Source organism: Micromonospora sp. NBC_00860, from assembly GCF_045207375.1.
In the GTDB taxonomy this organism is placed as follows: Bacteria; Actinomycetota; Actinomycetes; order Mycobacteriales; family Micromonosporaceae; genus Micromonospora; species Micromonospora vinacea.
In genome coordinates, this window is record NZ_CP108825.1 from 5323920 (window position 1) to 5550217 (window position 226298).

223 protein-coding genes, 2 tRNA genes, 1 pseudogene and 1 riboswitch (2 of these 227 cut by a window edge) are annotated in these 226298 nt (G+C 71.4%); of the genes and pseudogenes, 96 read left to right on the plus strand and 130 right to left on the minus strand.

Features of this window, described 5'->3' with window-relative positions:
- Together OH804_RS24365 and OH804_RS24370 are read left to right on the plus strand one after the other, a co-directional pair.
- Positions 1 to 73, plus strand: the end of a protein-coding gene (locus OH804_RS24365) for a VWA domain-containing protein (protein ID WP_406059721.1). 1205 nt of this gene lie to the left of the window's left edge; 73 of the gene's 1278 nt are visible here — the last part of the coding sequence; its start codon lies off the left edge, out of view; it ends in the stop codon at positions 71 to 73.
- Positions 73 to 855, plus strand: coding sequence for a peptidase (locus OH804_RS24370; RefSeq protein WP_406059723.1), 783 nt, complete (start codon positions 73 to 75; stop codon positions 853 to 855). The genes OH804_RS24365 and OH804_RS24370 overlap by 1 nt, the downstream gene beginning before the upstream one ends.
- Positions 856 to 901: 46 nt before the next feature.
- Here OH804_RS24370 and OH804_RS24375 read toward each other — a convergent pair whose 3' ends face one another.
- Positions 902 to 1171 (minus strand): hypothetical protein, encoded by a 270-nt coding sequence (locus tag OH804_RS24375; protein ID WP_406059725.1) that lies wholly within the window; start codon positions 1169 to 1171, stop codon positions 902 to 904.
- Positions 1172 to 1368: 197 nt separating this feature from the next.
- Between OH804_RS24375 and OH804_RS24380 the strand changes: the two genes are divergently transcribed.
- Together OH804_RS24380 and OH804_RS24385 are read left to right on the plus strand one after the other, a co-directional pair.
- Positions 1369 to 2025 carry a 4'-phosphopantetheinyl transferase gene (locus OH804_RS24380; protein ID WP_406059727.1) on the plus strand — a complete coding sequence of 219 codons (657 nt, stop codon included), beginning with the start codon at positions 1369 to 1371 and terminating at the stop codon, positions 2023 to 2025.
- Between the two features lie 203 nt (positions 2026 to 2228).
- The gene (locus OH804_RS24385; protein ID WP_196920967.1) at positions 2229 to 3005 is read left to right on the plus strand and encodes a DUF4352 domain-containing protein; all 777 of its coding nucleotides are present in this window, start codon (positions 2229 to 2231) and stop codon (positions 3003 to 3005) included.
- 51 nt (positions 3006 to 3056) lie between these two features.
- Here the strand turns inward: OH804_RS24385 and OH804_RS24390 are convergent, their stop codons facing one another.
- The gene (locus tag OH804_RS24390) at positions 3057 to 3575 is read right to left on the minus strand and encodes a hypothetical protein (protein ID WP_196920966.1); all 519 of its coding nucleotides are present in this window, start codon (positions 3573 to 3575) and stop codon (positions 3057 to 3059) included.
- A 29-nt stretch (positions 3576 to 3604) separates the two neighbouring features.
- Positions 3605 to 4690 carry a Gfo/Idh/MocA family protein gene (locus OH804_RS24395; protein WP_196920965.1) on the minus strand — a complete coding sequence of 362 codons (1086 nt, stop codon included), beginning with the start codon at positions 4688 to 4690 and terminating at the stop codon, positions 3605 to 3607.
- A gap of 58 nt (positions 4691 to 4748) precedes the next feature.
- On the opposite strand from OH804_RS24395, the gene OH804_RS24400 reads away from it, so the two are divergent.
- Entirely contained in the window at positions 4749 to 5465 is a 717-nt protein-coding gene (locus OH804_RS24400) for a hypothetical protein (RefSeq protein ID WP_406059730.1), read from the plus strand.
- A 79-nt stretch (positions 5466 to 5544) separates the two neighbouring features.
- Here OH804_RS24400 and OH804_RS24405 read toward each other — a convergent pair.
- The 6 genes from OH804_RS24405 to OH804_RS24430 form a co-directional block, all read right to left on the minus strand.
- Positions 5545 to 5618: transfer RNA gene (locus OH804_RS24405), tRNA-Ala, on the minus strand.
- A gap of 250 nt (positions 5619 to 5868) precedes the next feature.
- The gene (locus tag OH804_RS24410) at positions 5869 to 6645 is read right to left on the minus strand and encodes a hypothetical protein (protein WP_406059732.1); all 777 of its coding nucleotides are present in this window, start codon (positions 6643 to 6645) and stop codon (positions 5869 to 5871) included.
- A 207-nt stretch (positions 6646 to 6852) separates the two neighbouring features.
- Positions 6853 to 7503, minus strand: a complete 651-nt coding sequence (locus OH804_RS24415) for a GNAT family N-acetyltransferase (RefSeq protein WP_196920962.1) — start codon at positions 7501 to 7503, stop codon at positions 6853 to 6855.
- A 111-nt stretch (positions 7504 to 7614) separates the two neighbouring features.
- Positions 7615 to 8928 carry a gephyrin-like molybdotransferase Glp gene (gene glp / locus OH804_RS24420; RefSeq protein WP_030329151.1) on the minus strand — a complete coding sequence of 438 codons (1314 nt, stop codon included), beginning with the start codon at positions 8926 to 8928 and terminating at the stop codon, positions 7615 to 7617.
- On the minus strand, positions 8925 to 9887 hold the full coding sequence (locus OH804_RS24425; protein ID WP_196920960.1) for a UTP--glucose-1-phosphate uridylyltransferase: 963 nt from the start codon (positions 9885 to 9887) through the stop codon (positions 8925 to 8927). The genes glp and OH804_RS24425 overlap by 4 nt, the downstream gene beginning before the upstream one ends.
- A gap of 9 nt (positions 9888 to 9896) precedes the next feature.
- A complete protein-coding gene (locus OH804_RS24430) occupies positions 9897 to 12269 on the minus strand; it encodes a diguanylate cyclase (protein ID WP_406059735.1) in 2373 nt (790 codons plus the stop codon).
- 85 nt (positions 12270 to 12354) lie between these two features.
- On the opposite strand from OH804_RS24430, the gene OH804_RS24435 reads away from it, so the two are divergent.
- Both OH804_RS24435 and OH804_RS24440 read left to right on the plus strand, forming a co-directional pair.
- Positions 12355 to 13032: a 5-formyltetrahydrofolate cyclo-ligase gene (locus OH804_RS24435; protein WP_406059737.1), complete on the plus strand. Its 678-nt coding sequence runs from the start codon at positions 12355 to 12357 to the stop codon at positions 13030 to 13032.
- Positions 13029 to 13235: pseudogene (locus OH804_RS24440) on the plus strand (FmdB family zinc ribbon protein); the annotation flags it as partial. The gene OH804_RS24435 and the pseudogene OH804_RS24440, both read left to right, overlap by 4 nt.
- 14 nt (positions 13236 to 13249) lie before the next feature.
- Here OH804_RS24440 and OH804_RS24445 read toward each other — a convergent pair.
- Complete coding sequence (locus OH804_RS24445; protein WP_231394647.1) at positions 13250 to 13456, minus strand: hypothetical protein; 207 nt, start codon at positions 13454 to 13456, stop codon at positions 13250 to 13252.
- A 333-nt stretch (positions 13457 to 13789) separates the two neighbouring features.
- Between OH804_RS24445 and OH804_RS24450 the strand changes: the two genes are divergently transcribed.
- Positions 13790 to 14110: a hypothetical protein gene (locus OH804_RS24450; protein WP_406059739.1), complete on the plus strand. Its 321-nt coding sequence runs from the start codon at positions 13790 to 13792 to the stop codon at positions 14108 to 14110.
- Between the two features lie 57 nt (positions 14111 to 14167).
- On the opposite strand, the gene OH804_RS24455 is transcribed toward OH804_RS24450, so the two are convergent.
- A complete protein-coding gene (locus OH804_RS24455) occupies positions 14168 to 14350 on the minus strand; it encodes a hypothetical protein (RefSeq protein ID WP_112581848.1) in 183 nt (60 codons plus the stop codon).
- 105 nt (positions 14351 to 14455) lie between these two features.
- Here OH804_RS24455 and OH804_RS24460 point away from each other — a divergent pair, with 105 nt between their 5' ends.
- The gene (locus OH804_RS24460) at positions 14456 to 14890 is read left to right on the plus strand and encodes a hypothetical protein (RefSeq protein ID WP_406059741.1); all 435 of its coding nucleotides are present in this window, start codon (positions 14456 to 14458) and stop codon (positions 14888 to 14890) included.
- Between the two features lie 53 nt (positions 14891 to 14943).
- Here OH804_RS24460 and OH804_RS24465 read toward each other — a convergent pair whose 3' ends face one another.
- Complete coding sequence (locus OH804_RS24465; protein ID WP_196924767.1) at positions 14944 to 15426, minus strand: DUF2231 domain-containing protein; 483 nt, start codon at positions 15424 to 15426, stop codon at positions 14944 to 14946.
- Between the two features lie 201 nt (positions 15427 to 15627).
- On the opposite strand from OH804_RS24465, the gene OH804_RS24470 reads away from it, so the two are divergent.
- The gene (locus OH804_RS24470) at positions 15628 to 16056 is read left to right on the plus strand and encodes a Fur family transcriptional regulator (RefSeq protein WP_406059743.1); all 429 of its coding nucleotides are present in this window, start codon (positions 15628 to 15630) and stop codon (positions 16054 to 16056) included.
- Between the two features lie 78 nt (positions 16057 to 16134).
- Positions 16135 to 16992, plus strand: coding sequence for an oxygenase MpaB family protein (locus OH804_RS24475; RefSeq protein WP_406059745.1), 858 nt, complete (start codon positions 16135 to 16137; stop codon positions 16990 to 16992).
- Positions 16993 to 17013: 21 nt separating this feature from the next.
- On the opposite strand, the gene OH804_RS24480 is transcribed toward OH804_RS24475, so the two are convergent.
- The 11 genes from OH804_RS24480 to OH804_RS24530 form a co-directional block, all read right to left on the minus strand.
- On the minus strand, positions 17014 to 17964 hold the full coding sequence (locus tag OH804_RS24480) for a PD-(D/E)XK nuclease family protein (RefSeq protein ID WP_231392503.1): 951 nt from the start codon (positions 17962 to 17964) through the stop codon (positions 17014 to 17016).
- Between the two features lie 13 nt (positions 17965 to 17977).
- Positions 17978 to 18592 carry a MarC family protein gene (locus OH804_RS24485; protein ID WP_091394729.1) on the minus strand — a complete coding sequence of 205 codons (615 nt, stop codon included), beginning with the start codon at positions 18590 to 18592 and terminating at the stop codon, positions 17978 to 17980.
- A gap of 41 nt (positions 18593 to 18633) precedes the next feature.
- Positions 18634 to 19506 (minus strand): PHP domain-containing protein, encoded by an 873-nt coding sequence (locus OH804_RS24490; protein WP_406059748.1) that lies wholly within the window; start codon positions 19504 to 19506, stop codon positions 18634 to 18636.
- Positions 19507 to 19553: 47 nt separating this feature from the next.
- Complete coding sequence (locus tag OH804_RS24495; RefSeq protein WP_406059750.1) at positions 19554 to 20816, minus strand: hypothetical protein; 1263 nt, start codon at positions 20814 to 20816, stop codon at positions 19554 to 19556.
- A complete protein-coding gene (locus OH804_RS24500) occupies positions 20813 to 21589 on the minus strand; it encodes a SigE family RNA polymerase sigma factor (protein ID WP_406059752.1) in 777 nt (258 codons plus the stop codon). Before OH804_RS24500 ends, OH804_RS24495 begins: the two co-directional genes overlap by 4 nt.
- Before the next feature lie 103 nt (positions 21590 to 21692).
- On the minus strand, positions 21693 to 22568 hold the full coding sequence (locus OH804_RS24505; protein ID WP_088951386.1) for a PH domain-containing protein: 876 nt from the start codon (positions 22566 to 22568) through the stop codon (positions 21693 to 21695).
- Positions 22569 to 22574: 6 nt separating this feature from the next.
- On the minus strand, positions 22575 to 22733 hold the full coding sequence (locus tag OH804_RS24510; protein WP_007455302.1) for a hypothetical protein: 159 nt from the start codon (positions 22731 to 22733) through the stop codon (positions 22575 to 22577).
- Between the two features lie 116 nt (positions 22734 to 22849).
- Complete coding sequence (locus tag OH804_RS24515) at positions 22850 to 23596, minus strand: DUF6758 family protein (RefSeq protein WP_406059755.1); 747 nt, start codon at positions 23594 to 23596, stop codon at positions 22850 to 22852.
- 10 nt (positions 23597 to 23606) lie between these two features.
- Complete coding sequence (locus OH804_RS24520) at positions 23607 to 24230, minus strand: RNA methyltransferase (protein ID WP_196924766.1); 624 nt, start codon at positions 24228 to 24230, stop codon at positions 23607 to 23609.
- Between the two features lie 51 nt (positions 24231 to 24281).
- The gene (locus OH804_RS24525) at positions 24282 to 24818 is read right to left on the minus strand and encodes a hypothetical protein (protein ID WP_196920947.1); all 537 of its coding nucleotides are present in this window, start codon (positions 24816 to 24818) and stop codon (positions 24282 to 24284) included.
- Positions 24819 to 24909: 91 nt separating this feature from the next.
- A complete protein-coding gene (locus tag OH804_RS24530; protein ID WP_030486570.1) occupies positions 24910 to 25425 on the minus strand; it encodes a MaoC family dehydratase in 516 nt (171 codons plus the stop codon).
- A 548-nt stretch (positions 25426 to 25973) separates the two neighbouring features.
- On the opposite strand from OH804_RS24530, the gene trxA reads away from it, so the two are divergent.
- The 3 genes from trxA (at position 25974) to OH804_RS24545 (ending at position 27884) form a co-directional block, all read left to right on the plus strand.
- Positions 25974 to 26336, plus strand: coding sequence for a thioredoxin (gene trxA / locus OH804_RS24535; RefSeq protein ID WP_007455291.1), 363 nt, complete (start codon positions 25974 to 25976; stop codon positions 26334 to 26336).
- Positions 26337 to 26490: 154 nt separating this feature from the next.
- Entirely contained in the window at positions 26491 to 26931 is a 441-nt protein-coding gene (locus tag OH804_RS24540; RefSeq protein ID WP_406059758.1) for a hypothetical protein, read from the plus strand.
- The gene (locus tag OH804_RS24545) at positions 26928 to 27884 is read left to right on the plus strand and encodes an HTTM domain-containing protein (protein ID WP_406059760.1); all 957 of its coding nucleotides are present in this window, start codon (positions 26928 to 26930) and stop codon (positions 27882 to 27884) included. The genes OH804_RS24540 and OH804_RS24545 overlap by 4 nt, the downstream gene beginning before the upstream one ends.
- Here OH804_RS24545 and OH804_RS24550 read toward each other — a convergent pair.
- A complete protein-coding gene (locus OH804_RS24550) occupies positions 27848 to 28267 on the minus strand; it encodes a thiol-disulfide oxidoreductase DCC family protein (protein WP_196920944.1) in 420 nt (139 codons plus the stop codon). The genes OH804_RS24545 and OH804_RS24550 overlap by 37 nt on opposite strands.
- 93 nt (positions 28268 to 28360) lie before the next feature.
- Between OH804_RS24550 and OH804_RS24555 the strand changes: the two genes are divergently transcribed.
- The 4 genes from OH804_RS24555 (at position 28361) to OH804_RS24570 (ending at position 32785) form a co-directional block, all read left to right on the plus strand.
- A complete protein-coding gene (locus OH804_RS24555) occupies positions 28361 to 30427 on the plus strand; it encodes an intein-containing Rv2578c family radical SAM protein (RefSeq protein WP_406059762.1) in 2067 nt (688 codons plus the stop codon).
- A 212-nt stretch (positions 30428 to 30639) separates the two neighbouring features.
- Positions 30640 to 31230 (plus strand): RNA polymerase sigma factor, encoded by a 591-nt coding sequence (locus OH804_RS24560; protein ID WP_196920942.1) that lies wholly within the window; start codon positions 30640 to 30642, stop codon positions 31228 to 31230.
- A complete protein-coding gene (locus OH804_RS24565) occupies positions 31227 to 32189 on the plus strand; it encodes a hypothetical protein (protein WP_406059764.1) in 963 nt (320 codons plus the stop codon). Before OH804_RS24560 ends, OH804_RS24565 begins: the two co-directional genes overlap by 4 nt.
- A gap of 188 nt (positions 32190 to 32377) precedes the next feature.
- A complete protein-coding gene (locus OH804_RS24570) occupies positions 32378 to 32785 on the plus strand; it encodes a CoA-binding protein (RefSeq protein WP_406059765.1) in 408 nt (135 codons plus the stop codon).
- Between the two features lie 146 nt (positions 32786 to 32931).
- On the opposite strand, the gene OH804_RS24575 is transcribed toward OH804_RS24570, so the two are convergent.
- Positions 32932 to 34128, minus strand: a complete 1197-nt coding sequence (locus tag OH804_RS24575) for an acyl-CoA dehydrogenase family protein (RefSeq protein WP_196920939.1) — start codon at positions 34126 to 34128, stop codon at positions 32932 to 32934.
- A 177-nt stretch (positions 34129 to 34305) separates the two neighbouring features.
- Between OH804_RS24575 and OH804_RS24580 the strand changes: the two genes are divergently transcribed.
- Positions 34306 to 34845 carry a DUF4190 domain-containing protein gene (locus OH804_RS24580; protein WP_196920938.1) on the plus strand — a complete coding sequence of 180 codons (540 nt, stop codon included), beginning with the start codon at positions 34306 to 34308 and terminating at the stop codon, positions 34843 to 34845.
- Between the two features lie 27 nt (positions 34846 to 34872).
- On the opposite strand, the gene OH804_RS24585 is transcribed toward OH804_RS24580, so the two are convergent.
- Entirely contained in the window at positions 34873 to 35778 is a 906-nt protein-coding gene (locus tag OH804_RS24585) for an SDR family NAD(P)-dependent oxidoreductase (protein WP_196920937.1), read from the minus strand.
- Between the two features lie 118 nt (positions 35779 to 35896).
- Between OH804_RS24585 and OH804_RS24590 the strand changes: the two genes are divergently transcribed.
- The gene (locus tag OH804_RS24590) at positions 35897 to 36451 is read left to right on the plus strand and encodes a DUF4190 domain-containing protein (RefSeq protein WP_196920936.1); all 555 of its coding nucleotides are present in this window, start codon (positions 35897 to 35899) and stop codon (positions 36449 to 36451) included.
- 75 nt (positions 36452 to 36526) lie between these two features.
- Here OH804_RS24590 and OH804_RS24595 read toward each other — a convergent pair whose 3' ends face one another.
- The gene (locus OH804_RS24595; protein WP_406059769.1) at positions 36527 to 37483 is read right to left on the minus strand and encodes an HpcH/HpaI aldolase/citrate lyase family protein; all 957 of its coding nucleotides are present in this window, start codon (positions 37481 to 37483) and stop codon (positions 36527 to 36529) included.
- A 128-nt stretch (positions 37484 to 37611) separates the two neighbouring features.
- Here OH804_RS24595 and OH804_RS24600 point away from each other — a divergent pair, with 128 nt between their 5' ends.
- Together OH804_RS24600 and OH804_RS24605 are read left to right on the plus strand one after the other, a co-directional pair.
- Positions 37612 to 38436, plus strand: a complete 825-nt coding sequence (locus tag OH804_RS24600; RefSeq protein WP_196924765.1) for an SDR family NAD(P)-dependent oxidoreductase — start codon at positions 37612 to 37614, stop codon at positions 38434 to 38436.
- Positions 38429 to 38722 (plus strand): hypothetical protein, encoded by a 294-nt coding sequence (locus OH804_RS24605; RefSeq protein ID WP_406059771.1) that lies wholly within the window; start codon positions 38429 to 38431, stop codon positions 38720 to 38722. The genes OH804_RS24600 and OH804_RS24605 overlap by 8 nt, the downstream gene beginning before the upstream one ends.
- A gap of 31 nt (positions 38723 to 38753) precedes the next feature.
- Here the strand turns inward: OH804_RS24605 and OH804_RS24610 are convergent, their stop codons facing one another.
- Positions 38754 to 39698, minus strand: a complete 945-nt coding sequence (locus tag OH804_RS24610) for a DMT family transporter (protein ID WP_196920933.1) — start codon at positions 39696 to 39698, stop codon at positions 38754 to 38756.
- 105 nt (positions 39699 to 39803) lie between these two features.
- Here OH804_RS24610 and OH804_RS24615 point away from each other — a divergent pair, with 105 nt between their 5' ends.
- Positions 39804 to 40523: an HAD family hydrolase gene (locus tag OH804_RS24615; RefSeq protein ID WP_196920932.1), complete on the plus strand. Its 720-nt coding sequence runs from the start codon at positions 39804 to 39806 to the stop codon at positions 40521 to 40523.
- A gap of 8 nt (positions 40524 to 40531) precedes the next feature.
- Here the strand turns inward: OH804_RS24615 and OH804_RS24620 are convergent, their stop codons facing one another.
- A complete protein-coding gene (locus OH804_RS24620; protein ID WP_406059773.1) occupies positions 40532 to 41062 on the minus strand; it encodes a hypothetical protein in 531 nt (176 codons plus the stop codon).
- A 12-nt stretch (positions 41063 to 41074) separates the two neighbouring features.
- The gene (locus OH804_RS24625; RefSeq protein ID WP_196920930.1) at positions 41075 to 41944 is read right to left on the minus strand and encodes a PhzF family phenazine biosynthesis protein; all 870 of its coding nucleotides are present in this window, start codon (positions 41942 to 41944) and stop codon (positions 41075 to 41077) included.
- A gap of 33 nt (positions 41945 to 41977) precedes the next feature.
- On the opposite strand from OH804_RS24625, the gene OH804_RS24630 reads away from it, so the two are divergent.
- The 3 genes from OH804_RS24630 (at position 41978) to OH804_RS24640 (ending at position 45136) form a co-directional block, all read left to right on the plus strand.
- Positions 41978 to 43264, plus strand: a complete 1287-nt coding sequence (locus OH804_RS24630) for a magnesium transporter MgtE N-terminal domain-containing protein (protein WP_196920929.1) — start codon at positions 41978 to 41980, stop codon at positions 43262 to 43264.
- Positions 43257 to 43907, plus strand: coding sequence for a DUF1003 domain-containing protein (locus OH804_RS24635; RefSeq protein ID WP_196920928.1), 651 nt, complete (start codon positions 43257 to 43259; stop codon positions 43905 to 43907). The genes OH804_RS24630 and OH804_RS24635 overlap by 8 nt, the downstream gene beginning before the upstream one ends.
- Before the next feature lie 77 nt (positions 43908 to 43984).
- Entirely contained in the window at positions 43985 to 45136 is a 1152-nt protein-coding gene (locus OH804_RS24640) for an Mrp/NBP35 family ATP-binding protein (protein WP_196920927.1), read from the plus strand.
- A 225-nt stretch (positions 45137 to 45361) separates the two neighbouring features.
- Here the strand turns inward: OH804_RS24640 and OH804_RS24645 are convergent, their stop codons facing one another.
- Both OH804_RS24645 and OH804_RS24650 read right to left on the minus strand, forming a co-directional pair.
- Positions 45362 to 45784 carry a preprotein translocase subunit TatB gene (locus OH804_RS24645; protein WP_196920926.1) on the minus strand — a complete coding sequence of 141 codons (423 nt, stop codon included), beginning with the start codon at positions 45782 to 45784 and terminating at the stop codon, positions 45362 to 45364.
- A 76-nt stretch (positions 45785 to 45860) separates the two neighbouring features.
- On the minus strand, positions 45861 to 46982 hold the full coding sequence (locus OH804_RS24650; RefSeq protein WP_406059777.1) for a S1C family serine protease: 1122 nt from the start codon (positions 46980 to 46982) through the stop codon (positions 45861 to 45863).
- 699 nt (positions 46983 to 47681) lie between these two features.
- Between OH804_RS24650 and OH804_RS24655 the strand changes: the two genes are divergently transcribed.
- Both OH804_RS24655 and OH804_RS24660 read left to right on the plus strand, forming a co-directional pair.
- Positions 47682 to 48233, plus strand: coding sequence for an O-methyltransferase (locus OH804_RS24655; protein ID WP_231393425.1), 552 nt, complete (start codon positions 47682 to 47684; stop codon positions 48231 to 48233).
- Positions 48234 to 48382: 149 nt separating this feature from the next.
- On the plus strand, positions 48383 to 49381 hold the full coding sequence (locus OH804_RS24660) for an IS481 family transposase (protein WP_406058104.1): 999 nt from the start codon (positions 48383 to 48385) through the stop codon (positions 49379 to 49381).
- A 161-nt stretch (positions 49382 to 49542) separates the two neighbouring features.
- Here OH804_RS24660 and OH804_RS24665 read toward each other — a convergent pair whose 3' ends face one another.
- Positions 49543 to 51018 carry a leucyl aminopeptidase family protein gene (locus OH804_RS24665; protein ID WP_406066659.1) on the minus strand — a complete coding sequence of 492 codons (1476 nt, stop codon included), beginning with the start codon at positions 51016 to 51018 and terminating at the stop codon, positions 49543 to 49545.
- A gap of 147 nt (positions 51019 to 51165) precedes the next feature.
- On the minus strand, positions 51166 to 51333 hold the full coding sequence (locus OH804_RS24670; protein WP_007455245.1) for a DUF3117 domain-containing protein: 168 nt from the start codon (positions 51331 to 51333) through the stop codon (positions 51166 to 51168).
- Between the two features lie 190 nt (positions 51334 to 51523).
- Between OH804_RS24670 and OH804_RS24675 the strand changes: the two genes are divergently transcribed.
- Genes OH804_RS24675 through OH804_RS24690 form a run of 4 tightly spaced genes read left to right on the plus strand, consistent with a single transcriptional unit; the run spans position 51524 to position 55752 of the window.
- Positions 51524 to 52342: a PaaX family transcriptional regulator C-terminal domain-containing protein gene (locus tag OH804_RS24675; protein WP_196920924.1), complete on the plus strand. Its 819-nt coding sequence runs from the start codon at positions 51524 to 51526 to the stop codon at positions 52340 to 52342.
- Between the two features lie 4 nt (positions 52343 to 52346).
- On the plus strand, positions 52347 to 53138 hold the full coding sequence (locus tag OH804_RS24680; RefSeq protein ID WP_196920923.1) for an enoyl-CoA hydratase-related protein: 792 nt from the start codon (positions 52347 to 52349) through the stop codon (positions 53136 to 53138).
- A gap of 59 nt (positions 53139 to 53197) precedes the next feature.
- Complete coding sequence (locus tag OH804_RS24685) at positions 53198 to 54496, plus strand: DUF1800 family protein (RefSeq protein WP_406059780.1); 1299 nt, start codon at positions 53198 to 53200, stop codon at positions 54494 to 54496.
- Positions 54497 to 54510: 14 nt separating this feature from the next.
- On the plus strand, positions 54511 to 55752 hold the full coding sequence (locus OH804_RS24690; RefSeq protein WP_406059782.1) for a DUF1501 domain-containing protein: 1242 nt from the start codon (positions 54511 to 54513) through the stop codon (positions 55750 to 55752).
- On the opposite strand, the gene OH804_RS24695 is transcribed toward OH804_RS24690, so the two are convergent.
- Positions 55749 to 56372 carry a hypothetical protein gene (locus OH804_RS24695; RefSeq protein ID WP_406059784.1) on the minus strand — a complete coding sequence of 208 codons (624 nt, stop codon included), beginning with the start codon at positions 56370 to 56372 and terminating at the stop codon, positions 55749 to 55751. The two genes, OH804_RS24690 and OH804_RS24695, sit on opposite strands and share 4 nt — an antisense overlap.
- A gap of 13 nt (positions 56373 to 56385) precedes the next feature.
- Positions 56386 to 56967 (minus strand): DNA-3-methyladenine glycosylase I, encoded by a 582-nt coding sequence (locus OH804_RS24700; protein ID WP_196920919.1) that lies wholly within the window; start codon positions 56965 to 56967, stop codon positions 56386 to 56388.
- A 113-nt stretch (positions 56968 to 57080) separates the two neighbouring features.
- On the opposite strand from OH804_RS24700, the gene OH804_RS24705 reads away from it, so the two are divergent.
- Positions 57081 to 58001, plus strand: a complete 921-nt coding sequence (locus OH804_RS24705; protein ID WP_307788580.1) for a sterol desaturase family protein — start codon at positions 57081 to 57083, stop codon at positions 57999 to 58001.
- Here OH804_RS24705 and OH804_RS24710 read toward each other — a convergent pair.
- Together OH804_RS24710 and OH804_RS24715 are read right to left on the minus strand one after the other, a co-directional pair.
- A complete protein-coding gene (locus OH804_RS24710; protein ID WP_196920918.1) occupies positions 57946 to 58443 on the minus strand; it encodes an SRPBCC family protein in 498 nt (165 codons plus the stop codon). The genes OH804_RS24705 and OH804_RS24710 overlap by 56 nt on opposite strands.
- A complete protein-coding gene (locus OH804_RS24715) occupies positions 58440 to 59075 on the minus strand; it encodes a DivIVA domain-containing protein (RefSeq protein ID WP_406059787.1) in 636 nt (211 codons plus the stop codon). Before OH804_RS24715 ends, OH804_RS24710 begins: the two co-directional genes overlap by 4 nt.
- 155 nt (positions 59076 to 59230) lie before the next feature.
- Between OH804_RS24715 and folP the strand changes: the two genes are divergently transcribed.
- Complete coding sequence (folP, locus tag OH804_RS24720) at positions 59231 to 60100, plus strand: dihydropteroate synthase (RefSeq protein ID WP_406059789.1); 870 nt, start codon at positions 59231 to 59233, stop codon at positions 60098 to 60100.
- 67 nt (positions 60101 to 60167) lie between these two features.
- Here the strand turns inward: folP and OH804_RS24725 are convergent, their stop codons facing one another.
- Complete coding sequence (locus tag OH804_RS24725) at positions 60168 to 60545, minus strand: NADH-quinone oxidoreductase subunit A (RefSeq protein WP_366339637.1); 378 nt, start codon at positions 60543 to 60545, stop codon at positions 60168 to 60170.
- Between the two features lie 129 nt (positions 60546 to 60674).
- On the opposite strand from OH804_RS24725, the gene OH804_RS24730 reads away from it, so the two are divergent.
- From OH804_RS24730 to OH804_RS24740, 3 genes are all read left to right on the plus strand, one after another.
- The gene (locus OH804_RS24730; RefSeq protein ID WP_406059792.1) at positions 60675 to 62153 is read left to right on the plus strand and encodes a hypothetical protein; all 1479 of its coding nucleotides are present in this window, start codon (positions 60675 to 60677) and stop codon (positions 62151 to 62153) included.
- Between the two features lie 280 nt (positions 62154 to 62433).
- Positions 62434 to 64281: a 2-oxoacid:acceptor oxidoreductase subunit alpha gene (locus OH804_RS24735; RefSeq protein ID WP_406059794.1), complete on the plus strand. Its 1848-nt coding sequence runs from the start codon at positions 62434 to 62436 to the stop codon at positions 64279 to 64281.
- Positions 64274 to 65308, plus strand: a complete 1035-nt coding sequence (locus OH804_RS24740; RefSeq protein WP_196920912.1) for a 2-oxoacid:ferredoxin oxidoreductase subunit beta — start codon at positions 64274 to 64276, stop codon at positions 65306 to 65308. The genes OH804_RS24735 and OH804_RS24740 overlap by 8 nt, the downstream gene beginning before the upstream one ends.
- Before the next feature lie 67 nt (positions 65309 to 65375).
- On the opposite strand, the gene OH804_RS24745 is transcribed toward OH804_RS24740, so the two are convergent.
- Complete coding sequence (locus OH804_RS24745) at positions 65376 to 66020, minus strand: FMN-dependent NADH-azoreductase (RefSeq protein WP_406059796.1); 645 nt, start codon at positions 66018 to 66020, stop codon at positions 65376 to 65378.
- Between the two features lie 82 nt (positions 66021 to 66102).
- Between OH804_RS24745 and OH804_RS24750 the strand changes: the two genes are divergently transcribed.
- On the plus strand, positions 66103 to 66582 hold the full coding sequence (locus OH804_RS24750; protein ID WP_196920910.1) for a MarR family winged helix-turn-helix transcriptional regulator: 480 nt from the start codon (positions 66103 to 66105) through the stop codon (positions 66580 to 66582).
- 18 nt (positions 66583 to 66600) lie between these two features.
- Here the strand turns inward: OH804_RS24750 and OH804_RS24755 are convergent, their stop codons facing one another.
- Positions 66601 to 67614, minus strand: coding sequence for a TrkA family potassium uptake protein (locus tag OH804_RS24755; RefSeq protein ID WP_196920909.1), 1014 nt, complete (start codon positions 67612 to 67614; stop codon positions 66601 to 66603).
- A gap of 166 nt (positions 67615 to 67780) precedes the next feature.
- Between OH804_RS24755 and OH804_RS24760 the strand changes: the two genes are divergently transcribed.
- The 7 genes from OH804_RS24760 to OH804_RS24790 all read left to right on the plus strand — a co-directional run bounded on the left by OH804_RS24760 (position 67781) and on the right by OH804_RS24790 (position 73961).
- Positions 67781 to 68293 (plus strand): SigE family RNA polymerase sigma factor, encoded by a 513-nt coding sequence (locus tag OH804_RS24760; RefSeq protein ID WP_307788579.1) that lies wholly within the window; start codon positions 67781 to 67783, stop codon positions 68291 to 68293.
- A gap of 10 nt (positions 68294 to 68303) precedes the next feature.
- A complete protein-coding gene (locus tag OH804_RS24765; protein ID WP_406059799.1) occupies positions 68304 to 69422 on the plus strand; it encodes a hypothetical protein in 1119 nt (372 codons plus the stop codon).
- Between the two features lie 113 nt (positions 69423 to 69535).
- Positions 69536 to 70033 (plus strand): helix-turn-helix domain-containing protein, encoded by a 498-nt coding sequence (locus tag OH804_RS24770; protein WP_406059801.1) that lies wholly within the window; start codon positions 69536 to 69538, stop codon positions 70031 to 70033.
- Positions 70034 to 70170: 137 nt separating this feature from the next.
- Positions 70171 to 70770 carry a ClpP family protease gene (locus tag OH804_RS24775; RefSeq protein WP_196920906.1) on the plus strand — a complete coding sequence of 200 codons (600 nt, stop codon included), beginning with the start codon at positions 70171 to 70173 and terminating at the stop codon, positions 70768 to 70770.
- A gap of 84 nt (positions 70771 to 70854) precedes the next feature.
- Complete coding sequence (locus tag OH804_RS24780) at positions 70855 to 72171, plus strand: M23 family metallopeptidase (RefSeq protein WP_406059803.1); 1317 nt, start codon at positions 70855 to 70857, stop codon at positions 72169 to 72171.
- A gap of 102 nt (positions 72172 to 72273) precedes the next feature.
- The gene (locus OH804_RS24785) at positions 72274 to 73194 is read left to right on the plus strand and encodes an ABC transporter ATP-binding protein (RefSeq protein ID WP_406059805.1); all 921 of its coding nucleotides are present in this window, start codon (positions 72274 to 72276) and stop codon (positions 73192 to 73194) included.
- Positions 73191 to 73961, plus strand: a complete 771-nt coding sequence (locus OH804_RS24790) for an ABC transporter permease subunit (protein ID WP_196920903.1) — start codon at positions 73191 to 73193, stop codon at positions 73959 to 73961. Before OH804_RS24785 ends, OH804_RS24790 begins: the two co-directional genes overlap by 4 nt.
- A gap of 46 nt (positions 73962 to 74007) precedes the next feature.
- Here the strand turns inward: OH804_RS24790 and OH804_RS24795 are convergent, their stop codons facing one another.
- Together OH804_RS24795 and OH804_RS24800 are read right to left on the minus strand one after the other, a co-directional pair.
- The gene (locus tag OH804_RS24795) at positions 74008 to 74700 is read right to left on the minus strand and encodes a response regulator (protein ID WP_406059807.1); all 693 of its coding nucleotides are present in this window, start codon (positions 74698 to 74700) and stop codon (positions 74008 to 74010) included.
- Positions 74697 to 75710, minus strand: a complete 1014-nt coding sequence (locus OH804_RS24800; protein WP_406059810.1) for a sensor histidine kinase — start codon at positions 75708 to 75710, stop codon at positions 74697 to 74699. The genes OH804_RS24795 and OH804_RS24800 overlap by 4 nt, the downstream gene beginning before the upstream one ends.
- 3 nt (positions 75711 to 75713) lie before the next feature.
- Between OH804_RS24800 and OH804_RS24805 the strand changes: the two genes are divergently transcribed.
- Positions 75714 to 75884: a hypothetical protein gene (locus tag OH804_RS24805; RefSeq protein ID WP_406059812.1), complete on the plus strand. Its 171-nt coding sequence runs from the start codon at positions 75714 to 75716 to the stop codon at positions 75882 to 75884.
- Here OH804_RS24805 and OH804_RS24810 read toward each other — a convergent pair.
- Together OH804_RS24810 and OH804_RS24815 are read right to left on the minus strand one after the other, a co-directional pair.
- Positions 75881 to 76390, minus strand: a complete 510-nt coding sequence (locus OH804_RS24810; RefSeq protein WP_406059814.1) for a response regulator transcription factor — start codon at positions 76388 to 76390, stop codon at positions 75881 to 75883. The genes OH804_RS24805 and OH804_RS24810 overlap by 4 nt on opposite strands.
- 63 nt (positions 76391 to 76453) lie before the next feature.
- Positions 76454 to 76526, minus strand: a tRNA-Arg gene (locus OH804_RS24815).
- A 692-nt stretch (positions 76527 to 77218) separates the two neighbouring features.
- On the opposite strand from OH804_RS24815, the gene OH804_RS24820 reads away from it, so the two are divergent.
- Together OH804_RS24820 and OH804_RS24825 are read left to right on the plus strand one after the other, a co-directional pair.
- Complete coding sequence (locus OH804_RS24820; protein WP_406059816.1) at positions 77219 to 78541, plus strand: ATP-binding protein; 1323 nt, start codon at positions 77219 to 77221, stop codon at positions 78539 to 78541.
- A gap of 296 nt (positions 78542 to 78837) precedes the next feature.
- Positions 78838 to 80139, plus strand: coding sequence for a hypothetical protein (locus tag OH804_RS24825; RefSeq protein ID WP_406059818.1), 1302 nt, complete (start codon positions 78838 to 78840; stop codon positions 80137 to 80139).
- A gap of 51 nt (positions 80140 to 80190) precedes the next feature.
- Here OH804_RS24825 and OH804_RS24830 read toward each other — a convergent pair whose 3' ends face one another.
- Positions 80191 to 80844, minus strand: a complete 654-nt coding sequence (locus tag OH804_RS24830) for a CGNR zinc finger domain-containing protein (protein ID WP_406059820.1) — start codon at positions 80842 to 80844, stop codon at positions 80191 to 80193.
- 213 nt (positions 80845 to 81057) lie between these two features.
- Here OH804_RS24830 and OH804_RS24835 point away from each other — a divergent pair, with 213 nt between their 5' ends.
- Positions 81058 to 82299, plus strand: a complete 1242-nt coding sequence (locus OH804_RS24835) for an MFS transporter (RefSeq protein ID WP_406059822.1) — start codon at positions 81058 to 81060, stop codon at positions 82297 to 82299.
- An 88-nt stretch (positions 82300 to 82387) separates the two neighbouring features.
- Here OH804_RS24835 and OH804_RS24840 read toward each other — a convergent pair whose 3' ends face one another.
- Positions 82388 to 83755, minus strand: a complete 1368-nt coding sequence (locus OH804_RS24840; RefSeq protein ID WP_406059824.1) for a glycoside hydrolase family 6 protein — start codon at positions 83753 to 83755, stop codon at positions 82388 to 82390.
- A gap of 527 nt (positions 83756 to 84282) precedes the next feature.
- Between OH804_RS24840 and OH804_RS24845 the strand changes: the two genes are divergently transcribed.
- Positions 84283 to 85263, plus strand: coding sequence for a helix-turn-helix transcriptional regulator (locus OH804_RS24845; RefSeq protein WP_406059826.1), 981 nt, complete (start codon positions 84283 to 84285; stop codon positions 85261 to 85263).
- A gap of 32 nt (positions 85264 to 85295) precedes the next feature.
- Here OH804_RS24845 and OH804_RS24850 read toward each other — a convergent pair whose 3' ends face one another.
- The 17 genes from OH804_RS24850 to OH804_RS24930 form a co-directional block, all read right to left on the minus strand.
- Positions 85296 to 86273, minus strand: coding sequence for a carbohydrate kinase family protein (locus tag OH804_RS24850; protein WP_196920893.1), 978 nt, complete (start codon positions 86271 to 86273; stop codon positions 85296 to 85298).
- 15 nt (positions 86274 to 86288) lie between these two features.
- On the minus strand, positions 86289 to 87734 hold the full coding sequence (ahcY, locus tag OH804_RS24855) for an adenosylhomocysteinase (RefSeq protein WP_406059829.1): 1446 nt from the start codon (positions 87732 to 87734) through the stop codon (positions 86289 to 86291).
- 105 nt (positions 87735 to 87839) lie between these two features.
- Entirely contained in the window at positions 87840 to 89303 is a 1464-nt protein-coding gene (locus tag OH804_RS24860; protein ID WP_196920891.1) for a peroxidase family protein, read from the minus strand.
- Positions 89304 to 89457: 154 nt separating this feature from the next.
- Positions 89458 to 90843, minus strand: a complete 1386-nt coding sequence (locus OH804_RS24865; protein WP_406059831.1) for an acetyl/propionyl/methylcrotonyl-CoA carboxylase subunit alpha — start codon at positions 90841 to 90843, stop codon at positions 89458 to 89460.
- Positions 90844 to 90845: 2 nt separating this feature from the next.
- Positions 90846 to 91286, minus strand: coding sequence for an acetyl-CoA carboxylase biotin carboxyl carrier protein (locus tag OH804_RS24870; RefSeq protein ID WP_406059833.1), 441 nt, complete (start codon positions 91284 to 91286; stop codon positions 90846 to 90848).
- Positions 91273 to 92934 (minus strand): acetyl-CoA carboxylase carboxyltransferase subunit alpha, encoded by a 1662-nt coding sequence (locus OH804_RS24875; RefSeq protein WP_406059835.1) that lies wholly within the window; start codon positions 92932 to 92934, stop codon positions 91273 to 91275. The genes OH804_RS24870 and OH804_RS24875 overlap by 14 nt, the downstream gene beginning before the upstream one ends.
- Positions 92931 to 93401, minus strand: coding sequence for an SRPBCC family protein (locus OH804_RS24880; RefSeq protein WP_406059837.1), 471 nt, complete (start codon positions 93399 to 93401; stop codon positions 92931 to 92933). The genes OH804_RS24875 and OH804_RS24880 overlap by 4 nt, the downstream gene beginning before the upstream one ends.
- Positions 93402 to 93405: 4 nt before the next feature.
- Complete coding sequence (locus OH804_RS24885; protein ID WP_091394916.1) at positions 93406 to 93663, minus strand: acyl carrier protein; 258 nt, start codon at positions 93661 to 93663, stop codon at positions 93406 to 93408.
- On the minus strand, positions 93660 to 94121 hold the full coding sequence (locus tag OH804_RS24890) for a cupin domain-containing protein (protein ID WP_091394919.1): 462 nt from the start codon (positions 94119 to 94121) through the stop codon (positions 93660 to 93662). Before OH804_RS24890 ends, OH804_RS24885 begins: the two co-directional genes overlap by 4 nt.
- A 2-nt stretch (positions 94122 to 94123) precedes the next feature.
- Positions 94124 to 95131, minus strand: a complete 1008-nt coding sequence (locus OH804_RS24895; protein WP_406059839.1) for a methyltransferase — start codon at positions 95129 to 95131, stop codon at positions 94124 to 94126.
- Positions 95128 to 95469: a TcmI family type II polyketide cyclase gene (locus tag OH804_RS24900; RefSeq protein WP_196920886.1), complete on the minus strand. Its 342-nt coding sequence runs from the start codon at positions 95467 to 95469 to the stop codon at positions 95128 to 95130. Before OH804_RS24900 ends, OH804_RS24895 begins: the two co-directional genes overlap by 4 nt.
- A 4-nt stretch (positions 95470 to 95473) precedes the next feature.
- On the minus strand, positions 95474 to 97096 hold the full coding sequence (locus OH804_RS24905) for an FAD-dependent oxidoreductase (RefSeq protein WP_406059842.1): 1623 nt from the start codon (positions 97094 to 97096) through the stop codon (positions 95474 to 95476).
- Positions 97089 to 97415, minus strand: coding sequence for an antibiotic biosynthesis monooxygenase (locus OH804_RS24910; protein ID WP_130406888.1), 327 nt, complete (start codon positions 97413 to 97415; stop codon positions 97089 to 97091). The genes OH804_RS24905 and OH804_RS24910 overlap by 8 nt, the downstream gene beginning before the upstream one ends.
- Before the next feature lie 15 nt (positions 97416 to 97430).
- Positions 97431 to 98489, minus strand: a complete 1059-nt coding sequence (locus OH804_RS24915; protein ID WP_406059844.1) for a methyltransferase — start codon at positions 98487 to 98489, stop codon at positions 97431 to 97433.
- On the minus strand, positions 98486 to 99706 hold the full coding sequence (locus tag OH804_RS24920; RefSeq protein ID WP_406059846.1) for a ketosynthase chain-length factor: 1221 nt from the start codon (positions 99704 to 99706) through the stop codon (positions 98486 to 98488). The genes OH804_RS24915 and OH804_RS24920 overlap by 4 nt, the downstream gene beginning before the upstream one ends.
- On the minus strand, positions 99703 to 100965 hold the full coding sequence (locus OH804_RS24925) for a beta-ketoacyl-[acyl-carrier-protein] synthase family protein (protein ID WP_406059849.1): 1263 nt from the start codon (positions 100963 to 100965) through the stop codon (positions 99703 to 99705). The genes OH804_RS24920 and OH804_RS24925 overlap by 4 nt, the downstream gene beginning before the upstream one ends.
- Before the next feature lie 81 nt (positions 100966 to 101046).
- A complete protein-coding gene (locus OH804_RS24930; RefSeq protein WP_196920881.1) occupies positions 101047 to 101856 on the minus strand; it encodes an AfsR/SARP family transcriptional regulator in 810 nt (269 codons plus the stop codon).
- A 211-nt stretch (positions 101857 to 102067) separates the two neighbouring features.
- On the opposite strand from OH804_RS24930, the gene metK reads away from it, so the two are divergent.
- Entirely contained in the window at positions 102068 to 103255 is a 1188-nt protein-coding gene (gene metK / locus OH804_RS24935) for a methionine adenosyltransferase (RefSeq protein WP_196920880.1), read from the plus strand.
- Between the two features lie 16 nt (positions 103256 to 103271).
- Here the strand turns inward: metK and OH804_RS24940 are convergent, their stop codons facing one another.
- From OH804_RS24940 to OH804_RS24965, 6 genes are all read right to left on the minus strand, one after another.
- Positions 103272 to 103970 carry a response regulator transcription factor gene (locus tag OH804_RS24940; RefSeq protein ID WP_231392499.1) on the minus strand — a complete coding sequence of 233 codons (699 nt, stop codon included), beginning with the start codon at positions 103968 to 103970 and terminating at the stop codon, positions 103272 to 103274.
- A 128-nt stretch (positions 103971 to 104098) separates the two neighbouring features.
- Positions 104099 to 105220 carry a ScyD/ScyE family protein gene (locus OH804_RS24945; protein WP_406059851.1) on the minus strand — a complete coding sequence of 374 codons (1122 nt, stop codon included), beginning with the start codon at positions 105218 to 105220 and terminating at the stop codon, positions 104099 to 104101.
- Positions 105221 to 105308: 88 nt separating this feature from the next.
- Complete coding sequence (locus tag OH804_RS24950; protein ID WP_406059853.1) at positions 105309 to 107384, minus strand: multicopper oxidase family protein; 2076 nt, start codon at positions 107382 to 107384, stop codon at positions 105309 to 105311.
- Positions 107385 to 107493: 109 nt separating this feature from the next.
- Positions 107494 to 108153, minus strand: a complete 660-nt coding sequence (locus OH804_RS24955) for a response regulator transcription factor (protein ID WP_112581714.1) — start codon at positions 108151 to 108153, stop codon at positions 107494 to 107496.
- Positions 108150 to 109268: a sensor histidine kinase gene (locus OH804_RS24960; RefSeq protein WP_406059855.1), complete on the minus strand. Its 1119-nt coding sequence runs from the start codon at positions 109266 to 109268 to the stop codon at positions 108150 to 108152. The genes OH804_RS24955 and OH804_RS24960 overlap by 4 nt, the downstream gene beginning before the upstream one ends.
- A gap of 82 nt (positions 109269 to 109350) precedes the next feature.
- Entirely contained in the window at positions 109351 to 110376 is a 1026-nt protein-coding gene (locus OH804_RS24965) for a methyltransferase (protein ID WP_196920875.1), read from the minus strand.
- Positions 110377 to 110503: 127 nt separating this feature from the next.
- Here OH804_RS24965 and OH804_RS24970 point away from each other — a divergent pair, with 127 nt between their 5' ends.
- Complete coding sequence (locus OH804_RS24970; protein WP_196920874.1) at positions 110504 to 112042, plus strand: aminotransferase class III-fold pyridoxal phosphate-dependent enzyme; 1539 nt, start codon at positions 110504 to 110506, stop codon at positions 112040 to 112042.
- A gap of 162 nt (positions 112043 to 112204) precedes the next feature.
- Positions 112205 to 113902 (plus strand): MFS transporter, encoded by a 1698-nt coding sequence (locus OH804_RS24975; protein ID WP_196920873.1) that lies wholly within the window; start codon positions 112205 to 112207, stop codon positions 113900 to 113902.
- A gap of 52 nt (positions 113903 to 113954) precedes the next feature.
- On the opposite strand, the gene OH804_RS24980 is transcribed toward OH804_RS24975, so the two are convergent.
- From OH804_RS24980 to OH804_RS24990, 3 genes are all read right to left on the minus strand, one after another.
- Positions 113955 to 114521 (minus strand): PadR family transcriptional regulator, encoded by a 567-nt coding sequence (locus OH804_RS24980; protein WP_406059858.1) that lies wholly within the window; start codon positions 114519 to 114521, stop codon positions 113955 to 113957.
- A 65-nt stretch (positions 114522 to 114586) separates the two neighbouring features.
- Positions 114587 to 115261 carry a response regulator gene (locus tag OH804_RS24985; RefSeq protein WP_406059860.1) on the minus strand — a complete coding sequence of 225 codons (675 nt, stop codon included), beginning with the start codon at positions 115259 to 115261 and terminating at the stop codon, positions 114587 to 114589.
- The gene (locus OH804_RS24990) at positions 115258 to 116337 is read right to left on the minus strand and encodes a sensor histidine kinase (protein WP_406059862.1); all 1080 of its coding nucleotides are present in this window, start codon (positions 116335 to 116337) and stop codon (positions 115258 to 115260) included. The genes OH804_RS24985 and OH804_RS24990 overlap by 4 nt, the downstream gene beginning before the upstream one ends.
- A 333-nt stretch (positions 116338 to 116670) precedes the next feature.
- On the opposite strand from OH804_RS24990, the gene OH804_RS24995 reads away from it, so the two are divergent.
- Both OH804_RS24995 and OH804_RS25000 read left to right on the plus strand, forming a co-directional pair.
- On the plus strand, positions 116671 to 118134 hold the full coding sequence (locus tag OH804_RS24995; RefSeq protein ID WP_406059864.1) for a multicopper oxidase family protein: 1464 nt from the start codon (positions 116671 to 116673) through the stop codon (positions 118132 to 118134).
- A 20-nt stretch (positions 118135 to 118154) separates the two neighbouring features.
- A complete protein-coding gene (locus OH804_RS25000) occupies positions 118155 to 118589 on the plus strand; it encodes an SRPBCC family protein (RefSeq protein WP_307788577.1) in 435 nt (144 codons plus the stop codon).
- A gap of 129 nt (positions 118590 to 118718) precedes the next feature.
- Here the strand turns inward: OH804_RS25000 and OH804_RS25005 are convergent, their stop codons facing one another.
- The 10 genes from OH804_RS25005 to OH804_RS25050 form a co-directional block, all read right to left on the minus strand.
- Complete coding sequence (locus OH804_RS25005; RefSeq protein WP_406059866.1) at positions 118719 to 119321, minus strand: hypothetical protein; 603 nt, start codon at positions 119319 to 119321, stop codon at positions 118719 to 118721.
- A complete protein-coding gene (locus OH804_RS25010; protein ID WP_406059868.1) occupies positions 119318 to 120337 on the minus strand; it encodes an ABC transporter ATP-binding protein in 1020 nt (339 codons plus the stop codon). The genes OH804_RS25005 and OH804_RS25010 overlap by 4 nt, the downstream gene beginning before the upstream one ends.
- A 46-nt stretch (positions 120338 to 120383) precedes the next feature.
- Positions 120384 to 121673: a cellulose binding domain-containing protein gene (locus OH804_RS25015; protein ID WP_196920867.1), complete on the minus strand. Its 1290-nt coding sequence runs from the start codon at positions 121671 to 121673 to the stop codon at positions 120384 to 120386.
- 210 nt (positions 121674 to 121883) lie between these two features.
- Entirely contained in the window at positions 121884 to 123029 is a 1146-nt protein-coding gene (locus OH804_RS25020) for an alanine racemase (protein WP_196920866.1), read from the minus strand.
- Positions 123026 to 124624 carry an IucA/IucC family protein gene (locus OH804_RS25025; protein ID WP_406059871.1) on the minus strand — a complete coding sequence of 533 codons (1599 nt, stop codon included), beginning with the start codon at positions 124622 to 124624 and terminating at the stop codon, positions 123026 to 123028. Before OH804_RS25025 ends, OH804_RS25020 begins: the two co-directional genes overlap by 4 nt.
- A complete protein-coding gene (locus OH804_RS25030; protein ID WP_406059873.1) occupies positions 124621 to 126249 on the minus strand; it encodes an IucA/IucC family protein in 1629 nt (542 codons plus the stop codon). Before OH804_RS25030 ends, OH804_RS25025 begins: the two co-directional genes overlap by 4 nt.
- Complete coding sequence (locus tag OH804_RS25035; protein WP_406066660.1) at positions 126246 to 127415, minus strand: acetyl-CoA carboxylase biotin carboxylase subunit family protein; 1170 nt, start codon at positions 127413 to 127415, stop codon at positions 126246 to 126248. Before OH804_RS25035 ends, OH804_RS25030 begins: the two co-directional genes overlap by 4 nt.
- Before the next feature lie 50 nt (positions 127416 to 127465).
- A complete protein-coding gene (locus OH804_RS25040; RefSeq protein ID WP_406059875.1) occupies positions 127466 to 128965 on the minus strand; it encodes an MFS transporter in 1500 nt (499 codons plus the stop codon).
- Entirely contained in the window at positions 128962 to 130248 is a 1287-nt protein-coding gene (locus OH804_RS25045; protein WP_406059877.1) for an MFS transporter, read from the minus strand. Before OH804_RS25045 ends, OH804_RS25040 begins: the two co-directional genes overlap by 4 nt.
- A complete protein-coding gene (locus OH804_RS25050; protein WP_406059878.1) occupies positions 130245 to 130955 on the minus strand; it encodes a siderophore-interacting protein in 711 nt (236 codons plus the stop codon). Before OH804_RS25050 ends, OH804_RS25045 begins: the two co-directional genes overlap by 4 nt.
- Positions 130956 to 131036: 81 nt before the next feature.
- Here OH804_RS25050 and OH804_RS25055 point away from each other — a divergent pair, with 81 nt between their 5' ends.
- A complete protein-coding gene (locus OH804_RS25055) occupies positions 131037 to 131597 on the plus strand; it encodes a GNAT family N-acetyltransferase (RefSeq protein WP_406059880.1) in 561 nt (186 codons plus the stop codon).
- Between the two features lie 57 nt (positions 131598 to 131654).
- Here the strand turns inward: OH804_RS25055 and OH804_RS25060 are convergent, their stop codons facing one another.
- The 3 genes from OH804_RS25060 to OH804_RS25070 are packed head-to-tail and all read right to left on the minus strand — an operon-like array spanning position 131655 to position 134938.
- On the minus strand, positions 131655 to 132353 hold the full coding sequence (locus tag OH804_RS25060; protein WP_406059882.1) for a hypothetical protein: 699 nt from the start codon (positions 132351 to 132353) through the stop codon (positions 131655 to 131657).
- Positions 132354 to 132377: 24 nt separating this feature from the next.
- Positions 132378 to 133046, minus strand: coding sequence for a DUF305 domain-containing protein (locus tag OH804_RS25065; protein WP_406059884.1), 669 nt, complete (start codon positions 133044 to 133046; stop codon positions 132378 to 132380).
- A gap of 14 nt (positions 133047 to 133060) precedes the next feature.
- Entirely contained in the window at positions 133061 to 134938 is a 1878-nt protein-coding gene (locus OH804_RS25070; protein WP_406059886.1) for a sigma-70 family RNA polymerase sigma factor, read from the minus strand.
- A 322-nt stretch (positions 134939 to 135260) separates the two neighbouring features.
- On the opposite strand from OH804_RS25070, the gene OH804_RS25075 reads away from it, so the two are divergent.
- Together OH804_RS25075 and OH804_RS25080 are read left to right on the plus strand one after the other, a co-directional pair.
- Positions 135261 to 135446 (plus strand): hypothetical protein, encoded by a 186-nt coding sequence (locus OH804_RS25075; RefSeq protein ID WP_196920857.1) that lies wholly within the window; start codon positions 135261 to 135263, stop codon positions 135444 to 135446.
- Positions 135447 to 135675: 229 nt separating this feature from the next.
- The gene (locus OH804_RS25080; protein ID WP_406059888.1) at positions 135676 to 136476 is read left to right on the plus strand and encodes an RNA polymerase sigma factor SigF; all 801 of its coding nucleotides are present in this window, start codon (positions 135676 to 135678) and stop codon (positions 136474 to 136476) included.
- Between the two features lie 5 nt (positions 136477 to 136481).
- Here OH804_RS25080 and OH804_RS25085 read toward each other — a convergent pair whose 3' ends face one another.
- From OH804_RS25085 to OH804_RS25130, 10 genes are all read right to left on the minus strand, one after another.
- Entirely contained in the window at positions 136482 to 137549 is a 1068-nt protein-coding gene (locus tag OH804_RS25085; RefSeq protein ID WP_406059890.1) for a DUF2855 family protein, read from the minus strand.
- 67 nt (positions 137550 to 137616) lie between these two features.
- On the minus strand, positions 137617 to 138834 hold the full coding sequence (locus tag OH804_RS25090; RefSeq protein WP_307788575.1) for a PP2C family protein-serine/threonine phosphatase: 1218 nt from the start codon (positions 138832 to 138834) through the stop codon (positions 137617 to 137619).
- 29 nt (positions 138835 to 138863) lie between these two features.
- Positions 138864 to 140354 carry a glycoside hydrolase family 130 protein gene (locus tag OH804_RS25095; protein WP_406059892.1) on the minus strand — a complete coding sequence of 497 codons (1491 nt, stop codon included), beginning with the start codon at positions 140352 to 140354 and terminating at the stop codon, positions 138864 to 138866.
- Positions 140351 to 141403 (minus strand): glycosyltransferase, encoded by a 1053-nt coding sequence (locus OH804_RS25100; RefSeq protein ID WP_406059894.1) that lies wholly within the window; start codon positions 141401 to 141403, stop codon positions 140351 to 140353. Before OH804_RS25100 ends, OH804_RS25095 begins: the two co-directional genes overlap by 4 nt.
- On the minus strand, positions 141400 to 142536 hold the full coding sequence (locus OH804_RS25105; protein WP_406066662.1) for a glycosyltransferase: 1137 nt from the start codon (positions 142534 to 142536) through the stop codon (positions 141400 to 141402). Before OH804_RS25105 ends, OH804_RS25100 begins: the two co-directional genes overlap by 4 nt.
- A 116-nt stretch (positions 142537 to 142652) precedes the next feature.
- On the minus strand, positions 142653 to 143657 hold the full coding sequence (locus OH804_RS25110) for a glycosyltransferase family 4 protein (protein WP_406059896.1): 1005 nt from the start codon (positions 143655 to 143657) through the stop codon (positions 142653 to 142655).
- Positions 143654 to 143827 (minus strand): hypothetical protein, encoded by a 174-nt coding sequence (locus OH804_RS25115; RefSeq protein WP_196920849.1) that lies wholly within the window; start codon positions 143825 to 143827, stop codon positions 143654 to 143656. The genes OH804_RS25110 and OH804_RS25115 overlap by 4 nt, the downstream gene beginning before the upstream one ends.
- A 289-nt stretch (positions 143828 to 144116) precedes the next feature.
- Entirely contained in the window at positions 144117 to 145148 is a 1032-nt protein-coding gene (locus OH804_RS25120) for a medium chain dehydrogenase/reductase family protein (RefSeq protein ID WP_406059898.1), read from the minus strand.
- A gap of 88 nt (positions 145149 to 145236) precedes the next feature.
- Positions 145237 to 145779, minus strand: a complete 543-nt coding sequence (locus OH804_RS25125; RefSeq protein WP_406059900.1) for a TetR/AcrR family transcriptional regulator — start codon at positions 145777 to 145779, stop codon at positions 145237 to 145239.
- Between the two features lie 87 nt (positions 145780 to 145866).
- Positions 145867 to 146199 carry a nuclear transport factor 2 family protein gene (locus OH804_RS25130; protein ID WP_406059902.1) on the minus strand — a complete coding sequence of 111 codons (333 nt, stop codon included), beginning with the start codon at positions 146197 to 146199 and terminating at the stop codon, positions 145867 to 145869.
- 123 nt (positions 146200 to 146322) lie between these two features.
- Here OH804_RS25130 and OH804_RS25135 point away from each other — a divergent pair, with 123 nt between their 5' ends.
- Positions 146323 to 146814: a winged helix-turn-helix transcriptional regulator gene (locus OH804_RS25135; RefSeq protein WP_406059904.1), complete on the plus strand. Its 492-nt coding sequence runs from the start codon at positions 146323 to 146325 to the stop codon at positions 146812 to 146814.
- Between the two features lie 5 nt (positions 146815 to 146819).
- Here OH804_RS25135 and OH804_RS25140 read toward each other — a convergent pair whose 3' ends face one another.
- Positions 146820 to 147701, minus strand: coding sequence for a helix-turn-helix domain-containing protein (locus tag OH804_RS25140; RefSeq protein ID WP_406059906.1), 882 nt, complete (start codon positions 147699 to 147701; stop codon positions 146820 to 146822).
- A gap of 155 nt (positions 147702 to 147856) precedes the next feature.
- Here OH804_RS25140 and OH804_RS25145 point away from each other — a divergent pair, with 155 nt between their 5' ends.
- Entirely contained in the window at positions 147857 to 148723 is an 867-nt protein-coding gene (locus OH804_RS25145; RefSeq protein ID WP_406059908.1) for an oxidoreductase, read from the plus strand.
- A 35-nt stretch (positions 148724 to 148758) separates the two neighbouring features.
- Here OH804_RS25145 and OH804_RS25150 read toward each other — a convergent pair whose 3' ends face one another.
- The gene (locus tag OH804_RS25150; protein WP_406059910.1) at positions 148759 to 149664 is read right to left on the minus strand and encodes a LysR family transcriptional regulator; all 906 of its coding nucleotides are present in this window, start codon (positions 149662 to 149664) and stop codon (positions 148759 to 148761) included.
- Between the two features lie 28 nt (positions 149665 to 149692).
- On the opposite strand from OH804_RS25150, the gene OH804_RS25155 reads away from it, so the two are divergent.
- Entirely contained in the window at positions 149693 to 150571 is an 879-nt protein-coding gene (locus tag OH804_RS25155; protein ID WP_231393401.1) for an NAD(P)-dependent oxidoreductase, read from the plus strand.
- Positions 150571 to 150978, plus strand: a complete 408-nt coding sequence (locus OH804_RS25160; protein WP_196920840.1) for a RidA family protein — start codon at positions 150571 to 150573, stop codon at positions 150976 to 150978. Before OH804_RS25155 ends, OH804_RS25160 begins: the two co-directional genes overlap by 1 nt.
- 49 nt (positions 150979 to 151027) lie before the next feature.
- Here OH804_RS25160 and OH804_RS25165 read toward each other — a convergent pair whose 3' ends face one another.
- Entirely contained in the window at positions 151028 to 152497 is a 1470-nt protein-coding gene (locus OH804_RS25165; RefSeq protein ID WP_406059912.1) for an MFS transporter, read from the minus strand.
- Positions 152498 to 152708: 211 nt separating this feature from the next.
- Between OH804_RS25165 and OH804_RS25170 the strand changes: the two genes are divergently transcribed.
- The gene (locus tag OH804_RS25170; RefSeq protein ID WP_406059914.1) at positions 152709 to 153188 is read left to right on the plus strand and encodes a winged helix-turn-helix transcriptional regulator; all 480 of its coding nucleotides are present in this window, start codon (positions 152709 to 152711) and stop codon (positions 153186 to 153188) included.
- Positions 153189 to 153334: 146 nt separating this feature from the next.
- Positions 153335 to 154585 (plus strand): DUF222 domain-containing protein, encoded by a 1251-nt coding sequence (locus tag OH804_RS25175; RefSeq protein ID WP_406059916.1) that lies wholly within the window; start codon positions 153335 to 153337, stop codon positions 154583 to 154585.
- A 685-nt stretch (positions 154586 to 155270) separates the two neighbouring features.
- Here OH804_RS25175 and OH804_RS25180 read toward each other — a convergent pair.
- Positions 155271 to 155678 carry a hypothetical protein gene (locus OH804_RS25180; protein WP_406059918.1) on the minus strand — a complete coding sequence of 136 codons (408 nt, stop codon included), beginning with the start codon at positions 155676 to 155678 and terminating at the stop codon, positions 155271 to 155273.
- Positions 155679 to 155875: 197 nt separating this feature from the next.
- On the opposite strand from OH804_RS25180, the gene OH804_RS25185 reads away from it, so the two are divergent.
- Positions 155876 to 158902, plus strand: coding sequence for a S8 family serine peptidase (locus OH804_RS25185; protein ID WP_406059920.1), 3027 nt, complete (start codon positions 155876 to 155878; stop codon positions 158900 to 158902).
- 97 nt (positions 158903 to 158999) lie between these two features.
- Entirely contained in the window at positions 159000 to 161504 is a 2505-nt protein-coding gene (locus OH804_RS25190) for an ATP-binding protein (protein ID WP_406059922.1), read from the plus strand.
- Positions 161505 to 161565: 61 nt separating this feature from the next.
- Here OH804_RS25190 and OH804_RS25195 read toward each other — a convergent pair whose 3' ends face one another.
- Genes OH804_RS25195 through OH804_RS25215 form a run of 5 tightly spaced genes read right to left on the minus strand, consistent with a single transcriptional unit; the run spans position 161566 to position 168945 of the window.
- Positions 161566 to 163779, minus strand: coding sequence for a glycoside hydrolase family 27 protein (locus OH804_RS25195; RefSeq protein WP_406059924.1), 2214 nt, complete (start codon positions 163777 to 163779; stop codon positions 161566 to 161568).
- A 46-nt stretch (positions 163780 to 163825) separates the two neighbouring features.
- Positions 163826 to 165913 (minus strand): alpha-galactosidase, encoded by a 2088-nt coding sequence (locus tag OH804_RS25200; protein WP_406059926.1) that lies wholly within the window; start codon positions 165911 to 165913, stop codon positions 163826 to 163828.
- On the minus strand, positions 165910 to 166731 hold the full coding sequence (locus OH804_RS25205) for a carbohydrate ABC transporter permease (RefSeq protein ID WP_196920834.1): 822 nt from the start codon (positions 166729 to 166731) through the stop codon (positions 165910 to 165912). The genes OH804_RS25200 and OH804_RS25205 overlap by 4 nt, the downstream gene beginning before the upstream one ends.
- Positions 166728 to 167648 carry a carbohydrate ABC transporter permease gene (locus OH804_RS25210; RefSeq protein WP_406059928.1) on the minus strand — a complete coding sequence of 307 codons (921 nt, stop codon included), beginning with the start codon at positions 167646 to 167648 and terminating at the stop codon, positions 166728 to 166730. Before OH804_RS25210 ends, OH804_RS25205 begins: the two co-directional genes overlap by 4 nt.
- Position 167649: 1 nt before the next feature.
- Positions 167650 to 168945 carry an ABC transporter substrate-binding protein gene (locus tag OH804_RS25215; RefSeq protein WP_406059930.1) on the minus strand — a complete coding sequence of 432 codons (1296 nt, stop codon included), beginning with the start codon at positions 168943 to 168945 and terminating at the stop codon, positions 167650 to 167652.
- Positions 168946 to 169104: 159 nt separating this feature from the next.
- Between OH804_RS25215 and OH804_RS25220 the strand changes: the two genes are divergently transcribed.
- The 8 genes from OH804_RS25220 (at position 169105) to OH804_RS25255 (ending at position 176264) form a co-directional block, all read left to right on the plus strand.
- On the plus strand, positions 169105 to 169851 hold the full coding sequence (locus OH804_RS25220; protein ID WP_196920831.1) for an SDR family NAD(P)-dependent oxidoreductase: 747 nt from the start codon (positions 169105 to 169107) through the stop codon (positions 169849 to 169851).
- 35 nt (positions 169852 to 169886) lie between these two features.
- A complete protein-coding gene (locus OH804_RS25225) occupies positions 169887 to 170597 on the plus strand; it encodes a FadR/GntR family transcriptional regulator (RefSeq protein ID WP_406059932.1) in 711 nt (236 codons plus the stop codon).
- Positions 170594 to 171739: a galactonate dehydratase gene (dgoD, locus tag OH804_RS25230; protein ID WP_406059934.1), complete on the plus strand. Its 1146-nt coding sequence runs from the start codon at positions 170594 to 170596 to the stop codon at positions 171737 to 171739. Before OH804_RS25225 ends, dgoD begins: the two co-directional genes overlap by 4 nt.
- Positions 171733 to 172587 carry a hypothetical protein gene (locus OH804_RS25235; protein WP_406059936.1) on the plus strand — a complete coding sequence of 285 codons (855 nt, stop codon included), beginning with the start codon at positions 171733 to 171735 and terminating at the stop codon, positions 172585 to 172587. Before dgoD ends, OH804_RS25235 begins: the two co-directional genes overlap by 7 nt.
- Positions 172588 to 172597: 10 nt before the next feature.
- Positions 172598 to 173218 (plus strand): bifunctional 4-hydroxy-2-oxoglutarate aldolase/2-dehydro-3-deoxy-phosphogluconate aldolase, encoded by a 621-nt coding sequence (locus OH804_RS25240; protein WP_406059938.1) that lies wholly within the window; start codon positions 172598 to 172600, stop codon positions 173216 to 173218.
- Positions 173215 to 174156 carry a sugar kinase gene (locus OH804_RS25245; RefSeq protein WP_406059940.1) on the plus strand — a complete coding sequence of 314 codons (942 nt, stop codon included), beginning with the start codon at positions 173215 to 173217 and terminating at the stop codon, positions 174154 to 174156. The genes OH804_RS25240 and OH804_RS25245 overlap by 4 nt, the downstream gene beginning before the upstream one ends.
- 22 nt (positions 174157 to 174178) lie before the next feature.
- On the plus strand, positions 174179 to 175060 hold the full coding sequence (locus tag OH804_RS25250) for an SMP-30/gluconolactonase/LRE family protein (protein ID WP_406059942.1): 882 nt from the start codon (positions 174179 to 174181) through the stop codon (positions 175058 to 175060).
- Between the two features lie 100 nt (positions 175061 to 175160).
- Positions 175161 to 176264: an L-dopachrome tautomerase-related protein gene (locus OH804_RS25255; RefSeq protein ID WP_196920824.1), complete on the plus strand. Its 1104-nt coding sequence runs from the start codon at positions 175161 to 175163 to the stop codon at positions 176262 to 176264.
- A 23-nt stretch (positions 176265 to 176287) separates the two neighbouring features.
- Here the strand turns inward: OH804_RS25255 and OH804_RS25260 are convergent, their stop codons facing one another.
- Positions 176288 to 177040, minus strand: a complete 753-nt coding sequence (locus tag OH804_RS25260) for a dienelactone hydrolase family protein (protein WP_196920823.1) — start codon at positions 177038 to 177040, stop codon at positions 176288 to 176290.
- 163 nt (positions 177041 to 177203) lie between these two features.
- On the opposite strand from OH804_RS25260, the gene OH804_RS25265 reads away from it, so the two are divergent.
- From OH804_RS25265 to OH804_RS25275, 3 genes are read left to right on the plus strand one after another with little or no spacing between them, the layout of a single operon-like run.
- A complete protein-coding gene (locus OH804_RS25265) occupies positions 177204 to 177614 on the plus strand; it encodes a hypothetical protein (protein ID WP_196920822.1) in 411 nt (136 codons plus the stop codon).
- Positions 177611 to 178114 (plus strand): universal stress protein, encoded by a 504-nt coding sequence (locus OH804_RS25270; RefSeq protein ID WP_406059945.1) that lies wholly within the window; start codon positions 177611 to 177613, stop codon positions 178112 to 178114. The genes OH804_RS25265 and OH804_RS25270 overlap by 4 nt, the downstream gene beginning before the upstream one ends.
- The gene (locus tag OH804_RS25275) at positions 178111 to 178566 is read left to right on the plus strand and encodes an SAV_915 family protein (RefSeq protein WP_406059947.1); all 456 of its coding nucleotides are present in this window, start codon (positions 178111 to 178113) and stop codon (positions 178564 to 178566) included. Before OH804_RS25270 ends, OH804_RS25275 begins: the two co-directional genes overlap by 4 nt.
- Here OH804_RS25275 and OH804_RS25280 read toward each other — a convergent pair.
- The 8 genes from OH804_RS25280 to OH804_RS25315 all read right to left on the minus strand — a co-directional run bounded on the left by OH804_RS25280 (position 178467) and on the right by OH804_RS25315 (position 190195).
- Positions 178467 to 180476, minus strand: coding sequence for an FAD-dependent oxidoreductase (locus OH804_RS25280; protein ID WP_406059949.1), 2010 nt, complete (start codon positions 180474 to 180476; stop codon positions 178467 to 178469). The genes OH804_RS25275 and OH804_RS25280 overlap by 100 nt on opposite strands.
- 103 nt (positions 180477 to 180579) lie before the next feature.
- Positions 180580 to 181260 (minus strand): response regulator, encoded by a 681-nt coding sequence (locus OH804_RS25285; RefSeq protein ID WP_196920818.1) that lies wholly within the window; start codon positions 181258 to 181260, stop codon positions 180580 to 180582.
- Entirely contained in the window at positions 181257 to 183806 is a 2550-nt protein-coding gene (locus OH804_RS25290; protein ID WP_196920817.1) for a DUF4118 domain-containing protein, read from the minus strand. The genes OH804_RS25285 and OH804_RS25290 overlap by 4 nt, the downstream gene beginning before the upstream one ends.
- A gap of 73 nt (positions 183807 to 183879) precedes the next feature.
- Positions 183880 to 184761 carry a potassium-transporting ATPase subunit C gene (locus OH804_RS25295; protein ID WP_196920816.1) on the minus strand — a complete coding sequence of 294 codons (882 nt, stop codon included), beginning with the start codon at positions 184759 to 184761 and terminating at the stop codon, positions 183880 to 183882.
- Entirely contained in the window at positions 184761 to 186956 is a 2196-nt protein-coding gene (gene kdpB / locus OH804_RS25300) for a potassium-transporting ATPase subunit KdpB (RefSeq protein ID WP_196920815.1), read from the minus strand. The genes OH804_RS25295 and kdpB overlap by 1 nt, the downstream gene beginning before the upstream one ends.
- A 20-nt stretch (positions 186957 to 186976) precedes the next feature.
- Entirely contained in the window at positions 186977 to 188632 is a 1656-nt protein-coding gene (kdpA, locus tag OH804_RS25305; protein ID WP_196920814.1) for a potassium-transporting ATPase subunit KdpA, read from the minus strand.
- A complete protein-coding gene (gene kdpF / locus OH804_RS25310) occupies positions 188632 to 188721 on the minus strand; it encodes a K(+)-transporting ATPase subunit F (RefSeq protein ID WP_036410889.1) in 90 nt (29 codons plus the stop codon). The genes kdpA and kdpF overlap by 1 nt, the downstream gene beginning before the upstream one ends.
- A gap of 433 nt (positions 188722 to 189154) precedes the next feature.
- The gene (locus tag OH804_RS25315; RefSeq protein WP_366630630.1) at positions 189155 to 190195 is read right to left on the minus strand and encodes an SAM-dependent methyltransferase; all 1041 of its coding nucleotides are present in this window, start codon (positions 190193 to 190195) and stop codon (positions 189155 to 189157) included.
- 72 nt (positions 190196 to 190267) lie between these two features.
- Between OH804_RS25315 and OH804_RS25320 the strand changes: the two genes are divergently transcribed.
- A complete protein-coding gene (locus tag OH804_RS25320; RefSeq protein WP_406059954.1) occupies positions 190268 to 191074 on the plus strand; it encodes a zf-HC2 domain-containing protein in 807 nt (268 codons plus the stop codon).
- Positions 191075 to 191105: 31 nt separating this feature from the next.
- Here OH804_RS25320 and OH804_RS25325 read toward each other — a convergent pair whose 3' ends face one another.
- Positions 191106 to 191570 (minus strand): MarR family winged helix-turn-helix transcriptional regulator, encoded by a 465-nt coding sequence (locus OH804_RS25325; protein WP_196920811.1) that lies wholly within the window; start codon positions 191568 to 191570, stop codon positions 191106 to 191108.
- Between the two features lie 79 nt (positions 191571 to 191649).
- Between OH804_RS25325 and OH804_RS25330 the strand changes: the two genes are divergently transcribed.
- A complete protein-coding gene (locus tag OH804_RS25330; protein WP_406059956.1) occupies positions 191650 to 192039 on the plus strand; it encodes a hypothetical protein in 390 nt (129 codons plus the stop codon).
- A 40-nt stretch (positions 192040 to 192079) separates the two neighbouring features.
- Here OH804_RS25330 and OH804_RS25335 read toward each other — a convergent pair whose 3' ends face one another.
- The gene (locus OH804_RS25335) at positions 192080 to 192742 is read right to left on the minus strand and encodes a TetR/AcrR family transcriptional regulator (protein ID WP_196920809.1); all 663 of its coding nucleotides are present in this window, start codon (positions 192740 to 192742) and stop codon (positions 192080 to 192082) included.
- 497 nt (positions 192743 to 193239) lie between these two features.
- Here OH804_RS25335 and OH804_RS25340 point away from each other — a divergent pair, with 497 nt between their 5' ends.
- The 5 genes from OH804_RS25340 (at position 193240) to OH804_RS25360 (ending at position 199257) form a co-directional block, all read left to right on the plus strand.
- Positions 193240 to 194406 (plus strand): acyl-CoA dehydrogenase family protein, encoded by a 1167-nt coding sequence (locus OH804_RS25340; protein WP_406059959.1) that lies wholly within the window; start codon positions 193240 to 193242, stop codon positions 194404 to 194406.
- On the plus strand, positions 194396 to 195610 hold the full coding sequence (locus OH804_RS25345) for an acetyl-CoA C-acetyltransferase (RefSeq protein WP_406059961.1): 1215 nt from the start codon (positions 194396 to 194398) through the stop codon (positions 195608 to 195610). Before OH804_RS25340 ends, OH804_RS25345 begins: the two co-directional genes overlap by 11 nt.
- Before the next feature lie 14 nt (positions 195611 to 195624).
- Positions 195625 to 197790 carry a 3-hydroxyacyl-CoA dehydrogenase NAD-binding domain-containing protein gene (locus OH804_RS25350; RefSeq protein ID WP_196920806.1) on the plus strand — a complete coding sequence of 722 codons (2166 nt, stop codon included), beginning with the start codon at positions 195625 to 195627 and terminating at the stop codon, positions 197788 to 197790.
- Complete coding sequence (locus OH804_RS25355) at positions 197787 to 198908, plus strand: CaiB/BaiF CoA transferase family protein (protein WP_406059963.1); 1122 nt, start codon at positions 197787 to 197789, stop codon at positions 198906 to 198908. The genes OH804_RS25350 and OH804_RS25355 overlap by 4 nt, the downstream gene beginning before the upstream one ends.
- A 73-nt stretch (positions 198909 to 198981) precedes the next feature.
- Complete coding sequence (locus OH804_RS25360; RefSeq protein ID WP_196920804.1) at positions 198982 to 199257, plus strand: hypothetical protein; 276 nt, start codon at positions 198982 to 198984, stop codon at positions 199255 to 199257.
- Here OH804_RS25360 and OH804_RS25365 read toward each other — a convergent pair whose 3' ends face one another.
- On the minus strand, positions 199258 to 200127 hold the full coding sequence (locus OH804_RS25365) for a cytochrome c oxidase assembly protein (protein ID WP_406059965.1): 870 nt from the start codon (positions 200125 to 200127) through the stop codon (positions 199258 to 199260).
- Positions 200124 to 200606 (minus strand): DUF2243 domain-containing protein, encoded by a 483-nt coding sequence (locus OH804_RS25370; RefSeq protein WP_196920802.1) that lies wholly within the window; start codon positions 200604 to 200606, stop codon positions 200124 to 200126. Before OH804_RS25370 ends, OH804_RS25365 begins: the two co-directional genes overlap by 4 nt.
- Before the next feature lie 186 nt (positions 200607 to 200792).
- Between OH804_RS25370 and OH804_RS25375 the strand changes: the two genes are divergently transcribed.
- The 4 genes from OH804_RS25375 (at position 200793) to OH804_RS25390 (ending at position 204557) form a co-directional block, all read left to right on the plus strand.
- Entirely contained in the window at positions 200793 to 202055 is a 1263-nt protein-coding gene (locus OH804_RS25375; RefSeq protein WP_406059967.1) for a DUF2786 domain-containing protein, read from the plus strand.
- 147 nt (positions 202056 to 202202) lie between these two features.
- Positions 202203 to 202559, plus strand: a complete 357-nt coding sequence (locus OH804_RS25380) for a YciI family protein (protein WP_231393387.1) — start codon at positions 202203 to 202205, stop codon at positions 202557 to 202559.
- Positions 202556 to 203803 (plus strand): RNA polymerase sigma factor, encoded by a 1248-nt coding sequence (locus tag OH804_RS25385; protein ID WP_196920799.1) that lies wholly within the window; start codon positions 202556 to 202558, stop codon positions 203801 to 203803. Before OH804_RS25380 ends, OH804_RS25385 begins: the two co-directional genes overlap by 4 nt.
- A 97-nt stretch (positions 203804 to 203900) precedes the next feature.
- Complete coding sequence (locus OH804_RS25390; RefSeq protein WP_196920798.1) at positions 203901 to 204557, plus strand: bifunctional 2-polyprenyl-6-hydroxyphenol methylase/3-demethylubiquinol 3-O-methyltransferase UbiG; 657 nt, start codon at positions 203901 to 203903, stop codon at positions 204555 to 204557.
- 47 nt (positions 204558 to 204604) lie between these two features.
- Here OH804_RS25390 and OH804_RS25395 read toward each other — a convergent pair whose 3' ends face one another.
- The 7 genes from OH804_RS25395 to OH804_RS25425 form a co-directional block, all read right to left on the minus strand.
- Positions 204605 to 206065 carry an alpha/beta hydrolase gene (locus tag OH804_RS25395; protein WP_406059970.1) on the minus strand — a complete coding sequence of 487 codons (1461 nt, stop codon included), beginning with the start codon at positions 206063 to 206065 and terminating at the stop codon, positions 204605 to 204607.
- A 122-nt stretch (positions 206066 to 206187) separates the two neighbouring features.
- Positions 206188 to 206457, minus strand: coding sequence for a hypothetical protein (locus OH804_RS25400; RefSeq protein ID WP_196920796.1), 270 nt, complete (start codon positions 206455 to 206457; stop codon positions 206188 to 206190).
- Positions 206454 to 206801: an ArsR family transcriptional regulator gene (locus tag OH804_RS25405; protein ID WP_124818380.1), complete on the minus strand. Its 348-nt coding sequence runs from the start codon at positions 206799 to 206801 to the stop codon at positions 206454 to 206456. Before OH804_RS25405 ends, OH804_RS25400 begins: the two co-directional genes overlap by 4 nt.
- A gap of 163 nt (positions 206802 to 206964) precedes the next feature.
- The gene (locus tag OH804_RS25410) at positions 206965 to 207138 is read right to left on the minus strand and encodes a CsbD family protein (protein ID WP_036410891.1); all 174 of its coding nucleotides are present in this window, start codon (positions 207136 to 207138) and stop codon (positions 206965 to 206967) included.
- Positions 207139 to 207212: 74 nt separating this feature from the next.
- Complete coding sequence (locus OH804_RS25415; RefSeq protein WP_406059973.1) at positions 207213 to 209459, minus strand: heavy metal translocating P-type ATPase; 2247 nt, start codon at positions 209457 to 209459, stop codon at positions 207213 to 207215.
- A 12-nt stretch (positions 209460 to 209471) separates the two neighbouring features.
- Positions 209472 to 210419 (minus strand): hypothetical protein, encoded by a 948-nt coding sequence (locus OH804_RS25420; RefSeq protein ID WP_406059975.1) that lies wholly within the window; start codon positions 210417 to 210419, stop codon positions 209472 to 209474.
- Positions 210420 to 210432: 13 nt separating this feature from the next.
- Positions 210433 to 210642, minus strand: a complete 210-nt coding sequence (locus OH804_RS25425) for a heavy-metal-associated domain-containing protein (RefSeq protein WP_196920793.1) — start codon at positions 210640 to 210642, stop codon at positions 210433 to 210435.
- Between the two features lie 96 nt (positions 210643 to 210738).
- On the opposite strand from OH804_RS25425, the gene OH804_RS25430 reads away from it, so the two are divergent.
- From OH804_RS25430 to OH804_RS25440, 3 genes are all read left to right on the plus strand, one after another.
- Positions 210739 to 211035: a metal-sensitive transcriptional regulator gene (locus tag OH804_RS25430; protein ID WP_030329541.1), complete on the plus strand. Its 297-nt coding sequence runs from the start codon at positions 210739 to 210741 to the stop codon at positions 211033 to 211035.
- A gap of 296 nt (positions 211036 to 211331) precedes the next feature.
- On the plus strand, positions 211332 to 212702 hold the full coding sequence (locus OH804_RS25435) for a YibE/F family protein (protein WP_406059977.1): 1371 nt from the start codon (positions 211332 to 211334) through the stop codon (positions 212700 to 212702).
- Positions 212703 to 212868: 166 nt separating this feature from the next.
- Positions 212869 to 212999: riboswitch (cyclic di-AMP (ydaO/yuaA leader) on the plus strand.
- 4 nt (positions 213000 to 213003) lie between these two features.
- Positions 213004 to 214023, plus strand: coding sequence for a hypothetical protein (locus tag OH804_RS25440; protein WP_196920791.1), 1020 nt, complete (start codon positions 213004 to 213006; stop codon positions 214021 to 214023).
- A 56-nt stretch (positions 214024 to 214079) separates the two neighbouring features.
- On the opposite strand, the gene OH804_RS25445 is transcribed toward OH804_RS25440, so the two are convergent.
- On the minus strand, positions 214080 to 214808 hold the full coding sequence (locus OH804_RS25445) for a carbonic anhydrase (RefSeq protein ID WP_196920790.1): 729 nt from the start codon (positions 214806 to 214808) through the stop codon (positions 214080 to 214082).
- Between the two features lie 226 nt (positions 214809 to 215034).
- Between OH804_RS25445 and OH804_RS25450 the strand changes: the two genes are divergently transcribed.
- The gene (locus OH804_RS25450; RefSeq protein WP_196920789.1) at positions 215035 to 215370 is read left to right on the plus strand and encodes a MarR family winged helix-turn-helix transcriptional regulator; all 336 of its coding nucleotides are present in this window, start codon (positions 215035 to 215037) and stop codon (positions 215368 to 215370) included.
- 50 nt (positions 215371 to 215420) lie between these two features.
- On the plus strand, positions 215421 to 216650 hold the full coding sequence (mycP, locus tag OH804_RS25455; RefSeq protein WP_307788572.1) for a type VII secretion-associated serine protease mycosin: 1230 nt from the start codon (positions 215421 to 215423) through the stop codon (positions 216648 to 216650).
- Between the two features lie 105 nt (positions 216651 to 216755).
- Here mycP and OH804_RS25460 read toward each other — a convergent pair whose 3' ends face one another.
- From OH804_RS25460 to eccCa, 3 genes are all read right to left on the minus strand, one after another.
- A complete protein-coding gene (locus tag OH804_RS25460; RefSeq protein WP_030329555.1) occupies positions 216756 to 217034 on the minus strand; it encodes a WXG100 family type VII secretion target in 279 nt (92 codons plus the stop codon).
- Positions 217035 to 217059: 25 nt separating this feature from the next.
- Complete coding sequence (locus OH804_RS25465; protein ID WP_030329557.1) at positions 217060 to 217368, minus strand: WXG100 family type VII secretion target; 309 nt, start codon at positions 217366 to 217368, stop codon at positions 217060 to 217062.
- 205 nt (positions 217369 to 217573) lie between these two features.
- Entirely contained in the window at positions 217574 to 221539 is a 3966-nt protein-coding gene (gene eccCa, locus OH804_RS25470; protein WP_196920788.1) for a type VII secretion protein EccCa, read from the minus strand.
- 166 nt (positions 221540 to 221705) lie between these two features.
- Here eccCa and eccD point away from each other — a divergent pair, with 166 nt between their 5' ends.
- Entirely contained in the window at positions 221706 to 223103 is a 1398-nt protein-coding gene (gene eccD / locus OH804_RS25475) for a type VII secretion integral membrane protein EccD (protein ID WP_406059982.1), read from the plus strand.
- A gap of 24 nt (positions 223104 to 223127) precedes the next feature.
- On the opposite strand, the gene OH804_RS25480 is transcribed toward eccD, so the two are convergent.
- Positions 223128 to 224315, minus strand: a complete 1188-nt coding sequence (locus tag OH804_RS25480) for a type VII secretion protein EccE (protein ID WP_196920786.1) — start codon at positions 224313 to 224315, stop codon at positions 223128 to 223130.
- A 163-nt stretch (positions 224316 to 224478) separates the two neighbouring features.
- Here OH804_RS25480 and eccB point away from each other — a divergent pair, with 163 nt between their 5' ends.
- Together eccB and OH804_RS25490 are read left to right on the plus strand one after the other, a co-directional pair.
- Positions 224479 to 226101, plus strand: coding sequence for a type VII secretion protein EccB (gene eccB, locus OH804_RS25485; RefSeq protein ID WP_406059984.1), 1623 nt, complete (start codon positions 224479 to 224481; stop codon positions 226099 to 226101).
- A gap of 46 nt (positions 226102 to 226147) precedes the next feature.
- On the plus strand, positions 226148 to 226298 hold the 5' end (the start) of the coding sequence (locus tag OH804_RS25490; protein ID WP_231392493.1) for a hypothetical protein. It continues 260 nt past the right edge of the window; only the first 151 of its 411 coding nucleotides appear in the window; the start codon lies at positions 226148 to 226150; its stop codon lies beyond the right edge, outside the window.

Sequence of the window (226298 nt, forward strand, 5' to 3'; positions counted from 1 at the left end):
CGCCGGGCTGATCACCGGCCTGCTCGCCGGCCTGCTCACCCGCTGGTGGGTCGCCACCTGGAGGGAGAACTGATGCGTACCGCACCGTTCCGGTCGACGGCGGCGCTGCTCGCCGCCGGCGGGGTCGCCCTGCTCCCCGCCGCGGCCGTCGCCGCACCGACCCCCTCCCCCGGTGCCACGCCCGTGAACCGGGCCGGCACGTCGTTCCTCACCGCCACTCCGATCACCGCCGGTCAGCCGGTACGGGTGGACGCCTCGATCGGCGACCACCTCTACTGGTCGTTCCCGGCGACGGCCGGCCAGGTGCACGAGATCACCGCCACCGTCACCTTCCCGAAGGGACGCAGCGGCGCCTCCACCTGGACCGTGGACGTCTTCGACGGGCTGCGCCGACGCCAGGCGTGCACGGCTGGGGCGCAGACCCCGACCGTGGACGCGAAGGCGTCGAACGTGGTGCTGGGCTGCACACTGCGCGAGGTGCGGCCGTGGGCGGAGCCCTGGTCGGCCGATCCACTGCCCGGCACGTACGTCATCCGGCTCTCCGTGATCGACCTGCCGGAGCCGGATCTGGGTGCGCCGGTCGACGTCGACCTGTTGGTCGGCACCACCGCCGACCGGGGCGCCTCGGCCGACGACGGCGAGTTGGCCGCGCCGCTGGTGCCGAACACGAAGGCCGGCACCGTGCTCAACGCCGTACCCCCGGTGGACGCGGAGGCCGACGACGAGGGCGACCCGCTGACGGACTGGTTGCCGGATCTCGGCTCGCGCTGGGTCTGGACCGGCATCGGCGGCGCGCTCGCCGCGGTGGCCGGCGTGTTCGGTTTCGCTGTGACCCGGCGGCCTCGACGTCGCTGAAACGCCCCCTCTGGTGGCCCCGCCCAGCGGCGGGGCCACCAGAGGCTCAGCTACGCCGGGAGCCTCGCGGCAGCCAGCCGAAGAACCGGTCCTGGAGCGACATCACCGGGGCCGCGCGCAGGTCCTCGGTGGCGGCGGCGAGGCAGGAGCCCAGATAGACGCTAAGCATGGCCCGATCACTCCCGTACTCCGCCAGCAGCCGGGTGCGCTTCGTCGCGCACGGCCACTCGTCACCGCAGGAGCCGCAGCTCCAGCAGGGGGTCTTCGGGGCGTGTTCGTCAGCCCGCACCCCCGGCCGTTCCAGACCATCGGTCATCGCGCGTCCTTCCAGATGTCCACGGGACTGGCGGCTGCCGTGCCGGCCAGCATTGATGGTGGTCCCCCCGGAGCCATCAGAGAGGCGCTGCGCGTCCCTCCGGTGTTACATCCTTGCGGTACCTTCGGCGGTCGTGGGAGTCGGAAATTTGACGGTTAACTTGCTGCGTCATTCCTACCGACCAGTAGGTCACCGGAATGCGTGACCTGCTGCCATCGACTGTCGCCGTCGCCGTCGCCGGACCCGAGGACTGGACAGGCGAATTGCTCCCCGCTGAGCAGGCATGTCTCGGCGAGCGGGCGGTGCAGACCCGTCGGCGGGACTTTGCCGCAGGAAGGATTTGCGCCCGCCGGGCCTTGCACGACCTCGGCCTGCCGACGACCGCCGTGCCGGCCGCCGCCGACCGCGCGCCGGTCTGGCCGGCCGGGGTGGTCGGCAGCATCACCCACACCGCCGGCTACTGCGCCGCCGCGGCGGCGCACACCACCGACATCCGGTCCGTCGGGATGGATGCCGAGCAGCATCGCGAGGTCAATCCGGGAGTACGCCGACTCGTGCTGCTGCCGGAGGAGGAGGCCGCCTGCGCCCGGCTACCCGGCGGCACCTACTGGCCGGTCGTGCTGTTCAGTGCCAAGGAGACCGTCTACAAGGTGTGGTACCCGGTGGTCCGCAGCTGGTTGGACTTCCACGACGCCCGACTCGACATTGATCCGGATGCCGGCACGTTCACCGCCCGGATCGCACCGGCCCGGGTGGACGCGGCGCGGGACCACGACGCACCGGCATCGATCACCGGCCGCTTCGTGATCGCCGACGGGTTGGTCCGCACCGCCGCCGCGCTTCCGCTGCGCTGACCTCGTCTGGTTACTCACAGCAATGGATGGGATACCGATCCACATTGGCGTTCGGTAATCAGCCGACCACCGTCCATGCTGGCCAGTGCGCTGTGGCGGCACCCTCGGTGGGACGCCCTCCGGCGTGGCGATTGGGCGCTCCGCCACCCACGGTAACGTCGGAGCGTTCCCGCACCGCACGTACCGAAGCGTCAAGGAGAACGGTGACCCACCCCCAGCCCTCCGTCAGGCCGCACGACCCCCGACAGCCGAACCCGCAGCCGCCGAACCGTCCGTTCGCGGCGACACCGCAGCCGCCGTTCTCGGGGGCTGCGTATCCGGCAGCTGGCGGGTACGCGGATGCTGGCGGCGGATACCGGGCGCCCGGTGGCGCGGGCTACCCGATCATCGCACCACCACCGGCGCAGACGGATCGCGCCAAGAAGTCCGTAGTGGTCGTCGCTGTCACCGCGGCCGTACTCACCCTGCTCTCCTGCGCCGGTGGCATCGTGGCGGTCGTCATCGGCACCAAGGGCACCTCGAGCACTGTGAGCGAAGCGCGGGCCAGTGTTTCCCCGTCAACGCCACCGTCGGTGAACGGCGGCAGCCGCGTCATGTCGCCCGGCGACACCCTGGTCGTCGACGGCGACGCCGGCACCGTCGAGATCACCGTGACGAAGTTCAGCAGCGCCACCAAACCCTGTAAGTCCCACGGGCTGAAGCCCGGCGAGGGCATGTACGTGATCGCCGACGTGACGGTGGCCGTCACCAAGGGCACCGCGTCGACGAACCCGCTCTACTTCCAGTGGGTCGCCGCCGACGGCACCAAGACCACAGCTATCGGTGGGGCCTTCTCCGGCTGCGGCAAACCGATGCCGGCCAGCGACGACCTGACCGCTGGCACAAAACGCACCGGCAGCGTGGTGTTCGACGTGCACGACACCTCGGGCGCGTTGGAGTACCAGGACCAGTTCCGGACCGCCGGTTCCTGGAAGCCGTGAACGTCCGGGAGGCGGGGCTGGCCAACAGGTCCAGCCCCGCCTCCGGCGTCGTCAGTAGGCGTACCGGCCGAGCAGGTACACGCTGAGCCGCTTGCCGTCGGGCACCGCCACCACGTCTCCGGTCACGAGGTCCCCCTTGCGCTGGTAGACCTGGTACGACGGCGCGTCGAAGCGCCACCCGATCGTGTCCGGAATGGCCGCGGCGGGAAGCGGGAAACCGGGATCGGTCGGCGCCATCGTCGACGGCTCCGCCGGTACGGCGGCCCAGCCGTCGAGGATCCGGTCCAGGCACCCTCGGGACGTGGTGAAGTGCAGAAACAGCTGGCCCATCGGTCCGGTCATGTCCTCGGCGTTGCTGTACCGGAGGCCGTCCACGTCACACGGCAGGCTGACCTGGTAGTGCGGCAGTATGTCGTCCTCGAAGTCGCCGCGGGTCACCCCGAACACCCCGTCCGGGTGCCGGTAGGGCCGCGGACCCCAGAAGTGCGCGGGCGGGTAGAGCGCCACCGCCAACCCGGCGATCACCAGCCCGATCGCTCCCCAGCGCCAGAGCCGAGCTCTGCGTCTCATGTTCCTTCCCCCGTTTCCTGACGATGGCGCTACCGCCCCCACGCCTCGGTGGCGGTGACGACCGGCCGACCGGTGCGTACCGATTCTTCGATGGCGAGGCTGATCAGGTGGTCCTGGCAGGCTTCGGCGAGCGGATACGGCGCCGGGCCCTCCTCCCGCGCCCACGCCCCGGCGCGGGCGACGATGTCGGCCACCGCGATGTCGTCGTCGGACATCCCACTGCCGACGAACGGATTGCGGTAGACCACGTCGCCGTCGAAGCTGATGTGCTTCAGGTCGAGCCCCTCCAGGTTGAGGTCGAGACCCGTCTGCCGTCGCACGAGGGATGACTCCACCGGCGTGGTCGGGTCGACCAGACGGATCACCCGGTCGTCCACCAGCTCACCCCGCGAACCCCGCACCACCAACCGTCGGGTACGCAGCGGATTCCACCACTGGTTGTCGGTGAAGTCGTACAACCCCATCCGTCCTCCGAAGTCGATTGTCGCCAGGGTGGTGGTGAGCTGCTGCGGGGTGTCGTCGCCGCTCCAGCCGGACGGCGAGAGCGGGTTGGCCAGCGGCGCGACGAAGGCACGTGCGCTGACCTCGGCGCTCTCGTGACCGACGCCGAGCAGGCCGCGGATCAGCGACACGGCGTGGTACAGGTGGGTCGAGGAGATCTGGACCGAGGTCGGCTCGCCGAGCACCCCGGCGCGAACCAGCTCCAGCCGCGCCGCGTGCCCGGGCATCAGCAGGTACTGCTCGGCGACCTGCACCAGACCGCTGCCGCCGACGTCGGCCCAGAGCGAGCGCAGACCCGCCAGGTCGGGGGCGGGCGGCGTCTCGGCGAGCACCGGCACGCCGGCCGCGACCAGCTCCCTGGTCGCCTCGGGTGTCACCGGCCACGGCACCGACACGATGACGAAGTCCGGTCGCTCGTGGGCGAGCAACTCCGCAGTGGTACGGAAGGTCCGCACGCCCCAGTCGGCCGCCACGGCAGCTCCCCGCGATTCGGTACGCGTCACCACCCCGGTCACCCGGAACCGCTCGGGGAGCAGCCGGGCCAGACGAAGGAAGAACTCACCCCGCCAGCCGCTGCCGACGATGCCGAACCGGGTCTGGGCCACCGCAGTCATCTGGGCTCCTCACGTAGAGGTCCGGATGCTAACCGTTTCCTTCGCTACGGTGGTGCCGATGACCACCGACCCGATGCACGCCGCACCCGTGCTGGCGCCCGACGCGGGACCGCCCCTGGACTACTACCTGGTCCTACCTCGACTCGGCGACCCGGCGACCACTGTGGAGGGCGTCGTCGTCGAGGAGTTCACCCGCCACCACGACTTCACCACGACGGGGCTGAACAGCGCTGCCTGGGCGCCGGAGGCCGGTTGGTGGAGTTCCGCCGCGCTGAGCCGTGGCATGCGCACCGACCCTGAGGTGCTGGCGCGGGTGGTCCCCACCTCCCGTCGAAAGGCCGAGGAGGCCTACCGCGCGTCCGGAGGCGGGCAACTGCCCGACGAGTCAGTGCTTCGTACGCACTTTCTCGACCACCCGATCGCCGCCGCCCCACCGTTGCGGCTCGGCCCCGCACAGCCGCCGGCCGGCTTCCACGAGCGGCGGGTGTACCGCGTCCTGTTCGCCAAGGATCTCCGCGCCGAGCAGCTGGCGAGCCTCCGGACGGCCTGGCGGACACCGGCTGTCGCGTCCGCCCCGAGCGGTCGTCTCGACAGCGGTGCCGACCGGATCACCTGGGACCTGCGGCGGGTCGGCCACCACCTCGCCTGGGCTCTCGACGTGACAGTTCTGCTGAGCACCGAGGCGGCCCAGGCGGTGGGCCCGACAGTGACCGACCTGACCAACGTCCTGCGCGAGCACGGCCTGATACCGGTGACGACCGAACGCTTCGCCTAGCCCGTGGCACCGATCACCGGCCTGCCGGAAGATCGAAAAAGGCCGTCTCCGACTTGCGGAAACGGCCTTTGACCTGGGGTGGAGCTGAGGGGATTTGAACCCCTGACCCCCTCGATGCGAACGAGGTGCGCTACCAGTCTGCGCCACAGCCCCCCGCCGGCGAACCGGCTTCGGTCCCACCCGGCTTACACCGGGCGGGACGGCAGCAAGGCTAACAGGTCGCCGGCCCCCACCGCGAATCCGCCCCCGGCCCGGCGCTCCGACCCGCCCGAAGATCGACTCTGGTTCCTGGAAATCGGGGCATCCCGGACGCCACGACCACCCGACTTCCAGGAACCCGAGTCGATCAAGCTGGCCGGGCGCGACCGAGGCCACGACACGGCACGGGCACGGCGGGACCGCGTCAGGCGCCTCGGCCGGCCTCGTAGGGGCGGCCGCGGAGCCCACCCGACCGCCGGTACGAGACCGATCCGCCGTTGACCGCCGCCGGCAGGTCTCCCGGCCGGTCCAGGCCCATGGCGGCTCGGCGCACCCCCTCGCGCTGGGCGGCCAGGCGGCGCTGCGCCTCCCGGCGGGCGGCGGCCCGGCGGGCCTGCTCCCGGCGCACCTCGGCCTGGCGGGCGGCCAGCCAGGCGGCCTCGCGGGCTCGGGCGCGGCGGCGGCGACGCCCGGCGAGGGCCTGACCGCGCAGGTGGACGACGTACAGGGCCAGGAGCAGGAAGGTGACGCCGAAGCCGATCCAGAAGCCGGGGCTGACGAAGAGCACGCCGATCAGCTCGACGACGTTGAGGAGCAGGAGGGCGGCGAGCACCCGGCGACGCCGGTACACGGCGGGGGTGTGCTGTCGGCGCGGCGGCGGCCGGCGGCGGGAACGCTTCGGTGCGGCGGGCACGGCGCGCAGCCGGCCGGAGCGGCGGGCGGCCGGTGGCGCGGAGACCGGCGCGCTCAACGTTCTGGTAGTCGCGTTCTCACTGAGGGTGACGACAAGTGAGCGCGGAGGGTGGACGGGTCGCCGTCCCGGCACAGTGCGGCGCCGCCGGCGGCGCTGGAGCACCCGCGCCGTCGACTGCGCCCGCTCCGCCACCAGCCGCTCGGTGGCGTCGTACCGGCGAACCAGCGCCGGGGCCAGGGCGAGCAGGCCGGCGGCGGCGAGGACGGCGAGGAGCACCGAGGTCGGCACCCTCACCCCTCCCGTCACCGAATTCGAAGCAACCGCCATCCGACCGCAGGATCTTCCACCGATCACGCCTGGGCGCGTGGATCGTCCGGCCGGGGAGCGCTTGCCGCAGCTTGCAGTTACTTGAGGTTACGGCGCACCGACCGGGATGCCACCGCGCCGCGCCGATCCCGTCCGTGGGACGACTCGGGAGGATGTCGGGAAATCCTCCTACCGCGCGGTGGCGCGTACCCGGTGCCAGCGGGCCAGCAGGCCACCCTCGGCGGCGATCTCCTCACTCGTCATCGCGTACCCGATGTGGTCCCGCCATGCGCCGTCGATGTGCATGTAGCGCACGTGGTACGACTCTTCACGGAAGCCCAACTTCTCCACCACCCGCCGGGACGGCCGGTTCTCCGGGCGGATGTTGACCTCCACCCGGTGCAGCCCGCCCGGGCCGAACGCGTGGTCCACGGCGAGCGCCAGCGCCGTCGGGATCACACCCTGGCCGGCGACCCGGGCGTCCACCCAGTAGCCGACGTAGCCGGAGCAGAGCGCCCGCCGCACGATGCTGCCCACGTTGATGTGCCCGACCAGCCGATCCCGGTCGGCCTCCCGCAGGCAGACCGCGAACGGCATGCCCTCGCCCTCGCGGGCCGAGCGCCGCTGGTCACGGTGGACCCAACGGAACGCGGCCGGCGAGTTCATCTCGTCCCAACCGCCGGGCAGTGACGACTCCCAGGGCGCCAACCAGGCCCGGTTGGCCCGCCGTACCTCCGACCACGCCGCCGCGTCGGAACGCCGGTAGGGCCGCAGCAGCACCGGGCCGTCGGCCAGCTCCACCGGCCAGCCCGGTGCCCGCGCGGGTCCGAAGAGACTCACCCGCACAGTCTCCCGCGCGGGACCGTGTCGCGCACGAGTGGCCCCGCCGCGTTCACCGCACACCTCCGACGACCATCCGACACCGGCCGCGAGCGGGCCGGCCGGGACCTGTCACCGCCGGCGGTCCAGCAGCAGGACGTCCACCGTGGAGCCGGCGGCGGCCGTGGTGACCCGCTCGCCGAGCACCAGCAGCCCGTTGGCCTCGGCCAGCCCGGAGAGGGTGAACGGCCCGCCGCTGAGCGGCTGGACCGTGTACCCGCCGCCGCGTCGCTCGGCGACGTGCGCCGGACGGAACTCGCGCAGCCCCGCGGGCGACGACACGGTCTCCAGCAGGTGCGCCCGCACACTGGGTCGGAACACCGGCTCGGCGCCGGCGAGCAGTTGGATGGCGGGGCGGGCCAGCACCTCGAAGCCGATCAGCGCGGCGCCCGGGTCGCCGGGTAGGCAGACCACCGGCACCTCCTCGGCGCCGACAGTGCCGAACCCGAGCGCGGTGCCGGGATAGAGCGCCACGTCGGTAAAGGTGACCGGCCCGGCGCGACCGCCCTCGCGGCGGGACAGGATCCGGCGCACCATGTCCCCGGGGCCGGTGCCGGTGCCCCCGGTGGTGATGATCAGGTCGGCGCGCAGCGTCTGGTCCTCCAGGAGCCCGCGCAGCCCCTCCGGGTCGTCGTCGCAGATTCCCACCCGGTACGCCAGTGCGCCCACCTCGGCCGCCGCGGCGGTCAGCGCGTGCGAGTTCGCGTCGACCACCTGGCCGGGCTGGCTGCCCCGGCCCACGTCGACGAGTTCGTCTCCGGTGGCCACGATGACCACCCGTGGGCTGGGCCGGACCACCACGTGACCGATGCCGGTCGCCGCGAAGACGGCGACCAGGGCCGGGGACACGTAGGTGCCGGCCCGAGCCAGCAGGGTGCCGGCGGGCAGTTCCTCACCGGCCCGGCGTACCCCGTACCCCCGCTTGGGGGTGCGGAAGATCTCCACCGCGGCCATGCCCTGGTCGGTCCACTCCACCGGGACCACGACATCCGCGGCGACCGGCAGCGGCGCCCCGGCGGCCACCGAGAAGCACGAACCCGGGGTGAGCCGGACCGGCCGCCAGCTCGCGGCCCCGAGGTCGCCGACCACGTTCAGCCGGATGGTGCGGCCGCCGGGCGTGCCGGAGGGGGCCGGGACGTAGCTCGGCCCCCGACCCCCTCCGGAAATGTCCTCCCAGCGCGCGGCGTAGCCGTCCACGGCCGCCTGGTCGAAGGCCGGGAAGGCGTGCGGCGCGACGACGTCCTCGGCGAGGACGTTGCCGTGCGCCTGGGTGAGGTCGAGGTCGAGTGGCGGCAGCGCGCGCAACCTGCGCAGCACGCTGCCCAGGTAGTCGGCGAGCGGCGTCAACTCGTTCGCGGCCGCCTCGGCGTCGGCCGTCGCGGTCATGTACCAGATCCGCCTGCCGCGTCGGCCTTGACGAAGTCGGCCAGCCAGGACCGGAACTCGGCGCCCAGGTCGTCGCGCTCGGCGGCGATCTGCACCACCGTCTGGAGGTACCCCAGCGGCATGCCGGTGTCGTAGCGGGTGCCCCGGTAGACGATCGCGTGCACCGGGGTGCCCTCGGTACGCAGCAGCTCCATCGCGTCGGTCAGCTGGATCTCGCCGCCGCTGCCCGGCTTGGTCCGCCGGATCGCGTCGAAGATCTTGCCCGGCAACACGTAGCGGCCGAGCACCGCGAGGTTGCTCGGGGCATCCTCGGGCTGCGGCTTCTCCACCATCCCGGTCACCTTGACGACCTCGCCGATGTCGGTCAGCTCCGACTCGGCCGGCTCGACGGAGGCGATGCCGTACCGCTTGGTCTCGGCCGGGTCGACCTCGAAGAACGCGAGCACCACACCGCCGGTGCGGGCCTGCAACTCCAGCATCGCCGGCAGCAGCGGCTCCGACGGCTTGACGAACTCGTCGCCGAGCAGCACCGCGAAGGGCTGGTCACCGACGTGCGACTCGGCGTACCCGATGGCGTGGCCGAGCCCGAGCTGCTCGGGCTGCCGCACTGTGTAGATCTCGGCCAGTTCGCTGGGCCGACGCACGGCGGCCAACCGCTCGGAGTCGCCCTTCTCCTCCAACCTGGTCTCCAGGTCCGGGCGACGGTCGAAGTGGTCCACCATCGACGTCTTACCCCGACCGGTGATCAGCAACACGTCACCGATGCCGGCCTGCGTGGCCTCCTCGACGATGTACTGCAACACCGGCCGATCCACCACCGGCAGCAGTTCCTTGGGCACCGCCTTGGTAGCCGGCAGGAACCGGGTGGCCAGTCCGGCGGCCGGGATGACGGCCTTGACCGCCAGGGGACGGCCAGTTGCGGCGACCGTCGATGAGGGGTTCGCTGAGTGCTCCGACATGCCGCGAGACTATCGGCCACGGCTCTGCCGCGGCGGGTGTGGCCCAGAAGACGCGCCGCCACCCGGCCCCGGCCGCGTCGCGTCCGGGCCGGCGCGCGCCCCGCCCGTCGCGCTGTCCGGCGTGTCGTCGTCCGAATCCGGTCGGGCGTGCGCCGGGCCCGCCAGCGATGATTCCGGTACGCCCACCGCCGGGTCGGACCGGGCGGGCCCGCCCGGCTCCCGGATGGCCTGCACGGGCTGGCCGGCGCGCGGCAGCCCGTCGGGTGGGCTCACGGCACACGCGAGCACCGGAATTTCCCGGGTCGGCAGATCCGAGCGCACCTCGGCGACCCGGTACGTGTCGCGGCCCGCCGCCTTGGCCGCGTAGAGCGCGTCGTCGGCGGCCTCCAGCACCTCCCGCCCGGTGCTGCCGTGGTCCGGGAAGACGGCGATGCCCACCGACACGGTCACCAGGACCGGCCCGGCGTACGCCTCGACGGCGATGGGTGTGTCGCGGACCGCCGCGCCGAGCCGTTCCGCCACGATCGCCGCACCCCGCGCATCGGTCTCCGGCAGCAGCAGCACGAACTCCTCACCACCCTGGCGGAAGGCCAGGTCGACCTCACGGATCTCCCCGCGCACCCGGCGGGCGAACTCGGCCAGCACGGTGTCCCCCGCAGCGTGCCCGTAGGTGTCGTTGACGTCCTTGAACCGGTCCAGGTCCAGGGCGAGGACGCTGAGCATCCGCCCGAAGCGGCTGGCCCGTTCCACCTCCCGACGGATCGACTCGCGCAGGTAGCGGTAGTTCCACAGTCCGGTGAGGGGGTCGGTGAGGGAGAGCCGCTGCGCCTCCTCGTGCACCCGGACGTTGTCCACTGCCACGGCCGCGTGGCCGGCGAAGGTGCGCAGGGTGGCCAGGTCGTCGTCGTCGAACTCGTCGGCGCCCAGCCGGTCGTAGAGGGCCAGCACACCGAGCGCGGCCGCCGCGCCGGCGTCGTCGGTCGACCCCGAGGGTCCGCCGAGGGTGGTCGTGGCACCGCCGGCCGGGGCGGCGAACGGAACCGCGACGTACGTGCGGCAGCGCGGCTCACCCGTCGGCGCCTCGGTCGGCTCCGACCGGCCCCGCTGCGGTTCCCCGGTGGCGGCGACCTCACCGACCACGCCGACGCCGACCGGCACCCGGAGCGTCGGCGGCCCGTCCGCCTCCTCGGCGGGCCAGCGCCCGTCCAACCCCTCGGTGCACTGCGCGACGAGCACCCCGCCGGTCTCCACCAGCAGCACGGCGCCGGCACGTGCGCCGGTCGCCCCGATGGCACTGCGCAGGATCACTCGCAGGATGCGTTGCAGGTCGTGCGTGCTGGCCAGGGTGTCGCCGAGCACCGCGAGGTGCCCGCGCAGCTGATCCCGGTTGCTGGTCAGGGCCGCGACGTAGGAGCCGGTCTCCCGGGTCATCCGGTTGAACGCGGCGGCCAACCGCCCCAGCTCGTCGCGACTGCGTACCGGCACCCGGGCCGTCAGGTCGCCCTGGGCCACCCGGTCGACCGCGCCGGCCAACTCCGCCAGCGGCCGGGTGGTCACCCGCGCCAGCCGCCAGGCGGTCAGCACGGCGAGCAGCCCGGCCAGCACGACCACCCCGACGAGCGTGGCGTGCAGCCCGGGTGGCCGTTCACTGGGCACGGAGAGCACCAGTGGCAGCGGCTGCGCGTCGGAGGGCCTGAGCCGGCGCACGTACCGTCCCTCGTTGGTCTCGGTGACCTGCTCGCCCCGGACGTCGACGGCGGCGGCCAGCACCGCGTCGCGTACGTCCCGGGACTCGGTCGTGTGGGTGACCCGCGCGGCGCTCGTGGCACTGTCGAGCAGGGTGACCGCCACCCCGGTCACCGCCGCCAGTCGGGCCACGAAGGCCGGGTCGACGAGTTGCGCGGCGGTGACAGTGCCCAATCGGGTGCCGGCGCGATCGTGCAGGTCGACCTGGGCGGCCAGCGCACGGACCGGGCTGGTCGGGGCTCCGTTCGACCCCCCGTTCGCGCTCCCGTTCGCGTTCGGGCCCTCGGTGGAGCCGGCGCAGTGCTGCCACGGGGTCGACGGCGCACCGGGCGAGACGTAGGTGACCTGACCGGCCACGTCGGTGATCAGCACCGCGGCGGCCAGGCCCCGGCCGACCAGTTGCGCGGCGGCGACGGCCGGATCGGCGGTGAGCGCCACCGCGTCGGCGGTGGCGCGTAGCTGCTGGCAGAGCGCGTCGACCGAGGTACGCACCGTGGACGCCGCCACCGCCAGACGCTCGGTGGAGCGGCTGCGGTCGACCGCCGCGACGGTGGAGGCGACGAAGAGCGCGCCGAGCAGGACCGGCCCGAGCACCACCACGAGGAAGGCTGCCGTCAACCGCCCGCGTAGCGTCACTCGGTCCCCCCGGAAGTTCCGCCTCCGTTGCTTGCGATGCTGACACAGAGCAACCGTGGGAGAGGCGTTGCGTCAGGAGTGTTGCGTGCCGGAATTTTCTGATGAAGCGGAAGTGACCCGGATGGCGAAGCGGGACACCCGCGTCGACCTGCTCGCTCGCCGCCGGTCGCTGCCCGCCACGACGAGGGCGGTCGCCGCCGGGCGCGTGCAGGCCGAGCTGGTCGCGCTGGTACGCCGGCTGCGCCCGAACCGGATGACGGCGTACGTGCCGGTCGGCTCCGAACCGGGCGGCGCCGACCTGCCCGAGGTCCTGCGGGCGGCGCTGCCGGTGGACGCCGAACTGCTGCTGCCGGTGCTCCTCCCCGACCTGGATCTGGACTGGGCGGCGTATACCGGGCCGGATGCCTTGATCGCGGCGGGTCGGGGTATCCGAGAACCGGTCGGTCCCCGCCTCGGCGTGACCGCCGTGGCGCACGCGGAGCTGGTGGTCGTGCCGGCTCTCGCTGTCGACCACAACGGTCGGCGGCTCGGGCGCGGCGGCGGCTCGTACGACCGTGCCCTCGCCCGGGTACCCAAGGCAGCCCTGACGGTGGTGCCCCTGCACGACGGTGAGCTGGTCGAGGCGCTGCCGGCGGAGCCTCACGACCGCCGGGTGCGCGCGGTCGTCACTCCCGCCGACGGGGTGCGTACGCTTGACGGCGGCCCGGGTACGGCGCACGGTGTCGCGCCCCACACGTCCGCTGGACGAACCCGGGGCGAATGACGCACCATTGGCACTCGAATACGTCGAGTGCCAACTGGCTGAGCCCAGATCCGGAGGAGAACGTGCCCACGTACCAGTACGCCTGCACCACGTGCGGTCACCAGCTCGAGGCGGTGCAGTCCTTCTCTGACGAGCCGCTGACCGAGTGCCCGGCGTGTCAGGGGCGGCTGCGCAAGGTCTTCAACTCGGTCGGCATCGTCTTCAAGGGTTCGGGCTTCTACCGCACCGACTCCCGGGCGTCCGGCTCCGAGACGACGGCCGGCGGCACGGCCACCAAGCCGGCAAAGTCCGAGTCGTCCTCCGGTGACAGCTCGTCGTCCTCGTCGTCCTCTTCGGGGTCCTCGTCCTCGTCCGGGTCGTCCTCGGGCTCGTCTGGGTCGTCCTCCTCGGGGTCGTCCTCCTCGGGTGGATCGGGCGGCGGCAAGGCGGCGGCGGCAAGCTCCGCGTCCTGATCGACGAAGGCCCGGCCCCCACGGGTCGGGCCTCAATCAACTCGGTCGCCGCCTCAGCCGGCCGGATGATCCACTCGGGCTTCAGGAAGTCGGCCTGTCCCCGTCGCGCTGACCGCCCGGATTCCTTGATCGCGAGTCGATCAGGGCGGGTGCCTAACAGATTGAACCGGCGGATGGGCGTTATCCACAGGCCGCGCGGTTGTCCACAGGCGGCGGCCGGAGGGTGGGTCGAGGCGGCGGGAAATGCCTAGCCTGCCGTCCATGGGTGCCAGTGCGGCGCTCGGGGACGGGAGGCGGCAGAGGCGATGCTCGATCCGAATTCCGCGCGGGCGTTGCGCCCGCTGCGCCGGCTCAACCTGCCCGGCGGGCGCACAGTGCTTCGGGCCGGTCTGGTCGCCGCGCTCCTCGGCCTGGCCGCCGCAGTCCTGCACACCCCGGCCGAATGCCCACCGACCGCCGTGCCCTCCGACGCACCGTCGGTCGCGGACGACACGGGCCGGCAGGTCGACGGGAGCCGATCGGCCGAATCCAGCAGGACGGGCGTCCCCGACATCCCCAGGTCAACGAGCGCCCCGGACGAGTCGGCCGCAGAACCCGGCCGCATAGGCCCCGGCCCGCCGGCCTAGCCGGATCGGCGTCCCGCGCCGGATCAGGGTCGTGGGGAGCTGGCCGAGCTGCCGGGGTCAGTCCCAGTGCGGGGGGCGTTCGGCGAGCAGCCAGTCGTCGTTGCCGCCGGACCGCTCGCCCCAACCACGGTCGGTGTCGTCGGAGGTCTGCTCGGGCAGCACCACGAAGTCTTCGCTCAGGTCGACGGCGCGGTCATCGTCTCCACGTACGCCGTGCGTGCCGGGGTCTTCGGTGCTCACGAGCGGCAAGACTAGCGCAGCCGACGGCGGTGGACCGGGCCGTCTACCGTGGCACGCCGGCCAGAAGCGACCGGGCCGCCGGTGGCGTTGGTAGCGTCGGACGGCGTGACGACCCCCAGCGGTGGCAGCACCCCGGACGACTACTGGCGACGGCCCGACACCGGCGACGACGCCGTGGCGAACCGACCTCCCGCCGCGCCCGCGGCCACACCTCCGACCGGGCCCACCAACCCGCCCACTAGCGGACCCAGCACCCCGCCCACGACTGGGCGTCCTTCCAGCGGGCCAACTGGCGCGCCACCGGCCGGGGGTCCTGCCGACGGATACTCCGGCCCGCCGCCGAGCGTGCCGCCGCCGGCGGGTTGGCGTCCACCCGTACATCTGCAGCCGGCGCCGCCGCGACAGTTGCCGCCGCAGGACATGGCCGACCTGGACGCGGCCGAGCAGCGCTCGCAGCGGGTCACCTACGGCTTCGGCGCGGCGGCCGGGGTGGTGCTGCTGGTTCTACTCTGCCTGCTCTGCTCGCGAGTGATCTTCTGATCCTCACCCCGAGGGGCAGCAGCACAGAGGGCAGCAACAAAGGGAACAGCAGCTCAGAGGGTGGTGCCCCAGACGGTCTCGGCGCCGGAGTGGCCGGTCAGGTAGACGTAGATCAGGGCGGCGATGGCGAGCCCCACGGCCGCTACCGACAGCACCGGGGTGACCAGCGCGGGCAGCTGCGGCACCCGGGGGTGCCCACTCGTCGCCACGAGCAGCAGGATGGCCACGATCCCGAGCGGCACCACGATGCGGAACAGAATGTCACCGTAGCGGGAGTGCTCGAAGATCTGATCGAGGATCGGTCCCTGGAAGCCCCGGGCCACCAGCGCGTCGGTGAGTGCCTCACCCGACTTGACCGCGACGTAGGCGGTCACCGGCGCGGCCACGGCGAGGAGGCCCAGGGCCCAGTCCAGCCGGTGCCGCCAGCGCGGCAGGCCCACGTACGCGACGGCCAGCACCGCCAGCAGCGGTACGAACACGACGACCGCGTGGATTACCAGGACGTGCACCGGTAGACCCAGGATCTCCTCGAACATCGAACCCTCCAGGTGGATCATGGTCGGGGGTGGTCAGCCTATGGTCCGCCGATCGTCCCCCGGCTCTCGACCGGACACACGCGCGCCGCGTCGCTGGGGTTCACCCTCCGGGCCGTACTCCCGATCTCGCCTGGCTGTGTCGGTGGCCACCCGGAGCGTGCGACGGTTGTCGATGCCGACAGGGCGTGCTGTCATTGGCCCATGTCCGGTGCCGAGGAGCTGCTGCGGTCGAGGGGCCTGCGGGTCACGCGGCCACGCCTCGCGGTGCTCGACGTGCTTGCCGATGGCGGCCACCTGGAGGTCGACGAGATCACCCGGCGGGTTCGCGAACGCCTCGACTCGGTGTCCACCCAGGCGGTCTACGACGTGCTGGGTGCGCTGTCCCGGGCCGGGCTGTCGCGCCGGATCGAGCCCGCGGGCAGTCCCGCCCGCTACGAGGCGCGGGTGGGCGACAACCACCACCACGTGGTCTGCCGGGGCTGCGGCGAGATCGCCGACATCGACTGCGCTGTGGGCAGCGCCCCGTGCCTGGAGCCGAACACGGTCCACGGGTTCGAGGTGGACGAGGCCGAAGTGACCTTCTGGGGTCTCTGCCCGGGCTGCCGGGCCCGTCGCTCCGCCGACGTCTGACCGGCGGCCCCACGGCCCAGGTGCGGCACCGGCGGCACGTGGCCGGCGTGGTCGGCCCGACCGTGGCACTCTTGAGCGGTGGACTCCGATGACCTCGGCCTTTTCGGTCCGGGTTCGGTCACGTGGAAGGTGCACGAGGAGCCGATCCTGATCGTCGCCGGCCTGCGCTCGCTCTACCTTCAGGCGTTGCACCCTCGGGCCATGGCCGGGGTCGCGCAGAACAGCAACTACCGCACCGACGCCTGGGGCCGCCTGGTCCGCACCGCCACCTACGTGGCGACCACCGTGTACGGGACCACCGCCGAGGCGGAGGCCGCCGGGGCCCGCCTGCGCCGTCTGCACGACCGGATGCGGGCCACCGACACGCTCACCGGTGAGCAGTTCCGGATCGACGAACCGGACCTGCTGCGCTGGGTGCACGTGACCGAGGTCGAGTCGTTCCTGAGCACGGCCCGACGGGCCGGGCTGCCGCTGACCGACGACGAGGTGGACGGCTACTACACCGAGCAGCGCCGCGCCGCCGCCCTGGTCGGCCTGGACCCGGCCACCGTTCCGGGCACCGCCGCCGAGGTCGCCGACTACTACGAGGCCGTACGGCCACAGTTGCGGATGACCCGGGAGGCCGCCGAGACGGCGGTGTTCCTCACCGCCCCGCCGCTGCCCTGGAAGCTCAGCCTGCCGGTGCGGTTGGGGCTCACGCTGGGCCCTCCGCGCTGGGCGTACCTGGGGATCGCCGGCACCGCGTTCGCGCTGCTGCCGACGTGGGCGCACCGGATGTACGGCGGTCTCGGTCTACCGACCACCGCGCTGTCGGCGGACCTGAGCGTGCGCGCGCTGCGGCTCGCGTTCGCTGCCGTCCCCCGCCGTTACCTGGAGGGGCCGTTGATCCAGGCGGCCAAGGAGCGGGCCGCGCGGCACGCAGCGCTGGCTGGCTGACCCGGCCCTCGGCACGGGGAATCAACCGTCGGCGGGCCGGTCCATGGCCGCCCACGGCTCCTTGCCCGGGGCCTGCGCGCCCGCCGGGCAGTGCCGCCGGAAGTCGCACCAGCCACAGCGCGGGCTGGGTGCCACCGGGAAAGCCTCGTCCGCGTCGGCGCCGTCGGCGACTGCCCGTTCGGCGGCCATGATGTCGCGGGCCGTCTCTTCCGCGCGGGTCAGTTGTCGGGCCAGCGACTCGACGGTGTGGTCGTGGCCGGCGACCGTGCCGGTCGGCAGGTGGTGCAGCTCCACCCGGCGGCACGGCCGACGGAACACCCGCTCGGCGGCGTACGCGTAGAGCGCCAGCGCCTGCGAGCCCCGGGCGTCGTCCGTGTCCAGCCCGGTGCGACCGGTCTTGTAGTCGACGATGACCAGCTCCGGCCCCTCCGGGCCGGGCCGCGAGTCGATCCGGTCGGCGCGACCGTTGAACGCCAACACCGCGGTCTTGACCGCCACCACCCGCTCCACGCCGAGCGGGTCGGAATCCGGCTCCAGCGTCTCGACGTACGCTTCCAGCCAGCCCAACGCCCGCCGGTAGGCGGACCGCTCCTGCTCGTCGTCGCGGTAGCCCTCGCGGACCCAGGTGCCCTTGAGCAGCGTGGCCAGCGCCTCGGGGCGCCGCCGGTCGGCGGGCAACGCGTACCAGTTCTTCAGGGCGGTGTGCACGCTGGCGCCGAGCGAGTTGTGCGCCCACGGCGGGCCCTTGGGTGGGGCGGGCCGGTCGACGTAGGAGTAGCGGTAGCGACGCGGGCAGTCCGCGTACGCGCCGAGCTTGCTCGGGGTGCAGACGAACAGCCGCTCCGGCATGCCCTCGAAGCCGAGTTGCTCGGCGTCGCCGGCGCGCTGCCGTGGGGCCCGACCGCCGGCGGCCGGCCGCCCCGCTGATGAGGATCGTCGCACGCCTGCGATCCTGCCATCCACCCCCGACATCGCGCGCGTGCCGTCAGGCCATGTTGACGTACTGCGTGACGAAGGCGGCCACCGCGTCGGCGATGAGCTGTACGGCGATCGCGGCCAGCAGCAGGCCGGCGATCCGGGTGAGCACCTCGATCCCGCCCGGCCGGAGGATCTTCACGATGCCGCCGGAGAAGCGCAGGACGATCCAGACGGCGACCATCACGGCGAGGATCGCCACGGCGATGGCGCTGAACTCGCCCAGCCCGTCGGCCTGCTGGACGAAGAGCATGGTGGCCACGATGGCGCCCGGGCCGGCCAGCAGCGGCGTGCCCAGCGGCACCAGCGCGATGTTGGAGGTGACCTGCTGGCTCGGGTCGTCGGCCTTGCCGGTCAGCAACTCCAGGGCCACGAGCACGAGCAGCAGCCCACCGGCCGCCTGCAACGCCGGCAGGTCCACGTGCAGGTAGTCGAGCAGGGTCTGCCCCGCCACCGCGAAGATCACGATGACGCCGAGCGCCAACGCGACGGCCTGCCAGGCCGCCCGGTTGCGGTCACGGGCGGGCAGCGGGCCGGTCAACGCCAGGAAGATCGGCATCATGCCCGGCGGGTCGGTGATCACCAGCAGGGTCACGAAAACCTCGCCGAACAGCTTCAGATCCACGTGATCAACCTAGCCGCGCCGCGATGGGCGAAATACCCGGATCACCCCGAAGCGACCTCGGTCACCCCCTCGGCGACGATCCGCTCGTACGCCTCGACGCTGGTGCTGAACGCGCCGAGCTGGACGGTCTTGTGGGTGCCGTGAAAATCCGAGGAACCGGTGACGAGCAGGCCCAGCTCGTCGGCGAGTGCCCGTACGTGTTCCCGCTCGGCCGGGGTGTGGTCCTCGTGGTCGACCTCGAGCCCGGCGAGCCCGGCGGCGGCCAGCTCGACGATCAGCTCGTCGGGCACGACCCGGCCACGTCGGGTGGCCCGCGGGTGGGCGAAGACCGGCACCCCTCCGGCCGCCCGGACCAGTCGAACGGCCCGGAACACGTCGATGTCCTCCTTGGGCAGCCGGTACCGCTCGCCCAGCCAGTTCGGGCCGAACGCCTCCCGGACGCTGCCGACCAGGCCGGCACGGATGAGTGCCTGCGCGAGGTGCGGGCGTCCGACGGTGCCGCCACCCGCGCCGGCCAGGATGTCCGACCAGTTCACGTCGATGCCGTCGGCCCGCAGAAGGTCGACCATCCGTTCGCCCCGCACCTCCCGGGCGGCCCGGACCCGAGCCAGCTCGGCCACCAGCTCCGGGTGGTCCGGGTCGAACAGGTACGCGAGCAGGTGCAGCGGCACCGCCGGCTGCGTGCCGGACCAGCGACACGACAGCTCCGCACCCCGGATCAGACGCAGTCCTGGTGGCAGCGCGTTCACTGCGGACGCCCAGCCCGCAGTGGTGTCGTGGTCGGTGATCGCCAGCACGTCCAGCCCGGCGTCGAAGGCCGCGCCGACCAGCTCGGCCGGGGTCAGGGTGCCGTCGCTGGCCGTGGAGTGGGTGTGCAGGTCGATCCGGGGGGCGGAGCCGGTACGCGAGGTCACCGCCCGACGTTACCGAGGAAACAGCGAGCCCGGCTCACATGGGCGGGTCAGAAGCCCTGCACCAGGATCGGCCGGTCGTCGGCCGACACACCGGGCACCGCGGCGGGGCTGGCGGGCTTTCCCGCCCGCACCTCGCCGACGTCGACCCGGACCAGCTTCCCGGCGCCGTCGAGGTAGGCGGCCTGGGTCTCGTCGCCCCACACGACCGCACCGGTCATCGGAGGCCCGGCCGTAACGGCGCTCACACCCGGCCCGAGCCGTTGCAGGTCGACAAGCAGGGACCGGCCGGTCTTGCCGGTCCCACCGTTCACCAGCAGCCACCGCCCGTCCGGCGAGACCCCGCCGATGCCGTCCCGGCTCAGGTCCGGACCGCAGCCGGTGCGTACCGGGTCCAGCTGACGTGTCGGGGCGAGAACCGCGAGGCAGGTCCGGGCCGGATCGGTAGTGGCCACCTGCCCGACGAGCCGCCCGTCGGGCAACCGCCCGTAGACGTTGAGGCTCTTCTGCTCGAGAGCCTCGGGCAGTGGGCCCGCACCGGGCCGCCAGAGGGTGTGACCGGCGCTGGCCGGGTCGAGTCGGACCAGCACGCTGTCGGCGACGAACCGGACGGGCTCCGCCGCTGCGGGCACCGGGGTGCGCACCGCCCCGATGAGTTGGGTGCCGACCACGCCCGCCACCAGCAGGTCGTCTCCGTCGCGCCAGGCGACCTGGAGGCTGTCCGGAGCCAGGACGATCGCACCCGCCCCGGCCAGCAGCACCTGCACCAGCCCGTCGTCCTGCACCACCCACAGGGAGCGTCCTGCGGTGCTCGGCGCGCCCACCACCAGCCAACCGCCGCCGCTGGGGAGGGGCTGGACGCGTTCGGCGGGCCCGACCTCGGGCAGCACCAGCCGCCGTCCGTCGGCGTTGACCAGCGTCTCGCCGACGAGGAGAGCGTTCGACGTTTCGGGCGAGGGGGCGGGGCCGGGAATGCTGGCCGTCGGGAGCGGTCGGTTGGTCGGGTCCGGGTCGCCGATCACCACGATGGGTGACCCGTCCCGCCTGGTCTCGGCTCCGAGCTGGGCCATGCCGGCACTGAGCAGCACTGTGGTGGCCGCCGCGAGGGCGAGGCCGGCCGCGGTGCGTCGACGCCGGATCCGGTTCGCGCGGCGGATGGCCTGGCCCGCCGGATCGACGCTCAGCGGGCGGGCAAGGGCGACCCGGTGCGAGAGGGTCTCCCGCACCGCACCTTCCAGCTCGTCAGGCCGCACCTGGTATGAACGCCGTGGGCCGTCCGTCAGGTTGTCGGTCCGGCCTGGCAACTCGCTCACTGCTGGTCCCCGGAGCCCGTGCCGACGGGCACGGCCGCCGGGGCGGTGGGCAGCACGACCTGCGGGGTGATCGAACGCGGCACGGCGGGGCGCGGAGCGGCCGGGCGGGGTACGGGTCGGCCGGCCGACCGCCCCGGCCCGGGTGTGGCAGCGGCACCGGTGACCGGGGCCCGTCCGGTGCGGGAACCCGAGCCCGTCGTCCGGCCGGCGGTCGCGGCCGACCCACCGGCGGCAGGTGCCGACCGGCCGGCGATGCCGGCTGCGGCGGCGAGGTCCGGTGCGTCAGCACCCATTCGTCGACGCAGCGTGGCCAGCGCCCGGGAGGTCTGGCTCTTCACCGTGCCTGGTGAGATGTCCAGCATCGCGGCGGTCTGCGCCTCCGACATGTCCTCGTAGTAGCGCAGCACCAACACCGCCCGCTGCCGATTGGGCAACTCGCGGAGATGCCGCCAGAGCAGGTCACGGTCGAGTTGCTGCTCGATCTCGTCGACACCGGCCCGCTCGGGCAGCACCTCGGTCGGGCGTTCGCCGTGCCAGCGCCGCCGCCACCAACTGGTCGACGTGTTGACCATCACACGGCGGGCATACGGCTCGACCGCCTCGATTCCGCCGAGCCGCTTCCACGCGAGGTAGGTCTTGGTCAGCGCCGTCTGGAGCAGATCCTCGGCCGTGGCCCAGTCTCCGGTGAGCAGGTAGGCGGTGCGTAGGAGCGCGGCGGAGCGGGCCGCGACGAACTCGCGGAACTGCTCCTCCAACGAGTCCTTGCTCGCCACCGCCCACCTCCACACCCCTGCCGTCCTGGCAGAGTGCCACGTCAGAGGCGCTCTGGTCCATGACGAAAGGTGCGCACTTGCTCCGATGTTCGGTCGAAAACCTTCACGCCCCGTCGTCGGCCTTGGCCTCGTCGGCCTCCTTGCCGAGCCGCGCCTCGACCGCCTGCGGCTCGTACATCTCCTCGACGACGCGCAGGTAGAGCTCGTTCGGGTTGGGTAGGTTCTTGATTTCGCGGAGCGCCTGCTCCTGACCGGCGGACTCCAGCACGAAGGTGCCGTAGTTGAGCGCTCGGCCGGTGGGGGTCTGCTCGTACTTCATGTCGGTGACCCGGACCAGCGGCATCATCGCCACCTTGCGGGTGACGATGCCGTTGACCACCATGACCCGCTTGTTGGTCAGGATGAAACGGTCATACCACCAGTCGGCGACCTTCCACGCCACCCAGCCCATCACCGCGAACCAGAGCAGCACGGCGATGGTGGTCAGCGCGCCGACGTCCTGGCCGGCGAGGAAGCCGGAGAGGTAGCCGAGCACGAAGGTCGCCGCGACGCCGATCAACAGCGGGTTGGTGAGGTGGATCCAGTGTCGCTTCCACTCGCCCCGGTAGCGCTCGGTGGGGAAGAGGTAGCGAGCCACCAGCGAACTGGGCTCGTCTTCCAGTGGCAGCACCCGCCGAGGGGTCGAGCCGGTCGCGTCGGCGCGCAACCCGGCCAGCTCGTCCTCGGAGATCTGCGGCGGCTGGTAGCTGGCCTCCGGATCACGGATCCACCCCCGACCGGAACGCCCCTGACCGGCGTAGCCGGGCCCGTCGCCGTAGCCGACGTCGTCCGAAAGGGACGGACCGTCGGACAGGCCGGGACCGGCGCCGTAGCCCGGGCCGTCATCAGGCCCGATCCGCGGGATCGGCTCGGTGTCACGCTCGCGGCGTTCCCGGTCGGGGTCGTCCGGGTCGAAGGGTGGACCGGAGGGGCTGCCCATCGGCGGCTAGGCGACGAGGCTGGTGAAGAAGTCGCCGAACCCCTGGGCGATATCCATGATCCCGCCGCCGAGCGACTTGAACACGTCCGCCGCAGAGTTTGGCCGGTAGGCGACGAAGAAGATCAAGAATGCGATTCCGGCCCAGGTGAGGACCTTCTTGACCATGGCGGGCCATCCTCTCGCGCGGCGCCGGGTCCCATTACCGCAGCGGCACCCAGAGTATCAGTGTGGTGTCGTACAGTGAATATCTGCGTCCGTTCTCCGTCAATCCGGAAGAGTTGTCAAGCTCTACCAGGTAGATACGGGGACGGTGCGCCGTACACGAGCTCGGGGGGAGTCCACTCGGTCAGGTCGTGTAGCACGACGTCTTCCGCGAGCAGGTGACCCGCACTCGCCGGCCAGGCTATCGCATGGAGCCACATTCCCCGAGCCTCGCCGGCGTACGCGCTTCGATCCGTTGGTGAATTCACCAACCACAGTGGAGTAGGGTGCCCGCCGACCTTGATCTTCGCCTGTCCGACGTGGTCAGGGTGACCCGGCCCCGGGTCGGTCAGCGCGTCGACCAACTCCGGCCCCGGATCCGGGCCGGTCAGTCCGGCGAGTCGGGTGCCCAGGCCCACACCGGGTTCCTCGGCCACGAAGACCAGATCGGCCGGACCACCGCCGAACGGCGCCGGGCCCGCGCAGGCCACAGCGGTCGCCCGCACTCCCGTCCGGTCGTCCCCGGCGTACGCCACGCCGGTGAGCGTCCAACCAGGCGGCAGCGGCCACGGGCACCACAACGGCGTCACCGGTGGATCGCCGCTCGCGGTGATCTGTTCCACCACGCTCGCCACGATCTCCGCTCCGATGTGCTCGGGCACGTGCAACGGCGGCACCGGGCCGCAGTGCACACACCTCGAGTCGGTGTTCATCAGATCCGGCGCCCGTACCGGGCCCCCGCATCTCGGACAACTCACCGCGACACTCACATCCCCACCGTTCCCCCGGACCGGCGGCACGTCAAGCCGGAACGTCCGATTCGGCACCGTACGTGGGTCAGTCCGGCGGCGTTCCGGCGTGCGCACGGATCCAGGCGTGCATGGCGATTCCGCTGGCCACGCCCGCGTTGATCGACCTCGTCGAGCCGTACTGGGCGATGGAGTAGAGCTGGTCGCACGCGGCGCGGGCCGGCTCGGAGAGGCCCGGCCCCTCCTGGCCGAACAGCAGCACGCAGTCCCGGGGCAGGGTGCCGGTCTCCAGCGGACGCGACCCGGGCAGGTTGTCGATGCCGAGCACCGGCAGGTGCCGCTCGGCCGCCCAGGCGACGAACTCCTCGATCGTCTCGTGGTGCCGTACGTGCTGGTACCGATCGGTCACCATCGCGCCGCGCCGGTTCCACCGTCGCCGTCCGACGATGTGCACCTCGGCGGCGTTGAACGCGTTGGCGTTGCGCACCACAGTGCCGATGTTGAAGTCGTGCTGCCAGTTCTCGATCGCCACGTGGAAGCCGTGCCGGTGCCGGTCCAGGTCCGCGACGATCGCCTCGTGCCGCCAGTAGCGGTACCGGTCGACGACGTTGCGCCGGTCCCCCTCCGCCAGCAACTGCCTGTCGTAACGGGGGTCGTCCGGTGGGTCCCCCGGCCAGGGGCCCACGCCCACCTCAAGCTGGTCGTCGGTCACGGTCATCAGAGGGTACGGACCGCGCCGGCGCCGGGCGCGACGACCTGCCGGTCAGCCCAGGTCGAGGGCGGCACCGAGCCGGTCCAGGAAGCGCCGGTCCGCCGGGCTGGCCGGTGGATCCAGTCGGCGCGCGCCGGTGCCGGGCACCGCGCGACAGACCCGGGCCGCGACAGACTGCACCCACTGGCGGTACGCGGCCGAGTCGGCGGGGTCGGCCCGTCGCCGGAGGACCCGGCTCGCCGCCCGGCAGGCGGCCAGCAGGCCCACCAGGTCGGTGAGCCGCTCGGCGGGTTGCGGGGTGCCGTCGTGGCGGGCGTAGATCGTGGCGACCACCGCGCGGACCAGGTCGCTGTCGGAGGCTCGGCCCGCGGCCACCGCGTCCAGGCCGGCCAGGCTGGCCAGCACCCCACGCTCCGTCCGGCCGGGACCGGGCGCCGCGGCGGCCACGAGGACCCGACCGGGCAGGCTGGTGAGCAGATCCCACTCGGCGGCGGAATAGACAGCGGTGGTCAAGGGTGCGGCTCGGCGGCCGGCAGAGGACGGCTCTCCGGCGACGGAGTGGCTCATCGGAACCTCCGGCGTCAGCATATGCCCCGAGACGGGCACAGGGCCCCTTCCCCCGCAGACCCGCGGCGGGAAGGAGCCCTGTGTTCGTCGACGGTCGAGCCCGCCGCGACGGTCAGCGCGGCTCGGGGAAGCTGGGCCGCTCCGGGTCCACCCCGTCGGGCACCGCGGCGGCCGCGTACTCCCGTTTGGGGACCATGACCTTGCGCCGGAAGACGCAGACCATCGTGCCGTCCTGGTTGTAGCCGCGAGTCTCCACGGAGACCACGCCCCGGTCGGGCTTCGAGCCGGACTCACGCTTGTCCAGCACTGTCGTCTCGCCGTAGATGGTGTCGCCGTGGAAGGTCGGCGCGACGTGCCGCAGCGACTCGACCTCCAGGTTGGCGATCGCCTTTCCACTCACGTCGGGCACCGACATGCCGAGCAGCAGCGAGTAGATGTAGTTGCCGACCACGACGTTGCGCTTGAACTGGCTGGCCGTGGCGGCGTAGTGCGCGTCCATGTGCAGCGGGTGGTGGTTCATGGTGAGCAGGCAGAAGAGGTGGTCGTCGTACTCGGTGACGGTCTTGCCCGGCCAGTGCCGGTAGACCGCGCCGACCTCGAACTCCTCGTAGTAGCGACCGAACTGCATGCTGGTCCCTTCGACGGGCGGCGATGGAGTTCGGCACAGCATGCCTTACCAATGGTTAAGGCGACCGGCGGGGCGCGACGGCGGCGGAAATGTCACACCGGTCACTCGCACGAGGGGAGACGCAATGAGCGGCGGGGCCCTCCCCGGCACCCGCCGCCCACGCTCTGATGTGAGGAATTCTGCCCTACGCCTGCGTAGGTTCAACAGAGATCGCGGTCACATTTATCTTTTTGTAACACTACTGTCCGTGACGAGCCGGAGGTTGATCAGCGATCTCTGCAGGCCGGATACCTCCTTGTCAATGCCCAAGTTACCGATTCGTAGTGCTCAATCGGGTGGATCTCCCTGGAAACGCTCCCATTACCGCAGGTCACGCAAGTGCGTCGTGCACTTGCGTTCCGCAGGTGGGGTGTGAACAGACGTGTGTCGATGACCCGCAGAGCCCCTCGGCAGCCCCGAGCACGTTTCGTGCCCCCCCGCCCGGGAATTCGATACGGTCAGCCCTGGTTCTACGGGACGTAGATAAACCGCGGTGATCGGAGAGTGCAATGGCAACCGTTGAGCTGACCTCGACGAACTTCGACGAGGTGACCGGCAACGACGGCATCGTCCTGGTCGACTTCTGGGCCGACTGGTGTGGTCCGTGCAAGCGGTTCGCCCCGGTCTACGAGCGCTCCTCGGAGAAGCACCAGAACATCGTCTTCGGCAAGGTCGACACGGAGGCTCAGCAGGAGCTGGGCGCCAAGTTCGACATTCGCTCGATCCCGACGATCATGGCGATCCGTGACGGCGTCATCGTCTTCGCCCAGCCGGGCGCCCTTCCCGAGTCCGCGCTGGAGAACCTGATCGAGCAGGTCGAGGCGCTGGACATGGACGACGTCCGCAAGCAGCTGGCCGAGCACAACCACTGAGTCGTCGACACGACGACACGCGAGGCCGGGCCCGGTACGGGCCCGGCCTTCGTCGTACCCCCACCAGCCCTCGCATGATCACCTGCCCGGTCAGGCCGAACTGCCCGTCGGAGGGACCCGGCGCAGCCGGTACATCCCGTATCGTCACGACCCGATGGAGAACCTGACCACCCGCGGGCGCGTGACCCGGCTGGGCGCGACCGCACTCGGTCTCGTCCTGCTCGTCGTCGGCACCTTCTGGGGCAGCGACGACGACTTCCCGTTCGGCCCGTTCCGGATGTACTCCACGTCCAACCCGCCGAACGCACCCGCACCCGACACCCGCGTCGAGGGAGTGAACAGCTCCGGGACGGTGATCGACCTCGACCAGAACGCGACAGGCATCCGCCGCGCCGAGATCGAGGGTCAGCAGGCCCGGTACGCCGCCGACCCGACGCTGCTCACCGAGGTCGCCGACGCGTACGCCGAACGCCACCCGGACGCCCCCGCGCTGGTCGAGGTCCGCATCGTCATCCGCTGGCACGGCATCCGCGCCGGCCGACCGACCGGCCAACACACCGACCAGACCGTCGTCCGCTGGCAGGCCCCCCGATGAACTGGCTGACCGAGGCCGTCCCCCGGGGCCGGGTGGCCGCCTTCCGCACCCTGATCTACCTGTTCGTCGCCGCCGACCTGGTGATCTTCACCCCCTGGGTACGCACCCGGGTCAGCGTGCCCGGCGACCTGTACCAGCCGCTCCTGATCGGCCGCCTGCTCCCACTGCCGACGCCAACCGAGACACTGGTGACGGTGATCTTCTGGGCGTTGCTGCTGCTCGCCCTCCTCGCCGCCACCGGACGGGCGCCCCGGGTGCTCGGCTGGGCGGTGTGCGCGCTGTACCTGGAGTGGATGATCATCGCGATGAGCTACGGGAAGGTCGACCACGACCGGTTCGGGCTGCTCGTCGCGCTGGCAGTGCTGCCCACCGCCGATCGCGCCCGACACGGCGACACCACCCGCACCGAGGCCGGCGGTTGGGCGCTCCGCGTCACCCAGATCGCGGTGATCTGCACGTACTTCCTGGCCGCCTTCGCCAAGCTGCGCTTCGGCGGTCTGGACTGGCTGACCGGCTCGGTTCTGGCCCGCGCGATCATCCGACGCGGCACCGACCTGGCGGACCTGATCGCCCAGGTGCCGCACCTGCTGATCGTCGCCCAGTTCGGCATCGTGGCGTTCGAGCTGCTGAGCCCGGTGGTCTTCCTGCTGCCACCCCGCTGGCGACTCGCCATGGTCGGCTTCTTCTACTCGTTCCACGCGGTCACCATCGCGACCATCACGATCTCGTTCGCGCCGCACCTGGCCGCGATGACCAGCTTCCTACCGCTGGAACGGGTGCGCCCGCTGGTCTGGGCCCGCCGGCTGATCGGGCGTGGCCCTTCCGAGGCGGCGACCGACGTCCCTCCGACGGACGCCGACACGGTGCCGCCCGGCCAGGACACCGTGGGAGCCCGTGCGGAGCGAGCGCTGGACGATCAGGCGCCGGTGGTCGGGCGACCAGTCGGGCCGTAGAGCCGCTCCCGGGCCTCCTGCGGCAGGGAACAGGCCGCCGTACCACCGGGAAGTCGGTGCCTGTTGCGCGCCACCCAGCGGTACAACGGCCAGGCTGCGGCGCGCGCCGGCGGGAACCGCAGACCAGCGCCGGCCACCCGCCAGAGCGGACCACTCGCGGTGAGCAGCTTCGCGATGGCGTCCGGACCCGCGGCGCGCGAGCCGTCCGCGCCGACCCACTGCACTGCCTCCTCGCACTCGGCCACTGTGAGGCCGAGCGCGTCCAGGTCGGCGAACTGCCAGGGCACCACCCGCGCGGCGGTGGGGATGCGGCGCTCGATGAACTCCGCACAGGTCGTGCAGAACGCGCAGTCCCCGTCGTAGACGAAGGTCGACGTCTCCATGGTGTCCATCCTCCCCTCTCCGACCACCCGGACGCCCACCGGTGTACGGCGGGTCACTTGCGCTCTCCTCGTACACGTGTTCGAATAGTGGCCATGCGCTGGGACAACCTCACCGCTCCCCCGGTCGAGGGAGACCCCGAGCGGGCAGCGCCAGCGACGCCACCCCTGCCGCTGGCGCTGCCCGGCGCCGTCGCCCGCACCTTCGACACCCCCGAGTTCGCCGGGATGACCTTCTACGAGGTGCAGGCCAAGTCCATCCTCAACCGGGTGCCCGGGCAGTCCCGCGTCCCGTTCGAGTGGACGATCAACCCGTACAGGGGCTGCTCTCATGCGTGTGTTTACTGCATGGGTGCGGACACCCCGATCCTGATGGCGGACGGCCGCACGAAGCCGATCAGCGAACTGAAGCCGGGCGACCGCATCTACGGGACCGAGCAACGCGGCGCCTACCGGCGATACGTGATCACCACCGTCCTCGACAAGTGGTCCACGGTTAAGCCGGCCTACCGGGTCACCCTGGAGGACGGCACGACCCTCATCGCCAGTGGGGACCACCGGTTCCTCTCTGAACGTGGCTGGAAGTACGTCACCGGGGCCATGCAAGGCAACGCTCGACGCCCCTACCTGACCACCAACAACCGCCTGATCGGCACCGGTCGTTTCGCCGTCGGGCCCAAGGAGTCACCCGACTACCGCCGGGGTTACCTGTGCGGCATGGTCCGCGGAGACGCGCACCTGGGCACGTTCTCGTACCCGTACGGGACTGTGCACCGGTTTCGGCTGGCATTGGCCGATGACGAGGCATTGAGCCGCAGTGAGCGCTACCTTGCCCTCGAAGGGATCGAAACGCAGCGTTTCACCTTCGCGCGGGCCAGCACCACGCGACGTGCGATGACCGCCATCCGCACCTCGAAGCAGCGGGACATCGAGACGATCGCTGACCTTGTCCGCTGGCCGGTGGAGCCCAGTGACGACTGGCGGCTTGGCTTCCTGGCTGGCATCTTCGACGCGGAGGGCAGTTGCAGCAGAGGCGTCCTGCGCATCTGCAACAGCGACGACGCCATCCTCGACCAGACGACGGCAGCACTACGCCATTTCGGTCTCGTCTGTGTGCGAGAAGACCGCGGTCTACCCAATCGTGTGCGGTCGATCAGGCTGACCGGGGGTCTCGCCGCCCGGCTCCGGTTCTTCCACCTGACCGACCCCGTCATCACTCGGAAGCGGTCGATCGAGGGTGGCGCACTGAAGCACCAGGGCGCCCTCAGGGTTGTCGGCATCAAGGCCCTCGGGCTGGAGCTGCCGCTCTGGGACATCACCACTGGCACCGGGGACTTCATTGCCAATGGAGTGGTCAGCCACAACTGCTTCGCCCGGAACACGCACACCTATCTCGATCTCGATGCCGGTGCCGACTTCGACCGGAAGGTGATCGTCAAGGTCAACGCCGGTGAGCTGGTCCGGCGGGAGCTGGCCGCACCGCGCTGGCGGGGCGCACACGTGGCGATGGGGACCAACGTGGACTGCTACCAGCGCGCCGAGGGTCGTTACCGGCTGATGCCGCAGATCATCGGTGCCCTGCGAGACTTCGCCAACCCGTTCTCGATCCTCACCAAGGGCACACTGATCCTGCGCGACCTGCCGCTGCTGCGCCAAGCCGCCGAGGTGACCACGGTGGGCATCTCGTTCTCGGTGGGGTTCGTCGACGAGCACCTCTGGCGCACCGTCGAACCGGGCACACCGCACCCACGCCGCCGGCTCGACGCCGTCCGGGCACTCGCCGACGCCGGCTTCTCCGTCGGCGTGCTGATGGCCCCGATCCTGCCCGGCCTCAGCGACAGCGACGAGTCGATCGAGGCCACCGTCTCGGCGATCGCCGCCGCCGGAGCGACCAGCGTGACCGCCCTGCCCCTGCACCTGCGCCCCGGCGCCCGGGAGTGGTACGCGCAGTGGCTCGCCCGGGAGCACCCGCACCTCGTGCCCCACTACCGCGAGCTGTACCGGGCCGGCGCGTACGCGCCGCAGGCGTACCAGCGGGAGCTGACCGCGCGGGTGCGGATCGCGGCCCGCCGGCACGGGCTGCACCGCGCCGAGGTGGGCGACAACCGCCAACTGCCCGAGCCGCCTCCTGCGCCGACCGCCGAGCAGATGACCCTGCTCTAGCCTTACGTGCCGGGCAGGGACGCCTCTACCTGCGTGAACGCTGATCGGTCGCACCTGCTTTTTGCAACTGCGGCACGTGGCGACCAACGGACAGTAGCCGCGCAACACGTAGCGCTCGCGTGGGCCTTGGGCCGGAGGTGGCGGGAACCTGGCGTCGGCGCCAGACAAGAACCAGGTATGAACACACCGTCGAACCAGGGGGCCATCGGGACATGACTGTGACCGAGCGCTCCGACGCGCTGTTGGTAACGGGGGCGCCTGAACTGTTCGGGGAGCTGTACGAGCGGTACGGCGGTTGGCTGTACGACTTCAGCGCCCGACGGGTCGGGCGACAGCTCGCCGAGGATCTGGTCGCCGAGACGTTCCTGGTGGCGTTCTCGCGACGCGACCGGTACGACACGTCGGTGGCCAACGCGCGCCCGTGGCTGTTCGGCATCCTGACCAACCTGCTGCGCAACTACCACCGTGCCGAGGTGCGGTGGCTGCGAGCACTGGAGAAGTCGGGTTCGGACCCGCTCGGCGGTTCCGGTCAGCACAACTTCGCCGACCGGGCCAACGAACGGCTCGACGCCAAGGCCGCCACGCAGACATTGGCCGGCGCGCTCGCCGCGATGCCGCACGACCAACGCGATCTGCTCCTGCTGCATGTCTGGGCCGGCTTGGACTATCCGGAGCTGGCCTCCGCGCTCGGCCTGGCACCGGGCACCGTCCGGTCCCGCCTCCACCGGGCCAAGGCACGCCTGCGCCTCGCGATGCCCGCTCACTACGCACCGTCCACGTCTGCGAACGAGGGAACCGCATGAACATCAATTCCGACTCCGACAACTCGGGCGTCGACCTGCTTGTCGGCTTCCGCGAGGACCTGACCGGCGCTCCGGCGGACGCCACCGACCGGATGCGGCACGCGATCCTCAACGGGTCGGTCTACCGGCGCCCGGCCCCGAAGCGCTGGTTTCTGCGCCGGCCAGCGATTGCGACCGCGACCGCTTTCGCCCTGGCGGGTCTCGCCGCCGGTGGTGTCGCGCTGAGCACGGTCGACGGCGGCACCGGTCAACCGGGCGGAGCCTCCGCCAGCTCGACGGACACGTCTCGCCAGTGGCAGTTGCGCGACATCACCTATGTCAGCGCACAGACCCAAGCCGCGCTGGGCGACGCGGACGACTACGTCGTGAAGGTCCGCGACGCCTACCCGGGCGGCCGGATCGACTACTGGACGGACAAGCAGACCGGGCGCTCCCGGGTCGACATCTACCGGGGCGACGGCAGCCCGGACTCCTCCCTGGTGACGATCGTCGCCGACGGGAAACAGCGCGGTACCCAGATCAGCCACCCCGAGCGGACGTACTTCGAGTTCGTCGGTTCTGCGAAGGACGCGACCGGCACGGTCTTCGTTCCGAACGACCCGGCGAGCATCAGGGCCTGGCTCGCCAAGGGGAGCCTGGAGATCGTGGGCCAGGAGAAGGTGGACGGGCACGACACCGTGCACCTGCGGTTGAAGCCGGGAACGGCGACCTACACCGCTGAGCTCTGGGTGGACGAGACCTCGTTCCTGCCGTACAAGACGGTCGCCGACAAGAGCGGAAAGGTGACCGACAAGGCAGAGGTCAGCACCTTCGAGTGGCTGCCCCGCACGGCCGAGAACCTGAACCACTTCGACCTGACGCCGCCCGCCGGTTACACGAAGTTCGAGGGCAAGACCAAGGGCGACTCGACGCGCACCGCTCCCACCGCCCCGCCCCTTCCCGGCGGGCCGACCAACTGACGGTCCTGGATCGCCGATCCCCGCGCTCCGGGGGTCGGCGATCCAGGACGTGCCCGGCCTGATCGGTTCTGCGCGAACCGCCGACCGGGGCCAGGACCTAGGGGCGTCCAGTCGGGCCCCCAGCCGCAGCTGCTCGTCGGCGGGTTCTGCGCCTGCCTGCGGCGGGCGGACGGCGCTACAGTCGGCGGGTGCGTACCGCTCAGCAGATCCTCGCCGACTCCGCCGTGATCGCCGTCGTGGGCGCGTCCCGCGACCCGTTCAAGGCCGCGCACGGCGTGCCGTTGCAGATGCAGCAGTACGGCTGGCGCCTTATCCCGGTCAACCCGACGGTCGACGAACTGTTCGGGGAACGGGCCTACCCGACCCTCGCCGACATTCCCCACCCCGTCGACCTGGTGGACGTGTTCCGACCGGCGGCCGACGCCGTGCAGGTGGTCCGGGACGCGGTGGCGATCGGCGCCCCCGCGGTGTGGCTGCAACTGGGCATCGTCTCGGCCGAGGCGCGGCGGATCGCCGAGGAGGCCGGCATCGACTACGTCGAAGACCGCTGCCTCATCGTCGAACGCGCCGCCGCCAACCTGACCCGCCTGACCTGACCAACCCACCCCAACCCCGCGCCCCACGCCCCACGCCCGCTCCCCGCGATCTTGCACTTTCTGTCCCGGCATACCGGACACAAGGGGCAATCGGGCAACCGAAAGTGCAAGATCGCGGAAGCCGGGCGGCACAGGGGTGGGGCGGGTTAGAGCTTGTATTCCTTGAGCAGGCCTCGGGAGATGATGGTCTTCTGGATCTCTGACGTGCCCTCGCCGATGAGCAGGAACGGGGCCTCCCGCATCAGCCGCTCGATCTCGTACTCCTTGGAGTAGCCGTAGCCGCCGTGGATGCGGAACGCCTCCTGGACGACCTCGGCGCAGTACTCCGAGGCGAGCAGCTTGGCCATCCCGGCCTCGACGTCGTTGCGCTGACCGGCGTCCTTGAGTCGGGCGGCGTTGACCATGAGGGCGTGCGCGGCCTCGATCTTCGTGCCCATCTCGGCGAGCTTGAAGGCGATCGCCTGGTGCTTGGCGAGGGGCTGACCGAAGGTCTTGCGCTGCTGGGCGTAGCTCACCGCCAGCTCGAAGGCGCGGATGGAGATGCCGCAGGCGCGGGCGGCCACGTTGACCCGGCCCACCTCGATGCCGTCCATCATTTGGTAGAAACCGCGGCCCACCTGGTCGGCGCCGCCGAGGATCGCGGAGTCGGGGACGGTCACCCCGTCGAGCACCATCTCGGTGGTCTCGACGCCCTTGTAACCCATCTTCTCGATCTTGCCGGGGATGGTGAGACCGGGGGCGGTCTCGCCGAACCCCGGCTCCTTCTCCAGCAGGAAGGTGCTCATGTTGCCGTAGACGGAGTCCGCGCCGGTGTCGGTCTTGACCAGGGTGGCCACCACCGAGGAGTACGCCCCGTTGGTGAGCCACATCTTCTGCCCGTTGAGCACGTAGCTGTCCCCGTCACGGACGGCCCGGGACTTGATCGCGGAGACGTCGGAGCCGGTCTCGGGCTCGGACATGGAGAACGCGCCGCGCACCTCGCCGGTGGCCATCTTCGGCAGCAGGCGGGCCTTCTGCTCGGCGGAGCCGTGCTGGGAGATCAGGTACGCCACGATGAAGTGGGTGTTGACGATGCCGGAGATCGACATCCAGCCTCGGGAGAGCTGCTCCACCACCAGCGCGTAGGTGAGCAGCGATTCGCCGAGCCCGCCGTACTCCTCGTCGATGGTGAGACCGAAGAGCCCCATCTCGCGCATGCCGTCGAGGATGTCGGTGGGGTACTCGTCGGCGTGCTCCAGCCGCTGCGCGTGCGGGATGATCTCCTTGTCGGCGAAGTCCCGAACGGTCTCCAGGATCGACTGTTGCACATCGGTCAGGCCGGGCGTCTGGGCGAGTCGGGCCATCTCAGCCTCCGGGGATCCGCGCACTACTCATGGGTAACTGAACGCTGGGTCAGTATCGGCCCCTCGGGTCGACGAGGCCAAGGTGACCAGTCCACACAACCGCTGTGAAAAGGTTCACCGCTGCGGGTAGCGTCCGGCAAGAGGGACTTTTCCGGCACCGGCAGGAGGAGGACAGCTGTGAGCTACCCGCCGCCGTCGGGACCACCCGAGGACGAGCCACCGCCGTCACCCTACGAGCCACCCAGGGACCAGTCGCCGTACGCGCCACCGCCGCCCGGCCAGCCGCCGTACGCGCCGCAGCCGGACCAGCCGGCGTACGAGCTGCCGGCGGAACGCTCACCGTACGGACCACCAGCGGACGAACCGTCGCCGTACGGCCACCAGGGGCCGCAGCAGTCGGCGCACTGGAGTCAGCAACCGCCGTACCCCCCGCAGGGCCCCTACGGCCAGTACGGCCCACCGCCGGGCGGGCCCGGTCGGGGCACCAACGTGCTGGCGATCCTGTCTCTGGTGTTCGCCTTCGTCTTTCCGCCTGCCGGCGCCGTCCTCGGCCACGTGGCCAAGCGGCAGATCCGCACCAGCGGCGAAGAGGGCGGCCAGCTCGCGACCTGGGGGCTGATTCTGGGCTACGTCTTCACCGGGCTCACAGTGCTTGCCTGCTGTGGCTGGCTGGCGCTCGTGGCCTTCAGCAACAACGGCGACAGCGGCGGCTACTGACGAGCGGGCCGGTGCGGACCGGCGCGGTCAGCGGAAGCGGGCCTCGCGGACGCTGTTGCCGCCGTCCACCACCAGCATCTGCCCGGTGATGTACGAGGCGGCCGGCGAGCAGAGGAAGCTGATCGCGGCGGCGACCTCGTCCGGCGTGCCCGGTCGCCCCACCGGGGTGCCCAGCCCCTGCTTGATCTCGGCCATCGTGGACGCCGCGGTGTAGATGGTGCCGGGCGCCACCGCGTTGACCGTCACGCCGTCGGCGATCATCTCCATGGCCAGGGCCCGGGTCAGCCCGACGACCCCGGCCTTCGCCGCGGCGTACGCGGCCTCGGTGGGCAGGGCGTTGACCGGGCCGGCGGTGGCGGACAGGTTGACGATCCGACCCCAACCCCGCTCGGCCATCCCGCCGATGAACGCCCGGCTGCACAGGAACGCGGTGGACAGGTTGCGGTCGATCTCACCGCGCCACTCGTCGTAGGTCAGCTGCGCTACCGGCCGCAGCACCCCCTGGCTGGCCCGACTGGCCAGGCCGGCGTTGTTGACCAGCACCTCGACGTCGCCCAACTGCTCGGCGACCGCATCGGCCAGCGCGCCGACCTCGGACTCGTCGGTCAGGTCCGCGACGAAGCCGGTCACCCCCAGCTCGGTCGCCCGCTCATGGATGCGTCGGGTGGTGGAGACGATGGCCACCCGAGCGCCCAGGTCGGCGAGTCGCCGCGCGGTGGCGTACCCGATGCCGTCCGGGCTGCCCGCCCCGGTGACCAGGGCGACCCGCCCGTCGAGGCGCATGGTGACCGGGTCGGCGAGCGCGACCGGCTCGTCGGGGCCGGGGCTGCCCGCCGGGGCGGCCGTCCGGGCGCGCCGGGCCGCGCCCGGGCGGCTGACGTCCCGTCGGGGTCGACTGCCGGAGCGGTCCGCGGCGCGCGCGTCGAATGCCATGCCAGGGATCCTGCCTGTTACGACCGGCCCGGGCAACGCGGCACCCGGAAGCGGGGGCGTCGGGTTTGGGCGGCGCTGGCTACCCTGTCTCCGCACCCCGACCTGACGGAGAGTTCGCATGACCAATCCCCCGCCGCCCGGCAACTGGACCGATCCCACGTGGTCGGCCCAGCCGTCGAGCCCCGCACCTGACCCCACAGTGGTGGCCGGGCAGCCGGTGCCCCCGCAACCTGGCCCGGTCGACCCGTACGCCCCCGACCCGTACGCCCCGAACCCGTACGCCCCGGTCGACCCGTACGCCGGCGCGCAGCCGCCAGCCACCCAGCCGATGCCCGGTTACGCCCCGCCCGGTTACGCCCCGCAGGGCTACCCGCCGCAGTACCCCGGCTACGGCTACCCGCAGCCGCCGAAGACCAACGGGATGGCCATCGCGGCGTTCGTGCTGGCCCTGATCGGTGTCACGTCCTGCATCACCGCGCCGGTCGGCGCGATCCTCGGGCACGTCGCGCAGAAGCAGATCCGGCAGAGCGGCGAGGGCGGTGCGGGGATGGCGAAGGCTGCCATCATCGTCGGCTGGATCCTCACCGGGTTCCTGGTGCTGGTGATCCTCTTCTACGTTGGCGCGATCATCTACGCGATCGCGACGAGCAACGACAGCAGCAGCGGTTACTGACCGGCGGGCGGGCCGTCGTACCGTCGATCGTCGAGCCGGACCGACAGCCGGCGGCTGTCGTCCCGGCCCGGCCGGTCACTGCTCCGGTGGGGTGAACGACGAGGTACGGCTCATCCCGGCGGCGCGGCCCTTGGCGGCGACCACCAGCGCCATCTTGCGGGACGCTTCGTCGATCATCTCGTCGCCGAGCATCACGGCGCCGAGCCGGCCGCCGGCCTCCGAGGTGTAGTGCTCGTACGCGTCGAGGATCAGCTCGGCGTGGTCGTAGTCGTCCTGCGCCGGCTGGTAGACCTCGTTGGCGGCGTCGATCTGGCCCGGGTGCAGCACCCACTTGCCGTCGAAGCCCAGCGCGGCCGAACGCTTGGCCACCTCGCGGAACGCGTCGACGTCGCGGATCTGCAGGAACGGGCCGTCGATGGCCTGTTTGTCGTGCATCCGCGCGGCCATCAGGATCCGCATCAGGATGTAGTGGTACGGGTCGCCCGGGTAGTCCGGGATCAGGCCGCCGACCACCATCGACTTCATGTTGATCGACGCCATGAAGTCGGCCGGGCCGAAGATGATGGTCTCCACGCGCGGTGAGGCGGCGGCGACCGCGTCCACGTTGACCAGACCGGCGGCGTTCTCGATCTGCGCCTCGATGCCGATCCGGCCGACCTCCAGGCCGATCGTCTTCTCGATCTGGGTGAGCGTCAGGTCCAGCCACTGCACCTGGGCGGCGGTCTGCACCTTCGGCAGCATGATGCAGTCCAGGTTGGCGCCGGCGCCCTCGACGACCTCGATGACGTCCCGGTAGGTCCACGGGGTGGTCAGGTCGTTGACCCGGACCACCCGGGTCTTGCCGGCCCAGTCACCCTCGTTGAGGACGGCCACGATGTTCTTGCGCGCGTCCGGTTTGGCCAGTGGGGCGACGGCGTCCTCCAGGTCGAGGAAGACCTGGTCGGCCGGGAGCCCCTGGGCCTTGCCGAGCATCTTCACGCTGGAACCCGGCACGGCGAGGCAGGACCTGCGGGGGCGACCGACTGCGGCCATGGATGCGCTCCTTCCAGCGTCCGGCGGGCATGCCGACGCCACCTGACGACAGATCCGGGACCTTAACGATCCCAAAGGGCGTTGTGACGCCACGGTAACCTCGCGCCATGACCGGGGTGAATGGACCTGTGGAAGATCTCACTGGACGTCGACTGGTGGTGGTGACCGGGGCCAGCTCCGGTATCGGGCTGGCCGCCGCCGTGCAGCTGGCCTGCCGTGGCGACCAGGTGGTGCTGGTCGGGCGGGACCCGGCCCGCCTCCAGGCCGCAGCCGTTCGGGTACGGGAGAACTCCGGTGAACGTCCGGAGCTGTTCCGGGCCGACTTCGCGGTCCTCGACGACGTACGCCGGCTGGCCGAGCAGCTCCGGGCCGCGTACGACCGGATCGACGTGCTCGCCAACAACGCCGGCGCGATCGCGCTGCAACCACTGCGCACCGTCGACGGTTTCGAGATGTCGATCCAGGCCAACCACCTGGCCCCGTTCCTGCTGACCAACCTGCTCGCCGACCGGGTGGGCCGGGTCGTGGTGACCGCCTCCGGCGCGCACCGCTTCGGCGCACTCGACCCGGACGACCTGAACAAACCACTGCGGGACTACCGGCCGATGGGCGCGTACGGCACCAGCAAGCAGGCGAACATCCTGTTCACCGCCGAGGGCGCCCGGCGCTGGCCGGACACCTCCGCGTACAGCTTCCACCCCGGCGTGGTGCGTACCCGGTTCGCCAACGACAGTCGGCTGGTCGCGTTCGGCATGCGTTTCATGCCGTTCCGCAGCCCGGAGAAGGGCGCCGAGACCCTGGTGTGGCTGGCCAACCAGGAGCGCTCCCGGCTGATCAACGGCGGTTACTACGCCGACCGCCGGCCGCGTCGACCGCTCCGGAAGGCCGCCGATCCGCAGCTCGCCGCCCGGCTGTGGGCGGCGAGCGCCAAGGCGGTCGGTCTCGATGACTGACCGGGCCGGTGTGCTGACACTCGTCGCGATCGTCGAGTTCGCCGACGGCGCCGAGGCGGCCGGGCAGCGGTACGAGGACGCCGTGCTGACCCTGCTCGAACGGCACGGCGGCCGGTTGGAGCGGCGACTGCGCGGCACCGACGGGCAGGCCGAGGTGCACGTGATCCGGTTCGACGGGCGGGCCGGCTACGAGTCGTTCCTCGCCGACCCGGACCGGACGGCCCTGCGTACCGTCCTCGGCGAGGCCGCCCCGACGACCCGGGTCATCGAGGTGTACGAGAGCTAGCCTGCTGAGCGGGTGAACTCGTGCCGGGCGGTCAGTCGGCCAGCGGGGTCGGGTCGGCCGGCATGGCTGTGGGTTCGCCGCGCCGGCCGCCGAGCACCACCACCGCCACCCCGACCAGCAGCATCGCCATCCCGAGCAGCGCGTACGGGCGGGGTAGCTGACCCAGCCAGGCCCAGCCGAGCACTGCCGCGCCGGGCGCCTCCAACAGGATCAGCACGCTCACCGTGGTCGCCGGGATCTTCCGCAGGGCGTAGTTGAACATCGAGTGCCCGAGCAGTTGGGCGCCGGCCACCAGGGCCAGGATGGCCAACCAGGTACGCCCGTCGAACCCGCTCAGTCGTACGCCGCCGACCAGGCACAGGGCCAGCAGGATCAAAGAACAGATGCCGTAGCAGATGGTGGTGTAGGTGGTGGTGCTGATGCTGGTCCGGGCCCGTTCCCCGAAGGCGGTGTAGACGGCGGCGAACAGGGCGCCGACCAACGCCAGCACGTCACCGAGGACGGCCCGCCCGGAGACTCCCACGTCCACCCCGGTGGCGACGGCCGCGCCGCCGACCGCTACCGCGATGCCGATCCACACCACCCGGGGCAGCGGACGCCCCTGGGCGCGGGCGATCAACCCCTGCCAGACCGGTTGGGTGGCGACCAGGGCGGTCGAGGTGGCGACGGAGGTGAGCTGGGCGCTCGGCACCCAGGTCGCGAAGTGCCCGGCCAGGGCGACCCCGGACAGGACGCAGAACAGCCCCTCCCGCCGGCCCGCACCCACTGTCAGCCTGCGGAATTCTTCGCGACGTCGGACCAGCGCGAAAGGGCTCAGCACGGCCACCGCGAGCAGGTTGCGCCAGAGCGCGATGGCCAGCGCGGGTGCGGCGGCGTACGCGATCAGTGGCGCCGACGACGACACGGCGACCACGGCCAGCCCGACCGCGCCGGTGGTCAGCGGATCGACTGTCGGCCGGGGTGAAGGTGGGGGCACGGGACGTAATCCTCACACGTGTGACGGTCAGCACGGACGGTCATCACTCCGTTACGATCACGCGGTTCCGCGCCGGCGACCCCGACCGCCCGGAGGCGTTCCCCCATGCCCAGCTACCAGGCGGTGCTGTTCGACTTCTTCGGCACCCTGACCCGATCGGTGCAACGCGGTGTCGCGCACCTCGGCACCGCCGAGCTGCTCGGCTGCCACACCGACACGTTGACCGAGGTGCTGGACCGGACCTACTACGAACGGGCCACCGGCCTCCTCGGCAACGCGGAGGCGACCCTGCGCTGGGTGTGCGCCCAGGCCGGCGTACACCCCAGCGACCAGGCGGTGCGGGCGGCGGTGGCGTCCCGGCACCGGGCGGTCCGCGCGGACACCTGGCTGCGGGCCGACGCGGTGCCGGTGCTGGCGGCCCTGCGCCAGCGCGGCCTTCGCACCGGGCTGATCAGCGACTGTACGCACGAACTGCCCGCCTTCCTGCCACAGCTCGCGATCGCCCCGCTGCTCGACGTACGGGTCTTCTCGGTGCAGGTCGGCCGGTGCAAACCGGATCCGACGCTCTACCTGACCGCCTGCCAGCGGCTCGGGCTGGCGCCGGGCGACTGCCTGTACGTCGGTGACGGCGGCAGCCAGGAGTTGACCGGCGCCGAGCAGGCCGGGATGACAGCCGTCCGGCTCGCCGCACCGGATCTGGCCACGCACCTGGTGTTCAACGCGGAGCGGGACTGGCGCGGCCCGACCCTCGGCACCCTGGCCGAGGTGCTCGCACTCGTCGACGCCGACGCCGACGTGGCGGGTGTCGGCGGCCGGGCCGGCTGATCGACTGATCAGCGGCGGCGGACCCGGTGCAGGCGGAACGGCTTGCGGGTGGCCCGCACCGCCGGAGTCGGTCGGGGCGGCTCGGCCTGCGCGTCGGCCGGCAACTCCGTACCGGCCAGCGGTGTACCGCCCGGGGCGAGTCGGTTCACCGCGCACCCGTCGGCGGCCCACCGGGCCACCAGGTCGACGGTCGGACCGGGCGCGTTGAGGCGCTTCGCCGCCACCAGCGGCGCCGTGGTGTCCCACTCCTCGGTGCCCGGCAGCAACCGGCTCACCCGGGCCGGCCAGGTGACGATCCGACCGCCGTGGTCGCCGCGCAGGGTGACCTGGGCCTCGGTCGCGTCGGCCAGACCCGGCGCCGCCTGCTCGCCCGGCCCGCTGACCACCAGGAGCGCGCCCTCCAGCGGAGCACACCAGAGCGCGAGAGCCGGCCCACCAACAACACTGACCCAGGCCACGGCGGCCTTCTTCATCGCCTCATCGACCAGGGGGGTGCCCCCCGGAGCGTCCTCGTCAGTCACACCCGCATCCTCCCGCATCGGCGCCTCCGCTCAGCCCACGAACGGCGGCACGGCGATCTCACCCCGGGCCACCGGCATCACCTGACCGGCGACAGTCGCGCCGACCGCCACACCGTCCGCCGCGGTGACAGTGCAGGCCAACGCGGACGGACGGTTCATCTCCACACCCTGACGGACCGCGTACTCCGACCGCCCCTCGCCGGGCAGCAGACCACTCGCCACCAGCCACACACCGAGGCCGAGCGCCGCCGAACCGGTCGCCGGGTCCTCCGGGACACCGATCCCCGGCACGAAGACCCGGGCGTGCGCGGTTTGCGCGGCAGCGTCCCAGGAGAAGACGCTGACGTGCGACACCCCGTACCGCTGCGCCGCCGCCGGGTCCACCCGGGCGCGGGCCACCGACTCCGGCCGCACCGGCAGGTACGGGAACTCCAGCCCACAGCCGGCGACCCGTGGGGCGGGCCCGATGTGGTCGTCGGCGACCAGCCCGGCGATCTCCAACAACGGCTCCGGGTCCAGCTCCGGCCCGAGGGTCGGGGCGCCACCGGTCAGCGTCGCCCCGGACGCGGTCACCTCGATCGGCAGCACACCGGCCCGGCACTCCTGGGTGACCTGCCCCACACCGAACATCCCCCGCCGGCACGCGGTGACCGCCGCGCCGACGCTGGGGTGCCCGGCGAACGGCAACTCCTCCACCGGAGTGAAGATCCTGGCCCGGTAGGTGCTGCCCACCTGGGTGGGCGGCAGCACGAACACCGTCTCGGACAGGTTGAACTCCAGCGCGAGCGCCTGCATCTGCTCGGTGGCCAGCGCCTCCGCGCCGAACACCACGGCCAGTGGGTTGCCGGCGAAGGGGCGATCGGTGAAGACGTCCACGATCTCGTAGGCCAAGGTCGACATGTTGATAAACACTAGGCGCTTAGGCTGGTGCCCGTGAGTACGCCGACCCGGGTCTACATCGCCCGCCTCGCCGGAGTCGCCGTCTTCGACCCGAACGGCGATCAGGTGGGCCGGGTTCGTGACGCCGTGGCCCGGCTCCGGGCGACGAAGCGTCCGCCGGAGGTGGTGGGACTCGTCGCCGAGATGCCGATGCGTCGCCGGATCTTCCTGTCCATCAACCGGATCACCTCCATCGACGCGGACGCCGTCGTACTCGGCTCCGGCACCCTCAACCTGCGCCGGTTCGAGAAGCGCCCGAACGAGCTGCTGGTGCTCCAGGAACTGCTCGACCGGCGGGTGCAACTCGACCCGGGCGGCCAGCCCGGCGCGGTCGTTGACGTCGCGATGGAGTGCACCCGGGGTGGCGAGTGGTCGCTGACCCGTGTCGCCGTACGCGAGCAGACCGGTCGGCTCAGCCGCCGCGGCCACCTGCACCAGGTCGAGTGGGACCGGGTGCGCGGGCTCAGCGGCATCGCCGACAACCGGGGTACGGCGAACCTGCTCGCCGTCCTGGAGGACATGCGCCCCGCCGACCTGGCCAACGCGCTGCAGGATCTCCCCGACGCGCGGCGCAACGAGGTGGCGGCCGCCCTTGACGACGAGCGGCTTGCCGACGTGCTCAGTGAGCTGCCGGAGCACGACCAGGTGGAGATCCTCGCCGCCCTCGACCGGGAGCGGGCAGCCGATGTCCTGGAGGAGATGGACCCGGACGACGCCGCGGACCTGCTCAACGAGCTGCCCCCACCCGAGCAGGACGTGCTGCTGGACCTGATGGAGCCGGACGAGGCCGACCCGGTACGTCAGCTGCTGAAGTACACCCCCGGCACGGCGGGCAGTGTGATGACCTCGGAGCCGGTCATCCTGCCGCCGGACGCCACAGTCGCCGAGGCGCTGGCCCGGATCCGGGAGCCACAGCTCTCCCCCGCCGTCGCCGCGCAGGTCTTCGTGACCCGGGCACCGCAGAACACGCCGACCGGCCGCTACCTGGGCATGGTGCACTTCCAGGCGCTGCTGCGCGAACCCCCGGCCGACCTGCTGGGCAAGGTGGTGGTCAACGACATCGACCCGCTGCGCCCCACCACGCCGCTGCCGGAGATCACCCGCCGGATGGCCACGTACGACCTGGTCGCCATGCCGGTGATCGACCGGAACAACCGGCTGGTCGGCGCCGTGACGGTGGACGACGTGCTGGACCACTCGCTGCCCCGGGACTGGCGGGACCGCGACGCCCTGGCCGCCTCGGGCACCACCGACACCACGCTGGACGGCGCGGATGGCTGACCAGCGGCGGACGGAGCGTCTCGACCAGCCACGCGAGCCCCGGGGCGTGAAGCTGCCCCGGTTCGACGCGGAGGCGTTCGGTCGGTGGTCCGAGGGCATCGCCCGGGGCATGGGCACCGCGAACTTCATCGTCGTCATGACCGTGGTCATCACGATCTGGTTCGTCTGGAACACGTTGGCCCCGGCGGACCTGCGCTTCGACCCGTACACCTTCACGTTCCTGACCCTGGTGTTGTCGTTGCAGGCCAGCTACGCGGCCCCGCTGATCCTGCTGGCTCAGAACCGGCAGGCCGACCGGGACCGGGTGGCCCTGGAGGAGGACCGGCGGCGAGCCACCGCGCAGAAGGCGGACACCGAGTACCTGGCCCGGGAGATCGCGGCCCTGCGGATCGCGCTTGGTGAGGTCGCCACCCGCGACTTCCTCCGCTCCGAGCTGGCCCGGCTGGCCGAGGAACTGGACGAGGTGGGGCAACGCCGGCAACGGCTGGAACGCCGCCAGCAGGAGAAGGACAGCCGGCAGGAGCGTCGTGGCCAGCGGCCGACCGACGGTGTCGGCCTGGAAGAGCCCCGCGACGACCTGGACGGCGACTTCACCCGGGAGGCCCGGCCGGACGGCACCGGCCCACGCCGGTCGGAGGGCTGACCCGACGGGTCATCGATTGGCTCACACCGCCCCGGGCAGCGGCGGCAGCGGATGCCCCGCGACGTAGCATTGCGGGCATGTCAGCACCCGTGAGCACCGTCGAGGACGCGATCCAGGCCGCCCTGGCCACCGTCAACGACCCGGAGATCCGCCGGCCCATCACCGAGCTGGGCATGGTCCGTTCCGCCACGATCGGTGCCAGCGGTGTCGTCCGCGTCGAGCTGCTGCTCACCGTCGCCGGCTGCCCGCTGAAGGACAAGCTGCGGACGGACATCACCACAGCCCTCGCCGCGGTGCCCGGTGTCGCCGGCGTGGAGATCGACTTTGGGGTGATGACCCCCGAGCAGCGGCAGTCGTTGCAGTCGCAGCTGCGCGGCGGTGGCGGCGCCACCGAGGAGCCGGTCATCCCGTTCGCCCAGCCCGGCTCGCGCACCCGCGTGTACGCGGTGGCCAGCGGCAAGGGCGGCGTCGGCAAGTCCAGCGTCACTGTCAACCTGGCGGCGGCGCTCGCCGCCCGTGGGCTCTCCGTCGGGGTGGTCGACGCGGACATCTACGGCCACTCGGTGCCCCGGATGCTCGGCGCGGACGGCCGACCCACCCGGGTCGAAGACATGATCATGCCGCCGCAGTCGCACGGCGTGAAGGTGATCTCCATCGGCATGTTCACGTCCGGCAACGCAGCGGTCGTGTGGCGCGGCCCGATGCTGCACCGGGCCCTGCAGCAGTTCCTGGCCGACGTCTACTGGGGCGACCTGGACGTGCTCCTGCTCGACCTGCCGCCGGGCACTGGTGACGTGGCCATCTCGCTGGCCCAACTGCTGCCCAACTCGGAGATCCTGATCGTCACCACCCCGCAGACCGCCGCCGCCGAGGTGGCGGAACGGGCCGGCGCGATCGCCCTGCAGACCCACCAGCGGGTCGTCGGCGTGATCGAGAACATGTCCTGGCTGGAACTGCCGGACGGCTCCCGGATGGAGATCTTCGGCTCCGGGGGCGGCACTGCCGTCGCCGAGTCGCTGAGCCGGACCATCGGCGCGCAGGTGCCGTTGCTCGGCCAGATCCCCCTGGACACCCGGGTCCGCGAGGCCGGCGACGCCGGCAACCCGGTCGTGCTGGCCGAGCCGGAGTCCCCGGCCGCGCAGGCACTCGGCGCGATCGCCGACCGGCTCGCCCTGCGCCGCGAGTCACTGCTCGGCAAGCCCCTCGGCCTCAAGCCCGCCGGTCGCTGACCACCCCGAGCACCGTCAGCCCGTCGGCCGCTGTTCGGCCGGCGGGCTGAGTCGTGTCGGTGGGTGGTCCAGCCAGGCCGCCGGCCGGCGTAGCCGGCATGGTCAACTCGGGTTTCAGGAAGTCGGCCGCTCAAACGGCGTGGGATACCGCGACTTCCGGGAACCCGAGTTGACCAGAGCAGGCGCCGGCCCTCGCGGGCACCAGCCGGTCGGGGTACGGGTCGGTCAGGTGGCGTCGTCGTAGCTGGCCCGAGGGGCCGGGGCCGAGGGAGTACTGGTGGCCGTGCCGGACCGGGCCTCGTTCGACCGCAGGTCGGCGGCGTTGGCCACGTCCTTCAGGTCGTTGTGCACGCCGCTGACGTCCGCGCGCAGGTTGTCGTAGACGCCCTGCAACGGCTTGCGGATCGCCGCCTCGTCCTCCTCGCTGAGGAGGTGCTTGCGGATGAACGCCTTCGGGTGCAGGTCTTCCAGCTGGATGTCGGTGCCCAACTCGCGGCTCAGGTCGCCGGTGGCGTTGCGGGCCATGTTGCGCAGGTTGCGCACCAACCGCAGGCCGTCGGTGATCACGGCGGGGAGCCGGTCGCCGAAGATCAGCAGCGCCAGGAGCAGCAGCGCACCGATCTCCCACCAGTTCAGGTTGTCGAGCATCCCGCGGGCCTCCTCTCGGCGTCAGCAGCAAGACTACGCACGCCGAGCGCCTTTCGGGCAAGGGGTGCGCCGCTGTTCACTTCGCGTCCGCCGCGAGAGTTACCGAGGTGTTCTGCCGGGCGGAGCCCCGCCGATACTCGACGGTCACGACCGAGCCCGGCGCGAACTTGCGGACCAACGCGGTCAGGTCCGTCGGCTCGGTCATCGGCCGTCCATTGATCTTGAGGATCACGTCGCCGACCTTCAACCCGGCACCGTCCGCCGGGCCGGACGGCTCCACCTCGGCCAGCCGCAGGCCACCGCCGGCAACCCCGGTCGGGCCGTCCGCCCGGGCGCCGATCACCGTACGTCGGGCCTTGCCGGTGCCGATGATGTCCTGGGTCACCCGCTTGGCCTGGTTGATCGGGATGGCGAAGGCGAGCCCGATGTTGCCCGCCTCCTGCCCCTCGGCGACAAGTGACTTGATTGTGGAGTTCACCCCGACCACGCGGCCGGCGCCGTCGACCAGTGGGCCGCCGGAGTTGCCGTGGTTGACCGCGGCGTCGGTCTGGATGGCGGCGTAGTAGCGCACCGGGCCACCCGGCTCGCCGGCCTGCATGGTTCGGTCCAGAGCGCTCACGATGCCGGCAGTGACCGTGTTGGCCAGCGACAACGGCGAGCCGATGGCGAGCACTGGGTCGCCGACCGCCAGCGCGTCGGAGTCGCCGAACTCCACCGGTCGCAGCCCCGGACGACTCACCTTGATCACCGCGATGTCGGACTCCGGATCCTGGCCGACGATGGTCGCGGGCGCGGTGCTGCCGTCGTTGAAGACCACCGAGGCCTTCCCGCTGCCGCCGGCGACCACGTGGTCGTTGGTGATCACATGGCCGTCGGCGGTGGCGATGAACCCGGAGCCCTCACTGGTCCCGCCGAGGCTGCTCACCCGTACGGTGACCACGCTGGGCAGGACCCGCTCGGCGACCCCGGCCAGCGACTCCGGTTTGCGCTGCGCCAGCGCCGGCACCTCGGCGGGCGCACCACCGAGGACCGTCGCACCAGCGCCGCCGCGTACCGCGAACGCGTAGCCCAGCGCACCGCCGAGGGTGCCGGCCAGCAGCGCGGTGATCACGGGGATGAGCAACAGGTGGCGCAGTGTGGGCCGGCCCGGCGCGTCGGGGTCGGTGACCGGCTCGGGCTCGGTGCCGGGGGCCACCACCCCGGGCACCATCACGGCGGTCGGTGCCGCCGGGTCGCGCCAGGGGTCGGAGAGTGCGTCCGACCACCAGGGCGACGCGTCGGCCGGGTTGGACCCGCCGGCCGCCGGTGTCGGCCAGCCCGCTGTCGGCCCGCCGGCAGACCCCGGCCAGCCCGCTGTCGGTCCGCCGGCAGACCCCGGCCAGCCCGCTGTCGGTCCGCCGGCAGGCGCCGGCCAGCCCGGTGGCGGTCCGCTGCCTGGCGAGGCGAGGGGCGTGCGTTCAGCCCCCGGCATGGTCGGCGGCCCCACCGACGGGGCTCCTGCCCCGGGCGGTCGCGCCGGAGCCGGAGTCTCACCGCCCCGGCGCCAGTCCCAGCCGTCGGTCACGTCGGTGCCTCCCAGTCCCGTCCCCGGATCCCGCGCCGCATCGCCCGGCCACGGGCCGGTCTGGTCGCGGCTGACGGGATACCGCCTCCAGGATTGCACGGATGGACGCGGTGCAGTCAGCGGTTGCCCCGGCGATCGCTTCCGGCGGAGGCGCGGCTGCGCCCCACGACGGTCGCCTCTACGCTCACAGTGCCAACCCGCCCCCGCACCACGCACCGCCCCCGGAGGTGCCCCATCGCCACGGTCGCCGGTTCCGGCAGTTCGACGACGCAGGCCCAGCATTTCGCCGAGTCGTACGTCACCGAGGATCTCGTTCTTCGTACCGCCCGCAGCCTGGCCCGGGAAGTGGGCCTCGACGCGGTCACCCCCGGCGCGGGGGCGGCGCTGCGGCTGCTGGCCGCCGCCGGCAACGCCCGTGCGGTGGTGGAGATCGGCACCGGCACCGGGGTGAGCGGCGTCTGGTTGCTGCGCGGCATGCGCGCCGACGGCGTGCTCACCACCATCGACGTGGAAGTGGAGCACCAACGGATCGCCCGGCGGATCTTCGCCGAGGCGGGCTTCGCGGCCGGGCGGACCCGGATCATCACCGGTCGGGCGCTCGACGTGCTGCCCCGGCTCGCCGACGGTGCGTACGACCTGGTGTTCGTGGACGCGGAGGCGACCGGCTTCCACGCCTGTGTGGAGGCGGCGCTGCGGCTGCTGCGACCGGGGGGCGTGCTGGCGCTCAACGGCGTGCTGGCCAGCGATCGGATCGGCGACCCGTCCGCCCGGGACGCGGAGACGGTGACGGTTCGCGAGACGATCAAGGCGGTCCGGGAGTCGGAGCACTGGATCCCCGCGCTGCTTCCGGTCGGGCACGGGCTGCTCGCCGCGGTGAAGTGCTGACCCGGGCCCAGGACGAGACGCCCTAGGTGTACTGCCCAGGGACGTTGGTCGAGATTGTGTGACGACACGATCTGATGTCGTAGGTAGGTGAAGGCCTCCGGTTGTGGAGTGGAGCTGTCTAGGAACCGCTCCGGCAACAGGAGGCCTTCGTGTCCCACGCTAACGCCGCTTTGACTCCTCGTGCACGTCTGCGCCTGGCGCGTCTGATCGTTGATGAGGGCTGGCCGGTCGCCCGGGCGGCTGAACGTTATGACGTGTCCTGGCCGACTGCGAAACGTTGGGCGGTGCGGTATGCCGAGCACGGGCCCGCCGCAATGGATGACCGGTCGTCGCGCCCGCACCACAGCCCCACGAGGACAGCCCAGCCCGTGGTGCGCAAGATCGTGCACCTGCGGTGGAAACAACGCCTCGGGCCCGTGCAGATCGCCGGCCAGCTGGCCATGCCAGCTTCGACCGTGCACGCCGTTCTGACCCGCTGCCGGATCAACCGGCTGACACACATCGACCGCGCCACCGGCGAGCCGATCCGCCGCTATGAACACGACCGGCCCGGCGCGATGCTGCACGTCGACGTGAAGAAGTACGGCAACATCCCCGATGGCGGCGGCTGGCGCTACGTCGGCCGAGCCCAGGGCGAACGCCATCGGCGAAGCACCGCGCACCGCACCGGCGCCCGCAACACCCACTACGACCCGCGCATCGGCACGGCGTTCGTGCACACCGTCATCGACGATCACTCCCGCGTCGCCTACGCCGAGATCCGCGACGACGAGACCGCCCTGACCGCGGTCGACGTACTCCAAAACGCCGTCGCCTGGTTCGCCGAGCGAGGCATCACCACCGAACGCGTCCTGTCCGACAACGGCTCGGCCTACAAATCACACGCCTGGCGCGACGCCTGCCACCAACTCGGCATCCGCCCGAAGAAGACCCGCCCCTACCGGCCCCAAACCAACGGCAAGGTCGAACGCTTCCACCGCACCATGACCGACGGCTGGGCGAAACGACGTTTCTACAGCTCAGAACACGCCCGCCGAGCAGCCCTCCCCGCCTGGCTCCACCACTACAACCACCACCGACCCCACACCGCCACCAAAGGCCAACCACCCATCACCAGGTTGACCAACGTCCCTGGGCAGTACACCTAGGGCCTGTTTCATAAGAACTGGCCGGCCTGCGGCGGGCCCGGACGACGACCGGCGGCGTTGCGGTTTCGGCCGGATACAACACCGGTATCCGGCCGAAACCGCGCCTTGCCGGATCGCCGCCCGGACTCCGCCTCGGCTCGACCGCCCTTATGAAACAGGCCCTAGTTGACGTCGGCGAGCCAGCGCAGCAACGACCGGACGCCCCAGCCGGTGGCGCCGCGGCTGACCTCGGCCTGGTCGCCGTCGGCCCAGGACGGGGCGGACATGTCCAGGTGCAGCCAGCGGTCCCGTAGTTCGCCGGTGAACTCGCGCAGGTAGAGCGCGGCCAGCACCGAGCCGGCACCCTGCGTTGGTGCGCTGTAGAGGTCGGCGATCTCGCTGCCGAGGTATTCGACGTAGTCGGTGTGCAGCGGCATCCGCCACGCCGACTCGCCGGCCGCCTCGGCCGCGGCCAGCACGCCGGCGGCCAGGTCGTCGTTCTCGCTGTACAGGGCGGCGGTGCGCTTGCCCAGCGCCACCGAGTTCGCGCCGGTGAGCGTGGCCAGGTCGATCAGCAGGTCCGGCTTGAGCTGCTGCACCGCGTACGCCAGCGCGTCGGCGAGGACCAGCCGACCCTCGGCGTCGGAGTTGGTCGTCTCGCTGGTCGTGCCGCCGTAGTGCCGGATGACGTCGCCGGGGCGGAACGCCGAGCCGCTGACCATGTTCTCGGCCAGCGGGGCCAACGTGGTGATCCGGACCGGCAGCCGCAGCGCGGCGGCGCCCACTGTGGCGGCGACGACAGCGGCCGCGCCGGCCATGTCCTTGCGCATCAGCTTCATCGACGCCACCGGCTTGATCGAGATGCCGCCGGTGTCGAAGGTGATGCCCTTGCCGATCAGCACCACGTGGGTGCGCGCGTCGGCGGGGTGCCAGTCCAGTTCGACGAGCCGGGGTCCGCTGGCGGAGCCACCACCCACGGCGAGGATGCCGCCGAAGCCCTCGCTGGTGAGCTCGGCCGGGCCACGGACCCGCAACCGCAGGTCCGGAAGATCGGCTGCGGCGGAGGCCACCTGGTCGGCGAACCACTGCGGGGTCTTCACCGAGGACGGGGTGTTGGTCAGGTCCCGGGCGAGATGGGTCATCGCGGCAGTGGTCCGGGCCGTGGCGACGGTGTCCTCGTACCCGCTCGGGTCGGCGAGCAGCAGGTCGACGCTGGTGAGCGCCGGTCGGTCGCCGGCCTCGGTGAGGCGGAAGCGGTAGGGGGCGAGCAGCAGCCCCTCGGTCAACCCGCGGACCGCGGCCGAGGTCACGTCGACCGGCAGAGCGATGGTGATATGAGTCTCAGCTGCGGCGGAGCGCGCCAGGGCCGCACCGGCCGTCCGCCAGGCCGCCTCGTCGCCGTCGCCGATGCCGAGCAGCAGCAGCCGGCCCGGGGTACGCGCGGGGCGCAGCTGGGTGTGGATCTCGCCGGCTCGGCCGGTCAGTCGGGCCGCTGATGCCAGCGCGGCCGCCTCGTCGGCAGTGCCGTCCGGGGCCGCCACGGCGGTCGACACAGGCTCGGCGGAGGCGTCACCTTCCGCTGTCGAATCGGCGGGGCGGACGGGCAGGACGAGGGCGTCGAGCCGGTCGGGCTCGGCGATCAGGCGGATGGCGAGCACGCGGAACCGTACCTCCAGGAAAGTGTCGCGGACCGGCAGCGAACCCACCTGCCCGCAGCGTTGAAGACCCTGAGCCACCGGCGATCCCGGTGGCTCAGGGTCCGAAGAACGTTCCGGGCGGCGTGAGCCGCCCGGAGCACTCCTTACTCAGCCGGCCGCTGCCTTCAGTGCGTCACCGAGCGCGTTGGCCTCGTCGGGAGTCATCTCGACGACGAGCCGGCCACCGCCCTCCAGCGGGACCCGCATGACGATGCCCCGCCCCTCCTTGGTGACTTCCAGCGGACCGTCGCCCGTCCGCGGCTTCATCGCCGCCATGTTGTCTCCCCTCAGACCTACACCAGGGTCGGTGGGTTGCCCCACAGCCACTTCGTCACGACCACCCGCAACGGTCACGGGGGTGTCGACCAACGATTTTCCCTGATGAACACCGCCGGACCCAAACCGGAGCAGCATTGATGTAACAGCATCTAGCTTATCTTGAGAAGGCCTGTCACAATGTGCGGTCATGCAGGCACGGTCGGCACTCTTCGACCTGTACGGCGACCACCTCCGTCCGAGGGGTGGCCGGGCACCGGTTGCTGCCCTGGTCAAGCTACTGGCGCCGCTGGGAATCGCACCGCCGGCAGTTCGCACCGCCGTCTCCCGGATGGTGCGTCAGGGCTGGCTCGAACCCCTCCGGTTGGCCTCCGGGCCGGGATATTCGATCACACCGAAAGCGGCCCGGCGACTCGACGAGGCAGCGGCCCGGATCTACCGGACCGGCCGGGTCACCTGGGACGGTCGGTTCGATCTGCTGGTGTTGGAGGCACCGGGCTCCCGGCGGGACCGCCAGCGGCTCGCCGCCAACCTGAGCTTCCTCGGCTACGGGACGCTCGACGAGCAGACCTGGGTCGCCACCCGCCCCGCCGAGGACGTCGACCTGCTCCTCGCCGAGACCGGCATCCGGTTCGAGCGGTTCACCGCCTCACACTCCTCCGGCACCCCCGGCGCCATGGGCGTGGTCCGACGGGCCTGGAACCTGGCCGAAATCGGCCGCGCCTACGAACGGTTCGTCGCGGACCAGCGCCCACTGCTCGCCGCGGTCACCGTTCGCAGCAGCGACGAAGAGGCGTACGCGACGCGGTTCCGCCTCGTGCACGCGTGGCGTACGTTCCTCTTCCAGGATCCGCAGCTGCCCCCGGCGCTGCTGCCCGAGCGGTGGCCCGGCACCGCCGCCGCCAGTTTCTTCGACCGGCACGCGGCCCGCCTGCGTCCGGCCGCCGACCGGTACGTCGAACAGTGCCTCGACGCCGGCAACCGCATCGTCCGACAGAAGGGTCGTTAGACACGTGACCGAGCCGCTGCTGGTCGACCGGACCGATGCCGTCGTCACCCTCACGCTGAACCGGCCGAACGCGATGAACGCGCTCGACGTGGCGCTCAAGGAGGCGCTGCGGGACGCCCTGGCGGAGCTGGAGACCGACAGGTCCTGCCGCGCCGTCGTCCTGGCCGGGGCCGGCGGGTCGTTCAGCGCCGGTCAGGACCTGCGCGAGCACGTGGCCACCCTGGAGAACTCCGCGAGTGACCCGTTGGGCACCGTGCGAGCCCACTACAACCCGATCGCCGCCCGGCTCGCCAACCTGCCCAAGCCGGTGATCGCCGCGGTCCGGGGAATGGCCGCCGGGGCTGGCGCGTCGCTGGCGTTCCTGGCCGACATCCGCATCGGCGGTCCGACCACCAGCTTCCTGATGGCGTTCGCCAAGGTCGGCCTCGCCGCCGACACCGGCGCCTCCTGGACGTTGCCCCGACTGGTCGGCCACGCCAAGGCGGTGGAGCTGCTGATGCTGGCCGAGCCGGTCCGCGCCGAGGAGGCCTGCCGGTTGGGCCTGCTCAACCGGTTGACGGACGACGACGAGCAGGTGCTGCCCGTCGCCCAGGAGCTGGCCGCCCGCCTCGCCGCCGGTCCGACAGTCGCGTACGGGGCCATCAAGCGGCAGCTCTCCATCGCCGACGCCGGCACCCTCGCCGACGCCCTCGCCGCCGAGGCGCAGGCCCAGTCGATCTGCGGTGCCACCACCGACCACCGGGCGGCCACCCTCGCCTTCGTCGGCAAGCAGAAACCGGTCTTCGAGGGACGCTGAACGCGATCCGGACGCCGCCCTTACCGTCCTCGAACACGGGCCGCCTAGCGTCGGCCGGTATGAGCGATCGTGAATCGGTGGCGCACCTGCTGCGCCGGGCCACCTTCGGGCCGACCGCCGACGAGGTGGACGCGGCCGAGCGGGCCGGGCCGGCGGCGACACTGGATCGGCTGCTCACCCCACCCACGACGGACCGGGGTGCGGCGGCCACGCCGATCCCGACGCTGCCCCCCGACCCGTACGCCGGGCTGACCAAGGACTCCACCCGCGAGCAACGGCAGCAGGCCAACGCGGAGCGCCGTAGGCAACTCCAGCAGGTCACCGAGTGGTGGCTGGACCGGATGGTGGCCGCCGAGGACGGGCTGACCGAGAAGTTGCTCTTCTTCTGGCACGGGCACTGGGCCACCAGCGCTCAGAAGGTCAAGTCGGCGCGGCTGATGGTGGGTCAGTTGGAGACGCTGCGCCGGCACGGTCGGGGGCCGCTGGGCCCGCTGGTCGCCGCGATGGTGCGCGACCCCGCCCTGATCGTCTGGCTGGACGGGCAGAAGAACACCCGCAAGGCGCCGAACGAGAATCTGGCCCGCGAGCTGATGGAGCTGTTCACCCTCGGCATCGGCGCGTACAGCGAGGCCGACGTGAAGGCCGGCGCGCGGGCACTGACCGGCTGGGTGGTCGACCGGCGTACCGGTGCGGCCCGCTTCGAGGCCCGCCGGCACGACCCCGGCGAGAAGACCATCCTCGGGCGGAGCGGCCGGTTCGACGCCGAGGCGTACGCCGGTCTGCTGGCCGCCCGACCGGCGGCGGCGACGTTCGTGGCCGGGCGGCTCTGGTTCCGCTACGCCGGCACTGACGTCCCGGCACCCGACGGTCTGGCCGGCGCGGACACCATCGCGACAGTGCGTGCGCTCTTCTCCGCACCGGCCTTCGCGCAGACCAGGGGCACGCTGGTGAAGCAGCCGGTGGAGTGGCTGGTCGGTGCACTACGGCAGCTCGGTATTCGACCGTCCACGCTGCCCGAGCAGCAACGCCGACAACTGCTGGCCGGTCTGAACGCACTGGACCAGGTGCCGCTGCGCCCGCCCAGCGTGGGCGGTTGGCCGGCCGGGGTGGCCTGGCTGACCACCTCGTCGTTGCAGGGCCGGCTGCGGACGGCCGGGGTGCTCGCCGCCGCCACGGCACCAGCGGTGCTGGCCCGGCTGACCGCCGCGCCCACCGCCGGCCGGCCGGACGCGCTGGCCCGGCTGCTGGTGGTCGACGGCTGGGGCGCGCGCACCCGCGCCGCCCTCGCCCCGCTGGCCGGTGAGCCCCGCAAACTGCTGGCCGCCGGCCTGGTCAGCCCCGAATACACAGTCAGCTGAGCGGAGGAGTCGACATGGACACCCTGACCCGACGCAGGTTCCTGCTGACCAGCGGGGTGGTCGGCGCTGGCGCGCTGGCCGCCGGTGCCAGCGCGTACAGCCTGCGGGACCTGCTGGACACCGCCGGGGACCGCGACCCGCAGTCCCACACGCTGGTGCTGGTGACCCTCTACGGCGGCAATGACGGGCTCAACACGGTCATTCCGTACGGCGACCCGGCCTACCGGGCGGCTCGCCCGGAGCTGGCGTACCCGGACGGGGAGGTGCGGCGGTTGGACGACGACTTCGGTCTCAACCCGGCGCTGGCCGGCCTGCACCAGCGCTGGTCCGGCGGTGGGCTGGCGATCGTGCGCGGAGTCGGCTACCCGAAGCCGGACCGCAGCCACTTCCGGTCGATGGACATCTGGCACACCGCGCAACCGGACCGGCCGGGCAACACCGGCTGGCTCGGACGGTGGCTGGACCGAGCCGGTGGCGACCCCCGGCTGGCGGTCTCCTTCGAGCCGGCGCTGCCGCCGCTGCTGGCCGGGGAGCGGAGCGCCGGTGCGGCAGTGCCGGTGACCGACCGGAAGGCCGCCAAGGGGCTGCCCGCGGAGACGCTCACCGCGTTCGCCGCCGCCGAGGCGGGTGAGTCGGCGGCCCGGGGTCGCGCCGCAGCCTGCTTCGCCGACCTACGGTCGGTGGACGAGATGATCCGCCAGGTACGCGACTCCGCCGACCCGGACACGGCGGAGCCGGACGGCGAGCAGGCCCCCGCGACGGCCACCGGCGGGGCTCGCACCCCACTGGACGCGCAGCTCGACCTGGTCGCGCAGTGTGTCGAGGCGGGAGTGTCCACCCGGGTGTTCTCGGTGTCGCTGGGCGGCTTCGACACGCACGCCGACGAGAAGCAGTTGCAGGCCGTGCTGCTGGGTCAACTGGACCGGGCGCTGACCGGGTTCGCCGACCGGATGAGTCGCACCGAGGCGGGCCGGAAGGTGGTGGTGGCGGTCTACTCCGAGTTCGGCCGTCGGGTGCGGGCCAACGCCTCGGACGGCACCGACCACGGCACCGCCTCGGACGTGCTGCTGCTCGGCGCTGGCGTCCGGGGTGGCTGGCACGGCGCGCCGCCGAGCCTCACCGACCTCGACGACGGCGACCTGAAATACACGACCGACTTCCGGGACGTCTACGCCACTCTGTTGGAGCGGGTGCTGGGCACCGACCCGGGCCCGGTCCTCGCCGACTGGCGGGGCCGGGTGGACACACTCTTCTAGTCGTCCTCTTCCGGGTCCTGGTTGGCCTGCTCGCCCAGCACGAACGCCTGCATGGCCAGCTCGTCACCGGCCGGCGAGACGAAGGCGGGCAGTTCCCGCGGGCCCAACTCCTGCACGTAGGACCAGAACAGCCGAACCGCCTCGGCCGGCGTGGCGGCCTCGATCGGCAGGTCGAGGCTGACCAGCCAGGTGCGCCGCACCGGGGGCGGGCCGAGCTGGTCGGCCAGCGCCCGGAAGGCAGCCGGCTCCAGTGCGGTGACCGGCCCGTCGAGCGCCAGCAGATCGGCCGGCACCGGCTCGTCGAAGGCCCGTCGGGTGTACGCGACGACCAGCGTCCCCGGCTCGGTCGGGGACTGCGGGTCGTCCGGGTCTTCCCGGTGGCGTCGACCCGGTGTGCTGACCCGGCCGAGCGCCACCAGCCGTGGCGGCGCGTCGACAAGCACTGCGACCTGGTCTCCCAGCCCCGGCCGGGCGACGTCGGTCAGCCCGGTCAGCTCCAGCGTGTCGTGGTGCACGAGCCGCTCGGCCTCGTACCGCTCGGCGGGCAGCAGCACCGCCCAGGCACCCACCCCGTCGGCGTTGCCGGCCGCACCGGCCCGGTGCGCGGTCTCGGTCGTCATGTCTGCCATCTCATCACGCCGCCGGTGGGACTGTGACATGACAGCCGACGATGTGATCGTCGACCATTCCGGTCGCCTGCATCAACGCGTACGCGGTGGTCGGGCCGACGAACCGGAAGCCGCGCTTCTTGAGTGCCTTGGCCATCGCCGTCGACTCGGGGGTGATCGGCGCCAGCTCGGCGAACGAAGCGGGGCGAGCGGGCCGGGGCTCCGGAGCGAAGGACCAGAGCAGCGCGGACAGGCCCTCGGGCAGCTCCAGTGCGGCACGGGCGTTGGCGATCGCCGCCTCGATCTTGGCCCGGTTGCGGACGATGCCGGCGTCGGCGAGCAGGCGGGTCACGTCGGCGTCGTCGTAGCGGGCGACGGTCGGGAGGTGGAACTCGTCGAAGGCCAGCCGGAACGCCGGACGCTTGCGCAGGATGGTCAGCCAGGACAACCCGGACTGGAACGCCTCCAACGTCATCCGCTCGTAGAGCGCGTCGTCGCCGCGCAGCGGCCGCCCCCACTCGGTGTCGTGGTAGATGGCGTAGTCGGGGGTGCTCGACCCCCAAGCGCAGCGAGCCAGTCCATCAGCGCCGATCACCAGGTCAGTCACCTCGTACACGCTAGGGCATCGGTCCGACGCCCCATTGCCACCGGCCGTCCGGCTGCCTATGGTGCTTGTTACCGACCGGTAGGTCGGGGTCACCCGACGGTGCGCCCCGACCGGTGACGGCGAGCGGAGGCCGCACGGTGAAGGAGTTCCCGGACGTCATCGCCTGGTCGATCCCGGCCTTCGTGCTGCTCATCGTGCTGGAGCGGGTCTCCTACCTGCTGCACCGCGACGACGACGAGGTCGGCTACGGCGGCGCCGACACCGCGACCAGCCTGGCGATGGGGCTGGGCAGCATCTTCGCCGACCTCCTCTGGAAGGTGCCGATCGCCGCCGCGTACGCGCTGCTCTACGCGCTCACCCCGCTGCGGGTCGCCGAGCTCTGGTGGACCTGGCCACTGATCCTGCTCGCGCAGGACTTCTGCTACTACTGGTCGCACCGCAGCCACCACGTGATCCGCATCCTCTGGGCCTCGCACGTGGTGCACCACTCGTCGCAGCGGTTCAACCTCTCCACAGCACTGCGCCAACCGTGGACCGGCCTGACCAGTTGGGTGTTCTACCTCCCGCTGATCCTGGCCGGCGTACACCCGGCAGTGGTCGCGTTCTGCGGCTCGGTCAACCTGCTCTACCAGTTCTGGATCCACACCGAGCGGATCGACAGGATGCCGCGCTGGTACGAGGCGGTGTTCAACACCCCGTCGCACCACCGCGTGCACCACGCGTCGCAGGGCAGCTACCTGGACCGCAACTTCGGCGGCATCCTGATCGTCTGGGACCGGCTCTTCAGGTCGTTCGCGCCGGAACGGGAGCGCTGCGTGTACGGCCTGACCAAGAACGTGGGCAGCTACAACCCGGTGCGGGTGGCCTTCCACGAGTACGCCTCGATCGCCCGGGACCTGCGCGCCGCGGTGACCTGGCGGCACCGCGCCGGGCACCTCTTCCGCGCGCCGGGCTGGCAGCCGGCACCGGGTCAACCGGTCAGGGCAGCCGGCCCTGCTCGACCAGACGGGCGAACCTCTTCAGCGCCTGGGTGAGGCCGAGCTTGGAGCCGGGCCAGAGCACCGGCCACGCCAGTCGACCGGCCCGGCCGCCCGGCAGGTGGAACCACTCGTGCCAGACGACCTGGGTGCGGTCCCGGCCCAGCTGGGTGCAGCGCAGCACACCCGGGCCGCGCAGCAACTGACCGTGGTGCACCACGCCGATCTCGTACGGCTCGTCGACCCGGACCACCCGCATCTCGTCGCGCAGCGTCGCCCGGCCGAGCGCGGTCACCGCCTCGATCCGGCTGCCCTCACGCCCGTCACCCTCGACCACCCGGACGCGGGTGAACGGGATCCAGTCGGACTGACGTTCCCAGGCGAGCAACGCGGCGAAGACCCGCTCCGCCGGGGCGTCGACGATCACCGTGGCGGTCACCTCACCGGCACCGGGTCGGGCCGCCTCCCGAAGATCGTCAGCGCCCTCCGGTTCGGTCACGCCGGCTCCGACCGAACCACCGCGTCGCGCTGCTCGGTGCCGTCGGCGGTCTGCTCACGATCGGCCGACTCGTCGTCGGCGGGCCCGGCGGCCGGCGCCACACCGTCGGAATCCGCCGGAGACGAGGTGGCCGAGGGCAACGGGCCGGGAGTCGTCGAGCCGACCGGGGCCGAGCCCGCCTCGCCGGTCAGCGGCACGTCCCTGCCCGGCTCGACCGCCGTGCCCGGCTCTGCCGCCTCATCCGGGTCGGCCGCGTCCGCTGTCGTCACCTTGCTGGTCGACTGCTCGCGGGCCTGGCGCAGCACGTCCGCGTCGTCGGTGCGTCCCTCACGCAACGCGATGACCTCCGACTCCAGTACGCCGATCAGCTCGGACTTGTAACCGATGTCGTAGGCGGCACGGCGCAACGCCTGATCGACCTGGTCCATCCGGTACCCGCGCAACCCGGTGTCGAAACGGACCGCCGCCACGTCGGATTCGCGTAACGGGCGGGTGCCCGGCAACGCCACGGCCTGCGAATCCGGCTCGGCCGGCGCCAGGCCGGGATCACGGCCGCTGACCAGCACCGTCACGCCGAATACCACCGCCGCGACGGTCAACGCCACGACCAGGAGGAGCAGAAGCTGACCCATGCACTGATCGTGGCATGGCAGCCGTCCCGGAGCGACCCCGCCACCCGCCCCGATCACGATCGGCGCCGACGCCCGCCCGGAATTGCGGACGGGCGACCGACTAGCGTCGGGACCGGCCGACGCGGCGGCGCGGCGCGAACTTCCAGGAGGCGGGCATGGCCGGGGCGCTTCGGCTGGGTGGGCACACGTTCGCCCCGGGCGAGCTGGTGGTGATGGCGATCATCAACCGCACGCCGGACTCGTTCTTCGACCGCGGGGCCACCTACGCCGCCGACAGCGCTCTGCGCGCCGTGGAGCGGGCGGTGGACGAGGGCGCGGCAATCATCGACATCGGCGGCGTCAAGGCCGGCCCCGGTGCGGACGTGGACGTCGCCGAGGAGATCCGACGCACGGTGGACACCATCGCCGCCGTCCGGGCCGCGTTCCCGGAGGTGGTGATCTCCATCGACACCTGGCGTGCCGAGGTGGCGACGGAGGCCGTGGCGGCCGGTGCCGACCTGCTCAACGACACCTGGTCGGGCGCCGACCCGGCGTTGATCCAGGTGGCCGCGCAGACCGGCGCCGGCCTGGTCTGTTCGCACGCCGGCGGCCTGACGCCGCGGACCAGGCCACACCGGGCCGCCTTCACCGACGTGGTCGCCGACGTGGTGGCGACGGTGACCGGGCTCGCCGAGCGCGCGGTGGCGGCCGGGGTACGCCCCGACGGCATCCTCATCGACCCGGCTCACGACTTCGGCAAGAACACCCGGCACTCGCTGGAGATCACCCGCCGGTTGGACGAGCTGACCGCGACCGGCTGGCCGGTGCTGGTGGCGCTCTCCAACAAGGACTTCATCGGTGAGACGTTGGGCCTGCCGGTGGCCGAGCGGCTAGAGGGGACGCTCGCCGCGACGGCGGTCTCGGCCTGGTTGGGCGCCCGGGTCTTCCGGGCCCACCAGGTCGGCCCGACCCGACGGGTGCTGGACCTGGTGGCCTCGATCCGCGGCGACCGCCCGCCCACGGCGACCCGAAGGGGACTGGCCTGACCGGTCGTCGCCGTAACCGGCCGCGAACGGCCGGACCGACCGACACGATCGCCGGAGGCCGTGGCGCTCAGGTCCAGCGGAGGATGTTCCTACGCCAGGCGTAGAGGATGCCGAGCGCGAGCACGGCCACGAACACCGCCATCTCCACCACCGTCACCAGACCGAAGCCCGGCCGGTCGAAGACCACCGCCCAGGGGAAGAGGAACACCGCCTCGACCGCGAACAGGACGTAGAGGTAGGCGTACACGTAGTAGCGGATCTGCATCTGCGCCCAGTCGGCACCGACCGGGTCGAGCCCGCACTCGTAGCTGGCCCGCTTGCCCGGCGGGTCGGCCGGACGCGCCGGGCGTAACACCCGGTTGGCCGAGAACGCCGTAACGAAGAAGACAACGCTGGCGAGCAGCAGGAGCCCGAGCGTCGCGTACGAGCCCAGGTATCCGGTCACAGTCGGCAGCCTACCGCTCGCCCAGACCGGCCGTCCCCAACACGTTACGGATTTGTTTCCGGATGGGACTAGTGCACTGGGGCAACTGTTACCGAATATTGGACACCCACCCATGTCACCGGAGGACAGATGGCCCGCGTGAAGGCACCGCCCGGTAGCCGGGCGGAGGGGCGGCGTTCCGCGCCCCTGCTGGCGGTCGCGCTCGCGCTCGGCCTGCTCACGGCGCTCGCCGTCGGGCCGGCCTGGGCCAGCGCGGCCGTGCCGGACGCGGACCCAATCGTGACCTCCGGCGAACCGGTCAACGAGCCGGGCGGAGAAGAGCCCCCGACCACGCCGGCGGAGGAGCCCACGCCGACCGAGGACCCGGGCGGTGAACCGGGCCCGACCGAGCCGGCGCCGGAGACCAGCGCGCCACCGCCGGAGACGACCCCACCCGCGCCGGTGACCACCGCCCCGGAGGTCCCACCGGCGCCGACCACCGTCGCGCCCGCGCCGGGCGGCACCACCCGACCGCCCAGCCCGGCTCCCCCGGTGCCATCGACCGCACCTCCGCTCCTGCCGACACCCCCGACTCCGCCGGTCCGCCCGCCCGCGCCGGGTTCGCCGGCGGCGCCGCAGAGCCCGCTGGGCGTGCAGGTCACCACCGGCGACGTCACCCTCACCGAGGCGTACTGGAACACCGCGAGCACCACTGCCACCCTCCTGGTCACTGTGCACAACACCGGTACCACAGCGGAACAGATCCGACTCTCGTACACGCTGCCCGCCGGGCTGGCCGACGCCGGCACGAAGGGCTGCGCCGCCGCCGGTGGTGGGGCGTACCGCTGTGGGGCGTGGACCGCCGGGGCGGGCGCCCGGTTCAGCACCGTGCTGCGCCTGCGGGTGGCCGGCACGGCGTGGAAGCAGATGCCGCTCAGCGGCTCCGTCCAGGTCGTCGCGAACGCGTCGGGAGTGCCCGGAGAAGTGACCGACGACCAGGGCTTCGCGGTGCTCTTCCCGCCCGGCCCGCCGGTGCCCGGGATCGCGCTCGCCGCCGACGAGGTGGCCTTCGACATCAGCGGTGGCCCCAGCACCCTCACGCTCCGGCTGGGCAACACCGGCGCGGTGGACGCCGCCGGCCGGGTCGAGGTCGTCCTGCCGGCCGGGGTGACAGTGCCGACCCCGCCGCTCGGCTGCGTGGCGGTCGACCCGACGCGTACCCGCTGCGACGCCGGCCTGGTGGTGGCCGGAACGACAGCCGAGGTGCAACTGCCGGTGGAGGCGACGCCACAGGCCCAGCGGGAGGCGCCGTTGTCCGGCGCCGTGATCGGCCAACTCGATCCCCGCAGCGGCCCGACCCGTCGGGTGCAGATGAGCTTCCGGATCACCGCGGCCGCCGCCCTGGCCACGCCGGTGGTCTCCCCGCCCGCGCCGACCGGCTCGCAGGGCGTACTCCCGGCCGGCGCCACGACCCGGGACGGCGGGTTGACCTCGGTGCAGCGCACCGCGGTCATCCTGATCGCGGTGTCCGCGCTGCTGGTGGTGCTGGCTCTCACGCTGGCCATGACCTCGCTGCGCCGCCGGTTCGGCGGCCCGCCGCCCGAGCCCGCGCCCCAGCCCGCCGACTGATCGACTGACGACCCCGGCGACAGGTGGCCGGGGTCGTCGGCGCGGTCGGGTGGTGATCTGAATTACGGCGGGCGGTGCGTAACCCCGCAAAGGTGGGCATTTCGCGACCCGATCCGGTCCCAGTCGGCGGACCTCCGGGGATGGTTAGGGCTCCCTTAGACGTAGGCTCTGAGGTGAGGAACGACAGCGGCCGGACCAGCCTGGGGCGGTGCGGTGAAGCGTTGCGTCAAGGAGGTTCCGTGGCCGGGCAAGCCCCGCAGTCGCGAACGAAGGTGGCACAGTGACCAAGCAGATCCGTCAACTCGACCGGGTGGTCATCCGGTTCGCCGGTGACTCTGGCGACGGCATGCAGCTGACCGGCGACCGGTTCACCTCGGAGACGGCGCAGCTCGGCAACGACATCTCCACGCTGCCAAACTTCCCCGCCGAGATCCGCGCTCCCGCCGGCACCCTGCCCGGCGTGTCGAGCTTCCAGGTGCACTTCGCCGACTACGACATCCTCACGCCGGGCGACGCGCCCAACGTGCTGGTGGCGATGAACCCGGCGGCCCTCAAGGCCAACCTGGCCGATCTGCCGCGCGGCGCGGACATCATCGTCAACACCGACGAGTTCACCAAGCGCAATCTCGCGAAGGTCGGCTACCAGAGCAGCCCACTCGACGACGACTCGCTGGCCGGCTACGTCGTGCACCCGGTGGCGCTGACCTCGATGACCGTCGGCGCGCTCACCGCCCACCAGGTGTCCAAGAAGGATGCCGAGCGCTCGAAGAACATGTTCGCGCTCGGCCTGCTCTCCTGGATGTACTCCCGGCCCTACGAGTCGACGCTGCGCTTCCTGGAGCGCAAGTTCGCCGCCCGCCCGGAGTTGGTCGCCGCGAACGTCGCCGCCTTCAAGGCCGGCTGGAACTTCGGCGAGACCACCGAGGACTTCGCGGTCCGCTACGAGGTCAAGCCGGCCAAGATGAAGCCGGGCACGTACCGCAACATCACCGGCAACGCGGCGCTCTCGCTGGGGCTTGTCGCCGCCGGGGTGCGCTCCGGGCTGCCGGTCTTCCTCGGGGCGTACCCGATCACGCCCGCGTCGGACATCCTGCACGAGCTGAGCAAGCACAAGCGCTTCGGTGTTCTCACTGTGCAGGCCGAGGACGAGATCGCCGCCGTCGGCGCCGCGCTGGGCGCCTCCTACGGCGGGTCGCTCGGTGTGACCACCACCAGCGGCCCCGGCGTGGCGCTCAAGAGCGAGACGATCTCGCTCGCGGTGGCGCTGGAGCTGCCGCTGGTCATCGTTGACGTGCAGCGCGCCGGCCCGTCGACCGGCATGCCGACCAAGACCGAGCAGGCCGACCTCAACATGGCGCTCTACGGTCGGCACGGCGAGGCGCCGGTCGCGGTGATCGCGCCCCGGTCACCGTCGGACTGCTTCTTCGCGGCACTGGAGGCGGCCCGGATCGCGCTGACCTACCGCACCCCGGTGATCCTGCTGTCCGACAACTACGTCGCCAACGGTTCCGAGCCGTGGCTGCTGCCCGACGTGGAGTCGCTGCCCGACCTGCGGGTCGAGTTCGCCACCAAGCCCAACGGCGAGGACGGCACCACCTTCCTGCCGTACCTGCGTGACCCGGAGACCCTGGCCCGGCCGTGGGCGATCCCCGGCACGGCGGGTCTGGAGCACCGGATCGGCGGTCTGGAGAAGGCCGACAAGACCGGCGACATCTCCTACGACCCGGCCAACCACGACTTCATGGTGCGCACCCGGGCCGCCCGGATCGAGACCATCCCGGTGCCGGACATCGAGGTGGAGGACCCGGACGGCGACGCCCGGGTGCTGGTCCTCGGCTGGGGCTCGACGTACGGGCCGATCGGCGCGGCGTGCCGCGGGGTACGCCAGCGCGGCCTCTCCATCGCCCAGGCGCACCTGCGGCACCTGGCACCGATGCCGGCCAACCTCGGTGAGGTGCTGCGCTCGTACGACAAGGTGGTCATCCCGGAGATGAACCTGGGCCAGCTCGCCCACGTCATCCGGGCCCGCTACCTGGTCGACGCGATCAGCTACAACCAGGTCCGCGGCCTTCCGTTCACGGCCGCCGAGCTGGAGACGACGCTGGAAGAGGTGCTGAAGAATGTCTGAGCCCGTCGCCGTCAAGCTCACCGCGAAGGACTTCAAGTCCGACCAGGAGGTGCGCTGGTGCCCCGGCTGCGGTGACTACGCGATCCTGGCAGCCATCCAGCAGTTCATGCCGGAGCTGAACATCCCCCGGGAGCGCACCGTCTTCGTCTCCGGGATCGGCTGCTCGTCCCGCTTCCCGTACTACATGAACACGTACGGGATGCACTCGATCCACGGTCGGGCCCCGGCGATCGCGACGGGCCTGTCGGTGTCCCGGCCGGACCTGTCGGTCTGGGTGGTCACCGGCGACGGCGACGCGCTCTCCATCGGTGGCAACCACCTGATCCACGCCCTACGGCGCAACGTCAACCTCAAGATCCTGCTGTTCAACAACCGGATCTACGGTCTGACCAAGGGTCAGTATTCTCCGACGTCCGAGGTCGGCAAGATCACCAAGTCGACCCCGGCCGGTTCGGCGGACGCCCCGTTCAACCCGCTGTCGCTCGCCCTCGGCGCGGAGGCCAGCTTCGTCGGCCGGACCATCGACTCCGACCGCAAGCACCTCCAGTCGGTGCTGCGGGCCGCCGCGGAACACGAGGGCTCGGCCTTCGTGGAGATCTACCAGAACTGCAACATCTTCAACGACGGGGCGTTCGAGCAGCTCAAGGACCCGTCCACCCGCGACGATTACCTGATCCGCCTGGAGCACGGGCAGCCGATCACCTTCGGCGCCGACGGGCGGTTCTGCGTGGTGCACCCGCCGGGCGGCTTCGGCCTGGAGGTCCGGGACACCAACTCGGTCCGCCCGGAGGAGATCGTCGTGCACGACGCGACGGTCACCGACCCGGCGTACGCCTTCGCGCTGTCCCGGCTGCCCGGCCTGGACCTGCGCAACACCCCGATCGGGGTGTTCCGCTCGGTGGACCGCCCGTCCTACGACAGCGTGGTGCAGGCTCAGCTCGCGGCCGCCAAGGCGACTGTCACCGAGACCCCCGAGCAGCAGCTCGCCGGGCTGCTGGGCAGCGGCGACACCTGGACCATCCTCTGACCCGTCCGCACCGACGAGAGCGGCCGTCCCCGATCGGGGCGGCCGCTCTCGTCGTGTCGGCGCTGCCTCAGCGCTGGGCGCTGACCGGCGTCCAGAGGTTGTCGATCTCCTTTTCGGCCGCCGCGAGGCTCGCCTCGTGCAGCGGGATCAGCTCGGCCATCGCCGGCACCGATGGGGCCAGGGTCAGCTCGGCGCTGATGAACCGGGGCTGCATGCCGGTCATCGACAGACCGTGCGGGAGCCACGGCTCGGCGTGGTCCCAGCCGTAGCGAGGGGTGCCCTCGCCGTAGCCGCCACCCCGGGTGGCCAGCACCACGAACTCGCGTCCGCCAAGCAGGCCCTCCTGCGTCGTCGGGTCGTACGCCAGCCCGGGAACGATCAGGTGGTCGACCCAGGACTTGACGCTGCTGGGCGCACCGAAGTTGTAGAGCGGCAGGCCGAGCAGCACCACGTCGGCCTGCTTCACCTCGTCGACCAGCTGCTCGCTGAGCTCCCAGGAGTCGCGCTGGGCGGGAGTGTGCTGGTCCGGGGGCGTCATCCGCGCCAGCCCACCGTCCGCGTCCAGGTGCGGCAGGGGTTCGGCACCCAGGTCCCGGTAGGCCACGGTGCCGTCCGGGTGGGCCGCACGCCATGCGTCGACCGCGCGGGCGGTGAGCCGCCGGCTGACCGACCAGTCACCGCGGATGCTCGAGTCAATATGCAGAAGATGCATCATTCCTCCTTCAGGGATCGTTCGTGAGGCACCAACTATTTATAGCAGGCCGATGTTCCGCTGAGTCGGTAGACTGGGTCACATGTCCGCGCAACCGCTCGACTCCTCAGAGCACCGCTCGGGCGCACTCCTGGACCATCTGGCCCGGCGGATGCGACTGCGGTCGGAGTCGGTGCTGGCGCCGCTGGGGCTACGCCCCCGGCATCTGGTCGCGCTCACAGTGCTTCGCGCCGGCGGCGGCACCGGTCAACAGGCGCTCGCCACCATCCTGGAAATGGACAGCACCAACATCGTGGGGCTGCTCAACGACCTCGAGGCGAAGCAGCTGATCGAGCGTCGGCGCTCCCCCGAGGATCGCCGCCGACACGTGGTCGAACTCACCGAAGATGGGGCAAAACGCCTCAGCGAGGCCGAATGCGCCCTGGCCGGCGCCGAGGACGAGGTGCTGGGCGCACTGGATCCCGCCGAGCGGGAGACGCTCTACAAGCTGCTCAGCCGGGCCTCCACCGGCACGGCGGTCAACTGCACCGAGGCGATCTGCGTCGCCGACGACACCTGCTGACGGCAGCGGCGGGACGACTCAGGCGGTCGTGGCCGACTGGGGGCGATCGTCGCGTACGTGCACCAGCATGTCGCCGGTCTCGATCACCGCGCCGGCCCGGTCGGCCAGGGTGACCACCTTGCCCCGCCGCACCAGCGCGATCACCAACGACTCCAGCTCGCGCGGCGAGCGTCCCACCTCGTCCCGCTCCGCGGAACGCATCGCCAGCGCCATGCCCTGGCCGGGAGTGAGCAGATCCTCCACCACGTCGATCAACGGCGGCGCCGAGGTGGACAGGCCGAGCAGCCGGCCCGCAGTGGCCGAGGAGACGATCACGTGGTGCGCACCACTCTGCTTGAGCAGCGGGGCGTTCTCCGCCTCCCGCGCCGCCGCGATGATGCGGACCTGCCCGGCGGTGAGCTGCCGGACCGTCAGCGCGACCAGCACCGACGCGTCGTCACTGTCGGTCGCGATGATCACGGACTTCGCGCTCTTGACGTGCGCCTCGTTCAGCACCGACGAACGGGTCGCCGAGCCCTCGATCGCCACCAGCCCGGCGGAGGTGGCCTGCCGCAGGGCGGCGGCGCTGCGCTCCACCACCACGATCCGCGAACGGTCCAGACCGTTCTCCATCAGGGCGGAGACGGCGCTACGCCCCTTGGTGCCGTAGCCGCAGATGATGACGTGGTCCTTCACGGCTCTCCTCCACCGCGACAGGCGACGGCCGGTCCGGTACTGCTCGGTCAGAACTTCCAGTGTGGTACCGACCAGGATGATAAGGAAGATCACTCGGGCCGGGGTGATGAAGAGGACGTTGACCAGCCGGGCCGACGGCGCGGCCGGGGTGATGTCCCCGTAGCCGGTGGTCGAGAGCGACACGACCGCGTAGTAGAAGCAGTCGAGGAGGGTGAGACCGTCCTCATTGACATCGCGGTAGCCGTCCCGGCCGAGGTAGACCGCGGCGACCACGGCGAAGACCAGGCCCAGGGCGGCGGCGAGCCGAAGGCTCAGCGCGCTCAGTGGGCCCCGGCGCTGCGCGGGAAAATGGATCACCGTCGAACCTGCTCCCCCGCCGTCGCCTGCACGCCCACAACATAGCGGGTGCACCGCCGTCCGCACGTCCGGGTCGCGGCGGACAACCGGCGGCGCCCCCGTACCCGACTACCGGACGACAACGACGAACCGGTGCAGGCCGGCAGACGGAGGGGGCGCGACCCTCGTGACGACGAGCGGCAGACGACGAGCCGAGGCCGACGACGAATACACCGAGTACGTCCGTTCCCGGATGGTGCAGTGGCGGCGCACCGCCTACCTGATGTGCGGGGACTGGGACCGGGGCGACGACATCCTGCAACGGGTGCTCACCGAGCTGTACCGCTCGTGGGCCCGGGCTCGGCAGGCCGATCACCTGGACGCGCTCGTCCGCACCATGTTGGTCCGGCGACTGATCGACGAACGGCGATTGCGGTGGGCGCGGGTACGCCTCGGCTCCGCGCTGCCCGACGTGTCCCGGGCCTTTCCCGACCCGACCGACCGGATCACTCTGGTGAGCGCGCTGCGGCAGGTGCCGCCGCGGCAACGTGCGGTGCTGGTGCTGCGGTACTTCCAGGACCTCAGCGTCGAGGAGACCGCCCGGGCCATGGGCTGTTCGACGGGGACTGTGAAGAGCCAGACCGCCAAGGGCCTGGCCACCCTCCGCACCCTGCTCATCCCCACCCTGACCGGCAACTGAGAGGAGCGACATGCTTGACGAACGCCAGATTGGCGACCTGATGCTGACCGAGATCGAATCGGCCGAGCGACCCTCCGCCGTGCTGGACGTGGAGCGTGCGATGAGCACCGCACGGCGGCAACGCCGACTCGCCCAGGGAGCCGGCGCCGCGCTGCTGGCGGTGGCGCTGACCGTCGGCGGGCTCACCGTCCCCGACCTGCTGACCCCGGACCGGCCGCCGGCCCCCACCCCGCTCGGCGCGGCGCCCGTCGATGGCCAGACCGGCCTGCCGGTCGCGCTCACCACCGTCGACCCACAGCGGGTGTACGTCCGGTTCGGCTGGCTGCCGGACGGGATGCGGGATCTCCAGTACCAGGCCGGGCTGCTCCTCTCCGGCCAGGGTGTGCACCTCGGCGCGTCCAACGGCCGCACCGACGACCAGCGGCAGTTCGTGACCGTCTCGCTCCTCCCCAAGGGCGTGGAGCCGTCGGCGCCGCAGCGGGACAGCGGTGAGCCCGCCGTGGCCGGCGACTCCGAGCGAGGTCCCCGACTGAACGGCGGGGACAGCGTCTTCGCCAGCTACTCGGGCGCCGAGAAACCGGAGGCGATTCTGTGCTGGCAGTACGCCCCGGACGGCTGGGCGCAGGTGCGGGTGTTCGGGACCGGATCGGACGTGCGGAAGACGGCGACGCAGGTAGCGCAGTCTCTGCGTTTCGGCACCGACACCATTCCGATGCCGGCGACGGTGGCGGGCGTACCGGCCGGGCTGCGGTTGATCACCGTCAACGTGCACGAGTCACTCGACGAGCCCAACTACTGGGACGCCGGGTGGACCTGGACTCAGGAGCCGGCCACCGCCGACCCCGGCCGGCAGCGGGCACGGACGCTGGCCGTCGTCGTCGCCCGCTACCGCAACGTCACCGACCCGACCGACAGGGCGTTCGTCGACCCGAACACCACACTGGACGGGCACCCGGCGCGGTTCACCGAGGGAGATGGCAACGAGTCGTTGACCGTCTACGACGTGAACGGGGCGAACGTGTCGATCGACGACAGCGCCCTGCTCCCCACCGGTGGCACTCGGGCCCTGTTCCCGATGGTCACGCTGGTGGCCGAGCCGGCCGCCTGGCACACCCACCTGCACCGGTGAGAGCCCCGGGCCCGCGCCGTCGGAGCGGCGCGGGCCCGGACGGGTCGGCCCGAACGGCTGCGGACGGGCATGATGAGGGTGTTCCCGACGACGACCGCGAAAGTGAGGCCGGCATGTCGTTGCTGCGACGAGTCATCGGCGGAGTGCTCCGCCGCCACCGCCAGCGTCAGGGCCGCACGCTGCGCGAGGTGGCCGCGTCGGCAGACGTCTCCGTGCCCTACCTCTCGGAGGTCGAGCGGGGCCGCAAGGAGGCCTCGTCGGAGGTGCTGGCGGCGATCTGCCGGGCCCTCGGCATCAGCCTCGCCGACCTGCTCGGCGAGGCCCGCGACGACATGCGCAGGGTCGAGCCCCGCGTCCCGGCCGCGCCGCGCGCCGCGCTCACCCACCTGGAGCGGGTCGATGCGACTCGGCGGGAGATCGGCAACGCCACACTGCTGGTGGGTCCACGTGTCAGCGGGTTCTTCCTGCATCGCGGGCCGGTGGCGAGCGAGCCGACCCTCAGCGTCGACGGAAAAGCCTCCGCTGGTGGCTCGTGCCCCGGTCCGCGTACCGCCGCCCTGGCTGACAGCGCGCAGACCCGGCTCGGCCTGCGGCGGCTGACCGCCGCGTAGGCCGCGCGGGTTCTGCCGTCGGCGGATCTGCCGGCGGCAGAATCACTGGGCCAGCCACCGCCGTCGCCCGCACGCTGAAGGGGCCGGTCCACCGGGCGGTCCCCGCCGCCCGCCGGCACGGTGGAAGGCGGCGGCACATGATGAGGTACGGCGCACTGATGCTGGAGAGCGCGCAGCCAACCTTCGGTGACCATGTGTTCGAGCGGCTGCTGCGGGAGCGGATCGTCTTCCTCGGCACCGAGGTGACGGAGGAGTCGGCCAACCAGATCTGCGCGCAGATCCTGCTGCTCGCCGCCGAGGACGCCGACCGGGACATCTACCTCTACATCAACTCGCCGGGCGGTTCGGTGAGCGCGGGGATGGCGGTCTACGACACGATGCGCTACGTCCGCAACGACGTGGCGACGCTGGCGCTCGGCTTCGCCGGCTCGATGGGGCAGTTCCTGCTCTGCGCGGGCGCGGCCGGCAAGCGGTACGCGTTGCCGCACTCGCGGGTCATGATGCACCAGCCGTCCGGCGGAATGGGCGGAACGGCCTCGGACATCACCATCCAGGCGGAGAACATGCTGCACGTGAAGCGGACGATGCAGGAGCTGATCGCCCAGCACAGTGGACGGACGCTCGACGAGATCCAGCGGGACTGGGACCGGGACCGTTGGTTCACCGCCGAGCAGGCCCGAGAATATGGCCTCATCGACCAGGTGATCACCCGAGCCGAACAGCTGCCAACGCTCTGATCAACGTCTGGTGGCAGCGGTATCGCCGGACGTCCCCACCCATTAGCCTCCGTAGATATCTTGGCGGGCGTAGAAGGAGTGGGAATGACGGACGGTTACGAGCGCAGCTGCTGCGGCGACGACACGCCCACCTCCACGGTGAGTCGCCGCACCATGTTGCGCGCGGCGGTGCTGGGTACGGGCGCCATCAGCACCGGCGGCCTGCTGGTCCCCCAGGCCGCACAGGCCGCCCCGGCGATCTACAACCCGTTCAGCGCCTACCCGATCACCGACACCTGGGAGGGTCACCTCCGTCGCGGGTCACTCGGTGGCATCGACTTCGGGATGGGGGTGGGTACGGCGCTGCCAGCCTGCGGCGCCGGCACCATCCAGAACATCCCGAACAACGGCTCGGGCGGGCACACCGTCACGATCCAGCACGCCGACGGGTACCGCAGCCAGTACCTGCACCTGTCCCAGTTCCTGCTGGCCAACGGCACCAGCGTGGGTGCGGGCACGATCGTGGGCCGCTCCGGCGGCGCGGCCGGCGCACCCGGCTCGGGCAGCTCGACGGGCCCGCACCTGCACTGGCACATGATCGACCCGGCCGGCACCCGGATCAGCCCGCTGGTCTTCATCCAGCAGAACCCGGCCGACCAGCCCCGTCAGGTGTTCGAGGCGGCCAGCAACGCCGGCTGGCGCGCCCTGCCGGTCTCCGGCAGCGCGGGTGCGGTGACCGGCACGGCGACGGCCGCGATCACAGTGGGATCCACGAAGATCCTCTACACCCTCAACGGCGGCCGGATCCACGAGGCCGCCAGCAACGCCGGCTGGACCAACCTGTGGACCGGCATCCACGGCGCACAGGGCACCGCCCTGGCCGCGATCAACCTCGACGGCGTGAAGCTGGTCTACAACGTCGTCGACGGGTACGTGCACGAGGCCGCCAGCAACAACAGTTGGCGCAACCTCAACACCGGTATCGGCGGGGCAAGCTCGTCCTCGATCTCGGTGATCGCGCTGAACGGCGTCAAGTACATCTACAGCATCGTCGGCGGTTACGTACACGAGGCGCACAGCGCCAATGCCTGGCGGAACCTGAACACGGGCATCCCGGCGTCGGCGGTAGCGGCGATCACAGTGGGCAGCACGAAGATCCTCTACACAGTGAACGGCGGCCGGATCTACGAGGCCGCCAGCAACGCCGGCTGGGCCAACCTGTGGACCGGCGTCTACGGCGCGCAGGGCACCTCGCTGGCCGCGCTCACCGTCAACGGGGTGAAGCACATCTACAACGTCGTCGACGGCTGGGTGCACGAGGCCGCCAGCAACAACAGTTGGCGCAACCTCAACAGCGGGGTCCGCGGGACCCGGGCAGCTGCTCTGGGGCTGGACGGGGTCAAACTCCTCTACGCTGTGTGAGTCGCCCTCCGCGCCGAGAGGGAGCTCGCAGCCGCACAGCCATGGGCATCGTCAAACCGTGGTCTGACGCGGCGGACAGGGCTCCGTCGTCAGGCTAGGGGCATGATCGAGGCGACTGAGCTGACCAAGCACTACGGTGCCAAAACTGCCGTCGACGGGCTCACGTTCACGGTGACGCCAGGGCGGGTCACCGGCTTTCTCGGGCCCAACGGGGCCGGGAAGTCCACCACCATGCGGCTCATGCTGCAACTGGACCGGCCCACGTCGGGGCACATCAGAATCAACGGCAAGGAGTACGGCGAACTGACCGAGCCCCTACGGCAGGTCGGTGCGCTGCTGGAGAGCCGCGCGGCGCACCCTGGGAGATCCGCGTACCACCATCTGCTCAGCCTGGCGGCCAGCAACCGCATCTCGCGGCAGCGAGTGCGTCAGGTGATCGAGATGGTCGGGCTGGAGAGCGTCGCCAGCAAGCGGGTTCGGGGGTTCTCGCTGGGCATGACACAGCGGCTCGGGCTGGCCGCCGCGCTGCTCGGCGATCCCCCAGTGCTGTTGCTGGACGAGCCGATCAACGGGCTCGACCCGGAGGGGGTCCGGTGGATCCGGCAGCTGTTGACGGGGCTGGCAGCCGAGGGGCGCACGGTGCTGCTGTCCAGCCATCTGATGACCGAGATGGCGGCCACCGCCGATCACCTGATCATCATCGGCCGGGGGCGGATGCTCGCCGACATCCCGACAAGTGACTTCGTGGCCCAGCATGCGGGTTCGTACATCCGGCTGCGCTCACCCGAGGCTGCGCGCCTACACAGCGCCCTGACCGCCCGGGGGATCCAGGTAACCGAGGCGGGGAACGGCACACTGCACGCGCTGGGCGCCGAGCTGGAGCAGATCGGCGCGGTCGGCCGGGACGAAGGCGTGATAATCACCGAGCTCACGCCCTGTACTGCCTCGCTGGAGGACGCGTTCATCAAGTTGACAGCCGATGCCGTCGAGTATCGCGGCGGGATCACGGAGGCAAGCCGGTGAGCAGCAACACGGTACCCGCAGTCCTGCACTCGGAATGGATCAAGGCACGGTCAACGGTGGGCAGTCTGGTGACGCTGCCACTGGCGCTGGTCATCAGTCTCGGTCTGGCACTGGCAGGCGGCTTGTCCACCCGAAACGCCATCGACAGCGGTAGCAACATGCTGGCGTCGGACTTCAACCCCATCAACTCGGGGTTCAACGCCCTTTTTTACGGCAATCTGGCCTTCGTCGTGTTCGCGGTGCTCGTGTTCAGTTCCGAGTACACGAGCGGGATGATCCGCGCCTCGCTGGCGGCGGTGCCCACCCGGGGCCTGTTCTACCTGGCCAAGCTGTTGGTCGTGGCGGCAGTCGCGCTGATCGTCGGCGGGACAGCCGTGATCGCGTCGTTTCTGATCACCGAGAGCGCGTTGGGACCACATGGGGCGAGCCTGTCCGACCCCGGGGCCACGCGGGCCGTACTCGGCGGAGTCGCGTACGTCGTACTGATCAACGTCTTCTCCGCCGCAGTCGCGGCATTGCTACGCAGCACCGCACTGACACTGGGCATCCTCATGCCGCTGTTCTTCGTGGTGGGGCCGGCGCTCGGCACGATCTCCGGCACCAAGCCGGTAGCGCAATTCCTACCGGACCAGGCCGGCATGCGCGCGATGCAGGTGACGGCCGACTCGGGCGAACTGACCGCCGGGCAGGGGATCCTCGTGCTTCTACTCTGGACGCTCACGGCCGCAGCAATGGGGTACTGGTTGATCCGTCGCCGTGATGCATGACAGATGCCCCCTCCGCACTGACGCATGACGGCTGACCCGACCTCGCTCAGAGAAGCCCTCCGCGATGCCGGCTGACCTCGGCCTGCGCCCCGGCGCTGACCAGCCCGTTCTCGTAGGCGGCGATCACCAGTTGGGCGCGGTCGCGGAGACTGAGCTTGGCCAGGATCCGGTTGAGGTGAGTCTTCACGGTGGCCATGCTGATGTGCTCGCGGTCGCAGATCTGGGTATTCGAGAGGCCGTTGGCGACAAGCGTCAGGATCTCGCGCTCCCGGTTCGTCAGGACATCCAGGCGACCCGTGTCGGAAATGGCCTCGGGCGCACTGAATCGAGCGATCATCCGTCGGGTGACGCTGGGCGCGAAGAGCGCGTGCCCGCCAGCCACCACGTGGACGGCTGCCAGCAGATCGGCGGGGGCGATGTCCTTGAGCAGGAAGCCGCTCGCACCGGCGCGCAGGGCCGAATATACGTACGGGTCCAGGTCGAACATGGTCAGAATCAAGATCCGGACGTCCGTGGTGGCCTGGTCGCCGGTGATCAGGCGAGTGGCCTCAAGGCCGTCGGTGTGCGGCATGCGCACGTCCATGAGCATGACGTCCGGCCGCCTGCTCTTCGCCAGCCGGACCGCGGCCGCGCCGTCCGCCGCCTCCCCGACGACCGTGCACTCCGGATCGGAGCTCACCAGCAGGCGGAAGCTCTCGCGCAACACGGGCTCGTCGTCGACGATCGCGACCCGGATCACCGCTGACCATCCATTGGTGCGTACGGAATCTTCACCTGGACCTGGAAGCCGCCGGCCGCCAGCGGCCCGGCCGTCATATCACCGTTGTGCATCTCCACCCGCTCCCGCATACCGGCCAGGCCGAACCCCTCCGCTGCGGAACGGCGGATCGGCCGGCCGTCCACCGGTCCGTCGTCCGCGACCTCGACGAGGAGCTCACTCCCGGTGCTCCGGATCGTCAGGCTGCAGCGGGTCGGCCCGACGTGCTTGATGACGTTGGTCAGTGCCTCCTGGACGATCCGGTAAGCGGTCAGCGACACGCCTGACGGGACACCGTCCTGCTCCGGCAGTTCGCTCCGGACGGTCAGGCCGGCCTTCTCGGCACGGCGCACCAGCGCGGGGACGTCGGGCAAACCAGGAGCCGGTCCGCGGGGTTCGTCGCTGTCCCGGAGAAGCCGGAGTGCCTGCCGCATCTCGGCGAGAGCCTCCCGGCTGACCTGCTCGATGACTGCGAGCGAGGCCAGCGTCTCCGACGGCCGGTCCCGAGCCAGGTGCCGTGTCACCGCTGCCTTGACCGCGATCACCCCCAGGTTGTGCGTCACGATGTCATGCACCTCACGGGCAATTCGTAGTCGTTCGTCGGAGACCGCTCGCTCAACCCGGTCCTCAGCGCGCCAGACCGCGTACGCTCGCCGCTGCGCAACAGCGATTCCAGCGGCCCAGGAGGCTCCGACCAGGGCGAGGCCTGGCAGCAGTGTTCCGAATCGACTCGGCCACGGTTGTGGCGACCCGGTGGCGACGGCCAGAAACGTCAGAACCGCGCTGGACGACACGATCACCAGCCAGCTGCGACGGCTCCGATGACCACCGATGGCCGCAGCCGTGTAAGCGGTGAGGGCAACCGCGAGGAGCGGGTCCGGCAGAATCCCCAATGACACGCTGACGATCGATGCGAGGGCGACGCTCGCGAAGACTGGCATTGGCCAGACCCTGCGGACTGCGACGGGGAGCGCGATCAGGGAGACCAGCACGGCGTGCAGCCAGTCGGGAAGCGTGCTCGACCGGGGCAGGGCGGTCAGGTAGACAGTGGCGAGCAGCCCGGCGACGACGACGTCGACGGCGACCAACTCGCTGTGGGTCAGCGGGCGAACCGGCAGCCGGGCACCTTCTACCGCTCCCTTCGGGTGCACGAACGCCCCTTCTAAGCAAGGTCCCCGGAGAGACCCATCAATCTACGTGCCACCAGCGCCGCACGGAGCCGATCCTGCACGCCGAGCTTCAAGAATATTCGGCTGAGGTGATTTCGGACCATGCGCTCCGAAATGTTCAATCTCCGCTCAATACCGCGATTGTTCTGGCCATCTGCCAATAACGCAACCACCTCACGCTCCCGGTTGGTCAGCGAGTCCAATAGGCCCTCCGCAGGCGGTGGCGCGGTTCCTCTCCTGCCCCGCCAGTGCGGCCAGGCGTGGTGCCGCCGAACCGGTTCTTCCAGTGCCGCCTCCTGGCATCGAAGCCGGGGAATGCGCGAACCGTTACGCCGAGGGCTCCGCGACCCGCCGGGCACGTTAACGGCATCAATAGTGGGAGTACCAGCAAAACTGAACGTTGACTCACCTCCCTGATTTTTGATAGTCAGGGGCCGTCGGCGCACAGTCGCCATTGCCGAGAACGACTCCGTGACCAGGCTGCCGAATTCCCGGTTTCCCATCGGATTCGCGGGAAATGATGCAGAGGACCGACAAGCAACCACCACGGCTGCCAGCCTTCGAGGTGCCCCCGGCAGGATTCGAACCTGCGACACACGGTTTAGGAAACCGATGCTCTATCCCCTGAGCTACGGGGGCGCGAGGGCCAAGTCTAGCGACCTTGGGGTTCGCCTGGGTGGCAGGGAGTGGCCCACGATCACCCACGTCACCCGAACCCCTGTTCTCCCAGCCCAGGGAGTCTCTACGCGAGTTCGCATGGCGCCGACCCTGCTGATCTTGGCGGTCTGGGCTGGTAGGGGTCCTGTCGCGGATGCAGGCCCAGAGGACGTTGAGGCGTTGTCTGGACAAGGGACCGACGAGGAACAAGGCACCCTCGCGGCAGCGATGCACGCCGACGCCGGACCCCGTCGAGCGCTGTTCATCCACGAGACCACATTCCAACCCGGTGACGTCGACCTTGACGCACCCGGCGCGCTCGCCGAGGTGCACCGGCGACTGGCCCTCGCCGAGAACCGCAACATCCAGATCGTCGATGATGTATCCGCGCCGCCCCGGCAAGGACGTCGCCGAGGTCCACGACTACCGCGCCCCGGCCTCACCCATCCTCGCCGCCTCACTCCCACGCCGCATGCCCGGATACAGGGCACTCGGCTTCACCCGGACCTGAACGCACCGCACGGGGCGTCTGTCGTAATTCAGGGAAGAGCCAGCGCGCCGCCTCAGCGGTCCCGCAGATCGAATACCGATGACCCGCATTCCGAACACGGTGTGAGCCGCAAATTGAACGCGGCAACCCTCGCAGATCGAAACCACCCCGGTATCCTTACGCCATGCCCCCACCGCATCTGATCCCCCGCCGCGCCGCTGCGCAGGTCGACGCCGCCCTGGCTGACACCCGTGTCGTTCTGATCAGCGGAGCACGGCAGTCGGGCAAGAGCACCCTGGTGCGCATCGTCGCCGGCGATCGTCTGGCCGAGCGCCGCGATCTTGATCGGGCTCAGGACCGGGCGGCGGCGATCGCCGATCCGGTCGGGTTCGTGGACTCCTCCGAACTCCTGGTCATCGACGAGATCCAGCGCGCTCCGGAACTCCTGTTGGCCATCAAGGCAGCCGTCGACGAGGACCCCCGTCCCGGTCGGTACCTGCTCACCGGCTCGTCTCGCCTGTTCGGCATGGTGGCCGCCCCGGACGCCTTGCCCGGCCGAATGGAAACCGTCGAGCTCTGGCCGTTCTCCCAAGGCGAACTCGAGGGAGCACCGGACGGATTCGTCGACGCCGTCTTCACGCTCGGCGCGGACCTGCGACACGAGTCGGACGTGACCCGCGCCGACTACGCGGCCCGAATCGTGCGCGGCGGCCTACCCGAGGCCACCACCCGAACCGACCCGCGCCGCCGCCAACGATTCCTCGACGCCTACGTCCAGGCGCTCATCGACCGCGACGTCCGGCAGTTGTCCGACATCCAGCACAAGGGCGAACTCCGAAAGCTGGTACGCCTCCTCGCGGCCAGGTCCGCGACCATCATCACCGCCAACTCCCTCGAATCCGCCCTCGGACTGAGCCGGCCCACGATCGCCCGCTACCTCCAAGCCCTGGAAGAGATCTTCCTGATCAAGCGGATCCCCGGTTGGTCCCGCAACCTCGGCACCCGCGCCACCGCCGCGCCAAAACTGATCTTCGTCGACTCGGGCATCGCCGCCAACGAGACCGCGACCGACGCCCGGGCTCTGCTCCGGCCGGGCACACCGTTTGGGCCACTGCTCGAATCATTTGTCCTGTCCGAGTTGTCCCGCCAGCTCACCTGGTCCAGGCAGTTCGTCGACCTGTCCCACTACCGCGACCAGAGCAGGTACGAAGTCGACGCGGTGCTGGAGAACAGAACCGGCCAGGTGATCGGGATCGAAGTCAAAGCAGCCACCACCGTCGGGCCCGACGACTTCCGCGGGCTACGCCGACTCGCCGACCGCCTGGGAGACGACTTCGTCGCCGGCATCGTCCTCTATACCGGAACCTCCACGCTGCCGTTCGGCGACAGACTCCGCGCCATGCCGGTCAGTGCCCTGTGGCAGGTTTCCGCCCCGACAGCAGACTTACCTCGCTCGCAGGTCGCTCCTCAGCCGGTCACCGGTTCACCCACGTTGGCATCCGCTTGAGGAGTACAGCGCCCAGCCGCCGTAGACCGGTGAGAGCCACGCGGCGGGCGTGCTGTCCCAGTAGCTGATGATGGCCGGGCTCCGAACGGCACATCGTCGATTTGCCGGAGCCGCAGGCCGCCAGCGCCATACGCTCAGTCGCAGAGCCAGCCAACCTTGAAGCGTCCCTGGACCGGTTCCTTGGGTCGACTCGATACCGGGGTGGAGGAAGCGATGGTGGAGTCACCGGTGCGGGGTGATCCACCCAGGCGACGAGGCGGCGGGCTCAGGACCTCCGAGGTCGTCACGGTGAGCCGGTGACCCGGGACGGCCAGGCGTCGCGCCAGCCCGCTTTCGCCGTACCGCTGCTTCTGGTTGTGCTACTCGCGGCTTGCCTCGCCGCACCCGCCCGGGCGGCCGACGGACCCGGCGGCAACGGCCTGCCGCGCGCCGGCGACCTGACCGGAACCCCCACCGCCCTGCAGAACGTGCCGCCGGAGATATCGGCGGTGGCCGACGGCGAACTGATCGGATACCGGATGCCGGGGATCCGCGGCGGGCAGGTTGACGCGACGGCGATGCTGTTCGTGCCGACCGGAGCGCCGCCGCCGGGCGGGTGGCCGCTGCTGGTGTGGGGGCACGGCACGGTCGGTTGGGCGCCGGAGTGCGCGCCCAGCGTCCAGTTGCAGCAGCGAGGCTTCTGGGCGGACGGTCCGAACGCCGCCCTGTTCGCCGCCGTCCTCGGGATGAGGATCGCCATCGTGGCGCCCGACTACGAGGGGCTCGGCTACCTCGACCGGGGCGTTGTTGAGGGACACGGCTATTACCACCTGTCCAGCGAGGGCCAATCGATGATCTACGCGGCGGTGGCGGCGCAGCGGTACCTCGGCGCCCGCCTGTCCGGGCAGTGGGTGCCGGCGGGGTGGTCGGAGGGCGGGTTCGCGGCACTGGCCGCGGCCTCTTACGCCGAGGAGGCCAGCCAGGTCGACCCGGCCCTGGACTACCGGGGCACGATCACCCTCGCCCCGGTGCCGGACGTGCCAGCCATGAACCAGGTCCTGTGGCGCGAAATCCGGGCCGCCGCCGGGTCTGGCCGGGAGCCAACCGCGCACCAGATCGACCAGTTGGTGTTCGCCAACGCGGAGACGATCTACTTCACCCGGACGCAGCAGCTCGCCGGCTACGACATCGACCCCGGGCAGGTGTACGGGCCGAACATGCTGCGGATCTACCGGGACAACTCGCGGGCCTGCCTGGCCGACCTGAACCGGCTGGTCCGGCAGGACATCCTGAACTACCTGCGCGACGACCCGGCGCACCGCCTGGACACCTACCCAGGTGTACGCGGCGACGCGCCCAACGCGCTGCCTGAGAACCAGCGGTTCTACGCCGAGAACCAGGGACGGCTGGAAAACTCCACGCTGCCCGGATCGATCCTGTGGCTGTACGGCACCGACGACATCACCAGCCCGGCCGCGGTCACCTACGCCACCGTCAACAAGATGCTGATCAACGGGAACGACATCAACCTCGGCGTGCTCGAAGGGGCCGGCCACTACGACGTGCCGGTCGACGGACTCCCGCTCATCGAGGCCCGGCTTCGGCAACTCTTCGTCTGACCGGTGGAACCACGCCTGAAGTACACCTCTCCACGACGAGCACCACGTCGTCTACCCGAGGAGACCGGGCCGGGCGGCGCGGCGACGCTCGGTGAGCCGTCGCGCCTTCACCACGTTGCCGCAGTCGGCCATGCGACACCAGCGGCGGGATCCGTTGCGGCTCTGATCGAGGAAGAGCCAGCCACAGCCACCTTCGAGCACCGGGCAGCGGCGCACCCGGGTCAGGTCGGCCGTCAGCATGACGTCGAGGGCGGCCTCGGCGATCCGGTCGGGCACCAACATGGCCGGCACCGTGCCGTAGGCCAGCCGCACCCGGGACGAGTCGAGCGTGAGTCTTGCTCGGGCGGCTGCGCCGGACCAGCGCTGATGTAGTGCGACCAGTGCGGCACCGGCCGCGATGGGGTCGCCCACCGTGCCACCGTCCGCGTCGGTGATCGTCGCTAGCAGCACAAGGTGGAGGCCTTCACGGATGTCGCGCACGGTGACCAGTCCCGCGTGCGCCGCCGCAGGCTCGTCGCGCCATGCCCGGCCCACCTGCTCGGCCTCCGCGTCGCTGACCACGCCCACCCGGACCGACCAGCGCAGCAGAGCGGAACTGTCGGTCAGGAAGTCGTGCGGCGACTCACCCCCTCGCTCCAGCGTGTTGGCCAGATCGAGTGCCGGGTGCCCGCCGACCAACGGCAGCTGACACACGTCGAGAGGCATGCGGCAAGGCTACCAGCTAAGCCCTCAAAGGCGGTTACTCCTGACGCCCGCACCCTGTGCCTGACTTCGGCGTACCTATGCGGCTTCGCAGCGCGAAGAACGAGGAATGGACGTCTGCCTATGCTACCGTCGAAACCCAGTTAACCGGAATCATCACGCGCCGCGTGTGTGACGGCTGCTCGTTCCACTCGTCCAAGACCTGGGAGGTAGCCGATGACGCACCAACGACGTGCGGTCTATGCCCTCGCCGCGCTGTCCGCCGCCACATTCTGTTACGTCACCACCGAGGTGCTTCCGATCGGGTTGCTCACGCTGATCGCGCCGGACCTGGGACGCTCCAGGTCCGAGGCCGGTCTGCTGGTGACCGGGTACGCCGTGGTGGTCATGATCGTGGCCCTGCCGCTGACCCGGGTCACTCGGCGAGTGCCGCGGCGCCCACTGCTCGCCGGCGCCCTCGGTGTGTTCGCCGCGGCGACGGCGGTGTCGGCCTTCGCCACCTCCTACGAGGTGTTGCTCGCCGCGCGGTTGGTGTCCGCCACCACCAACGGTGTCTTCTGGGCGGTGGTGTTTCCGGTGGCGATCTCGATGTTCCCCGCGAACATCCGAGGCCGCATCGTGGCTCGACTGTCGATCGGCAACGCTCTCGGCCCCGTCCTCGGCGTGCCGCTGGGCACCTGGTTGGGCGGGCAGGCCGGGTGGCGGGCCGCCTTCGTCGCGATGGCCATCTTCGGCTTCGTCACCTGCGTCGCGGTCGCCCTGCTCCTGCCGAGCGTCACACCGCAGCAGAGTGCGGGTGACGTCGGGCCGATGCCGGACCGGCACCGCTTCGTCGTGCTCCTGATCGCCACCATCCTCGCGGTCACCGGCGCCATGGGCGCGTTCACCTACATGACCGTCTTCCTCCTCGACGTCAGCGGATTCGCCGCAGCATCTCTCGGCCTGTTGCTCTTCGTGCAAGGCTCGTTCGGCGTGGCCGGCACCTGGGCGGTCGGTCGCTTCCTGGACCGCTTTCCACTCGGTGTCGTACTGGTCCTACTCGGGCTCCTCACCGCCGCGATGCTCGGCCTCTATGGAGTCGGCGCAAGCAAGGTGTTGACGATCCCGTTGCTCGCCGTGGCGGGGATGTCGTTCAGCTCGCTGATCGCGGGAATCCAGCACCGCGTCATGCAGGTGGCCCCGTCGACCACCGACATGGCGTCGGCCAGCCTCAGCGTCGCGTTCAACTTCGGCCTCGCTGCCGGCTCGTTCATCGGCGCGGGCCTGCTGGCGACGGCCGGAGTGCGCGTCATCCCATTGTTCGGTGGCCTGCTGACGGCGGCGGCCATCGCGTTGCTCGCCGGCCACGAGATGTCCCGCCGGAGGAGACAGCACAGAACCGACCGCGGCGATTGGCCGGTTCGGCCGGCCCACGGACGCGATGCCGAGGAGTCAGAGGCCACCAGCGTGCGGACATAACTGGCGCGGCCCGGCTCGTACACCAGGACGGGGACGGGCCCGGCGCGGAGAGTGGTCCTCCACGCCGGGCCCGCCGCAGCGGTTGGGGTCAGCTGGTCACGCAGTCGGCCAACACGCCCGGCCCGGTGCCGGTGCCCTGGAAGCCGAAGTTGGTCGACTGCCGGCCGAGGACCCGTCCGTTGTAGCTCACGTTGGTGAACCCTACGGTTCCGCTGGTGCCGCTGACCTGGGCGTTCCAGGCGCTGGTGACCGAGCCGCCGGGCAGCGCGACGGTCACGGTCCAGCCGTTGATGTCCGACTTGCCGGCGGTGACCGTCACGCTCGCTGTGAAACCGCCAGCCCACTGGTTGACCGCGATCGACGCGTAGCAGCCGTCACCGGCCGGCGGCGACGGCGGAGGGGTGGTCGGCGGCGTGGTCGTCGGCGGGGTCGTGGTCGGCGGAGTGGTCGTCGGCGGGGTGGTCGTGGGCGGGTTGGGCGCGCCATTGGCCAGGCTGAAGGCCAGGTCGGGCTGGAACGAACCGGCCGTGAACCGGCAGCCGTCCGCCTCCCCCGGCGGCTTCACCCACAGGTACGCGTCGATGTTGGCATCGCCGGTGTTGGTCGTCGGGTACTGCCCGATGCGCCGGTCGGTGTTGTCGTCGCCGCACCAGTCCCCGCTGGCGCCCCCGTTACGGCTGGTGTCGATGACCTGGCGTTTGCCCGAGATCCCCATGCCGTTGAGGGAGGAGATGACCGCCCGACCGAAGTTCGCCTCGCTGGAGGTGGAGTTGTAGTTCGACACGTTGGTGAAGAAGCCGTCGGCGTACTGCACGCCGGCCGCCCGGAGCCGGTTGGCCGTCTCACCAGCGCTGTTCCAGGTGGAGTGGCCGCCGTCGAGGTACACCTTGGCGTTGGCGTTGCCCGACTTGATGGTCCGGGTGGCCGTCGAGATCGCCTGGTTACGCGCGTTGATCTCCGCACTGCTGAGGCACGTCAGCAGTGCGAGCGAGTCGGTTTCCAGGATGATGATGACGGTCTGGTTGCCCAGTCCCCTGGCGAAGTTGGACACCCACGTCTGGTACTGGTTGAGGTCCGGCGCGCCACCGGCGCTGGCTCCGCCGCAGTCCCGGTTGGTGATCTCGTACACGGCCAGCACCGGGATCTGCTGCGCCGCGTTGGCCGCCCCGATGAACCCGGAGACCTCGGACTGCACTGTCGAGGGATTGAAGTTGGCGAACCAGCGCGCCTGCGGCTGACTCGCGATCTTGTCGCGGATGACGGCCGTACGCGAGTCGCCGGGGTTGGCGGCGACCCAGCGGACGACTGCCGAACTCGGGTCGCGGTAGAGCGACCCGGACAGCGTGCCGGCGGAGGCGCTGCTGACGGCGAGGCAGACGCCGACGGCGGTGGCGCCCGCGACGGCCGCCACGCTGATGGCCGCCGATCTGCGGCGGAGCGAGGAGAGGATAGCCACGACGTGTTGCCTCCAGATCACATAGATGTATCTAAGTTCATGGGAGCGTTCCCATGGACGGTAGCGGAGGCGCGGACCCCTGCCAAGGCGTGAACACTCGTCGATGGGGCAGACGCCTCCGCGTCCGGGTGTCGGGGCACGCTCCTCAGGAGCCCGATGCTCCCCCTATCTCTGAGCCACCGGGCCGGATGTCCGACGAAATGAGACGTGATGTCGGGAGCTGCCGGGGTAGGAGGTCCCGCAGACGGACGATGAGAGGCGTTGTCATGAACCTGGGCTTTCTCCGACCGCGCCACTGCCGCGGACGGAGACGTGAACCGTTGGACGCGGGTGCCCTTGCCCGACTGCTTGACCAAGGGCACCCGCCGGATCACCCTGGCAACGGCCCCGAGCGGCGATCCACGTGCTGCATATCCGCAGCCAGGGCCGTATCGCCATGCGAGCGGGCCGCGCGCTACGCCTGCTGCGAAGGTGATGCGTATCGTGGATAGAACGGCTGCGGAGTCCTGGGCAGGGAAGGCCTCGACATGACAGACGGCACCGTCTACTCCGGCCCGCACTGGCACCGCTACGCCACCAGCGACACCGATGAGGCGCACGACTTCGTCCGGCGGGCATTCCTCGACATCAAGGTGCGGTCCTCCGGTGAGGGCCGCGACGGAGCCGGCCTACGCGCCGTCACCACCACGCTCGCCGACGTCGGCGTGACACGGCTGCACTACTCGGCGCGCACGCAGGTCCAGACGGCCCCGGACGGCGACCTGAACATCACCCACCTGATGGGCGGTCGCTTCACCGTCGCCAGGGCCAAGGACGAGTACCGCCTGCGGTCCGGGGACGTGATGCTGATCCTGCCGGACCACGCCGAGGACCTCGCCTACGACGACGTCGACACGTTCGTCGCCCGCCTTCCCCGCGCCCTGCTGGAGAAGGTCGCCCACGCGGAGACCGGCATCAGCGGTGCGGACCTGTGCTTCGACAGCTCCAGGCCGATCTCGACGGCGCTGGGTCGCCACTGGACCCAGACCGTCTCCCACCTGACCCGCAGCGTCCTCTCCGACCCTGCCCTGATGGCCAACCCACTGATCGCCGGGAACGCCCGCCACCTGCTCGCGGCGACGGTGCTGGCCGTGTTTCCCAACACCGCCCACGCCGCGGTCCTGCGGGCCGTCGGCGACGTCACTCCCCGGGCGATACGACGAGCCGTCGCCTACGTCGACGACAACGCCGACCAGCCGCTCACTGTCGACCAGATCGCCACAGTGGCCGGCGTTCGCCCCCGCGCTCTGCAACTCGCGTTCCGCCGCCACCACGACACCACCCCGATGCAGTACGTCCGCCGGGTCCGCCTCGAACGCGCGCACCGCGACCTGCAGGCCACCGACCCGGCCACCGGTGTCACCGTCACCATGATCGCCAGGCGCTGGGGCTTCACCCACCTCGGACGCTTCAGCACCGACTACCGCGCGGCCTACGGCAGCAGCCCCAGCCACACCCTGCGCACCTGACGCCACTACCGGTCTGCGTCGACCTCGCGCGGTCAGACCCGGGCCAGACCCAGCGCGCGCACGTCGACCGCGACGTCGGGGCCGTAGGAGTCGGCGATGCGGCGCTCGAAAGCGTCGGCGTCGATTGTGTACTCCTGTGGGCCCTCGACCTCCAGCACGTGCGCCGCCAGGACGCAGCCCACCTGTGCCGCACGCTCGATGGGCAGGTCGGCGGCGAGCGCGGCGAAGAAGCCGGCCCGGAAGCCGTCGCCGACACCGGTCGGGTCGACGATGCCGCCCACCCGCGCCGCCGGCACCAGGAAGTCGCCGTCCTGCCCGGTGATCCGTACCCCGTTGGCGCCCAGGGTCACCACCCGTACGCCCACGCGGCGCAGGATGTCGTCCTCGCTCAGCCCGGTCTTGGATTCCAGCAGCGCCGCCTCGTACTCGTTCGTCAACAGGTAACGAGCGCCGTTGATCATCGCCTCGATGTCGGCCGCCGGCATCCGGGCCAGTTGCTGTGACGGGTCGGCGGCGAAGGGCAGGCCCAGTCGGCGGCAGGCGGCAGCCCGGGCGAGCATCGTGTCCGGGTTCTCCGCGGCGAGGATGACGAGCCCGAGGTCACCGGCGCGCGCCGCGACACCGTCGAGGCTGATCCGGTCGGGTTCGCCCATCGCGCCGGGGTAGAACGACGCGATCTGGCAGAGGTCGGTGTCGGTGGTGCAGATGAACCGGGCGGTGTGCGCGATGGCGCTGACCTGCACCTCCGAGCAGTCGACCCCGTGCCGCTCCAACCAGCTGCGGTAGTCGCCGAAGTCGCCACCGACCGCGCCGAGCAGCACCGGCCGGTGCCCGAGTTGGGCGAGCCCGAAGGCGATGTTGGCCGCGACCCCGCCGCGACGGACGACGAGGTCGTCGACGAGGAACGAGAGTGAGACGGTGTCGAGGCTGCCGGCGATGAGTTGCTCGGCGAACCGCCCCGGGAAGCGCATCAGATGGTCGGTCGCGATCGAGCCAGATACGGCGATCATGCGGGGCGGGCCCTCTCAGTAGCGGTAGTGGTCGGGCTTGTAGGGCCCTTCGACCGGGACGCCGAGGTAGTTGGCTTGTTCCTTGGTCAGTTCGGTCAGGCGGACACCCAGCGCGGAGAGGTGGAGTCGGGCGACCTTCTCGTCCAGGTGCTTGGGGAGGGTGTGGACACCGATCGGGTACTGGTCGGTGCTGGTGAACAGCTCGATCTGCGCGATGGTCTGGTTGGCGAAGCTGTTCGACATCACGAAACTCGGGTGCCCGGTGGCGTTGCCCAGGTTCAGCAGCCGACCCTCCGACAGCACGATGATCGAGTGGCCGTCGGCGAACCGCCACTCGTCCACCTGCGGCTTCACGGTGATCCGCTCGACGTCTCCGCGTTTCGCGAGACCGGCCATGTCGATCTCGTTGTCGAAGTGGCCGATGTTCCCCACGATCGCCTGGTGCTTCATCCGCGCCATGTGCTCGTTGGTGATCACGCTGAAGCAGCCCGTGGCGGTCACGAAGATGTCGGCGGTCTCGACCACGTCGTCGATGGTCGCGACCTGGTAGCCGTCCATCGCCGCCTGGAGGGCACAGATCGGGTCCACCTCGGTCACGATGACCCGCGCCCCCTGACCACGCAGACTCTCGGCGCAGCCCTTGCCGACGTCGCCGTAGCCGAACACGACGGCGACCTTCCCGCCGATCAGCACGTCGGTGGCCCGGTTGATCCCGTCGATCAACGAGTGTCGGCAGCCGTACTTGTTGTCGAACTTGCTCTTGGTCACCGAGTCGTTCACGTTGATCGCCGGGAACAGCAGGTTCCCCGCCTGCTGCATCTCGTACAGCCGGTGCACACCTGTCGTGGTCTCCTCGGTCACCCCCTTGATTCCGGCGGCGACCCGCGTCCAGCGGCGGTTGTCCTCCCGCAGCGACCGCGTCAACACACCGAGGATGACCTCGTACTCCTCCGAGTCGGCGCTCTCCGGCGACGGGACCGCCCCGATGGCCTCGAACTCGGCACCCTTGTGCACCAGCAGCGTGGCGTCACCACCATCGTCGAGGATCATGTTCGGGCCCTGCCCGTCCGGCCAGAGCAGCACCTGCTGGGTGCACCACCAGTACTCGTCGAGGGACTCGCCCTTCCAGGCGTAGACCGGGACACCCGCAGGGGCGTCCGGGGTGCCGGTCGGGCCGACCGCGATTGCCGCCGCCGCGTGGTCCTGCGTGGAGAAGATGTTGCAGGACGCCCACCGGACCTGCGCGCCGAGCGCCACCAGCGTCTCGATCAGCACCGCCGTCTGGATGGTCATGTGCAGCGAGCCGGTGATCCGCGCACCCTTCAATGGCTGCCGCGAGGCGAACTCCCTCCGGATCGACATCAGACCCGGCATTTCATGCTCGGCCAGCTCGATCTCCTTACGCCCGAAGGCCGCCAACGACAGATCCGCCACCTTGAAATCGCTGAAGTCGCCAGTCATGCCCGCACCCTCCCCCAGCCGCGTCGAGGACCGTTGGAGTCCCGTTCAACCGGGCTCGTGCTCCGCACACCGGGCCGCCCGGGCCCGGGTGCGGAGCAAGCGCCGTCAGGAGTTGCGACTGGCCGGGTCGACCCGCGCGTACGTGAGCAGGTCGGCCATCGTGAACTGGCCCGAGAAGCGGGCCGGCAGGGTCGGACGCCAGCTGGGCTGCACCTTCAGGTAGCTGGCCGGGTCGAGCTGGGCGATGCCGATGAGCACCTCCGCCACGATTCGCCCACCGACCGCGCCCAGTGAACCGCCGCCGGCCTGGAGCTGTGCCTCCTTGAGGATGTAGTAGAAGAGCGGGGTGTTGGAGTCCAGGCCGAGGCCGTACCCACTGAGCTCCGGGAAGTTGAAGCTGCCGAGTGCCGGTGCCCCGATGTGTGCGGCGATCCGCTGGCCCGACGGGATGCCGAAGGTGAGCTGACGGAGCAGGTCACGTCCGAGCAGGTTGGCCGACGGGGAGCCGGAGGGCGGCGGTGGCAGCGGGAAGCCGAACAGTGGCGTCGAGTTGCGGACGTCGATCCACTTGCTCCAGCGCACCTGGCCGTCGAAGAACTGGAACCAGAACTGGTAGTCGAGGTAGCGGCGGGCGGCCCGCTTCCCACCGCGCAGGTCGGCCGGGTCGGCGCCGCTCAGCGCCGGGTCGAAGAGCATGGCGTAGAACTCGTCGCCGCCGTTGCCGGTCCGGTTGACCAGGTAGGCGGGTCGCGGCTGGCTGTGGCCGAAGCGGAACGCCGCCGCTGTGAACTCGACCGGGATGAACGTCGCGTTCGGCTCCGGCTTGTAGAAGCGGCGGCCTCCGTTGAGCACTGTGGAGACCGTGCCCGGGCCGGCGATCAGCGGCAGGAACTCGTTGAGCACGATCCACTGGTAGTGCCAGGTGACGAGTTGCCGTGCGGCGCCGAAGACCTGGGCCGCCGGGGTGCCCTGTGCCCGCACCAGGTCGACCACCCGGTTGTGGAAGAGGATGAACGCGGCCGTGATCTGCGCGATCGGCAGGTTCTCGTCGTTGCGGACGTCGAAGACGATCGCCCTGCCACTGGAGTTGCGCGGCAGGTCTTCGAAGCGCCCGCCCGACTCGATCTTGAGCTTGGCCGGATCGGCCGAGTTGTAGAGCTCCGGGTTTCCGGTCGGCCCGCCGCCATACAGCGAGTCGAGGTCGAGGGCTGGAGTCCGCGGGTTGGGCACAGTGGTCGGGTCGACCGGCGTGCCCAGCGGCGCCGTCGTCTCGAAGGCCAGGTCGTGGTCGACGAACTGTCCGAAGTACGTCATGCCCTGCGGGATCGAGAAGTTGTCGGGGTCGTTGATGCTGTGCTGCTGCAGGTCGGCGAGCGCCTCCGCGCCGACGCTGAGTGGGTCGCGGGCGTCCATCGGGCCGCCGACGCGCGACAGGTCGATCAGCGCGTTCCGCATCTGGGTCGTCGCCGACCCGAACGCCGGCAGCGACGGGAACATCCGACCGAACCGGTTGGAGAACGCCGCCGCTGCGGGCGCCGCGTCGAGCAGGACTCCCCCGGTGCCGGCCACTAGCGCCCCCGCGCCGACTCCGGCCAATAATCGCCGTCGGCTGACACCTCGAGAAGCGTTGTCAATTGCCATGTCGGCCACCTTCCGTCCGCAGGCGCCCGCGTGGACGCACGGGCCGCAAACCCGCGAACCGGCAGCAGTGTGAACCCTTCGGTTAGTGGCGCCCTGGAGCCTCGGTGGTGTCCGGCTGGAGGCCGGTGAGCATGGTGTCGACCAGCGAGGTGTCGTGTTTCGCGGCACGGAACAGCGGGTGGTCGAGCGTCGATCGGAGGAACTCCCGGGTGGTGGCCACACCTGGCCCTTCGATGGCGCACTCGTCGAGGGCGCGGGCCATCCGGGCCAGGGCCTGGGTGCGGTCGGGCGCCCAGACGACCACCTTCGCGAGGAGGGAGTCGTAGTCGGCCGGCACCCGGTAACCGGCGTACCCGTGCGTGTCGACCCGGACGAACGGGCCGGCGGGCAGGTCGAAGCGGGTCAGCTCACCCGGCGTCGGTACGAAGCCGCGCGTCGGGTCCTCGACGTTGACGCGGCACTCGATCGCCGTGCCGCGCTGCGTCACGTCGGCCTGCGTCAGCGCGAGCCGTTCACCGGCCGCGACGAGGATCTGTTGCCGCACCAGGTCGACGCCGGTCACCAGCTCGGAGACCGGGTGCTCGACCTGGAGCCGGCAGTTGACCTCCATGAGATGGAAGTCGTCCCCGCCGCCGACCAGGAACTCGAAGGTACCCGCGCCCACGTAGCCGACGCCGAGCGCGCCGGTGACCGCGGCGGCGGTCATCCGGTCGACCATGTGTTGCGGCAACCCGGGCGCGGGTGACTCCTCGATCAGCTTCTGGTGGCGCCGCTGCACCGAGCAGTCGCGCTCGCCGAGGTGGATGCCGTTGCCGTAGCGGTCGGTGAGCACTTGGACCTCGACGTGGCGGGCCGACTCGAGGTAGCGCTCGATGTAGACCCGGTTGTCGCCGAAGAGCAGCTGCGCCTCGGCCCGCGCGGAGGCGAACTCGCCCAGGAACGAGGCCGGGTCCCGGACCACCCGTACCCCCCGACCACCGCCACCGGCGACCGCCTTGATGATCAGCGGGAAGCCGATCTCCTCCGCCACCGCGCGGGCGTGAGCCGCCGACTCGACGGCGTCGGTCGTGCCGGGCAGCACCGGCAGGCCGAGGCCCGCCATGATGCCCCGCGTCCGGGCCTTGTCGCCCAGCGCGGCCATCACGGCGGGCGGCGGCCCGATGAACGTGATCCCGTCGGCCTCACAGATCTCGGCGAAGTCCGGGTCCTCGGAGAGGAATCCGTAGCCCGGATGGATCGCGTCGGCCCCCGTGCGGCGGGCCGCCTCGATGATGGCCGGGGCGCTCAGGTAGCTGCGTCGGCTCGGACCCGGCCCGATCTGGACGGCTTCGTCGGCCAGCCGCACCACCGCCGAGTCGCGGTCGACTGTCGAGTAGACCGCCACCGTACGCAGCCCCATCTCCCGGCAGGTCCGGGCGATCCGGACCGCGATCTCGCCCCGGTTGGCGATCAGCACCGACTCGAACACTGTCAGCCCTCCGAAACAGCTAAGGCGATCAACCGTTCGCCGTACTCGACCGGAGTCGCGTTGGGTACCAGCACCTTCACGACCTCGCCCGCGCGGTCGGCTTCGACCGGGATCATCATCTTCATCGCTTCGAGGATCGCGACCTGCTGGCCGGGCACGACATGGTCGCCCTCACTCACGAACGGGTCGGCACCGGGCGACGGCGCGAGGTAGAGCGTCGCGACCATCGGCGCGCACACGTAGTGCAGACCGGCGTCGGCCTCCACCAGCGGGACCGCCGGGACCGCCGCGGCCACCCCAGGCGTGCCTTCCGGCCACTCCACCTCGACCACCAGGTCGCCGTGCTGGAGCCGGGCACGACGGACCGGACCTGGCGTCGATCCGATCAGCCGCGCGAGACTGCGGACCGCGGCGTCCAGCGGGTCGGCGTCACCCTCCGACATTCGTCACACCTCCGATCTGTCGGAAGCGGGCCCGGCGATGGGCCCGCACCTCCTCGCGGTTGAGACCGGCCAACTCCGCCAAGGCGTCGACAACCGCCCGGTGTACGGCCGACGCGGTCGCCCCGGGATCGGCCGGCGCCCCACCGGGCGGTTCGGGAACCACTCCGTCGACGATGCCGAGCGCCAGCAGGTCGCCGGCTTGGAGCTTGAGCTGCGCGGCTGCCTCGTCGGCCCGACCGGAGTCGTTCCAGAGGATCGCGGCGCAGCCCTCCGGGCTGATCACCGAGTACGTGGCGTTGGCGAGCATCAGCACCCGGTTGCCGACGCCGAGGGCAAGCGCTCCCCCACTACCGCCCTCGCCGGTCACGACCGCCACGACCGGAACCGTCAGCCCGGCCATCAGCCGGATGCTGTCGGCGATGGCGAGGGCCTGTCCGTTCTCCTCCGCCGAGATGCCGTGGTAGGCGCCGGGTGTGTCGATCAGCGTCACGATCGGCGTCCCGAGCTTCTCGGCCAGGCGCATCAGTCGGGCCGCCTTGCGGTAGCCGGCCGGTGTGGCCATGCCGAAGTTGCGACTGGCCACCTCGGCGACGGTGTGGCCCTTCTGGTGGCCGATCACCACAGCGGGTCGCTCGTCGATCAGGCCGACGCCGCCGACGATCGCCGGGCAGTCACTCGCGAGCCGGTCGCCGTGCAGCTCCACGAAACCGTCCACGAAGTGGCCGATGTAGTCCAAGGTGGAGGGTCGACCGAGGTCGCGGGACAGCGCCACGACCGCCCACGGGTCCGCCGACTCGGGAGGCGCGGTCGCCCGTACCCGGTAAGGATCCGGCGCGGACCGCTCCGCCCCCGCGAAGGCCAGCAACCGGCCGATGGTCTGCCGCAGGTACGAGCGGGGCACCAGGTCGTCGAGCATGCCGCGCGCGAAGAGGTACTCGGCGGTCTGGAAGCCGGCCGGCAGCGGCTGACGCAGCGTCTGCTGGATGACCCGCGGCCCGGCGAAGCCGAGGCGCGCGCCCGGCTCGGCGAGGATGACGTCGCAGAGCGTCGCGAACGATGCCGCGACGCCACCGTAGGTCGGGTCGCTGACCAGCGAGATCGTCAACACCCCGGCCTCGTCGAGGGCGCCGAGCGCCGCGCTCGTCTTGGCCATCTGCATGAGCGACAGCACGCCCTCCTGCATCCGGGCACCGCCGGAGGCGCTGACGATCAGCAGCGGCGTACGGGTCTCCAGCGCCAACTCGGCCGCCCGGGTGATCCGCTCACCGACGCCCGAGCCGAGGCTGCCGCCGAGGAACCGGAAGTCCATGACAGCCGCGATCAACGGCTGCCCCTCGACAGTGCCCCGGACGCAGACCACCGCCTCGTCGAGCCCGGTGCGCCGGCGGGCGGCCTCGATCCGCTGCGGATAGGGCTTGGTGTCGACGAACCCGAGCGGGTCGCCGAAGGCGCCGACCGGTGGCAGCTCCTCGACCGAGTCGAGATCGAAGAGCTGCTCGATCCGCTGGTGCGCGGTGACCTGGTCGTGGTGGTCGCACTCCGGGCAGACGCCCAGGTTGCGCTCGACCCGGCGCTGGTAGAGCAACGCCCGGCAGCCCGGGCAGATCAACCAGCTCTTGCCGACGGGCGTGTTGACGGTGGCGGTCATGACTGCCCGCGTTCGGCCGCGGCCTTCTCCACGATCTCCCGGATGCGTGCCTGCTGCTCACGTGTGGTCCGGTTGAGGTGGGCGGCCATGCCCTCGTCGTCGGCGTGCCCGCCCGGCCGCATCTCGAAGTCCTGCACCCACCGCATCCGCACCCCGCCGTCCGGGATCTCGGTGTACTCCCAGAACAGGTTCATGTACTTGAAGGCGCCGGTCTCCAGCCGCCGTGCCCGCACCACCCGGTCGGTGCGGTCGGGCACCCGCTCGGAGACCCAGCTCCAGACCCGGCCGGCCGGGTCGGGGTGCATGGTCAGGCGGAAGACGACGGCACCGTCGGCGGACGTCGAGAGCACCTCCGTGCTGGCGTACTCGCTGAACAAAGAGGGCCAGTTGGGGATGTCGTTGGTCAGGTCCCAGACGAGGTCGAACGGTGCGTTGATGACGACCGCGTTGTCAGTGTGTCCGGCCATGGGGTCACCGATCCGCGAGTCGTTGGTTGACGTAGTCGACGGCGAGCCGCGGCGTCTTCATGATCGACACGGCGTCGTCGGGGATGCGCACCTCGTACTCCTGCTGCACCCGCGCCGCCAGCTCCAACAGCGCGAGCGAGTCGTAGCCGAGGTCGTCGAACGGCGCGTCGAGCGTCGCCGGATCGGCCCAGTCGGTCTGCTCGACCACACCGGAACTGGTCTCCAGGATCCGACGCAGGTCGTCGAGGGTCAGCTGGCTCATGAGTTTCCTCCCGTCGGTCGTTGCCACCCGTCGCGTACGCCGCCGACCTGCGGCACCGGCGACTCGGGGTGCGGGACCTCCTCGGTGTCGACGTGGCCCAGCTCGGGGCGCGGCGCGAGCGGGCTGATCTGGAACACGATCAGCGCGGTCTCGCCACCGGCGTTGACGATGCGGTGCCGCTGGCCGCGACGGACCATGAGCGCTTCGTCGGCCGCGAGCTTGACCTCCGCGCCGTCGACCCGGATCACGACCTCGCCGCGCACCAGATAACAGAACTTGTCCGAGTACGGGTTGTACTGCTCCGCCAGGAACTCGCCCGGCTCCAGGCGGACCGTGCCCATGAAGCCCTCCGTCGCGTCGACGGTCTTCGGGCTGAGCAGGATCCGCACCTCGCCGCCGATCCGGTTGATGCCGGGCACGTCGGTGGCGGCGACCTTCACGATCGGTTGCCGATGCATTGTCATCCCTTCTCTGCGACGAGCACTCGGAACGGCAGGTCCGTCGGGTGGACGGTGGCCGGGCCGAAGCCCGCCGCGGCGAGGGCCCGGTTGTAGGCGGCGACGGAGTGCGACTCCCCCTCGAAGGTCCAGACCAGCATCAGCACCGAGAAGAGGTACGGCGCCGGGTCCAGTGCCGGCGACTCGTCGCCAGTGGTGAAGCCGACGATGACCAGCCGCCCACCCGGCTTGACCACGGAACCGAGCCGGTTCACCAGCTCGTGCACCCGCTCCTCGGAGAAGTGGTGGGTGACGTTGGTGAGCAGCACGACGTCGTAGGGGCCGCCGAGATCGGTGGTGAACATGTCACCCGGCAGGAACGACGCCCGGTCGCGCACACCGAGCCGCTCGGCGTGCTTCTCCGTCACGGCGAGCACGTTGGGCCAGTCCAGCGAGGTCACCGTCGCCTGCGGGTTGTGCTGCGCGAGGGTGTAGCCGTAGACGCCGTGACCGCAGGCGACGTCGAGGATGTCGAGCTCGGCGCGCTCCTTCGTCCACGGCGCGAGCGCCTCGGCCATCACCTCGGCGGTCGGCTGGGCGACCTTCGTCGCGTACGCGGCGAAGTCCTCCCAGTAGGTGTACTCCGGGGTCTCGGCGTGCACGTCGAGCACTGTGCCGCCGGCCCGCACTGCCGCGCTGAGGTCGCGCAGCGCGTCCCACTCCCAGTCGCTCGACATCACCTTGACCATTCCGCCCAGGTAGTCGGGACGGGTGCTGACCAGGTGGTCGGCGGCCGCCGGGGTGAGCGAGAAGTGCTCGCCGGTCCGGTCGGTGAGGCGGATCGCGGTGAGCGCGTCGAGCAGGATGCGTGCGCCTCGCGGGTGGATGCCGAGCTTCGGAGCGAGCCCACCGGCAGTGGCCGGGCCCGCGGCGAGGGCGTCGAAGACGCCCAGCTCGACAGCGGTACGCAGCAGGCTCGTCTTCTTGTATGCCTGCATCATGTCGTTGATGTCGCGGCGGGTCAGCGTCACGTGATGCTCCCTGTCTCGGGGCTCCAGGTGTAGAAGGGCGTGGCCTTCGAGTCCTGCAACTCGGTCATGCTGTCCGGCGCGTAGCGCTGCAGGTAGGCCGAGAGGCGCCGGTTGACCTCCTGGAAGTCCGCGCGGGCTCGGGCCGCGAGGAGCTTGTCGAAGACGTCGGTGTCGGCCTCGAGCAGGTGCATGTAGAGGTCCTGGTAGCGGAAGAGCGTGCGCCGCGAGATGCCGACGACGTAGGGCATGTCGCCCTTGTCGTGCTCGGCGAAGAGCTCGGCGACCGCGTCGGCGTGTCCGGGGGCCATCCGCATGACCATGAGGGCGCGGTAGGACATGTGTTCACGCTCCCCGCAGGATCGTGGCCAGGGCGGCGGTCAGGGTCTTCGCCTGGTCGTCGACCGGGCCGGCGCTGCGCCAGGCGACGATGCCGTCGGGGCGTACCAGCAGCGCCCCGCCGGGGCCGACGCCACAGCTCGCCAGCCACGAGCCGTCGTCGGCGAGGTCACCGTCGGGGCCTGCGGTCAGCGCCTTGATCGGAAGCCCGGTCTCCGCCGAGACCGCCTCGGCCGCCGCGAGCCAGGCGTCGTCGCCGGGAGCCGCGGCCAACGTCCAGCCCTCGGTCAGCACGTCGATCGTGGAGACCCGACTGCCCTGGTGGTCGACCCAGCCGTGCGGGGCACGCGATCCGGGCTGGCCGGTGAAGGTCAGCTCGCGGGGCAGCAGCTCGGTGTCGGCGGGCGCGCCGACGATCGCGTTCGAGGTGTACCGGTAGCCCATCGTCACGATGACGAAGTCCCGATAGGCGGCCTTGTCCTCGTCGGCGAGCTGACCCCGGGTGCGGAAGAGCATCCACGCCTGGTCGGCGGTGGCGGCGCCGACCGGACGACGTTCGGCCTCGTAGGAGTCGAGCAGGCTCTCGTCGGCGTGGCCCTGAAGCACGTCGGCGAGCTTCCATGCCAGGTTGTGCGCGTCCTGGATGCCGGCGTTGACGCCGAAGCCGCCGGCCGGCGGGTGGGCGTGACAGGCGTCGCCGGCGAGGAAGACCCGCCCCGCCTGGTACGCGTCGGCGACCATGTGCCGCGCGTCCCAGGGCTGGGCCGACTCGACCTCGACCTCCAGCTCGGGGTCGCCGGCCGCGATCCGGGCCAGCTCGACGCAGCGCTCCGGGGTGAAGTCGGCAGGTGACTGCCCCCGCTCGGGGTAGTAGTTGACGCCGAACATCCACCGCCCCGGCTCGATGAAGAGCAGCAGACCCTGGGCCAGCTGGTTCATCAGGTAGATCAGCGTGAACCGGGGTGCCGTGTCGGGCAGGTCGACCTTGGCGCGGAAGATGATGCTGACGAAGTTCCCGGCGACGCCGTTGCTGCGGTCCCCGATCTGGAGCATGTTCCGGACGGGGCTCTTCACGCCGTCGGCGGCGACGACGTAGCGCGCCCGGATGGTGCGTGTCGTGCCGTTGTCGTTGACCGTCGCGGTGACCCCGTCCTCGTCCTGGGTCAGCCCGACCAGCTCGTTCTGGAAGCGGATCTCCGCGCCCGCCTCGACGGCGGCGTCGTGCAGCAGCGGCTCGTAGTGGTCCTGGCCGCACCAGATCGGCCAGCTCGGCGTGAACGTGTCGTAGTCGACGTCGTGCGCCTCCATGACGAACGACTTGTGGAGGTCGGCCAGCGACTGGGCGCCGAGCATGACCAGTGGTGTGGCGCGGCCGGCGCGGACGAGGTCGAGTTCGGCGCCCGGCCCGACGATCTTCATGCCGGCCTCCTGCACTGCCGGCTCCAGGCCGACGGTGCGGAAGATCTCCACGGTGCGGGCGTGCAGACCGGTGGCGCGGGGGATCGTCGACAGTCGGGGCCGACGTTCGACAAGGATCGGCCGGATCCCCTTGCGGGCCAGGAAGAGCGCGGTCGACAGGCCGACCGGGCCGCCGCCGACGATCAGGACGTCGGTGCTTCCGTCAGACATGAGCGTCCTCCGTGTAGACGACTTTGTAGAGGTGGCGTTCCGGCGTGGCGATCGCGCGTACCTCGCCGAAGTGGGGGTGGACCTCGGGGTTCTTGAGCATCGCTGTGAAGTGCTCTTCGCTCTTCCACTGCGCGTAGTTGACGACCCGGGTCCCGTCGAGGCTCGCGTGGATGTTCGCCGACACGAACCCGTCGACCTTGGACATCACCGCGTCGGTCGCCTCGATCAGGATGTCGACGAGCTTCTGCTGGTTGGCCGGCTCGACGGTGAAGACGTTGACCATCGTCACGACCGGCTGGTCGATGCCGATGTGTGCCATTGCGGGCTTCCTTTCCTAGATCGGACGCGCTTCGAGCAGTGCCCAGCCGCGGGAGGCGGGGGTGTTGACCAGCTCGAAACCGGACGCGGTGAACAGCGCCTGCCATTCGCGGAGGTCGCGCTCCTTGCCGCCGAAGAGCACCAACATGTCGATGTCGATGATCTTGGCGTGGTCCCACTGGTTGCGCGGCGGCACGATCTGGTCGATCGCGATGAGGCGGGAGTCGGCGTCGCCGATCGCCGCGCGGATCCGCCGCAGCAACGTGACACAGGTGTCGTCCGGCCAGTTGTGGACGATCGACTTCAGGATGTACGCGTCGGCACCGGCCGGCAGGTCGTCGGTGAAGAAGTCGCCGCCCCGCACCTCGACCCGCTCGGTGACACCGTGCTCCTTGAGCAGCGGTTCGGCGTCGGCCACCACCTCGGGCAGGTCGAAGAGGACGCCGGTGCCCTCGGGGTTGCGCTGGAGCATCTTGGCCAGGAAGTAGCCGTTACTGCCGCCGATGTCGGCGATCCGGCCGAACCGCTCGGGCGCCAACTCCGCCGCGAACCGGTCGGCGAGCCGCCGGCTCCAGTGCGCCATGAAGCCCTCGAAGAACCGGTTGGCCTCCGGGTGGGCCTGGAGGTAGTCGTAGAAGCCCATGCCGAAGACCTTGTTGAAGGCCGGCTCGCCGGTGCGGACGCTGTGCAGGATCTCCGCGTACGGGAGGCGGTTGAAGTCGGCGCCGCTGAACTGCACCATCGGCCGCAGCCCGCCGATCCGGGCCGACGTCAGCCCCTCGCCGAGCGGCGTCAGCGCGAACGACCCGTCCTCCTGCTCGTCGAAGATGCCCACCGCCGAGGCGGCGCGGAGGATCCGCCGCAGCGCGTCCTCGTGCGACTCGGTCGCCGCCGCCAGTTGGGCGACCGGCACCGGCCCGTCGACGAGCAGGTCGGCGACGCCGAGCTCGGTGACCACGTAGATCACGTGGGCGATCTGTTTGGCGCTACCCAGCACCGCGATCTGCCGTTCCCGCAGGTCGAGTGCCTGCTGCTCGTCGAAGTTCGCGACGGCGGCGAGGCTGGCGTCGGTCATCGTCCATTCCTTTCGTCGGTCACGACCATGGCCGCGTTGAACCCGCCGAAGCCCCTGGCGAGCACGAGCGCCGCGCGTACGGGTGTCTCCCGCGCGACGTCGCGCACCAGGTCGAGGTGCAGACCCTCGGCCGGCTGGCGGATGTTTGTGGTGGGCGGGATGACACCGTGTCTGATCGACAGCAGCGCGGAGACGAGGTCGAGCGCCGCCCCGCCCGAGTAGAGCCGGCCGGTCATCGTCTTGGGCACTGTCACCGGCACCCCGCGTGGGCCGAAGACAGCGGTGATCGCCTCGGCCTCGACGCGGTCGAGCTCCGCGACCCCGGCGCCGTCGGCGAAGACGACGTCGATGTCGGCCGGTGTGAGACCGGCGTCGGAGAGGGCCATCTCGGCCGCCCGACGCAGGCCCGGCGGGCGCCCGGAGCCGGGCCGGGGATCGAAGGTCGCGCCGTAACCGGCGATCACCCCGTAGACGGCGGCCCCACGCCGGGCAGCGGCGTGTTCGTCCTCCAACACGAGGATCGCCCCGCCCTCGCCCGGCACGTAACCCGACGCGTTGGCGTCGAACGGCAGGAACGCCGTGGCCGGGTCGCGCCCGGTGCTGAGGAGGCCGTTGGCGAGCTGCGCCGTCCAGCCCCACGGGCAGAGCGACGCGTCGACACCACCGGTCATCACGAGCTGCACGCCCTTGCGCACCTGGCGCCGGGCCTGTGCCACCGCGTCGAGCCCACCCGCCTGCTCGGTGACGAGCACACCGGTCGGCCCACGCATCCCGTGCCGGATCGAGATCTGGCCGGTGTTGACAGCGTAGAACCAGGCGAACGACTGGTACGCGCTGACGTGCTCGGAGCCCTTGCTCCAGAGCTTCTCCAGCTCACGGTGGCCGAACTCGAAGCCACCCGACGCGCTGGCCGTGACGACACCCATGCCGAACTCGGGCAGCGCCGACGGGTCGACCGACGCGTCGGCCAGCGCCCACTGCGCCGCCGTCAGCGACAGTCGGGTCATGTGGTCGGTCTGCGCCATCAACCGGCTCGGGATGTGATCGGCCGCCTCGTATCCGGGAACCTCGCCGGCCAGCTGCGAGGGGTACCCCGAAGGATCGAAACGGCTGATCGGCCCGATGCCACCCACCCCGGCGACGGTGGCCGCCCAGAAAGCGTCGCGACCCAACCCGTTGGGCGCGGCGACCCCGACCCCGGTGACGACAGTGGTCATGCCACACGCGCCAGGAGCATCGCGCTCTGGAAGCCGCCGAACCCGCTGCCCACGCTCAACACCACGTCGGTCTGCTGCTCGCGGGCGGTGAGCGGCACGTAGTCGAGGTCGCACTCCGGGTCGCGCTCGTGCAGGTTGGCTGTCGGCGGCACCACCCCGTGCTTGATGGCCAGGGCCGACGCCGCGATCTCGATCGAACCGATCGCGCCGAGCGAGTGGCCGATCATCGACTTGATCGAGCTGACCGGGGTGCGGTACGCGTGGTCGCCGAGGCTCCGCTTGAACGCCGCCGTCTCGTGCCGGTCGTTCTGCTTCGTACCCGAGCCGTGCGCGTTGATGTAGTCGACGGCGTCGCCGGGCAGCCGGGCGTCGGCGAGCGCGACCCGGATCGCCTCGGCCATCTCCCGCCCGTCGGGCCGCAGGCCGGTCATGTGGAACGCGTTGGAGCGCGAGGCGAACCCGACCAGCTCGGCGTAGATCTGCGCACCTCGCCGGCGGGCGTGCTCGAGCTCTTCGAGGACGAACATCGCCGAACCCTCGCCGAGGACGAACCCGTCGCGGCTGTTGTCGAACGGCCGCGACGCGTGCGTCGGGTCGTCGTTGCGGGCCGTGGTCGCCTTGATCGCGTCGAAGCACGCCACAGTGATCGGCGAGATCGGGGCGTCGGTCGCGCCGGCGATCATCACGTCGGCCGAGCCCTCACGGATCAGCTCCCGGGCGTGGCCGACCGAGTCGAGGCCCGACGTGCAGCCGGTGGAGACCACCGTCGCCGGGCCTTCCGCCCCGACCGACCACGCCACCTCACGGGCGAACGAGCTCGGCACCAGATAGTCGTAGAGGTGCGGGGTGGCGTACCGGTGGTCGGTAAGCCACTTCCGCCCGCCGTCGCTGACCACGACGTACTCCTCTTCGAGGCTCATCGTGGCCCCGACCGCCGTGCCGACACTGACGCCGACCCGGGTCGGGTCGCCGACCTCGAAGCCGCTGTCGGCCAGCGCCTCCCGGGTGCAGACCACCGCCATCTGGGCCGCCCGGTCCATCCGGCGGACCTCCTGCGGCGACAGTCCCTCGGCGACCGGGTCGAAGTCGGCCTCCGCGGCCACCCGCGAGCGGAACGGGGTGGCATCGAAGAACGACAGGGTACGAGTGGCCGTACGGCCAGCGGTCAACAGTTCCCAGAACGCCTTGGTGCCCAGTCCACCGGGGGCGATGACGCCAATCCCGGTGATGACCACCCGACGGTCGGATGTGCTCGTCATGGAAGACCTCCTGGCCGCGATGTCCGTGTGAAAGCTAGGGACGGCCGGTCGAACGGCGCTGGAGCGTCGGTCGAGGGCCTGTCACGAGGCCCTGGCGAGCCCCGGGCGCAGTGGCCCGCCGGCGGCCAGCACCTCCCGCTGGAGCCGCTGGAGGTCAGGCGAAGGGTCCAGGCCCAACTCCTCACTGAGCACCCGGCGCAGGTGGTGGTACGCCTGCAACGCCTCGCCCCGTCGCCCCGAGCGGCTGAGCGCCACGATGAGTTGGCGGTGGAACCACTCGTTGAGCGGGTACGTGCCCACGAGATAGCGCAGCTCGCCGATCAGCTCGCGGTGCCGGCCGAGCGTGATGTCGGCCTGGATGCGAAGCTCCAACGCCCGGATCCACTGCTCCTGCAGGTGGATGGCGTGCGCCTCCAACGCCGGCCCGAACGTCACGTTGGCGCCCACCGGCCCCGTCCACATGGCCAGCGCCCGCCGCAGCACCTCGGCGCCCTCCTCGGGCCGGTCCGACTCGATGTGCGAGCGGCCCTGGTCGAGCATCGTCTCGAACACCTCGGCGTCGAGTTGGCCCGGCTCCACCCTGAGCAGGTAGCCGCGCGCACGGCTCTCCAGCACGGTCCGGTCCGGGGTCTCTATGCCCTCCTTCGCGAAGAGCTTGCGCAGGTGGTAGATGTAGGTCTGCACAGTGGTGACGGCGCTGCGCGCCGGATCGTCACCCCACAGTTCCCGGATTATCGAGTCGACCAGAACGACCCGGTTGGCCCGCATCACCAGCAGCGCCAACACGGTCCGCACCTTCGGCGGCGTCGGCGTGCAGATCCGGCCCTCGTGGATCACTTCCAGCGACCCGAGGATCTCGTACCTGACCACAGTGGTCCCCCCATTCCCCATAGCACTCGTCGAGACGCTCTCAAGCTATGGAGGAGCGGGGCGTGTCGGAATGACCGCAGGTAGCGACATCGCGGGTTCTTCCGAGGATCGATGCGTGTCGAAAGTTGTACGACGGATACCCCTTTGATCGCTCGATGCTTCCTCCAGGCAACCTCCACCAGGGGCGGGAAGACTCGCCGGGCCCCCACGCCCCCTGGGTTAGGAGTCACACATGTCGCGCCGCCTCTTCACTTCCGAGTCGGTCACCGAAGGTCATCCCGACAAGATCGCCGATCAGATCAGCGACGGGATCCTCGACGCGCTGCTGGCGCAGGACCCGCACAGCCGGGTCGCCGTCGAGAGTCTGATCACCACCGGGCAGGTCCACGTCGCCGGCGAGGTCACCACACAGGCCTACGCCGACATCCCCCGCATCGTGCGGGACACGGTGCTGAGCATCGGGTACGACTCGTCGAAGAAGGGCTTCGACGGCGCCTCCTGCGGCGTCAGCATCTCGATCGGCGCCCAGTCGCCGGACATCGCGCAGGGCGTCGACACGGCGATCGAGCTGCGCGACGGCTCGTCCGGCGGCGGGCTCGACGCCCAGGGCGCCGGTGACCAGGGCATGATGTTCGGCTTCGCCTGCTCGGAGACGCCGGAGCTGATGCCGCTGCCGATCGCACTGGCCCATCGGTTGGCCCGTCGCCTGGCCGCCGTCCGCAAGGACGGCACGGTGCCCTACCTGCGGCCGGACGGCAAGACCCAGGTCACCGTCGAGTACGACGGCCTTCGCCCGGTCCGGCTCGACACCGTCGTCGTCTCCACCCAGCACGCCGCCCACATCTCCCTCGACGAGCTGCTCGCACCCGACATCCGGGACCACGTGATCACGCCGGAGTTGGAGGCGCTCGACCTCGACACCGAGGGTTACCGGCTGCTGGTCAACCCGACGGGGCGGTTCGAGATCGGTGGCCCGATGGGCGACGCGGGCCTGACCGGACGGAAGATCATCGTCGACACCTACGGCGGGTACGCCCGGCACGGTGGCGGTGCCTTCTCCGGGAAGGACCCGTCGAAGGTCGACCGGTCGGCGGCGTACGCGATGCGGTGGGTGGCGAAGAACGTGGTCGCCGCGGGCCTGGCGGAACGGTGTGAGGCGCAGGTGGCCTACGCGATCGGCAAGGCCCACCCGGTGAGCCTCTTCGTGGAGACGTTCGGCACCGAGACGGTGCCGCTCGACCGGATCGAGAAGGCGATCGGTGAGGTCTTCGACCTGCGCCCGGCGGCGATCATCCGCGACCTGGACCTGCTGCGTCCGATCTACCAGCAGACGGCGGCCTACGGCCACTTCGGCCGTGAACTCCCGGACCTGACCTGGGAGCGCACGGATCGTGCCGCCGACCTCAAGGCCGCCTGTTGAGCAACGTCCGCGGTCGCTAAGGCGACGGGCGGCGAGGGCGGGGCACCAACCGGTCGTGTGGCAGCGTCACCAGTGACGCTGCCACCGCCTTGTTGACCGCGTCGATGCGGGAGACCGCGCCGAGCTTGGCGAAGATGCGACGCAGGTGGCTCTTCACAGTGGCCTCGGTCAGGTCGAGCCGGCGCGCGATCTGGGCATTGGTCATCGCCTCGGCCGCGAGTTGAAGGATCTCCAGCTCGACCGGGGACAGGATGGCCGACTCCGCGTTCTGCACCTGCACCAGGCTCTGGCCGGAGACGGAGAGCAGTACCGAGCCGCTGCCGTCCCGTGCCTTGCGGATCGCGGCGACCAGTTCCTCACGACCCACGCTCTTGAGCAGGTAGGCGCGCACCCCGGCGGCGATCAGACGGCGCAGCAGGTCAGGGCTGTCGTACATGCTGAGGATGACGACCGCGCTGTCGGGCGACACCTCACGGATGCGGCGCACCGTGACCACCGGGTCGTCGCCGGGAATCTCGACATCGAGCAACACCACGTCCGGGCGCTCCGACGCCGCCTTGGCGACCGCGGTGGCCGAGTCGCCCGCCTCGTCGACCACGTCGAGGTCGGCGTGGACCTCGAGCACCCAGCGCAACCCCTCGCGGACGAGAGCGTGGTCGTCGACTATGAGGATGGTGGTGGCGCCGGCGGGAGACCCGCCGTCGGACCGCGTCAACCTAACCCCCAGACCCCATCCCCCGCCGCCAGCGTGCACACGATGGCACCGTATCGCGACTGTGTGACACCACAGCTATCGTGGCGTCCTCCCGACACGAAGAACGCCACGATGGCCGCGCGATTCTGTCAGTCTCGTGTGGACAGACGGACCAACTCGCCGATGCCGAGGCCCTTGTTGGCGATGTAGAAGCTGCCGTCCCGAGCGATGGCGAACGACATCGGGGAGTCCAGGCCGGTGCTCGCCAGCTCCCGGTGGCTACCGTCGCGCTCCACCCGGATCAACGCACCGGTGGAATCTCCCGAGCTGAGCCCGTTCTTCGCGATCTCCAGCACGACCAGTCGACCCTGCTTGTCGAAGGCGATGTCGATGATGTTGGTGAAGCCGGTCGCGAAGATGGTCGGCTCCTGCCCGGGCACGAGCCGCCACACCCGGGCGCCACCGTTCGGGAAGGGGTGCCCGGTCAGCTGTCCGATGTAGAGGGCGTTGTCCGGCCCGCGGGTGATGGTGACCGGCACGAACTGGATCGGCGTCGTCGAGCCGGGCGGCAGGCCCCACTCCGGCGGCGCCGGCACCTGCTCCTGCGGCCAGACGTGCTCGGCCGTGACCACGCCACGACGGTCGATCCGGAGCACGTCGTTGGCGGCCGCGTCGAGCGCGTAGACGTCCCGCCCGTCGGCGATGACGGCGTACGGCTGGCTCTCCGGGATGACACCGTCGGGGTTGTTCTGCCCCTCGTAGGCGGAGAGGTCGCCGACGACCGACCAGCGACGCTTCCCCTCGACCCGGAGGATCGTTCCCATCGTGGCCCCGGCCGCGCCGAGCAGGTCCCGCGAGACCGGGTCGGTGCTGTAACCCATCGCCACCAGCAGCTTGCCCTGCCGATCGAAGGCCAGGTCGTGGGCACCGTAGACGGAGAAGCCGCCGCCGGTGCTGCGCAGCGACGGCAGGCCCGTCACGACTCGCTTCTGCCAGCCGTGACGGACCGCCGTGATCGCACCTGTCGAGCCGTAGCAGAGGTTGGTACCGAACGTGCCGGGGATGCAGACGTCGTCGCCGCCGAGCCCGGCCTCGGCGACGTGGACGGTGCCAGCGCGGTCGATGGCGACACCGCGCGGGTTGTCGAGGTTGCGGGCGACGACGGTCAGTCGCCCAGTGGTCGATGTGGCCGCAGTGGCGGGCGCGGCAATGCCGGCCACCAGTACCAGCGGCACGGCCAGCGACAACGTTCGTCGCATCGCGTCGAGCATGGGTTCTCCTCAGCAAGAGGGGTTCGGATGCGAACGACGCTGCCGCCGTCGCCTCGAGGCCCGGTGGAGGAAGGCTCGACGGGCCCACCTACTCCGGCTGGTTGGGAGTGCCCCGCCCCAGCTCATAGGGGGACGTCACGCCCTCGTAGGCGAGGTGCATCACCATCCCGTTGGCCGCGTGGTCGAGGTTGTGACAGTGGTCCATCCAGAGCCCCGGATTGTCCGCCTTGAAGCCGATCTCGTAGATCTCGCCGGGAATCACGTCGAGGCTGTCGATCCACCACGGCGACCCGGTCGCGCGAACCCCGTTGCGGGACAGCACCAACGCGTGATGGCCGTGCAGATGCATCGGGTGGTTCTGGTGGCTGCGGTTGACGATCCGCACCTTGACCACGTCGCCCATCCGGACCATCAGCGTCGGCGTCTTGGGGAAGCTGTGCCCATTGATGATGGGCACCAGGTGGAGACCGCCGTTGTAGAAGGACAGCCGGTCGTCGAGGAGCTGGGTGAACGAGCGGTCGTACGACGAGCCGGCGTCGAAGGGCCGGGAGCCGCCGGAGCCGTACGACAGCGGGTCGAACTGGTCCCCGTCGTCGACGATCTTCGGCGTCGAGGTGTCACCCGGTGGCGCCAGGACCAGCCCGGCGTCGCGGTTGGCGAGGTCGGTCAGGCGCACCGGGCCCGACGGCATCGTGAACGTCACGTCGTAGCGTCCACCGGTCGCCAACCCGAACCGCGGGTCGGTCAGCGGGGTGGCGCCGTTGACGTCGACCCCGTCGATCGCGGCCACCCGCACCGGCGTGCCGTTGACGGTCAGGGACCGCGGGCGACTGTCGGTGGACGGGTTGTTGTCGGTGTTGATCAGGCGCAGCCGCACCGGCGTGCCCGGGGCGACCTCCTGACGCTGCAAGGTGTCACTGGTACCGAACGAGACGATGTTGTGGTCCGGCGTACGCCACTCGTGGGCCTGCACGACGAAGTCCCGCTCGCCGGGTGGTGGGCCGTCGCGCGGCTCGACGATCAGCGCGCCGAACAGGCCCCGCCGGATCGCCTCCAGCGGGTTCTGGTGGGTGTGGTACCAGAAGGTGCCGACCTGCTCGGCGATGAACCGGTAGGTGAAGGTGTCACCCGGCTCCACCGCGTTCTGCGTCGCGCCGGCCACGCCGTCCTCGCCGTTGGGCACGTCGAGGCCGTGCCAGTGGATCGTCACGTTCTCGTCGGGGATCTCGTTCTGCAGCGTCACCTCGACGAGGTCGCCCTCACGGACCCGCAGCTCCGGCCCGGGCGACTCCCCGTTGTACGTCAGCGCCTTGATCTCGGTGCCCGACGAGAGACGTACCGTGGCGTTCTTCGCAGTCAGGGTGAAGGCCTTGTTGGGCTTGCCGGTCCGCGGCCCACGTAGGTCGTCGACGGAGGTCCCACCATGACCGCCGTGGCCGATCGAGGGGCCGCCGCCGTAGTCGACGTTGTCGTGGGACGTCATGGACATCCGGTCGGGCAGCCTGCTGCTCTGGGCCGCGTAGGTGACGCCGGCGACGACGACGAGGACCGCGACGGCGGCCTGGGCGGTGGCGCGCAGGGCACTGGCACGCCGGCCACGGCGCGCGAAGTCGGTGGCGGTGACGACCCGCAGGCGGTGCCGCTGCCAGAACCACAGCACCACCACGGACAGCAGGATCGGCGCGGCGTGGGTCACGATGTCGTCGAGGTAGGACGGAACCGGACGGGACACGTACGCGAAGTAGACGCCAACGAGGGTCGCCACAGCCGTCACCTGGACCGGCACGATGAATCGGGGATTGGCGGCGGCGGAGCGCGTCTCGACGTCGACCGGCGCGTCGTCGCGGTTGGCCAGGGCGCGCAGGCCCGGCACGGTCCAGACGAGCACGGCCAGCATCGGCAGCAGCAGGAGCGGCATCTGCACGATCACGCGGTTGTCGGCAAAGATCCAGTCGACGGCGAGCATCAGCCCGATCGCGACGCACTTGACGACCAGGACCACCAGCGCGGCGACGAGCAGACGCAGCAGCCGACGGGCGCTCTTGCGCAGCGCCTCGGGCGTCGGCCGCCAGGCCAGCCGCGTGGCGAGGATCGCCGCGGACAGCCAGATCAGGAACAGGACCCCGGCCAGGATCCCATCGGCGTTCTCTCCGACCTCAAACATGACGCCAACATACGAAGGACGCGCACCACCCGGCATCCGTTGAGCAACGGCGGATTCGTACGGCGATCACCGTAGCCGGCACCGCCTGCGAAACAGGGGCCGTAGTTGGCTAGCTGCCGGGCGCGACGAGCCCGGTCTGGTAGGCGAGCACGACGAGCTGCGCGCGGTCGCGGACGCGGAGCTTGACCATGGCCCGGTGGACGTGGGTACGGGCCGTGGCGGGGCTCATCGACAGCCGGCGCCCGATCTCCTCGTTCGTCAACCCGCTGGCCACCAGGCTCATCACCTCGCGCTCGCGGTCGGTCAACACCGCCAGCCGGCCGCCGTCGACCGGCGTCGGCGCGACCTTGCTGACGAACGCGCTCACCAACCGGCTCGTCACCCGCGGCGAGATCAACATGTCGCCGCCGGCCACCACCCGCACCGCCTGGCGCAGCTCGTCGGGCTCGATGTCCTTGAGCAGGAACCCGCTCGCGCCGGCGCGCAGCGCCTCGAAGACGTACTCGTCGAGCTCGAAGGTGGTCAGGACGATGACCCGCACGGCCGGGAACCGTTCGACGATCGCGGCCGTGGCCCGCACGCCGTCGAGCACCGGCATTCGCACGTCCATCAGCACGATGTCCGGTCGGGTCGCGGCGACCATCTCGACAGCCTGGGCACCGTTTGACGCCTCGCCGACCACCTCCAGGTCGTCGCTGTGGTCGAGCAGGCCCCGGAAGCCGGCCCGCACGAGCGTCTGATCGTCCGCAAGCACCATCCGGATCGTCACGCTGTCTCCTCCACCTCGACCGGCAGCCGCGCGGCCACTCGGAACCCCCCGCCCTCCGGCCGGGGCCCGGCCTCAAGGGATCCGCCGGCGGCCGTGGCCCGCTCCCGCATGCCGGCCACCCCGTGCCCCCGCCGGTTCGCCGCGGCACCGACCCCGTCGTCGACGATCTCCACAGTGACGGCGTCACCGGCGTAGGTGATGGTGACGTCGACTGTCGTCGCTTCGGCGTGTTTGACGGTGTTGGTGATGGACTCCTGCACGATCCGGTAGACCGAGAGTGCCACCTCCGGCGGGATCCGGCGCGGGGTGCCGGCAATCCCCGACCGCACCTTCACGCCGGCCTGTTCGGCGACCGCGAAGACGCGGGCCAGGTCGGGCACTTCCCCGGCGTCACGGAGCATGCCGATCGCCGAGCGGACCTCGTGCATCGCGTCGCGGGCCGCGCCCCGGATGCTCCGCAGCGCGGCCCGCGCCTCGGCCGGTTTGCTGTCGAAGATGTCGTCGGCGAGGCTCGCCTGCACACTGATCGCGGCGATCGTGTGACCGAGTACGTCGTGGACCTCGCGGGCGATGCGGAGCCGCTCCTGGGCGACCTCGTGCTGACGCTCCTGGCGCATCACGGCGAGACGCTGTTGTGCCTCGGCCAGCCGGACCCGGCGGGTGCGGATCGTCTCGGCGAGCAGCACCACCGCCGCGAGCAGCGAACCCTCTTCGACGGTGGCCGAGAGGGCGGGGAAGAAGCCCTCACCGAGCAGCGTGTACCGCATGATCAGCTCAAGGACCACGAAGAAACCGGCGACGACGAGCGCCCAGGTGAACCGGCCGGCGGCCGCGACGGAGAAGAGGGCGGCGGCCAGCGGGAGGGCGGGCGGAATGCCCGGGTATTCGAGCGCGTAGTAGATCATCAGCGCGGTGACCGAGCCGACCAGCACCAGCAGTGGCCAGCGGCGCCGGAAGACCAACAGGAGCCCGATCACCGCGCCGATCGCGTAGGCGCGCGCGTCGGGCGGCCGGGCGCCGGGCTCGTCGGCGACCCGGATCGCCACCGCCACCACGGCCGCGACGACAATCCCGATGAGGGCATCGATCGCGATTCGTCGAATGGCCGGGTTCATGTCCGCAACGGTACGACCCACGCACGGTCCGTGAGCGAGGGCCCCTTCCTAAGCGGAAACCGTCAGCAAGGGGCCCGTCCCATCAGCCGCGACGAAGAGAGAGCAGGGTCTGCCCGGTGGGGATCACCGTGCTGGAGTCCACCTCGAGCCCGGCCTTCTCGCCCAGTTCGGCGTACTCGCGCCAGGTCCTCGCCTTGCCGGCCATGAGCGAGAGGAGGCGCAGGTCCATCTGGGTGATGAACATCAGCCGGGCCGGGTCGTCGGGGAAGTTGTCGTTCTCGTCCTTGACCAGGATCTGCACGATCAGCACCTTGCCGGTCGTGCCGATCGCGTCGGCCGCCCGCTGGAGGATCTTCTCGGCGGCGCTGTCGTTCCAGTCGTGCAGAACGTTCGACAGGATGTAGACGTCGGCGCCGGCCGGGAGCGGGTCGAAGATGCTCCCGCTGACGACCTCGGCGCGGTCGGCGATGCCCGCCGCCTCGAACCGGGCCCGCCCCTGGTCCACGACGCCCGGCAGGTCGACCACGGTGCCGCGCAGGTGCGGCTGGGCCTTGAGGATCTCGGTGAGCAGGGCGCCGGTGCCGCCGCCGACGTCGACGACGTGGTTGACGGTGCTCCAGTCGTAGCCCTGGACGACCTGGTCGAAGTAGCTCGCGTGGGTGGCCATCAGCGCGCCGAACGACGTGGCCCGGTCGGGGTTGGTGGCCAGGTCGTCCCAGAACTCGATGCCGTAACGCACCGGGTACGCCGCGTCGCCGGTACGGATCGAGTGGGTCAGCGAGCTGAACGTGCCCTCGATCCGGCCGGCCATCGAGTCGACGTCGAGCCAGGGACGTTGGGCGGCCGGGTGGTCGGTCTTGAGGAACTCGGCCGCTTCCGTCAGGGCGTACACCCGCGGCTCGGTCTCCTTGAAGACGCCGCGCACCGAGAGGTAGCGCAGCAGCCGGTGCAGCGCGTCGGGATTGGCCTTCGTCGCCGCGGCGAGCTCGTCGAGCGTGGTGGTGCCCGCGGCGATCAGGTCGGCGAGGCCGAGCGTCGCCGCGGCCCGCACTGCCCACGGCGTGATCGTGTCGGTCAGCGAGTAGAGATTGACCCGATTTTCCGTCATGGCGGCGAGCTTCGACGACGGCGCTCGAGACCGGCTCGAAGCCGCGTCGATCGACCGGTTCTCCAGCCGCATTCGAGTGGGCCGGCGCAGGCTGCGCCTGTCACGGCCGCCATGCGAAGGGGACACGATGGGCGCCAGCCACCAGGAGCGCGGAGCGATCGAGGTCATTCAGGACCTCATGCAGCAGAAGTGGGTCTACGAGCTGTTCGGCGAGATCGGCGCGCGCCAGGGTGCCTCGGCCGCGCACGTCGAGCAACTGAGGGCGGTCGACGCCGCCGCGCACGTGTTCTGGCCGTTCCAGGCGCCGCCGTTTCCGGTCATCGCCGCCACCGCGAGCGGATCGACGTTGACCGACATCGACGGCAACGACTACCTCGACTGCCACATGGGGTACGGGGCCCAGGCGCTGCACGGTCACAACCCGGCCCCGGTCGTCGACTTCGTCCGCGAGCGTCTCGGCAAGGGCACCGGCAACGGCTACACCAACGCGTTGGAGTTGGAGCTCGCGACGCTGCTGCGGGAGATCGTCCCGCACAACGAGAAGTTCGCGTTCCAACACTCGGGTACGGGTGCCACCCAGTCGGCGATTCGGCTCTGCCGTGCGTTCACCGGACGGCGGATGGTCGCCAAGTTCGAGGGCACCCTGCACGGGTCACACGATCTGGCCGTCCACAACACCGCGCCCTGGTACCACGGGCATCCCGCGGTGCCGTTCCCGGAGATCGGCAAGGACGGGATTCCGCTGGTCTCGGCGTTCGCCGGCGTCACACCGGCCGAGCCGCGCGACCTTCTGATCCTGCCCAACGACACAGCGCTCGCTGTCGAGTTGATCGAGCGCCACGCGGGCGAGCTGGCCTGCATCCTCGCTGAGCCGGCCGCTTCGTCGTTCCCGTTCGAGGAGACGACGATCCCGATGATCCGCGAGGTGGCGGTGGCCGCCCAGCGGCTCGGGGTGCCGGTCATCCTCGACGAGGTGCTGACGGGCTTCCGTTCGGGGCTCGGCGGCGCCGCGCAGAAGTTCGACATCCCGACCGACCTCGTCACCTACGGCAAGGTGATCAGCGGGCTCGGGCTGCCGCTGTCGGCAATCGGTGGTCGCGCTGACATCCTCGACATCTCGCAGACCAGCGGGCAGTCGTGGACCGACTTCGGCCAGAAGACCGGCCTACAGGGCAGCCACACCGGCAACTACCTGTCGGTGGCGGCGTCGTTGGCCACCCTCCAGCTGCTCCGCGACAAGGGACCGGCGTACTACACCGACCTGCGGGCCAAGGTCGACCGGGTCCAGGCGCGGCTGGCCGCGTTCCGGGCGGCCGAGGGCATCCCGCTGCGCATGGTCGGGTTCGGCGACTACATCGGGTGCTTCCAGTTCCTCCCGGAAGACTCCTACACCGACTACCGGGTCTACTCGCGGGCACTCAACCCCGCGACGTTCATCCTCACGCTGCTGCTGCGCAAGCGCGGCATCTACACGCTCGGCATGCCGATGTTCTTCGCCGGCGGCGCCCACAGCGACGCCGACGTCGACCGGCTGACCGACGCCGTGCTGGAGAGCACGCTGGAGCTGCGCGCCAACGACTTCCCCTTTGACCTGGCGTGGCCGGAGACGTCCTCGTGGGGCTCCGGTTCCTCCGAGTGGGGATCGGCTTCCTCCAACTGGTCGTAGCCGCCTCTGCGTCACCGGGCCCGGGTCAGCTTCTGACCCGGGCCCTCCTCATGTGCCGTACAGGTCATACGCAAATAGCCGTACTTGACTAATCGTACGCGACGGCGTGTAGTCGAAGGGTGGGTCCGCTGTCGACCCCCGTCCGACACCAGGAGGAACACGATGACGGAGAGCTGGACCGACGAACGCAGCGCCGCCCCACCCAATCCGCGCCGATGGCTGATCCTGGCCGTCATTCTGGCCGGGGCGTTCATGATTCTGCTGGCGACGACGATCGTCAATGTGGCGGTCGCGCCGATCCAGCGCGACCTCCAGTCGACCTACACGGCCATGGAGTGGGTCATCGCCGGCTACGCGCTCGGCTACGGCCTGTTGCTCATCCCCGCCGGCCGGATCGGCGACCGTTTCGGCCACCGCAAGCTGTTCCTCATCGGCGTCGCGGGGTTCACGCTCGCGTCGGCGGCGTCGGCACTCGCGGACACACCCGGCCAACTGATCGCGTTCCAGGTCGTGCAGGGCATGATGGCCGGCATCCTCAACCCGCCGGTGCTGGCGCTCATCCAGACCACCTTCCCGGCGAAGGAGACCGGCAAGGCCTACGGGATCTACGGCGCGATCGGCGGCATCGCGACCGCCAGCGGCCCGCTCCTCGGCGGCCTGCTGATCGCGTGGGACCTCAACGGCTGGGACTGGCGACCGGTGTTCCTGCTGAACGTGCCGATCGGACTGGCCACGTTCGTCGCCGCGCTGATCCTGGTGCCCGAGTCGCGAGGCCGCCGCGGTGGCCTCGACGTGATCGGCATGCTGCTCGTCTCGGCCGCCGTTCTGCTGCTGGCCGTCCCCCTGGTCGAGGGCCAGCGCCTGGGTTGGCCGGCCTGGACGTTCGTCTCGATGGCGGCGGCGCTGCCCGCGCTGGCCGTCTTCGCAGTGTGGGAGTTGCGCCGCGCCCGACGCGCCCAGGTCCCGCTGGTCAGCATGCGCCTCTTCGCCCACCGCTCGTTCTCCGCCGGCGTCGGCATCAGCCTCTGCTACTTCGCTGGCTTCATCGGCCTGCTCTTCGCGCTCTCGCTTCACCTGCAGATCGGCCTGGAGAAGTCCGCCCTGACGACGGGCCTCATCCTGCTGCCGTTCTCGTTCGGCACGCTGGTCGGCGCGGCCATCTCCGACAACGTCGCCCGTGCGCTCGGTCGCGGCGTCCTGATGCTCGGCGCGGGCATCGTGATCGTCGGCATGGTGGGCATCATCGCGACGATCCACTGGTGGGGCTCCGGCCTGGAACTACTGCCGGCCCTGCTCTTCGCCGGCTTCGGCTCGGGCCTGGTGATCGCGCCGAGCGTCGAGATCGTGCTGGCCGGCGTACCTTGGCAGGACGCGGGCGCGGCCAGCGGTGTGCTCGGCACCGCCCAGCGTCTCGGCCAGGCGATCGGCGTCGCGGTGGCCGGCGTGGTCCTATTCGGGACGCTCGGCTCCTACTCGGCGACGGCCGCGGAGAAGGCGAGCCCTGAGCTCCAGGCCTCACTTGTCGCCGCGGGCCTGCCGCCGGCGCAGGCGAGCGCGGCGACGACCACCTTCGCCGACTGTTTCATCCGTCAGTCACGCGCGTCGGATCCGACGGCCACGCCGCCCGGCTGCGAGGACTCGGCACCGGGTGCGGTCGGCGCGGCCTTCGACAGCGCGGCCACGAGGGCGCTGGAGACCAACTTCAACCGGGCGGTCCAGTGGACGGTCGGCGCCGTCCTGGTTGGCGTGATCCTCACGTTCCTTCTCGTCTACCTGCTGCCCCGTCGACCCGAAGAGCCCTGGGCCGAGGCAAGCAAGCCCGATTGGAACGTGACCAGCCAGCCCGAGCCCGCGAAGTGACATGCCGCCAGCCCTGGCCCCGGGGATGCCACCGGGGCCGGGGCTGGCACCGTCACGAGGTGGTCATCGATGTCGGTTGATTGGCCATCAGCTTGGGCAACTGGTCGAGCAGCTCGTCGTGCCAGGCGAGCTCGGTACGGAGTCGGAGCTCGGTATGACGGAAGGTCGTCCACTCCAGACCGCGGATGTGCGGCGCCGCCAGCTCTCGGAGCGCGAGCCACGAGTCGAGCTGCGCGGCGAGGGCCTTCCGGCGCGCCACGATGATCACGCGCAGCTCGTCTTCGCCGAGGTCGATCACGTTCTGCAGGGCCAGATCGACAGGGTCGTGCCGGAGCCTGGTGTCACGCAGCGCCTCGTCACGGTGCTCGATCAGCTCCGCCGCGCCGGCCGAGGTGAGCGCGTAGATCGTGCGGGCCGGCCGGTTGCCCTCCTGCTCGGTCCGGACCGCCTCGATGACGCCCTCGACCTGCATCCGGTGCAGCGCACCGTAGAGCGACCCCGGCTTGACGTCGCTCCACAGCTCGGTACGGTCGACCTGGGCCGCCCGGCGGATCTGGTGCCCATGCATGGGCCCCCCGCGCGCGAGCGCTCCGAGTACGAACAGGCGAGTGCTATTCACGGCATTAGTCCAACACGAGTGCCCGTTTGCGGGCAAGTTACCCAGAGCAATCCTTGAGCGGCCCGCTATCCGTGAAAGGTCGGATCGCAGAGCCTCGGCAGGACGATCAGCGAGGCCGCGATGGCCCTGTTGACCGCGTCGATCCGGGAAACCGCACCGAGTTTGGCGAAGATGTTGCGCAGGTGGCGCTTGACCGTCGCCTCCGACAGGCAGAGCCGACCGGCGATCTGGGCGTTGCTCATCGCCTGACCGACCAGTTGCAGGACCTCCCGCTCACGGTCCGACAGTGTGCTGTGCACCGGCCCCTGCACCTGGGTCAGGCTCTCCCGCGACACCGCCAGCATCACCGGCGCGTCATCGGCGCGGGCGCCGCGGATCGCCGCCACCAACTCCTGGCGGGTCGAGTTCTTCAGCAGGTAGCCGCAGATGCCGAGGGTCAACAACTCGCGCAACAGCGTCGGGCCGTCGAACATGCTGAGGATGATGACCCGGCTCGCCGGCGCCACGTCGCGGATCCGGCGGACCGTGGTGGTCACCCCGTCGCCGGGGATCTGCACGTCGAGCAGCACGATGTCGGGCTGGCGGATTCGGATCTCGTTGATCGCGGCGCCGCTGTCGCCGGCCTCGCCGACGACCACGAGGTCGCGCTGGGCGTCGAGGATCTCCCGGAGGCCGTCGCGCACCACGACGTGGTCGTCGACCAACACGATGCGGGTCGGCTCGATCATCGTGAGGGTCACCGGCCGACCCCCGCCTCGACGGCGAGCAGCGGCACGACGAGCTCGACCGAAGCGCCGTGGTCGCCCGTCGCGCGCACCGCGAGGCGACCGCCGACGACGGCCGCGCGCTCAGCCATCGCGCGCAGGCCGGAGCCGTCGCGCACCGTCGCGGGATCGAAGCCCACCCCGTCGTCGGCGACTGTCGCCCGCAACTCGTGCGGGGTGATGTCGATGACCGCGTGGATCACTCGAGCGCCGGCGTGGGCGACCGCGTTGCGCAGCGCTTCACGGACGACCAGGAAGACCTCGTCGAGCACCTCGGGCGGCACCCACGACTCGTCGCCGTTGATCTCGGTGTGCAGACGTGTCTCGCCCGTCTCGACAGTCGACAGGAAGTTGGCCAGCGCCTCGTCGAGTGACCCGAGCGGCTGAGAGAGCCGAAGGTCGGCGATGAGCACCCGCAGATAGCCGACCGCGTCGTGGAGCGACTCGCGGGCGATGACCACCCGGCGGTCGACGTCGTCGTGGCGCCGTTCCTGGGCGAGCTCGTGGGCCTCCAGGTTGCGGTACGCCGCGCTGAGGCTGTGGCCCAGCCGATCGTGCAGCTCGCGCGCGATCAGGGAACGCTCGGCGATCTGCGCCTGGTGGACCTCGTTCATCAGGCCGGCGGCGTAGCGCGAACTCGCGTCGAGCAGCCGGGTCAGTGTCGTGCGGGTGAGCGCGTCGGCGACCAACGCCAGGATCACGCCCTGGTCGGGCTGGCCACCCAGCTGCTCCAGCACGTCGGCCAACACGATGTCGGCCAGCGCGACGACCGCGCGGAAGCACTCGCGTGGATGGAGCTCGACGCCCTCGGTGGACACCGCCGGCGGTGGTGTCGACAGTGGATTGTTGGTCTCGCGACAAATCTCGGCCATCGTCTCCCGGAGCAGGGCGTCGGCCTGCGTCGGGTAGCTGTCGATCAGGTCAGCGGCCCCAGCGAAGTCGTCACTCGCAGCGGCAAGACGCTGACGGTAGGCGGCAAGAATCGGTTGACGCCTGCATTCGAGGACCTCGGCAGCGGTCCTCCGCAGCGCATCGTTTTTCCCAGCAACCATTGCGGATCCCCCGGTGTGTGCCCTATTGCTCCCCAGGTGCGGGCTCGCGCGGCTCTCCCCAGCGCCGGCTGCCCGCCGTGTCGCCGACTCCCCCCGTCGTGGGCGACAAAGCACTCAGATCGGATCGGCCTTCTACGAGTTGTCACGGCCGACTACTCGCACGAGTCTACGGTCTCACCGCGCACCGTTGGAAGCATCGAAGCTTAGCTTTTGGTAGTCACACCAAAACTTAAGGTGAAATCCACATTTGGTCGCGACCAGTTTTCGACTGCGCGTCGAGGTGCCTCCCTGACAGTTCACCCGAGACCTCGACCACCAGGAGTGGAGCGACCAATGGTGAGCAGACGCAACGTCATGAAGGCCGGCGCCACCGCGGGAGCAGCCGCGCTGGTCACGGCCACCGCGGCGGCGGCGGCGCGCGGTTCCACCCCGTCCGCGGCGCCGGCCCACGGCACCCACACCGACCACGGAAAGGCGGCACACGTCGCGGCCGTCACCGCCCCATTCGCTGTCCGGATGCCGATACCACCCGTACAACAGCCGATCGCCTCGGTAGCCAACACCGACTTCTACGTCGTTTCCACCCGTAAGGCTCAAGTGGAGATTCTGCCCGGGACGCGTACCGAAGTGTTGACGTATGACGGGCAGTTTCCCGGCCCGACGTTCCGGGTCAAGACGGGCCGGCTCGCGGTCATCGCGCACAGCAACCACCTCGACATGCCGACCGCGGTACACGTGCACGGAGGCCACACACCGTCGAGCAGCGACGGGTTCCCGACCGACGTGCTCGACCCGGGTAGGAGCCGGCTCTACAGCTATCCCAACAAGCAGCGGGCCGCCACGCTCTGGTACCACGACCATGCCCATCACATGGAGGCCGAGCACGTGTTCCGCGGGCTCGCCGGCTTCTTCCTGATCGACGACCCGGCCCAGGCCGAACTCCGGTTGCCGTCCGGCAACTACGACATCCCGATCATGCTGCGCGACGCGCGGTTCGCCGAAGACGCGAGCCTGGTCTTCGAACACGACGACTTCCAGTTCCGCAACACGATCCTCGTCAACGGCAAGCCGCAGCCCTACTTCCAGGTGGCCGCCCGCAAGTACCGGCTGCGCTTCGCCAACGCGTCCAACCTCCGCACGTTCACCCTGCGGCTCGGCAACGACGCCGAGGTCACCCAGATCGCGAGCGACGGCGGGCTCCTCACCGGGCCGACGCCGATCCGCTCGTGGAGCCTCACACCCGGCGAGCGGATCGAGATCGTCGTCGACTTCCGTGCGTTCCCGGTCGGCAGCCAGGTCTTCCTCGACGACGCCGTGGCCGGGCCGGTGCTGCGTTTCGACGTCAACCGGGCCGCCGCCGACACCAGCCGGGTGCCCGACCGGCTGAGCACCATCCCCGCGCTGCCGGCGGCCACCAAGGAGCGGGCGTTCACGCTCAACTTCAACCCGTCGACCGGGCAGTTCCTCATCAACGGGCAGCAGTTCGACGCCGACCGGGTAGACACCGAGATCAAGCGCAACACGACCGAGGTGTGGACGGTGACCAACGGCGACACGCTCTTCGGCATCCCGCACAACTTCCACCCCCACCTGGTCCAGTTCCGGGTGCTGGACCGCAACGGCCAGCCGCCGGCACCGGGAGAGGCCGGAGTGAAGGACACCGTCTCGGTGGGGCCGGGCGAGACGGTCCGACTCCAGGCGACGTTCGGGCCGTACCTTGGCCGGTATGTCTACCATTGCCACATGATCGACCACTCCGCGAGTGGGATGATGGCACAGATGAAGATCGTTCCCTGACCTCCGGAGAAAGGTTTCTTGTGCCCTCGGCAGAGAAGACAGTGCAGATCGGACGGACCCCCGACGACGTCTTCGCCTTTCTCGCCCGCGGCGAGAACGACGCGCGCTGGCGTCCCAACGTGCTCGACGTCGCGCGCGTCTCCGGCGAGGGGGTCGGCGCTCGCTACAGACAGGGACTCAAGGGCCCCGGTGGGAGCCGCATCCCGGCCGACTACGAGGTGACCGGGTTCGAGCCGGGTCGACGTCTGGCCTTCCAGGCCACCGGCAGCGTGGTACGCACCCAGGGTGAGTACACGCTCCGGCCGACCGATGGCGGCGGGACCCAGCTCACCCTGAAGCTGGCGTGGCAGCCGAGCGGGCTGTCCCGCTTCCTCGGCCCGGTCGTCGGCAAGACGTTCGAGGAGGAGATCGCCGCCCTGGACGCCCTCCGCGACCTGCTCGAGGGCGAAAGCTAGTCGCGCGCAGACGAGCACCGAGGCCTTGACCAGCTCACCGCTGGTCAGGGCCTCGGGCATGCGCCGCCGCTCGGCGTGGGCCGGGCCGGGCCGGGCTCGACGCGAACCACCAGTGGTTGCCCGGTCGAACTAGTCGCCCGTCAGGTCACGCCCGATGCTGAGGCTTGCCACGACGACGGCCACGCCGGCCCACAGGGAGGCGATCAGGAGGCCGCGGGTGTCGCCGGTGCCGGCGCTGATGAGCGACGTGAACGGCAGTGGCAGCTTCAACCTGCCGATCAGACCCTCGACGAAGACGAACCAGCCCGCACTGCCGAGCAGGAGCCACGTCGACCGCCGGACGATGGACGCGCAGGAGGCAGCGAGGATCGCCATGATCGGCACCACCGTCAGCAGGTCCTTGTACGGCCCTGACTCACCCCGGATCAGAACGGCGAGGCCGCTGGTGGCGACGAAGGCGGTGGCCACGACGATGGCCGCCGCCAGTTGTCCACCGAGCACCACCATCCGCCTGGGTTGCGAGAGGTAGAGCAGGAAGGCCGTGCGGTGCTGGTAGTGCTGCGCCACCACCATCGCGGCGAACCCGAACGCGCCCATGCCGGCCAACAGGGCCCAGGCGTCGATGTTCACCGCTCCGAGGAGCAGGCCCAGCAGGACGAGCACGGCCAGCGAGATCGAGCTCGACCGGATGGTCGCGGTTCGGTAGAGGTCGCTGCGGAGGATCGAGATCATCGAGCGGCCGCCATGGTGAGGAAGATCTGCTCCAGGTCCGGTGGGTCGACGGTCAGTTCGTGCAGCGGCACCCGCGCCTGGAAGGCAATCTCGCCGACATCCTCGGACGTCAGGCCCACCACCTCCAGAACATCACCATTCCTGGTGACACGCCCGCCGGCGCTCTCCAACACCTGCCACAACCGCCGCTGATCACGGCTGCGGATCCGCAGACGGGAGGCCACGTTGTCGTACAGGCTGGCGAGCGGCGCCTCGCACGTGACCCGCCCCTTGACGATGATCACGACGTCGTCGATGAGATGGGCCAGCTCAGCGAGCAGGTGGCTCGACAGCAGGACAGTGCCTCCCCGGTTGGCGTGGTTGCGCAGCAGAGCGCGAATCCACGCCACACCCTCGGGGTCGAGGCCGTTCGCCGGCTCGTCCAGCACGAGTACCGGTGGGTCACACAGCAGGGCGGTGGCAACCGCCAGCCGCTGCCGCATGCCCAGCGAGTACTGGCCGGTGCGCTGACCAGCCGCCTGCGCGAGATCAACCTCGTCGAGCAGTGCGTCGACCCGTGACCGGCTCGCACCGACGATGAGCGCCTGGGAGACCAGATGCGCTCGGCCGGACTGACCGGGATGGCTGATTCCCTGTTCGAGGACGGCGCCGACCTCCTTCGACGGGTGCTTCAGGTCGCGGAACCGCCGGTGATTGATGCGTGCCTCACCGGAGGTCGGACGTGTCAGCCCGAGAAGCATCCGGAGGGTCGTGGTCTTGCCAGACCCGTTGAGCCCGAGGAAGCCGGTGACCCGACCGGGCCGCGCCTCGAAGCTGACCCCGTTCACCGCGTGCACGCGGCCATAGGACTTCGTCAATTCAATTGCTTGTATCATCGCTGGTGAAGACCTTCGTGAGGGGTCAATGGGCCCGTTGGCTGCGACGGCCTGCCCGGTGCGGCGATCAAGCCTCTCTTCTACACGAAGCAGCCCTCCCGAATCCATGACGATCTCACGGAGTCGCGGCACCCGCGTCACCCATGGGCCCGGAGCCGGTCGGCTCCGGGCCCATGTGCTGGCGAACTCAGGGGCTGGTGCAGGTGACGTTGCTGGGTGCCGTGGCACCGTTGCCCGTGGCGGTGAAACCGAAGTTGGTCGAGGCGTTCGGGCCGACAGTGCCGTTGTAGGCGGCGTTCCTGACTGTGACACTGCCGGTGGTGCCCGTGTTGGTGCCGCTCCAGAGGCTGCTGATGGCCTGACCACTGGCCAGGGTCAGACCGACGGTCCAGCCGTTCAAGGCCGCGGTGGAGTTGTTGGCCACTGTCACCTCGGCCTGGAAGCCGCCGGGCCAGGTGTTGAGCGTCCGGTAGGTGGCGGTGCAGGTGCCGGGCTCGCCGGTCGGCGGCGGGGTGGTCGGCGGCGGATCCGTGGGCGGCGGGTCGGTCGGCGGCGGAGTCGTCGGTGGCGTGGTCGACTCGAACTGGCTGAAGAACCGCCAGATCTCACCCGAGGTCCAGGTCCGGGAGTCGTTGGGGCTGCCCGACCCGTCGACCGGGCTGGGGGTGTGGTCCCCGTCGAACGCCGCCCACTGCACCGGGTAGCCGGCCCGGCATCCCGCGTACGCGGTGGTGATGTGGGTGAGGCTGCCCCGGCTCGGTTCGCGCGGGCTCTGCGCGGTGCAGCCGTTGTTCCGCACGAACGTGTCGCGCAGCTGCCGACCCTGGGAGATGTTCAGCACGCTGTCGTAGATGCCGTGGATGCCGAAGTAGGCGACGGGCTGAGTGCCCCCGTTGCATCCGCTGAGGTTCGCGCCGGAGATGACGGTGACCGCTCGGATGATCGTGGGCCGGGCGCAGGCCACCGCGTAACTCATGGCCCCGCCGTAGCTCCAGCCCAGGGCGAAGCGCTGGGTGGTGTCGACGCAGAGGTCGTTCTCGATCTGCCGGGAGATGTCGTCGAACAGGGTCAGGTCGCGACCGTTGGTGTTGGCCCAGCCGGCGTTGAGACCCTGCGGAGCGACGAAGATGGTGCTGTTGTTCGACAGTGGCTGGAGCCCGTAGTAGCCGGCCGAGGTGACGTTGTTGGCCGAGCCGTTCAACCAGTGGAAGCCGAAGATCAGTCGGTAGGGGCGGTTCCGGTCGTACCCGTCCGGGATCCGCAGGTTGTACGTGCGGCTCTGGCCGCTGCTCTGAATCGTGCGCGTCCCGCTGGCGAGTGTGGGGGCCTTGCCGCAGCCGGCGGTCGCCGCGAGGGTGCCGTAGTCGGCGGCCGCCGCCGTGGCACCGAAGCCGCCGCTCAGCGCGCCGCCGGTGGTGGCCGCGAGGAGAAGCGCCGCGGCCGCGATGGATGGGAGGAAGAACCTACGTCTCAGCATTGCTTGGGCTCCTTGCCGTTCGGCGACCAACAACGGTCGCCTGGCGTCGACGGGGGCCCGGACTGGTCACCGACGGGGAAGGCGGCGGGAGGGTGGGGCCCTCGGCGCGTCTTCGCCGGCCGGCTCGGGTGACCGGGAGCGTGCCCTTCACTCCCGGTCGAAAGATAGCATGTTATCGATAACACACCGAGCCGATCGAGCCTCCCGGGCTCACCCCCCGAGCGGCCGGGCCGCCCACTCGGCGGCCACTTTGTGCAGGTCACCGGTACGGAAGTGCGGCGGTTCGTGCAGCAGGAAGTCACGGTGGCTGATGTTCCAGGCGTACGCGCCGGCCATGGCGAACGCCAACACGTCACCCACGCCGATCGGCCCGGCGGTGGCCGAGCGGGACAACACGTCCTTCGGGGTGCAGAGTTGCCCGACCACTGTGACCGGCCCGCCGTCGGTGCGGGGGCCGCCGGCACCGCGTCGCGGGTGCACTGTGAACGGCTGCGCGTGCCCCTTCGCCGCCGGCGTCCGCAGGTGGTGCGTCCCGCCGGCCACCACCACGAACCACTCGCCGTAGGAGCGCTTCACGTCGACGACCTCGGTGAGGTACGCCCCGCAGTGGGCGGTGACCGACCGGCCCGGCTCGATGCGCAGCCGCACTCCCGGATGCCGGTCCAGGACGTCCGCCAGGGCCCGGCCGTAGCCCTCCCAGTCGAACCGCGCGTCCGGGTCGGTGTAGTCGACGGTCATGCCCCCGCCCACGTCGACCTCGGCGGCGTCGACCTCGGCCGCCGCCCACTCGACGACGGCGGCGGCAACAGTCGCGGCGAGCGGTGCGTCCAACCCACTGGCCAGGTGGGCGTGGATTCCGCGTACGTCGATGCCGGCGGGCGGGCGGCGTGCGCACGCCACCGCGTCGGCCGGGTCCATGCCGAACGGGCTGGGTCCACCGCCCATGACCAGGCTCGCGCCCGGCGCGTCGACCGGCAGGTTCACCCGCAGCAGCACCTGGGCCGACCGGCCCGCCGCGGTGGCCAGCGCGCCGAGTCGCGCCAGTTCGGTGGGTGACTCGACGTGGATGCGGCGCACCCCGGCGGCGAGAGCGGCGGCGAGGTCCGCGTCGGTCTTGCCCGGCCCGGCGTACGCGGCCGGCGCCCGCCCCGGCAGCACCTCGGCCAGCCTTCTCAGCTCGCCCCGGCTGGCGGCCTCGAACCCGTCGACGATCGGGGCGAGGGTTCGCAGCACACCGGGATCCGGGTTGGCCTTGACCGCGTACAGCAGCTCGACCGGCCGGGGCAGCGCCGCCCGGATGGCTCGGGCCTGCCCGGCCAGCGCGTCGAGGTCGTGGACGTAGACCGGTCGGGTCATCGTGGCCCACCCATGGGGTTCGGTACCGGCACGAAGGGTGCGGCCCGGTCGGCGTCGCGCCGCCACCGGACCAGCAGGTTCGCCTTGGCCAGCAGCGGCTCCCCGGTCAGCAGCGCGCGCAGCTCGGCCGGGTCACCGAGGTCGGCGGCCACCGACTCGACGACCGCACGCAGCTCCTGCCACAGCCGCCGTTCGACTCCCGGCCGCGCGTCGGCGAGGGCGCCGCTGATCCCACCGAGGTGGTTGACGAACAGGCAGTAGACGATTCGGCGGTGGGAGGCCCGGGGACCGTAGCGGACCTGCGCCGGGACACCGTCCGGCCAGGCGCCCCACCGGTCGGCGTCCAGCTTCACCCCCTCCAGGTCGCGCAGCAGCATGCGTACCGGGCGCCGGTCCCGGTCGAGCACGACGACCACGTTCTGCAGGTGCGCCTCGTGCACGACGCCGTGGCCGAGCCAACTGCGCAGCACCGCCGGCACCAGCAGGCCGACGTACGCGCGCCACCAGGCCACCGGATCCGGTGTCACCAGCGGGGCCGCGGCCAGCGCCGCTGCCAGCACCGGGGTGTCGCCGGGACGCAGGTGCGGGCGCAGACCGCCACGCAGGATCGTCCCGTACGCCTCGTCCGGGCCGGGGACGTCGACAGTGCGGTAGGCGGGCTCGGCGAGCAGCCGCACCCCGTCCGGCAGCGGCACCCGGGCCAGCAGATCGGTCAGCGCCACAGCGCCGGTGAGTTCGTAGCGGGCGTTCTTGCGCAGGCAGTTGGTGATGCGCACGTGGAGGCTGGTCTTCACGAACAGGTCGGCCTCGGGGGCGTAGAGGGTACGGACGCTCGCCGTGGGCCGTACCGGCACACCGGCCGCCCCCAGGTGGCGCAGCCGTGGGTGGGTGGGCGGGATCAGCGACAGCTGCCAGGGGTGCACCGGCAGGACGCGGTGCCCACGCGGGGGCCGCGGTGGGTCGAGGGCGGCCACCAGCGGATCGAACGGTCCGGCGTCGGCGGTCAGGTCGTCCGGTACGGCGAGCCAGTGCAGCCGGAACGCGGTGCGCAGCTCCGGCGCGTACGCCCGCCAGCTGTCCGGGTCACCGCTGCGCCACTTCGGGGTGGGGTGGTGCGGGTGGCCGAAGACCAGCGACTGTTCGGAGTCGACGTACGCGTCGATGGCGGGCTCACCGGTGGGGGTCGGGTCCTCGGCCGGTCGGTCGGCCAGTAGCCGGGCCACTGTGTCGCGGCTGGCCCGGACCTGCTCGACGAACTCGTCGTTGGCCTGTCCGGTACGTGTGGTGAGCTCCGCCGCGACCAGGGCGGCCAACCCGTCGGCGTCCAGGTCTTCCCACCGTCCGCCGCCGGTGTTGCGTTGGACCGGGCCGGTGTAGCGGTGCGCGCCGAGCGGCGAGGTTCGCGCGACCTCGCAGCGCACCGTGACGTCGAGGTGCGGCAGCAGCAGCCGTACGGCGCCGTCGACCACTGTCGGGGCGCCGTCCGGCGGGGCCAGCTCGCGCAGCAGGCAGCCGAAGACGGCGTGGGCGGCGGCCAGGTCGGCGCGCTGACCGGTGCCGCTGGCCGGCCGGGAGCGCAACTGGGCGCTCGTCATCGTGTCTCCCGCAGGTAGTTCGGGCCGGTACGCAGGTAGTACTTGTTGATGTCGGTGCAGCCCAGCCGCTGTTTGGGCAGCAGGGTGCCGGCGGTGAGCATCGCCTTGATGGGCAGCTGGGTGGCGTTCAGGACCCGCTCGGTGAAGGTCCGCACCGCCGGTCCGTCGCCCCACCGGTCGCGGGCGGCGGCGAGCCGGGGCACCAGCGCCTCGGCGGGTGTCGGCACGGGCAGTCCTCGGGCAGCCAGGGCGACCAGGGGTGCGGCGGCGGCCAGGTGCAGGGTGATGGTGGTGAACACGTCGGCCAGCTCGTGTGGGTCGCGCGCCCACATCCGGTCGTCGTGCACTGTGAGCCCGTTCGGGCCGTCGTGCCGCGGGTCGAGCCGGGCGCCGTCGTTGTCCTTGTAGAGCAGGCCGACAGTGTCGTCCGGGCGCACCAGCAGGTGGATGTTCTGCGGGTGCGCCTCAAGGGCGACTCCGTGGCGGAGCCAGAGGAAGACGTGCCAGTCGAGCAGCAGGTCCAGATAGGACTCCAGCAGTTGGACCGGCCGCTGCGGGCTGATCCGTTCGAGGACGGTGCCCGCCACCGGGTCGGCGGCGGCGAGGGCCGCGACCGGCACCACCTGGACGCCGGCCAGGTCACGCGGAAATCGGCGGAGCAGGAAACCGCGGCGCTCGTCGCCGTCGACGTGCGCCCAGGTGCTCTCGTCGGCGTGCCGGATCCGACCGGCGAAGCTGGGTTCGGCGGTGGCGATCCGGTCGAGCAGTGCGGCGACTGCCGCGCCGTCGGCGAGTGAACCCGGTTGCAGCGTGCGTCGGTTGCGCGCGCCGAGACTCGCGGTCGGCAGCGGCAGCTTGAGATGCAGGTACGGGTCGTCGTCGAGCGCCACCGTCCGCATGGAGAGGGTGGGGCGCACCGGGGTCACCGGCAGGTCGACCAACGGGAGCGCGTCGCGGGCCACTGTGATCGGATGGGCCGGCAGCAGCAGCTGATCCGGTCGTGGCGCGCGCGGCCACCACGCTGGCAGCTCGCCCGCGAGCCGGACGTCCTCGGCCGGGGCGGCGTACCAGCGCAGCGCGAAACGGGGGGCGTGCTCCGGGGCGTACCGGAGCAGTTCGTCGTCGCGCAGACCGTGCCGGCACCGGTCGGTGGGGTAGACGGGGTGGCCCTGGTGGGCGGCGAGCACGTCGTCCAGCAGCGCCCCCGGCAGGCCGGTCGGGGCGTGCGCGCGCTCGGCGGCCACCTCGGTGAGCACCCGCGCCCGGTTGCGGGCGGCGAGCCGTCGGGCCCGCAGGTCGGCGTGGCACTCGACGGCGAAGTCCCGCCAGCCGGCCTCCGCCTCGGCGTTGCCGCGCGGGGCGAGCAGCGTCAACAGCCCGTCCAGCGTCTCCGTACGCCGCACGTCGCCGGCGCCGACCACCAGCAGCACCATCGGCGCGGCGGTGCGCAGGGCCTGCTGGAACCCGTCCGCCCGGACCGGAATGCGCAGCAGGCCGGCGGGGTGCGGCACCTGCCACCAGTCGGGCCCGTCCGGTCGGCCGGCGCTGCGCAGCCCGAGGTGGTCCTCGCGTAGCAGGGCGTCGAGCACCCGGGCGAAGACCTCCCGCTCGCAGTCGTCGCTCACTCGACGATGGTCCACTGGAGGCCACTGCGGAGGGCCGCCAGCGACTGCCGGACGGTGCTCTCGTCGGGGCCGATCCCGTGCAGCACGGCGAGGTAGTCGCGGTTCGTGCCGGTGTACTCGGCGGTGCGGCCCACCTCGCGCAGCGGACGGCAGCCCAGCCGGACATCGCCGTGGGCGGTGTCCAGAGGGCCCGGTGCGGCGACGAGACGGCCAGACCGGTCCGCGCAGACGTACTCCACCCGGGCGTATCGGTCCACGGTGTCGGGCAGGCCGAGGGCGGCCAGCGGCTCGCCGAGGTGCAGCCGGATGACGTACTCGAACAACGGCACACCGAACAGGTCGGCGAGGATCAGGTCCATCCGGTCGCCGATGAGGCGGTAGTTCACCTCGATGAGCCGGACCCGGCCGTCGGAGACGACGTATTCGGTGTGGCAGGCGCCGAAGCCGACCCCGAGCGCGTCGAGCCGCGCCCGCAGCTGGGTGCGCGCCTGCTCCCCCGGGGGCGACCAGTCGAGACTTTCCTCGGTGAAGGTCGGCGGCGGGCCGAGGCCGGTGCGCCACCCGCCGAGGGAGGCCAGTTCGGTGCCGTCGCCGAGGGTCTCGAAGGTGCGCAGCTCGCCGTCGAGGTACTCCTCGACCACCAGGGCCACGTCGGGCCGCCGGCCACGGATCTCGGCGACCCGGGCGACCAACTCGGCGTGGTCGGCCACCAGGTAGGCATCCTCACTGGCCACTCCCTCGCGGGGTTTGACCACCGCCGGAAACATCAGGGTCGGCACCTCCGGCGCGGCGCCGGGTTCGACTGTGACGGTGCCTACCAGATCGAGGCCCGCAGCGGCGATCGCCCGGCGGGCCGCGGCCTTGTCCTTGCAGAGACGCGCGGTGTCCGGGTCCTTGCCGGGCAGACCGAGCTTTCGGGCGGCGATCGCGGTGGCCTCCTGGAGATGGTCGCTGTTGGACAGTAGCGCCACCGGTCGGGTGGGTGCCGCCGCCGCGACCACAGCGGCCGGGTCACGGACCTCGCACCGCGCCACCCGCACCTCCGCCGGCCATTCGCCCGGCCGGTCGGTCAGCACTGTGGTCGACAGCCCGAGTGACGCCGCCGCCGGGAGAAACCCGTCCAGGACGGCGTCGGTGGGGTTGAGCGCGGTCAGGTAGAGCCGCATGCCGCCTCCGTCGACTACCACGATGTCACTATTAGGGTAGCCTACCCTTATTAGACGGATTTGGTGCGGTCTGCCCGGTGCAGCAACAGGGCGGCCACCAGGCCACCGATCATCACCGCAGCCGCGCCCACCAACTGCCCCGTCTCCAACGCCGAGGCGAAGGCGACAGTCACCGCCTCCCGTTCGGCTCCCTCGCGGGCGGCTGCGAGAGCCGCGGGAAACGATCCGGCACCGGCCAGAGCCGCCGGCAGCAGCGCCGCGAACCGGGCGTTCAGCACGGCACCCAGCACCGCGATGCCGAGGCTGCTGCCGACCTCGGTCATGGTGCCGTCGACACCCGCGCCCGCGCCGGCCTTCGCCGTCGGGATCGCGCTCATCACCGCCTCGACGATGGCCGGGTTGGCCAGCGCGCAACCGACACCCATGACGAGCAGCCCGGCCAGCAGCACCCCGTACCCGTCGGACGGAAAGAGGGTGACCAGCGCGAGACCAGCCGCGAGCAGCGTCATGCCGACGGCGATGGCGATCGCCAGGCCGAGCCGACGGATCACGCTCGCGACGACGCCACTGACGTTGAGCAGCACGATGGAGAGCGCGAAGGGCGCCATCCGCAGACCGGCCTCCCAGGCGGGATAACCCCTGACGAACTGGAGGTGCTGGGTGAGCAGGAACAGCGCTCCGGTGGCGCCGAACGTGATCAGCACGACGCCGGAGATCGCACCGACGAAGCGCCGGTCCCGGAAGAAGCGCATGTCCAGCATCGGGTGCGCGATCCGTCGCTCCCACCACACGAAGATCCCGAGCAGGAGTACGCCGACGGTCGCCGCGCCAACCACCTCGGTCGACGCCCAGCCACGCTCCGGCCCGGAAATGATCGCCCAGACGACCGCTGTCAGGCCGGCGGTGGAGAGCACGGCGCCCAGCACGTCGAGTCGCCCGCCGGCCGGCCCGCGGGACTCCGGGACCAGCGCGCGAGCGACGAGCAGGCAGACCAGCACGATCGGCACGTTCATCAGGAAGATCGCACCCCACGGCAGGTGCGCGAGGATCGTGCCGCCGATGGGTGGCCCGACGGCGAAGCCCAACGCGCTGGTGGCCGCCCAGACGCCGATCGCCCGGGACCGCTCGGCGGCATCGAAGACCTGCATCGCGACCGCGAGCGTCGCGGTGACCAGCAGCGCCCCACCGACCCCCATCCCGGCCCGCGCGGCGATCAGTTGCCCGCTGGTACTGGCGAGCCCGGCGGCCAGCGAGCCGACCCCGAACAGGACCAGCCCGGCGAGCAACATCCGGCGGCGACCGTACCGGTCGGCGGCGCTACCGGCGGTGAGCAACAACCCGGACAGCACCAACGCGTACGCGTTGATCATCCACTGCACCTCGGCGGTGCTGGCGCCCAACTCGGTGGTGAGCACCGGCACCGCCACTGTCAGCACCGTGTTGTCCAGCACCACCACCAACTGCGCGACGCACAGCACGGCCAGAATGAGCCATCGCTGTGGCAGTCGGGCCGATGCCGCGGTGTCGGTGGCCGGCTGGACAGTGGTCACGCCACCGCCTTGACGCCGTCCACTGCGGGCTGATCGGCCGGCGAGCCGGCGGTGGGCTGATCGGCCGGCGAGCCAGCCGCGGGGCCGGGCCGGTGCGGGAACCTCCGCTGGTGGACGAGGCCGAGAGCGACGCCGGCCGCCACCAGCACGATGGCCGCGACCGCGACCGCCGGGTAGCCGATCCGGTCGGCCGCCGCGAGACCGATGGACGCCGCCACGAACGAGCAGACCAGACCGAACGACGACAGGACCGTGAAGTCCGTGCCACCGGTGTCCGGCCGCGAGTAGTCCATGTTGACCGTGTAGAGCACGACGTTGGCGATGGTGTACGCCACCATGAAGCAGCAGAGCGCGGCGACAGTCCCGCCCAGCGGCGCCTGACCGTTCATCAGCGGCAGCAGCAGCAACGTCGACACGGTGAGCGCGACGCCGCCGACCACGAGCACGCCACCGCGCCCGAACCGCCCGATCCCGAGACCCGCGACCAGGCCCGCCACGATGGCCGGGGCGCTGGTCACCACACCGGTGACGACGCCGATCCGACCCAACGACCAGCCGGCGTCGACGAGCGCCGGAGTGACCAGGGCGTACGCCATGCCCGCGCCGACGTAGACCAGCGGCACCACACCGAACGTCCACCACCGGCAGCCCGGCTGGCCGAACACCGACAGCAGCGCCCGGTAGGCGGCGCCGACCCGTTCCACCCGATCGGTACGGGGAGGCTCCTGGAACCGCCACACCACCAGCAGGCCGACCGCCGTCATCGCGACCAGCAGGCCGATCGCCGGCGCCCAGCCGAACTGGTCGTAGACCAGGACGCAGGCGCCGCCACCGAGCAGGTTGCCGAGGTAGCTCGCGGCGACCTGGATGCCGTTGCCGGTCCCCCGGGCCGAGTCGGCGAGCATGCGGACCGCGACGGCGTCCACGGCGATGTCCTGGGTGGCCGAGAAGAACACGTACGCGGCGCAGATCGCGATGATCGGGCCGAGCGCGTCGGCCGTGCTGGCGAACGGCAGCAACGCCAGCAGGGCCAGCACCAGGGCGGTCTGGAGCACCAGCAACCAGGAGCGGTAGTGGCCGCGGTGCCGTGAGCCCCACCGGTCGAGGATCGGCGCCCAGAGGAACTTGATGGGCCAGATCAGGCCGACGATCTGCAGCAGCGCCAGCGTGTCCAGCGAGGTGCCACCGTCGCGCAGGATGGCCGTGAGCCCGACGGTGATGAAGCCGACGCCGAGGTACTGGGTGACGTACAGCGCGGTCAGGGTGCCGAGCCGGCCCTTCATGCCGCTTTCCAGTAGCCGAGGGAGGTCAACCGGTCCTTGTCGACGCCCAGCGTCTTGCGGAGGTGTCGGGTGATGCCCCGGGTGGTGGCCGCCTCGCAGGCCACCCAGTAGTGGCCCGTACCGCTGGTCGGCACTGCCGCGCAGACGGTGTCGACGAGGTGCTGACCCTCGTCGCGCCGTGGCACCCAGGTGACGTCGTGGTGTGCCCGGGCCCGCAGCGCGAGCGCCTTCTCGCCCTCGTGGGCGTACTCCAGCCAGACCGTCGCCGGGATGTCGGCACCGGCGTCGAGCAGGCTGTTCACCGCGGGCAGAGAGGCCGCGTCACCGACGAGGTAGAGGTGCTCGGGCGCGGGGTCGGGCAGTTCGAAGGCGCTGCCCTGCACTGTCGCGCCGATGGTGTCGCCGACCTTGGCCGTGGTGGCCCACCGGGCCGCGCAGCCGTCGTGGATGGCGAATTCGAGTGTGAAGCGGCCGGTGGTCGGGTCGGGGTCCACCACCGTGTACGCGCGCTGGTGTGCCCGCCCGTCGTTGTCGAACCACAACCGGATCCACATCGTGGGGTGCACCCCGCACGTCTCCAGCAGGCCGCCCCCGTCCAGGAGGAGCCGCTGGTAGTGCCCGTCGATCGACTCGGTGCTCAGGACGGTCAACTGAAAGTCCCGCCCTCCCATGGCCTTGAGGACCAGGGCCTCCCAGTTCCGTTTCACGCACCCCTCCAGGTAAGGTCATCCTTGGTTAGGGGAGGTTAACCTAAGTTGCGCCCCGGATGGAACAGAGGACAGCGCCCGATGACGTACCAGGAGAAGATCGCCGGTCTCGGCGAGCTGTCGTTGGTGGCCGTGGACCCGGAACGGGACGCCGCCCTCCTGCACGGTTGGGTGACCCTTCCCCGCAACTCCTTCTGGGGCATGGGTTCGCACACCCTCGAAGAGGTACGCGAGATCTACGCCTTTGTGGACAGTCTGCCCACCCACCACGCGTACCTGATCATGGTCGACGGGGAGCCGGTCGGCCTCTTTCAGAGCTATCAGCCCGAGGCGGACCCGGTCGGCGAGCGCTACCCCGTCCAGCCCGGCGACGTGGGGATGCACCTGCTGCTCAGCCCCGACCGACGCCTCGCCCGCAGCCTCACCAACGCGGTCGGCCCGGCCGTTGCCCGCTTCCTGTTCCGAGACCCGGCCGCCCAGCGGATCGTGGTCGAGCCGGACGTCCGCAACCACCTCGCCCTGCGCCGACTGGAGATCGAGGGCTTCACCTTCGACTCCGAGATCGACATGCCGGACAAGCGGGCCCAACTCGCGTTCCTGACCCGCGCCCGGTTCGCGCAGAGACACCCGACGCCGGCCTGACCCACCGACCCGGCCGGCGACCGTCGGCCGTTGGTGGCCGTCAGCTGTTGGTGACCGTCAGCTGTTGGCGTTCCAGAAGCCGACGAGTGTCGCGGTCCACCAGGCGAACTGCGAGATCGTCGCGGCGGCGACACCGGGGAGCAGTGCCGACCAGGGCGGGCGACCCTGCACTGCCACGAGTCGATCCCGGACCCGGCCGAGAAACAGCCCGTTGACGCCGACCACCAGCACGGCCAACAACTTGACCCAGACCAGCCCGGACGACGTGTCCGGCCCGAGGGCGGCCCCACTGGCGAGCAGACCCACCAGGCCCAGCCAGATGAGCAGGTGCGCGCCGCGGGCGGCGGTCAGCACCGTGCCGAGCGGTTCCCGGCGCAGCAGCCAGCGCAGGCTGAACCAGTCCACAGTCAGCACCGCGCCGAAGCCCACCACGAGGCAGGTCAGGTGGCAGAAGAGGGCGACCATCCGCGCACCCGGCGAGAGGGTGACGTGCGGCGCGACGAGGATCGCGAGCAGCCACCCGACACCGACCGTCAGGATCGAGGCGACGACGGCGGCGCGGCCGGCGGCGCGACGGTGGCCAGCACGCCAACCTGCCGCCGGCACCGAGGCGAGCGCGTCGGGCGGTGCTCCGCTCCGGGGCCGGTGCGTCGCGCGGCGGGCCGGGCGGACGACGTCGGAGGTGACGGCACGGTGGGCGGGGCGGGACGCCCGGGACGGGGGACGGACGTCGGCGTGCAGGTCAGACGTCCGCATCGGCCGGCCCTCTGGAGGGCATGGTCAGCCGCCCGGCGCGGCGGTGGGCGCGCCAGGCCGGTCGTCCAGCGTGCTCAGCTCGGCGGCCCGCGCCTGCTGGATCCGGCCCGCGAGCGCCTTCAGCTCCGGGCTTCCCCCGGCGGTCTGCTCACCCCGGCACAGCACCACTGTCTGCGCGAGGTGCGCCCGGATCAGGGCGGCCGCCCGGGACGACACCTCGGCGTCCGGCGCGGCACGCAGCTCGGCGAGGGTGACATCGGTGACCATGCCGGGCATCTGATGCCCCTCGTGGATGTTCAGCTCCGGCACGTTGCCCGCGGCCAACAGCCCCCGCAGGTCCCGCAACTCCGCCTGATGAGCCGTGCGGAGTTCGCCGAGGAGGGCCCGCAGCGACGGATCAGCGGCCGCCGGGCGGGTGTCGAGCTGGTCGATCAGCGCGAGCGCGCCCTCGTTCATCGGGATCAGCAGTTGGACGAAGGCGTCGTCGGTGGCGTTGAGCACTACCGGCGCGGTCGGCACCGCGGCGGCCGACGAGGCGGTGGCCGACGAGGCCACGGGTGCCTGGTCGGTGCGGCCCCAACCCTGGCTGAGACCGACGGCCAACGCGGTGGCGACCAGGGTCGCGACGACGCCGACCAGCCGCCCGGTCCGTACGCGAGAGCCGGCGCGCTCTGCCACGAACTGCTCGTCCACCGGTTCGTCCCCGCTCAACGGGCGGCCTGGAACGCGCGGCCGACCACTGTCGCCTCTTTTCCGTCGCGGAACAACCCGGACCGGTCCTTGTCGGTGGCGGGCAGCCCGAACCAGGCGTAGCGGTGCAGGTAGGGCAGTTGGCCGAGCATGGCGGTGGCCGCCGTGAGGAAGGCCGCCTGCTGCTGCTGACTGGGAAACTGCGAACCGCCTCCGGCGAAGCGGATCAACGCGAACTCGGTCAGCCAGATCGGCTTCCGGTACCGCTGGTAGACGGCCTGGAGGTACTGCCGGAGTTGGGCCACCGCTGTGGCGGTGGTGAAGTCGGCGCCGAACCAGTGCAGCGTGATGAAGTCCACCCGGTGGCCGCGGGCCTGGGCGCCGGTCATGAACCTGTCCAGCCAACCCTGCGGGTCCGGCCCGCCCCAGGCGACCGCAGGGCTGCCCAGCTTGCTGCCCGTCGCCATCAGCTGCGGCCACAGGTCCAACGCCTGCTCGACTGTCATGTTCGCCTGCTCGGGCATGTCCGGCTCGTTGAAGGTGAGCAGGTACGGCCCGGCGGCCCTGGCCCGGGCCAGCTCATCGGCGGTGACGTTCTCCGCGCTGCGGATCATCGGCACGAACGTCGCACCGCGCGGAGTGCTGATCCCCGGGTGCTGAGTGCCCCAGGTGTAGTACCAGCCGGCCCTCGAGTTCGCCAACGCCTGACTCGCCCCGGCGAAGTTCCACACCCCGACGCCCTTGCGGGTGGAGCTGACCGCCGGCGCGACCGGAGCTTTCGACGAGGGGCGTGCGCTCGGCGAGGGCGCGACGCTCGGGGTGGCGACGGCGGTGGGCGCGGCAGACGGCGGCGCCGCCCACGAGGGCGCGGACGGGTCGTCCGGCTGGATCACCACCGCCATGGTGATGGCCAGGACGGCGGCGGCCACACCGGCGGCGAGGGACGGCACGAGGCCCCGGGGCCGGTTCATCGCGAGGTCGACGACGCTCTGGCCACCGCCCGCATCGGTGGCGCCGGGTGGTGTCGTGCCGGCGGCGGGTCCGGCCGTCGGGCTCGGCGGCGCGACCGCCTGCGCGGCGGCTGCCGGGGCGGCCGCGTTCGGCAGGTGGGCGCCGAGACCCGCCGGCAGCGGTAGCAACGGCATACCGGCGAGCAGCCGGTCGATCGGCAGCAGGGTGGTGCCCAGCCGTCCACAGAACGCGCAGTCGCGGACGTGTCGAGCCAGTCGTTTGCGCCACAGCGAACTGGGCGTGCCGTCCCACTCGGCGGTCACGGCGCCCAGGTCCGGGCAACCAGGGCGGGCGCGGAGCGCGCGTACGACACCGCGGGCGCTCTGGATCTGTTCCTTCATCCGGTGGATCCGCACCGCGACGTGCCCGGGTGACAACCCGAGCGCGTCGGCGACCTCGTTCCGGGTGATCTCGCCGGTCTCCTCCAGCCACCACAGCGAGAGCAGTTCCTGGTCGTCCGGGTCGAGCCAGCGGGTCGCCTCGGCGACCTCGCGTCGTTGGTCGGTGAGGCCGAGCCGGAGGATGGTCATCCCCGCGAAGTCGGAGGCGGGGTCGGGCACGTTGTGGATCGCGTCCAGCCCGGCGTCGCGGTTGAGCGCGACGCGGCGGCGCGTCTCCCAGTCACGCACCTGGCGGATGGTGATCGCCACCAGCCAGGACCGGTATGCCGCCGGGTCGTTGAGCGCGGGCAGGTACCGGATCACCCGTACCAACGTCTCCTGGACCACGTCGTCGACGTCGGCGTGCCCGCGCAGCGCACGCCCGACGATGTTGTAGACCAGCGGGAGCGAGGCCGCGACGACGTCATCGAGAGCGCGCTGGTCGCCCTGCCGGGCCGCGACGACCAACCCGACATCGGGCAGTGCTCGACCGGCTGACGACATGGGTCTCACTCCTTGGGTGCTCATCCGCGCGGCGCCCACGCTGGGTGTGCTGACCGCCCTCAAGATCGGAGACTCGCGGCAGCGGGGGGGATTACAGAATTCCCGGGCGCCCGGTTCGCCACAAGCGAAGCGGGTCCGTCGGCGGCGCATATGTGGTGGCGGCGCCGGGTATGGTGCGGGGTGTCGGTGTCGCCGGGCGCTTCGCCCGTGCACAGGACACCAGCATTCGGGCGCCAGCGTGTGCGCCGAAGCGTCACCAGGTCGCACGGCCGACGTTGCCGAGGCTCCAGACGCACCCCTTCAGTAGAGACAGGATCCCTGCATGACATCGAACGACAGTGGTCGACCTGCCCTGTTCCTCGCCACGTCGAACGGCGACGGGCTGGACGGACCGGCGGTGACCTTCGACAGCAGCGAGGAGGCCATGCGGCAACTGCGCCACCCGTTCGCGGTGAAGCCGGCCCAGCCGGCCGCGACCACCGTCGACGCATCGGACCAGCGCGGCTGATCCCCGCCCGCTCCCTCTCCAAACGCCTAGCCTCATACTTTCGGCTAGGAAATAGTCGGTCTTTCGGGTAGTGTCCGGGTCATCAAGTGAACGACATGACGCGGTGGCGAGGCCCGTGCTCGTGGCCTTGCGACAGCGCACCTTCGCCCGTACGTGCGCCCCGGCGACAGCCGGTTCGGAGACTCTTCCGGTCGACTCGATCGACGGGCCTGCGGGAAGGACCACCCACATGGCCACCATCGTCGACAACGCCACCAGCACCGATCAGCGGATCAGCGAGCAGAGCCCGGACGACCTCCTCGCCGCCCTGGCGGCGACCCCGGCGGACGACCCCCGCCGCCCAGCGGTGCGGGACCGCGCCATCGAGGCGTGGTTGCCGCTGGCCCGGCACCTGGCCCGCCGCTACGGCGGACGCGGCGCTTCCGACGACGACCTGACCCAGACCGCCTGCGTCGGCCTCATCAAGGCCGTGGACAACTTCGACCACGACCGGGGTGTCGACTTCAGCGGGTACGCCATTCCCACAATCATCGGCGAGATCAAGCGGTACTTCCGGGACCGCACCTGGGCGGTGCGCGTACCCCGTCGCCTCCAGGAGCTGCGCCTGTCGATCACCGCGGCGAACAGCGCCCTGACCCAGAACCTCGGCCGCTCGCCGACAGTCGCCGACATCGCGTCCTACCTCGACGTGTCCGAGGAGACCGTCCTGGAAGGGTTGGAGGGTGCGCGCGCCTACCGGGCCACGTCGCTGTCCACCCCGACCGGGGCTGACAGCAGCCGGGAGCTCGGGGACACCCTCGGCGACGACGACCGCGCGTTCGATCTCGTCGAGATCCGGGTCGCCCTCGGTCCGGCCCTCGCCACGCTGCCGGAACGCGAGCGCCAGATCCTGAGCCTGCGCTTCCACGGCAACCTGACCCAGGCCCAGATCGCCGAGCGGATCGGCGTCTCGCAGATGCACGTGTCCCGGCTGATCACCCGATCGCTTGCCGCGCTGCGCCTCCAGCTCACTCCGGACATCGCCGCCTGAGCTGATCAGAGTTGGACGACGTGGCCCACCCGCGGCGGCGTACGACCGGCGAGAACGTCGAGCCACGCGTGTTGCAGCGCCGCCGGCCCGGCACCCACCCGCACGTCGAGCCACCGGCTCACCACGGCGGCGAAGCGTTGCCAGGCCTCGGTGAACCGCTGGTCGAGGCCGTCACGGCCCCAGTCGTGGCCGCGCTTGCGCATCTGCACCGGCGCGAAGAACACCTCCTCCGCGGCGTCGGCGTTCGGCGTCTGGTTGGTCAGCCCGACCGCGATGTCCCGGACGAGCCGGTCGCCGAGGCGCCCCCGCAGGGCGGCGCGGGTCGAGGGCGCGCCGGACAGGTCGAGGTAGACGGTCGGGACCACGTCGAGGGCGTCGATGTCGTCGTACGACACGACCTCGTCGTAGCAGCCGAGCGACCGGGTGAACGCCAGGTTGCCCGGTGAGGTGAGACCGACCAGGCGCGGCCCACGCCGGTGCAGCTCGAACGCGGCGGCGTACGCGGTCTTGCTCGACGCCGACGACAGCAGCAGCGCCTCGGCCCCGTAGAAGTCGTTGTCGACCACCTGGTCGGCCAGCATGAACGACGTGAAGAACAGCGGCCGGAACAGGATCAGCAGATCCTCCTGGTCGCGCTGGTACGCCGGGTCGCCCGTGGTAGACCGGTACGCGTTGTACGGCGAGGGCAGCTCGGCCCGGTGCGGGCTCGCCTCGCGGAACCCGGACGCGTCCACCCGGTCCGGGCGCACCACGAGGTGACCGGCCGGCGGAAGGTAGCCGTAGATCCGTTGCCCCACCTCGACCCCCGCCACCGTCGAGCCGACCACCTCGGCGAAGCCCCAGAGCGGCGGAAGGCCCCACCGCGGCCCGAGCCCCTTGGCCGCCGGCGGAAAGAACTCCCAGTAGCGCATCGCGTCGCCGAGCACCGCGTAGGTCACGTTGTTGGCGGTGAGGCCGACGCGGTCCACCCGCAGCAGCGCCTCGCCCTCGGTCAGGGTGGGGGCGGAGCCATCGACGAGCGTGGTCTGCCCGAGGTCGTCACGCGCCACGGCGAAGGTCCATGAGTCAGCCATGAGGTGACGCTAGACAGCCCCGCAATCGGAGACAAGTGCACTGCGAGTGCAAAATCCCACTGCGCGGTCAGGGTCCGGTGCCAGCGGCGAGATCGCGGAGGTGAGCGAGCGGCAGGTGCGGTGGCCGCCACTCCACGAAGAGGGCCGTCGCGTCGTCGTCGAGCTGGGCGTCCTGGTAGCCGACGACCGCGCGGACCAGCCGACGCATCGTCTCCGGGCTGGGCAACCCGTCGTTGAGGGCACGGTTGACGAAGTCGACGAGCCGGTCCAGCCCGAACTGCTCCCCCTCCGCGCTACGGGCGTCGGTGATGCCGTCGGTGTAGGCGAGGATGCGGTCACCCGGGTGCAGATTCTCCACGTGCACCCGCGGACGGCGCGGGGAGAGGTGGCCCAGGCCGAGCGGCAGCGCTGTCGGCCCCGGAAGCTCCCGAACGGCCTTGCCGTCGCGCAGCAACATCGCACCGGGATGCCCCGCGTTGATCATGCTGAGCCGGCCGGTCTGGCGGTCCAACTCGATGAGCAACCCGGTCGCGAAGAAGTTCGGGTGCTCGGACCGCACCCAGCGGTCGATGCTGATCGCCGTGTCGACCAGGTCGAGGCCACACCGACGGGCGTTGCGGTACGCGCTGACCACCAGCGAGGCGAGGGTGCTCGCCTTGATGCCGTGCCCACAGGTGTCGAAGAGCCCGACGCTGAGCACATCGTCGTTCAACGCGTAGTCGAAGATGTCGCCGCCGACGTCGTAGCACGGTTCGAGGATGGCGGTGACCACCAGGTCGTCGGTGGCGAAGGTCAGCGGTGGGAGCAGACCCCAGACGATCTCGGCCGCGACCTGCATCGGCATCCGCCGCCGCATCCGCTCGACCACGTCACCGTAGAGCCGGCGGTTGACCAGGATCTGGGCGACGTTGACCGCCACCTCCCAGGCCACGCCGTCCATCGTCTCGTCGGCGGCGGCCGGCGAGACGATCTCCAGTACGCCCATCCGCTCACACCCGAGCAGCAGTGGCACCCACACCCGGTCGGGGCTGTCGGGTGCGCGCTGGATGTCGAGGGTGGTGAAGGCCCGGCCAGCGAGCGTCGTCTCGATCGGCAACTGGTCCCGGTCGAGACCCGCGCCGAGCAGCGGCACGAGCAGGGTCTGCGTGTAGTCGGCCAGATAGATCACGATCTCGCTGGCGTCGATCGCGGGGGCCGCCTGGGCCACCAACTGCGATACCTCGTCCGGGCCACCCCGGGGCGCGTTGAGCTGCAACCAACGAACCACCTCGCCGACGTCGGCCACGCTCCACCTCCCCCTGTCCAGCGGTGAGGCTACCCCGCCCCAGGGCATTCTCCGCCAGCCCCGACCATCGCGCCGAGGAGCGCGGAGAGCGGCACGGTGGCGAATCCCACTCGGGCGTCACTCGCCCCGTACGGCATCCACAGCTCACCGTCGTGCACGAGCGCACCGCAGGAGTAGACGACGTTCGGCACGTACCCGTCCCGGTCGTTCTCGTCGGGTGCGAGAAGCGCGCCGGGCAGGTGGGCGACGACCCGCTCCGGCGTGTGCAGGTCGAGCAGGAGCGCACCGATCGCGTACCGACGCATCGGCCCGACACCGTGGGTGAGCACGAGCCAGCCGACGTCGGTCTCGATCGGTGATCCGCAGTTGCCGACCTGGATCAACTCCCAGCTCTCGCCCGGTGCGTGCAACGGGGTCGGTGCCTGCCAGCGGCTCTCGCCGTCCAGGGCGGTCAGGCCGATGGTCTCGCCGTCGGCACGGCACAGTGCCAGGTGCCGGCCGCCGACGGTACGCGGGAACAGCGCCAGCCCCTTGTTCCGGGCACCCGGCCCGCGCATCGGGGTCATCTCGAACCGGCGCAGGTCGGCGCTGGCCAGCGCCCGGGTGGCGATGTTCCGACCGTCGTAGGCGGTGTAGGTGGCCCGGTACACCGGCCCGGACGCATCGACGAAGCGGACGAACCGGGCGTCCTCCATGCCGTTGCTCTCCGCCGGGGTGGCCGGCCAGAGCACCCGTTGATGCAGGACAGTGTCCGCGGGAAAGGCAGTGGCGTAGCTACCGGCGTTGGTACGACGCAGTTGTTCGACGGTCCCCAACCCGGTGCTGCGCGAGAGCAGATCGGGTGGCAGGTTGCCGAGCACCCGCTCGAAGGCGGCCTCGTCGTACCACTCGGGCAACGCGTCCAGCACGGTGGCCGCGACCTCGTTGTCGCAGTTCTCCTCGGCCAGGCCGGCGACGAGCAGGTCCCGACGGTGCCGTACGCCCGTCCGCTGCCCGACGGCCAGCGGCCCGGACCGGTCGGCGATCGTGAGCTGTTCCCCCGGACCGACGATCGCCGAGGCGAACCCGATCGAGGACACGTGCCCCTCCCCGACCTGGCGCAGGCTGACGGCGACGCGCAGCTGCCCCGGGCCGAGATCGGTCTGGTCCGGGTGGACCACCATCGACGGGTTGCACAGGGCGGCGGCCTCGACGGCGTACTCATGGCTGAAGTAGGCGCCGACCAGCAGCCGGCTGTTCGGCGAGAGATCCCGGGCCCGCGCGGCGCGGTGCCGGACCAGGTCGTAGTGGTGGTGGAAGGTACCGGCCAGGTCGCGGTGCCGTGCGCCGAACCGGTCGAGGGTGTCCCGCAGCAGCCGGGCGGTCTCCTCGTCGTCGAGGTGCGCGACCCGGTCGATGAGCGCCTGCGCGCGGGTCCGCACCACAGCGGCGTCCTCACCCGGAACGAAGAGCTTGACGATGACGCGGCGCGGATCCGGGGTGAGGGTGACGTCCTGCCGGACGGCCAGACCCCCTGTCACGACCACCGCCGGGCGTGCTGCAGGGTGGAGATGAGCGCGAGGGTGGACTCGGCGCCCTGGTTGAGGTTGGGCCCGTGCGCGGTCAGCCCGTCGTAGCCACCGCCGGTCGCCGGATCCCACATCGGCGTGCCGAGGTCGTTGTCGCCGAGGAACCACCCGACCGCCTGCCGTACCCCGTCGTCCCACTCCGGGTCCCCGGTGACCACGGCCGCCGTGGCGCAGGCATCGGCGAAGGCGGCCACCTCGATCGGCTGCTGGTCGTGGTGCAGCCGTACGGCGCCGCGCCGCCAACCCCCGGCGGGTACGACAGACATCCGCCCATCGCGGAGCTGGACATCGCGCAGCCAGGTCAACATGCGCAGTCCGTCATCGAGAGGTGGGCCGCCCTCGCGGAGCTGACTCGCGGCGATGACCACCTCGGCGAGGGCGGCGTTGGCGTACGTCAACTCCTGCCGTGGCCACGGCCACCCCCGATCGGAGGCCGGCGGGCCGATGGTGCTGGCCGCGTCCGCCAGCAGGGACGCGGCGGCGACGTGACCCGGGTGACGACGGAGCACCTCGGCCGCGCCCAGACCGGCGAAGGCCATCGTGTGCGGGGCCTTCGCCCGCCGGGTGGCGCCCCGGCTGAAGGCGACAAGCGCCTCCTCGCGTACCCATGGGGCGGGGCTGCGGGCGACGGCCGTGCCCAGGCCCCACAGAGCTCGACCCCACCAGTCGCCGAGCCCTGGTGCGTCGACCCAACGCCGGTCGTGCCCGAGCCGGTTGCGGAACGCGCCGCCGGCGTCCTGCGCGTGGGTCAGGAACGCGAGGTACCGCTCTGCCAGCCGGAGCAGTTCCTCGCTCGGCTCCGGCTCACGGCTGACGACCACCAGGCCACGGGCCACGTCGTCGGTGCAGTAACCATGCTCACGCCGGACGATGGCGTGCCGTGCGTGCTCGAACAGACCGGTGTCGTCGCTCAGCCGAGCCAGGTGCGCGAAGCTCGGCGCGGGTGCCGTCGCCCAGCGCCCAACCGTCGACGTCCGGGGGCGTCCGGTGGTCGCCGTCACGCGGGCACGGCGCTGACGGCGGGTGAACGGGCCTCGATGAGCTCGTCGGCGAGAGCGCCGTAGCGGGCCGCCACTGCGGGCCAACGCAGGTGCGCGGCCAGCGGACGAACCCGTCCGGCCAACCGGGCGGCCAGGCCCGGTTCGATCAGGACCCGCCGGATCGCCTTGGCCAGTGCCGCCGGGTTCTGGTGGGGTACGACCAGACCGGGCCCACCGGTCAACAGCTCGACGGCGTGCGGGAACGCCGTCGCCACGACGGGAACCCCGGCGGCCACCGCTTCGATGAGCACCCCGGATGTGACCTGTTCGCGGGAGTCGTAGGGCAGGACGACCACGTCGGCGGAGCGGATCAACCGGCCCAGCGCCTCCTGGTCGTGGTAGACGTCCTGGTAGTCGACGGCATGCGCGACGCCCAACTGGGCACCGAGCTGGTGAAGGCCCGCCCGGTACGCCTCACCGTGGTGCTCGATCACCTTCGGGTGGGTCCGCCCCGCCACCGTGTAGGTCGGAGTCGGTTCCAGATCCTGCAACCGCGCGAGGGCCCGCAACGACCACTCGATGCCCTTCCCCGGCCCGAGCAGCCCCCAGGTCAGCAGGTGCGGGCGGGTACGCCGGTCGACGGGTACACCGGCAAGCTCGTCCGCGCCGTGCGGGATCACCGTCACCTTGCCCGCTGGCACCGCGTACCCGACGAGCAGCCGGTCGCGGGCCGTGTCGGTCATCGTGACGACTGCTCCGGCGGTCGCCACGATCTGCTCCAACAGGGACTTCTGCCGGGCCGAGGGCTGACGGAGCACAGTGTGCAGAACCACGATGCTCGGCACGCTGAGCCGCCGCAGCAACGGCAGGACCTCCTCGCCGTCGGTGCCGGGGTAGATGCCGTACTCGTGCTGGACGATCGCCACGTCGTACGCATTCAGCGCGGCCGCCGCCTCCCGCCAGCCGGCCGGGTTGCGCGCCGACCAGGTGTGCACCACCCCGGGCACGGGCCGCTGGTCGTCGCCGTGATCGGTGACCCGGACGATGCCGCCGCGGGTGCCGTCGGCGGTCAACTGGGCGGCGAGGGCCGCGTTGAAGGTGGCCAGTCCGCACCGGGTCGGTGGGTGGGTGCTGAGGAATCCGTAGCTGGGCATGAACGTCGGGCCTTCCGGTTGTCGGCCACCGCAGGAGTACGGGGTGAGCCTCACGCGGTGACGGCGCACGCCGGTCAGCGTGTGTGACCGGCGGAACGGAGAGCGGTGCGGTTCAGTCAGTTGCGGACGAGCTTGTCGTAGACGTCCAGATAGTCGGTGACCATCCGGTCCGCGCTGAAGCGCTTCAAAGCCCGCGCCCGACATTCCGCCCGATCGAGGCCGGCGGCCCGGGTGATCGCTTCGACGGCCTGGTCGACGGTGGAGACGAGCAGACCCGTCACCCCTTCGTCGACGACCTCGGGCATGGACCCTCGTCGGTAGGCGACGACCGGGGTGCCACAGACCATCGATTCCACCACCGACAGCCCGAACGGCTCGTCGAAGGCGATCGGGTGCAGCAGCGCGGTGCTGTCACCCAGCACCTCGGCACGCCGTTGCGGGCCCACCGACCCGAGGAAGACGACCTGGTCGCCGTCGATGTGTGGGGCGACCTGCTCGGCGAAGTACCGCTCGTCCTGCACGATCCCGCAGATGGTCAGGGGTCGGCCGGCGCGGCGGGCGATCTCGATGGCGGTGTGGGTGCCCTTGTCCCTGTGGATCCGGCCGAAGGCTGCCAGCCCAGGACCGGCCTCTCTGGTGAACGGCAGTCCGCCGACGTCGACGCCGTGGTGGACCGTGGCCACGTAGTCGAGCTCCGGCGCCCGGTCGGCGTCGGAGATCGACACGTACGACGAGCGGGCTCGGCCATAGGCGGGCAGGATCCCCGCGCCGGAGAAACCGTGCACTGTGGTCAGCAGTGGCGCTCGGCAGTGTTCAGCGAACGCCAGGGGTAGCCAGTCCAGGTGACTGTGCACCAGGTCGAACTGCGCCGAGCGGGCCATCGCGTGGGAGACGTGCATCGCCTCCCACACCCGGCCGTCCAGGTCCGGGTCGTCCGCGTACCCCCGTGGGCAGACGCCGTCGAGCTGGGCGGAGGTGACCGAATCCAGTGTCGCGAAGAGCGTCACGTCGACCCCGCGGCTGACCAGCCCCTCGGCGAGCAGGCCGGTCACCTGCTCCCACGGGCCGTAGTGATGTGGGGGCGTACGCCAGGCGACCGGTCCGAGCAGCGCAATCCTCAAGGGGATGACGCGTCGACGAGATCAGCTGGGTTGAGGTTCAGGGTGGCGAGCAGCCCGGAGTGCTTGGCCGGGTCCACCTGCTCCGGCAGCTCGCGCTCGACCCAGTCAGCCCGGGCCTGCTGACCCCGGTCGCGAAGTGCGGTGACGATCCGATCCCTGGCGATCCTCATCTGTTACTCCCTCATTAAGGCGTTCGGAACAATTCGCACGGATGAATGATCCCGAGTGCGCGTCGGGCGACCGACCGCCGGACACCGATGACGCGGCGGCCGGTCGGTCGGGACGCGGTCTGCGATCAGCCGACACGACCGGTACGTCGCGGCGATGGAGAAGATGAGCGGTAACGCCCCTGGCGGGCTGGTGGCGACGGCGTCTGGCGGCCACCGGGGTCCCGGGCGACATGTTCACCGTACGCCCTCGCGGCGTCCCGCCGCACCAGCGCCCTGGACGGGCCGAAGGTCAGGGCTCCAGCACCACCTTGCCGGCCCGGCTGCGATTCTCTGCGAACACCAGCGCCGCGGAGACCTCGCTGAGGGGGTAGCGGGCGGCGATCTGCGGCACGATCACTCCCTGCCGCAGCAGGTCGAGCACGATGCCGAGGTCGGTACGCAGACGACGGCGGAACGCGGCGCGGCGGGTGAGCTGACCGGCCCAGAAGTTGTAGAAACCGGCCCGGTGGCCGTTGGGCAGCGCGTTCCAGGTGTAGAGGCGGGTCAGCAGCTTCACGAAGACCCACGCGACCGACTGCCCGGTGCCGACGGCGGCGGCGTTGCCGTAAACGACCAGCTTGCCGCCGGGGGCGAGCAGGGCGTACGAGGTGCGTACGCCAGTGCCGGCGACCGGGTCGAAGACGGCGTCGACGCCACCCGGCGACAGCTCGCGGACCCGGGCGGCCATGTCCGGGTCGCGGTAGTCGAGCGGTTCGACGCCGAGTTCGCGCAGCCCGGCGTGGTGCCGGGCGGCGGCGGTGCCGATGACCCGCAGGCCGAGGTGTCGGCCGAGTTGGACGAGCACGCTTCCCACGCCGCCGTTCGCGCCGTGCACGAGGATGGTCTGCCCGGCCGTCAGGTCGGCGTCCCGCAGCATCTGCCAGGCGGTCACCCCGTTCACGACGACGGTCTCGGCCGCGGCGGGGTCCAGACCCTCGGGTACGGGGGCCAGGGCGTCGATGTCGACAAGCGCGTGCGTTGCCCAGGCACCGGTCTTGGTGACCGCCGCCACCCGGGTGCCGACCAGCGCGTCGTCGCCGCCGGGACCGACCGCCCGGACGGTACCCACCAGGTCGTAGCCGGGCACGAACGGGAACTTCGGCTGGCCGGGGTAGAGCGCATGGCGCATCTGCTGCTCGGCGAAGGAGATGCCGGTGGCCTCGACCTGGACGAGCGCCTGCCCCCGGGAGGGGACGGGCATCGCGCGTCGGTGCAGCAGGAGGCCGTCGGGCTCCACCACGCCGGGCAGCACCACTTCGGTGATCGTCGTCTCGGTGGTCATCCGGTTTCTCCTTTGTTTGTAAGTGTGCACTCACACACTTATCGGGCTCAAAAACTGGGCCGCCGAGGCGGCCCAGCATCGGGGTCGGTCAGGGGTGGCGAATGCCGGCGGTCAGCGCGCGAGCCCAGGGCTCCGGGACCTGCTCCAGGCCGGCGGTCACGATCAGGTGGCACAGCTGGCCGTACGCGAAGAACTGCTGCACCTGCGCGTCGCTGGCCTGGGCGCGACTCTGCACGAAGGTCGCGACCCGTCGGTAGCCGGCCCGCACCGCCTCGGCGACCTCCGGGATGTCCGTGACGGCCTGCGCCTGCACCTGGAAGAGCAGCAGGTCGCGATCGGCGATCAACTCCGCGTAGGCGCCGCCCATGGCGTCGAGGATCTCCTCCGAGCTGTCGCCCTCGGCGCGCTCCGCACCCGCCTCGATCGCGTCGGCGATCCGGTCGAAACACGCCCCGGCCGCCGCCACGAACAAGCCGAGCTTTCCGGAGAAGAGCCGGAAGACGTACGCCTCGGATATGCCGGCGGCGGCGGCCACGGCGGTGACCGGGGTGGCGTGGAAGCCGGCGCGTGCGAACACCGACACGGCGGTGTTCAGGACGGTGACCCGGCGGGCCTCGGCGGTCGATCGCATGTTTGTAAGTGTGCACTCACAAACAAGTGCCGTCAAGTCGTCGCTCAGCACGTCAGGGCCGGCGCCCGCCAGGGCCGTCGCTGGCCGTCAGGGTGCGATGCGCAGCAGCCGGATCGCGTTGTCGTCGTAGTCGCTGAAGCGGTACCGGAGGCCGGCGAACGGGCTGCCGGGGAAGTCGCCGGTGATCGTCGCGGTCACGACGGTGCCGGCGGGGGTGTCCTCGACGTCGGTGATCTCGTACGACACCAGCGGCACGGACCGACGCCACTGGCGGATGGCGTCGATGCCCCGGTGCTCGGTCGACTCGTCCTCGACCACGGCGTCCTCCGCGAAGAGGGCGAAGTAGTCCGCGGAGTCGGGCTGGCCGGCCAGCTCGAAGTAGCGGCGGATGATGGCCGGTGCGGCCTGGGTGTCGGTCATGACTGGAGCCCTTTCCGGACGCGGCCGAACGCCTCGCCGTATAGTTACTTCTGAAATAGCACCTACTAACTTCGACACTAGCACCTACTCGGGAGAGGCACTGTTGTGGCCGGGAAGATCCGCTTGGAGGACCGCGAATGCCCGCTGTCCAGCGCGCTGGGCCACGTGGGCGAGTGGTGGACGCTGTTGATCCTGCATGACGCCTTCGACGGCTACACCCGGTTCGATCAGTTCCAGGCCAACCTTGGCGTCTCGTCGAGCATCCTGACCAGCCGGCTCAAGACCCTCACCGGTCAGGGGTTGCTCGAACGTCGGCGATACCAGACCAGGCCGGACCGCTACGAGTACGTCCTCACCGACCTCTGCCGCAGCCTGCGACCCGTCGTCGTCGCCCTCGCCGCCTGGGGCAACTCACGCCTCGACCCGAGCGAGCGCAGCATGATCCTCGTGGACCGGACCACCGGCGTGGAGGCCGATCCGGTGATCGTGGACCGCAGCACCGGTCGCCCGCTCGACGACGCCGACTTCGTCTTCGCCGCCGGTCCGGCCGCCAGCGAGACCATGCGCAAGCGCTACGAGCACATCCCCACCCGGACGGCCCCGCAGCGGCCCTGACCGGCTCACTCCAGCGGATAGAGGCGAGCCGGGTCACCGGGTCGGACGCTCTCCGGCGCGTCGTCCGCGGTGCTGGCGGCAATCGAGCCGAGCAGCGCCAACGAGCGGGCGGACTCCGTACCGGGCTCGGCGTGGTAGATCACCAGAAGCTGCCCGTCGGCACCCGCCACAGCGAGCTTGTCGCAGTACAGGTCGAGGTCGCCCACCTCGGGGTGGTGCAGCCGGCTGACAATGCCCTCCCGCCGACGCACCTCGTGGCGCGCCCACAGCTGCCGGAAGCAGTCGCTCTTGAGTGACAACTCCCCCACCAGAGCCGTCAACCGTGGGTCGTCGGTGGCGCCGCCCGAGTCGGCACGCATCTGCCCCACCACGCTCTGCATCGCCTGCCTCCAGTCGCGGAACAGCTCCCGCTCCGCCTGGTCCAGGAACACCGCGAGAAGTCGGTTGGCGCCCGGGGCGAGGTTCGGCGACAGCGCCCTCGCCATCGGGTTCGAGGCCAGGATGTCGAGGTAGCGATTCTGCACGAACGCCGGCATGGAGAGCTGCCGCAGCAGGTGCAGGATGCTGGCCGGCACCCGCTCGGCGGCCGGTCGGGCCGCCCGGCGCGACCGCGCACGGCTCAACCCGATCATGTACGCGGTCGCCTCCGGGTCCAACCGCAGCACTCCGGCGAGGGCATCGAGGACCTGCACCGAAGGGTGCCGCTCACGACCCTGCTCCAACCGGAGGTAGTAGTCGGCGCTGATGCCGGCCAGCATCGCCACCTCCTCGCGCCGCAGCCCCGGCACCCGGCGCAGGCCCACGCCGGGGCCGAGCCCGACATCCTCGGGCCGGGTCTGCTCCCGGCGGGCACGCAGGAAGTCGCCGAGCGGGTTCGTTGCGTCCATGCCACCGACGGTAGATCGCCGGGCGGCCCGGTGACTGGCTGTGTCACTACCAGGAACAGCTCGCCCTGCCGCCGGGGTTGATGCCGGCGCACAGTCGTCGGAGGGCCTGTTCCGAGCGGCCCCGGATGTCACGACGACGACGGACAGAGGATGACATGAGCGAGAATCTTCCCGGCGGTGCCCTCACCCCCGCTGACGGCCTCACACTGAGCCGGATGGGCTACGGGGCGATGCAGTTGGCCGGCCCGGGTGTCTTCGGCCCGCCCCGCGACCGCGAGCAGGCGCTCGCCGTGCTCCGCGAGGCCGTCGAACTGGGCGTCCGGCACATCGACACCAGCGACTTCTACGGGCCCTTCGTGGTCAACGAGTTGATCCGCGAGGCGCTCCACCCGTACCCCAAGGGTTTGCACCTGGTCACCAAGGTCGGCGCGCGCCGCGGCGCCGACGGCTCCTGGATCATGTCGTTGGAGCCGAATGACCTCAAGGCCCAGGTCCGGGAAAACCTCGATCACCTCGGCTTGGACGTCCTCGACGTGGTCAACCTGCGGGTGGGTTCGGCGCACGGCCCCGAAGACGCACCCATCACTGAGCAGTTCGGCGCTCTGGCGGAGCTGCGCGAGCAGGGCCTCATCCGGCACCTCGGGCTCAGCACCGTCACCTCCGCCCAGCTCACCGAGGCCCAGGCCATCGCGCCGGTGGTCACGGTGCAGAACCTCTACAACGTCGCCAACCGGCAGGACGACGCCCTGGTCGACAGGTGCGCAGCCGAGAACATCGCCTTCGCGCCGTTCTTCCCGCTCGGCGGGTTCACGCCGTTGCAGTCCGACACGCTCGACAGCGTGGCCGCCCGGCTGGGCGCCTCGCCGCAGCAGGTCGCCCTCGCCTGGCTGCTCCAGCGTTCCCCCACCATCGTGCTGATCCCCGGCACCTCCAGCGTGGCGCACCTGCGGGAGAACATGGCGGCGGCCGACCTGAAACTGCCGGCCGACGCGATCGAGGAACTCGACACCATCGGCGGCTGACGCCGGGGACGCGGACCGCCGCACGGCGGTCCGCGTCACTTGCCCGCTTCGCTCAGGCCCGCCGCCCGGTCCAGATGACTGAGGAACCGCCGCACCGCCGGTGGTCGGCTCCGCCCAGCGACGGTCGCGGCGAAGATCCGCCGGACGGAGGCGTCGTCAGGGTGCAGGCGGAGCAGGGTCAGGTCGGATGGAGCGGCGCGTACGGCCAGGGCCGGCACCAGCGCGACGCCCAGACCGGCCGCGACACAGCCCAGCTTGCCGGTCCACTCGGCCGCGACGATGTCGATCCGCGGGCGAAAACCCGCCGGTAGGGTCGCTCGCAGCAGAGTTTCCTCGGCTGTCGCCGAGCCGGCGATGAACGACTCGTCGGCCAGGTCATGCAGGCGGATGGTCCGCCGGTGGGCGAGCCGATGCGTCCGGGGGACGGCCACCAGAAGCGTCTCGTCGACGAGGTGGTGCAGGTCGAACTGGTCGCCGTCGAGCGGCTGGTCCGACGCGGCGCTCACCACGGCGACGTCGGCGTCGCCGGCGACCAGGCGCTCCAGCAGCCCCGGAGTGAGCCCTTCGACAAGCGACAGGGCCACCTCGGGATGGTCGGACTTGAAGCTGGCCAGAGCACGTGGCACAAGCGCGGCGACCGCCGTGGGGAACGCGCCGACCCGCAACCGGCCGGCGGACAGGTCGCGCAGCGCCGCCAGATCCCGCCGGGCGGTGTCCAGCCGGTCGAGCACCGCCCCGGCGTGGCCGAGCAGGCAACGGCCCTGCTCGGTCAGGGCGACGCCGCGCGGCAACCGGTCCAGCAACGGCGACCCGGTCTCGGCTTCCAGCGCGGCGATCTGTCGGGACACCGCCGACTGGGTGTAGCGCAGGCTGCGGGCCGCAGCCGTGATGGAGCCGTGCTCGGCGACGGCGCGGAAGACCTGGAGCGCGTTCAGCTGCATCGTGACATGCTCCCGCAGCATGGCAACGATGCATAACAGGCGCTGGTGGCATGACTCCCCGCCCCCTAGCGTTGGTGATATGAACAAGATCGCCCTGTTGGGTACGGGCACGATGGGCACCGCGATCGGCCGTCGGCTGCTGGCCACCGGCCATCGGCTCACCGTCTGGAACCGCACGTCCGCCCGCGCGGCGCCGCTCGTCGACGCCGGGGCGCGAGCCGCCGGCAGCCCAGCCGAGACGGTCCGCGACGCCGACGTGGTGATCACCATGCTCACCGATGCGGTCGCCGTCCGGCACACGCTTGTCGACTCCGGTGCGGCACTGGCGCTACGGCCGGGCACCCCCGTGATCGAGATGTCCACCATCGGTCCCCGGGCCGTGGCCGAACTGGCCACCCTGCTGCCGCCGGGAGTACCGCTGGTTGACGCTCCTGTCGCCGGCAGTGCGGAAGCTGCTGAGACGGGCCGGCTCGTGGTGTTGGCCGGTGGGGAAGAGGCGGTCGTCGAGCGGATCGCCCCGCTGTTGGGGACGTTGGGCACCGTCCGTCGCTGCGGCGGCTCCGGCCGGGGCGCCGCGTTGAAGCTGGTGCTCAACACCGCGCTGATCACGGCGGTCACCGCGGTCGCGGACGCCCTCGCCGTCGCGGACGCCGTCGGCGTCGACAGGCGTACGGCCCTCGAGGCGCTCGCCACCGGGCCGCTCGGCGGCGCGGTCGCCCGGGCGACCGCCACGGACGCCGCGTTCGCCGCCGCCCTGGCCGCCAAGGACGCCCGGCTCGCCCTCGACGTGCTCGGCGACGCTCCGGCGCCCCTGCTGCGCGCCGCCGCATCGGCGTTGGCGGCCGCGCGCCATCCGGAGGGCGACATCGCCCGTCTCACCGACACCGCCGCAGCCGAGGAGAGTTAGTGAACCTGACCCTGGACAACCCCGCGACCGTCGCCGCGCCGTTCGGCGACCGGTTCGCGCACGTCGCCCGCCTCGACCTGCCGGGGGGCGCGCTGCTGATGCTCTCCGGTCAGGTCGGGGTGGACGACGCCGGCGCGGTGGTCGCACCCGGCGACGTGCGGATGCAGTCCGAACGGATCTTCGAGTTGATCGGCGCGCTGCTCGCGGCACACGGTGCCACCTTCGCCGACGTGCTGCACGTCCGGACGTTCATGACCGACCTCGGCGACCTGGCCGGCTACGCGGACGTCCGCAACCGCTACTTCGGGCAGACCAGGCCCGCCAGCACCACCGTCGAGGTGAGCCGGCTCTTTCTCGACGGCGCGGTGCTGGAGGTCGAGGTCACCGCGGCCGTGAACACGGGTTGACCGCCATCAGCTGATCTTCGTGGCGATCGGCGCAGTCGGGGCGCTGGCCTCAGTGCTGGTGCGGCCGGTTGCGGATGAGGGTGAGCGCCAGCACGGCGGTGACGAGGAAGACGACGCCGTTGATCCGCAACCCGGCCTGCACACCGGAGGTCAGGGCCTCGGCGATCGCCGCCCGGACCGGGTCGGGCAGCGGTTGGTCGCTGTTGGCGCCGGAGGCCACCGCCGCCCGCACTGCGGTACGGGTGGGTTCGCCGACCTGGTGCGCGGCGAGCCGGTCCGGCAGGTCGGCGACCATCGTGGTGGTGAGGAGCGTGCCGAGCACTGACGAGCCGAGTACCGAGCCCACCTGGCGGGCGGCGTTGACAGCGCCGGAGGCCATGCCGGCCTGGGCGGGCGCGACGCTGGCCAACGCCGCCGCCGTCGCCGGGGCCACCACCAGACCGCTGGCCGCGCCGAACAACGCGAACAGCGCCCAGCGGTCGCCGAACGACGTGATCGGCCCCTGGTTCGCCAGCGCGAAGCTGGCCACCGCACCGAGGACCAGGCCGAGGGTCAACGGCGCCTTGAATCCGGTACGACGGATCGCCCGCCCGGCACCGAAGGCGACAAGCACGTAGGCGCCGAAGAGCACCAGCATCCGCCAACCGGTGTCCAGCGGGCTGAGCGCCTGGGCGCGTTCGTGGAAGAGGACCAGCAGGATCGCCACGCCGGTGAAACCGAACAGCGACACCGCGCCGACCACCATGACGGCGCTGAACGACGCGGACCGGAACAGCCGTACGTCGAGCATCGGCGCGCCGGTCCGCAGTTCGACAAACACGAACGCGACAAGTGCGACGACAGCGACGACCCAGGCCACTGACACCACCGGACTGGTGTAGCCGACCTTGCCGCCCTGGATCAGCGCGTAGACGGCGGCCGCGATGGCGACGGTGCCCAGCAGCAGGCCGGGCACGTCGAGTCGGGCGGCACTCGGCTGGGACTCGGCCACCCCGACGATGGCGACGACGAGAGTGACCAGGCCCAACGCGATCGTCGACAGGTAGACGCTGTGCCACTGGTAGTTCCGCAGCAGGAAGCCGGCGATGAGTGGGCCGATCGCGAGCCCGATGCCGGACGCCGCCGACCAGGCAGTGATCACTTCGGTCCGTCGGTGCGGGTCGGTGAAGGTCGCGCCGAGGATCGCCAGGCTGTTCGGCAGGATCAGGGCCCCACCGAGGCCGGCGACCAACTGCCCGACGATCACCCACGCGACTGTCGGAGCGCCGGCCACGACGGCTGCTCCGACGATCATCGCCACGACCCCGGCACCGAACATGCGCTTACGCCCGTAGCGGCTGCCCAGGGTGGCCGCGGACAACACGACGCTCGCCACCATCAGGGTGTAGGCGCTGGGGATCCAGACCACCGTGGTCGGGTCGACCCGCAGGTCCCGCTGGATCGTGGTCAGCGCGGAGACCGTCGCGGTGATCTGCAGGAACGTGATCATCGCGCCCAGGCACATGGCGATCAGGGTCACCGGGCGGGAGCCACGCAAGGATGAGCGGGCGGTGCCGGCCGGTCCGGGTGCTGTCGCTCCGGACGGGGTCTTCCCAGGTGGGGTCGGGGTTGTGGCGCTGGTGGTCACTGAAGATCCTTCAGGCTGGTGGTCTGACTTGCGTCTGCTGAAGTCAGCGCACCCCAGTGAATCACCTGGCTAGCCCTCACGCAAGTCAGGTAGGCTGGATGACATGGAGGACCTACGAGACGACCGCGATTCCTGGACGAGCGAAAACTGCTCGGTTGCCCGGGCGATGGACATCGTGGGCAGCAGGTCGACGGTCCTGATCATGCGCGAGGCCCTGCTCGGCACGCGCCGCTTCGACGACTTCGTCCGCCGGGTCGGCGTCGGCGAGCCCGCCATGGCCGCCCGACTCAAGGAGATGGTCACCGCCGGGCTGCTCGAACGAATCCCCTACCGGGAGCCCGGGCAGCGCACCCGCCACGAGTACCAACTCACCCGCAAGGGCCGCGAACTCCTGCCCGTCATCACCGCACTGCGCAACTGGGGCGACACCTGGGCCGCCACCGACACCGGCCCGTCCATCGTCGCCACCCACCACGACTGTGGCGAGCCCATCCGCGCGGTGCTCCGCTGCACCGCCGGCCACGAGATCGCGGACGGCGACATCGACATCATCGCCGGCCCCGGCCTCGTCCGGCGCGACTGACGCTCTGGGCCACGACCTCGCCCCGAAGCCACACTGCCGGCACGCTTCCGGCCGGAGTTGGGTCCCGCCAAACTCCGCGCCGAGCGCCGTCAGTCCAATCGATCATGGTGACTGAAAGTGTCGTACACCTGTTCTAGTGTCGGGGCATGGTCGAGGAGTTGGCGCAGGCAGACGACGCGATCGCGGCCTGCGTCGACGCCCCCGCCTGGGCCCTGCCGGAACGTGAGCTGATCGCCGCGCTCGACGCCGCGTACCGCCTTCAGCAACGCCTCGCCGCCGTCACCCTCACCCTTATCCGCGAGGTCGACGGCCGCGGCACCGCCCGCACCCACGGCGCCTCCACCACCGCGGTCTGGTTACGCGAACGACTGCGACTGACCGTTCCCGCCGCCCGCCGCCTGATCGACCTCGCCACCGCCCTCGACACCGGCAACCCCGGCATCCGACAAGCGTTGGCTGATGGCGCCATCACCCTGGACCAGGCCCGGGTCATCGCCGACACCGTCGACACCGTGAACACGTCGGCCGACGCCGAGACCGCCGACAAAGCGGTCGGTGTGCTCGTCGGCTGGGCCACCCAGTTCGACCCCACCCACCTCCGCAAACTCGGCACCCGCATCCTCGACCACGTCGCCCCCGACATCGCCGACGCCGCCGCCCAAGCCGCCCTCGACGCCGAAGCACGCCGCGCCACCCACGACCGCCACCTCACCCTGTCCGAGCAGACCGACGGCCGACTCCGACTCACCGGCACCCTCGACGCCGAAACCGCCGGCCTGCTCCGCGCCGCCATCGACCCACTGACCACCCCGTCCGGACCGGACGACACCCGATCCCCCGGACAACGCCGCCACGACGCCCTCACCGACATCTGCCGACTCACCCTCCGGACTGGCGAACTGCCCGACAGCGGTGGCGACCCCGCGCAGATCGTCATCACCACCACCTACGACGAACTAACCCGGCAACTGAGCAGCGGCGCGCTCGACACCGGCCTCAGCCTCACACCCGAGGCCGTGCGTCGACTCGCCTGCGACGCGACCCTGCTGCCCGCCGTCCTCGGCAGCGCCAGCCAACCCCTCGACGTCGGCCGACAACGCCGCCTCATCACCGGCCCACTGCGCCGCGCCCTCGTACTCCGCGACCGCGGCTGCGCCTTCCCCGGCTGCGACCGCCCACCCCGCTGGTGCGACGCCCACCACATCCACCACTGGGCCGACGGAGGCACCACCAGCCTGGCCAACGCCGTTCTCCTCTGCGGCCACCACCACCGACACCTGCACCACAGCGACTGGGCCGTCCAACTCGGCAACGACGGCCACCCCGAATTCATCCCACCCGCCTGGCTCGACCCCGAACAACTCCCCCGCCGCAACCACTACCACCGACGAACGTAGGAACAGCCAGCCGAGAACGCTCACCCCTCAAGCCGGCCATCACCTCCGCACCTGGGTCACAGTGAGGGGACTTAATCTCGGTGCCGGGCCCTGGGCCGGCGCTGCGCTCGGCCTGCTCGACGGGGCGTCATGGGCTGCTGTGCATGCTCAACAGCGCGGATGGACGCATTGCCCGCGCGACGAAGCAGGCTGGTCTGCGCGCTTGACGACGCAGGCAACGCTCTGCCCGCTCTACGACGCGCGCGACGCTCTGCCCGCTGTACGACGTGCGCGACGCTCCAGGCGTCCGGCGACGCGTGAATCCAAGCGGCCGTAGGTCCCCGCCGAACTCGGACGTGACGGCACGCCTGGGCCAACCCCTCGGGAACGCGCCACTGCCTGGTTCAAGGTGTCGCCAGCCGCCAGGCGCGGACCAGTGCTGGTACGTCGGAGTACCGAGCGGCCGGCGCCTGCCTCGTTGCTCGTTCCACGACCCGGCGCTGGTTGCTGTTGCCCCGTCAAGCCTGCGGTGAACGCCGCCGCTCGCCCTCAGGACCCGGCCAGCCCGCTGGCGGATCCCGCGGTGCGCCGGGCCATCCCCCGCGTCCTCTGGCGAATCGAGCAGGTGGTGCAGGGTACGGCCGAGGGCGTGCACGGTGGTCCGTTCGTCGATGACCGAGCCGCGGGCGAACTCCTCCGGCGTCATCTAGCGACGTGAACCTGGCAGCCGATCCGCCGCAAGCACGAACGGGCCGGGCCGGTACTCGTCGAGGTCGATCGGCCACATCCGGGTGGCGGCGAAGTCGTACAGGAAGCAGCCGTCGTAGAGGTCCACCGCGACCAGGCCGACGGCGCTGACGGCGAGGTGGGCGTCGAGGATCGCGTCGAGCGCCACCTCGATCTGCGGGGCGGGCAGGCGCTGGAACCGGGTCAGCGCGCTGCGGTCCGCGCCGCGCACTGTGGCGTGGTTCAGGACGCTGCCGTCGTACCAGGGGTAGATGAGCGTCGGACCAGCCGCGCCAGGGATCGTCCGGATGGGACGGACGATGGCCGGGTGGCGGACGGCACGGGCATCCGACCAAATGGCATGGATCCCCCAGGTCGGCGCTCCCAAATGACGCGCAAAGTACCCGTTGTGTTACGAGCTTGTTTCCAAGATGACAGCCAGGTTACGGGTGCTTCTCGATGATCGGTACCGATCCTAGGTTTCGGCCACCGTCATCAGTCGTGACGGCCGGCACCGAACGTGGAGGCAACGACGTGCCACAACCGAACGCAGATCGGACCGGACGGGCCAGGTACGGGGTCAGCATGCTGGCCGCCGTGGCGCTGACCGCGGCCGGCCTGACCAGCCTGCCCGCCAGCGCGAGCGCCGCGCCGGCCAGCAGTGGACCGACCGCCCGCTACCTCGTCCAGCTCGCCGAGGAGCCGCTGGCCACCTACACCGGCGGGGTTCCCGGGATCGCGGCGACCAAGCCGGCCGACGGGGCCAAGCTGAACCGCACGTCGGGGAACGCCAACGCGTACCGGAATCACCTGCGCCAGCAGCGTAGGTCGGTGCTGGACCACGTCGGTGTGCCGGCCGAGCGCACCCGCGTCACCATGGAGACCGCGTTCAACGGCTTCGCCGCCGACCTGACCGGGCCGCAGGCCGCCCGGCTGCGCGCCACCAAGGGTGTCCGAGCGGTGTACGAGAGCCAGAAGGTGCACGCCGCCACCTCACACACCCCCGACTACCTGGGCCTGACCGGCAAGGGTGGGGTGTGGAAGAAGGAGTTCGGTGGTGACTCCCACGCCGGTGAGGGCGTGATCATCGGGGTCATCGACAGCGGCTACTGGCCGGAGAGCGCGAGCTTCGCACCGCTGCCCAGCCCTCGCCCCGACCAGGCCGTCATCGACGCCAAGTGGAAGGGCACCTGCGACGTCGGCGTCGAAGCACCGGTGACCTGCAACAACAAGGTGATCGGGGCGCGCTGGTACAACGACAGCGGCATCGCCGAGGCGTTCCCCGACGACTACTCCTCGCCGCGCGACCGCAACGGCCACGGCACCCACACGGCGAGCACCGCGGCCGGCATCCACGGTGTGCGGGCCACGTCGGGCACCCAGGACCTGGGCATGATCTCCGGCATGGCGCCAGCCGCGCGGTTGGCGATCTACAAGGCTTTGTACGACAACGGTGCCGGCGGAGCGACCGGCACCGACATCGACATCGTGCACGCGATCGACGACGCGGTCGCTGACGGCGTCGACGTCATCAACTACTCGATCGGTGACGACACCGAGCGGTTCGGGGCGGTCGACGCGACGTTCTTCAACGCGGCCGCCGCCGGGGTGTTCGTCGCCGCCGCCGCCGGCAACTCCGGCCCGTTCGCCAACACCGTCGACAACTCGACGCCCTGGCTGACCACTGTGGCCGCGAGCACGACCGACCGGCAGAACACTCGCAAGCTCACCCTCGGCAACGGCACCACCATCGCCGGTGTGGGCATGGGCGAGACCGGTGTCGGGCCGGCCCGACTGGTCTTCGCGAAGGACAGCGCGATCGACCCGGACGGTGCCTACGGTGCCGGCCTCTGCGCCGACGACACGTTGGATCCGGCCAAGGTCAAGGGCGCGATCGTGCTCTGCCTGCGCGGCGAGATCCCGCGTACCGACAAGAGCATCGAGGTGGCGCGGGCCGGCGGCGTCGGCATGGTGCTGTACAACGAGGAACTGAACTCCCTGAACGCCGACGTGCAGGCCGTGCCGACAGTGCACATCAACGAGGTCGACCTGGCCACCGTGACCGCGTACGTCGCCAAGGGCAACGCCACGGCGACCATCTCGCCGAGCACGCTGGAGACGGTCGAGGCGCCCGCGGTCGCCGCGTTCTCCTCGGCCGGACCATCGAACCTCAACGCCGGTGAGCTGCTCAAGCCGGACATCAGCGCGCCCGGCCAGGACATCGTCGCCGCGTTCTCCCCGTCCATCGGCGGCAACGACTTCGCCCTGGAGTCGGGCACCTCGATGGCGGCGCCGCACATCGCCGGCATCGCCGCCCTGCTGCTGGCCAAGCACCCCGGTTGGTCGCCGGCGGCGGTCCGCTCGGCGCTGATGACCAGCGCGGTCGACAAGACCGACAAGGGCAACCCCATCAAGATCGGCACGTACGACGCGACGCCGCTCAACTACGGCGCCGGCCAGGTCGAGCCGGGCAGCGCCTTCGACCCGGGCCTGGTCTACGACTCCAACCAGCAGGACTGGATCCAGTACCTGTGCGGGGTGTCCGCCGACCGCGGCAGTGACTACGGGCTCGGTGACCTGGACGGCTGTGACGCGACCGGCGCGATCGAGACGGCACAGCTCAACTACCCGTCCATCTCGCTGGGCCGGATGGTGGGCAAGCAGACGGTGACCCGTACGGTCACCAACGTCAGCGACAAGACCAGCACCTACTCCTCGTCGGTGCAGGCCCCGCCGGGCTACAAGGTCAAGGTCACCCCGAAGAAGTTGCAGATCCGCCCGGGTAAGAGCGCCCGCTTCACAGTTGAGGTCACCAACACCGGCGGCGCGTTCGACACCTGGGCCGACGGTTCGCTGACCTGGCGCGACCAGTTCAAGCACGCGGTACGCAGCCCGCTGGTCGTGCACAACTCCGGGTTGGTGGCCCCCGACGCCATCACCGGCAAGGGCACCTTCGGCAGCGTCCGGATCGCCGCCGAGGTCGGCTACCAGGGTCAGCTGATCTCCCAGCTCTCCGGCCTGACCTCGGGCACCAGCAACGTGGTCACACTGAAGGGCGACGGCCCGAGCTGGGACTGGAGCACGTCGAACAACCTGCCGGTGCCGCTGCCCGAGTCGATCAGCAGGACCACACTGCACGTGCCGGCCGGAACCCGCAGCCCACTCGTCCAGGTGACGTCCGAGCGGCCCACCTGCTCCCACATCGACTGGGACGACGAGGAGGGGGTGATGGAGTGCACCGAGTTCAGCCTCAACGTCTACGACAAGTTCGGGAAGTTCGTCACCGCCACGGCCAGCGGCCGGGACGGCGCCAAGGTGACGTTGCCGGACGGTGCCGGGGACTACATCGTGGTCGTCGAGCAGGAGTTCACCGAGAACATCGAGGACGGCGCGAATGCGTACACGGTGACCAGTTACCTGCCGGGTGCGCCGGGCACGTCCACCGGCCGGTTCACCATCGACCCCAAGCAGCGCAGCGTACAGCCGGGCGCGACGGCGAACCTGACAGTGCGCTGGTTCGGTCTCGCCCCGGGTCAGCGCTACCTCGGCGTGCTGGAGTTCCGCAACGGTGACGGGTCGCTGAAGACCGTGCCGGTCACCGTCCAGTCCTGACCGTGCCGACGAGCCGGTGGGCCGGTGTGTGACAGAGGTCACCGCCGGTCCGCCGGCTCACCGTCCCGTCGGACAGAGGTGATCTGCTCGGCCCACGGTGATCGACGGCGACCAGGACAGGACACGGGGCGGCGGGAGCCACACTCCCGTCCGCCCCGAACGTCTGCGCGGGCCCGTCGAGTTCGTCGGCCGGGCGGCGGAGTTGGCACAGTTACGCCGGCTCGTCGCAACCCCGCCCTGCCTGATCCTGCTGGAGGGTGAGCCCGGGATCGGCAAGAGTCGACTCGTCACCGAGTTGCTCGCCGAACTTCCCGGGCGGCACCTCATCGGCGAGTGTGACGACGTGCCCGAGCCCTTCCCGCTCGGCGTGCTGCTGGACGCGATCCGCTGTGGCGCCGACCAACTCGGTCCGCTCAGCCCGGTGGCCGGCGCCCTCGCGCCACTGCTGCCCGAACTGGCCGACGTACTGCCGGACGCGCCGCCCCCGTTGACCGACCCGGCGGCCGAGCGACATCGCCTGCTCCGCGCCGTCGCGGCGGTGCTCGCCGCGTTGAGCCCCGCCACGCTGCTGCTGGAGGACCTGCACTGGGCGGATCCGGCGACCTGCGAACTTCTCGGTTACCTGAGCACCCACCCGGTGGAGGGGCTGGCCGTGGTGCTGACCGCGCGTACGGCGGCGCCGGGGAGCAGTACGCCCATCCACGACGCCCTGGCGCGCACTCCCCCGTGGAGCGTCACACGCATCCCCCTCAGCCCGCTGGACGCCGACGACGTACGCCGGTTGGCGGCCCGCACCCTGCGCCTCGATGATCCGCCGCAGCAGCTGACCGCCACCCTGCTCGACCGCACCGCCGGCATCCCGTTCGTGGTCGAGGAGGTGCTGCGGACGCTCGCCGAGCGGGGCGGCGACCCGATGGCCGACGACAGTGTCCCGTTCGTCCTCCGTGACGTGCTGCTCTGGCGGCTGCGCCCGCTCGACGAGGCCACCCGGGAGGTTCTCGGGGCGGCGGCTGTCCTGGGGATGGCACCCGACCAGCGCATCCTCGCCTCGGTGCTCAGCCTGGACCGGGTGGCGATCGGCGCGGCGTTGACCGCCGCGCACCGGGCGGGCCTGCTGCACGACGCCGGTGACGGTCTGCGGTTCCGTCACGACCTGGCCCGACAGGTGGTGTACGACCTGGTACCCCGGGAGAGCCGCGAGTGGCTGCACCTGCGGGTGGCACGGGTGTTGGAGCAGGAGCTGCCGAGGCCGGTGGCCCAGCTCGCGCACCACTACCGTCGGGCCGGCAGCGGGGCCGACTTCGTCCGCAACGCCGAGGCGGCCGCCGACCTGGCCACCGAACGCGGCGACGACGCAACCGCCGCCAGCTTCCTGCTCCAGACGATGGACATCGCCGAGCTGCCCCGACCGGTACGGGTTCGGCTCGCCGCCAAGCTGGGCCGGTCGGCCATCGACGGGCTCAGCCAGGCCGAGGCGATCCCGGTCCTGGAACGGCTGCTCGCCGACCGACGGCTGCCGCCGGGCGCCCGAGGTGAGCTGGGTCTGGTGCTCGGGCGGATGCTGCGCCAGCAGGGCGAGGCGTTGCGCGGGTACACCGAGATCGAGCGTGCGGTGCCGTACCTGCGCGCGCCGCGTCGCAAGGCTCCGGCGCTCGCGGTGCTGGCGGCCCCCGACACCGTCGTCGGCCGGCACGTCGACGACCACCTGGCCCGGTGTGCGGAGGCGGAGAGCGCCGCGGCGGCCAGCGGGGATCCGGCGGCGCACCTCGCGGTCCGCATCGCCCGTGCCTCGCTGCTGCTGGAGCTGGGCGACCCGGCTGCCTGGGCGATCATCAACGAGCTACGCGCGTCCGAAGAATTGGCCGACCGGCCCCGCGAGCACGCGCGGGCCTGCCTGAACTGGGCGCAGGGCGCGCTGCACGCCGGCCACCCGGAACAGGCCGAAGCGTTGCTGGCGGCCGGTCGGGCGCTGGTCGACGAGACCGGGTACGAGCGGCTGACGTCCCTGGTGGAGGCGACCCAACTGTCACTGGACCGGACCGCCGGCCGGCTGGACGGGCTCGCCGAACGGCTCGGCCGGCTGGTCGCCAGCGCCGAGCGGATGCCGGTGACCCTGCTGGACGCGCGGGTCGAACTGGCGACCGTTCTGGCGCTCACGGCCACCGCCGAACGAGCTGGCAGGGAATACGACAGCCCCGTCAGCCGCACCGAGGGATGCGCCGGGCTTGGCGGCGGCAACAGAGGCCGCAAGGAGGTGGAGTCGGCCGAGCGGGCGCTGCGCGAGGTGGTCGCCGACGCCCGGCGGGTGGGCGCGATCTGGCCGCTGGTGCAGGCACTCTCGGCGCTGGCCCGACTGACGGTGGCCGGGCGACCGGACGAGGCGGTCCGACACGCGGCGGAGGCGCTGTCTGTGGTACGCGGAAAGGGCATCCTGGCGTGGGCCGCCGACGCGGTGCTGGTGCTGGCCGAGGCCGCAGCCGCGCAAGGTGAACCGGCGCGGGCCGCGGCGGCCGTCGCCGAACTGGAAGCCGGGATCGCCGGCCGTGACACGCCCCTCGCCCGGGCCGCCCTGCGCCAATGCCGCGACCTCGTCCCGGCCTGAACCAGGCTGGGTGGGTGGCGGGCCGCCGCCGCAATCTGGCCGGCGGCCCGCCACCCGCGGATCAGAGGACGATCTGGTGTACCCGGTCGTCCACGCCGCGTACCGCCAGCCAGGCGCTGCCGTTGGCGCCGGCGGCGGCCCCGGGCGCACCCCGGAACGCGTCGGTGGCGAACTCACCGCGTCGGAACCAGCCGCCCCACGCGCCGTCGGCCAGGTTGCGCTGCCAGAGGCGGTTGTCGGCGGCCAGCGCGAACAGGTAGACCCGGCCGGAGGTGGCGAGCAGGGTCGGGCTGCCGCTGGTGGTGCCGCCCAGGTTGGTCCAGGCCGACCAGGTGGTGCCGGTCCGGCTGCTCCACCACACCTCGTCGGTGCGGCTGCGGACCGCCACGTGCAGCACACCGGCGTCGTCGACGACAGCGCTCGGCCGACCGTAGAACGGCCGGTTCTCGGGTGCCCCGACGCTGGTCCAGCCGCCGTTCGGCGTACGCGACCAGAGCTTGCCGTCGGCGCCGCGGGCGACGAGGGTCCACTGCGTCGGGTTGGTCCAGGCCACGGTGGGCGCGTCGGTCAGCGTGCCGCCGAGGCTGCGCCACGGTCCCCATCTGCCGGAGACGTAACTGCGCTGCCAGGCGGCGTTGTCGGTGCCGCGGACGAAGACGTCGAGCCGCCCGTCGGCGGAGCCGTACGCCGCCGGCTGGCCGAGGATCCGGCCGCCGACCGGGCCGCCGAGGGAGGTCCACCGGCTTCCCCAGGTCGTACCGGAGCGGGTGTTGACGGCCAGCGCACCGGAAGCGTCGCGGACGAAGGCGGTGGCGTGGGTGTCGTCCACCCGGACCAGTGCCGGGCTGGCGCTGGCGGTGCCGCCGAGGTTGGCGCCGGCGACCTGGTCGGTGCCGGTCAGTCCGAGCATTGCCACCCCGTGCGCCGGCACTTCGACGGTGTACGAGCCGGTGAACGGCTGTACGCCGGGGGTGCCCGGCTGCGCGTCCACTGTGGTGCGGGACCACAGGTCACGGACCCGAACCGACCCGCCGAGGGCGACGTCGGCGAAGTTCACGGTGATCTGCTGGGCGGTGTCGTGCCGGTTGAGCAGTGCGATGGCCCGCTTGCCGGAGCCGGCGAGCACCTTGCTCCAGACCTGCGCGTCGGTGCCGGTGTCGGCGACCTTGACGCCCTGCCGGACCAACGGGTCCTGGTCCACCGCGATGATCTCCGGGTTGGTCAGCGCGGAGATCATCTCCTTCGGCAGGCCACGCGGGTCGGAGCCGATCACCAGCGGCGCGGCCATGATGGCCCACATGCCGAGCTGCGTCTTGGACTCCTCCAGGCTCAGCTCGTACCCGCCGTCGGGCAGCGGACGCATCGGCAGCAGGTAGTCCGGGTCGTTGTAGTGCCCCGGCCCGGTGGCCGCCGGGTGGTACGCGTTGACGTCCATGTTGCGCAGCACCCACGGGTACGCCCACTGCGGGGTCGGGTCGGTGAGCCCCACGTCGGTGTAGGTCCGCCAGGAGTCGGCGATGGTGGGCGCGTACGTGTAGCTCCAGGTGGAGAGCTGCTCTGGGGGGTACGGGCCGCCGCCCCAGTCCGAGCTGACCGGGTTGCAGATGTTGAGCAGCATCGGTCGGGGCGACTGGCGTACCGCCTCGGCCAACTCCCGGAAGGTAGCCTCCGGGTCGAGGCCGGCGGCCCGGCCGCAGAGCCAGTCTGCCTTCAGCGCGTCGAAGCCCCAGCCGGCGAACTGGGCGATGTCGGCCCGGTAGTGGCCGTTGCTGCCGAGCCCACACTGCCCCGGCAGGTAAGGGCCGGCGTCGGTGTAGATGCCGGCCTTCATCCCCTTGCTGTGGATGTACGCGGCCAGCGCCGCCATTCCGCCGGGGAAGCGGGCCGGGTCGGCGACGAGCTGACCGGCCTCGTTGCGCGGCGTGGGCGCGGCCCAGTTGCCGTCGATCCAGACGTAGGTGTAGCCGGCGTCGCGCAGGCCACTGTTGACCATGTGGTCGGTGACCGACCGTACTTCGGCCTCGGTGGGATCGCCACCGAGGCCGAAGTAGGTGTTCCAGCCCTGGTAGGGCGTCGGGGCGAGGCCGCTGTTGAAGAAGGTCGGCGCCCCCTGGTCCTCCGCGCCGGTGGCCGCCGGGGCGTGACCGGGGCGGCCGGGCCCGTGGCCGGCCTGCGGTGGGTTGGCATGGGGTGGGCCGGCCATCGCCGGCATCGGGCTGGCCAGGCCCAGGCCGAGCACGGCCAGGGCGGCGGTCAGCTGTCGGTTCAGGCGCATGGAGGTACTCCTGTCCCTCGGGGGTGGGGGTGGTGGTGCTCCGATCTCAGTCGCGGGTCAGCACGATGAGGTCGGCGTCGTGGGTCGCGCTCCACTGCACGGGCAGGCCGATGCTGGCGAGGTGGCTGCCGGAGTAGTGCTGGTCGCCGTGGGAGTAACGGGCCGCCGGGTCGAGGCCGCGCAGGGGCAACCGAACGGGGCGGGACGGGAGCAGCCCGGCGCCGTCGAGCCGGCCGGTGTGCCAGGCCAGGACGACTACCCGGTCCTCGTCCGGCGCGGTGTACTGCACCGCGCAGCGGGCCTGGTCGGGGCCACCGATCAGGTGCACCTCGCCGCGCGTGACGACGTCCCGGATCTCCTTGTAGCGGGCGATCCAGCCGGACGCTTCGGCCCGCTCGGCGGGGGTCCACGCCCGGATGTCAGCGCCGATGCCGAGCACACCAGCCATCGCCAGGACGAACCGGAACGCCAGCGTTCGGGGCCGGCTGTCGAACAGGCCAGGCGCGTCGGTGACCCAGGAGCTGAGCAGGTGCGGGGCGTTGGCGTGCAGGAAGCCGTACTGGATGGCCAGCCGGTCCAGTGGGCCGGTGTTGTCGCTGGGCCAGAAGACGTCGGCCCGGGCGGCCATCGCCAGGTCGGTCCGTGCGCCCCCGCCGGCGCACGCCTCGATCAGCACCCCGGGGTGGTCCCGGCGCAACCGCTCGTAGATGCGGTGCAGGTTGGCGACGTGCGCGCCGTCCAGGTCGAGTGGGCTCACCCCACCGGGTCGACCCGGCTCGGTACGCGGCCGGTTGAAGTCCCACTTCAGGTAGTCGATGTCGTACCGGCGCAGCAGACCGTCGACTGTGGAGTGGACGAACTCGGCGACCTCCGGCCGACCCACGTCGAGCAGGTACTGGTTACGGACCGGGGTGAGCGGCCGGCCGTCGACGGAGTAGACCCAGTCCGGGTGCTCGGCGTACAGGGAGGACTTCGGGTTGACGCACTCCGGCTCGACCCAGAGACCGAAGTTCAGCCCGAGGGCGCGGACGTCGGCGATGAACGTGTCGAACCCGGCCGGGAACTTCGCCGGGTCGGGTGTCCAGTCGCCCAGCCCGGCGGTGTCGTCGTCGCGGCCCACGAACCAGCCGTCGTCCACGACGAACGTCTCCACGCCCAGCTCGGCCGCGATCCGGGCGAGCGCGAGCTGACTCTGCGCCTCGACGGCGAAGTAGGTCGCCTCCCAGGAGTTGTAGAGCACCGGGCGGGGGGTGAGCCGCTCTCCGGCCAGCAACCGCTGGTGGGTGTGCCAGACCCGGGCCAGCCCGTCCAGGCCGTCCGGGCTGTACGCCCCGGTGGTGACCGGCAGGGACAGCCGTTCGCCGGCGGCCAACTCCAGCGGGCCGTCGACCAGCTGACGGCCGACCCGGACCCGGGTCAGGCCGCCGGTGTCCCGCTCGGCGCTGATCTCCCACGAGCCGGTCCAGGCCAGTGCCATCCCCCACGCGGGACCGGCCGGCTCGGCGGCGTCGCGCACGGCCAGCCAGGGCACGTGCAGATGCCCGGGTACGCCCTGGGAACTGCCGATGCTGAACGTGCCGTGACCCAGCTCGACGTGGGAGAGCTGGAACTCCTGCTCCCACTGCCCCCACTGGTGGCTGAGCAGCGCGCCGTGCGGCGTCGGTACGCAGAACCCGCCCGATCCGGCCCGGACCACCCGCAGCGCGTCGCTGCCGCCGTTGGTCAGCTCGACCCACCGCTGCACCACGTCGGTGCTGACGGGCACCCGGTAGTGCACTGTGGCGCGAAGCCCGGTGACCGGGTCGGCGAACTCGACGGCCAACTCCCGCTGGTCGGCGTCGACCCGTACGTCGGTGTGCACGAAGCCCACCCGGCGTTGCCCGTTCGAGGTCTCGATCACCAGGTCGGCGCCGGTGAACGGGCGGTCGGCGTCGGTGGCGTACTCGATGGGGGCAGCGTCCCCGGCGGTCAGGAACGGGACCGGGCCGTCGTAGGCGACCGGCGAGGGCCCGTCGGAGACGCCGTGCGGACCCCACGCGACCAGTTCCAGCCAGCGGCCGTGCGCCGGCACCGTCACCGTGTACTCGGTGTGCGTGCCCCGCAGCGTCCAGCGCCGCCCGGTCTCGGCGGTCACTTGACCGCTCCGAGTGCCAGTCCGGACACGAAGTGCCGTTGGAAGCGGAGGAACACCGCGACGGTGGGGACGGCCGCGATGACAGTGCCGGCGGCGATGACGTTCCAGGACGAGACGAACTGGCCCTGGAGGGCGAGCAGCGCCGGGGTGACCGGCATGTTGTCATCGGTACGCAGCACGGTGATCGCCCAGAGCAGGTCGTTGAAGATCCAGGTGAAGGAGAGCGCCCCGAGCGCGGCCAGCGCGGGTCGGGTCAGCGGCAGCATCACCTTCGTGAAGATCTGCGCCGTGCCGGCGCCGTCGATGGTGGCCGCCTCCTGGATCTCGCCCGGCAGGTCCCGCATGAAGCCGTGCAGGACGAACGTGTAAAAGCCGAGCCCGAAGCCGACCTGCACCGCGATCAGCGCCCAGAGCGTGTCGTACAGGCCGGTCAGCTCGCTGAACTTGGCCACCGGGATGAGCAGGATCTGCGGTGGGAGCAGGTTGCCGGCGAGCATCAGCAGCAGGATGGTCCGCCGCCCGGGGATCCGGAAGCGACTCAGCGCGAACGCCGCCATCGCGGCGAGCCCCAGGCTCAGCGCCACCGACGGGACGGTGACCAGCATGCTGTTGATCAGCGCGCGCAGTTCGCCGCCGTCGGTCCACGCCTGCCGGTACGTGTCCAGTGTGAACGACCGGGGCAGGCTGCCCACGCCGTGCGCGGCGATGTCGTCGAACGACCGGGTGGACATCACGACCACCCAGAGCACCGGGCCCAGCCAGAGCAGCGAGAGCAGGATCATGCCGGTGTGGAAGGCCCCGGTACGGAGCTTGTTCATGACGCTTCCTCCCGGAACGCGCGGACCAGGTAGCCGAGGATGACTGCCAGCGCGAGCACGAAGATCACGACAGCGATCGCCGAGGCGTAACCCAGCCGCAGGCTCTGGAACGCTGTCGAGTACATGTAGGTGCTGAGCAGCTCCGACGAGTGGTACGGCCCGCCCTTGGTCAGCGACCAGACGATGTCGAACGAGCGCAGCGAGTCGATCACGATGACCGACAGCACCACGGCGTTGACCCCCTTGAGCTGGGGAATCGTGACGTGCCGCAGTCGCTGCCAGGCGTTGGCGCCGTCCATCCGGGCCGCCTCGTGCAGCGCCGGGTCGATCGCTTTCAACCCGGCCAGGAACAGCACCATCACGTACCCGATCTGCCGCCACAGCGCGGGCAGGATCACCGCGTACAGGGCGGTCTGCGGGTCGGCGAGCCAGGGCCGGATCAGGCTCTCCAGGCCGACCGCCCGCAGCAGCGTGTCGGCGATGCCGTCGGGCTGGTAGAAGACCCGCCAGACCAGCGCGGTCACCACCAGCGAGAACACCACAGGGGTGAACAGCGCGGCCCGGTAGAAGCCGACCCAGCGCCGTTCCTTCTGCAGGACGAGCGCCATGCCGAAGCCACCCAGCACGGAGAGGCCGCCGAAGAGCACCAGCCAGATCACCGTGTTGACCAGCGCACCCCGGAAGGTGGCGTCGCCGGCCAGCTCGACGTAGTTGTCGGCGCCGACGAAGGTCGGCGGTGTCATCCCGTCCCAGCGGGTGAGGGAGAACCAGAAACCCTGGATCGCCGGCCAGAAGACCCAGACGCTCTCGACCGCGAACGGCACGAGGACGAACGCCACCAGCAGCGGCGACAGTCGAGCCGACCGTCGCCGCCGCCGGGTGGGGGTGACCGAAGTCGTGGAGATCGTTGCTGTCACGTCAGCCCTTGAAGACCTTCTCGGCGCCGGCCTGCCACTCCCGCAGGATCGCGTCGATCTGGTCCGGCTTGTCGATGAACTTGGTCAGCGCGGTGTCCGCGGTCGGCTGGAGCGCGTCGCTGGAGTCGCGGTTGAAGAACTGGGTCAGCTCCTTGGCCTCGTCCAGCATCGCCTTGCCCTTGACCACGAGCGGCGAGTCCGACGCCTTGGCCCTGGGGTTGGCCGGCAGGACGATGCCGGAGCTGGCCTTGACGTACGCCTCCTGGGCATCGACCCCGGCCAGGTAGCTGAGCAGGGCCTTGGTGCCGGTCGGGTTGGCGGTCTTCGCGCTGGCGAAGAAGCCGTCGGTCGGCGCCTCCTCGGCCAGCGGCACCGCCGGGTCGATGATCGGGAACCGGAAGAAGTCCAGGTCGCCGAGCGCGTCCTTGGGTGCCGCGTCGGCGAAGAAGGTGCCGATCAGGAACATGCCGGTCTTGCCGGCCAGCAGCGCGGTGGTCGCCTCCTGGAACGGATACGCCTTGCCCTTGGGGTCGAAGTAGGGCAGGGCCTCGCGCCAGCGGGTGAAGACCGCCTTGACCTTCGGGTCGTCGAAGCGCTGCTTGCCGGCGAGCAGCTCGCGGTGGAACGGCGCCCCGTTGATCCGGATGTTCAGGTAGTCGAACCAGGCCGAGGCCACCCACGGGGTGTCGCCGAGGCCAATGCCGATCGGCGGGACGCCCTTGCTCTTCAGCGTCTCGCAGAGCGCCAGGAACTCGGTCCAGGTCTTCGGCTCCTGCACGCCCCACTTGGCGAAGTTGGACTTGCGGTAGAAGAAGCCCCACCAGTAGTTGTTCATCGGCACGAAGATCTGCTTGCCGCTGGCGTCGGTGGAGAGGGTGCGCAGCGACTGGGGGTAGTCGTCCAGTGACTTCCACACCTCGGAGACGTCCAGCAGCAGGTTCTTGCTGGCGTAGTCGTTGGCCACCGAGCCCGCGTACCAGGTGTAGAGGTCCGGCGGGTTGGCCGAGGTCAGGTAGGTCGGCAGCTGGGTACGGAAGGTCTCCGAGGCGATCGTGTTGAGGCTCGCCGTGCCCTTGCCCTGCGCGTTGAAGGTCTCGATCAGCTTTTCCATCGCCGCCTTGGCCTGCGGCGAGGAGAGGTTGGACTGGATGGTGACCGCACCCGAGCCGTTGCTCGTCGTCGGCCCGCTGGCGGAGCTGGCACACGCGCTGAGGAACGAGCTGGCGCCGAGCGCGCCCAGGCCGGCGAGCCCAAGGTGGCCAAGGAATCGCCGGCGACCGGGGTCGAAGTCGCTCACGGAGGTATCCCTTCCTTTACGACACTCAGCGTCACCGCGCGATGTGTCGTCCATGTGAATGCTGTGACCAGAAGGTTGCATCGACCCTCGCCGGCTGTCAAGATATCTTCGTAATTAATGATTAGACGAGAGCAAGGCGAGGGTCAGGTGGATCAGCCTATGCGCCGGCTTGAAGGCAAGAACGCGCTGGTCACCGGTGCGATGGGTGGGATCGGCGCGGCCACCGCCCGGCGGCTCGCCGCCGAGGGAGCAGCGGTTGCGCTGTTCGACGTGGCCGACTCGGCCCCGCTGGCCGAGGAACTGACCGCCCGAGGCGACCGCGCACTGTCCGTAGTGGGCGATGTCAGCGACGAGGCCGACTGGACGACCGCCGTGAGCGCCGTACGGGACCATCTCGGCCCGATCGACATCCTGGTCAGCACCGCGTACGCCGTGCGGGTCGCCCCAGCCCACGAGACCAGCCGACAGTCCTGGGACCACCAACTCGGCGTCAGCCTCACCGGCTCGTTCCTCGGCGTCCGCGCCTGCCTGGACGACCTGCGGGCACGCTCGGGCGCGGTGGTGCTGATCTCCTCGGTGCACGCGCTGGTCGGGTTGCCCGGCCGGCCCGCGTACGCCGCAGCCAAGGGCGGCCTCATCGCGCTCGGCCGCCAACTCGCCGTGGAGTACGGCCCACAGGTCCGGGTCAACACGGTGCTGCCCGGGCCGATCCTCACCGCCGCCTGGGCCGAGGTGTCCGAAGAGGACCGCCAACGCAGCATCGCGGAGACGGTCGCGAAGCGCTTCGGCACACCGGACGAGGTGGCCGCCACTGTCGCCTTCCTCGCCTCGCCGGACGCCGCCTACGTCACCGGCGCGAGCCTCGTGGTGGACGGTGGCTGGACAGCGGTGAAAGCCTCGGCCTGAGAGATCGATACCGACCAGCGAAAAGGCCAGGAGCATTGGCACAGTACGCACGCCGCGGCGTCCACGGGCAGACCGTCGAAGCGATCGCCCGTCGCATCCTCACCGGCGAGATCCCCGCCGGCGCGACCCTGAACATCGTCGCGTTGCAGGAGGAGCTCGACGTCAGCCTCACGGCGCTCCGCGAGGCGCTGAAGGTCCTCTCGGCCAAGGGCATCGTCGACGCCCGGCAGAAGCGCGGCACCTTCGTCCGGCCCCGTGCGGACTGGAACCTGCTCGACGGTGACGTGATCCGCTGGCAGTTCGCCGAGGGCACCGACCAACGGCTCCTCGACCAACTGCACGAGGTGCGCGCCATCATCGAACCGGCCGCCGCACGGCTGGCCGCCACCCGGGCCACCGAGGACGACCTGACCGCCCTCGACCGGGCACTGGCCGAGATGGCCCAGGCCAACGGTGATCCCGCCGCCGCCATCGCCGCCGACCTCGCCTTCCACCGCGCGTTGCTCACCGCCACCCACAACGAGTTGCTGGAGCGGATGGAGGTGGTGATGGAGACCGGGCTCGCCGAACGGGACCGGCTGGTGCACGGCGGCAGCCCGCACGACGACCCGGTACCCAGCCACCGCGCGGTGGTCGACGCGCTGCGCGATCGGGACGAGACGGCGGCCGAGACCGCGATGCGTCAGTTGCTGGACAAGGCCGTCCGCGACGTCGAGAAGGCACGGGGACGAAGGGGCAGTCAGTGAAGATCGAGCGGATCGAGACCTTCCTGGTCGCGCCACGGTGGTTGTTCTGCCGGGTGGAGACCGACGACGGGCTGGTCGGGTGGGGTGAGCCGGTGGTCGAGGGCCGCGCCGAGGTGGTGCGCAGCGCGGTCGAGGTGCTCTCCGAACATCTGATCGGCGCGGACCCGCTGCGCATCGAGCAGCACTGGCAGGTGCTCACCAAGGGCGGCTTCTACCGGGGTGGCCCGATCCTCTCCAGCGCTGTCGCCGGCCTCGACCAGGCGCTCTGGGACATCGCCGGGCAGGCGTACGGCGCGCCGGTGCACGCGCTGCTCGGTGGGCCGGTGCGTGACCGGGTGCGGATCTACTCGTGGATCGGCGGGGACGAACCCGACGAGGTCGCCGACGCCGCCGCCGCGCAGATCGCCGCCGGCCTCACCGGGGTCAAGATGAACGCCTGCGGGCGGCTCTCGCCGATCCCCACCTCGGCCGAGGTGGACGCGGTCATCGGCCGGGTGGCCGCCGCCCGCGAGGTGCTCGGCCCCGACCGGGACATCGCTGTGGACTTCCACGGTCGCGCCGGCATGGCCGCCGTCCGCCGGATCCTGCCCGAGCTGGCCGCCCTGCGCCCGTTCTTCGTGGAGGAGCCGGTCCTGCCGGATCAGGCTCACCACCTGCGCGACATCGTCGCCAGCACGCCGATCCCGGTGGCCACCGGCGAACGGCTCTACGGGCGGTCCGAGTTCCTCGGCCCGTTGCAGGCCGGGGTCGCCGTAGTCCAGCCTGACCTGTCGCACGCCGGTGGGATCTCCGAGGTCCGCCGGATCGCCGCGCTGGCCGAGACGTACGGCGCGCTGCTCGCCCCGCACTGCCCGCTCGGCCCGATCTCCCTGGCGGCCAGCCTCCAGGTGGCCTTCGCGACGCCGAACTTCCTGATCCAGGAGCAGAGCATCGGCATCCACTACAACGCCGGCTCGGAGTTGCTGGACTACCTGGTCGACCCGGAGCCGTTCCGGTTCGTGGACGGGCACATCGCCCGCTTCGACCGGCCCGGATTGGGCATCACCGTCGACGAGGCGGCGGTCCGCAAGGCCGCCCAGAGCCCGCACGCCTGGCGCAACCCGGTCTGGCAGCACGCCGACGGGTCGTTCGCCGAGTGGTGACCGGCGCGCGGCCGGTGGCGCTGCGGGTCGCGTACGACGCGGCGCACGGCGGCCGGTGGACGAGTCTGCACGGCGGTGGCCGGGAGTGGCTGTGGCGTGGCCCGGAACCCGGCCGGCACGAGGTACGCCCCGACGATGCGTTCGTCGACGCCGGCGGGCTGGAGGAGTGCCTGCCCACAGTGCGCGGCGAGCCCGACCACGGCGAGGTGTGGTCGCGGCCGTGGCGCAGCGCCGGCCCCGGCACCGTGGTCATCGAGCGCCCGACGTTCACCCTCACCCGCCGGATCACCGACTCCGGCGGCGTGGTGGTGGCCGACTACCGGCTGGCCGCCGACCCCGGGTACCGATTCGTCTGGGCCGCGCACGCCCTGCTCGACCTCTCCCCCGGCGCCCGCCTCGACGCGCCCGCCGGCACCCCGACCCGGCTTCACCCGGAGGCCGCCGCGCTCCTGCCGCCGGGCAGCTGGCCCAGCGGCGACCCCTGGTTGACAGGGCCGTGGCCGGCCCCGGCCGGCCTGAAAGTGGCCGGGCTGACCCTGGACATGTTCGGGCCGGACGACGGGACGGCGCTCGGCGCGGTGCTGCTCGACTGCGCCCAGGCCCAGGTGGTCGACGGAGCCGACCGGCTGACCCTGGAGCTGGAGTGCGCGGGTCAGCCCCGCAGCACCGCGCTCTGGCGGAACCTGGGCGGCTGGCCGGCGAACGGCCCCTACCGCAGCGTCGGCATCGAACCGATGCTCGGCGCGGCCTTCGACCTCGCCGACGCCGGCCCCGACGACGCGGCGGTCGTCCCACCGACCGGCGAGGTCACCTGGCGACTCACCATCTCCGCACACCGCATCCCCTGAGGACACCGTGATGAACCTGCTCGACGAGCTGCGTACCCATCGACTGTTGGCCATCGTGCGCGGCCCGGACCCGGCCGCCGCGCTGGCCGCCGTGCTCACACTGGCCGAGAGCGGCGTCGCACTGGTCGAGGTCTCGATGACCAGCGCCGACGCGCTCGGCATCATCCGCCGCGCCCGGGCCGCCCTCGGGCCCGACTACGCCCTGGGCGCCGGGACCGTGCTCAGCGCCGAGGACGCCCGCGCGGCGGCCGACGCGGGTGCCGGCTTCCTGGTCACCCCGGCGATCGCACCGAGCCTCGCCGAGGGCGGCCGGCTCGGGCTTCCGGTGCTCGCCGGCGCCCTCACCCCCACCGAGGTGGTGCGGGCCGTCGACGGCGGGGCCACCGCGATCAAGCTCTTCCCGGCCTCGCTCGGCGGGCCCGACTACCTCGGCGCCCTGCGCGACCCGTTCCCGGGCACCGCGTTCGTGCCCGTCGGTGGGGTCGACGCGGACGGTGCGCGGCGCTACCTCGACCGAGGCGCGACAGCTGTCGGCGTCGGTTCCCCGCTGCTCGGCGACGCCGTCCGAGGCGGCGACACGACAGCCTTGCGGGAGCGGGCCACCGCCTTCCTCGCGGCGGTCCGGCCATGACCGACCTGCTCACGCTCGGCGAGACGATGGCGGTGTTCCGCACCACCGGCCCACTGCGGCTGGGCGGCACCGCCGGGATCTCCGTCGCCGGCTCCGAGTCGAACGTGGCGATCGGCCTGGCCCGACTCGGCCACCAGGCCACCTGGGTCGGTGTCACCGGCGCCGACGAGCCCGGCGAACTGGTCCGCCGTACGCTGCGCGCCGAAGGCGTCGACCTGACCTGGTCCCGGGTCGACGAGGCCGCCCCGACCGGCCTGATCATCTTCGAGAACCGGGTCGCCGACATCAACCGGGTCACCTACCACCGCTCCGGGTCGGCCGGCTCGCGGCTGGGCCCCGCCGACGTGACCCGGGCCTTCGACGCTCCCGGGCCACCACCCCGACTGCTGCACGTCACCGGCATCACCTGCGCGCTCGGCGTCGAGCCGTACCAGGCGGTGGTGGAGGCCGTACGGCGAGCCCGTACGGCCGGCAGCACGATCTGCCTGGACGTCAACCACCGCAACCGGCTCTGGTCGGTCTCCGAGGCCGCCGCCGCGCTGCGCCCGCTGCTGCCCTCGATCGACCTGGTGGTCGCCTCCGACGACGAGTTGTCAGTGCTGACCGACGCCGCCGACCCGGCCGCGGCGCTACTCTCGGCCGGCGTCGCCGAGGTCGTGGTCAAGCATGGCGCCGGTGGAGCGACCAGCCACAGCGCCACCGACACGATCCACCGTCCAGCCCGGACGGTGCCGGTGGTGGACACCGTCGGCGCGGGCGACGCCTTCGTCGCCGGGCTGCTCTCCGGCTGGCTCGACGGCGTCGACGCGTCGGGGCGACTGGACCGGGCCGTCACCACCGGCGCGTTCGCGGTCGCCACCCGGGGCGACTGGGAGGGTCTGCCCGACCGGGCCGAGCTGGCGCTGCTCGACCACGGCCCCGGCGGTACGGTCCGCTGACGATCCCCTTTGGAGGAACACCATGGAGCTGACCGAGCCGACCGCCTGGAGCACCGACCGGCTGGAGTTGGGTGAGGGCCTGCGCTGGGTAGACGACCGGCTGGTCCTGGTCGACCTCCTGGCCGGGCGGCTGTTGGAGACCGACGGCGACGCCCCGACCCCGCTGCGGGAACTGCGCCGCCTCGACGTGCCGCTCGGCGCGGTCGCCCCGGTGGCCGACCGACCGGGCGAATGGCTGGCCGCCGCCGGCACCGGCGTCACAGTGCTACCCGCCACCGGCGACCCCCGACCGGTCGCCGAACTGGTCGCCGACGCGCCCGAGCCGACCCGGATGAACGACGCCGTCGCCGACCCGCACGGCCGCTTCTGGGCCGGCAGCATGACGTACGCGATGGTGCCCGGCGGGGGCACGCTGTTCCGCCTCACCCCGGGCGCCGAGCCGGTCCCCGCGGTGACCGGGCTGACCATCCCGAACGGGCCGGCGTTCGACGCGACCGGCACCACCATGTACCTGGCCGACACCCCGCGCGGCGAGATCGACAGGTTCACCGTCGACCCCGCCACCGGGGCCCTGCACGGGCGGGAGCCGTTCCTGCGGCTGTCCCCCGCCGACGGCGGCCCGGACGGCATGACGCTCGACGCGGCCGGCCACCTCTGGATCGCGCTGTGGGGCGGCTCCGCGGTACGCCGCTACCGGCCCGACGGCACCCTCGACCGGGAGATCCGGCTACCGGCCAAGCAGCCGGCCGGCATCTGCCTGGGCGGCCCCGACCTGCGCCGACTCTTCATCGGCACCGCCCGGGTGGGGCTGGACTCGGCGGGCCCGCAGGACGGCGCGCTGCTCGCGGTGGACGTCCCGGTGCCCGGCCTGCCCGCCGCACGGGCCGGTGCGCCAGTGGACTGACCGGAGGCATATCGGACGCCAGGGCGGGAACAACCGCACCGGAGCGCGGTAACAGCCGACCGGTAGGGAGCGAGCCGATGAGCACCGTGGAGCGGACGTCATGAACGGGCCGGTCGGCGACGAGCCGGTGGGCGAACTGGAGTTGGTGCACACCTTCACCGGCCCGATGCCGACCGGGGTGAGCGTCTCGCACCGGGGCCGGATCTTCGTCAACTTCCCAAAGTGGGGCGACGAGGTGCCGGCCACCGTCGTCGAGCTGCGCGACGGCCGGGAGATGCCCTACCCCGACCAGGCGTGGAACGACCCGTCCGGTGACGACGACGCGGGCGCGTTCGTCTCGGTGCAGAGCATCGTGGTGGACCCGGCCGACCGGCTCTGGGTACTGGACACCGGCAGCCCGATGTTCCAACCCACGAAGCCGGGCGGCCCCAAGCTGGTCCGGATCGACCTGGACACCGACACGGTCGCCCAGGTGATCACCTTCCCGACGGACGTGGCGCTGCCGACGACCTACCTCAACGACGTCCGGTTCGACCTGCGGCGGGGTGAGTCGGGGGTCGCGTACATCACCGACTCGTCGAACTCCGGGCCGAACGGGATCATCGTGGTGGACCTGGCCAGCGGGGCCTCGTGGCGGCGACTGCACGACCACCCGTCCACCAAGGCGGAGCCGCTGACGTCGTTCCGCCCGGTGGTCGAGGGCCGGCCCTTCCTCGAACGGCCGGCCGACGGTCCGCCGAAGCCGGTGAGCATGGGCTCCGACGGCATCGCCATCTCCGCCGACGGCGCTCGGCTCTACTACTGCCCGTTGGCGTCCCGACGCTGGTACAGCGTCTCCACCGAGGCGCTGGCCGACCCGGGCGTCACCCAGGAGGCGGTCGCCGAGACCGTGGTCGACGAGGGCGACCGGGGAAGCGCCTCGGACGGGTTGGAGAGCGACGACGCCGGGCGGCTCTACCTCACCGCATACGAGCAGAATGCGGTGCTGCGCCGACTGCCCGACGGCGAGTACGAGACGCTGGTGCACGACCCGCGACTGCTCTGGCCGGACACCATGTCGGTGGCAACCGACGGGTACCTCTACGTCACCGCCAACCAACTGCACCGGCAACCGCAGTACCAGCGGGGCAAGGACCTGCGGCGCAAGCCGTACGCGCTGTTCCGCACCCGCATCGACGCCGGCCCGGTGCTGCTACGCCGCTGACCGGGCCGGCGCTCCCACCGTTATCAGACGGGCAGGGTGCGGTCCAGCAGGTCGAACAGGGCGGCCCAGTGACGCTCGGTGGCCTGCTCGTCGTACGCCGGGGTGTCGGCCATGGTGTAGCCGTGGTGCGCCCCGGTGTACACCTCGGAGCGGTAGCGCACCCCGGCGGCGTCGAGCGCCTTCTCCAGCGTGGCGATCTGCTCGGGCGTCATCGACTGGTCGGCGTCGGCGTGCCCGAAGTACACCTCGCCGGTGATCGACTCGACGCCCAGGTGCGGGCTGTCCGGAGCCTCGGTGACGATCCGCCCTCCGTGGAAGCTCGCCACCGCGGCGATGCGGTCCGGGTGCGCCTCGATGGCCCGCAGCGCGTTCGTGCCGCCCATGCAGTAACCGGTGATGGCGACCGGGCCCGGTCGGACGTCGTCGCGGGCGGCAAGGAAGTCGAGGAACGCGGCGGTGTCCCGGTTGATCACGTCGGGGGTCAACGCGCCGACCAGCGGCATGATCTTCTCGAAGAGGGCGGCACGCTGGTCGGCCTCGCCGAGGCGGGACAGGTCGAACAGGGGTGCCCGGCCGGCCCGGTAGAACAGGTGGGGCGTCAGCACCAGGTAGCCCCGTTCGGCGATCCGCTCGGCCATCTCGACCAGGCGCGGGCGCGGCCCGAAGGCGTCCATGAAGAGCAGCACCGCCGGGAACGGGCCGTCGCCGTCCGGTCGGGTCAGGCTCGCGTCCGCCACTCCGTCGCTGGTCGGGATGTCCACCGTCGTCGTCAGCATCGTGCCTCCTCGTACGCCGATCTTGGTCCGTTCGGAACGTTACTCGCCGTATCGGCACCCCCGGCGGGCAGCCGCGTGAACGCAGCGTCAAGAAACGGCGGTGGCCCGTCGAAACCACGTATCGAGTGATGCTCCGTCGTCGCGCGGTGGTGACGATGGGTCCATGAGTCCTTGGCGGATGACACGCTGGGAACGCGGCGAGCCGCCACCCCGCACCGACACGGCCAGCGACCCCGGCGAGCCCGCGACCAGAGCGGACGAGCCGGAGCGGCGGCACGAGGCGCTGGTCAGCGTCCGGCTCGGCCCGTCCGCGCCCGGTAGTCACCTGGTGGAGTACCTGCGGCACGAGCCGTGCGCGGTCGCGGCGTGGTGGATCGCCGCCGACGTCGACGCCGTGGTCCGCCTCTCCGCCGACAGCATCACCGTGCTGCACCGCGCCGTGGCCGACCTGCGCCTGCGCGCCGGGGTGGAGGTGGCGGAGGCCAACTACATCCTGCGCGCGCTCGACCTGACCACGCCGGCCGACCCGCGTACCCCGAAGGTCGCCCCGGCGTGGGTGGGGTCCGCCGCATGAACCGCCGCGCCGGTGCCCACCGGATCGTGGTGGGAGTCGACCGCTCGTTCGCCGGGGTGCAGGCGCTGCGCCGGGCGATGGAACTGGCCCGCCGCGACGGCGCGCAACTGGACGCCGTCCGCGCCTGGGTCTTCGCGCCGACGTGGCGGCCCGGCACCCTGACCTGGCGGTGGCAGGACGAGTGCGACCGGGCGGCCCTGGCCTACCTGCGCGGCGTCTTCGACGCGGCGCTCGGTGGCCTGCCCCGGGACGTGACAGTGCGGCTGGTGGCGACCCAGGGGTACGCCGGGCAGGTGCTGGTCGACCACGCGCACCGGGAATCCGACCTCTTGGTCGTCGGCAGCCCGGATCGCGGCCGGTTCGGCCGGTCCCGTGGCCACGTCACCCGGTACTGCGTGACCCGTGCGGCCGTGCCGGTCGTCGCTGTGCCCGCGCCGACCTGGGCACGGGCCGCGACGATTCGCCGCTTCGCCCGCGACCTCGAACGATTCAGCCGTTGACCAGTGCCCTGGCGGCGCCGCCGGTGACCGCCGCTCTCGCGACACGTGTGGAAAGGACCGACCCGACAATGGACGAGGCCCCGATAATCTTCGCCGTTCCGGTGCGCGACCTGCCGGGACGGCTGGTGCGGACGGTGCGGACCGGCCGTTCGCCGCAGGGGCAACGGGTGGGCATCGCCTTCACCCGACCGGAGCTGCTGGTCGCCGCGATGGGCGTCGACCAGCCCTGGGAGGAGCTGTGCGAGTCCGCGCTGCGGGGCATGCTGCGCCCGCTCGGCATCGACCGGATCCAGGTCGACCCGCTGCTGGTGGCGCCGCCACTCGACCGGGTCGACCCGGCGCCTCGCGTCGTTCAGGCGGGGACGAGCCGGACCGCGTCGGCTACCACGTATCCGTTGGTGTCCTCGGTACGGATCAGCACACTGCCGCCGGTGCCCGCCGTGAACGGATAGGTGCCCAGCGGCACCCACTGGCCGCCGGCCTGCCGCTGGTCGACCGTCTTGGTGATCAGCCCGTCGGCGTGCTCGATGTCCACCGGCACGTTTGTCGCCCGGTTCGCATGCGCGGTCCAGCGCAGCTGCACCGTCCAGGAACCGGCGGTGGGCAGCGACGGGCGGAACCGCAGCCGGTTGACCCCCTTGCCGACGTTGCCGTCGTGCTCGTAGTCCGGACCGTAGTAGCCGCCGGTGCTGCTGCTGCGCACCCACGTCCCGGCCCGGGTGATCCCGGCGGTCGCCGCGTTGTCCAGGATCACCTCGCCGCTGGAGCCCCATTCCAGCACCCCGCCGTCCTGGCGCAGCCGGGCCTGGAGGGCGGGCACGGAGACCGCCTGCACGGCGAGGTTCCCGGTGAGCGCCAGGGACGCCGCGGTGGCCGCCGCCTGCCCGAGGATCATGAACACGGGTTCCATCCGGATCGAGCCGTACGCGATGTGGCTCGCCGAGAGACATACCGGCACCAGCAGGTTGGCGCACTGCGCCTGGTGCGGCACGATCGCCCGGTAGCTCACCGGGTACGGCGCCGGCACGCCGATCTGCACGTCCCCCTCGTTGCGGACCCGGCCGTTGACCACCACCCGCTGACAGTTGTGCGAGTCCATCGTGTAGCTGGCCAGGCCCACCGAGTCGGTGGCGCGTACCCGGCCCCGACAGTCGGCCTCGGTCATCACGTACGCGGAGACCATCCGGCGTGCCTCGCGGATGTAGAGCATCGGTGGCCAGCCGTCAGTGCTGGTGAACTCGTCCACCGGCAGCCCCCACCGGGCGGTCGAGTCGCGTACCGATGCCGGCAGTCGGGGGTCGTTGGCCAGGAACCACATCAGGCCCTGCTGGTAGGTGCGGTGTTCGGCGATGATGCTCTCCCGAGCCGCCCAGCTCGCCGTCGGGTACGCGTAGTTGAAGCCGATGTTGTCGGTCGACACGGCACCGTTGTTGTTGGAGTCGGTCTTGCCGCCGCCGATCGAGTGGGTGGTGAAGTACGGTCCGGCGTAACCGGCCTGGATGTGCCGCAGCAGCAGCTCGTACCGGATCGGGTCGTAACCGGGCGGCTTGCCGAACGGGATCCGGTTGGCCGACTGGGTCAGGCACATCCGGAAGCAGTACGCCTGGATCCGGTCGTCGCCGCTGCCCGGCGGGGCGAGTGGGGTGGTGGAGATGCCCGGCAGCAGGCCGCTGGCGGGCGAGCCGGCCGTGACGTACGGGTCGACGGGGTAGGCGAACTGGTGGGTGTTGCGCGACTGCACCCCGTTGATCGTCTCGCCGTAGGTGTCGTTGGACTCCCGCCCGACGGTGAACCCCACCCCGGCCATGGCCAGCAGGTCACCCTCGTAGGTGGCGTCGACGAACATCCCGCCCCGGTAGATCGACCCGTCCTCGGTACGCAGCTCGGTGATCCGGTTGCCGGTGCGGCCGATGCCGCTCAGCCGGGCGTCGACGACCACCGGAACGTCCGCCTCTGCCAGCATCTCGGCGAAGACGGTGGTGGCGACGTGCGGTTCGAAGGTCATCCGCAGCGGCGACGTCGGCGTGAGGGTTCCGCCGTGGTACTTCACGTGGACCCGGCGGTAGAACTCGGCGGCCAGCCCGCCGATGGACGCCTGGACGCCGGTGTCGGTGGCGCCCAGCCCGGCTGTGCTCAACCCACCGACGTGGCTGGTGGGCTCCACCACCACTGCGGTGCGGCCGAGCCGGCGCATGGTGATCGCGGCGGCCAGCCCGCCGGAGGTGGCGCCGTAGACGACCAGGTCGACGGTGGTGACGGCCGCTCGGGCGGGGTCGGCCCGGAACGGGCCGTCGAGGCTGGCCAGGACGAGGCCGGCGCCGCCGACGGTCAACAGCCGACGACGGGACAGGTGCAGAGACACGGCGGGGCTCCCGGGGGGTCACCGGTGGAGGGGACGGTACAGAAGCACGCCGCTGCCGCTGCAAACAGAAATTCTTCAATCTCTGCCGGCGGGTGTCAACGGGTCACGGCCGGTAACGGTAGCCCATTCCCGGCTCGGTGATCAGGTGCCGGGGGCGGGCCGGGTCGTCTTCCAGCTTGCGCCGCAGCTGGGCCAGGTACTGCCGCAGGTAGTTCGTCTCGTTCTGGTATTCCGGCCCCCACACGTCCTGGAGGAGCTGACGTTGGCTGATCAGCTTGCCGGGGTGACGCAGCAGCTTCTCCAGCACGCTCCACTGGATGGGGGTCAGCTTGACCTCGGTGCCGTCGTCCTTCCGCACGCTGTGGTCGGCCAGGTCGACCGTGTGCTGACCGATCCGCAGTGCCGGCGCCGCCTCGCTGGGCCCGCCGAGGCGGCGGGTCACCGCGCGGATGCGGGCCAGCAGTTCCTCCACCCCGAACGGCTTGGTGACGTAGTCGTCAGCGCCCGCGTCGAGCGCCGCGACCTTGTCCTCGCTGCCGGCCCGACCGGAGAGCACGATGATCGGCACGGTGGTCCAGCCGCGCAGGCCCCGGATCACCTCCACGCCGTCGATGTCGGGCAGGCCGAGATCCAGCACGACAAGGTCGGGCGGGTGGCTGGCTGCGGCCTTCAACGCGGCGGCCCCGGTGTCGGCGACGTCCACGTCGTACCGGCGGGCCCGCAGGTTGATGCGCAGGGCACGCAGGATCTGCGGTTCGTCGTCGACGACCAGGATGCGCGTCATTCCTGCGACCCCTCCGAGACGGTCGGCGCGGCCGGCAGCCGCAGCACCATGGTGAGCCCACCACCGGGGGTGGTCTCCGGGGTGATGCTGCCACCCATCGCCTCGGCCAACCCCCGGGACAGGGCAAGCCCGAGGCCGACGCCGGTCTGGTTGTCCCGGTCACCGAGGCGCTGGAACGGCAGGAAGACGTGCTCCCACTGGTCCTCCGGGATGCCCGGCCCCCTGTCGATGACCCGCAGCTCGACCTGGCCGGCGTGGGCGCTGGCGGTGATCGTGGGTGGCTGACCGGGCGGGCTGTACCGCAGCGCGTTGGCGACGATGTTGACCAGCACCCGTTCCAGCAGGCCCGGGTCGGCGGTGGCGGCGGGCAGGTCGGCCGGGATGTCCGTGCCGACGGTCGCTGCCGCCGGGCCAAGTTCGTCCAACGCCAGGGGTACGGCGTCCTCCAGGCCGATCGCGGTCGCCGAGATGCCCAGGACACCCGCCTGGAGCCGGCTCATGTCCAGCAGGTTGCCGACCAGCCGGGCGAGGCGGTCCAGTGACTCCTCCGCGGTCTCCAGCAACTCCTCGCGGTCGGACTCGTCGAACTCGATGTCGTGGCTGCGCAGGCTGGTCACGGCCGCCTTCGCGGACGCCAACGGCGTACGCAGGTCGTGGCTGACCGCGGCGAGCAGCGCGGTGCGCATCCGGTCGGCGGCGGCGAGGGGCCGGGCGGTGGCGGCCTCCTCGGCGAGCCGTTCCTGGCGCAGCGCGACGGCGGCCTGGGCGGCGAACGCCTCGACGATCCGCCGGTCGGCGGCCTCCAAGCGTCGTCCGCAGAGGACGACTGTGATCCGGTCGTCGACCGGTACCGCGGTCTCACCGCTTTCGGGTGTGCAGGGCGGCTGATCGCCGACGCTGGCCACGACAGACCAGGCATGCTCCTCGCGGGCCCGCTCCGGGCGCCCGCTGGCCTCCTCGGCCAACTCCAGCACGCTCACCGCGCGCAGCCCGAAGGTCTCCCGGAGCTGATCCAGCAGGGCGGGCAGGGGACGTTCGCCGCGCAGCACACCACCGGCGACGGCGGCGAGGGTCTGCGCGTCGGCGGCGGCCCGCGCCGCCTCCCGGGTACGCCGGGCCGCCACGTCGACGATCCAGCTCACCGCCAACGCCACCCCGACGAAGACGGCCAGGGCGAGCAGGTTGTCCGCCTCGGCGATGGTCAGCGTGCGGAAGGGCGGGGTGAAGAACCAGTTGAGCAGCAGCGATCCGCCGAGCGCGGCGACCAGGGCGGGCCACACGCCACCGACCAGCGCGACACCGACGACCCCGGCGAGGAACAGCAGGATGTCGTTCGTCAGCGTCAGGTCGGGCAGGGCCTTCAGCAGCACTGTGAGCAGCGGCATGCCCAGCACGGCCAGGCCGAAGCCGAGCAACCGGCGGCGTCGGGACAGCGCCGCCGGCACGGCCGCCGCCCGGCGGCCCTTTCCGGCCTCCTTGTGGGTGACCAGGTGCACGTCGATCGCCCCGGAGAGCGCGGTGGTGGTCACCCCGACACCCCGGGAGAAGATCTGCGCGAAGCGGCCCCGCCGGCTGGCGCCGAGCACCAACTGGGTGGCGTTGACACCCTGGGCGAAGTCGAGCAGCGCGGCCGGCACATCGGTGCCGAGCACCTGGTGGTACGTGCCACCCAGGCTCTCCACCAGCACCCGTTGCCGGGCCAGTTGGGCCGGGTCGGCGCCGGCCAGGCCGTCGCTGCGGGCCACATGCACGGCGAGCAGGTCGGCGCCCTTGCTGCGGGCCGCGACCCGGGCCGCTCGGCGGATCAGCGTCTCGCCCTCCGGGCCACCGGTCAGCGCGACCACGACCCGTTCCCGGGCCTCCCAGGTGGCCGCGATGCCCTGCTGGCTGCGGTACCGGTCGAGCTGCTCGTCGACCTTGTCGGCCAGCCAGAGCAGCGCCAGCTCGCGGAGCGCGGTGAGGTTGCCGACCCGGAAGTAGTTGCCCAACGCGGCGTCGATCTTGTCGGGTCGGTAGATGTTGCCGTGCGCCATCCGCCGGCGCAGCGCCTCCGGGGTCATGTCGACAAGCTCGACCTGCTCGGCGGCGCGGACGATCTCGTCCGGCACGGTCTCCCGCTGGGTGGTGCCGGTGATCTGCGCGACGACGTCGTTGACCGACTCCAGGTGCTGCACGTTGACGGTGGACAACACGTCGATCCCGGCGTCGAGCAACTCCTGGACGTCCTGCCAGCGCTTCTCGTGCCGGGAACCGGGCACGTTCGTGTGCGCCAACTCGTCGACCACAGCGATCTCCGGCCGGCGGGCCAGCACCGCGTCCAGGTCCATCTCGGTGAACTCGACGCCCCGGTACTCCATCGTGCGGCGGGGCACCTGCTCCAGGTCAGCGAGCATCGCGGCGGTGTGCTGGCGGCCGTGGGTCTCCACGAAACCGATCACCACGTCGGTGCCGCGCGCGGCCCGCCGCTGGGCCTCCTCCAACATGGCGTACGTCTTGCCGACGCCGGGGGCGGCCCCGAGATAGATGCGCAGTTCTCCGCGTGGCACGGGGACCATCCTCCCTGGTCAGATCGGCGGGCGGGGCCGCGCCCGGTCGGCACGGCCCCGCCCGCGATGGTGCTCAGCGTGCGGCGAACTGCTTGTCGAGGGCGAGGTTGAGCTCCAGCACGTTGACGCCGGGCTCACCCATGAAGCCCAGCCCACGCCCGCTGGTGTGCTCCTTGACCAGCTTGCGGACCGCCGCCGGGTCCGCGCCGCGCTCCCGCGCGACCCGGTTCACCTGCAACTCGGCGTACGCCGGGCTGATCTGCGGGTCGAGACCGCTGGCGCTGGCGGTGACCGCGTCGGCGGGCACCGCCGGGTCGGCGGGCGCGTCGCCCCGGATCGGGGTGACCACCCCGCCGGCTGCCACGTAGTCCTCGCCGGGCTGGGCCGGCTCCACCGACACCCCCTCGTACGAGGAGACGAACGGCATGGCCGGGGCGGCCTGGTTGACGCTGACCACCCGGGTGACCGGGCCGGTCAGACCGTTGGCGCGGAAGACCGCGAGCACGGCACCCACCCCGTCGTCGGTGCAGTACGGACGTCGGCCGTCGACGCTGTTGAGTTCGCCGACCGACTTGCTGCGCCCGCACACCTGGGTGAGCAGGCTCTCGCTGGACTCCTCCGGGTCGGTGGCGATGGTGTCGACGACGCTCTCCGGGCCCAGGTTGCTGGCCGAGGTGGAGGTCGGGTCGTAGCCGTCGCCGGCGGCGGAGGGGCGGGACTGGAAGTACCGGGCGACGGGGTTGCCGTCCGCATCGGTGAAGGACTGGCCGATCAGGCCGCTGCCGACAGTCGTCCCGCCCGAGGAGATCAACGAGCCGTCGGTCTTGTGGTTGAGGCCGGGCAGCTGACCAACCGCTACCAGGGCCAGCGGGTAGACCAGGCCGAGCAGCACCGTGAAGACGAGTACGGCGCGCAGCGCGGCGAGGTGTTGGGCGATCCAGGTGGGTAGGCGCATCACGAAATCCCCGGGATGAACTGGATGAGCAGGTCGATGAGCTTGATCCCGATGAACGGCACGATGATGCCGCCCAGCCCGTACACCAGCAGGTTGCGGCTGAGCAGCTTCGACGCGGCGGCCGGCCGGTACCGCACGCCCCGCAGGGCGAGCGGGATCAGCGCGATGATCACCAGGGCGTTGAAGATGACAGCGGACAGGATCGCCGACTCCGGGCTGGACAACCGCATGATGTTCAGCGCGTCCAGGCTCGGGTAGAGGCCGGCGAACATGGCCGGGATGATCGCGAAGTACTTCGCGATGTCGTTGGCGATGCTGAACGTGGTCAGCGCGCCACGGGTGATCAGCAACTGCTTGCCGATCTCCACGATCTCGATCAGCTTGGTCGGGTCGGAGTCGAGGTCGACCATGTTGCCGGCCTCCTTGGCGGCCGACGTACCAGTGTTCATCGCCACCCCGACGTCCGCCTGGGCGAGCGCCGGCGCGTCGTTGGTGCCGTCGCCGGTCATCGCGACCAGCCGGCCACCCTCCTGCTCCCGCTTGATCAGCGCGAGCTTGTCCTCGGGCGTGGCCTCGGCCAGGAAGTCGTCCACCCCGGCCTCGTCGGCGATCGCCTTCGCGGTACGCGGGTTGTCGCCGGTGATCATCACGGTCCGGATGCCCATCCGGCGCATCTCGTCGAACCGCTCCCGCATGCCGGACTTGACCACGTCCTTGAGGTGGATGACGCCCAGCGCGCGGGCCGGCTCACCGTCGACGTGCTCGGCGACCACAAGCGGGGTACCGCCGGTGCTGCTGATCCCGTCCACGATCTCGCCGACCTGCTCGGTCGGGTGGCCGCCGTTCTCCCGTACCCACTTCATCACCGCGGCGGCGGCGCCCTTGCGGACCCGGCGGGCCGTGCCCACCGCGCCGCCGTCCACGCTGCCGTCCGGGGTGAGGTCGACGCCGCTCATCCGGGTCTGCGCGGTGAACGGTACGAAGGTGGCGTGCGGCATCACGCCGGGCTCACGCTCGCGCAGTCCGAACTCGTTCTTCGCCAGCACCACCACCGAGCGCCCCTCCGGGGTCTCGTCGGCCAGGCTGGACAGCTGCGCGGCGTCGGCCACTGTCGCGGCGTCGACCCCCTCGACAGGTACGAACTCGGCGGCCTGCCGGTTGCCCAGCGTGATGGTGCCGGTCTTGTCCAGCAGCAGGGTGTTGACGTCACCGGCCGCCTCGACGGCCCGACCGCTCATGGCCAGCACGTTGCGTTGCACCAGCCGGTCCATGCCGGCGATGCCGATGGCGGAGAGCAGCGCGCCGATGGTGGTGGGGATCAGGCAGACCAGCAGCGAGATCAGCACCACGCCGGTGACACCGGAGTCGGTGATCGCGCCGCTGTCCGGCGCGGCCGCCTGGTACGCCTTGGAGAAGATGGCCAGCGGCTGGAGGGTGACCACTGCCAGCAGGAAGATGACAGTGAGCGCCGCCAGCAGGATGTTCAGCGCGATCTCGTTCGGCGTCTTCTGCCGGTTGGCACCCTCGACCAGGGCGATCATCCGGTCGATGAAGCTCTCCCCCGGCTTCTGGGTGATCTGCACGATGATCCGGTCGGAGAGCACCTTGGTGCCGCCGGTGACCGCGCTGCGGTCGCCGCCGGACTCCCGGATGACCGGGGCCGACTCGCCGGTGATCGCCGACTCGTCGACGCTGGCGATGCCCTCGACGATGTCGCCGTCGCCGGGGATGATGCCGCCCGCCTCGACGAGCACGACGTCGCCCTGACGCAGTTCCGGCGCGGGCACCGCCTCGTCACGGTAGGTGTTGGCCCGCGCGCCCGGCTTCCAGTCGATCAGCCGGGTGGCGATGGTGTCCTTCTTCGCCTGCCGCAGGGTCGCGGCCTGGGCCTTGCCCCGGCCTTCGGCGACCGCCTCGGCCAGGTTGGCGAAGACCACCGTCAGCCAGAGCCAGATGGTGATCGCCCAGGCGAACACCGACGGGTCGATCACCGCCAGGACGGTGGTGAAGGCCGCGCCGACCTCCACGATCAGCATCACCGGGTTGCGCCACAGCGTGGTGGGGTTGAGCTTGCGTACCGCGTCCGGCAGGGACCGGATCAACTGCTTGGGGTCGAGCAGGCCCCCGCCGATCCGGTTGCCCTGGGTGGCGGGTGTGCCGGGGAGTTGCTCTGTTGGGGCGGACGTGACGGACATGTCCTCGTTCCTCATGATGGTCAGAGCCCCTCTGCCAGCGGGCCGAGCGCGAGCGCGGGCAGGAAGGTCAGCGCGACGAGGACCACTGTGACGCCGACGACCATGCCGATGAACAGCGGTCGGTGGGTCGGCAGGGTGCCCTCGGACGCGGGGGTGGGTGCCTGGCGGGCCAGCGAGCCGGCCAACGCGAGCACGAAGATGATCGGCAGGAACCGGCCCAGCAGCATGCACAACCCGAGGGCGGTGTTCCACCAGGTGGTGTTGACCGTGATGCCGGCGAAGGCGGAACCGTTGTTGTTGCTGGCCGACGTGAACGCGTACAGCACCTCGGAGAGGCCGTGCGGGCCGACGTTGAGGGCCGTGGAGTTGTTGCCGGTGCCGAACGCCGCCGCCGTACCGACGAGCACCAGGATCGGCGTGATCAGGAAGTAGAGCGAGGCGAACTTGATCTCACGCGAGCTGATCTTCTTGCCCAGGTACTCCGGGGTGCGGCCCACCATCAGCCCGGCCACGAACACCGTGATCACCGCGAGGATGAGCAGGCCGTACAGCCCCGAACCGGTTCCGCCCGGCGCGACCTCGCCGAGCATCATGTTGACCATCGTCATCATGCCGCCGAGGGAGGTGAACGAGTCGTGGAACGAGTTCACCGCACCGGTCGAGGTGAGCGTGGTGGCGGCGGCGAAGGTGGCCGAGTTCGACACGTCGAACCGCACCTCCTTGCCCTCCATCGCCGCACCGACCGCCTGCGGCACAGTGCCGTGACCGGTCAGCTCGAAGATGTTGGTGATGGCGACGCTGAGGAACGCGAGGATGCCCATCACCGCGGCGATGGCGTAGCCCTGCCGGTTCTGCCCGACCATCCTGCCGAAGACCCGGGGCAGGCTGAACGGGATCAGCAGGAGCAGGAAGATCTCCAGCCAGTTCGTCCAGGTGGTGGGGTTCTCGAACGGGTGGGCGCTGTTGACGTTGTAGAAGCCGCCGCCGTTGGTGCCCAGCTCCTTGATCACTTCCTGGCTGGCGACCGGACCACCGGTGATGGTCTGGGTGCCGCCGGTCAGCGTGCTCACGTCGGTGCCGGCGGACAGGTTCTGCACCACCCCGCCGATCATCAACACGATGGCGCCGAGCACGGCGATCGGCAGCAGGATCCGCAGCACGATCCGGGTCAGGTCGACCCAGAAATTGCCGAGTTGCCCGGTGCGGCTGCGGGCGAAGCCGCGTACCAGCGCGACCGCCACCGCGATGCCGACCGCCGCCGAGGCGAAGTTCTGCACAGCCAGCCCGGCCATCTGCACCAGGTGGCCCATCGTCGACTCACCCGAGTACCACTGCCAGTTGGTGTTGGTCACGAACGACACTGCCGTGTTCCACGCGCCGTGCGGCACCACCGGGTCGAGGCCCAGCGACAGCCACAGGTGGTTCTGCACCCGCTGGAACAGGTACAGGAACAGGATCGAAACCGCGGAGAACGCCAGCACGCTGCGGGCGTACACGCCCCAGGTCTGCTCGGCGGCCGGGTTGACCCCGACCAGTCGGAAGATGCCCCGCTCGACCCGCGACTGCTTCGTGCCGGAGACCGCCCGGAACATGTAGTCGCCGAACGGCTTGTAGACGGCGACGAGGGCCGCCACCAGCGTCAACACGAAGATGACGCCCGCTGTTGTCATGGTCATCAGAAGCGCTCCGGAAACAGCAGGGCGAACACCAGGAACGCGCCCAGGACGACCGCGAGCACCAGACCGACGGCGTTTACCGCGTTCACAGCTTCTCCACCGCCCGGACCACCAGGGCGAGCACCGCGAACAGCGCCACCGTCAGGACCACGAACACCACGTCAGACACGCTGACTCCTCAGCCGGAAAGGTTCGTCGCGACCGCCTTCCGGTCGCGCCGGGCAATCAAAGCCCCACCACCAGCCGGACGGCAGGGGTCATAACGCGACCATGACGGGGGCGAACCTTTTCTTGACGTGGTTTTCACACCTGCCCACTGAACAGGTGAAATACGGCACAAACCCTCTGGCGCCCCGCGGGTTCACAACCGGTTGTCGGCCCTTTGCTCTGCACCCGCGGAGGCGACAGTCACTGTCGGTAGCTGGCGCCTCGGCGGGTGCAGAGCAAAGGACACGCGACAGCGACCATGCGCGACCCGGACGGGTGGCGCATGGCGCGGCGAGGGCGCAGGTGCGAGGCCGTTCAGGCCGGGCGGCGGGCCACCAACACGTCCCGCATGATCGACTGGTCCACCCGGTGCCGCAGCGCGCGGTAGGGCTCGGCGTCGACAACGGTCAGGCCGGCGTCGGCCAACGCCGCCGCCGCGTCGTCCCGGCTGGCGACGTGGGTGTTCCAGGAGATCCCGAGCGCACCGCCGGGGCGCAACAACCGGGCCCAGACCGGCGCGGCGTCCGCTAGCAACGCCAGCGGGTCGCGGGCCAACCCCTGCCCAGCGGTACGACTGCCGTGCTGCACGCCGTACGGCGCGTCGGCGACGACCAGGTCCACGGTCTCCGGGCGGAAGAACTCCGCCGACCGGGCGGTGTCGGCGTTGACCACGTCCAGCAACTGCGTCTGGCCGGCCTTGTGCTCCTCGCGGGTCGGCGCCAGCTCGATCCGCACCCGTCGGCCGACCACCTTGCGCTCCCGCCGCACCGGCCCCGACTCCAGCACCCGGTGCTTGACCCGCTTCTGCTTCAGCCAGGTGGTGATGAACGCCCGGTACGCCTCGACGTCCTTCTGATCGCGCTCGATCCCGGCGGCGTCGAAGCCGTACATCAGCGCCTGGTTGAGGGTGGTGCCCCGACCACAGAGCGGGTCGAGCACCCGAAACCGGCGGCTGGTCATCTCGGTGGCCCAGTCCGAGGCGAGCAGAGTGACGTTGAGCAGCAGCTTGGTGAACTGCTCGTTGGTCTTGCCCGGGTACTTCTGGATGGTGAGCAGATCGTCGTCGTAGCGGTCCAGCCGGCTCCACTCGATCGGCCGCAGCAGCTCACCGACGATCTCGAAGAGCGCGTACCCGGCGGAGAGATTGCCCAGGACGGCCAGGTCCCGCTCGGTCAGCCCGTCGCCACTGAAGGTGACGTAGGACGCTCCGCCGACGACCTCGGTGTCCAGCTCGCCGATCCGGCCGTCCAGCGCCGAACGGCCGAAGATCTCCAGCTCGGCCCGGGTGAGGTCCACGGCGGCACGGGCGTACACCCGGTTGGTGGCGGGCAGGATCAGCAGGCCGTAACGCGTCATGATCCGGCGAGTATTCCACAACCAGTCACGGTCGCCGGGAACCGGAGCGGCTGCCGGAGCGACTACCGATACATGGGGTGTGAGCAGTGGCGGGAGGTCCTGTCCGCGCAGCTGGACGGGGAGGAGACCGCCGCCGAACTGACGGCGGTGCAGGGGCACCTCGACGGGTGCGCCGAGTGCCGGGCCTGGTTCACGGCGGCGGCCACGGTGACCCGTCGGGTTCGTACCCGATTGGTCGTTGAGGTGCCCGACCGGACGGCGGCGATCCTGGCCGCCGCCGCGGCGGCGCCGGCCCATCAGTCGTGGTGGCGGCGCAGACGTGGCCCACTCGTCGCCGGCCTGCGGTCGGCGCTCGGGCTGCTCGGCGCGGTGCAACTGGTGCTCGGCCTGGCCCAGGTGGGCCGGGGCTCGACCGCCGACCACCTGCACCCCACCGGCCAGCACCTGTGGCACGAGTCGGCGGCGTGGAACGTGGCCGTCGGCGCGGGCTTCCTGTTCGTGGCGCTGCGTCGCAGCCCACCCGCCGGGCTGCTGCCGATGCTCAGCGCGTTCGTCGGCACGCTGCTGCTGCTGTCGGTCAACGACCTGGCCACCGGTTCGGTGGGCGGGGAACGGCTGATCAGCCACGGCTTCCTGGTGGTCGGCTACCTGATCACCGTGCTGCTGTCCCGGCCCGGGCTGCGCCCCGGTGGGCCAGCCCCGCAGCGGCAGCCCACACCGTCCCGCTGGCGGTTCGGGGCCGACGAGGTGGACCGGCCACTGCGGGTGGTTCGCCCCGAGTCCTATCCGGCGCAGGCCGCCGACCGTTTCGCCGCCCCTGCGGCGCAGGGCGGGCATGCCACGCGTAGCGACCAGGCCGGCGGGCGCCGCGCCGCCTGATCTCCGGCAGCCTCGACCAGCCGGCGTGCGCTCAGGCCGTGGGCCTGGTCTCGTCGGTGTGGCACCGGGGATCATGGGCCGCGTAGAGCACTGACAACTGTCGGTGCAGTTGGCGCCGGTCGTCCTCGCCGAGGGGAGCGAGGAAGTCGTCCTCGGTCCGGCGCATCGCCGTGAGGGCTTCCGACAAGATGGTGCGGCCGTCGGTGGTGACGTTTATGAACTGTTTACGGCGGTCGTTGGGGCTGCGCTCGCGCCGGACGTATCCGTTGCGCTCGAGTTCGTCGATGACCGCGACCATCGTGGTGCGGTCGAGTCCGGTTCGCTCACACAGGTCGCGCTGGGACAACTCCCCGTCCTGGACGAAGGCCAGCACTCGCAGGTCCCGGCCGCGTAGGCGGAAGGGCAGGAGCGCCTCTTCCATCCGGGTGCTGGCGAGGTTGGCCAACTTCAGCAGCAGGTACCCCGTGGCAGAGGAGATGGTTTCGGATGAGCGCATAAGCCACAGCCTAGTCTTCCGCTGAGCTGATTATCAGCTACGCTGACGATCAGCGAGCCGACCTCACTAGGAGAGTCGAATGAAGATGCGCGTCATCCTCACCATCGTCGGCGTGATCACCGCGACGCCCGCACTTGCCCTGTTCTGGCCGCAACTGCTGACCAGCAGCTATGGATTGGCCGACCCCGACCGCATGACCACTGCGCTGCTCCAGCACCGGGGTGTGCTGCAGGCAGCCCTTGGCGCGGCCGTCATCTGGGGAGCCTTCCACCTGCCGGCCAGAGTGCCAGCGGCGGCGACCGCCATCATCACCAAGTCGGTGTTTCTCGCCCTGACCGTCGTCGACGTCGGCATGCGGGCCGACATGAACCTCATCTCGCTGGTGTTCGACCCGATCGCCATCGTCATCCTGACCATCGCCATCGTCCTGCACCTCCGCGAAGCGTCCCCCGCCGCCGCACCAGCCTGAAGCCCTGCGCTGGTGCGGCCACGGCAGAACGTGGGTTCCGTCAATGGCGATTCGATCGCGCAGGCGCTGGCGGGGCCGGTTCGCCCCTTGCGAGGACCTGCGGGATGACCTGTTCGACGATGGTCAGCAGGGTCGTGGTGAGCAGCAGGTGCACCTGGGCGCGGGTCAGCGCGCCACGCTGGAGCCACTCGCGGGCGGTCGACGTGGCCAGCCCGCCGTACGCCCGGACCATCCCGCGCAACTCCTCGCGGTGCTCCGCCTCGCCGGCCAGCCCGACAGCGACCAGCATCCGGTCCGCCGCGACCTCCTCGGCCTCGGCCAGCACCCGCTCCACGTCGGCGTCGCCGCCCATCCCCCGAGCGGTGACCGCCGCCAGCCACGAGGTGCTGTGCCGGGACACCACGTCGAGGAACCAGGTGACACTGGCGTCGATCCGGGTTCGGAGATCACCCTTGGGCAGACGCTCCAGGGCAACCTCGGGGATGGTCACCATGACCCGGACGACCTCCAGGTAGAGGTCCTTCTTCGCCCCGAAGTAGTGGTTGACCAGGCCGCGAGCGACGCCTGCCTCGCGGGCGACGTCGGTGGTCGACACATCCGCGTACGGGCGCTCACCGAACAGCCGGACCGCGCAGGCCAGGATCTGCCCACGCCGGGCGTCCGGCTCCAAACGGCGGCGGCGCGGAGCCGTTTCGACAGTCACCTGCCCGACCCTATCGACAGCTCACCGACCAACCGCCGCTCCTCACCTGATCACTTGATGCTCAGCAGTCGTCAGAGCTGCCTCTGAGCTACTCAGCATCAAGTGATCACCGCCCGCCCCGGCGACGCCGAACCACGTGTCGGCCGAGGTGTCGCAGGTTGGACCCCTCGGAGTAGAGCGCCGCGTGCACGATTGATCCGCCTACACAGCCCCGCGCCGAGCACGGCGCACGCCTCACAACAGCGCGAGATCTCACACTTTTCGTTAGCTCGTAACGGAAACTGTCCAAGATCTCCGCGTACACGGCCACGCGCACCACAACTCCCTGATCGACGATGCCCGGGCCAGGGCCGCACGATCTCGTGCTGGCGCACCGGGCCAGGCCCGGCGGTCCCGGGCTGCGGTTGCCGACCCCCCGACGTGCGCCCGGCCACCGGGGCGCGGGAGCTGATCACGACTTATTGACATGCTGCCAACAGCGCGCGAGGGTGATGCACATGCCGACCCCCCCGCCCGACGGCTCCCCCTCACCCTGGCGCGAGCCGGAGCACGACGACCTGGCCGACCTGGCCCGCACCTTCTTCACCAAGGAGGTGTTGCCGCACGCCGAGCGCCTGCTGACGCAGGGCCATCCGGACCGCGAGCACTACAGGCGCGCCGGTGAGCTGGGGTTGCTCGGCCTGTCGGTCCCGGAGGAGTACGGCGGTGGGGGCGGCGGGTTCACGCACGAGGCGGTGCTGCTGCACGAGCAGGCGTACTCCGGGGAGAGCAGCCTCGGCCTGGCCGTCCACAGTGGCATCGTCACCGGTTACCTGGTGGCGTACGGCAGCGAGGAGCAGAAGCGGCGCTGGCTGCCCGGCCTGTGCAGCGGCGAGCTGGTCGGTGCGATCGCGATGACCGAGCCGGACGGTGGTTCGGACCTTCAGGCGATGCGGACCCGGGCGGTCCGTGACGGTGACGACTACCTGGTCACCGGCGCGAAGACGTTCATCACCAACGGCGGGCTGGCCGACCTGGTCATCGTGGCCGTGAAGACGGACCCCGAGCAGCGGGCGGCCGGCGTCTCGCTGCTGGTCTGCGAGGTGGGTGGCGACCCGGAGGGCTTCCGCCGGGGTCGACTGCTGTCCAAGATCGGGCTGCACGCCAACGACACCGCTGAGTTGTTCTTCGACGAGTTCCGGGTGCCGGCGGCGAACCTGCTCGGCGGCGCCGAGGGGCTGGGCTTCATCCAGCTCATGCAGCAACTCCCGCAGGAACGGCTGGTCATCGGCGTCGGCGCGGTCGCGGCCATGGAACGGGCGGTGGCACTGACCGTCGCGTACGCCAAGGAGCGCACCGCCTTCGGCAAGACCCTGATGGGTCACCAGAACACCCGGATGGTGCTCGCGGAGTGCGCCACGCGCGCCCGGGTCAGCCGGGTCTTCCTGGACGACTGCATCGTCCGGCACACGCGCGGCGACCTGGACGTGTCCACCGCGGCGATGGCGAAGTCGTGGCTCACCGACGGGCAGTGCGAGGTCGTCGACAGGTGCCTTCAGCTCTTCGGCGGCTACGGCTACACGACGGAGTACCCGATCGCCCGGATGTACACCGACGCCCGCGTCCAGAAGATCTACGGCGGCACCAACGAGATCATGAAGGAGTTGATCGCCCGTGCCCTCTGAGGCGTACGTCTATGACGCGGTCCGCACCCCGCGCGGACGCGGCCGGGACACCGGCGCGTTGCACGGGGTCAAGCCGATCTCCCTGGTGGTGGGCCTGATCGACGCGTTGCGCGAGCGCAACCCCGGTCTGGACGTGGGTCGGCTGGAGGACCTGCTGCTCGGCATCGTGACCCCGGTCGGCGAGCAGGGCGGCGACCTGGCCCGGGCGGCCGCGCTGCTGGCCGGGCTGCCCGACCATGTGGGCGGGGTGCAGCTCAACCGGTTCTGCGCCTCCGGGTTGGAGGCGGTCAACTCCGCCGCCGCACGGATCCGCTCCGGGTGGGAACATCTGCTGCTCGCGGGCGGGGTCGAGTCGATGTCCCGGGTGCCGATGGGCTCCGACGGCGCGGCCTGGGCCACCGATCCGCAGACCGCGCTGGCCACGTCGTTCGTGCCGCAGGGCGTCAGCGCGGACCTGATCGCCACCCTGGAGGGCTTCACCCGCGACGATGTGGACGGCTACGCGTTGCGGTCGCAGGAGCGGGCCGCCAAGGCCTGGGCCGGTGGGCACTTCGCCCGTTCCGTGGTGCCGGTCCGCGACGGCAACGGGCTGGACATCCTCGCCGTCGACGAGCATCCACGCCCCCAGACCACCCGGGAGGCGCTGGCCAAGCTCACCCCGTCCTTCGCCACGATGGGCGAAGCGGCCGGCTTCGACGCTGTCGCGTTGCAGAAGTTCCACTGGTTGGAGGCGATCGAACACGTCCACCACGCGGGCAACTCGTCCGGCATCGTGGACGGCGCCGCGCTGGTGCTGATCGGCTCGGAGGAGGTGGGCCGGGACCTCGGCCTCACCCCGCGCGCCCGTATCGTCGGCGCGGCGGTCACCGGCGCCGACCCGACGCTGATGTTGACCGGGCCGATCCCGGCCACCCAGAAGGCGCTCGCCGCCGCCGGACTGACAGTCGACGACATCGACCTGTTCGAGATCAACGAGGCCTTCGCCGCTGTGGTGCTCAAGTACGTCAGTGACCTGGGCCTCGACCCGGACCGGGTGAACGTCAACGGCGGCGCGATCGCGTTCGGCCACCCGCTCGGCGCGACCGGAGCGATGCTGCTCGGTACGGCGTTGGACGAGTTGGAGCGCCGCGACCTGCGCCGCGCCGTGGTGACCCTCTGCATCGGCGGCGGCATGGGCGTCGCCACCGTTCTCGAGCGCTGCTGACCCGGAGGACGACAATGACCAACACCATCCGGTACGACCGCGGCGCCGACGGCATCGTCACGCTCACCCTGGACGACCCCACCCAGTCCGCAAACACCATGAACCGGGCGTACGCCGCCTCGATGAGCGCGGCACTGGACCGGCTGGAGGCCGAGCCGGATCTCGCCGGAGTCATCGTGACCAGCGCGAAGTCGACGTTCTTCGCCGGCGGCGACCTGCCCGAGATGATCCGGGCCACCCGGGACGACGCGCCCGCGCTGGCCGACCTGCTCGGCACCATCAAACGGGACCTGCGCCGGCTGGAGACCCTGGGTCGGCCGGTGGTCGCCGCGGTCAACGGCTCCGCGCTCGGCGGTGGCCTGGAGATCGCGCTCGCCTGCCACCACCGGATCGCGCTGGACGCGCCCGACAGCCGGCTGGGGCTGCCCGAGGTGACCCTGGGTCTGCTGCCCGGGGCGGGCGGTGTCACCCGGACCGTACGGATGCTCGGCCTGGCCGGCGCGCTGACCACGGTGCTGCTCACCGGCCGGCGGATGCGCCCGGCCGACGCCCTGTCCGCCGGGCTGGTCGACGAGGTGGTCGCCACGCCGACGGAGCTGCTGGAACACGCCCGCGCCTGGATCGCGGCGAACCCGCACCCGGCACAGCCGTGGGACCGGCCGGACTATCGGATGCCGGGCGGCACCCCGGCCAGCCGCTCGCTGGCCGCGCAGCTGCCCGCCTTCCCGGCGACGCTGCGCAAACAGCTCAAGGGTGCCCGGCTGCCCGCGCCCGAGGCGATCCTGGCCGCCGCCGTCGAGGGCGCACAGGTCGACCTGGAGACCGCCCTGACAGTGGAGACCCGGCACCTGATCGGCCTGCTCACCGGGCAGGTCGCCAAGAACATGATCGGCGCGTTCTTCTTCGACCTGAAGGCCGTCAACGGTGGCGCGGCCCGACCTGCCGATGTGGAGGCCCCACCGGCACGCCGGGTGGCGGTGCTCGGGGCCGGCATGATGGGCGCGGGCATCGCGTACGCCTGCGCCAGCGCCGGGTTGGACGTCGTGGTCAAGGACGTCACGCCGGAGGCCGCCGGCCGGGCCCGGGAGCACGTCGAACGGTTGCTGGCCCGCAAGGTACGCAAGGGCCGCGCCACCGAGGCGGACGCCCGCGCCGTGCTGGGCCGGATCACCACCACCGACCAGGTGGACGCCCTCGCCGGCTGCGACGCGGTCATCGAGGCGGTCTTCGAGGACCCGGCGCTGAAGCAGCAGGTCTTCGCCGAGGTGCTGCCCGTGCTGGCGCCCGACGCGTTGCTCGCCTCCAACACCTCCACCCTGCCGATCACCGCCCTGGCCACCGGGGTGGACCGGCCGGCGGACTTCATCGGCATGCACTTCTTCTCCCCGGTGGACCGGATGCCGTTGCTGGAGATCGTGGTGGGTGAGCGGACCGGGGACGTGGCACTGGCTCGGGCCTTCGACCTGGGTCGGCGGATCGGCAAGACCCCGATCGTGGTCAACGACGGCCGGGGCTTCTTCACCAGCCGGGTGATCGGCCAGTTCATCGACGAGGCGGTCGGCATGGTCGCCGAGGGTGTCCCCGCCGCGTCGGTGGAGCAGGCCGCTCTTCAGGCCGGCTACCCGACCGGGCCGCTGGCGTTGGCCGACGAGGTCAGTCTCACGCTGATCCAGCGGATCCGCCGCCAGTTCGAGGCGGCCAGCGACGAGTTCCGGCCCCTGCCGGCGCACCGCCTGGTGGACGAGCTGGTCGACGCGTACGACCGGCCGGGGCGTGCCGCCGGGCGCGGCTTCTACTCCTACGACGACGGCACCCGGGGCCGGTTGTGGTCCGGTCTCGCCGACCTGACCACCGACGCGGGTCGGGCGGTGCCGTTCACCGACCTCCAGGAGCGGATGCTCTTCGCCGAGGCGCTGGACGCGCTGCGCTGCCTCGACGAGGGGGTGCTGCGCACCGAGACCGACGCCAACATCGGCTCGATCTTCGGCATCGGCTTCCCCGCCTGGACGGGAGGGGTGATCCGCTACGTCCGGCAGTACGCGGGCGGCCCGGCCGGCTTCGCGGCCCGTGCCACCGAACTGGCCGACCGCTATGGCGACCGGTTCACACCCCCCACCGACCTGGTCGACCGGCTCGCCGCCTCGGCCGACCGCCCCGCCCAGCCGGCGGACGTCGCGTGACGGCGGCGCGCGGCGGGCCGCTGGCCGGGGTACGGGTCGTCGAGCTGGCCAGCCTCGCGCCGGCGCCGTTCGGCTGCATGGTGCTCGCCGACCTGGGCGCGGACGTGGTGCGGGTGGACCGGCCGGGCGCCCCGGGAGCGGGCCGGCTGGCCGCACCCACCAGCGGGCCGTTGCAACGCGGACGGCGGGTCACCGCACTGGACCTGAAATCCCCGGCCGGGGTGGCCGACCTGCTGCGCCTCGCCGAACGCGCGGACGTGCTGGTCGAGGCGTACCGGCCCGGGGTGGCCGAGCGGCTCGGCTTCGGGCCGGACGTGTGCCGGGCCCGCAACCCCCGACTGGTGTACGCGCGAATGACCGGCTGGGGCCAGGACGGCCCGCTGGCAGCCCGGGCCGGGCACGACATCGACTACATAGCGGTGGCCGGAGCGTTGGAGCCGCTGGGGCGGGCCGGCGAACGCCCGTACGCGCCGATGAACCTGCTCGGCGACTTCGGCGGCGGCGGCATGCTGCTCGCCGTCGGGGTGCTGGCCGCCCTGCTGGAGCGGGAGCGCTCCGGCGTCGGCCAGGTGGTCGACGCGGCGATGGTGGACGGCTCGGCGCTGCTCACCTCGTTCCTGCACGGGCTGCTCGGCACCGGCCTGTGGGCCGCCCCGCGCGGGCGCAACATGTTCGACGGTGGGGCGCCGTTCTACGACACGTACGCCACCGCCGACGGTGGATTCATGGCGGTCGGCGCGATGGAACCGGCCTTCTACGCCGTACTCCTCACCGGCCTCGACCTCGCCGACGCCCCGGACCTGCCCGCCCAGTACGACCCGAGCGGCTGGGACGAGCTGCGCCGCCGGTTCACCGAGCGGTTCGCCGAGCGCACCCGGGACGAGTGGACGGCGGTCTTCGCCGACCTGGACGCCTGCGTCGCGCCGGTGCTCGCCCCCAGCGAGGCGCATGGGCATCCGCACAACGCGGCCCGGGGCACGTTCGTCGAGGTGGGCGGCGAGATCCAGCCGGCCCCCGCACCCCGCTTCGACCGCACGCCGGCCGACCGCCCGGCACCGGCACCGGACCCGGAGCGGGACGCCGTGGCGATCGAGGAGGTCCTCGCCAACTGGCAGTGATCTCGACGATCGACGGCCGAGCCGTTCTACCGGGAGCACCCGGCAGCCAGATCTTCCAAGGGAGTCGACGAGGATGGGTACGGACAGTTGGAAGGGCCACGTGAACGGGATCCTCTACGGGGTTCAGTTCGACCGGGTGCTCGACGACACCGTGGTGACTCGGGTGGCCGACGGGGTCACCGCCGGGCTCTACCCGGGGGGCCGCGCCGAGACGCGGGAGGCGCTGGATCAGGCGCTGCGCTTTCCGGGCCCGCTGACCGACCAGGCTGATACGCACCACAGCGAGGTCGAGCTCCGCTCGTTCTTCCGCCAACTCTCCGCCGCACTGTCCACTCCACCTTCGAGCTGATCAAGAGGTTTGCGTCAAGGAATCGCCTTCCGGTGACGCAAACTTCTTGATCAGCGGAGACGGAGCCGGAGACGGGGGCGGAGACGGAGACGGGCGGGGGCGGCGGGAGTGGTACCAGGTGGCGAAGAGGGCTGCCGCCAGGAGCAGCTCGGCCAGGTCGCCGCCGTAGTACATGAGTTGGGCGGCTGAGCGGAATGCTTCCGGGTCCCGGTCGGTGAGGCCGGGTGGGAGGGTTTCGGCCTTTGCGTACAGGTACTTGGCCAGCACGGCGTGGCCGGCCGCCGCGCCGAGGAGCGCACCGGTGCGTACCGCTAGTCCCGGGCGGCGCGGTGCCGGGTCCGGCCCGGCCAACGACCAGGCGAAGAGGTACCCGGCGGCCAGGTAGTGCAGGTGCACGGCGTGGTGCAGGACGGGTTGCCGTTCGGCCTCCGCGTACAGCGGGGTGAGCAGCACCAACGCCAACCCGCCGGTGGTCAGCAGCGCGGCGGTGACCGGGTGGGCGAGCAGGTGCAGCGGGCGGGCGCGCAGCAGCCGGCCGACCGCCCGGCGTACCGGCGGCGGCGCGACCCGCAGCAGCAGCGTCACCGGGGCGGCGAGCACCAGCCCCAGCGGGGCCAGCATGCCGAGCAGCAGGTGCTGCGCCACGTGCCCGCGCGGGTCGTCGGCGAGTTGGGCCGGCGGCCCGACGGCGACCGCCAGCAGGGCGCAGCCGACCAGCCAGGATGCGGTGCGCCGGTGGTCCCAGCCCCGTGGGTCGCGGACGGCGGCCAGCACGTAGCCGACCGCCAGCAACGCGACCGGGAAGAGCGGGAACCAGGCCGGGCCGGCCGCACCGTGCCCGGCGTGCGCCAGCGGCCCGGCCACCGTCATCGGGGGCCGGCGCCGGGCCGGCGGGACCGGGCCCACCACAGGACAACGACGCCCGCCAGCAGCAGCACCGCGCCGGACGCGATCCACAGCACGTCGTACGGCAGCAGGTGTACGCCGTAGCGGATCTGGTGCAGCCGGAGCACCTTGTGGTCGACCACACCGTCGAAGAGCTGGAATCCTCCGGCGCCGAGCAGGAAGCCGCCCCAGGCCAGCCGGCTCGAGAGGGCGCTCCGTCGACGCAGGTCGGCGAACCAGAAGAACCCGCCGACCAGGGCGGTCACCTCGGCGGCGTGCAGCAGCCCGTCCGAGAGCAACGCCACCGAGGGGGTGGAGCGGTCGTAGAAGTGGTGCCAGGCGAGCAGCTGGTGGAAGACGATCTCGTCGACCGCGGCCATGATCGCGATGCCGATCAGGACGCCAACGAGGGTGGAGGAACGGACGTCGGCGGTAGGTGCCCTCGGCAGGCTCGAATCGACCACCACACACCTCGCAGTCAGTTGGATCAGGTCGGAAATACCCCGAAGCGCATGAAACATGCCGGGTCACAGCGCCGGGAAGGCCCACTGGGCCGGTCACATCCCCGTTTCGTGACTTCCGGGCCACTGACGGCATGATCATGGAGCCTGGAGGGGCAGCGACAGCCAGATCCCGAGAAGGAGGTGCCCGTGCCGGACGCGGACGAACTCGTCGCCAACGCGCTCGCGGCGGTGCGCGGCACTGACGTACGGCAGGCCGAACGGCAGCTGGACCAACTGATGGTCGGCACCGGCGCCGCGGACGGCACCACTGCGGTGGACGCCGCGCTGCTGCGTCGCCTGGTCCGCGGCCTGGGCCGGCTCTGGCCGCGCGGCTGGCAGCCGGTCGACGTGGACCGGATCACCAGTCGGCGGCTCGACGCCCGCGCGGCCCGGCTGGTCCGCGCCGCGATGGCCGCCCAGCGGCGCGACCAGGCCGAGCCGGTCCCGGCCTGGTGGGACGACCAGCTACGCGATCTGGCGGCCACCGAGACTGGTGCCGACCGGAACGTGCTCGCCGGCTGGGCCAGTCGGGAGGGCCTGGACCGGGCCGACGCGCTCCGCGCGGCCGTGGACACTCTCGCGCTGGTGGAGAGCCTGCCGCCGATCGCTGTGCTGCGCCCACCGCCGGGCACGAGCGGCGCGGCGCTGCCCCGCACGGCAGGCTCGGCTCGCAGCGGGTCGCCGATGCTGGACCGGGTACGGGCGCTGCTGGCCAAGGCCGAGTCGACCACCTTCCCGGCGGAGGCGGAGGCGCTGACCGGGAAGGCCCAGGAGCTGATCGCCCGGCACAGCATCGACGAGGCGCTGCTGGCCGCCGGGTCGGAACGCGGGGACCTGCCCGGCGGGGTACGCCTGAGCACCGACACCCCGTACGCGGGCGCGAAGGCGCTGCTCGTGCAGGAGGTGGCGGCGGCCAACCGGTGCGAGGCGGTCTGGTCCGACGATCTCGGCTTCGCCACGGTGCTGGGCTGGCCGGCCGATCTGGTGGCTGTGGAGTTGCTCTACACGTCCCTGCTGGTGCAGGCCACGGCGGCGATGCTGCGGGGGCGTGCCGAGCGGCGGCCGGGGTCGGGGCGGCGGACGAAGGTCTGGGACGAGTCGTTCCTCAACGCGTTCGCGCTGCGGATCGGCGAGCGGCTGCGGGCGGCCACCGAGGCGGCGACCGACGCGGCGGACCAGGCGACGGCCGAGACGGTAGGGACGGAACGGCTGTTGCCGGTGCTCGCGGCGCGGGGCGAGGCGGTCCGGGAACGGCTGGACACGCTCTTTCCCGGCGTCACCCGGCACCGGCTCAGCGTGCGCGACGCGGAAGGCTGGTCGTCCGGCACGTCGGCCGCCGACCGGGCGTCGCTGGACGTCGGCGGTGGCCGGAAGCCCCGACAGGTGCCCGGCCGACCCGATCCGCGCTGAACCACCCGGCGTGGGACCACCCCCGGCGGACGTTTCTGCGATTTTCTTCGGTACGCGGTAGGGATCGGGGGAACGGCTCCGACCCTCCGGTGAGTCGCGCCCCGATCGGGGTGCGACCAGAGCCTGAGGAGCATCGCCGTGAAGTACATGCTGCTGATCTGGAACCGGCCCGGCTTCACCGAGGAGCTGAGCGAGCAGGACCGCACCGCCCTCTTCGGTGAGGTCGACGAGATCATGAAGGAGCTGACCGAGACCGGCGAGCTGATCGGCGGCCAGGCGCTGGCCAATCCGTCGCAGACGTTGACGGTCCGGCTCGTGGACGGCAACCCCGAGGTTCTCGACGGCCCGTTCATGGAGAGCAAGGAGCAGTTCGCCGGTTACCTGGCCGTCGACTGCGACAGCCCGCAGCGGGCCGCCGAGATCGCCGCCCGCTGGCCGGACGTCCGGTACGGCGGCGCGATGGAGGTCCGCCCGATCATGGACGAGGCCGGGACGGAGATGTGACCGGGGACCGGACGGTCGAGGACCTGCTGCGCACGTTCGCGCCGCAGGTCCTCGGCCTGCTGGTCCGCCGGCACGGACAGTTCGACAGGTGCGAGGACGCGGTCCAGGAGGCGCTGCTCGCCGCCGCGACGCAGTGGCCCGGCCAGGGCGTACCCGACAATCCTCGCGCCTGGTTGCTGACGGTGGCCACCCGCCGGCTCACCGACGAGTGGCGCAGTGAGAGCGCGCGCCGGGACCGCGAGCTGGCGGTGGCGCGGCGCGAGCCGGCGTACGCCGGGGTGGTGCCGGCGGCGGACGCGGAGCCCGCCGTTCCGGCCGACGACGACACCCTCACGCTGCTGTTCCTCTGCTGCCACCCGGCGCTGCCCGGGTCGGCGCAGGTGGCGCTGACCCTGCGAGCGGTAGGCGGTCTCAGCACCGCCCAGATCGCCCGGGCGCACCTGGTGCCCGAGGCGACGATGAGCCAACGGATCCGGCGGGCCAAGCAGCGGATCGAGGCCGCCGGAGCCCGGTTCACCATGCCCGGGCCGGCCGAGCGGGACGAGCGGCTGGGAACGGTGCTGCGGGTGCTCTACCTGATCTTCAATGAGGGCTACACCGCGTCCAGTGGCCCGGACCTGCGCCGGGCGGAGCTGACCGGCGAGGCGATCCGGCTGGCTCGCATCCTGCGCGGGCTGCTGCCCGACGACGGCGAGGTGACCGGGCTGCTGGCGCTGATGCTGCTGACCGACGCGCACCGGGCGGCCCGGGTGGGGCCGGACGGGGAGTTGGTGCCGCTGGCCGAGCAGGACCGCTCCCGGTGGGACGCCGCCGCCATCGCGGAGGGGGTCGCGCTGATCACCGAGGCGCTGACCTGGTCGCCGCCCGGCCCGTACCAGCTCCAGGCGGCGATCGCCGCTGTGCACGCCGAGGCGTCGACCGCGGCGGAGACGGACTGGCGGCAGATCGTCGCGCTCTACCGGCTGCTGGCGCGGATCGCGCCGAACCCGATGGTCACCCTCAACCAGGCGGTGGCGGTGGCCATGGTCGACGGGCCCCGGGCCGGGCTGGCCCTGCTCACGCCGTTGGATCTCGACGAACGCACGGCCGGACACCACCGGCTGGCCGCCGTCCGGGGTCACCTGTTGGAGCTGGCCGGGGATGTCGGCGCGGCGCGGGAGGCCTACCTGGCCGCGGCGCGGGGCACCACCAGCCGGCCCGAGCAGCGGTACCTGGAGGTGCGGGCGGCCCGGCTGACCGGGTAGGAGTGAGGACCACCTCCTTGCCGTTTCGGCAACAATCTTTGCGCATTGCTCGGGTCGCGGTCACAGTCGTGGGCGACGCGCGAAGGAGCAGGCACAGATGACCGAGCAGCACGAGTTCGACAAGGACTACTGGGAGCGGCACTGGCACCAGACGCACCACGACCGCCCCGGCGCGATGAGCACGAGTCCCGCCCACCCGTACCTGGCCCGGGAGACCGGCGGCCTGGTGCCGGGCACGGCGTTGGACGCCGGGTGCGGCGCCGGCGCGGAGGCGATCTGGCTCGCCACCCACGGCTGGCAGGTCACCGCTGTCGACATCGCACCCGTCGCCCTCGCCCGGGCCGCCGAACGCGCGACGGGAAGCGGGGTCTCCGAGCGCGTGCGGTGGGTGGAGGCGGACCTGACGGCCTGGGCCCCGGAAACGCGGTTCGACCTGGTCACGACGCACTACGCGCACCCCGCGATGCCGCAGTTGGCCTTCTACGACCGCATCGCCGGGTGGGTGGCGCCCGGCGGCACCCTCCTGATCGTCGGACACCTGCACACCTCGGACGCCACCGAGCAGGGGCACGGACACGGCCACGGCCACGGGCACCACCCGCCCGACGAGGCAGCGGTCACCCTCGCGGACATCACCGCGGGCCTGGACAGCGCCACCTGGGAGATCGTCACCGCCGAGGAGCAGCGCCGCACGATGCCGGGCCGGGAGGCCCCGCTGTACGACGTGGTCGTACGCGCCGGGCGACGCCAGTGAGCACAGCGCTGCCGACCGCCTGGCGGCCCGACGGTCGGCAGCGGCGGTCACACCTCGGGTTCGACGGCCGGGCAGTTGGCGCCCCGGGCGGGCACCACCTGGTCGATCAGGTAGGAGTCGACGGCTCGTTGCACGCACGGGCTGCTGCTGTAGCTGCCGTGCCCCCACCCCTGGTAGGTGAGCATCGCGCCGTGCCGGCCCAACTGTCGCGCCACGTTGCGCGCCCAGTCGTAGCCCGTGGCCGGGTCGTGCACTGTGGCGGCGAGCAGCAGCGGCACGTCGGTGCGGACCCGTAGCCGATGCTGCGGGTTGGCCACCGGCGTCGGGGTGCCCAGGCAGGTGACCAGCGCGAACAGCGCCGGCGGGTAGCGCAGGTCCGGCGCGAGCCGGGCCGCCCGGCGCAGGTGTCCGGCGTACTCACTGTAGTCGCGGACCGGCAGGCTCCAGTCCTGACAGAAGACAGCGAAGGGGTACGGAGCCACGGCCTCGTCCGCCAGCGCGCGGGCGCTCGGCGTGGTGGTGGTGCTCTCCAGTCGGACGATCCACTCGGCCAGCCCCGGCCACCGCCACGTGTCGTAGAGCTTCTTGTGGGCGAGGCGGCTCAGCTCGAACGGGGCGAGCGCGGCCCCGGCCTGGTCCGGGTCGGTCAGCAAGCCACGCTCGGCCCGGGCGTGCAGCCCGGCCCAGATCGCCCGGAAGTCCCGACCGTGCAGGACGCAGTCGGCCGAGCGGGCGCACCAGGCCAGGAACTCGTCGAACGCACCCTCCGCGGTGACGGCCTGGCTGTCGAGGAAGGCGCGGGTGTCGACGCTGTGGTCCATCGTGGCCTCCAGGACCATGGCCCGGACCCGGTCGGGGTACAGCTCGGCGTACCGCTGCCCGAGCAGGGTGCCGTACGAGCTGCCGTGGAAGGTCAGCTGCCGTTCGCCGAGCGCGACGCGGACCGCGTCCAGGTCGCGGGCGGCGCTTGTGGTGTCGACGTGGTCGTAGAGAGACCCGGTGCGGGCCCGGCAGTCGGCGCGCAGCAGCGCGTTGTCGGCCAGGACGGCATCGAACTGGGCCTGGTCGGCGATCAGCTGCGGTTGCCGGGCGAGCAGGTCCCGGGCACAGACCACCGGGTGGCTGTCGCCGGTGCCGCGGGGGTCGAAGCTGACGATGTCGAACCGGGCACGCAGGTCGTCGCTGAACCGGGAGCTGCCGTTCACGACCCGGTCGACACCGCTGTCGCCCGGCCCGCCGGGGCCGAAGATCAGCGTGCCTTCCCGGGTGGCCGGCTTGGCGACCCGGCGGGCCAGCGACAGGTCGAAGCGCTCACCCCGGGGTTGGTTCCAGTCCACCGGCAGCGACAGGGTGCCGCACTCGGCGCTGTTGTCGGTGGCGCAGGGCCGCCAGTCGATAGTCGGGGCGGGCTGTGGTCGGGCGGCGGCCGGGCTCGCCGGGGTCAGGCCGGCGGCCGTGAGGGCCAGGGCGACCGCCCAGCCGACTGCGGATTTGCGTACGCGCAGCATGAGGTGCTGTCCTCTCCTCGAAGGAGCGTTGCGGTGAAACTCGCCCGCTGGGCGAGGTGACGCTGCTTCCACCCGGGCCGTCGAGTAGCCGCTCGACGGCCCGGGGCCTCTCGTCCGCCCTGTCAGTCGACCTCGCGCAGGACGCGTTCGAGCGTGGTCATCCGGGTCTCCATCCCGCCCAGCCGGCCATCCATCGCCGCGAGCAGTCGGGCGTTCTCCGCCTGGGCCTGAGCTGCCGTCTCGGCGAGCCGGCGGTAGTCGTCCGCCCGGTCCGCCTCGTACCGGGCCCGCCGGGTCTTGGCGAGCTGCACGACTGTCACAGTGACCACGCTGATCAGGAAGCCGAAGATGCCGATCGCGCCGACCACCTCGGTCCAGTCGTGCTCGCTCATCGCTGTGCTCCCGGCTGCTCGCCCGAGTCGGGCACTGTCAGCGTCTCGACCGCCGCCGCGATGACCGCGGGGGTGAGTGTGAGCACGAACGGCTCCACCTCGTAGTAGTTCATGGCCTTCCCGTCCTCCGACAACTCCAGGCGGGCGGTGACCAGCCCGGCCGCCGCCAGCTTCCGTAGGTGGACCTGCAACAGCGCCCGGCTGATGCCCAGTTGCCGGGCCAGCCCGCTGACGTACGCACGCTCGCGGGCCAACGCGGCGACGACCCGCAGCCGGTGCGGGTTGGCCAGGGTGGCCAGCACCCGGACCAGGTCGTCGCCGGTCGGCGGTGGAGCGGTGCTCATAACCAGCCCTTGCACATGCCAAGAGAAGTTAGCAGGTGCCGGCGTGCGGCGGTGTGGGACGGAAGCGGAATCAGGGGGATCTCAGGGTCGGCGCAGGAGGCCGGACACACAGCACGCCGGGCCGGTGATGATCACCGGCCCGGCGTGCGGGTTACGTCGTACGTCAGCTCTTGAAGGCGTCCTTGATCTTCTCGCCCGCCTGCTTGAGCTTGGCGGTGGACTGGTCAGCGCGACCCTCCGCCTCCAGCTGCTCGTTGTCGGTGGCCCGACCGGCGCCTTCCTTCAGCTTGCCGGTCGCGTCCTCGGTGGCGTTGTTGATCTTATCGTCGAATCCCATTGCCAACCTCCATTGCGAGCGTCGCTACAACAACAGAGGTACCCCCGCCGTCACCGGCCCAACCATTACCGTCGTCACAGATCGGCAGCGGCCGGGCGAAAGCGACGCAGGCGCAGGCTGTTGGCCACCACGAAGACCGAGGACAGCGCCATCGTGGCGCCCGCGATCATCGGGTTGAGCAGGCCGGCGGCGGCCAACGGCAGGGCCGCCACGTTGTAGCCGAACGCCCAGAACAGGTTGCCCCGGATGATGCCGAGGGTGCGACGGGACAACCGGATGGCGTCCACCGCGGCGTCCAGGTCGCCCCGGACGAGGGTGAGGTCGGCCGCCTCGATCGCCACGTCGGTGCCGGTGCCCATGGCCAGCCCCAGGTCGGCCTGGGCCAGTGCCGGCGCGTCGTTGACCCCGTCACCGACCATCGCCACCGACCGTCCCTCGGCCTGGAGCCGCTTGATCACGTCGACCTTCCCGGCCGGCAGCACCTCGGCGATCACCTCGTCCACGCCCACCTCGGCGGCGACCGCGCGCGCCACTGTGGTGTTGTCCCCGGTCAGCAGGACCGGGGTCAGCCCCAGCCCACGCAGCCGCGCCACCGCCGCCCGGCTGGTCGGCCGGACCACGTCGGCGACCGCGAGCACGCCCCGGGCCCGCCCGTCCCAAGCGGCGACGATCGCCGTACGGCCGGCGGCCTCCGCGTCACGCACGGCCCACTCGACCTCCGGCGGTACGTCGAACTCGCGCTCGCGCAGCAGCCGGACCCGGCCGACCAGCACGGCCTGGCCGTCGACAGTGCCGGTCACGCCCAGCCCTTCGAGGTTGCCGAAGGCGGTCACCGGGGGCAGCGCGCCCGCCTCGGTGGCAGCGGCGGCGATCGCACGGGCGATCGGGTGCTCGGAGGCGGCCTCCACCGCCCCGGTGAGCCGGAGCAGTTCGGCCCGGTCCACACCGCTGGCCGGCACCACGTCCACCAGTGTCATTCGGCCGGTCGTCACGGTGCCGGTCTTGTCGAGCACCACGGTGTCCACCCGGCGGGTCGACTCCAGCACCTCCGGGCCCTTGATCAGCACGCCGAGCTGGGCGCCCCGACCGGTGCCGACCAGCAGCGCGGTCGGGGTGGCCAGGCCGAGCGCGCACGGACAGGCGATGATCAGCACGGCCACGGCCGCGGTGAACGCGGCGGTCGGGCCGGCCCCGGTGCCGAGCCACCAGCCGAGCGTGCCGACGGCGAGGGTGATGACGATCGGCACGAAGACCCCGGAGATCCGGTCCGCCAGCCGCTGCACGGCCGCCTTGCCGCTCTGTGCCTGCTCGACCAGGTCGGCCATCCTGGCGAGCTGGGTGTCCGCGCCGACCCGGGTGGCGGTGACGATCAGCCGTCCGCCCGCGTTGATCGTGGCGCCGACCACGCCGTCGCCGGGGGCGACCTCGACCGGCACCGACTCGCCGGTGAGCATGCTGGCGTCGACAGCGGAGGTGCCCTCGTCGACCACGCCGTCGGTGGCGATCTTCTCGCCGGGGCGGACCACGAACCGGTCACCGACGACGAGCCGGTCCACCGGGATCAGCGTCTCCACGCCGTCACGCAGCACCGCCACGTCCTTGGCGCCGAGGTCGAGCAGGGCACGCAGGGCGGCACCGGCGGTCCGCTTGGACCGGGCCTCGAAGTAGCGACCGGCCAGGATGAACACTGTGACCCCGGCGGCCGCCTCCAGGTAGATGTTGCCGGCGCCGTCGGTCCGGGTGATGTCGAAGCGGAACGGGTGCGTCATCCCGGGCATCCCCGCGTCACCGAGGAAGAGCGCCCAGAGCGACCAGCCGAACGCGGCAAGGGTGCCGAGCGACACCAGCGTGTCCATGGTGGCGGCGCCGTGCCGCAGGTTGGTCCAGGCGGCCCGGTGGAACGGCAGCCCACCCCAGACCACCACCGGGGCGGCCAGGGTCAGCGACAGCCACTGCCAGTAGTCGAACTGCCAGGCCGGGACCATGGCGAGCAGGACCACCGGCACGCTCAGGGCCACCGAGACCCAGAGCCGGGTACGCGGCCCCTGCAACGGGTCCACCGGGGGTTCCGCGCTGGGCGGGGCCGGCAGCGCCGCCGTGTAACCGGTCTTCTGCACTGTCACGATCAGGTCGTCCGGGGTGACGCCGTCGGCGTACCGGACTGTCGCCTTCTCGGTGGCGTAGTTGACTGTGGCGCTCACCCCGTCCATCCGGTTGAGCTTCTTCTCGATCCGGGCGGCGCACGCGGCGCAGGTCATCCCGCCGATCGCCAGTTCGATCCGGTTCGGCGCCTCGGGCAGCGGTCTGCTGGTGGTGGTCATCGTCTGGTCCCGTCAGTCGTGTCCGTGCCCGGGGGTGCCGTGGTCGGCCCCGCCGGTCGGTGCGGGCCCGCTCGGCGTGGGGGCTTCTCCGGTCGGGGCAGCACCGGCGACCACTGTGAACTCGGCGGTGTGCACCCGCCCCCCGTGCTGGAAGTCGAGGTAGATCCGGTAGCTGCCGGCCGAGGGCACCTCGGCGAGGAAGGTGACGGCCGGACCGGGCCGGGTGCGCCCGTCGCCGGGAGTGCCGTCCGGGTGCACGTGCAGGTACGCCAGATCGCCCCGGCGCAACGCCACCAGGTGCCCGTACGCGCCCAGGTAGGGCTCCAGGTCGGTGACCGGCTGCCCGTCCCGGCTGACGGTCAGGGTCAGCGACGACGTGCGGCCGGGCTGCGGCGTACCGGCCAGGGTGACCGTGTAGCCGTCGACTGTGGTGCTGGTCGCCGGGGCCGGCAACGGTCGTTCGGTCAGCTCGCCGGGGACTGTCACGTCCACGCCGAGGGTCAGCGGCTCACCCCCGGTCGGGGTGAAGTCGGCGAACGCCCGCCACTGCCCGGGGCCGGTCAGCGGCGTGTCGACCCGCCAGGTGCCGTCCGCTGTCAACTCGGGGTGCACGTGGCGGAAGCCGGAGAGGTCCCGTCGGGCGACGATCAGGTGCATCTGCTTGTCGTGCGCCACCTCGTACCGGGTGACCGGGCGGCCGTCCGGGCCGGCGATCCGGAAGGCGAACTCGCCGGCCGGGGCGTCGAGCGGTTCGAGGGTGTAGCCCTGGTCGGAGACGAGCAGGCCGCCAGGAAGCCGGGCGGCTGTCTCGTCGTGCTCGCCCGTCGCATGGGCGGCGTCGCCGTCGTGCCGGCTCTCGGCGGCCGGGGCGGGGTCGACGACCCGGCCGATCCCGTAGGTCGCGCCGAAGACCGCCGCCAGGCCGACGGCGAACCCGGCCAGTCTCGTCACGGTGCGCATGCCGGCCCTCCGATCACGCGTCGACGAGGTCGTAGCCGGCCTCGTCGACGGCGGCCCGGACGACAGCGGTGTCCAGCGGCTCGTCGCTGCTCACCGTGACCCGGCCGGCCGCGAGGTCGACCTGGACGTCCCGCACACCCGCGATGGCGCTGACCTCGGCGCTCACCGCGCTGACGCAGTGCCCGCAGGTCATGCCCTGCACCTGGTACGTCGTGTTGACCATTGGATCGTCTCCTCTTGCGGTACCGGTACCCGGTGGGGGTATCTCATCGGGACACGACCGTACCATACCCCCTGGGGGTAGGCTATCCTGGTCGGCATGACCGCACCCACCCCGATCCGCGGATACACCGCCAGCAAGGACCAGCTGCTCGCGCGGCTCCGCCGCGTCGAGGGGCAGGTCCGGGGCATCGAGAAGATGGTCGACGACGACCGCTACTGCATCGACGTGCTCACCCAGATCTCCGCGATCCAGGCCGCCCTCGACAAGGTGGCCCTGGGGCTGCTCGACGGGCACGCCCGGCACTGCATGCACGAGGGCGCCGCCGAGGGTCGAGCCGACGAGATGGCCACCGAGATGATGGCGGCGGTCGGTCGGCTCATGAAGCGCGGCTGACCGCCGGGGCCGCCACGCGGGCGGTTCGGGCACCCGACACTCCGCCACGACCTGCGACGCCCAGGTTGGCTGGCTAGCATCTCCCACGATGGCCCTCCGCATGCCGCCGTACAGCCGGGCACCCTCGCCGCCACGACGTGGCGTCGTCCCCGGTCGACCGGGCCGAGCACTGACCCTCCGTGATCAAGTGGTCATCAGGCAGCGATCCGTCCCGCCGTCCGCCGCGTTTCCACAGCAACGGTGAACCGTCCGGACCGCTGACCCGTATCCCGCACCGGATCGTTGGGAGTCTCACCTTGGCCGCCGACCACACTCACAGTGCGCCGTCCGCCCCACCACGGGTGCGACGGATCCTCGTCATGACGGTGGTCCCCCTCTTCGTCGCCACAGTGCTCGCCGCGGCGCTGCTCTGGCCGCGCGGCGGGTCACCGCAGACCGATGGTGGTGCGGACGTGCCGCGCTACCCCGGCACTGTCACCCGGGTGGTGAGCGAGCCGTGCCCGCCGACCCCGTCGGTTCCCGAGGGCACACCGAGGGTCGGCGACGGACGGTGCGGCACCGTCGACGTCCGGGTGGACGACGGGCCGACCGCCGGCAAACAGGTACGGACACCGGTGCCCGACGGGCCCGGCGCACCCCGGGTCGAGGTCGGCGACGAGGTCATCCTGGTCGAGCTGGCCGACCCCACCGACCCGACCACCAGCAACTGGAACATCGCCGAGCACCAACGCGGCACCCCGATGGTGTGGCTGGCGGTGGTCTTCGCGGCCGCGATCGTCGCGTTCGGTCGATGGCGAGGCCTGGCCGCGCTCGCCGGGCTGGCCGCCAGCTTCGCCATCCTGCTCACCTTCGTGCTGCCGGGCATCGGCGCCGGCCGGTCACCACTGCTGGTGGCGGTGGTGGGCGCGGCCCTGATCATGTTCGTGGTGCTCTATCTGACGCACGGCGTCACCGCACAGACGTCGGTCGCGGTGCTCGGCACCCTGGGCAGTCTGGTGCTGACCGGCGTGCTCGCCACCATCGCCACGGCAGCGACCCACCTCACCGGTTTCGGCAGTGAAGACGCCACCACCCTGTCGATGTTCCAGGGCGACGTGGACCTGCACGGCCTGCTGCTCGCGGGGATCATCATCGGGTCGCTCGGGGTGCTCGACGACGTCACTGTCACCCAGGCGGCCACCGTCACCGAGCTGGCGAACGCCAACCCCGGGCTGACCCGGTTGCAGCTGTACCGGGCGGCCACCCGGGTCGGCCGCGCGCACATCGCCTCCACTGTCAACACCATCGTGCTGGCGTACGCGGGCGCGTCGCTACCCCTGCTGCTCCTGCTCACCGCCGACGCACGGCCGATCGGGCAGATCCTCACCAGTGAGTTCCTCGCGCAGGAGATCGTCCGCAGCGCGGTCGCCACCCTCGGTCTGATCGCCGCCGTACCGCTGACCACCGGGCTGGCCGCCGTGGTGACCGCCGCCGGACGCAGCGATGCCCCACCGTCCACCGACGCTCCCTCGCCCCGGCCCCAGCCGGACCGCACGGAGGCACTTGCCGCACTCAGCTCACCGCGGACGACCGGCTCCGACGAGCCGGACCGGACGCGGACCACACCCCCATCTGAGGCCACCGACCGGTGGCCGGAGTCGAACAGGAGCACGGATACGGCATGGTGACACTCCTCAGCGTGACCAGATCGGGCATCCACCCTGAGAACCACGTCACTGGTCACTCAACGCTATGGCGAAATGACGCTTTTGGTCGGCATCCAGGCGTAGCTCACCCGGTCGACTCTCGGGTAACCTCGCTGCCGGTTACCGATGAAGGCGCGAAGCGGCGCCTGCGGTGCCACCGCCCAATCGCCAGCCGGCGAGCCGGGGACCCAGGTATCTGGGGTGAATCCGCGTCAGCGGTAGGGGCCGCTTCCGCCCCGAACCCGTCAGCTAACCCGGTCGGCGGTCGACGGAAGGGAACATTGTGACGGCACCCCTACGCCGCTGGTTGACACCCGTGGTGGCCGTGATCGCCGCACTGACAGTGCTCGCCGGGCCGCTCCCGGCACACGCCGCCCCGACGAACCCCACACCGTCCGGGCACGAGGAGGACGGCGAGCCCAAGCTGCTCAACGACGTCATCGAGCAGGCCAACCGCGACTACTCCGCCGCCAAGTCCAAGCTGGACAAGTCCAAGAAGCGGCAGAGCGAGCTGGCGGCAGAGGTCAACCGGGCCAAGGCCGACCTCGACGCGTTGGCCCCGCAGGTCGGGCAGATCGCCGCCCAGGCGTACCGGACCGGCCGGATCGGCGCGGTCGCCATGCTGCTGGAGAGCGACGCTCCCGACTCGTTCGTCCAGCGCGCCGGGATGCTCGACGAGATCAACATGGTCAACGAGAAGAAGCTCTCCGAGGTCAACGAGGTGAAGGCCCGCGCCGAGCAGGCCAAACTGGCCCTCGACACCGAGGTCCGCGAGCAGCAGAAGCAGACCGCCCTGATGGCGAAGCGCAAGAGCGAGGCCGACAAGGCGCTCTCCCTCGTCGGCGGCAAGGGTTTCACCGGCGGCCTGGTGGATGCCACCTCCAAGGTCGCGAAGATCGGCCCGGGTCGCACGGCCGACGGTGACTGGAAGCCCCAGTCGTGCAGCGAGAACGACCCCACCACGTCCGGCTGCGTCACGCCGCGCACGCTGCACGCGTACAAGGAGGTCAAGGCGGCCGGCTTCAACCGGTTCGTCGGCTGCTACCGCCCCGGCGGGCCGTGGGAGCACCCGAAGGGCCGCGCCTGCGACTGGTCGCTACAGAAGAGCGGGTTCTCCCCGTGGCACAACAACGACACCCGGACGTACGGCAACAACGTCGCCGCGTTCCTCATCCGTAACGCCGACCGGCTCGGCATCTACTACGTGATCTGGAACCGGCAGATCTGGTTCCCGGCCACCGGCTGGAGTTCGTACAGCGGGCCGTCGAACCACACCGACCACGTCCACATGTCGTTGCTCTGACCCGCACGATCCCCGTCGAGGGCCGTTCCGCGTGACGCGGAGCGGCCCTCGACGCGTCAGACGGTGGCGGGCGCGGTCGCGTCGGTCGACCCGGCCGGGCTGTCCAGCGTCGCGAAGCCGGCCGGCATGGCGGCCACCGGGCGCACCGCTCCGGCGGCCAGCCGGTAGGACACCCCCACCACCGCGCATCGCCCCCGCGCCACCTCGTCGGCCAGCACCGGGGACTGCCCGAGCAACGTCTCGACGGTCTGGGCGATGTGGATGTCGACGATGCCGTCGATGTCGTCCACGCCCTCGGCCTGGGCCCGGCGCAGGCTGGGCAGCACGGCGTCGACCACCGCGCGCAGATGGCCACTGGGTGCGGTACCCGTCGCGACGGACTCCCGGGCCGCCTGCACCGCACCGCACGAGTCGTGGCCGAGCACCACCACAAGCGGAGTGCCGAGCACTGTCACCGCGTACTCGACGCTGCCGAGCACCTCGGGACCGGCGGTGTGCCCGGCCGTGCGAACAACGAACAGGTCGCCCAGCCCCCGGTCGAAGATGATCTCGGCAGCCAGCCGGGAGTCGGAGCAGCCGACGATCACCGCGAACGGGTGCTGTCCGTCGGCCACGGCTGCCCGGTGCCCGGCATCCTGGTTGGGGTGGCGTGGAGCACCGTCGACGAAGCGCCGGTTGCCGGCGATCAGTTCGGCGTACGCCCGGGTCGGCTCGCTGAGCGCGGACGCCCGGTCGGTGGTCCGCTGCGGACCCGGCTGACCACCGACGCTCCCGGTTTGACTCATCCCGCACCTCGTCTCGACGCATCTGACCTGGTCAAGCCGGCTTTCCGCCGGCCGGGCGGCGGGCGCTGGCTCGGGCTCCACCGTCACACGCACGGTAAGATGCGTCAAGGGATGCGTGATTTAGATTTCATACGTTGACTTTGGCCACCCCCTGGGCAACCTTCCCGTGGCAGGGCCGGCAAGACTCTCGCAAAGGCAGGCGGACATCCGGAAGGGCGGTTCCACGATGGCGAGCACGGTGACGGGCGACACCGGCAGCGGGCGGAACTGGACGTTCCTCACCAATCACGGGCACGTCCTGCTGGCCATCGCCCGCGATCCGACGGCCCGGCTGCGCGACGTCGCGGCCGAGGTCGGCGTGACCGAACGGGCCGCGCAGGCGATCGTCGCCGACCTGGAGGCGGGCGGTTACCTGCACCGCACGCGGGTCGGGCGACGCAACGAGTACACCCTCAACCCGGCCGGCCGGTTCCGGCACCCCGCCGAGGCCGACCGGCAGGTCGGTGACCTACTCGCACTGTTCGCCGACGTTCCCACCGCGAAGGCGTCCCCCCGCGCCTGACCGTCGTCGCCGGGGCCGCTGCCCGACCGTCACGGCGGTAACCTTTGCCTGTGCGCGAATGCCCGCCGTTGAGCGCGACCCCGTCCCGACGTGCCCTTCGCGGCGTCCTCAGTGGAGCACTGGCGGCCCTGCTCGGCGCCGGCCTGGTGGCACCCTCCCCCGCGACCGCGGCACCGCCCCTCTGCGGTCCCAACGGCGCCGACAGCCTGACCCAGGCGCCGTGGGCACTCAGCCGACTGGAGCCGTCCTCCGCGTGGCCGCTGTCCCGGGGCGCCGGGGTCACGGTGGCCGTGATCGACTCCGGAGTCTCCGCCGCCCACCCGCTACTCAAGGGGCAGGTGCTCGAGGGTCGCGACTTCAACGACCTGCCGGCCCGGCAGGGCCAGTGCGACGAGGCCGGGCACGGCACGCTGATCGCCGGCATCATCGCCGGCCGGGAGGGCACTGTCGTCCCCTTCAGCGGCATCGCGCCGGGCGCCCGCATCCTGCCGATCCGGGTCCTGCCGCAGCTCGGGGAGGTCAGCAACCCACAGCTCCCCGGGCAGATCGCGGCGGCCATCGACTGGGCGGTCTCCCAGGGCGCCGACGTGATCAACCTGTCCCTGACGACGATTCCCCGCCCCGAACTGACGGCGGCCGTCGAACGCGCGCTGGCCAACGGGGTGGTGCTGGTCGCCGCCGCGGGCAACCGGTCGGAGAATTCGCAGAACCTGCCGGGCTACCCGGCCGCGTACCCCGGGGTCATCGCTGTCGGCGGGGTGGACGAACAGGGCAGCCACGTCGGCACCTCGATCAGCGGCGACTACGTCGACATCGCCGCACCGGGGATGAACATCGTCGGGCCGGCGCCCGGAAACAGCGGCTACCGCACAGTGCCGGAGGGCGGCACCAGCTACGCCGCCGCATACGTCTCGGGGGTGGCCGCGCTCGTCCGGGCCGCCTACCCGAGTCTCAACCCGCAGCAGGTAGCGGATCGGCTGAAACGCACCGCTGACAACCCCCCGGAGGGTCAGAACGCCGACATCGGCCACGGGATGGTCAACCCGTACCGGGCGGTGTCGAGCCTGCTCGGCACCCGGGCGAACCCGCCCGCCGGCGCGCTCCCGGCACCCGCCGTGCGGGACGACCCGCTGAGCTGGCAGCGCTCCGCCGCCATCTGGGCGGCGGTCATCGGCGCTCTGCTCGCCGGGCTGCTGCTGGTCGCGCGACCGATCATGGCCCGGGGCCGCCGACGCGACTGGCGCCCCGGCCGACGCACCGACGCGCCAACCGCCGGCTGAGCCGCGCACCGCGACGCGGTGCCGAGGCCTACGCCACCACAGAGCCGCCAACACAGAGCGGCTCCGGGCCGGATGAACCGGACCGGAGCCGCTCGTGCGAATGCTTCAGCTCCACACCTTGGAGTTGCTCATCTCCGTGGTGAGGTAGTTTTCGCGGGCGATGCCCACGGCACCGCCGATCTCGTTCAGGATCCGGTTGATGTCCCGGACCGCCGCGTCCCACTTCGCCTGGTGCTGCTCGTAGGCAACCCGGTCCTCGCCGTCCCAGTGCAGCTTGGTCAGCATCGACCGCAGCGTGTCAAGCTTTTCCTCGAGCGTCTTCGAGATGGCCTGCATCTGCTGGTTGCTGCTCTCGAGGACCGCATAGTCAACTTTGATCGTCACGATTTCCTCCTCTGCCGGCTACGGATCACGGGTTGAGAGCAGAGTGGAACTTGTCCAGCATCTGCTGCTGCTCTTCGTCGTTGACCTGGTGCGTCGTACCCGACTTGTCGAGCAGGTCAGCGATGCTGTCCATCGCCGTCAGCAGTTTGACGGTGTCCTCGTTCCAGCGCGTCATCAGCGACTGGAAGCCCGTGGACGCCTGACCCTTCCACGCGATGGCCAGGTCATCGACCACGTTCCACAGCTTCTTCAGCTCGCCGTCGACCTCGCTGCGCGTGGACCGCACGTCACTCGCGGCGGTATGCAGAGTCGCAGCTTCGACCTCGAACGCCATGCTTCACACCCTTCCGTCTGTTGTGGTGGCGGCTTCGCCGCACCCTCCCCCGCGGCAAGGCAGCAACACCCCACCGACGGACACTCCTGTGAAGACCGTAGCGGAACCTGTCCAGCCCTCGCAGCCCTGACCGGTGACGTTCGATGGATGGTGGTGAATCGGGCCGAGACGGCCCACCACCCCCTACCGAACGGTCGACCGTTGCTCAGGCCGGCTCAGACCAAGCGGTCTGAATCAGCTGCTGGCCATCGCGACGGCGCACCAGGGTGCCCCGGCCGGGCGGCTGCGGGCTCGGTCGCAACGTGCCGAAGACCGCGCCCTCCTCCCGGTTACCGGACATCAGCAGGCCCGGCGAGTCCAACTCGCGCAGCCGTTGCAGCACCGGCTCGTAGAGCGCCCTGGACACACCGCCCACCCGACGCGTGACGATCAGGTGCAGACCGATGTCGCGGGCCTGGGGCAACAGCTCCTGCAGGGCGCTGAGCGGGTTGCTGCCACCGGACGCCACCAGGTCGTAGTCGTCCACCAGGATGTACAGATCCGGACCCTTCCACCAGCTCCGATCGCGCAGCTGGGCGGTGGTCACGTCCGGGCCGGGCAGCCGGTTGGAGAGCGCACTCCGGATCGACCCGAGCCCCTGGGCGAACGCCTGGTTCGACGGGGCGTAGTCGAGCAGGTGGTCACCCTCCACCGCCCCCAGCAGGCCACGCCGGTAGTCGGCGATCACCAGCCGGGCCTGCGCCGGGGTGTACCGCTCGGTGATGCCCCGGGCGATCAGGCGCAGCAGGTTGGTCTTGCCGCACTCCGCGTCGCCGAAGACCGTCAGGTGCGGCTCGTTGGCCAGGTCCAGGTAGACCGGCGCGAGTGCCGACTCGTTGACACCGATCGGGAGACCCGGCGCCGACCGGTCGATGATCCGGGCCAGCTCCGCCACCGGCAGCCGGCGCGGCAGCAACCGCACCTTCGGCGCCGGACGACCCGGCCAGTTCGCCGCCACGTGCCCGGCCAGGGAGAGCGAGGCCTCGCTCAGATCGTCGATGTCCCGACGACCGTCGATCCGTGAGATGGCGGTGAGGAAGTGCAGCTTGTCCCGGGTCAGGCCCCGCCCGGGCGACTTCTCCGGCACGTTGTTCGCGGCGCGGCGGTCGATCTCGGACTCCGACGCGTCGCCCAGGCGCAGCTCCAACTTGGTGCCGAGCAGATCCCGCATGTTGATCCGGATCTCCGCCCACCGCACGGCGGTGAGCACCACGTGCACACCGAAGCCGAGGCCCCGGTTGGCCAACGTGGTGATGGTCTGCTCCAGCTCCTCGTACTCCTGGCGCAGCGTGTTCCACCCGTCCACCACCAGGAACACGTCGCCGAACGGGTCGTCCGCGAACTCACCAGCGGCGCGGCGACGGCGGTAGCTCGCCACCGAGTCGATGCCATGCTGGGCGAAACGAGCCTCCCGCTCGTCCAGCACGGCGACCACCTCGGCCACCGTCCGGCGGACCGCCTCGACGTCGCGCCGACCGGCCACCCCGGCCATGTGCGGCAACCGCTCCATGCTGCGCAGCGCGCCCCCGCCGAAGTCCAGGCAGAAGAACTGCACCTCACGTGGCGTGTGCGTGAGCGCCAGCGAGGCGAGCAGCGTACGCAGCATCGTGCTCTTGCCACTCAGCGACCGACCGACGATGACCACGTTGCCGCCGGCCCCGGCGAGCTCGACCATCATCGGGTCACGGCGCTGCTCGTAGGGGCGGTCCACGACACCGACCGGCACTGTCAGCCGCCCGCGCCCGGGCCAGGACGCCGTGCACAGCCCGTAGGTCGGGTCGACAGCCAGCGGACCGAGCAGCTCACCCAGGCCCGGCGGGTCGGCCAACGGCGGCAGCCACACCTGGTGGGCCGGGCGGCCCCGACCCTTGAGCTGGTCGATCAGCACGTCGAGCATCGCCACGGCCTTGCCGTCGGCCGGCTGCTCCGGCTCCGGGGCGGTGTCCACCGGCACCTGCGGAACCTGCACCGGCACGAAGTCGAGGCCGTACGGCACGATCCGCCGCTGCACCAGCGCCTGCGAGGCGGAGGCCTGCTGCCCCGGCGCCCGGTACGCCCCCGACACGTACGCGGCCCGGAACCGCAACATGGTGCTGGTGTCCGTCTTCAGGTAACCGTGGCCCGGCGCGTTCGGCAGCTCGTACGCGTCCGGTACGCCGAGCACGATCCGGCTCTCCACAGCGGAGAACGTCCGCAGACCGATCCGGTACGACAGGTGCGTGTCGAGACCCCGTAGCTTGCCCTCTTCGAGGCGCTGGCTGGCCAGCAGCAGGTGCACGCCGAGGGACCGACCCAACCGGCCGATCATCACGAACAGGTCGATGAAGTCCGGTTTGGCGGCGAGCAGTTCGCTGAACTCGTCACAGATGATCAACAAGCTGGGCATCGGCGCCAGCGGCTCACCCGCCGAGCGCGCCTTCTCGTACTCGAAGCGGGAGACGTAGTTGCCGGCCGCCCGCAGCAGCTCCTGCCGGCGCACCATCTCACCGGCGAGCGCGTCGCGCATACGGTCGACAAGCGGCAGCTCGTCGGCCAGGTTGGTGATCACCGCGCTGGTGTGCGGCAGCGCCTCCAGCGAGGCGAACGTCGCGCCGCCCTTGAAGTCCACCAGGACGAAGTTCAGTTCCTCCGACGAGTGGGTCACCGCCAACGCGGCCACCACAGTACGCAGCAGCTCGCTCTTACCGGAGCCGGTCGCGCCGATCACCAGACCGTGCGGACCCATGCCCTCGTGCGCCGACTCCTTGAAGTCCAGCTCGACCACGTTGCCGTCCGGGCCCACGCCGAGTGGGATGCGCAGCCGATCGCGGTGACCACGCGGACGCCAGGTGTTCTGCACGTCCACCGCCGCGGCGTCACCGACGCCGAGCAGGTCCGGCAGCTCAGTGCTGCGGGCCAGCGGCTCGTCGCCGCCGGTCTGCTGCTGGGAGAGCCGGAAGGGCGCGATCTGTCGGGCCAGCCCCTCGGCGGCCTCGGCGCTGAGCCGGTCGGGCCGACCCAGCGTCGACGACGAGCTGCCCCGGACCAGATCGAGCGAGTTTCCGTCACCCACGTCGAGGCAGAGCAGCCAGCGGCCGGCGTCGCGCGGCACCGTCCCGGAGAGGTCGATCACGGTGGCGCCGAGCAGCCCCGGGCCCACCAGCTGGCAGGTCGGTGAGATCTCCCCACCGTCGATCACCACGATCAGGTGCGGGGCGGTGGTCAGCGGCTTGGCCTCCGGCGCGAACCGAGGCCGCCCGGCCAGTTCGGCGGCGAGCGCGGCCTCGGCCTCGGCCAGGCTGGGGAAGACCAGCCGGCGCGCGCCGGCCGCGTCCGTACGACCGCTGTGGTGGGCGTGTGGCAGCCACTTCACCCAGCCCCAGGACGACTGCCGGTCGGGTGCGGCGACCACCGCGATCACCAGGTCGTCCGGTGCGTGGAAGGTGGCCAGCTGCCCCAACGCCGCGCGGGTCAGGTCGAGCACCGGCTCGCGGTCGCCGCGCAGCACCACCCGGCTGAACGCGCGCACCGACAGCGCCGTCGGCAGGTCGGGCACCGTGGAGTGCGCCCGGACGAACCGGCGGAGCGCGATGGCGCTCATCGGCTCCAGGTCCTCCACCGGCTTGGTCTCCGGTGGAACGATCTCCACGGCGAGCCGCTGCGGGCCGAGGGCGATCCGGGTCTCGCCGAAGTCGTCCTCGGTGATCCGCCGCTCCCAGAGTCGCCGGGACGCGGCGATCGACCAGAGCGCGTCGGGCTCCGGGTGCCGCCAGGCCATCGCGGCCCGCTGCTGCTCGGCGGCACGGCGGGTGCGCTTGCGCATCTGCGCCAGGTAGCGCATGTAGTCGCGGCGATCGGCATTCAGCTCGGCCTTGTCCTTGCCACCGCTGTTGGCCAGCGAGCCGATCGCCATGCCGAGCATCGAGACACCGAACAGACCGCCGGCGACGTAGGTCATCATGCCGCCGCCCTTGCCGGCGTACAGGAAGGCCATGGCCCCGACCCCGCAGAACATCGGCAGGATCATGAGCAGCTGCCCCATCCCGCGGGGCGTTGGCTCGGGCAGCTCGGGAGGCGACTCCAGCAGCACCTCGCCGCGCGGTAAGGCCGGCCCCGGCTGACGCGTGAGCCGGCGGAACACCACAGTGCTCACGGCTGTCTCCTCCCCAGAAGCGGCCCTGATGACGTGCGGTCCGCGGAACACCGCCCGCGGGTGGGCATCGTACGTGCCGTCATCGTAGGTAATCTGCCGTGTGCGCGGTGGACCCGGACCGCAGCATCACAGCCAGCCGATCACAGACGCACACCAGGAGGCCACTGTGGCGACGAAGACGGCGACCGGTGGTCTGAGCCGGATCACCATCGTGGCTCCGCGTACCCGGATGGATCTGGCGCTGCCGTCGGACGTGCCGCTGGCCGACCTGCTGCCCACCCTGCTGCGCTACGCCGGTGAGGACATGGCCGACGAGGGTGCGCGGCACGGCGGCTGGGCACTGTCCCGGTTGGGCGGTGCGCCGCTCGACGGCGGCCGTACCGCGGCGCAGCTCAGCGTCCGTGACGGTGAGGTGCTCTACTTCAACCCGCGGTCCGACGCGGCGCCGGAGATCGTCTTCGACGACGTGGTGGATGCGGTCGCCACAGCGACCAACCAGCGCCCCGGGGCCTGGCAGGTCGGCGCGACCCGTTCCTTCGCGACGGTCTTCGCGGCGGCGGCGTTCGGCGCCGGCGCGCTGGCCGCCCTCTTCGCCGGCCCGCCGCACCTGCCCGGCGCGCTGGCCGCGCTGCTGGTCGCGGTGGCGCTGTTGGTGGGCGCGGCGGTGCTGTCCCGGGCCGCCGGTGACAGCGGCATCGGTGCGGTGCTGGCCCTGGTCGGCCTGGTGCACGCGGCCACCGGCGGCCTGCTGCTGCTCGCCGGCGATCGATCGCTGACCGAGTTGGCCAGTCCGCACGTCCTGCTCGCGGCGACCGCTGCGGTGGTGGCCGGCGCTCTGGCAGTGCTGGCGGTCGGCGACCGGTACCCCCTCTTCTTCGCGGCGATCGGGGTCGCGGCCGCGACCGGCCTGGGCGCGGTGCTCTGCCTGGTCCTCGGCCTCGACGCGGCGGCCTCCGCGGCGGTGGTCGCGGCGGTCGCGTTCGGTGTGGTGCCGGCGCTGCCGATGATGGCCTACCGGCTGGCCCGGCTGCCGGTGCCGTCGATCCCGACCGGTCCGGAGGACCTGAAGACCGACAGCGAGTCGGTGGACGGCCGGCAGGTGCTCCAGCAGAGCGAGCGCGCCGACCAGTTCCTCACCGGTCTGCTGTGGACAGTGTCGCTGCTGGTGCTGGGCGCGCAACTCGTGCTGGCCCTGGACGGACGCCTGCCCGCGGTGCTGCTGTGCCTGGTGCTGGCCCTGCTGGCGCTGCTGCGGGCACGGCCCCTCCTGGGCCGGGCCCAGCGCACCCCGGTGCTGCTGGCCGGCACCGTGGGTCTGGGCCTGACCGCCGCGGCCACCTTCGCCGGTGGGTCGCTGCCGGTCCGGCTCGGCCTGATCCTGGGCGGGCTGGTGCTGGCCGCCGTGATCAGCCTGATCTACGGCCTGACCGTCGCCGGCAAACGCATCTCGCCGGTCTGGGGCCGCCTGCTCGACATCGCCGAGATCCTGCTCATCATCTCGCTGGTGCCGCTCGCCTTCTGGGTCTGCGGCCTCTACGGCTGGATCGTCAACCTGCGACCCTGACCGCACCGCACCGCCCCGCACCGGTCAGCGCGATCGCGGACCGGTGGAGGCACCCAGCGCCGACGCGACCGGAGCGGTGGCGTAGACGCCCGGAGCGTGCTGACCGTCCATCGGCCGGGTGGACGCGCCCGTCCGGTCCGCGACCTCGCGGACCACCTTGACCAGGGCCTCGACGTGGTTGTCCATCGCCGCTACCCGCAGCAGCGGCGCCGCCACCCGACCGTCCGTCGAGACGGTCACGGCCACCGTGTGCGACGGCGCCGAGGTCGCGGTGATCGCGTCCACCAGTGGGCCGAGCGGCGCGTCGGAACGGCCCCGCAGGGCCATGCAGCGGTGCGTCCAGCCGCCGCCACGCAGCCCACTCCAGCTCTCCGTCGGCGCCTCGGGCACCAGGTCGAGACCGGCGGCCGAGACGATCGCCGCGCGTAGTTCCTCACGGCCCAACGGGCGATGGGCCAACCCCGCGGAGGTCAGCGCCTTGCCGAGCCGGCCGATCCCGGCGGCCACCGTCCGGTGCACGCCGGTCAGCCCACCACCGCGACTCACCGCCTCGACCCGGGCGTCCCGGACGGTGAGCCGCACCGCCACCCAGACGGTCCGGTGCGCGGCCGGTGGCGCCCCGGGCGCCGGGTACCAGACCAGCGTGTGCGCGACGACCTGGGCCCGGGAGACCGGGGCGCTGAAGTCCGACAGCACCCGCAGCGCGCGGTCCACAGCGGCGGCGTCGACGGAGCCGACCGCCGCACCGGTGGCGGACTGCAGAGCGACGGCCGCGAACCAGCCCTGGTCGTCCCGCCCGATGCCGAGCCGGGTGCCCCGGTCGGTCAGCTCGATGACGCTCAGCTCGGGAGCGAGCGCAGCCAACCGCGGGTCGGTCGCGGTGCCGCTGGCCAGCGCGGCCGAGGCGCGCTCGCCGCGTCGCCGCAGCCGGCGGCGCAGCAGCAGGTCCTCGAACCACCAGCGGCCACCTCGACGGGCGAAGGCCGCCAGGACGATCAGCAGCGCCGCCGCGCCCGCCGCGGCGAGCACCCAGCTCGGTCCGGCGGTGGCGGCCCAGACGCCGACCACGCACAACTCCAGCACGACGAGCTGCCCGACCAACACGGGACCGACCCGCCCACGGCCGGGCCGCTCGGCCGGGGGCACCGGCCGGGTCGGAACGTCGACAGGGTCCGTGACCGCTCGGGCGGGTGGCGCCTGAACCTGCGTCATCGCTGACTGTCCCTCCTGCACGGTACGACTCTGCGCCGGGTCTCCTCCGGTGCCGGCCACGAGCGGTGGTCCCAAGGAACCACCGTCGGCCCCTTATCGTAGGGAAGCCCGCGACGGCACCCCGACCCTGATCGTCGCGGATCCACCCCGCCGGAGGTAAGTCATGCGGACCCGCCGCGATCAGGTGCAGGCGTACCGCTTCGTCACCCGCCGCATCGTCTCCGCGTTGCTGTCGGGCGATCCGGAGACCACCAACCTGCCGATGCGACGGCTCGGCATGGCCGTCTTCGGCAGTGTCCTCACCGCGGCCATCGTGCTCGGTGGGGTAGGTGCCTACGGCCAGTTGACCGGCGGCACGGCACCGCTGGACGACCAGACCCTGGTCATCGAACGGGAGACCGGCGCGACGTACGTGTTCATCGAGGGAAAGCTGCACCCGACGCTCAACTACGCGTCGGCGCGCCTCATCGTGAACGACGCCAGCGCCCAGGTGCGGACGATGTCCCAGGCGTCGCTGCGGGACCGGCCCCGCGGCGTCACGCTCGGCATCGTCGGGGCACCGGACGCCCTGCCGGACCGCAAGTCGCTGACCGGGTTGCCCTGGTCGGTCTGCGACGTGCCCGACCCGGTCGACCGGCAGCGGTCCAGCACCCGGGTGGTGATCGACCGTGCGTTGCCCGGCGGCACGCCGCTGGGTGACCGGGCGGTGCTGGTCTCGGTGGACGACCAGCGGTACCTCATCACCAACAACAGCCGGCTCCAACTGCTCGACCCGTCCCGCACGATCACGGCGCTGCGGATGGCCGGCACCGAACGACTCCAGGTCGGGCAGCAGCTGCTCAACTCGGTTCCGGCCGGGCCACCGCTGCGCCGGCCGTCGCTGACCGGTGAGGGCGAGCCCAGCAGCCGCCGGGTGGGCGGGCAGTCGTACGACGTCGGGTCGGTGTTCAAGGCCGCCGGTCGGCACTACGTGCTGACGCGGGACGCTCTCGTGTCGATCAGTGAGATCACCGCGTTGCTGCTCATCAGCAACGGCGGTCGGATTACCGACATCACCCCGAACCAGGCCAGCGAGGCGTTCGAGGAGCGGCGGATCGAGGAGGACGGGCTGCCCTCGACGATGCCCGCCCTCTACCCGGCCCAGCCCGGTCAGACCACGCTGTGCGCGACCTACCGGAAGGGCAGCGCGGGTGGCCCGCCGACCACCACAGTGGAGGTCTTCGACCGGGTGCCGGACGAGTTGACCGAGAGCGATCCGGGACTGGTGCCGGTGCGCCAGACCAGGCGCGACGCCGTACGCACCGCCGAGGCGGTGCTGCTGCCCGGCGGCAAGGGTGTCATCGCGCAGGCCTCCCCCGGCGCCGGGACCAGCGGGTCCGGCGCCGCCGGGTCGACGATCTACCTGATCAGCCCGCAGGGCATCCGGTATCCGCTCGGCTCGGCGGCGACGCTGGAGGCGCTCGGCTACGGCGGGGTCACCCCACTGGCGGTGCCCGGTTCGCTGCTCGCGCTGATCCCGACCGGGCCCACGCTGGACCGCGAGGACGCGCTCGCCGTCTTCAGTCCGGACGGACCGGCACCGGCCGCGCCACCGCCGGCCGCACCGAGGTCAGTCTCGCCATCCGCGGCACCGCCGTCCGGCACGCCGTCCGCCGGGTCACCGTCGGGGTCGTCGTCCGCCGCGCCGCCGTCGGGCTCGACACCGACGACTCCGGCCAGCGGCGCCCCGTCGAGCGGCGGGACCGGCGGCGGAAGGCCCGCGGAATCGACCGACGCCGACGGCTGAGCAGCTTCGGCGGGTCGCCCGGAGTCGCACTGGTGGACTAACCTGGATGTCGCTGACGGTTGTCAACCAGAACGACGGGGATGTTGCCATGGCCGGGCGTACGGAAGTCGACCTGTTGTCCCTTGAGGACTTCCACCAGCACCTGGCGTCTCGGCTCAGCCAGGCCGAGTCGGTGCTGCGCAAGCTCAACACCGAGA

Coding starts and splice junctions, on each gene's coding strand:
- OH804_RS24550 (WP_196920944.1), bottom strand. CDS start 28,267: ATGGAGACGTCGACCTTCGTCTACGACGGGGACTGCGCGTTCTGCACG.
- OH804_RS24510 (WP_007455302.1), bottom strand. CDS start 22,733: ATGGTCAAGAAGGTCCTCACCTGGGCCGGAATCGCATTCTTGATCTTC.
- OH804_RS25015 (WP_196920867.1), bottom strand. CDS start 121,673: ATGCTGAGACGTAGGTTCTTCCTCCCATCCATCGCGGCCGCGGCGCTT.
- OH804_RS24620 (WP_406059773.1), bottom strand. CDS start 41,062: ATGCGGGAGGATGCGGGTGTGACTGACGAGGACGCTCCGGGGGGCACC.
- OH804_RS24995 (WP_406059864.1), top strand. CDS start 116,671: ATGGTGAGCAGACGCAACGTCATGAAGGCCGGCGCCACCGCGGGAGCA.
- OH804_RS25445 (WP_196920790.1), bottom strand. CDS start 214,808: ATGAGTCAAACCGGGAGCGTCGGTGGTCAGCCGGGTCCGCAGCGGACC.
- OH804_RS25075 (WP_196920857.1), top strand. CDS start 135,261: ATGACATCGAACGACAGTGGTCGACCTGCCCTGTTCCTCGCCACGTCG.
- OH804_RS24605 (WP_406059771.1), top strand. CDS start 38,429: ATGACTGACCGGGCCGGTGTGCTGACACTCGTCGCGATCGTCGAGTTC.
- folP (WP_406059789.1), top strand. CDS start 59,231: ATGGCCGGGGCGCTTCGGCTGGGTGGGCACACGTTCGCCCCGGGCGAG.
- OH804_RS25115 (WP_196920849.1), bottom strand. CDS start 143,827: ATGAGGATCGCCAGGGATCGGATCGTCACCGCACTTCGCGACCGGGGT.
- OH804_RS24480 (WP_231392503.1), bottom strand. CDS start 17,964: ATGTCGGGGGTGGATGGCAGGATCGCAGGCGTGCGACGATCCTCATCA.
- OH804_RS24875 (WP_406059835.1), bottom strand. CDS start 92,934: ATGACCGCCACCGTCAACACGCCCGTCGGCAAGAGCTGGTTGATCTGC.
- OH804_RS24975 (WP_196920873.1), top strand. CDS start 112,205: ATGACGGAGAGCTGGACCGACGAACGCAGCGCCGCCCCACCCAATCCG.
- OH804_RS24575 (WP_196920939.1), bottom strand. CDS start 34,128: ATGGCCCGACTCGCCCAGACGCCCGGCCTGACCGATGTGCAACAGTCG.
- ahcY (WP_406059829.1), bottom strand. CDS start 87,734: ATGACTGGCGACTTCAGCGATTTCAAGGTGGCGGATCTGTCGTTGGCG.
- OH804_RS24765 (WP_406059799.1), top strand. CDS start 68,304: ATGCTTGACGAACGCCAGATTGGCGACCTGATGCTGACCGAGATCGAA.
- OH804_RS24645 (WP_196920926.1), bottom strand. CDS start 45,784: ATGCTCGACAACCTGAACTGGTGGGAGATCGGTGCGCTGCTGCTCCTG.
- OH804_RS24715 (WP_406059787.1), bottom strand. CDS start 59,075: ATGGGTCAGCTTCTGCTCCTCCTGGTCGTGGCGTTGACCGTCGCGGCG.
- OH804_RS24750 (WP_196920910.1), top strand. CDS start 66,103: ATGTCCGCGCAACCGCTCGACTCCTCAGAGCACCGCTCGGGCGCACTC.
- OH804_RS24930 (WP_196920881.1), bottom strand. CDS start 101,856: ATGGGGAATGGGGGGACCACTGTGGTCAGGTACGAGATCCTCGGGTCG.
- OH804_RS24845 (WP_406059826.1), top strand. CDS start 84,283: ATGACAGACGGCACCGTCTACTCCGGCCCGCACTGGCACCGCTACGCC.
- OH804_RS24560 (WP_196920942.1), top strand. CDS start 30,640: ATGACTGTGACCGAGCGCTCCGACGCGCTGTTGGTAACGGGGGCGCCT.
- OH804_RS25130 (WP_406059902.1), bottom strand. CDS start 146,199: ATGACCGACACCCAGGCCGCACCGGCCATCATCCGCCGCTACTTCGAG.
- OH804_RS24785 (WP_406059805.1), top strand. CDS start 72,274: ATGATCGAGGCGACTGAGCTGACCAAGCACTACGGTGCCAAAACTGCC.
- OH804_RS25270 (WP_406059945.1), top strand. CDS start 177,611: ATGAACCGCCGCGCCGGTGCCCACCGGATCGTGGTGGGAGTCGACCGC.
- OH804_RS25415 (WP_406059973.1), bottom strand. CDS start 209,459: ATGACCACCACCAGCAGACCGCTGCCCGAGGCGCCGAACCGGATCGAA.
- OH804_RS24910 (WP_130406888.1), bottom strand. CDS start 97,415: ATGGCACACATCGGCATCGACCAGCCGGTCGTGACGATGGTCAACGTC.
- OH804_RS24960 (WP_406059855.1), bottom strand. CDS start 109,268: ATGAACCCGGCCATTCGACGAATCGCGATCGATGCCCTCATCGGGATT.
- OH804_RS24690 (WP_406059782.1), top strand. CDS start 54,511: ATGGACACCCTGACCCGACGCAGGTTCCTGCTGACCAGCGGGGTGGTC.
- OH804_RS25045 (WP_406059877.1), bottom strand. CDS start 130,248: ATGAAGGGCCGGCTCGGCACCCTGACCGCGCTGTACGTCACCCAGTAC.
- OH804_RS25330 (WP_406059956.1), top strand. CDS start 191,650: ATGAAGATGCGCGTCATCCTCACCATCGTCGGCGTGATCACCGCGACG.
- OH804_RS24465 (WP_196924767.1), bottom strand. CDS start 15,426: ATGTTCGAGGAGATCCTGGGTCTACCGGTGCACGTCCTGGTAATCCAC.
- OH804_RS25245 (WP_406059940.1), top strand. CDS start 173,215: ATGACCGACCTGCTCACGCTCGGCGAGACGATGGCGGTGTTCCGCACC.
- OH804_RS25145 (WP_406059908.1), top strand. CDS start 147,857: ATGAGCGAGAATCTTCCCGGCGGTGCCCTCACCCCCGCTGACGGCCTC.
- OH804_RS24970 (WP_196920874.1), top strand. CDS start 110,504: ATGGGCGCCAGCCACCAGGAGCGCGGAGCGATCGAGGTCATTCAGGAC.
- OH804_RS24925 (WP_406059849.1), bottom strand. CDS start 100,965: ATGACGAGCACATCCGACCGTCGGGTGGTCATCACCGGGATTGGCGTC.
- OH804_RS25450 (WP_196920789.1), top strand. CDS start 215,035: ATGGCGAGCACGGTGACGGGCGACACCGGCAGCGGGCGGAACTGGACG.
- metK (WP_196920880.1), top strand. CDS start 102,068: ATGTCGCGCCGCCTCTTCACTTCCGAGTCGGTCACCGAAGGTCATCCC.
- OH804_RS24745 (WP_406059796.1), bottom strand. CDS start 66,020: ATGCATCTTCTGCATATTGACTCGAGCATCCGCGGTGACTGGTCGGTC.
- OH804_RS24730 (WP_406059792.1), top strand. CDS start 60,675: ATGGCCCGCGTGAAGGCACCGCCCGGTAGCCGGGCGGAGGGGCGGCGT.
- OH804_RS25465 (WP_030329557.1), bottom strand. CDS start 217,368: ATGGCGTTCGAGGTCGAAGCTGCGACTCTGCATACCGCCGCGAGTGAC.
- OH804_RS25170 (WP_406059914.1), top strand. CDS start 152,709: ATGGAGGACCTACGAGACGACCGCGATTCCTGGACGAGCGAAAACTGC.
- OH804_RS25020 (WP_196920866.1), bottom strand. CDS start 123,029: ATGACCCGACCGGTCTACGTCCACGACCTCGACGCGCTGGCCGGGCAG.
- OH804_RS25405 (WP_124818380.1), bottom strand. CDS start 206,801: ATGAGCACCGCTCCACCGCCGACCGGCGACGACCTGGTCCGGGTGCTG.
- OH804_RS25060 (WP_406059882.1), bottom strand. CDS start 132,353: ATGCGGACGTCTGACCTGCACGCCGACGTCCGTCCCCCGTCCCGGGCG.
- OH804_RS24470 (WP_406059743.1), top strand. CDS start 15,628: ATGTCCGGTGCCGAGGAGCTGCTGCGGTCGAGGGGCCTGCGGGTCACG.
- OH804_RS25380 (WP_231393387.1), top strand. CDS start 202,203: ATGCTGCTGATCTGGAACCGGCCCGGCTTCACCGAGGAGCTGAGCGAG.
- OH804_RS24675 (WP_196920924.1), top strand. CDS start 51,524: ATGCAGGCACGGTCGGCACTCTTCGACCTGTACGGCGACCACCTCCGT.
- OH804_RS25340 (WP_406059959.1), top strand. CDS start 193,240: ATGCCGACCCCCCCGCCCGACGGCTCCCCCTCACCCTGGCGCGAGCCG.
- OH804_RS25350 (WP_196920806.1), top strand. CDS start 195,625: ATGACCAACACCATCCGGTACGACCGCGGCGCCGACGGCATCGTCACG.
- OH804_RS24770 (WP_406059801.1), top strand. CDS start 69,536: ATGTCGTTGCTGCGACGAGTCATCGGCGGAGTGCTCCGCCGCCACCGC.
- OH804_RS25320 (WP_406059954.1), top strand. CDS start 190,268: ATGGGGTGTGAGCAGTGGCGGGAGGTCCTGTCCGCGCAGCTGGACGGG.
- OH804_RS24885 (WP_091394916.1), bottom strand. CDS start 93,663: ATGAGCCAGCTGACCCTCGACGACCTGCGTCGGATCCTGGAGACCAGT.
- OH804_RS25175 (WP_406059916.1), top strand. CDS start 153,335: ATGGTCGAGGAGTTGGCGCAGGCAGACGACGCGATCGCGGCCTGCGTC.
- OH804_RS25205 (WP_196920834.1), bottom strand. CDS start 166,731: ATGAACAAGCTCCGTACCGGGGCCTTCCACACCGGCATGATCCTGCTC.
- OH804_RS25120 (WP_406059898.1), bottom strand. CDS start 145,148: ATGACCACCGAGACGACGATCACCGAAGTGGTGCTGCCCGGCGTGGTG.
- OH804_RS25295 (WP_196920816.1), bottom strand. CDS start 184,761: ATGCGCCTACCCACCTGGATCGCCCAACACCTCGCCGCGCTGCGCGCC.
- OH804_RS24990 (WP_406059862.1), bottom strand. CDS start 116,337: ATGGTTGCTGGGAAAAACGATGCGCTGCGGAGGACCGCTGCCGAGGTC.
- OH804_RS25105 (WP_406066662.1), bottom strand. CDS start 142,536: ATGCCCAGCTACGGATTCCTCAGCACCCACCCACCGACCCGGTGCGGA.
- OH804_RS24640 (WP_196920927.1), top strand. CDS start 43,985: ATGTCAGCACCCGTGAGCACCGTCGAGGACGCGATCCAGGCCGCCCTG.
- OH804_RS25260 (WP_196920823.1), bottom strand. CDS start 177,040: ATGCTGACGACGACGGTGGACATCCCGACCAGCGACGGAGTGGCGGAC.
- trxA (WP_007455291.1), top strand. CDS start 25,974: ATGGCAACCGTTGAGCTGACCTCGACGAACTTCGACGAGGTGACCGGC.
- OH804_RS24545 (WP_406059760.1), top strand. CDS start 26,928: ATGAACTGGCTGACCGAGGCCGTCCCCCGGGGCCGGGTGGCCGCCTTC.
- OH804_RS24695 (WP_406059784.1), bottom strand. CDS start 56,372: ATGACGACCGAGACCGCGCACCGGGCCGGTGCGGCCGGCAACGCCGAC.
- OH804_RS25430 (WP_030329541.1), top strand. CDS start 210,739: ATGACCGCACCCACCCCGATCCGCGGATACACCGCCAGCAAGGACCAG.
- OH804_RS25420 (WP_406059975.1), bottom strand. CDS start 210,419: ATGCGCACCGTGACGAGACTGGCCGGGTTCGCCGTCGGCCTGGCGGCG.
- glp (WP_030329151.1), bottom strand. CDS start 8,928: ATGACCGCGACGGCCGACGCCGAGGCGGCCGCGAACGAGTTGACGCCG.
- OH804_RS25255 (WP_196920824.1), top strand. CDS start 175,161: ATGAACGGGCCGGTCGGCGACGAGCCGGTGGGCGAACTGGAGTTGGTG.
- OH804_RS24965 (WP_196920875.1), bottom strand. CDS start 110,376: ATGACGGAAAATCGGGTCAATCTCTACTCGCTGACCGACACGATCACG.
- OH804_RS24775 (WP_196920906.1), top strand. CDS start 70,171: ATGATGAGGTACGGCGCACTGATGCTGGAGAGCGCGCAGCCAACCTTC.
- OH804_RS25480 (WP_196920786.1), bottom strand. CDS start 224,315: ATGACGCAGGTTCAGGCGCCACCCGCCCGAGCGGTCACGGACCCTGTC.
- OH804_RS25390 (WP_196920798.1), top strand. CDS start 203,901: ATGACCGAGCAGCACGAGTTCGACAAGGACTACTGGGAGCGGCACTGG.
- OH804_RS24540 (WP_406059758.1), top strand. CDS start 26,491: ATGGAGAACCTGACCACCCGCGGGCGCGTGACCCGGCTGGGCGCGACC.
- eccB (WP_406059984.1), top strand. CDS start 224,479: ATGCGGACCCGCCGCGATCAGGTGCAGGCGTACCGCTTCGTCACCCGC.
- OH804_RS24835 (WP_406059822.1), top strand. CDS start 81,058: ATGACGCACCAACGACGTGCGGTCTATGCCCTCGCCGCGCTGTCCGCC.
- OH804_RS25125 (WP_406059900.1), bottom strand. CDS start 145,779: ATGCGATCGACCGCCGAGGCCCGCCGGGTCACCGTCCTGAACACCGCC.
- OH804_RS25035 (WP_406066660.1), bottom strand. CDS start 127,415: ATGCGGCTCTACCTGACCGCGCTCAACCCCACCGACGCCGTCCTGGAC.
- OH804_RS24740 (WP_196920912.1), top strand. CDS start 64,274: ATGTCTGAGCCCGTCGCCGTCAAGCTCACCGCGAAGGACTTCAAGTCC.
- OH804_RS24595 (WP_406059769.1), bottom strand. CDS start 37,483: ATGGCCGCAGTCGGTCGCCCCCGCAGGTCCTGCCTCGCCGTGCCGGGT.
- OH804_RS25155 (WP_231393401.1), top strand. CDS start 149,693: ATGCATAACAGGCGCTGGTGGCATGACTCCCCGCCCCCTAGCGTTGGT.
- OH804_RS25360 (WP_196920804.1), top strand. CDS start 198,982: ATGGGTACGGACAGTTGGAAGGGCCACGTGAACGGGATCCTCTACGGG.
- OH804_RS25140 (WP_406059906.1), bottom strand. CDS start 147,701: ATGGACGCAACGAACCCGCTCGGCGACTTCCTGCGTGCCCGCCGGGAG.
- OH804_RS24850 (WP_196920893.1), bottom strand. CDS start 86,273: ATGATCGCCGTATCTGGCTCGATCGCGACCGACCATCTGATGCGCTTC.
- OH804_RS24830 (WP_406059820.1), bottom strand. CDS start 80,844: ATGCCTCTCGACGTGTGTCAGCTGCCGTTGGTCGGCGGGCACCCGGCA.
- OH804_RS25250 (WP_406059942.1), top strand. CDS start 174,179: ATGGAGCTGACCGAGCCGACCGCCTGGAGCACCGACCGGCTGGAGTTG.
- OH804_RS25285 (WP_196920818.1), bottom strand. CDS start 181,260: ATGACGCGCATCCTGGTCGTCGACGACGAACCGCAGATCCTGCGTGCC.
- OH804_RS25005 (WP_406059866.1), bottom strand. CDS start 119,321: ATGATCTCGATCCTCCGCAGCGACCTCTACCGAACCGCGACCATCCGG.
- OH804_RS25195 (WP_406059924.1), bottom strand. CDS start 163,779: ATGCGCCTGAACCGACAGCTGACCGCCGCCCTGGCCGTGCTCGGCCTG.
- OH804_RS24375 (WP_406059725.1), bottom strand. CDS start 1,171: ATGACCGATGGTCTGGAACGGCCGGGGGTGCGGGCTGACGAACACGCC.
- OH804_RS24390 (WP_196920966.1), bottom strand. CDS start 3,575: ATGAGACGCAGAGCTCGGCTCTGGCGCTGGGGAGCGATCGGGCTGGTG.
- OH804_RS25265 (WP_196920822.1), top strand. CDS start 177,204: ATGAGTCCTTGGCGGATGACACGCTGGGAACGCGGCGAGCCGCCACCC.
- OH804_RS24900 (WP_196920886.1), bottom strand. CDS start 95,469: ATGTCCTACCGCGCCCTCATGGTCATGCGGATGGCCCCCGGACACGCC.
- OH804_RS25365 (WP_406059965.1), bottom strand. CDS start 200,127: ATGACGGTGGCCGGGCCGCTGGCGCACGCCGGGCACGGTGCGGCCGGC.
- OH804_RS24585 (WP_196920937.1), bottom strand. CDS start 35,778: ATGGCATTCGACGCGCGCGCCGCGGACCGCTCCGGCAGTCGACCCCGA.
- OH804_RS24525 (WP_196920947.1), bottom strand. CDS start 24,818: ATGCTGACGCCGGAGGTTCCGATGAGCCACTCCGTCGCCGGAGAGCCG.
- OH804_RS24950 (WP_406059853.1), bottom strand. CDS start 107,384: ATGTTTGAGGTCGGAGAGAACGCCGATGGGATCCTGGCCGGGGTCCTG.
- OH804_RS24395 (WP_196920965.1), bottom strand. CDS start 4,690: ATGACTGCGGTGGCCCAGACCCGGTTCGGCATCGTCGGCAGCGGCTGG.
- OH804_RS25240 (WP_406059938.1), top strand. CDS start 172,598: ATGAACCTGCTCGACGAGCTGCGTACCCATCGACTGTTGGCCATCGTG.
- OH804_RS25395 (WP_406059970.1), bottom strand. CDS start 206,065: ATGCTGCGCGTACGCAAATCCGCAGTCGGCTGGGCGGTCGCCCTGGCC.
- OH804_RS25055 (WP_406059880.1), top strand. CDS start 131,037: ATGACGTACCAGGAGAAGATCGCCGGTCTCGGCGAGCTGTCGTTGGTG.
- OH804_RS24615 (WP_196920932.1), top strand. CDS start 39,804: ATGCCCAGCTACCAGGCGGTGCTGTTCGACTTCTTCGGCACCCTGACC.
- OH804_RS24635 (WP_196920928.1), top strand. CDS start 43,257: ATGGCTGACCAGCGGCGGACGGAGCGTCTCGACCAGCCACGCGAGCCC.
- OH804_RS24565 (WP_406059764.1), top strand. CDS start 31,227: ATGAACATCAATTCCGACTCCGACAACTCGGGCGTCGACCTGCTTGTC.
- OH804_RS24905 (WP_406059842.1), bottom strand. CDS start 97,096: ATGTCTGACGGAAGCACCGACGTCCTGATCGTCGGCGGCGGCCCGGTC.
- OH804_RS24370 (WP_406059723.1), top strand. CDS start 73: ATGCGTACCGCACCGTTCCGGTCGACGGCGGCGCTGCTCGCCGCCGGC.
- OH804_RS24590 (WP_196920936.1), top strand. CDS start 35,897: ATGACCAATCCCCCGCCGCCCGGCAACTGGACCGATCCCACGTGGTCG.
- OH804_RS25085 (WP_406059890.1), bottom strand. CDS start 137,549: ATGGCTGACTCATGGACCTTCGCCGTGGCGCGTGACGACCTCGGGCAG.
- OH804_RS24555 (WP_406059762.1), top strand. CDS start 28,361: ATGCGCTGGGACAACCTCACCGCTCCCCCGGTCGAGGGAGACCCCGAG.
- OH804_RS25410 (WP_036410891.1), bottom strand. CDS start 207,138: ATGGGATTCGACGATAAGATCAACAACGCCACCGAGGACGCGACCGGC.
- OH804_RS24810 (WP_406059814.1), bottom strand. CDS start 76,390: ATGGGAAACCGGGAATTCGGCAGCCTGGTCACGGAGTCGTTCTCGGCA.
- OH804_RS24450 (WP_406059739.1), top strand. CDS start 13,790: ATGCTCGATCCGAATTCCGCGCGGGCGTTGCGCCCGCTGCGCCGGCTC.
- OH804_RS24920 (WP_406059846.1), bottom strand. CDS start 99,706: ATGACCACTGTCGTCACCGGGGTCGGGGTCGCCGCGCCCAACGGGTTG.
- OH804_RS25080 (WP_406059888.1), top strand. CDS start 135,676: ATGGCCACCATCGTCGACAACGCCACCAGCACCGATCAGCGGATCAGC.
- OH804_RS25025 (WP_406059871.1), bottom strand. CDS start 124,624: ATGACGAGCGCCCAGTTGCGCTCCCGGCCGGCCAGCGGCACCGGTCAG.
- OH804_RS25150 (WP_406059910.1), bottom strand. CDS start 149,664: ATGCAGCTGAACGCGCTCCAGGTCTTCCGCGCCGTCGCCGAGCACGGC.
- OH804_RS25185 (WP_406059920.1), top strand. CDS start 155,876: ATGCTGGCCGCCGTGGCGCTGACCGCGGCCGGCCTGACCAGCCTGCCC.
- OH804_RS24820 (WP_406059816.1), top strand. CDS start 77,219: ATGCCCCCACCGCATCTGATCCCCCGCCGCGCCGCTGCGCAGGTCGAC.
- OH804_RS25220 (WP_196920831.1), top strand. CDS start 169,105: ATGCGCCGGCTTGAAGGCAAGAACGCGCTGGTCACCGGTGCGATGGGT.
- OH804_RS24380 (WP_406059727.1), top strand. CDS start 1,369: ATGCGTGACCTGCTGCCATCGACTGTCGCCGTCGCCGTCGCCGGACCC.
- OH804_RS24625 (WP_196920930.1), bottom strand. CDS start 41,944: ATGTCGACCTTGGCCTACGAGATCGTGGACGTCTTCACCGATCGCCCC.
- OH804_RS25070 (WP_406059886.1), bottom strand. CDS start 134,938: ATGTCGTCAGCCGGTCGAGCACTGCCCGATGTCGGGTTGGTCGTCGCG.
- OH804_RS24780 (WP_406059803.1), top strand. CDS start 70,855: ATGACGGACGGTTACGAGCGCAGCTGCTGCGGCGACGACACGCCCACC.
- OH804_RS25425 (WP_196920793.1), bottom strand. CDS start 210,642: ATGGTCAACACGACGTACCAGGTGCAGGGCATGACCTGCGGGCACTGC.
- OH804_RS25315 (WP_366630630.1), bottom strand. CDS start 190,195: ATGACGCGTTACGGCCTGCTGATCCTGCCCGCCACCAACCGGGTGTAC.
- OH804_RS25400 (WP_196920796.1), bottom strand. CDS start 206,457: ATGAGCGAGCACGACTGGACCGAGGTGGTCGGCGCGATCGGCATCTTC.
- OH804_RS24890 (WP_091394919.1), bottom strand. CDS start 94,121: ATGCATCGGCAACCGATCGTGAAGGTCGCCGCCACCGACGTGCCCGGC.
- OH804_RS24505 (WP_088951386.1), bottom strand. CDS start 22,568: ATGGGCAGCCCCTCCGGTCCACCCTTCGACCCGGACGACCCCGACCGG.
- kdpA (WP_196920814.1), bottom strand. CDS start 188,632: ATGACCATGACAACAGCGGGCGTCATCTTCGTGTTGACGCTGGTGGCG.
- OH804_RS24425 (WP_196920960.1), bottom strand. CDS start 9,887: ATGTCGGAGCACTCAGCGAACCCCTCATCGACGGTCGCCGCAACTGGC.
- OH804_RS24915 (WP_406059844.1), bottom strand. CDS start 98,489: ATGACCGACGCCAGCCTCGCCGCCGTCGCGAACTTCGACGAGCAGCAG.
- OH804_RS25325 (WP_196920811.1), bottom strand. CDS start 191,570: ATGCGCTCATCCGAAACCATCTCCTCTGCCACGGGGTACCTGCTGCTG.
- kdpB (WP_196920815.1), bottom strand. CDS start 186,956: ATGTCCGTCACGTCCGCCCCAACAGAGCAACTCCCCGGCACACCCGCC.
- OH804_RS24685 (WP_406059780.1), top strand. CDS start 53,198: ATGAGCGATCGTGAATCGGTGGCGCACCTGCTGCGCCGGGCCACCTTC.
- OH804_RS24870 (WP_406059833.1), bottom strand. CDS start 91,286: ATGTCGGAGGGTGACGCCGACCCGCTGGACGCCGCGGTCCGCAGTCTC.
- OH804_RS24670 (WP_007455245.1), bottom strand. CDS start 51,333: ATGGCGGCGATGAAGCCGCGGACGGGCGACGGTCCGCTGGAAGTCACC.
- OH804_RS24530 (WP_030486570.1), bottom strand. CDS start 25,425: ATGCAGTTCGGTCGCTACTACGAGGAGTTCGAGGTCGGCGCGGTCTAC.
- OH804_RS24945 (WP_406059851.1), bottom strand. CDS start 105,220: ATGCTCGACGCGATGCGACGAACGTTGTCGCTGGCCGTGCCGCTGGTA.
- OH804_RS24400 (WP_406059730.1), top strand. CDS start 4,749: ATGACCACCGACCCGATGCACGCCGCACCCGTGCTGGCGCCCGACGCG.
- OH804_RS24880 (WP_406059837.1), bottom strand. CDS start 93,401: ATGGCCGGACACACTGACAACGCGGTCGTCATCAACGCACCGTTCGAC.